We start from the raw sequence: 230,686 nt of genomic DNA, 5'->3' as shown, positions 1-230,686 counted from the left end.
ATGCCGCGCGAGGAACTCGCGCAGGCGATCTGGGACGACGTCTGCAAGGCCGGCGGCGTCTCCGGCGAGCTTCCGCCGTGGCAGATCGTCCGCGAGCGCCGTGCCACATTTGCGGCAACGCCGGCCCAGAATGCCCTGCGTCCGGGGCCGGCAACCACGCTGAAAAACCTGTTCCTTGCCGGCGACTGGACTGCTACGGGATTGCCAGCAACCATCGAGGGATCGGTCCGGTCGGGAGACCGTGCCGCAGATCTGGTTTTGGCCGCCAAGAGATAGGCGGCCCTGACGGGCGTTTGTCCCGGTCAACTTCATTCAACCGTTGGAGTAATCGAGCGAGATGGATTCCGTGAACGCGACCGCCCGCGAAGTGCTGGACTCGAGCATTGCGTCAGCGACGCAAGGCGTCCTCGGCTTCCAGCAGTCCGACGGCCATTGGGTGTTCGAGCTCGAGGCCGACTGCACGATTCCGGCCGAATACGTCCTGCTGCGCCACTATCTCGCAGAGCCGGTCGACACCGTGCTCGAGGCCAAGATCGGCAATTATCTCCGCCGCGTTCAGGGCGCCCATGGCGGTTGGCCGCTGGTGCATGACGGCGAGTTCGACATGAGCGCCAGCGTGAAGGCCTACTTCGCGCTGAAGATGATCGGCGATTCCGTGGACGCGCCGCACATGGTGCGCGCGCGCGAGGCGATCCATGCCCGCGGCGGCGCGATCAACAGCAACGTCTTCACCCGCTTCCTGCTCGCGACGTTCGGCGTCGTGACCTGGCGCGCGGTGCCGGTGCTGCCGATCGAGATCGTGCTGCTGCCGTTCTGGTCGCCATTCCACCTCAACAAGATCTCCTACTGGGCGCGCACCACCATGGTGCCGCTGATGGTGATTGCCGCGCTGAAGCCGCTCGCACGGAATCCGAAGGGCGTCGGCATCGACGAATTGTTCCTGCAGGACCCGCGCTCGATCGGCATGACCGCGAAGGCGCCGCATCAGAGCATGGCCTGGTTCCTGCTGTTCCGCTCGCTCGATGCGATCCTGCGCGTGATCGAGCCGCTGTTTCCCAAGAGCCTGCGCAAGCGCGCGATCGACGCCGCGCTCGCCTTCACCGAGGAGCGGCTCAACGGCGAGGACGGCATGGGCGCGATCTATCCGCCCATGGCCAACATCGTCATGATGTACGACGCGCTCGGCAAGGACGAGAATTTCCCGCCGCGTGCGATCACGCGCCGGGGCATCGACAAGCTGCTCGTGATCAATGACGATGAGGCCTATTGCCAGCCCTGCGTCTCGCCGGTGTGGGACACGACGCTGACGGCGCATGCGCTGCTGGAAGCCGGCGGCGATACGGCGGTGCCGGCGGCCAAGCAGGGCCTCGACTGGCTGATCCCGAAGCAGGAGCTCGAGGTGAAGGGCGACTGGGCGGTGAAGCGGCCCGACGTGCGTCCGGGCGGCTGGGCCTTCCAGTACAACAACGCGCACTATCCCGATCTCGACGACACCGCCGTCGTGGTGATGTCGATGGACCGCATGCGCCGGGAACACGGCGCGACCGGCTATGACGACGCGATCGCCCGCGGCCGGGAATGGATCGAGGGCATGCAGAGCGACGACGGCGGCTGGGCCGCCTTCGACGTCAACAACCTCGAATACTACCTCAACAACATCCCGTTCTCGGATCACGGCGCGCTGCTCGATCCGCCGACCGAGGACGTCACCGCGCGCTGCATCTCGATGCTGGCCCAGCTCGGCGAGACCGAGAAGACCAGCAAGCACGTCGCCGACGGCGTGGCCTACCTGCGGAAGACCCAGCACCCCGAGGGGTCCTGGTACGGCCGCTGGGGCATGAACTTCATCTATGGAACCTGGTCGGTGCTGTGCGCCCTCAACATGGCCGGGATCGCCCACAAGGACCCCATGATTCGCAAAGCCGCGGACTGGCTGGCCTCGATCCAGAACGAGGACGGCGGATGGGGCGAGGACGCCGTCAGCTACCGGCTGGACTACAAGGGCTGGGAAGCCGCCCCCTCGACCGCCTCGCAGACGGCATGGGCCTTGCTTGCCCTGATGGCCGCTGGCGAGGTTGATCACCCGGCCGTCGCCCGCGGGGTGGAGTACCTGATTGCAACACAGAACAAAAAAGGACTGTGGGACGAGCAGCGGTATACCGCCACAGGCTTCCCCCGCGTGTTCTATCTACGATATCATGGTTACCCAAAGTTCTTTCCGCTGTGGGCGTTGGCGCGGTATCGGAACTTGCGGAACACCAACAGCAGGGTGGTAGGGGTCGGAATGTGACTTTGGGGACGGGGGACTATAATACCGCGGGTAATGCTATCGACCCGCGGCCGATCTTGATCGTGACCGGACTGGTGCAGGAGGCCCGTATTGCGGCCGGCCCCGGCATGGCGGTCATTTGCTCGTCGAGCAGCCCGACCCAGTTGCGGGCGCTGCTGACGGTGGTGGATCCCGAGACGATTCGCGGTGTGATCTCGTTCGGCGTGGCCGGCGGGCTGGACCCGACGCTGCGCTCCGGCGACGTCGTGCTGGCAACCGAAGTGCTCGACGGCGACACCCGCTGGGCCGCCGGCCTGTCGCTCGGCGACGACCTGATCGAGCGCCTGACTTCGGGCCGCCGCCGCGTGGTGCGCGGCAGCCTCGCCGGTGCCGAGGAAGTGGTCACGAAGAGCTCCTGCAAGGCGGCGCTGCACTCCGAGACCGGCGCATCGGCCGTCGACATGGAAAGCCACATCGCGGCCGCCTATGCCGCCGAGGCCGGGCTGCCCTTCGCCGCGGTCCGCGTCATCAGCGACCCCGCCCATCGCGCGCTGCCGGCGCTCGCGCGCGCCGCCATCAAGCCGAACGGCCAGATCGACCTCGGCGCTGTCCTGCGCGGCATCGTGCGCAATCCCGCGGCATTGCATGGGCTGGTCTCCACCGGCATCGACTTCAACCGCGCGCTGCGTAGCTTGCGCGGCTGCCGCGACTATTTGATCGGCACCGAGCTGGTCGAGAGCGAGGCGCTGGTGTCGAAGGCCGCCTGAGCGGCTCTGCCGAACTGAAAAAACAAAAGGCCCGGTCAAGCGACCGGGCCTTTTCGTTTTGGCGTCCGTCGTCCGGAGAGAGCGGAAGCGCAGGGTCCCATGCTCACTCGGTCGCCTCCATGCGGTTTCGGTCCACCACCCACAAGGTCCGTCGGACCATGCCCTCGACGATGGCCGCCGACTCGCTTGGACGCAGATAGATCGCCGTGGATTTGAGCAGCCACGGCAGCACCGCTTGCTCGAGCCGCTCCTCATACGCGCGGCGCATCATGTCGAAGGCCTGCAGGCCGGGTCCCGCCAGGATCACGTGGTGTGGGCGCAGCACGGATATCGTTGCGGCGACCGCCTCGGCCAGCGCGCGGCCTGCCTGCTGGAAGACGTGCTCGAGACGGGGATCGCCGCCCCGCGCGCGCTCGCGCAGAAGGGCCATCTGCGCCTCGGAAGGCTGTTGCGCCGCCGCCGGCGGCAGGTCGAGAAAGGTGCGGGCGTCGCGGTAGAGCGCATAGTCGGCGAGATGGGCCTCGATGCAGCCGCGCTGGCCGCAGCGGCATTGCGGCCCGTTCGATCCCAGCTTGATGTGGCCGATCTCGCTGCCGGCGCCGGCGCCCCAGCGTGCTTCGCCGTCGACAACGACGCCCATGCCGACGCCGTGGCCGACCATGATCGTGGCCGAGAGGCCCTGCGCCAGGGACGGCTCCGCGGCGGAGAGCGCGAGCGCAACCGCGACGGCGTCATTCGCCATCACGACTTCGGCGCCGAAGGCCTCGCGCACCGGCTTCACCAGATCGATATCCGTGATCGAGAGCGCCGGACTCCACAGATGCCGGCCAGTGTCCGCGTTCACGATCCCTTGCAAGGCGATCCCGATTCCCAACAGGCGATGGCGCGGTGTGGCCGTCGCCTCGAGCATCGCATCGATCTGCGCAATGACGAGATCGCACAGCGCGCCCTCATCGAGAGCACGCGTCGCGATTTCGAGCCGCGATTGCGCCAGGTCGGATCCGCTGAAATCCGCGATCAGCGTTTCGATCAGATTCATGCGCAGCGAGACTGCGATGATGCGGCCGAACTCCGGGTTCAGCGTCAGCAGTACGGCGGGCCGGCCACGGCGGCGGCCGTTCAGCCCGTCCGCATCGTCTTCGTCCGCGTCGTCGGGCCATGGCGTTGCCGCGGTCTCTGTCTCGCACAGCAACTCTTCCGCGATCAGTTTCGACGTCAGACCGGACACGGCGGCGAAGCTCAATCCCGTACTCCGGGCGAGTTCCACACGCGGTAACGGCCCCTGGCGCCGCAAGACTTCGACAAGGCGGCCCCGATTCGAGCCGCGGGCAGTGCTCGAGATGCGTCTCGTTGGCTCAATTTGGTCAACCATGTTGTCTCTTTTATTCATTACGTGAAGTTAATATCGGAGGCATGAGTCGTGTTGTCGAAAAAGCACAGCCATAAGGAGTCATCTGCGGCCAATATTTACTATTATCGTACCTTATGTACTATCTGTGCTTGAAGAAGGTGGCATTACATCCTGATTTCGATGTTTTTGCTCTGCGACATTTCTTCGCTTCGTAAAGAAAATAAGGCGCAAAAGCGTCCTGAAGCCCTTATCCGGGGTGACCAAAGGGAGGTGAACATGAACGGACCGATGACAAAATTGCTAGTGCCGTTGCTCGCGACCGCCGCGCTCGCGATGGCGACGGGGATGGCGCAGGCCCAGCAGAAAAAGACCATCGCGCTGGTCACCAATGTCGCGGCCGACTTCTGGACCATCGCCGGCCGCGGCCTCGAAAAGGCGCAGAAGGAGCACCCGGAATACAACATCGAACTGATCGTCACCAACGAGGGCACGGCGGCGGGCCAGCGGCGCGAGCTGGACGACCTGCTGGTGCGCGGCGTCGCCGGCATCTCCATCTCGGTCGACGATGCCCCGCACGCGACCGAACAGCTCAACAAGGTCGCGGCCAAGACCGTGTTGATCACGACCGACAGCGACGCGCCGCAGAGCAATCGTCTCGCCTATATCGGCACCGACAACGTCGCGGCCGGGCGGCAAGCCGGCGAAGAGATCAAGAAGGCGCTGCCGAACGGCGGCAAGATCGCGCTGTTCGTCGGCACGATGGATGCGGACAATGCCCGCGAACGGGTGCAGGGGATCAAGGACGCGATCGCCGGCACCAAGGTCGAACTGGTCGACGTGTTCACCGACCAGGTGGACTTCGCCAAGGCCAAGGCGAACATCGAGAACGTGCTCGTCAAATATCCCGACATCGCGCTGTTGTCCGGCCTGTGGAGCTACGAGACACCGCTGATCTATGACGCGGTGAAGGCAGCGGGCAAGGCCGGCAAGGTGAAGATCGTCGGTTTCGACGAGGATCAGCGCACGTTGCGGGGCGTTTCCGACGGCACGATCGAGTCCACGGTGGTGCAGCAGCCGTACGAGTTCGGCTACCTCTCCGCCACCAACATCATCAAGACGCTGAACGGCGACAAGTCCTGGATCCCGGCGGGCGGCAAGCTGATCGTGCCGACCAAGGTGATCAGCAAGTCCAACGTCGCGGCATTCACCGCAGATCTGAAGAACCTCCTGAAGAAGTGACTTTCAGCGCCCGGCGGCATGGCCGCCGGGCGTCCTACGGGAGGAAATGAATGGCGGAAATCCTGTTCGAGCTCGCCGGGATCAGCAAGTCCTATCCCGGGGTCATCGCCCTCGACGACGTCAGCCTGCGTGTCTACCGCGGCGAGGTGCTGGGCCTGATCGGCGAGAACGGCGCCGGCAAATCGACGCTGATGCGCGTGCTGGGTGGGGTGATCGCGCCGAGCGAGGGCGTGATCCGCATCGGCGGCACCGACCACGCCCGCTTGACGGTGAACGAGGCGACGCAGGCCGGCATTGCCTTCGTGCATCAGGAGCTGAACCTGTTCGAAAATCTCGACGTCGCCGCGAACGTCTTCATCGGACGCGAGAGGCGCGTCGGCGGCCCGCTGAAGCTGGTGGACAACGCGCGGATGCGCGCCCGCGTAACGCCGCTACTGGAGCGGCTGGGCGCCGATTTCACGCCGGACACGCTGGTCGACGACCTCTCGATCGCCGAGCGTCAGATGGTGGAGATCGCCAAGGCGCTCTCGATCGATGCCCGCGTGATCATCATGGACGAGCCGACCTCCAGCCTGACGATTTCGGAAACCGAGCGGCTGCTGGAGGTGATCGCCGATCTGAGGGCGCATGGCATCTCGGTGATCTACATCTCTCACCGGCTTTCCGAGATCATGACCTGTGTCGATCGCGTCGTGGTGCTGCGCGACGGGCGCACGGTCGGGGAGCTGGCGCGCGATGCGCTGAGTCATGCCGCAATGATCCGGCTGATGATCGGCCGCGACCTGAAAGCGCTGCATTCGCCGCCCAAGCGGCCGCCGCAGCCGGGCGGCTGCGACATCGTCGGCCTCGTGACATCGGCCTTTCCCGACCGGCAGATTGATCTGTCCGTGCGGCACGGCGAGATCTTGGGCCTTGCAGGACTCGTGGGTGCGGGGCGCACCTCGCTTGCCCGCGCAGCCTTTGGCGTCGACCCGCTGCTGGGAGGCGAGATCAGGATCGACAACGCGCCGGTCGATGTCGCATCGCCGCGCGACGCGATCAGGCAAGGCGTCTATCTGATGCCGGAGGACCGCAAGAAATCCGGGCTCGTGCTGGAGTTGCCGATCCGGGAGAACGTGACGCTCGCCAGCCTGCTGAACTATGCGCGGATGTGGTTGGTCAGTGGTCCGGCCGAACGCAAGGTCGCGAAGGAGCAGGTGAGGCGCCTCTCCATCAAGGTGCCGAGCATCGATACGGAGGCCGTGACGCTCTCCGGCGGCAACCAGCAAAAGGTCGTGCTGGGCAAGTGGCTTTCGATGCAGCCGCGCGTGATGTTTTTCGACGAGCCGACCCGCGGCGTCGATGTCGGTGCCAAGAGCGAGATCTACGCGCTGATGCGCGAGCTCGCCGACCAGGGCGTCGCGATCGTGATGATCTCTTCGGACATGGAAGAGGTCATTGGCGTCTCCGACCGGATCGCGGTGATGCATGAAGGGAGCGTCAGCGGTGTGCTGGAGCGCCCGCAGTTCAGCGAATACAACGTGTTGCAGCTTGCGATCGGCCATGCGCTGGACACCGTGGAAGCGGCTGCGCCATGATCAGGAAAGAACTCGGCCTGGCTCTGCTGCTGGTGGTGATCTCCGCCATCACGGGCGCGATCAATCCGGCGTTCCTGTCGCTGGTGAACCTGTTGAACATGGCCAATCTGATCGGCCTGTTCGGCGTGTTTGCGCTCGGCGAGGGGCTCGTGATCATCACCGGCGGCATCGACCTCTCGCTCGGCTCGATGTTCGCGCTGCTCGGCGTCATCTTCATCGACCTTCTGACGACGTATGAGGTGCCTTGGCCTCTGGCGCTGCTGGCCGTGTTGCTGGGCGGGCTGGCACTGGGAGGAATTCAGGGCTTCCTCGTCACCCGGCTGAAGATGCAGCCCTTCATCGTGACGCTGTGCGGGTTGCTGATCTATCGCGGCGCCGCGCGCTACTATACGAGCGACTCGACGCGCGGCTTCGGCTATGGCGACGAGGCCGGGACGCTGAGCAGCATTGCCTCCGGCAACGTGGCCGGCATCCCGAACACCTTCATCCTTCTGATCGTCCTCGCGCTCGTGCTCGGCGTGCTGCTGCACCGCTCGGTCTACGGGCGCTGGCTCTATGCCGTCGGCAAGAACGAGGAAGCCGCGCGCTTCTCGGGCATCAACACGAATCTCGTGATCGCGACCGCCTATATCATCAGCGGCGGGCTCGCCGGCGTTTCAACGGTCCTGTTCGTGTTCTACACGAACTCGGTCTCGCCGAGCTCGTTCGGCAATTTCTACGAGCTCTACGCGATCGCGGCTGCCGTCCTCGGCGGGTGCAGCCTGCGCGGCGGCGAGGGCTCCATTCTCGGCATCGTGCTGGGGACCGCGCTGCTGCAAGTGCTGCAGAACCTCGTCAACATCCTCGGCATTCCCAATTCCCTGAATTTCGCGGTGATGGGGACGGTGATTTTGATCGGCGTGCTGGCGGATCAGCAATTGCAGGCACGCCGGCGGCGCAAGGTGGCGCTGGCCAGCGTCGCACGCACCACGCCGCGATCGGCAACTCTGCAAGGACAGACGAGCGCACCGCCGCGCGGCGCGGCCGTGGTGCCAACGCAAGCGAGCGATCAGACGTGACAGGCACAAGGCCGCTTCGTCAGCGGCCGGCTGGGGGAAGGAATGCGTCCTGGGCTCGTGGGCTTCGGGCAAGGACGTAAGGCACAAGGGACAAAGCCCGAGACGCGGAGGACGACGAAAATGTTGCGCAGGTTAGTAAGCACTGCACGTATGTGCGGTGTCGGGATTGCTTTGTCATCGCTGTGGGGTGGCGGGGTCCATGCGGCCGATCTTGTAACGAAAGCTGCGCCCGTTCCGTATGCGGAAACCGACGACTTCTGGACGCGGCCGTATCTGTTCGGCGATCTCGGCAGGACGCAGCTGAAGGAGCGGGGCATCGAGCTGGGTCTGACGTTGGGTAACGAATCCGTCGGCAACCTCACGGGCGGAAGCAAGAACACGGCGGCGAACGCCGGCCAGTTGTGGTTCGGCGCGAAGTTCGACATGGCGAAGCTCGCCGGCATCCAGGGCGGCACGGTCGGCCTGACGCTGGTCGATCGCTTCGGCCGCAATCTGAATGACCAGGCGGGTATTCCCGCCTTGCAGCTGACCAACGAAGTGTTCGGCCGCGGCAACATTCTGCGCCTGACGCAGCTCTACTACTCGCAGAAGCTTTTCGATGACCGCCTCGAACTCAAGGGCGGCCGTCTGCCCGTCGGCTCCGATTTCTTCTTCGGCCTGTGCGAGTTCATCAACCTGACCTTCTGCGGCGGCCAGCCCGGCAACATCCAGGGCGGTTACATCTACAACTGGCCGGTGAGCCAATGGGCCGGTGTCGTCCACTACAAGATCGCACCGGAATTCACGATCTCGGTCGGCGTCTACGACGCCAACCCGAACTATTTGACGACGGACGATCCCACCACCTACTTCCTGCCGGGCGTGCCCCGCTCAAATCCCGCCAGCGGCGTGCTGGTGCCGGTGGAGTTGGTCTGGGCGCCGAAGGGGCCGTTGAACGGGACCTGGCGATTCGGCGGCTGGTACGACAACGCATCGACCATCGATGGCGGCCTTCCCGGTATCGTCTCCACCATCCCAGGCATTGGAGGCGTCCCGGATCAAAATCTCGGGGATCAACGCGGCCGCTACGGCATCTACGAGTCCATCCTTCAGCGTTTGACCGTGGACGGCCCGGGCGCGCAGGGTTGGTATACCTTCCTCAATACGACCGTCGCCGATCACCGGACCTCGTTTCAAGACTACCAGGTCGCTCTGGGCTTCCGGCACACCGGAACGTTCAGCTGGCGTCCCCAGGACGAAGTCGGCTTCGCGGTCGGCACGACCCACGTGAATTCGGCAGCCCTCAGCCCCAATGCCGGCGGCAACGAAGTGCCGCTCGAAGTCTGGTACGGATGGCAGGCGACCGGCTGGATGAACCTCAAGTTCGACGCGCAATATGTGATCAATCCCGGCGGGCGCGGCTACAACGCCGCGGGCCTGAAGACCGACAATGCCGTGGTTCTCGGCATGCGCACCGAGGTCCACTTCTGATGTGACGCTACGCTCTCGACGCGTGAGCTGAACAAAACAAAAGGCCCGGTCGCATGACCGGGCCTTTTTCGTTGATGCCGTAGCCCGGATGGAGCGAAGCGCAATCCGGGGCCCTTCAAACAAGAACTACGCGGCGGTCGAAGCCTTCCGTGCCGCCTTCTCCGCGGCGGCGGCTGCTTCGTCCTTGCGGATCTCGGACAGCTTCTTCTGGACCTGCTCCGAGAAGATGTACTGCGCCGGGCGCTGCTTCGACATGTCGATCTCCGGCGCCATCGGGCCCGAAGTCTTGATGCCGCGCAGCGACACCCACATCGCCTTCAGCGGATTGTTGAGCGCTGCGGTCGCAGCCGTCGGCTCGTAGCCGCAATGGGCCATACAGTCGGCGCACTTCTCGTACTTGCCGGTGCCGTAGGTTTCCCAGTCGGTGGTGTCCATCAGCTCCTTGAAGGTCTTGGCGTAGCCTTCACCGAGCAGGTAGCAGGGCTTCTGCCAGCCGAAGATGTTGCGCGCGGGCATGCCCCAGGGCGTGCACTCGTATTCCTGGTTGCCGGCGAGGAAGTCCAGGAACAGGCCGGAATGCATGAAGTTCCACTTCTTGCCCTTGCCCATCGCGAAGACGTCGCGGAACAGCTTCTTGGTCTTGGTGCGGTTGAGGAAGTGCTCCTGGTCCGGCGCGCGCTCATAGGCGTAGCCCGGCGACATCGAGACGCCGACACCGAGTTCGACGGTGAGGTCGAGGAACTTCGCGATCTCCTCGGCCGGGTGGCCGTCGAAGATGGTGGCGTTGACGTTGACGGTGAAGCCACGCGCCTTGGCCGCCTTGATCGCGGAGACGGCGCGATCGAACACGCCCTTCTGCGACACGGCCTTGTCGTGGTGGTCCTTCAGGCCGTCGAGATGCACGGAGAAGAACAGGTACGGCGAGGGCTCGAACAGGTCGAGCTTCTTCTCGAGCAGCAGCGCGTTGGTGCAGAGCGAGACGAACTTCTTGCGCGCGACGAGGCCGCGCACGATCTCGCCGATCTCCTTGTGGATCAGCGGCTCGCCGCCGGGAATCGCCACCATCGGCGCGCCGCACTCGTCGGCGGCGTCCCAGCACTCCTGCGCCGTCATGCGGCGGTTCAGGATCGCGTCGGGATAGTCGATCTTGCCGCAGCCGACGCAGGCGAGGTTGCAGCGGAACAGAGGCTCGAGCATCAGCACGAGCGGGTAGCGCTTGCGGCCAAGCAGTTTCTGCTTGAGCAAATAGCCGCCGATACGCATTTCCTTGAAGAAGGGGATTGCCATTACACGTTTCTTTCTGGGCTTGAAATTCGGGTGGGGTCAGCTCGCAGCCAGTTGGGCCGGAAGCCGGAATTCGATGTTTTCCTCGCGACCGGGGAGCACCTGGACCTTGACCGGTCCGATCCGCCGCATCGCTTCGATCACGTCATCCACGAGTACCTCAGGCGCCGAAGCGCCGGCCGTGACGCCGACAGTCCTGGCATCTTTCAACCACGCCGGATTGAGCTCGCTGCCGTCGGCAATCAAATAACTCGCGACGCCGGCTTCAGTGCCGATTTCGCGGAGCCGGTTCGAATTCGAGCTATTGGCAGCGCCCACCACCAAGATCACGTCGACCAGCTTGCTCAAGTCCCTTACCGCAGATTGGCGGTTCTGTGTCGCATAGCAGATATCCCGGATATCCGGACCTTGAATATCTGTAAAGCGCGCCTGGAGGGCGGCGATGATGTCCCTGGTGTCGTCGACCGACAGGGTGGTCTGGGTGATGTAGGCCACTGGCCGATCCGCCGGCAGCGTCAGGGCGTTAACCTCTTGAACGCTTTGAACTAGCAGTACTGGCCCCGGAACCTGGCCCATCGTGCCCTCGACCTCGGGGTGCCCGGCATGGCCGATCAGGATCAGGGTGCGCCCCTTGGTGATGTAGCGCTTCCCCTGATTGTGAACTTTCGTGACCAGTGGGCAGGTGGCATTGAGCACCGGAAGGTCGCGGGCCGCGGCCTCTTCCTCGACGCTGCGGGCGACGCCATGGGCGCTGAAAACGGTCACCGCGCCGGGCGGAACCTCTGACAGCTCCTCGACGAAAATGGCGCCTTTGTTCTTCAGGCTCTCGACCACGTATTTGTTGTGCACGATCTCGTGGCGCACGTAGACCGGCGGGCCGTACTTCTGCAGGGCCCGTTCCACGATTTCGATCGCACGCACCACGCCCGCACAGAAGCCGCGCGGCTGCGCCAGATAAACTTCCATAGGACGCCCATCACGCAAGTTGCATCAATCCGCTTCGTTAGTCCCCGGCGGCACCCCGATACTGACCAATGAGTTGCAAATCCCGCACCACTGGTTCGCGCACACGGTAACCGCCCACCCCAACGGGGCTCCGGCGCATGGAGGCACAGCGCTTTGTGTCAAAAAATCGGCAGAAAGGAAAGGACAGATGAAACTCGGTTCCCTGCCCGATCACGTTTACGGTATCATAGTATAGAATTCGGGGTAGGCAAAAGGGCGACATTTGTGCTCACCCCTTCGTCACTTTCCCGCCTCAACTCCCCGGCTATACCGACCGCCCCGCATGATTTTGCCGCGGTCTGCCGCCGTTTACCTCGAACCTTGTTGCGGCGAGACCCACTCAAAACAGCAATAGGTTTCGCCCGGGAACTCCGATAAACAGCGGGCGTTTCCGGCAAGCTATTAACCGCAGAAAGAAAAGAAGTGCTGCAAAGCGTAGTCGTTGCCATCGTCAGGGCCTGCACCCGGTTTGCCTCCCTCGTCGTCGTTCTCGGGCTCCTGCTGTCGGTGGGGGCTGGCTATTACGCGGCTCGGCACTTCGCCATCAACACCGATATCAATTCGCTGATTTCCCAGAATCTCGACTGGCGCCAGCGCGACCAGCAGTTCGACCGCGCCTTCGACCGCGACGCGACGATTCTCGCGGTCGTCGAGGCCAAGACGCCGGAGATGACGACCGCCGCGGCCGATGCGCTCTACGCGAAGCTCAAAGACGACAAGACCAATTTCGTGTCGATACAGCAGCTCGGCACCGGCGAGTTCTTCGAGCGGAACGGCCTGCTGTTCCTGCCGACCGAAGAGGTTGCCAAGGCGACCAGTCAGTTCGAATCCGCCGCGCCCCTGATCGAGATCATGGCGGGCGATCCCTCGATCCGCGGCCTGACCGGCGCGCTCGAGACCGGGCTTGCCGGCGTCAAGCGGGGGCAGGTGAAGCTCGACGGCACCGAGCGGCCGTTCAACCAGATCGCGCAGACCGTCGAGACCGTGCTCAACAAGGGCAATGCAAGCTTCTCCTGGCGCGAGCTGGTCAGCGACGAGCCGCTGAAGGATTCCGACAAGCGCGCCTTCATCGAGTTCAAGCCGATCCTCGACTACAACGCGCTGGAGCCCGGCAAGGACGCCACCGACGCGATCCGCAAGGCTGCAGCGGATCTGGATTTCCCGACCAAGTTTCAGGCGCGGGTGCGCCTGACCGGCCCGGTGCCGATCGCGAACGAGGAATACGCCACCGTCCAGGAAGGCGCCGTCGTCAACGGCATCGGCACGGTCCTCGTCGTGCTGCTGATCCTGTGGCTGGCGCTGCATTCGGCCAAGATCATCTTCGCGGTCTTCATCAATCTGTTCGTCGGCCTTGCGATCACGACGGCCGCCGGCCTCATGATGGTCGGATCGTTCAATCTGCTGTCGATCGCGTTTGCCGTTCTATTCGTCGGCCTCGGCGTCGATTTCGGCATCCAGTACAGCGTCCGCTATCGCTCGGAGCGCTACAAGCACAACGACCTGACAGGAGCACTGGTGCTGGCGGCGAAGCGCTCGGCGGTGCCGCTGTCGCTCGCTGCGATGGCGACCGCGGCCGGCTTCCTCTGCTTCATGCCGACCGACTACAAGGGCATCGCGGAGCTCGGCCAGATCGCCGGCGTCGGCATGCTGGTGGCGTTCATCTCGTCGATCACCGTGCTGCCGGCCATGCTCAAGCTGCTCAACCCGCCCGGCGAGAAGGAGCCGGTCGGCTACGCCTTCCTGGCGCCGCTCGATCACTTCCTGGAGAAGCACCGCGTGCTGGTCGTGGGCGGCACGCTGCTGCTCGCGCTCGCCGGCCTGCCGCTGCTCTACTTCATGAAGTTCGACTTCAACCCGATGAACCTGCGCAATCCGCACGCCGAGTCGATCGCGACCTTCCTCGACCTGCGCAAGGATCCCAACACCGGCGCCAATGCCATCAACGTGATGACCACCTCGGAAGAGCAGGCGAGGGCGGTCGAGGCGAAGCTGGAGAAGGTGCCCGAGGTGCTCAGGGTGATGTCGCTGGACAGCTTCGTGCCCCAGGATCAGCAGCCGAAGCTGAAGCTGATCGCACAGGGCGCCAAGGTGCTGAATCCCGCGCTCAACCCCGATCAGATCGACGCGGCGCCGACGGACCAGGAGAATGTCGAGGCGCTGAAATCCTCGGTCGAGAATCTGCGCCGGACCGCCGGTGACGCGAAAGGGCCGGGCGCCACCGCCTCGCGCCGGCTGGCGGACGCGCTCGAGAAGCTCGCCAAGGGCGATGAGGCCACGCGCAACAAGGCGCAGGACGTGTTCGTCACGCCGATGAAGATCGTGTTCGACCAGCTCAGGAACGCGATGCAGGCAGGTCCCGTGACCCTGGCTTCACTGCCGCCCGATCTCGTCAGCGCCTGGAAGAGCAAGGATGGCGTCATCCGCGTCGAGGCGCTGCCCAAGGGCGATCCCAACGACAACGACACGCTGCGCAAATTTGCGGCGGCGGTGCTCGCGGCCGAGCCGACCGCGATCGGCGGCCCGGTCTCGATCCTGAAGTCCGGCGACACCGTGGTGAAGGCGTTCATCCACGCCGGCATCTACGCGCTGCTGGTGATCGGCCTGCTGCTCTGGATCACGTTGCGGCGCTTCGTCGACGTGCTGATGACGCTGGTGCCACTGCTGGTGGCCGGCGCGGTGACGCTCGAGATCTGCGTGTTGATCGGCCTGCCGCTCAACTTCGCCAACATCGTCGCGTTCCCGCTGCTGCTCGGCGTCGGCGTCGCCTTCAAGATCTATTATGTCGTGGCCTGGCGCTCGGGCAGAACAAACCTGCTTCAGACCAGCCTCACGCGAGCAATCTTCTTCAGCGCGCTGACGACGGCGACGGCGTTCGGCAGCCTGTGGCTGTCGAGCCATCCCGGCACGTCCAGCATGGGCAAGCTGCTCGCACTCTCGCTGGTGACGACGCTTGCCGCAGTGCTGCTGTTCCAGCCGGCCCTAATGGGCAAACCCCGCAATCTCAGGGAGTAGGCAGATGTCGCCGACGGGATCGGCGGCACCCTTCTGACCGGGCTTGGCCGCGCCGGCGGCTTTCGGGGCTGCTGCGGGCGGAGGCGCGGTTGCGCCCGTCGTTCCCTGAGCCGTCGTCGTTCCCTGGGCTTTCGGCGCCGCGCCTGTGGCCTTCGGCGCGCCCTTGGCCATCGCATTGGCGGTGCTCAAGGGAATCGGCGGGCCGACCCGGGTCCAGGTCTCGCCGCCGCAGAGGAAGCCCATCACGCAGCCCTTGATCTCGAGCTGGTCGGAACCAGCCGGCGTGATGGTCGCGCTGTAGAGCTGGCCATCCTTGGCATTGTAGACCTGCCCCTCCCACTGTTCGACGCCAGGCTTCTTCTTCATGTCGATCAGGGTCGCCATGCCCAGCGTCGCCCTGTTCTTTTTCGAGGCATCGGGATTGTTCTCGTCACGGCCGCCGGGCTGCTTTTCCCAGGAAACGGCGCCCCACATGCTGCCATTGCACTGGGCGACACGGATGTTGGCGACGCCATCGGCGACCCGCCAGTCGCCGGTGGGATCGGCGGCGAGCGCCGGGGTCAGGCAGGTGTAACCGCCAGCCAGTATAATTCCGGTGTAAAGGGCCAAACGCATGAGTGTTCCTTGGCAGTGCAACATGATCTAAAAGCTGTGCTTGCGAAGATGGTCCGAAAAAGGGCAAAAGGCCGCACAGACCGTTTACAGTAACGGTCCGTTTTCCAGTTGACGAGACGGCCCTCAACCGAAGTATGTAGCGGATGCACAGTTCAAATCCAGACATGTCTCAGCTGTTCGCGGACCGTCAGGCCCAGCGCAGTGCTCTGCATAATCGGTATCTGAACGAGCAGTTCGTCCGGGTCCTCAAGACCATCGGCTACGACGTCGGCTTCCAGAAGGGGCAGGGGCAGTACCTCTACGACCGGGACGGGGCGCGCTATCTCGACCTGCTGTCCGGCTTCGGCGTGTTTGCGATCGGGCGCAATCATCCGGTCATGCGCGAGGCGCTCAAGAGCGTGCTCGATGCCGACCTGCCCAACCTCGTCCAGTTCGACGTCTCCGTGCTCGCCGGCGTGCTGGCCGAGCGCCTGCTGAAATACGTCCCCTATCTCGACAAGGCGTTCTTCGCCAATTCCGGCGCCGAATGCGTCGAGGCCGCGATCAAGTTCGCGCGTGGCGCGACCGGGCGTCCCGGCATCGTCTATTGCGCCCACGGCTATCACGGCCTGACCTACGGCGCGCTGTCGCTCACCGGTGATTCGAACTTCCGCACCGGCTTCGAGCCGCTGCTGCCGGGCTGCACCTCGATCCCGTTCAACGACCTGGCCGCGCTCGAGAAGGCACTGGCCTCGCGCGAGGTCGCGGCGTTCATCGTCGAGCCGATCCAGGGCAAGGGCGTCAACATGCCCACCGACGAGTTCCTGCCCGGCGCCGCCGCGCTCTGCAAGAAATACGGCACGCTGTTCGTCGCCGACGAGATCCAGACCGGCATGGGCCGCACCGGCCGCTTCCTCGCGGTCGAGCACTGGAACGTCGAGCCCGACATGGTGCTGCTGTCGAAGTCGCTCTCGGGCGGCCACGTGCCGGTGGGCGCGGTGCTGACGCGCAAGGCCATCTTCGACAAGATTTTTAATCAGATGGACCGCGCCGTGGTGCACGGTTCGACCTTCTCCAAGAACGACCTGGCGATGGCTGCGGGTATCGCCACGCTCGACGTCATGGAGTCCGAGAAGCTGATCGAGTCCGCTGCCAAGCGCGGCGCTGAGCTGCGCCTCGCGCTGACGCGCATGGTGCCCGGCTACGAGCTGCTGAAGGAAGTCCGCGGCAAGGGCCTGATGATCGGTATCGAGTTCGGTCCGCCGAAGTCGCTGAGGCTCCGTGCGTCCTGGAACGTGCTGGAAGCGGCCAACAAGGGCCTGTTCTGCCAGCTCATCACCGTGCCGCTGTTCAAGGATCACAAGATCCTGACGCAGGTCGCCGGCCACGGCAGCCACACCATCAAGCTGCTGCCGCCGCTGACGATCACGGAAGAAGACTGCACCTGGATCGAGAAGGCGTTCGACGACGTCATCGCCGGCAGCCACAAGGTCCCCGGCGCGATCTGGTCGCTCGGCAAGACGCTGGTGGACAACGCGGTGCGGCGGTCGGCGTAAATGACGCCGTAGCCCGGATGAAGCGCAGCAAAATCCGGGATTCTCAAAACAGGCGAGACCGGTCCCGGATTGCGCTGCGCTCCATCCGGGCTACGACACTGCTGACGTTGGCACTTGCGGTATTGGCCGGGAGCCATGCCGCGCAGGCTCAGAGCGATCTCTCCGGTACGTGGAAGAGGGATTGCGCCGAGCGATTTGGTCTTCAGATCGATCGGGCGGCCGAAAACCTCTACACGATCAGGTTCTGTGGTCTCCGGCGATGCTCGGAAGACGAAGAATGGACACCCAAATCCTCAATTCTCGGAGACCCCAAGTACAAGGTGGTCTCTCCGTCGGAGCTCGGCGTCCGCAGGACGGACGATCGAGCCCAGTACTTCTTCTATCGCCGGTGCCCGCTAGCATCCGAATGGCAGCGCCAATCGGAAGTTCGATAACCGGTACATTTGGGGCGGATCGAGCGGAGACATCATGCAGTTCTGCTGCCAAGGATTCGGAAATCTGGTTGCCCGCGCGGGCGAACGTGGAGATTCGGTGGCCATTTTCCGAAAGCCTGGCGGCTTCCGGTTCGAGCTTCAATATCGAGCTATCGCGCAACGCGACCAAGCCTCCTTATCGGATGGCGACGTTCGGCTTCCAATCAAACCCGAAATTACTAATTACTAATGTGACTCTGGCAACGGCCATAGTTTTGAGTTTCTGCCCGTTTTGCGGAACCTCGACGCGCAAGCTGCTCAGGCCTTCGACCTTGCGCGACCTCTCTGATCTGGCCGAGCGGCACAGCCAATATTCCATCGGCGTGGCGTAGAGCGGAATCTACCTTGCCGCATTCGCCTTCGCGGCCGTTTCCAACGTCTCGGCGATCTGGTCGCTCAATACGCTGGTGGACAACGCGGTGCGGCGGTCGGCCTGATCTTCCGCCGACCGCGCCGGTTAGCAACGTCCGGCGTATTCCCAGACGTGAAGCAAATTCAGCGTGAGCAGGCCGGCAAAGCCGGCAATGATGGACAGGAGTGCGAACCAGATCCATTGCTTGCGCTCCTTGAAGGCCAGCAATGCAGCGCAGCCCGCCGCGAACATCGACGGGAGCGTCGCGCAGATAATCAGTGACGGAACCATGTCTGTCCTCCTTGTGGAGCTGCAATCTGCCGGATTGCGCTCGCGAGGACTGTGAGAGGCGTCACCTCTGAACCACGGCGCGGAGCTTGGCCCGCTGCCGGCTATTACCCCTCCACATTCGCCTTCATCGCCGCTTCGAACTTGTCGACGAACTCGGCGAGCTCGTCGGCGCCGATATCGCTGACGGCCCAGAAGTTCAGGCCGCGATTGCTCCAGCGGCGGCAGTTGAAGCCCTGCATGGTCTCGGTCTTCGGCGTGCGATATTCCGTGTTCGATGTCTGCGACACGAACAGATTGACCACGTGCTGCCGGCGCTTGTAGACGACCGCGCCGATGGCGCGCGCGTCGATGTAGTCAAGCCGGCCGCCGACCAGCGTAAAACCCTGCGCGGTGAGATCGATCACCGGTGGGGCGACGTCGAGCTTGCCGTTGAACCACGGCTTGACCGTGTGCTGATCGGTCGAGACCACGTCGGTGAGGTGGCCGGCCTGGAGCGAGCGCAGATGCGCGGAGACGACCTCCGACAGGATGCGCTGCTGGTCGTCCTGGCGCAGCACCAATGCGACGACACCGGACGCCGCGAGCGCCGAGACGGCCGATCCCATCGCAAAGCCGCGCAGCACGGAGCGGCGCGACGGCTGCTGGCGCTGGGCCTGCGGCAGCGAGGCTTCGATACGAGCGCGCAGGCTCGCGGGCGCGGTGTAGCGCAGATTGGTGTCAGCGAGCACGCGCTGCATCTCGCGCTGCGCGGTGAACTCGGCTGCGCAATCCGGGCAGCTTGCGATATGCGCTTCGACATCGCGTGCGTGGCCGGCATCGAGCTCGTTGTCGAGCAGCGCGTGAAGCAGGATCCTTGCTTCGTCGCAGGTCATTTCGCTTGCTCCTCTTCCGCCGTCCAGGCCGCGCGCAGCATGGCGCGGGCGCGGGCAAGGCGGGACATCACGGTGCCGACGGGTGCGCCGACGGCCTCGGCGATTTCACGATAGGACAGGTTGTTGATCTCCCGCAGCACGAACGTCTCCCTGAATGGTTCGGCGAGCGCGTCGATGAGCTTGCGGATCGCGCCGGCATCGCGGCTGCGCAGCACTTCGGTTTCCGGGCTCGCCTCGCTCTCCTGCCATATCGGCGTCTGCTCGGCGGCGCCGGGCGTATCCTCGATCGCGCTGGGCCTGTGCGCACGCCTTGCATATTCGGCGTTGCAGACGTTGCGCAGGATCGCGAACAGCCAGGGCTTCATGGCCGGGCCGCGATAGCTGTCGAAATGCTTCAGCGCGCGCAGATAGCACTCCTGCACCGCGTCCTCCGCGTCGGAGGCGTCGCGCAGCAAATAGCGCGCGAGCGTGTAGACGTCGTCGAGATAGGGCAGCGCCGCCTCGCGGAAGCGCTGTGCCTTCTGCTGATCGTCATTGACGGGCATCGCTCCTCGCTTTGCCTCTGCTTCTTCTTTTGCCGTGATCGAAGCCGCACGTGCCCGGCCGGCGTGGGACCACCGGCCGGGCAGGACGTTGATGCCTTGGTTGGAGACGTTACTCAACCTTGATCATCCCCGTCATGTGCGGGTGCAACGAACAAAAATACTTGTAGTCGCCCGCATTGGTGAAAGTGAACGAGAACTTGTCGTCGGTGTCCAGGGTTTTGGACCTGAACTTGCCGGCCGACACCACCGTATGGGGGATGTCGTCCCGGTTGGTCCAGGTCACGGTGGTGCCGACCTTGATCTTGAGTTCGGGCGGCTGGAAGACGAAATTGTCGATATGGATTTCCATGTCGTCGGCGCGGGCGCTGGTTGCGGGCAACAGGAGGGCCGCGACCACGGCGACACCGAAGTCGCGGCGATTGAGCTTGTTCATTGTCAGCTTCCGTTCAACCTTAGCCCTGGAGCGGCGTGTCGATGATCGCGAGCCGCTGCTCGTTCTGCTTGAAGTTGACGCTGGCAACGCCGAGCATGGAGCGCAGTCTTGCGTCCTCGACCTTCATCGGGCCGGGGGAGGGCGCAGCGCCCGGCGCCGGTTGCGGGAAAGCGGTCGAGCGTGCGGTGTGGAAGGTGACGTTGCCCTCGACCTTCTGCATCACCTGGTGGATGTGCCCGTTCAGCACGGTGACCGAGCCGAAGCCCTTGACGTATTCCAGCGCACGGCCGCCGTCCTCGGTGCCCCATCCCCACTCGGGATAGACGGTCCAGAGCGGAATATGCGCGAACAGGACGACAGGCGTCGATTTCGACTTGCCGCGCAGATCGTCCTCGAGCCAGGCGAGCTGCTCGGCGCCGAGATTGCCGAGCCCGCCGGCCTTGAGGTCGACGACGTTGACGAGACCGATGAAGTGCACGCCGCCGGCGTCGAACGAATACCAGCCCGCGCCCTTGGTGCCGCGGCCGTAGCGCTCGCGATAGAGCTTCACCTCCTCATCGATGAAGTCGTGCTCGCCGGGCACGTAATGCACGTCCAGCTTGGTCTGGGAGATGATGCGCTCGGCATTGTCGAACTCGGCGGCTTTCGACAGATGGGTGATGTCGCCGGTGTGGATCATGAACGAGGGTTTTGCCGGCATCGCGTTGATCTTGTTGACGGCTTCCTCAAGCGTGCCGAGCGCGTTGGGATTGGCCGGCTTGTCGAAGCCGACATGGCTGTCGCTGATCTGCAGGAAGGTCATGCCGGGCGTGGCCGCCGTCGCGGCTTGCGCGGAATCGATGATGCCGAGCGAGCGCGGTACGCCGCCCGTGACGGTCCAGAGCACCCCGGTGCCGGCCCAGGTCATGCATTCCAGCACTTTGCGGCGGCTGACGCCGTCGTCCCCGTGATCGTGTCCGCTCATCGCATCTCTCCACGCCGCCCGGAATTGGGCTTCGGGGAGGTGATTGCGGGAGGGAAGGACTTATTCCCGGATGGGATGACGTTTTCGTGAGGGGCGGCATCCGTGTCCCGGACGCCGTGCAGCGCCTCTTCGCGGTGCGCCGCAGAGCCGGGACCCATGCGCTGGCCAGTCTGGGCCCCGGCTCTGCGCAGCAGCGTTGCACGCTGCAGCGCGTCCGGGGCACGAGACTTATTTTGCGAATTCCCGCACGGCATCCACCACAGCCGCCGGCACTTCCTGCGGAACACAATGCCCGGCCCCCTTGAAGACCAGCGTGCTGACGCGAGGAATCAGCGCGACCGCGCGCGCCGCCATCTCCTTGTAGACCGGCCACGACTTCGCGGCGGTCGTGACGCGCACGGGACAATCGATTTCGGCAAGCGCTGTGAACGGATTGCCGCGGGCATCGCCAACGTAGACCTGCGTCATCGCCTCGTAGATCGGGCGCAGCATCGCCGCCTCGATCTCGGGCGTGCAGCAGAGCCGGACCCGGCCATCGTCGAGCGGCACGAAGCCGTGGCGCACATAGGCCCACAGCGAGGTCTCGGTCCAATCAGCAAATGTCGGCGATGTGCGGTAGCGCTCGAAGACGGCGTCAGGACTGTCGAACTCGGCCCGGCGGCGCAGCGCGCCCTGGACTTGCAACAGGGATTCCTCGCTCAATTCTTCAGAACGTGCCGTGCGCGGATCCATGATGGTCGGCTCCATCACGAACAGGCGCGTGAAACGCCCGGGCAGTAGCCTTGTCGCGAGCAGAAGATCGGTCGCCCCTGCGCTGTGGCCGATGCCATAGACGTCGCGCAGCCCGAGCGCATCGAGCACCCGGCAGATGTCCTCGGCAAAATCCAGGAAATGATAGGTGCCTGGCTTGTGGCTGGCGCCATGACCGCGGCGATCGAGCGCGTAAACGGTGTAGGTCGATGCAAGCTCGCGCGCGACCTCGTCCCAAACGTCGGCGACGAAGCCGGTGCCGTGCACGAGGAGAGCTGGCGGCTTCCCGCGCTCGCCCCATTGCATCATGGCGATCTCTTCGCCGGCGGGGCCGATGGAAAAGCGCTGACTGATCATGGCGACCGGATGCTACTTCGCATCCTCCAAAATCATCGTCGCGCCCTTCTCGGCGATCATCGCAGTCGGCGTGTTGGTGTTGCCCGAGGTGATGGTCGGCATGATCGAGGCATCGACGATGCGCAAACCTTCGAGGCCGTAGAAGCGCAGGCGTTCGTCCACCACCGCCATGGGGTCGCTCACCGCGCCCATCTTGGCGGTGCCGACGGGATGGAAAATGGTGGTGCCGATATCGCCGGCGGCTTTTGCGAGCGAGGCATCGTCGTCGCCGACGGTGGGGCCGGGCAGATATTCGCTGGGGCGATATTTGGCCAGCGCCTTCTGCTGCATCAGGCGGCGTGTGGTGCGGATGGCGTCGGCGCCGACCTGGCGGTCGTCGTCCGTCGAAAGATAGTTCGGCGCGATGATCGGTTTTTCGTCCGGCGTTGCCGAGCGCAGCCGCACGGTGCCGCGCGAGGTCGGCTGCAGATTGCAGGCGCTGACCGTGATGGCCGGGAAGCGGTGCAGGGGATCGCCGAACTTGTCGAGCGACAGCGGCTGCACATGGAACTGGATGTTCGCCCGGGCGCGCGTCGCATCCGAGCGCGTGAAGATGCCGAGCTGCGACGGTGCCATGGTCAGCGGCCCGCGACGACGGAAGGCATAATCGAGGCCCATCAGGCCGCGGCGGAACAGATTGTAATAGGTCTCGTTCAGCGTGCGCACGCCTTCGACCTTGTAGATCGCGCGCTGCTGCAGATGATCCTGCAGATTGCGCCCCACACCGGGCTTGTCCATGACGATGTCGATGCCGAGCGGCGACAGCCAGTCGGCAGGTCCAATGCCGGAGCGGTGCAGCACCTGCACCGAGCCGATCGCGCCGGCCGAGAGGACCACCTCGCGTCTGGCGCGCGCCTCGATGATCTCGCCGTTCTGGATGAAGCGCACGCCGACGGCGCGGCCCTGCTCGATGATGAGACGGTCGACCAGCACATTCTTCTCGAGCCGCAGGTTCGGACGGTTCAGCGCCGGCTTGAGAAAGCCGCGCGCCGACGACCAGCGCCGGCCGCGCTTCTGGTTGACGTGGAAATAGCTGGTGCCTTCGTTGTCGCCGGTGTTGAAATCCGGGATGCGCTTGATGCCCATCTCCTCGGCGGCATCGCCAACGGCGTCGAGAACGTCCCAGGACAACCGCGGTGCCTCGATGCGCCAGCCGCCGCCGGTGCCGTGATGCTCGCTCGCGCCCAGGAAGTGATCTTCCAGCCGCTTGAACAGCGGCAGCACATCGTCATAGCCCCAGCCGGTCATGCCGAGCTGGCGCCAATGATCGTAGTCGGCGGCCTGTCCGCGCATCGAGATCATGGCGTTGATCGCCGAAGAGCCGCCGATCACCTTGCCGCGGGGATAGGCGAGCGAACGGCCGTTCAGGCCCGGCTCGGCCTCGGTCTTGAACATCCAGTCCGAGCGCGGATTGCCGATCGCAAAGAGGTAGCCGACGGGAATGTGGAACCAGATCCAGTTGTCGTCGCCGCCGGCTTCGAGGATGAGGACGCGGTTCCCCGGCACGGCCGAAAGCCGGTTGGCGAGAATGCAGCCCGCCGTGCCGGCGCCGACGACAATGTAGTCAAATTCACCTTCGAGCCGTCTCGGCATTCTGCTTCCACCCAAACAGGCGTCATGCCCGGGCTCGTCCCGGGCATCCACGCGCCTTCTGCCCTAATAGTCAGACGTGGATGGCCAAGACAAGCTGGCCAAGACAAGCTGACCAAGACAAGCTGGGCAAGACAAGCCACAGGCCCGGCCATGACGGGAGAACAGGGTTACCCTCGCTCCCAGGCGGTTGGGTGGACTGGCGCTTGCATGGTAGACAGTCCTGTATTCGCAACAACGCTGAGACCCTACATGCCCATCGTGAACCGTGTCGCCGACCTCCAACCCGATATTCAGGCCTGGCGCCGGGACATCCACCAGCATCCCGAGCTGCTGTATGACGTCCACCGCACCGCAGCATTCGTGGCGGACCGGCTGCGGGAGTTCGGCTGCGATGAAGTCGTGACCGGTATGGGCCAGACCGGTGTGGTCGGCGTGATCAAGGGCAGCAAGCCGGCCGGCGAGGGGCTCAAGGTTATCGGCCTGCGCGCCGACATGGACGCGTTGCCGGTGGAGGAGCAGACCAACCTGCCTTACGCCTCCAAGAACCCTGGCAAGATGCACGCCTGCGGCCATGACGGCCACACCGCGATGCTGCTCGGCGCCGCCCGCTACCTCGCCGAGACCCGCAATTTCGCCGGCGATGCGATCGTGATCTTCCAGCCGGCCGAGGAGGGCGGCGCCGGTGGCGCGGCCATGGTCAAGGACGGCCTGATGGAGCGCTTCGGCATCGAGCAGGTCTACGGCATGCACAACGGCCCGGGCATCCCGATCGGCTCGTTCGCGATCCGGCAGGGGCCGATCATGGCGGCGACCGACGAGGTCGACATCATGATCGAGGGTGTCGGCGGCCATGCCGCCCGTCCGCACAAATGCATCGATTCCGTGCTGGTCGGCGCCCAGGTGATCACGGCGCTGCAGTCGATCGTCGCGCGCAGCGTCGATCCCCTGGAATCGGCGGTGATCTCGATCTGCGAATTCCACGCCGGCAACGCCCGCAATGTCATTCCGCAGACCGCGACGCTGAAGGGCACCATCCGGACGCTGTCGCCGGAGGTACGCAAGCTGGTCGAGAAGCGCGTGCGCGAGGTGGTGGCGGGCGTGGCGCAGATCACCGGCGCCAAGATCGACCTGCGTTACCAGCGCAACTATCCCGTCGTGAACAACCACGCCGCGGAGACCGAGATCGCGCGGCGCATTGCCAAGCGGGTTGCGGGCGATGCCAATGTGCACGAGATGCCGCCGCTGATGGGCGGCGAGGATTTCGCCTACATGCTGGAAGCGCGCCCCGGCGCCTTCATCTTCTGCGGCAACGGCGACAGCGCCGGCCTGCATCACCCCGCCTACAATTTCAACGACGAGGCGATCGTCTACGGCACGTCCTACTGGGTCAAGCTGGTCGAGGAATCGCTCGCGGCGTCGTAAGGCCAGCCGCGAAGCACAAATGAAAAGGGCCCGTGCATCGCACGGGCCCTTTGTCTTTTGGTCAGCGTGACCGCTCAGAAGATGCGCGAGAAGATCACGTACAGCGTGGCCGACAGCATGATGGCGCAGGGCAGCGTCAGCACCCAGGCCATCAGCAGGTTGCGGATGGTCGACCATTGCAGGCCGGAGCCGTTGGCCGCCATGGTGCCGGCGACGCCTGATGACAGCACGTGCGTGGTCGAGACCGGCAGACCGAACACGTCGGCGGCGCCGATCGTGGCGGCGGCGACCAGCTCGGCCGAGGCGCCCTGCGCGTAGGTGAGATGGCTCTTGCCGATCTTCTCGCCGACGGTGATGACGATGCGCTTCCAGCCGACCATGGTGCCAAGGCCGAGCGCGATGGCCACCGCGATCTTCACCCAGGTCGGGATGAACTTCGTGGCGGAGTCGAGCGCGCCCTTGTAGGTGTTGAGCACCGCGACCTCGTCCTTGCTGAGGTCGTTCTCCTTGTCCTTCATCAGGAAGCGGATCGCTTCCGAGGTCAGGTACATGTCGTTGCGGGTGTTACCGACGACTTCGGCGGGCACCTTGTTCAGCGAACCGTACTTGGCAACCTGGTCGCCGACGTCCTTCACCAGCACGGCGAGCGAGGGATAGGTGCCCTCGTTGATGTGGCGCAGCGTGATGTACTGCGTCACCGCAGGACGGGGATCGCCGATGATGCTGTGGCCGGCGCCTTTCGCCGAGATCACCTTGGAGGCGGCTTCCGAGGTCTTCTGGAACTGGGCGACCTGGGATTCCGGCAGCGCGCGGTTGAGCGCGTAGGCGGTCGGCACGGTGCCGATCAGGATCAGCATGATCAGGCCCATGCCCTTCTGGCCGTCATTCGAGCCGTGCGCGAAGCTGACGCCGGTGCAGGTGGCGATCAGCAGGCCGCGGATCCAGAGCGGCGGGGCCTTGTTGCCTTCGGGCGCGGCGTAGAGCGCCGGGTTGCGCACGATGAACTTGAGCAGCAGCAGCAGCACGGCCGCGCAGATGAAGCCGAACAGCGGCGACAGCAGCAGCGCGTAGCCGATCTCGGTCGCCTTGCTCCAGTCAACGCCCGAGGTGCCGTCGCGGCCGCGCATGACGGCGTTGGCGATGCCGACGCCGATGATCGAGCCGATCAGCGTGTGCGAGGAGGAGGCGGGCAGGCCGAAGAACCAGGTGCCGAGATTCCACAGGATCGCCGCGATCAGCAGTGCGAACACCATGGCGAAGCCGGCGCTGGAGCCGACCTGGAGGATCAGCTCCACCGGCAGCAGCGAGACGATGCCGAAGGCGACCGCGCCCGAGGAGAGCAGCACGCCGAGGAAGTTGAAGAAGCCCGACCACATCACGGCGACTTCAGCCGGCAGCGAATGGGTGTAGATCACGGTCGCCACCGCATTGGCGGTGTCGTGGAAGCCGTTCACGAATTCGAAGCCCAGCGCGATCAGCAGCGCGACGAACAGGAGGATGTACGGCAGGAAGGTCGTGACCCGCGCGCCGGTGGCGTTGACGTCGATATAGATGCTGTAGGCGACGAACAGCAGGCCCGCGGCGAGGACGCCGAAGAACAGGATCATCGTCAGCGGATTGAAGCCCTTGTCGAGATTTGGCCGCGAGGCCGGCTGGATCGGCGCGGGATCGGCTACCGCGCGGTCGAATGCTACATCGGTCATGTCAGGACGCCCCTTAACTTACTGGTAAGGGTATTGTCCGCGATGGATTTGAAGGCCGGATGACAAGCGGCGGTTGAAAGGCGTTTTCCCGCCAGTATTTAGGCGGCGCGCGAAACTTTCTTCTGCAGACCCGCAGCGATCCTCAGATCTTCGACAAAGCGCTGATATTCCAGCGCCTTGGCCTCCGGGTCGGGCAGCCGCAGCAGGTAGGACGGATGCACGGTCACCAGCGCCTTGCGGCCGTCAGGCAGGTCGATGAGCCGGCCGCGGGTCTTGCCGACGGGTGTGATCTTGCCGAACACGCTTTGCGCGGCGGTGGCGCCCATCGCCACGATGAGATCGGGCTGGATTGCCGAGACTTCCCGCTCGAACCATTGCCGGCAGGCCCGGATCTCCGGCGTGTTCGGCTTCTGGTGCAGGCGGATCTTTCCGCGCGGCACGAATTTGAAGTGCTTCACCGCGTTGGTGACATAGACCTTCTTGCGGTCGACGCCGGCCTCCTCCAGCGCGCGGTCGAGCATCTGGCCCGCCGGGCCGACGAAGGGATGGCCGGCGAGATCTTCCTTGTCGCCGGGCTGTTCGCCGACCAGCATGATATTGGCATTCTTCGGCCCCTCGCCGAACACGGTCTGCGTCGCGTCCTTGTAGAGCGGGCAGGCGCGGCAATGCGCGGCCTCCTCGCAGAGCGCTTCGAGATCGTCGGCAGCAGACTTGCGTGTCATCGGAGCCTCCGGCCGCTTCTGAGGCTTGTGCGGATCGGTTGCGGCATTGGCGATCATGGCGCCGGTCATGCGCTCGGCGTCCTCGATCAGGGGCTTAATGATCGAGGCCTCGGGCAGGTTCCTCCAATATTTCTTCGGCATTTCCGTCTGCATCGCCTTCACCTTCAGCCGCGCCGGATTGAAGATGCTGGCGTAGTAGCGCCGCCAGGTTTCCTCCAGCCGGTCTTCGCCAGGCGCCTCGCTCTTGCTCACGCCCGGCGTGAACGAGAGCGCGTGGCCGTCCCAATGCGCGCAGAGGTCGGGGGTGAGGATCGACCAGGGCATGTCGGCAAAGCGCTTGGCGAAGAAGGGCGCTGCGAGCTCGACGATGTGATGCTCCGGCTCGAACCAGGCGACGTAATGCGCGGCGCGTTCGCGGCCGATCTCTCGGAAGCGTACGAAGGCATGCATCTTGTGCTCGTCGCGATGAACCGCTCTTGCCATCGCAATGACCTGCGCGACGTCGGCATCGGTCGCGACCTCGATGAGATCGTGATTGTCCTTCAAGCGCCAGAGCAGGCGATAGAGGATCGCAAAGCGCTCAGCATCGCGATGCAGGATCGCGGCCTTCGCGAGATCGACGAATTTTGCTGATACGTTGAAGGTGCCGTCATTCACTTCGAGGATCGGCGACGGCGCGGGCGGCGCGAACAGATCGGCCTCGCCGCCCTGCACGGCCCATGTGACCTCACGCGGGTCCACGTGATGAAGCACGAGGCTGCGCGCAGCTTTGCGCCAGCCGTCGAAATCGGTTTCGGTGTCGAGGGTGATGTACTGCATCAGAAGCCAAATCCCAGTTGCGTTGCTTTCGGCTTGAACCGCTCGATAAGCCCGGCCGCATCGAGACGATGCGGTGAGGGGCGGTGATCGCTGAGGATGATGAAGGGCAGCGCCTTGTGCTTGGGCACGTGCAGCCGCGCGAGATCGGAGAGGCGGATCGTGGTGGTGCGCCGCGTCGCGATGATGCGCTCGACGGCCTTGGTGCCGAACCCCGGCACGCGCAGCAGCTCCTCGCGGCTGGCGCGGTTGACGTCGAGCGGGAAGCGGTCGCGGTGGCGCAGCGCCCAGGCGAGCTTCGGATCGATATCGAGCGGCAGCATCGCGCTGTCGTCGACGATCTCCGCAACGTCGAAACCGTAGAACCGCATCAGCCAGTCGGCCTGGTAGAGCCGGTGCTCGCGCAGCAGCGGCGGCTGCACCAGAGGCAGCGCGCGGCTCGCGTCGGGGATCGGGCTGAAGGCGGAGTAATAGACGCGTCGCAGCCGGTATGAACCGTAGAGATTGGCGCTGGTATGGAGGATGGTGTGATCGTTCGCGCTATCTGCGCCGACGATCATCTGTGTGCTTTGTCCGGCCGGCGCAAAGCGTTGCGGCCTGGCTTTCGTTTTCGCGGTGCGATCTTCCTCGGCCTCGTCGAGCTTCAGCCGCAGCCGGCCCATGGTGCGGCGGATCGCGCGCACGTCCTTTTCCGGCGCGAATTGCTGCAGGCTGGTCTCCTCAGGCATCTCGATATTGATGGAGAGGCGGTCGGCATATTTGCCGGCTTCCGCGATCAGCGCGTCGTCAGCCTCGGGAATGGTCTTGAGATGGATGTAGCCGCGGAAGTGATGCTCCTCGCGCAGTTTGCGCGCGACGCTGACGACCTGCTCCATCGTGTAGTCGGGGCTGCGGATGATGCCGGAGGAGAGGAACAGCCCCTCGATGTAATTGCGGCGGTAGAAGTCGAGCGTGAGCTTGACCACCTCCTCGACGGTGAAGCGGGCGCGCGGCACGTTGGAGGAGGCGCGGTTGACGCAATAGAGGCAATCGTAATTGCAGGCATTGGTCAGCAGCACCTTGAGCAGCGAAATGCAGCGCCCGTCCGGCGCATAGGAATGGCAAATGCCCATGCCGGGCGCGGTCGAGCCCATGCCCTTGCCGTCGCTGGAATCCCGCTTCTCGGTGCCGCTGGAGGCGCAGGACGCATCGTATTTGGCAGCGTCCGCCAGGATCTCCAGCTTGCGTTGTACGTCCATACCTGAATCCCTTTGATTCCGCTGTTGAATCCGGCCGGGCGCCAATTCGATTGACTCCTTGCGCGCCGTTAGCTTTATATTAGAACATATCATGAACAAATGAGCCAGCCGCTGGTTCTCTTTTTGAGAGCCACCGGCAATCACCTCTGAAGGAGCGGCGTATATGAGCGGCGCACGTCAAAGCGCGCTTGCGACCTTGCGCGGCCAGATCGAGCGCATCGAGACGGCGGAGGTCGTGTACGAGCACGGGCGCGTCGCGCTCGGCCATGGCGAGATCGACAGCGTGCTGAAGGGCGGGCTCGCGCGTGCGGCGATCCACGAGGTGTTTTGCGAAGGGCGTCAGGGCGCGGCCGCGACGGGTTTTGTCATGGGCCTCGCAGGGCGCGTCTCGGCACGTCGGCCGCTGCTGTGGGTGCGGCAGGATTTTTCGGAGATAGAGACCGGCGCGCTGTCGATGAGCGGGCTCGCCGAGCTCGGCCTCGATCCGTGCCGCGTGGTGACGGTGCGCGCCGCCGATGTCGAGAGCGCGCTGCGCACCTCGGCCGATGCGCTCGCCTGCGATGCGCTCGGCGCGGTCGTGCTCGAGCTCTGGGGCGAGACCAGGCAGTTCGACCTCGTGGCGAGCCGCAAGCTGACGCTGGCTGCGCAGGGCTCCGGCGTCACCGGCCTGATGCTGCGCATGGCGGCGCAGCCGCTGCCTTCGACCGCGGAGACGCGATGGATGCTGCGCGCGGCGCATTCACCGCCGGGGGCCGCCTGGAGTGCCTGGGGCGCGCCGCGCTTCGATGCCGAGCTGTTGCGCAATCGTCATGGCCAATGTGGCCGGTGGATCATGGAATGGAATTGTGATGAGTGCCAGTTCAGTGAACCCTCGACGTATCCTCAGCCTGTGGCTGCCGCGCCTGCCCATCGACCGCATCCAGCGGTTCATTGGCAGCGCCGGGCTGGGTAAGAATAATAATGATCCGAGCATTGTCGTCATCAAGGACAACAATGCGCTGGTGATCCATGCGCTCGACGAGGCCGCCGGGCATCTGGGCCTGTATATCGGTCAGCCGCTCGCGAATGCGCGGGCGATGTGCCCGGACTTGAAAGTGTTCGATGCCGATGTCGTGGCCGATGCCAAGACGCTCAGCGACATCGCCGACTGGTGCGACCGTTTCACGCCGCTGGTGGCGCTGGATGCGCCGCACGGGCTGTTCCTCGACATCACCGGTTGCGCGCATCTGTTCGGCGGCGAGGCCGCGTTGCTGCAGACGCTGGTCCGTGCGCTCGGCCGGCAGGGCTTTGCCGTCAGCGCGGCAATTGCCGGCACCTCGATTTGCGCGCGCACGCTGACGCGGCAGGCCTCCGGCACCATCGTTGCCGATGGCGGGGAGGCGGAGGCGATCGACCGGTTTCCGGTGTCCGCGCTCGGTGCGGGCGAGGTCATCACCACCGGCCTGCGCCGCGCCGGGCTGAAGAGCATCGGCGATGTCGCCTCGCGCTCGCCGAGCGAAATCACGGCGCGGTTCGGCGCGCGGTTCTCCACGCTGCTCGCGCATGCGCTGGGGCAGGGCGATGCGCCGATCAATCCGCGAAAACCGCTGCCCGACTATATTGTCGAGAAGCGCTTTGCCGAGCCGATCGCGACCGACACCATGATCGCGATGACGCTGTCGCGCCTTGCGGATACGCTGATCGCCTCCATGGAGAAGCAGGGCAAGGGGGCGCGGCGTCTCGAAGCTGCCTTCTTCCGCACCGACGGCGTCGTGCGCGCGATCGTGGTCGAGACCGGGCGTCCGGTGACGCGAAGCGCGGTGATCGACCGCCTGTTCCGCGAGCGCCTCGATGCGCTGGCCGATCCCCTCGATCCCGGCTTCGGCTTCGACATGGTGCGCCTGTCGGCGAGCCGCACCGAGATCGTGGTGCAGGAGCAGCGTGATCTCGACGCCCATGCCCACGACAATGACGAGCTCGCCGCATTGATCGACCGCATCGCCGCGCGCATCGGCGGCAAGCGCGTGATCGTGCACCTGCCCGAGGATACCCATATCCCCGAGCAGGCGGTGCTGGCCGCGCCCGCGCAGCACCATCTCGCGGCTGCCATGCAGGCCGAATGGCCTGTTCGCACCGAGAGCGAGCCGCCGCTGCGCCCCTTGCGGCTGTTCGAGAAGCCCGAGCCGATCAAGGTGCCGTTCGCGACCGTGCCCGACGGCCCGCCGCATCAATTCACCTGGCGCCGCGCGCTGCATGCGGTGGTGCGGGTGGAAGGGCCCGAGCGCATCGCGATGGAATGGTGGCGGCAGGACGGCAAGCAGCTGACGCGGGACTATTTCCGCATCGAGGATGCCGAGGGCCTGCGCTTCTGGATCTTTCGCGACGGTCTCTACGAGGGGGAAGTGTTCGACGGCGACGGCAGTCCTGCCTCTCCCGGCTGGTATGTGCACGGTCTCTTCGCATGACTGCGCCCTCTTATGCCGAGATCGGCATCACCACCAATTTCTCCTTCCTGCGCGGCGGTTCGGATCCGCGCGCCTATGTGCATCAGGCCAGTGCCTTGGAGATTCCGGTGATCGGCATTGCCGATCACAACACGCTCGCCGGCGTGGTGCGGGCCTGGAGTGAGCTCGACAACAAGGAGGTGCTGCACAAGCCGAAGCTGCTGATCGGCACGCGCATCGTCTTCATCGATGGCACGCCCGACATCCTTGTCTATCCGCACGACCGCGCGGCCTATGGCCGGCTCTGCCAGCTCCTCACAAGGGGCAAGCGCGGCGACGACATCACGCGGATCGAGAAGGGCGAGTGTCATCTCAGGTTTGCCGATCTCCTGGAGTTCTCGCAAGGCCAGCTCCTGGTCCTGACGCTGCCGCATCGCTTCGAGCAGGAGCAGGCGCTGGATATCCTCGCAAGGCTCAAAGCCAGCCGCGCCGAAGGCGTATGGCTGGCGGCAAGCCTGCTCTATCGCGGCGACGACCGGCGGCGCCTAGCCCGGCTCGACGATCTCGCGGCAACAGCAGGGGTGCCGATGCTAGCGACCAACGAGGTGCTCTATCACGATCCCGGCCGCCGTCCGCTTCAGGACGTGCTCACCTGCATCCGGGAGAAGACCACCATCGAGGCTGTGGGGCGGAAGCTCGAGGCCAATGCCGAACGCTTTTTGAAGACGCCGCGCGAGATGGCACGGCTGTTCCGCGATTTCCCAGAGGCGATCGCGGAGACCATGCGCTTTGCGGACAGAATCGACTTCACGCTCGACCAGCTCAAATACCAGTATCCGGACGAGCCGGTGCCGCCGGGCAAGACCGCGCAGGGACATCTGGAGGATCTGACCTGGGCGGGTGTCGACAAATACTTCGGCGGCGAGATCGACGACAAGCTGCGTGCCACCCTGAAGAAAGAGCTCGCATTGATCGCCGAGCTCAAATACGCGCATTACTTCCTCACCGTGCACGACATCGTCCACTACGCGCGCAGCCAGAACATTTTGTGCCAGGGCCGCGGCTCGGCGGCGAATTCGGCCGTCTGCTACGTGCTTGGTATCACCTCGGTCGATCCCACCAAGGTCGACCTGCTGTTCGAGCGCTTCATCTCCAAGGAGCGGCTGGAGCCGCCCGACATCGACGTCGATTTCGAGCATTCGCGGCGCGAGGAGGTGATGCAATATGTCTATCGTCGCTATGGCCGTCACCGCGCCGCGATTATCGCGACCGTCATCCATTATCGTCCGCGCAGCGCCATCCGCGACGTCGGCAAGGCGCTGGGCCTGACGGAAGACGTCACCGCCGCGCTCGCCGACACGGTCTGGGGCAGCTGGGGCAAGGGCCTCAACGACATGCAGGTCAGGCAGGCCGGGCTCGATCCGCAAAATCCCATGATCAACCTCGCGGTCGAGCTTGCGACCGAACTGATCGAATTCCCGCGCCATCTCTCCCAGCATGTCGGCGGCTATGTGCTGACCCAGGACCGGCTCGACACCTATGTGCCGATCGGCAACGCCGCGATGGACGACCGCACTTTCATCGAATGGGACAAGGACGATGTCGATGCGCTTCATATGATGAAGGTCGACGTGCTCGCCCTGGGCATGCTGACCTGCATCAGGAAGTGTTTCGATCTGATCGTCGACCACAAGGGTAAGCGTTACGTGCTGGCAAGCGTCCCGCAGGACGACCCGAAGGTCTACGACATGCTGTGCGCAGGGGAGTCGCTCGGCGTGTTCCAGGTCGAGAGCCGCGCCCAGATGAACATGCTGCCGCGCCTCAAGCCGCGGACGTTCTACGATCTCGTCATCGAAGTCGCGATCGTGCGGCCGGGGCCGATCCAGGGCGACATGGTGCATCCGTACCTGCGCCGCCGGAACCGGCTCGAGAAGGTGAGCTATCCCTCGCCGTCACCCGAGCATGGGCCCGCCGACGAGCTCTACAAGGTGCTGCACAAGACGCTGGGCGTTCCGCTGTTCCAGGAGCAGGCCATGCGGATCGCGATCGAAGCCGCGCATTTCACGTCAGAAGAAGCCAACGGTCTGCGCCGCTCGATGGCGACGTTCCGCAATGTCGGCACCATCGGCCAGTACGAGGAAAAGCTGATCGGCAACATGGTGGCACGCGGCTACGATCCCAATTTTGCGAGAAGCTGCTTTGACCAGATCAAGGGGTTTGGCTCCTACGGTTTTCCGGAGAGCCATGCCGCGAGCTTCGCTCAGCTTGTCTATATCTCCTCATGGCTGAAGCATTACCATCCGGATGCGTTCTGCTGCGGCCTCCTGAACTCGCAGCCGATGGGATTTTACGCTCCGGCGCAGATCGTCAGCGATGCCCGCAAGAATGATGTCGAGGTCCGCGATATCGACGTGTCCTGCAGCTTTGCACAGAACACGCTGGAGCAGGGCAGCGGCAAATACTGCGCCGTGCGTCTCGGCTTCCGCCAGATCGACGGCTTTCATTGGATCGACAAGGATGAGGAGAGGCTCAAGGAAGAGCAGGCAACCCGGCAAGGCAGTAGATATATCCGCCCGGATGATTGGGCCGACCGCATCGTCGCTGCCCGCAATCGCCGTCCCTTCACCTCGCTCGAGGATTTCGCCCGCGACACCGGCCTGCCCAAGCGCGCGCTGATCCTGCTCGCGGATGCCGATGCGTTCCGCTCGCTCGGGCTCGACCGCCGCGAGGCGTTGTGGCAGGTGCGACGGCTGCCTGACGATGTGCCGCTGCCGTTGTTCGAAGCCGCGACCGCGCGTGAGCAGCCGGATGAAGGTGCAGAGCCGCTGCCGGTGATGCCGCGGTCCGAGCAGGTGGTCGCGGACTACCAGACCATCCGGCTGTCGCTGAAAGGCCACCCGATGGAATTCTTGCGCGAGATGTTTACGCGCGAGCGCATCGTCCCCTGCAGGGAGATCAGCCACGAGAACGAGCGGCGCCGCGTCCGCTGCGCCGGCGTGGTGCTGGTGCGGCAGCGGCCGGGCAGCGCCAGCGGCGTCGTGTTCATGACGCTGGAGGACGAGACCGGCATCGCCAACGTCGTGGTGTGGCCCAAGATCATGGAGCAGTACCGCAAGGAGGTGATGGGCGCGCGCCTGATCGAGGTGCAGGGCTATATCCAGAGCAGCCCCGAGAAGGTGACGCACCTCATCGCCCAGCGCATGATCGACCGCTCGCACGATCTCGTCGGCCTTGCCAACGACGCGCTCGGCGGCAAGCATCCGGTGCCGGCAGGCGCCACCGTCGTGGAGCCGCTCAACGAAGACCCCCGCGCGCTCGCGGACATGCCCGCGCAGAAAATCCGCCACCCCCGCAACGTCCGCATCCTGCCGCCGTCGCGGGATTTTCATTGAGTGTTTTGACGCCGGCGGCGCACCACGGCTCGCAATGACAAGTTTGTCGAAGCGATCGCGCGCCTCACCCTCAGTCGTCATGCCCGGGCTTGACCCGGGCATCCACGTCTTTCCACGAGCGCAGCAGCGCGTGGATGGCCGGGTCAAGCCCGGCCATGACGGCAGAGAGAGCCCGTCAAGCCAGCTCCCTCAAAAATTAACCCGGTTCGAGATCGCCCCGTCCACGACGAGATTGGATCCCGTGGTGAATCCCGACACCGGGCTCGCCAGAAACACCGCTGCGCTCGCGATCTCCTGCGGCGTCGCCATGCGGCCCGTCGGGTTGCGCTTCATCGCGTCGTTGTAGCGATCGGGCATGTTCTTCTCGACCATCTCCCAGACGCCGCCCTTGAAATAGACGGTGCCGGGCGAGACCACGTTGACGCGGATCTTCTTCTTCGCATATTGCCGCGCCAGTCCCTTGGCCATGTGGATCAGCGCCGCCTTGATCGGGCCGTAGGAGCTGGCCGTGTCGGCCTGCGCCGCGGAGATCGACGAGATGATCACGAAGGCCGCATCGCCGCTGCTCGCGCCGCTCGCTTCGAGAAACGGCCGCGCGGCATCGAACGCATGCACGGCGCCGAGCACGTCGAGCCGGAAATTCTGCTCCCAGGACGCGGGATCGCCGCCCTGCGCCATCGCGCCGGCATTGGAGAACAGCATGTCGACGCCGCCGAGCTCCTTTGCGGCCGTCTCGACCCAGGATTTCAGCGCCGCGCCGTCGGTGACGTCGACCGGGCTGCCGGTGGCGCGGATCCCGCTCGCCTTCAACTCGGCAACGGTGGCCGCGACCTGATCCGCGTTGCGGGCGCACACCGCGACATTGCTGCCTTCACCGGCCAGCGTCGCCGCAATCGCCCGCCCGATGCCGCGCGTACCGCCGAGCACGACGGCGTTCCTGCCTTTGAGACCGAGATCCATTTTGGTTTTCCTTGTTGTTGGTGCAATGAGTGTAACTGTTTCAGAAGACCCGCAGAAGCCTCCACATCGTCATTGCGAGCCAACGGGTCCGCGCGTAGCGCGGCCCGATGACAGGCTCCGCGAAGCAATCCAGAAATGCATCTGCGGAAACAGTCCGGATTGCTTCGTCGCAAGGGCTCCTCGCAATGACGTGGAGAGAGGCGGGGCCCCCTTCACTCCGGCGACGCACCCACCGGCGGGCCGCCGGGCGGCCGGTGCAGGAAGGTTAGCGAGGCATAGGCGCCGGCCCAGGAGCCTATTGCCGCGAAAGCGACATAGAACGGGTTCTCGGTGTAGCTGATCACGGCGTAGGAGGAGAGCATGTACCAGACCGCGCTCCAGTTCGCCGCCGACATGCGCTTGCGCGCGATCACGGCCGAGGTGAACATGACATAGACCGCGTCTGTGGCCGCCGTTGCGATGAACACGGCACCTGCGGTGAGAGGATCGATGGCGGCCATTGCATGTCCTTATGTGCTAATAGGATGCCGAAGGCTAAAGGGAGAGAAGGGTCATGCAAAGCCCCGCCGGCATTCTTAGGGATATCTGGACCTCCGCCGGCGGCGACGCGGCCGCGCTCGAACGCGTGCAGCTGACCGGCGAGGAGCCGCAAATCCCGTCCTCTTTTCGGGTCGCTGTTGCCGGCCAAGCCACGATCGCCGCCGCAGGGCTTGCCGCCGCGGAGATCTGGCGGCTGCGCAGCGGCGAGATACAGAACGTCGCCGTCGATATGCGCCACGCCGTCGCCGAATGCCGCTCCGAGCGTTATCTGCGCCTCGACGACAAGCCGCCGCCTCCGGCCTGGGACGCCATCGCCGGCGTCTACAGGACGGGCGATGGCCGCTTCGTCCGCTGCCACACCAATTTCCCGCATCACCGCGACGCCGTGTGCAAGGTGCTTGCTTGCGAGGCGGAACGCGAGAAAGTGCAGGCCGCGCTGATGCAATGGAAGGGCGAGGATTTCGAGACTGCGGCTTATGCCGCGGGTGGCGTCGTTGCCTTGATGCGCTCCTACGACGAATGGTCGGCGTTGCCGCAGGCGCGCGCGCTCGCCGAGCTGCCGCTGATCTCGATCGAGAAGATCGGCGATGCTCCGCCAAGGCCGTGGCCGCAAGGATTTTCGAACAGCGATCGTCCGCTCGCGGGTCTTCGCGTGCTCGATCTCTCCCGCGTCATCGCAGGTCCCGTGGCGGGCCGCACGCTCGCTGCGCACGGTGCGGACGTGCTGCTGGTGTCGGGCCCCGAGCTGCCCGCCATTCCCTGGCTCACCATCGATACCGGACGCGGCAAGCTCACCACGTTCATCGAGCTCAAAAGTGAGGCGGGCAGGGCGCAATTGCGCGCGCTGCTGGGGGATGCCGACATCTTCTCGCAGGGCTATCGGCCGCGCGCGCTCGCCTCCCTCGGCTTTGCACCCGAGGAGGTCGCCGCGATCAGTCCCGGCATCGTCTATGTCACGCTGTCGGCCTACGGTCATGCCGGCCCCTGGGCGGAACGGCGCGGCTTTGACTCGCTGGTGCAGACCACGACCGGCTTCAACCATTCCGAGGGACAGGCCGCGGGCATCGACGGCCCCAGGGAGTTGCCGGCGCAGATGCTCGACCACGCCACCGGCTATCTGATGGCGTTCGGCGCGATGATGGCTAGGGTGCGCCAGGCGCGCGAAGGCGGCAGCTGGCACGTACGCGTGTCGCTGGCGCAGACCGGTCGCTGGCTGTGGAATCTCGGACGGCTCGACGGTGGACTGCATACCCCGGATCTTACGGGTGAGGCCGTACATGCTGCGTTCATCGAGAGCATGCCATCTGGCTTCGGCACGTTGAAGGCGGTGCAGCATTCCGCACTGCTGTCGAAGACGCCGGCGCGATGGAGCCGTCCGGCGATGCCGCTCGGCAGCCATCCGGCACAGTGGCCGGCTCGAAACTGACGTGAAGCTGACGCGTCGCAAAATTTTAACGCAAAGGGAAAGGCGCGAGGCGTTTTTTAGGTTGTTTGAAATCGCAATTCGGCACTATTAGCGCGACCGACAAGGCAGGCGTCTGCCGAGATCGTCGCAGACACGACCGGGCCCCATGGTAGTTGAAAATACCAAGCGATTGCAGGTGCTTACAAAACAGCGGGTGATTACATCCGTAGTTTTACTAGCTCTTGCCGGTGCCGGCGCCTATGGCTTCCTCTATGCGGGAGCCAAGGAAAAGAGCCACTCCGAGATCTCCAGCCAGTCGCGCAGGAACGCGCAGAGTTTCACGCCGACGGCGTCCGAGTGGGCGACGCTGACCATCGAGCCGGTCAAGGCCAGGACCTTCCGCGCTGAATATGTCACCGAGGGCAAGGTCGCGGTCGACGAGGATCGCTCGACGCCGGTGTTCTCGCCCTATGCGGGCCGGGTCACCAAGCTGCTGGCCAAGCCCGGCGAGACCCTGACCCAAGGTCAACCGCTGTTCACAATCGAGGCCGCCGACACCGTGCAGGCCCAGAACGATTTCATCGCGGCGATGACCGCGCAGAACAAGGCGAAGTCCGCGATCGACCTCGCCGACATCCAGTTCAAGCGGGCCAAGGATCTCTACGAGGGCCACGCCATTCCGCTGAAGGACTATCAGCAGGCGGAAGCAACCCAGGTCCAGGCGCAGAACGACATGCGCTCCTCGATGACGGCGCTGGAGGCCGCGCGCAACAAGCTGCGCATCCTCGGCTTCACCGACGAGGCGATCAAGACGTTCCAGGAGAAGGGCACGATCAATCGGGAGATCACGATCTATTCGCCGATCTCCGGCACCGTCGTGCAGCGCAAGATCGGGCCGGGCCAGTACGTCAATGCCGGCGCCAGCGATCCGGTGTTCGTGATCGGCGATCTCTCCACGGTCTGGCTCACCGCCTTCGTGCGTGAGAGCGATGCGGCCGCGGTGTGCATCGGCCAGGACATCATGGTCAACGTGATGGCGCTGCCGGGCCGCCCGCTCACCGCGAAGATCAACTACGTCGCCGCCGCGATCGATCCCAACACCCGCCGCCTGCTGGTGCGCGCCACCATCGACAACAAGGACGGCGTGCTCAAGCCGGAGATGTTCGCCAACGTCACGATCTATTCGGCCGGCGACCGCGCCGCGCCGGCGGTGCCCAAGCAGGCTCTCATCTATGAAGCCGACAAGGTCCGCCTCTGGGTCGCGCGCGAGGACAAGTCCGTCGAGCTGCGCGAGATCAAGATCGGCCTCATCAACGGCAACCTCGTCGAAGTCACCAGCAATCTGAAACCCGGCGAGCAGATCGTCGTCAAGGGCAGCCTGTTCATCGACCGCGCGGCGTCCGGCAGCTGATCGACGACCCAAAAAACAAGACAAGCTGAAGACCTGAATGGATCGCCTCGTCGCCCTTGCCGTCAATCGGCGCTTCCTGATGGTCGGCATGTTCGTCGCCGTGCTGATCGGCGGCCTGATTGCGTTCAACCAGCTCAACATCGAGGCCTATCCCGATCCGACCCCGCCGATGGTCGATATCGTGACGCAGAGCCCGGGCCTGTCGGCCGAGGAGATCGAGCGCTACATCACGATCCCGATCGAGACCCAGGTCGCGGGTCTGAAGAACATCACGACCATCCGCACCATCTCGCTCTACGGTCTCTCCGACGTCAAAATCCAGTTCTCCTTCGCCTACACTTATGACGAGGCGCAGCAGCAGGTCCTGAACCGCCTGGCGCAGCTGGCGCCGCTGCCCGGCAACGTGCAGCCGCAGATCTCGCCGCTTAGTCCGATCGGCGAAATCTTCCGCTATCGCCTGGTCGGCCCGCCGAACTATAGCGTGCTCGACCTCAAGACCATTCAGGACTGGGTCCTGCAGCGCCGCTTCCGCGCCGTGCCCGGCGTGATCGACGTCACCGGCTGGGGCGGCAAGAGCAAGACCTACGAGCTCCAGGTCGACAACAACAAGCTGGTCGCCAACGGCCTGACGCTGCCGCAAGTGCTCCAGGCGGTCGGCAACTCCAACGTCAATGTCGGCGGCAACACCGTCAATATCGGCCAGCAATCGGCCGTGGTGCGCGGCGTCGGTTTGATCCGCTCGATCGACGATCTCGCCAACACCATGATCGCCCAGACCAACGGCAATCCGGTGCTGGTCAAGGACGTTGCCACCGTCACCGTCGGGCAGAGACCCCGTCTCGGCATCGCCGGTCTCGACGATTCCGACGACATCGTGCAGGGCATCGTGCTGATGCGCCGCGGCGAGCAGAGCTCGCCGACCATCAAGCGCGTCCACCAGCTCGTTCAGACCATCAACAATTCCAGCATCCTGCCGCCGGGCGTGCGCATCGAGCGCATCTACGATCGCGGCGACCTGATCGAGCTCACCACGCACACCGTCCTGCACAACATGGTGGTCGGCATCCTGCTGATCGTGCTGCTGCAATGGATATTCCTAGGCGATTTGCGCAGCGCGCTGATCGTCGGCGCCACCATTCCGTTCGCGCTGTTCTTCGCGGTGATCATTCTGGTGCTGCGCGGGGAATCGGCGAACCTGCTGTCGGTCGGCGCGATCGACTTCGGCCTGATCGTCGATGCCACGGTCATCATGGTGGAGGCGATCTTCCGCCGGCTGACGCAGACGACGCCGGTGTCGGAAACCGAGCACATGTCGAACGAGACGCTGTTCGGCATGAAGAGCCACGCCATCCTCAGCGCCGCCGCCGACGTGTCGCGCTCGATCTTCTTCGCCGCCGCCATCATCATCGCGGCCTTCCTGCCTCTGTTCACGCTCTCCGGCGTCGAGGGCAACATCTTCGGGCCGATGGCGCGCACTTATGCCTATGCGCTCGCCGGCGGCCTGCTTGCCACCTTCACCGTCACCCCGGCGCTGTCGGCCATCATCCTGCCCGCGCATGTCGAGGAGACCGAGACAAAGGTGATGCTGATCCTGCACCGGCTCTACATGCCGGTGCTGAACTGGGCCGTCGCCAACCGCGGCATCGTGCTCGGGGCCGCAGTCGGTCTCGTGCTGATGACGGTCGCGCTCAGCCGGCTGCTCGGCCTCGAATTCCTGCCGAAGCTGGAGGAGGGCAACCTCTGGATCCGCGCCACGCTGCCGCCGACCATCTCGCTCCAGGAAGGCAACAGCTACGTCAACGAGATGCGCAAGGTGATCCGCGCCCGGCCCGAGGTCGAGTCCGTGGTCTCGCAGCACGGCCGTCCCGATGACGGCACGGACGCCGCCGGCTTCTTCAACGCCGAGTTCTTCGCCCCGCTCAAGCCCGCCAGCCAGTGGCCGGGCACCCACGACAAGGAAGAGCTGACCGCGCAGCTGCTCAAGCAGCTCGACGATCGCTTCCCCGGCGTCGAATTCAACTTCTCGCAATATCTCCAGGACAACGTCTCCGAAGCCGTCTCGGGCGTGAAGGGCGAGAACTCGATCAAGCTGTTCGGCAGCGACCTCCAGGCGCTCACCGACACGGCCAACAAGATCAAGCAGGTGCTCTCGACCGTGCAGGGCGTCACCGACCTTGCGGTATTCACTTCGCTCGGGCAGCCGACCATCCAGATCGACATCGACCGCGCCAAGGCGGCGCGCTACGGCCTTGCGCCCGGCGACATCAACGCCACCATCAAGGTCGCGATCGGCGGCGACACCGCGGGCGATCTCTATGAGCCGGGCTCCGACCGCCATTTCCCGATCATCGTGCGGCTCGCGCCGGAATATCGCAGGAGCGCGGAGGCGATCCAGAATCTACGCATCGGCGCGCCCGGCCCGAACGGCACCGTCACGCAGATTCCGCTCAGCGAAGTCGCCAATATCAGCCTCGTCTCCGGCGCGGCCTATATCTATCGCGAGCAGCAGGAGCGCTATCTGCCGATCAAGTTCTCGGTGCGCGAGCGCGACCTCGGCAGCGCGATCCGGGAGGCGCAGCAGAAGATCGCCGACCAGGTGCAATTGCCAGCCGGCTCGCACATGGAATGGGTCGGCGAGTTCGGCAATCTCCAGGACGCGATCCGGCGGCTGTCGATCGTGGTGCCGATCTCGCTGGCGCTGATCGGCGTCCTGCTCTGGTTCAATTTCGGCTCGATGACCGACACGCTGCTGGCCATGAGCGTGATTCCGATGGCGATCTTCGGCGGCGTGCTGGGCCTGTTGATCACCGGCACGGCCTTCAGCGTGTCGGCGGCGATCGGCTTCATCGCGCTGTTCGGCATCGCGGTGATGGACGGCATCATCATCCTGTCGCAGTTCAACCAGCTGATCGAAGAGGGCATGGACCGTATGAGCGCGGTGATCCGCACCGGCGAGCTTCAGCTCCGGCCCGTGCTGATGACCTGCGTGGTCGCAGGCGTCGGCCTGCTGCCGGCGGCGCTGTCCGAAGGCATCGGCTCCCAGGTGCAGAAGCCGCTCGCCGTCGTCGTCGTCACCGGCATGATGCTGGCACCGGTCGTCATCCTGGTGACGCTGCCGGTGCTGATCTCCTTCTTCTCGCGCCGGGCGCGCTGACCGTCAGAAGCCGTAGAGTCGCGCCGGGTTGTCGACCAGGATCCTCTTGCGCACGTCCGCATCCGGCGCCCACACCGGAAGCTGGTTGAGAAGGCGTCCGTCGTCGATCTGGTAGAGCGGTGCGATGTCGGTGGCCTTGCGTCCCTCGACGCGGCTCGAATCCGGATGCGGCCAGTCGGTGCCCCAGACGATGCGATCGGGATTGGCCGCGATCAGGGCCTGCGCGTACGGCACCATGTCCTGATAATCGGGTGCGAGCTTCGAGGACCGGTAGGCGCCGGAGATCTTCACATAGGCCTTGCCGGACTTCACAAGCGCGACGAGATCGGAGAAGCCCGGCTGCTCCAGGCCGCGCTCGGCTTCGAGGCCGCCGAAATGGTCGAACACGACCGGCACCGGCGCCGTCTCGACGAGATCCTTGATCGCCGTGATCATGGCCAGCGTGGTGTAGAGCTGCACGTGCCAGCCGCGCGCCTTCATGCGCTCGACCGCGGCGGTGAAGCGCGGCCGGCCGACATTGGGATCATTGACGCCGCCGGTCGCCAGATTAAGGCGGACGCCGCGGAAGCCGTCCTGATGCATGGTGTCGAGCGCGCTCTCCGGGGTCTTGTCGTCGATCACGGCGACGCCGCGCGCGTTCGCACCGCGGGCCTTCATGCCGAACAAGGTCGACGAATTGTCGGTGCCGTAGACGCTGGGGGTGACGATCACGACGCGTTCCATATGCAGCGCCTTGTGCAGCGCGGCCATCTCCTCGGGCGAGGCCGGCTCGGGCGTGTAGACGCGCCCGGCGAAGAACGGAAACTTCTCGACATCGCCGTGGATATGGGTGTGGCAATCGCAGGCATGTTCCGGGACGTCGAAATTGACCGGCGTCGCTGGCTGCGCCGCGCGGGCGTGGGCTCTGTTGGTCATGGCTACTCCGGCGGCGAGGGAGGCAAGCAGGACGCTGCGGCGGTTGAGCACGATTTCTCTCCCTGATTTTGTTGATTGGTAGCAGTGCAGGGACAGTATCACATCAGCCTGACAGCCGCTGCGCGTCGTTGCATAGCTGCTCGACAAGGTCCGCAAGCGGGCGCGAGCCGTCGACGCGTATGACCGGGCAGGGCAGGCCCGCGAGCCATGTTTCATGCTTGGCGAGACTGCGTCCCTCGCGGTCCCCGGCTTCGTAATGGGACGCCCAATCGACAAAGGACTCGGTCTCCTCGTGGCGCCAGCCACCCGGCGCGACGGCATCCGCACCGAAATGGGCGGCCTCGCGGGCGCGCAATCGCTTCAGCCGGATGTCGCGCGGCGTGGTCACGTAGATGATCATATCGAACAGCGGGACGAGCTCGTCGCCCCAGCCCGTGATGGAGCCGCTCAGCACCCAGTCGAGACGCGGCAGGAACATCTCGCGCATCAGGCGCAGGCGGTCGGCGGCCGGGCGCGTCGTCTGATAGGGCGGCACGGTCGGCAGCCAGAAATAGTCGTCGCTATCGTGATGCGGCAGCGCAAGCTCGCCCGCGAGCGCGCGACCGAGCGTCGTCACGCCGGAGCCCGAAGCTCCCATCAGATGGATGCGGCGGCTTTTCATCGGCACCGACCCGGTAGATTTGAGGTTACTGGCCCGACGGCGTCCGGAGGCCGTGCCAGGCGTCGCGCACCTGCTGGTAGTGCACCTCGGGCAGGTAGTCCGGCGTGTTCAGGTTCAGCGTCTTGACGTCGAGATGGCCGACGGCGCTCAGCAGCGTGTAGGAGGCGATCACGCGGTCGCGCAGCGCGCCGATCAGGCGGGCCTTGGCCTGGATCAGATCGGCCTGCGAGTTCAGGACATCCACTGTCGTGCGCTGTCCGCCGGCGGCTTCGCGCTGCACGCCCTGGAGAGCGACGGTCGCCGCCTTCACCTCGGACTCCGAGGCCGAGACCGCGATCTTGGCGCCTTCATTGGCGACCCAGGCGCTGACCGCCGCCGTGCGGGCCTGGTTGCGGACCTGATCGAGCACGAGCCGGCTCTGCGCCGTGATCTCCTTGGCCTGCCGCGTCTGCGCGGCCGCCTGGCCGCCGTCATAGATCGGCGCGGTGACGCTGGCGACGATGGAGGCCTGGTCCTCGGCGAAGGTGCCGAGCGTCGGGTCGTTGTTGCGGCTCTTGCTGGCGCTGCCCTGGATGCTGGCGCTCGGCAGCAGCGCGCCTTCGGCGACGCGGATATTGGTGGAGGCGACGTCGACGTCGAAGCCGGCCGCCATCACCGCCGGGTGCTGACGGATCGCCATCGTCATGGCGTCCTCGCGGCTCTTCGGCAGATAGCGGTCGACCACTTCGGCGGGCTTGAGCTGCGAGGGCGCGTTGCCGATCACCTGGGCATAGGTCGCCTGGCTCACCGCCAGCGCGACCTCGGCGGCGTTGAGGTCGGAAAGGCCGCGGTTGAGGCGCGCTTCGGCCTGCGCCGTATCGGTCGGCGTGACGTCGCCGGCATTGAGGCGGCGCTGGGTGACGGCGAGCGTCTCGCGCAGGAAGGCGACGTTGGAGCGCTGCGCCTCGACCAGCGACTGGTTGGCTAGCACGTTGGTGTAGGCGGTGACGCCGTCGAGCAGCACGCCCTGGCCGACGTTGCGCAGCGCCTCGCGGCCCGACTGCACCTGGAGCTCGGCGGCCCGCACGTTGTTGGCGGTGCGGAAGCCGTTGAACAGGGTCTGGGTCACGGTGACGCCGATGACCCAAGGCTTCAGGTTTGCGGTCTGGATGGTGTTGTCCGGCAGAAGGTTGCGCACCGATTGCAGGCCGGCGCTGAGGCTCGCCACGATCTGCGGCCGGTAGCCGGCCAGCGCCTGCGGCACGTTCTCGTCGGTCGCGCGCTGCCGCGCGCGTTCGGCATTGAGCTGCGGGTTGGTCTGGTAGGCTTTTGCCAATGCCTCCGGCAGGGCCTCGGCGGATGCGGCCGAGGGCAGGGCGCACGACAGCGCCAGCGCGGTCCATGTCGCAAGCACGGGACCCACGCCCGATCGATGTCGCGTCATCGCGCGATCAGCTCTGGCGGCACGCCCAATCATGTAATCCCGCTTAACCCCGGCTGTCCGCCCCCGCCGACGGTGGCCTCTTAACTGTTTACCCAGCCGGGGTCGCGCAGGCAAACTGCCGCGGGGAAAACCCCCATGTATTCCGTGCTTGTTGCAGGTGCGTCACAGGGTTTCTGCGGGACAGCAGCGAAGGCTTACACCAGCCTGACCGGGTGCCGGCTCAGCGGTTCTTGTTCACCGGCTTGCGCTTCTCGATGAACGCGGCCATGCCCTCGGAGCGGTCTTCCAGCGCGAAGGTCGCGTGGAACAGGTTGCGCTCGACGCTCATGCCTTCGGCGAGCGTGGTCTCGAAGGCGCGGTTCACCGCCTCCTTGGCCATGGCGGCCGCAGGGCGCGACATCGATGCGATCTTCGCGGCCGCTTCCATGACCTCGTCCATGAGCCTGTCGGCGGGTACGATGCGGCTGACGAGGCCCGCGCGCTCGGCTTCCGCGGCATCCATCATGCGGCCGGTGAGACAGAGGTCCATCGCCTTCGACTTGCCGATGGCGCGGGTCAGGCGCTGGGTGCCGCCGATGCCGGGAATGGTGCCGAGCGTGATTTCGGGCTGGCCGAACTTGGCGGTGTCGGCGGCGATGATGAAGTCGCACATCATGGCAAGCTCGCAGCCGCCGCCGAGCGCATAGCCTGCGACCGCAGCGATGGTCGGCTTGCGGCAGCGGGCGACGCGGTCGCCGCCGATCGCGGCAAAGTCCTCGGAGAACATGTCGATGAAGGCCTTGGGCTGCATCTCCTTGATGTCGGCGCCGGCGGCAAACGCCTTCTCGCTGCCGGTCACGACGATGCAGCCGATGGCGTCATCGCCCTCGAGATCGTCGACGGCGGCCGCGATCTCGCGAAAGACGCCGAAGGAGAGCGCGTTGAGCATCTTCGGCCGGTTCAGCTTGATGATGCCGACCGCACCGATGCTTTCGACGATGATGTGTTCGAACGTGCTCATGCTCCACCCACGCTTTTGATTGGGCGGGCAATGTGCCTGCTGGCGCGGACGCCTTCAAGGGCCCAGGAAGCCTTTGGAACAGGCGTCCGGAACACGCGGCAAAGCGCACGTTCCGGACGGGGTTTCCTCAGGCCAGGTAATCAGGCCAGGCGATCAGGCCGAAAAATCAGGCCATGAACATGCGCGCGGCGGACGCCAGTGTCAGCAGCGTGCCGACCCCGATGAAGATCTTTCCGATCAGCGAGCTCTGGTCCCAGGCCGAGCTCTGCTGGCTGCTGGCCATCACCGGCGCGGGACGCGGCTGTGCCGGGGTCGCAGCAATCACCGCCTTCTGGGCAGGCGGGTTGTCCTGCTGCACGGCCTGGTCGAGATCGTTGGGCTGGTCAGGGGCGACGATCTGGCTCTCGGCGTTCGGGGCCGCGGTATTGTCGGCGGCTGCCTGGACGTTGTCGTTGGCGCGGCCGGTCATGGCGGAAGCGGCAGCCGCAGGCGGCGTATCGGCGGCAGCGAGCTGGGCGTTGGCGTTGGCGACCTCCGGCGGCATCTCGCTCGAGGCCGGCACGTTGCTGTCGGCCTTGGCCTCGTCGGCCTTTGGCGCGGACTGCGTCTTGTCGGCCGCCTTGTCGTCGGATTTCTGCGCCGTCTTGCTGCTGGTGCGATGCGCGGAATGGCGCCGCTGCTTGTTCGGCTTGGCCGTGTCGGCCTGTTTATCCGCGCTGTCCGACTTGCTTGCGGCTGAGCTGGGCGCGGCCTGTGCAACGCCTCCAGACAGCAAGAAAAGTCCGGCCACAGCAATCAGGGCCATGCGCATGCTGGCTTTCATCATTCTGACGATCTCCCCAATTCCGCCCGTCCCGGGGCGAACAGAGACCCCGGGGCGTGACGACAGCTGGGCAGAAAATGGGAATCTTCGGGCCACACCGGGCGAAAACGGGGCAAACCGCCCCCACGCCCACGGCTGGCCGGATGCGGGACGGTTCAATCGGTGTTATGAGCCGTCGCGGGTTCGACGGCCGTACCGGCCACCGGGGCAGCCGATATCACGAATTCGTGATATCGCGAGTGCCGGCGTAACAATCTGAAAATGCGGCCGAATTGCATGGTGAGGGGCGCGCGTGCGCGGACGTGAGGACGAATGGACCGGCCTGATGCGGTCGGCCATGGCGGGCGATGATGCGGCGTATCATCGCCTGTTGAAGGCGGTCACGCCGGTGCTGCGCGCCGCGGCGAGGCGTGGTCTGGCGCGGGCCGGGCAGCCTCCCGATCAAGCCGAGGATATCGTGCAGGAGATACTTTTGGCGGTGCACCTGAAGCGGCACACCTGGGACAGCGAAGCCCCCTTCGCGCCCTGGCTGTTCGCGATCGCCCGCAACAAGCTGATCGACGCGCTGAGGCGGCGCGGCAGGCGCGTCTTCGTCAACATCGACGATTTCGCCGAGACGCTGCCGGGCGAGGCGCCGCAGGAGACCGCTTCGGCAGGCGAGGTCGCCGCGCAACTCGGCGCGCTGCCGCAGCGCCAGCGCGACGTGCTGCAGTCGATTGCGGTCGAGGCCGCCTCGATCAAGGACACGGCGGCGAAGTTTTCGATGAGCGAGGGTGCGGTGCGGGTCGCGCTGCATCGCGGACTTGCGGCACTGACGGCCAAACTGCGGGACCACTAGTCATGGATACCGACCAACTCATTCGCTCGCTCGCGGCCGACAACGCCCATCGCGCGCCGCGCGTCGGCGCCGTGCTGACCATGGCGCTGCTGGTTGCCGCGCCACTGTCGATCCTGATCTTCGCGAGCTTCCTCGGCGTGCGCGCCGATGTCATGAGCGCCATGGGCAATCCGTTCTTCGACATGAAGTTCGCGGTGACGCTGTCGCTCGCGATCCCTGCGATCATCGTCAGCCTGCATCTGTCGCGGCCCGAAGCCCTGCTGCACGGCTGGGGCTGGCTGCTGCTGCTGCCGGTCGGGCTGCTCGCGGTCGCGATCGGCGGCGAGATGATGATGGCGCCGGCGATGCCGATGACGGTGCGCATGATGGGCAAGAACTCCAGGGTGTGCCTGGTCGCGATCCCCGCGATGTCGCTGCCGCTGCTGGCCGGGGCGCTATTCGGTCTGCGCCATGGCGCGCCGTCGCGCCCCGCGCTCGCCGGAGCGCTCGCGGGCCTGGTGTCGGCGGGGCTCGCCGCGACGCTCTACGCCTCGCATTGCACCGATGATTCCCCGCTGTTCGTCGCGACCTGGTACACGATCGCGACCGCGATGGTGACCGCGATCGGCGCTGCGATCGGCTCGAGGGTCCTGAGATACTAGGCCGCCGGCGTCGCGCTCTGCATGCGCTGGAAGCGCAGCACCTGTTGCGCGGTGGATGAGCGCAGCGCCTCGTAGGTGTCGCGCAGCGCCAGCATGTCGGCCGGCGAGCCGCCCGACAGCTTCTCTCGCATGGCGATGATCGCGCGCACGCTCGACCATTGCATGCCCGCGACCTTGGCGAGGATCATCACGCCCTCAGTGCGGCTTTCGACCATCATGGTCTCGGCGGTCTGGACCGCGACCCCGGCGAGCGCCGCGAGGCCCGCATTGGTCTCGTCGAACTTGCCTTGCTCGGCGAAGGTGGTGATCTGGAATTCGGTGAGACGGCCGTCCTCGTGCAGCGACTTCACCAGCGCGCGCGCCATCTCGGTCTGTCTGGTCGTGGCGGCGGCGCTGACCCGCTGGGCGGCTTCCTGCACCACGCTCGACACCTCGTCCGCCAGCTCCGGATGCGCGGCCTCGAGCTTCCGGCGCACGCTCATGGACGCCTTCGCGACCAGCTTCAGGTAGTGATGGCGCGGCAGGTCGGGCCGCAGGCCGATGCAGGTGGCGAGATCGTCGTCGCGTTCGGCGCGCGTGACGAGGTCGGTGAGACCTTCCTCGGAGAGTCGCGCGCCCGGATTGCTGACGGTCGATTGCACCACGTCCTCGTTGCCGCGCGTCACCAGCACGTCGGTCAGCGCTTCCGACAGCACGCGCCGCAGCGAGATCGCCTTCAGATGGGCCTGGCCTCTCGTGCGCGCGATCTCGATCAGCGTCGCCTCGTCCAGCCGTTCAGATTTCGTCAGCACGGGCCCTGCGACCTCGATGACCTCGTCGAGCGCCAGCGTGCGGATGATCTTCGGCGGTGCGGCCGGGATCGGTGCCAGACGATCGGCAAGCAGTGCCCTGGCCGACGTCTCGATCTGCTCGATCAGGCATTCGAACACGTCGTCGAACACGCGGATGTGGTCGTCAGAATAATCCACCGCGTTGCCCACGAAGAGATCGGTGACACGGCGCAGCGTCTCGACCCGCCGCGCAACGGTGCCGTGGGAGAGCGCAGCCTGCAATTCGTCGAGCAGGTTTTCGGATGGTTTTTCGGCTTTGGATCTCATTGCCCTGTCCTGGAGCGTTCGGTCCGGCGGCTTTGCACCGCCGGGTGAAAATGGATTGGTCAGTTCGTTGCGATGCGGTTGCGCCCTTGCGCCTTGGCGGAATAGAGCGCGCTGTCGGCGCGCGCGAGAAACGTGTCGGCAGTATCCATGTCGCGAAGCGTCACGACGCCCGCGGAAATCGTTACGCGCATGCCAGGGGAGAATGCGCTCCAGTCGAGATCGGCAACGATGCTGCGCAGCCGCTCGAGCATGCGCGAGGCCGCCTCGGCTTCGGTGTCGGGCAGCAGCAGCAGAAATTCCTCGCCGCCGTAGCGGCCGAAACAGTCGGCCGGGCGGATGTTGGCGAAAATGGTGATGGCGAAGGTGCGCAGCACCTCGTCGCCGATGGGATGGCCGTGGGCGTCGTTGATGCGCTTGAACCAGTCGAGGTCGATCAGCGCGATCGCGCAGGACGTCGAGGCCTGCCGCGATTTTTCGATTTCGCTGTCGAGCATCCGCATGATGCAGCGGCGGTTGTAGGAGCCCGTCAGCTCGTCGAGCTCGGCGAGCTCCTCGATCCGCCGATAGGCGGCCTTCAGCTCGATGCTGCGCTGGTACAGGATCTTGCGCAGCGTGGCGCCGAACAGGCCGAGGAAGGCGCACTGGCCGATCACCAGCACGAAGCACAGCATCGAGGCGGCCCGCTGCAGCCTGGTCGCAACCGGCAGGCCGATCGGCAGGTCGGAGGCGAGGAAGACGGCGCCGAGGCCGGCGGTGGCGAGCGCCCAGGTCAGCATCGCCTGGGTCGAGGTCATGCGCAGCGTGCCGAAGGCGAAGATCAGGAACAGCACGCTGATGAAGGTGACGCCGAGGATCGGGACCGACAGCAGGAACACGAATTGCAGCGCCATATGCGCCGAAATCTGGAAGACGGTGAGATAGTGGTCGGTGAACCTGTCGCCGACGCCGGCTTCCGACAGCACGGTGAACGTGCCGATGATCAGGAGTCCGCCGAACCAGAACAGCGAGGCGACGTCCAGCGAGACCACGCCGTCATAGGCGTAGATCAGCAGGACGGAGGCACCGAGCGAGTAGCTCGCCACCTGGCCGATATACATCTGCCGGCGTTGCCAGGCCCGGCGGGCCCGGACCTGCGGCGCCGCCGCCTCGGGCATGAGGACGAGATCCGCGACCTCAGCGGCATTCCTCTCGGGAAGCGACGTCGCGGCCGTGTTCATGATCCTGCCGGAGGTGGATGTCAGCGCAAAAATCTACGTGGCAAGCCTTTAGGTTTGGTATCCTTCGAAACCGAATCCGAACCGTGCAGTGCAGAACAGGATGATATTGGCCGGCTGCAGGAATTTGCCGGCGATTAGGCATCGTTTGCGATGCGTTCGAGCCAAAGCGGGGGTTCGTGAGACATACGTCGTGCAGGACTGCTATGGAACCGGACTTGGTCGGCCGGCCCGTGCCGGGCAGGCATTTCGCAGGAAAGTGCTTCAGTATTATGTTACCGATCTGGATCGAACTGGCCAACCATCGCGGGTATCGCAAGAAAAGCGCGCGTATGTGGGGTAGGTCACACACCGCCCCGTATGACTGCGGTAGGTTGAAGAATTTCGCCCCTCCCGTCGAACCGTCCGCCGTATCGACCCGACCAACTTTGCGAGACGGGCTTTGAGCGTGACACAGGCGGCTACGGACGAGGTCCTCATCGCCAGGATCGCCCAAGGTGACCGGCTCGCCATGCAGGTGCTGTACGGGCGGCACCATGTCAGGGTTTACCGGTTCGGGTTGAGGCTTGTGCGGGACGAGCAGGCGGCGGAAGACCTCATCAGCGAGGTATTTCTCGACGTCTGGCGTCAAGCCGGCAAGTTCGAAGGCCGATCCGCCGTTTCCACCTGGCTGCTGGCAATCACCCGATTCAAGGCCCTCTCGGCGCTTCGGCGCAGGAAGGATTTTGAACTCGACGAAGACGCCGCGAACGCGATTGAGGATTCGTCCGACAATCCGGAAACGGTGGTGCAGAAGAAGGATACGAGTGCGGCGTTGCGGGAGTGTCTGACGGGCCTCACGCCGGAACACCGGGAAATCGTCGATCTCGTCTACTACCACGAGAAATCCGTGGAAGAGGTGGCCGAAATCGTCGGGATACCGGAGAACACTGTGAAGACGCGCTTGTTCTATGCGCGCAAGAAACTGGCCGAACTGCTGAAGGCAGCCGGCGTTGAGCGAGGCTGGCCATGATGGCTTTGAGCAAGAAGATGCTGGAGCAAGAGCCCAGTGAGATTGAACTGCTGCTGCCCTGGCACGCCGCCGGCACGCTGAACGCGCGCGATGCCCGCCGCGTCGAGGAAGCGCTGGCGAATGATCCGGAGCTTGCCAGGCAGTACGCCGCGATCCGCGGCGAGTACGAAGAGACCATCCATCTGAACGAGAGCCTGGGCGCTCCGTCGGCGCGCGCGATGCAGAAGCTGTTCGCCGCGATCGATGCCGAGCCGGCGCGTGCCGTCGGTTCGCTGCCGCTGTCGTCGCGCATCGCGACCTTCTTCGCGGGGCTGTCGCCGCGGACGCTGGCGTGGTCGGCGAGCCTCGGCGCCATCGCGCTGCTGCTCCAGGCCGGCATCATCGGCGCGGTGCTGATGAAGACCCAGACCGCGACCTTCCAGACCGCTTCGCTTTCGACCGGCGCGCCGATCACGCGTGAACTCGGTGCGGCCGCCGCGCCGGCCCGTGCGCTGGTGCGCTTCACGCCCGAAGCGCGTGTTGCCGACATCACGGCGTTGCTCGACAGCTACCAGGCGTCGATCATCGGCGATGCCAAGGGCGGCATGTTCCGCCTCCAGTTCGACAAGGCGATGAGCCAGGACGAGCTCGCCGCGCTGCTCGGCAGGATGCAGCGCGAGAAGTTCGTCAACCTCGCTGTCGCGGCGCCGTAAGGCGCCTTCGACCCGATGACGCGCAGGTCCGAGAGTAAGTTGCGAGCCGCGGCCTACGCCTCGGTCGGAGCCGTGCTGCTGCTCGCCGCCAGCCTTGGCGTCGAGGTCGCGCAGGCGCAGGCGATCATGCGCACGCCGACGATCAGCGTTCCCTCGCGCATACCGACGATCTCTCCAAGCATTGCCGCGCGGGCGGCCGCCGTCGCGCCCGGTCCGCGGGCCATCCCTGCGATCCCGCATACCACCACCATAGGCCGCGTCGGCACGACGCCAGTGCTGCCTTACGCGCGCTATTCGCCGAACCTTTATCCGTCCTGCTCCGCGCCCTATCGGGACGGGGATGGCGAATGCCTGGCGCAGCCGAACGCGGGCGGTGCCGGGACCGGCAAATCAGGCAAGAAGAGCGCCGGCAAGGGGCGCGGCAACAACAACACGCCTGTGGCGGTGAACCTGCGCAGCTTTGCCAACGAATTCGTCGCCGAGATCGACGGCGCCCTGTCGGTGACCGAGGCCGACGAGCTCGCGCGCCGCCACGGCCTTTCGCGCATTGCATCCGAGAATTTTCCGCTGATCGGGGCGACCTTCGGTCTGTTCCGCATCACCGATGGCCGGCCCTTCGAGACCGCGCGGCGTGAATTCGCCGCCGACGGCAGCGTGCGCTCGGTCCAGCCGAACTTCCGCTATGTGCTCCAGGACCAGAAGGCGGGCACGCCGACCGAGGGCGATCCCGCGCAATATGCCCTGGCCAAACTGCGCCTGCCGCAGGCCCATACGCTGGCGCATGGCGCCAACGTGACGGTTGCCGTGATCGATTCCGGCATCGACGCCAAACACCCCGAGCTCGCCAATTCCGTCTCCGACAATTTCGACGCGCTCGGCAGCGCCGAGGGGCCGCATGTTCACGGCACCGGCATCGCCGGCGCCATCGTGGCGCATGCCAAGCTGATGGGAAGCGCGCCCGAGGCGCGCATCATCGCCATCCGCGCCTTCGGCGGCACCACGGGCGGCGCCGAGAGCTCGTCCTACATCATCCTGCGCTCGCTGAATTATGCCGCCGAGCACGGCGCGCAGATCGTCAACATGAGCTTTGCCGGTCCCAAGGACGCGGTGATCGAGCGCGCCATCGCGGCGACCGCCGCGCGCGGGCTCGTGCTGATCGCGGCGGCCGGCAATGCCGGCGCGAAATCGCCGCCGCTCTATCCCGCCGCCAATCCCAACGTGATTGCGGTCAGCGCGACCGACCAGCAGGACAGATTGTTCCCGGCTTCCAACCGCGGCAATTACATTGCGCTGGCCGCGCCTGGCGTCGACATCTTCCTGCCGGCGCCCGACGGCAAATACCAGATGACCTCGGGGACCTCGTTCTCGGCCGCCTATGTCTCCGGCGTCGCCGCCTTGCTGCTCGAGCGCAACTACACACTGAAGCCGGAAGCGCTGCGCATGACGCTCGCGAAGACCGCGCGCGATCTCGGCTCACCCGGACGCGATGATCTGTTCGGCGACGGCGAGGCCGATGCATTTGCCGCGGTGATGGCCGTTCCCGCCGACAGCGCGACGCCCGTTGCGGCCGCGTCCGGTACAACAAAACGTGAAGACGCCGACAAGCGTCGCGACGAGCCCGGCATCCGCGCGATCGAACAGCCTTCGCTCTCCAGTGCAGGCGATAAAGCCGCGATTTCTCAGGCGGATAGGCCGGCGACGCGATAGTGGCTGCGACAACCTTGCGCGCACGCCAAGGGTCAAAAATTCGAACGCCGCATTGAACGTTCAGCCCGCTAGCACGACCAAATTATGTGGGAGCGGTCATCCCTCCCCATCAGTCATATCAGGCGCGAGCGCCCATCCACCCCAAGCGCCCATATGGCTCGACCCGTCCGGTTGTCCCCCCGGACGGGTCTTTTCTTTTTGGGCATCCGATTCCTTGAAGCGATGTTCGAGGTCAGCTTCCGGTTGAGCGATCACGGCCGCGCCGGGCGCGAGCGTTCATCACGTGCGTCGCAAGTCGGTCATGCTTGCGCGAAGCTTGACTCGAAAACACAGGAAATGTCCGCACGACTACGGTGTTTCATGACGAACGGCGTGTCGTTGCTGGACAAGTCAAAACTTTTCCACAAAATATTCATGTCGCTTCTAAATTGATTCGTGCGCGTTGCGTCCCCCGCGTCCGTGTTTTCTCCCTACGGGCTGGTTCATGACACATCGCCAAGAGTTAATGAGCGCTGCGGGTTGCAGCCGCGAGGTCGCGGCGCGCTGGTGCGCTCTCGCCGAACAGCGGCTGGAACATCTGTCCGAAATGTTCGAGACCGGACGCTGGCGCCGCTATCACTCCGAACTCGCCTTTCTCGAAAACATCCAGGAAGCCAAGCGCGCGGTCCAGACCTGGCGCGCCATCGCCACCGGCGGGGACGTCGCAGCGGCGGCCGCAAGCGTCACCTCCGCCTTCGGCTGGTCGCCGGCGACGATGCCCCGCGTGTTTCCGCGCGACACCGTGCAGCCGAAGGCCGTCCACATCGCCCCCGAGACCGCCATGCCGGTCAGGCTCGATCCCAAGCCGGATGTTCTGGCCGAAATCACCGAAGCCCCGCTCGTGCCGGCGGCTCCGAGCGCACAGCCCGCGCCCGTCACCGTGGCATCATTCACCGCACCCGCCGCCGTCCCGCCTCTCAAGGCTCCCGCGGCAAGGGCGCCGCTGATGACGGCGCCTGTCGTGAGGCCGCCGTCCGCAGCGCCCGCCGCGATGGCGCCGCGCACTGCGCCTGCCGTGAGGTTGCCGTTCGCCGAACCTGCCGCACCGGCACCGGTCGCCGCGCCTGCCGTCAAGGCCCCCGCTGCGATGGCAGCGCTCCTGCCGCAATTCGCTCCGCCCGCCGCCGAAATCGTCGCGGCGCCCGAGCGCGTCGTCGAATTCACCCTCAGCCTCGACGGCCTGCAAGCGAAGTACCCGCTGCTTCGGAACGCGTTCTAGCGTCTTGCTCAACGGCAGCCGCCGTCGTCTCCAACCCCGTCATCCTGAGGTGCGAGGCATGGGACGCGGCGCGTCCCATGGGGAGCCTCGAAGGACGAACGGCCCGGCTAGGGCTACATCGCGCTATTACTTCGGTCGCGGCGCTCCCGCACGCCGCCGCGCAAGCTGACTTAGCGACTTCCAATCCGAACGAATGAGCGCTTCCTTTTTGGCGCGGCTCCACCCTTTGAGCTGCCGCTCAGCCGCAATCCCATCGGTGATCCGATCGAAATACTCCGACCACACCAGAACGACCGGGCGCCTCGAATATGTATATCCTGGAAAAGCACCGGCGTTGTGCTCGTCAAACCGCTTGGACGTGTCCTCGCCGGTGGCGCTTCCAATGTAGAAAGAGCCATCGGCGCAGCGCAGCATGTATATGTAGATGCCCACCACATCATCCTTCGAGGCTCCCCGCGCGGCGCTCCGCACCGCACGGCTCGCACCTCAGGATGACGGCGGTGTTTGGGGTGTCAAGTTTGAAGGGAACAGCCTCCGGATATATTCCTTCATCCCGAGGTGCGAGGCATGCCGCGTCCAATGGGAAGTTCGAAGGATGTGCAGCGCACCTGCCAACCGCGGCGCCTAGCGCCGCACCGCATTCCCGCCGATCACCACCTGCGCAAAGCGCTGCGCGCCGTCGGCCGACAGGTCCGATGTCACCGCGCGCGCGTGGTCGAGGCCGACCACGGCGCCGCGCGGGGTTTCCGAGATCATGTTGTTGTTGACGAGCGCGGTGCCGGCGCCGGGCACCACGGAGACGCCGATGCCGGCAAGGGCCTTGCGGATCACGTTGCCGGTGATGGCGACGTCGCGCAGATATTTGCCCCAGCCGGCGACGATGCCGTAGGACGGCGCGTTCTCGATCACATTCCCGGTCACGGATGAATCCGCCTCGATGTAGATGCCGACGCCGGCATCGTCATCGGGTGCGGTGCCTATGGGGCGCTTCGGGATCAGGTTGCGGATGATGTTGCCCTGGACCACCGCGATGCGGCCGCCCTCGTTGAAATTGCAGACGGAGACGCCGACGGCGGCGCCATCGACGGTGTTGTTGGCGATCACGGCGGCCTCGAACGCAAACTCCGAATAGAGCGCGACCTCGCGCACGTCGCTGACGCTGTTGCCGGTGATATGGATGTTCGAGGCCGAGTTGCCGCGCACCGCGGAATAGTCGCAGTTCCTGATGCGGTTGCCGCGCACGATCACGTTGCCGGCGCGGAAGGCGTTGATGGCGTTGCCGTACTGGCCGGAGCCGCCGGGGCCGGCCTTGATGTCCTCGATGCGGTTGTCGGCGACCAGCGTGCCGTCGTCGCCGATCGCGGTGCGCAGGATCTCGATGCCGTTGTCGTTGGTGCCTGAAATGGTGTTGCGGGACACGCTGAGGCCCCTGGCGTCGAACGAGACCACCGCCGTCACCGCGATATTGCCGAAGATGTTGCCGGAGATGTCACCGGCGACCTGCTCCAACCAGATGCCGCTGCCGCCCGAATTGGTGATCTCGCAATCGGTGATGCGCACGTCGCGCCCGCCGAGGACGTGGATCAGGGCGCGCCGTGTCGGCAGCGGAATGCCGGCGCCGTCGAAGGTGATGCCGGTGAGGCCGATCGCATCGGCGCCGTCGCTCTGGATCGCCGAGGCGCCGCTGGTGAAGACGAGCTTGGTCGCGCCGCGCACGCCGATCAGTTGGGCGCCGTTCGGCAAGCGCAGCAATCCGCAGCGGTAGATGCCTGGCGGCAGGGCGAGGGGCATTTGCGCCCGCGCGGCCTCGTCGATCGCGCGCTGCAGCGCGCGGGTCTGATCCTCGCTGCTGCCGGGCCGCACGCCGTATTGCGTGGCATCGCGGCCGAGCAGCGACGTCAGCGGCGCCGCGCGCGCGGCATCGGCCGGCATGGCGAGCGCGCCCGCGATGCCGGCGGTGGAAGCTCCGATGAGATGACGGCGATTGAGGTCCATGACGCGTCCTCCGGCGGACGCGGGGGTCCGCGGCAGTTAGGTAGCGCAGGGCGGAGGGGGACGTGAGGATTGTTCGCGGTAGGGTTAAATGTTTACCGCCAAAGACGGTGCCGTAGGGTGGGCAAAGCGTAGCGTGCCCACGTATTTTCCGCGATCGAGAGAGATGGTGGGCACGGCGCAAGGGCGCCTTTGCCCACCCTACGAAACGCGTTCCTTCCGCGCCAGTTGCACCATCTCCATCAGCATTGCTTCCCCGGCATCCACCAGTTCCTCCAGCGTGATCCGCGGCGCTCCCTTGCGGCGTACCGCGCCGCTGCGTGCCAGCAGGGGAATGTGGATGAACGCGGCGAGCCTCGGCCCGCCCGCCCTGACATTCTCGATCGCGCGCCAGCTCAAATAATTGCAGAGATAGGCGCCGGCATCGCGCGAGGCGCGGGCGTCGATGCCGGTGAGACGCGCGGCGCGCAGCAGCCGTGCCGTGTGCGGGCCGAACGTCATCGCGTCCGCGGTGCCCGCGATGCCGCGCTTGCTGGAGCGGGTGTTGGCGGCATCGGGCCACAGCATGGTGACGGCGTTGCGCGCCCGGGTTTCGATCCGCAAATACGGCGTGCGTGCCGCGAGGCCGAACATCAGCAGCGCATCCGGTTTCTCCTGCGCCAGCACCTCAGGCAATTGCCGGTCGACCGCGGCATAGGTGACCGGGAAGATGTGGCTGGCGATCGTGACGCCGTCGAGCGCCGGCCGGCGCAGTTGGGCCAGCCGTGCCACCAGCGGCTGGGTCGGGTTATAGGGCGCGCCGGGAAACGGACCGAACCCGGTAAGGAGAATGCGAAGCTTGGCGCTCATTGCAGCAACTCCAGGATCTGCTCGGCCGCAAGTGCCGGGGTGAGGTGGCCGTCGGCGACCTCGGCCTCGATCTTGCGGACCTTGCTGCGCACCGAGGCCTCGCTGCGCAGCCGTGCCAGCATGCGTTGCTCCAGCATCGACCACATCCATTTTACCTGCTGCTCGCGCCGCCGTGCGGCGAAATCGCCGGAGGCATTCATCGCCTTGCGGTGATCCAGAACCTTCTGCCAGATCTTTGCGATGCCATCGCCGGTCAGCGCCGAATAGGTCTCGACCGGCGGATGCCAATGCTCGGATCGCGGCGCCAAGATATGCAGCGCGCCGCGATAGTCGGCAGCGGTGATCCTGGCGCGCTTGAGATTGTCGCCGTCCGCCTTGTTGATCGCGATCATGTCGGCGAGCTCGACCAGGCCCTTCTTGATGCCCTGCAGCTCGTCGCCGCCACCCGGCAGCATCAGGGCGAGGAAGAAATCGGTCATGTCGCAAACGGCAGTCTCGGACTGACCGATGCCGACCGTCTCGACCAGCACGACGCCAAAGCCGGCTGCCTCGCAGAGCAGCATCGCCTCGCGCGTCTTGGCGGCGACGCCGCCGAGCGTGCCCGAGGACGGCGAGGGGCGGATGAAGGCATCGTCGGAGGCCGCGAGCTGCGCCATCCGCGTCTTGTCGCCGAGGATCGAGCCGCCGCTGCGCGCCGAGGACGGATCGACCGCGAGCACCGCGACCTTGTGGCCCTGTTCGATCAGATAGGTCCCGAGCGCGTCGATGGTGGTGGATTTGCCGACGCCGGGCGAACCGGTGATGCCGACACGGAAGGCCTTACCGGTGTCGGGCAGCAACATCTGCACCAGCTCGCGCGCCAGCGCCTGATGATCGCTGCGACGGCTCTCCACCAGCGTGATGGCCCGGGCGAGAGCTGCGCGGCTGCCCGCGCGCAGGTCGCGGGCGAGGGATTTGATGTCCAGCGAGGCCTTCTTCTCAGTCATGCCCCTGCTTTACAACGCCGAGGCGAAGCAGGCGAGGGCCGCCCGCCCGATATCACCGGGTCGTTGCCGTAGCCGTCTGCATCGGTTTCAGCTTCCGCCACACCCACACCATCACCGGCCAGAGCAGGGCGCCAATCGCCATTGCCGCGAGGATCGCAGCGACGGGGCGCTCGAAGAACGGCAAAATGCTGCCGTCGGACTTGATCAGCGATGTCACAAAGGCCTGCTCCACCATGGTGCCCATGACGATGCCGAGCACCATCGCGGCGACGGGATAGCCGTTGGCCTCCATCACGTAGCCGATCACGCCGAAGGCGGCGACGGTGACGACGCCGAACATGTTGTTGCCGATCGCGAACGAGCCGACGGCGCAGCACAGCATGATGATCGGCATCACGGTCGAGCGTGGTGCCAGCAGGATGTAGGCGGCCACGCGGATCATGGCGATGCCGAGCGGGATCATCAGGATGTTCGCGATAATGAACATCAGGTAGATCGCGTACATGCTCGACGCCTTCTCGGTGAACAGCGTCGGACCGGGATTGAGACCCTTCATGTAGAGCACGCCGATCGCGATCGCCGCGATGGTGTCGCCGGGAATGCCGAACAGCAGCGAGGGTACCCAGCCCGAGGCGATGCTGGCATTGTTGCTGGCGCCGGCCTCGACCAGGCCCTCGACATGGCCGGTGCCGAATTTTTCCTTCTCCTTGGAGAAGCGCTTCGACATCGCATAGGAGACCCAAGCCGCCATGTCGGCGCCGGCGCCGGGCAGCACGCCGATGATGATGCCGACGATGTTCCCGCGCGTCATCTGCCAGTGATATTTCTTGGTCAGCCGCCACTGCCCGGCCATGATGCTTCCGAATTTCCGCCGCGGCAGCGGCGGCGGCTCGGGCGTCAGCATCGCGCGCATCACCTGCGCCACCGCGAACACGCCGACGAGGGCCGGGATCGGCTCGATGCCGCCGAACAGGTCGGTAATCCCGAAGGTGAAGCGCGGCACGCCGCCGGGATTCTCGATGCCGATGCAGGAGACCAGCAGGCCGAGGAACATGCCGGCGATCGCCTTCACCGGCGAGGAGCGCGCCACCAGCGTGGCGCACATCAGGCCGAGCAACGCCAGCCAGAAATATTCGAAGGTCGAGAACGACAGCGCGATCTCGGCGAGCGGCGGCGCCAGGATCATCAGGGACAGCACGCCGGCGATGCCGCCGACCGCGGAGAACCAGACGCCGGCCCCGAGCGCGAGCTCGGCTTGGCCCTTGCGCGTCATGGCATAGGCCTCGTCGGCATAGGCCGCGGAGGCGGGCGTGCCGGGAATGCGCAGCAGCGCGCCGGGAATGTCGCCGGAGAAGATCGCCATCGACGACGCCGCGACGATGGTCGCGATTGCCGCGATCGGCGACAGATAGAAGGTGACGGGGACGAGCAGGGCGGTCGCCATCGTCGCCGACAGGCCGGGCAGCGAGCCGATGACGAGGCCGTACACGGAGGCCGCGAACATCGCGATGATGACCTCCCAGGTGGAGATCAGCGCGAAGGCATCAATCAGGGTCTTGAGCATGGGATTACCAGGGCGTCGGCAGCAGGCCGGCGGGCAGCGGCACGCGGAGCAGCTTGCCGAAGATGAGGTGGATGGCGAAGGGCGACAGCGCGGCGAGCGGCAGCGCCAGCTTCCATTTCGCCCCGAGCGCGGTCGAGGTGACGTAGACCATGATCGCTGCGGTGATGATGAAGCCGAGCCGGTCGGCGGCAAAGACGTAGAACAGCAGCAGCGCCGGCGGAAGCAGGGCGCGCAGGCCGTAGAGCTTGCCCTGCGGCGGCGGGGCGGCCGCCTGGCCGTCCTCGAGCGGGATCAGTTCTTCCTCCTCCTCGAAGGAATGTCCGATCCCGAACACGATGGCGAGGCCGCACAGCGCAAGGCCCGTGCCGATCACCAGCGGAAACACGTTGGGGCCGACCGGCTGCCCGGGCACCGGCGGCAGGATATAGCCGCCATAGGCGGCAGCCGCGCCGAGCACGACGAGAAACGATCCCGTGACGGAGTCGGGAAGACGCATGGAAGGGGTCCTATGAGAAATGCACTCCCTCTCCCCGCGCGCGGGGAGAGGCGATCAGAGCATCGTAGGCGCAGATCACGCCTTGCTCAGGCCTGCGGCCTTCATTGCTTCGCCCATCTGGGCGTCGCCCTTGTCCATGAAGCCCGCGAACTGGCCGGCATCGCCCCACACCGTGCCGAAGCCACGGTTGCTCATGAAGTCCTTGAACTCGGCGGAGTCGTAGACCTTCTTCAGCGCGGCGGTGAGCTTGGCTGCGATCTCGGGCGGCAGGTTCTTCGGTGCGCCGATGCCGCGCCAGGCGCCGGTGGCGTAGTCGATGCCCATCGCCTCCTTCAGCGTCGGCACGTCCTTGAAGATCGGGTTGCGCGCCGGCGCCATGATGGCGAGGCTCCTGGCCTTGCCGGCCTCGATGATGGCGCGCGCTTCCGGCACCGAGCACGTGGTGAGGTCGAGGCCGCCGGCGGCCAGATCCTGCATCGCGGGGGCCGCGCCGTTCGACGGCACCCAGGCGACCTGGTTGGCGGGCAGGCCCATTGCCTGCATCCAGCCGACCAGCGCCAGATGCCAGATGCCGCCCTGGCCGGTGCCGGAGGCCTTGAACTTGCCGGGAGGGGCCGTCTTGATGGCCTCGGCAAGCTCCTTCACCGTCTTGTAGGGCGAGGACGAGGAGACCTGGATGCCCGGCGGATCTTCATTCATCAGGGCGAGCGGGGTGTAGCTCCTCGGCGTCAGGTCGGTGAGGCCCTGCCAATGCATCATCGAGATTTCGACCGTGAGCATGCCGATGGTGTAGCCGTCGGGCTGTGCGGTCGCGATCGCGCTATGGCCGACCACGCCGGAGCCGCCGGTGCGGTTGACCACGTTGAAGGGCTGGCCGAGATCTTTTTCGAGCAAGGCTGCGACAATGCGCGCCGTCGCGTCGGTACCGCCGCCGGCGCCCCAGGGCACGATCACGGTGACGGGGCGCGCCGGATAGGCCTGCGCAAGTGCCGGCTTGAAGCCGAATGCGGCGGATGCTGCAACTGCAGCGGTGGAGGCCGCAAACGTGCGGCGCGAAATCTTGGACATCAATGCCTCCCAGCGGCGCCCGTGACACCGGGCGCTCTTGTCAATGGCGGCATTCTAGTCGGCTTTGCAGCACGGCTGCAAGGTAGCGCTACCAACGCCTTGTGAGCAACGTTGGCGGGGCAACACGGGCTTACTGCCCATCGTCCTCGTCGCCCTTCGGCCGCTTGCCGCCGAAGACCCGCAACCCTTCGGGCGTGAGATAGGGCTTTAGCGTCTCCCACGGCACAAAACCGACATATGCGCCCTCGGCATAGACACCGACGGCGTAGGGCGGATAGTGGAAGGTGAGGCCAGAGCTCTTCCCGGCCTCGGTCGACGGCGCGAGCGTCACCGCGCCGATCTTCAGGAGACTTGCCTTGAGATCCTTGTAGGGCTCGTCGGCCGGCGTGTCGGTGACATCACGCTTTTTCTTTTCGATCTTGAGCGAGGCGATCACGGCTTTCAGTATCGCCTTCATCGCCGGGCCGTCGTCGGCAGTCTCAATGAAGAATGGACGGATCGAGATGCGCTTGTTCTCGGTCTTGTCCCACAGGATCGTGTTGACGTCGGAGTTGGGATGCGCGCCGTGGGTGTCCGTGTAGTCGTTGCGGAGCACGCTGATATAGCGGTCGGCGACGACCGAGCGGATCGAATATTTGCGCTCGAAGTCCCAGCCGCCATCCCTGAAGAGGATCGGGTCGGTCTTGTGCGTGGCGGCCGCTTCCGCCGCGCTCTTGTCCAGCCACTTTCTCCCTTCTGCGAGAGAATCGGCCGCGAGCGCCGCTTCCGCCTTGATCGGGTCATCGAGCAGGACACGTGCCTCGATGTTCTTGTTCTTGAGAACCGCATCGGGCTTCCGATCGGCGGCGAGGGAAGGAGAGGCGAAGGAGATGATTGTGATGGCCGAAAGGACGGCGATGGTGCGCAGGGCCAGGCCGGCGCGCGCGCTTGCACGATATCTCACTTCAGTACCCCCGCATTTCCATTTCGATCTGCCGACAGGTCACGCCGGCACGCAATCATAAGCACACAAGATGAACCGGCGCCGAACGCGGAACGCGAACACCGGGTCGCAAGATTGGTCGCGGCAGCATGCCTGCCGGTTTGATGGCTGAAAGCGCCCACGCGGCGGCGGGTTTACTCCGCCGCCTCGCTATGCCCGAGCCGCGCGTTGAGCTTGCGGATCAGCTCCTCCGCTGCGTCTGCGATCACGGTGCCGGGCGGGAAGATCGCCTCGGCGCCGGCCGCGTAGAGCGCGTCGTAGTCCTGCGGCGGCACCACGCCGCCAACGATGATCATGATGTCGTCGCGGCCCTGCTTCTTCAGTGCGGCCTTGAGCTCGGGCACCGCGGTGAGGTGGGCGGCGGCGAGCGAGGAGACACCGAGGATGTGCACGTCGTTCTCGACCGCCTGCCGCGCGGCTTCGTCGGCGGTCGCGAACAGCGGCCCGATGTCGACGTCGAAGCCGATGTCTGCAAATGCCGAGGCGATCACCTTCTGGCCGCGGTCATGGCCGTCCTGGCCGATCTTGGCGACCAGGATGCGCGGGCGGCGGCCTTCGGCCTCCTCGAACGCATCGATCAGCGCCTGAACCTTCTCGACCTGGTTGCCCATGCTGGACGCCTCCCGCTTGTAGACGCCGGTGATGGATTTGATCTCGGCGCGGTGGCGGCCGAACACCTTCTCCATCGCATTCGAAATTTCGCCGACTGTCGCCTTGGCGCGCGCGGCGTCGATCGCGAGCGCCAGCAGATTGCCGTTGCCTTCGCCGGCCGAACGCGTGATCGCGGCGAGCGCGGCATCGACGTCCGTCTGGTTGCGTTCGCTCTTCAGCCGCGTCAGCTTGTCGATCTGCAGCCGGCGGACATTGGTGTTGTCCACCTTGAGGATGTCGATCGGCGCCTCGTCGGTCGGCTTGTACTTGTTGACGCCGATCACCGCCTGCTTGCCGGCGTCGATGCGGGCCTGGGTCTTCGCCGAGGCCTCCTCGATGCGCAGCTTGGGCACGCCGGCCTCGATCGCCTTGGCCATGCCGCCGAGCTCCTTGACCTCCTGGATGTGTCCCCAGGCCTTGGCCGCGAGGTCGCGCGTAAGCCGCTCGACGTAGTACGAGCCGCCCCAGGGATCGATGATCCGGGTGGTGCCGCTCTCCTGCTGCAGGAACAGCTGGGTGTTGCGGGCGATGCGCGCCGAGAAATCCGTCGGCAGCGCCAGCGCCTCGTCGAGCGCGTTGGTGTGCAGCGACTGGGTGTGGCCTTGCGTCGCCGCCATCGCCTCCACGGTCGTGCGCATGACGTTGTTGAAGACGTCCTGCGCGGTCAGCGACCAACCCGAAGTCTGTGAATGCGTGCGCAGCGACAGCGAGCGCGGGTCCTTCGGATTGAACGTCTTGAGCAGCTTCGCCCAGAGCAGGCGTGCGGCGCGCATCTTGGCGACTTCCATGAAGAAGTTCATGCCGATCGCCCAGAAGAACGACAGCCGCGGCGCGAAGCGGTCGACGTCGAGGCCCGCGGCAAGACCGGCACGGAGATATTCGACGCCGTCGGCGAGCGTGTAGGCGAGTTCGAGGTCCTGCGTCGCACCGGCCTCCTGCATGTGATAGCCGGAGATCGAAATCGAATTGTACTTCGGCATCTTCTGCGAGGTGTAGGCGAAGATGTCCGAGATGATCCGCATCGATGGCGCGGGCGGATAGATATAGGTGTTGCGCACCATGAACTCTTTCAGAATGTCGTTCTGAATGGTGCCTGAGAGCTTCTCCGGCGGCACGCCCTGTTCCTCGGCGGCCGCAACATAGAGCGCGAGGATCGGCAGCACCGCGCCGTTCATGGTCATCGACACGCTCATCTGGTCGAGCGGGATTCCCGCGAACAGCGTGCGCATGTCGTAGATGGAATCGATGGCCACGCCGGCCATGCCGACGTCGCCGCCGACGCGCGGATGGTCGCTGTCATAGCCGCGATGGGTGGCGAGATCGAAGGCAACCGAAAGGCCCTTCTGCCCGGCAGCCAAGTTGCGGCGGTAGAACGCGTTGGAATCCTCCGCCGTGGAGAAGCCGGCATATTGCCGGACGGTCCAGGGCTGGTTGACATACATGGTCGGGTAGGGGCCGCGCAGATAGGGCGCGATGCCCGGATAGGTCTCGAGGAAATCGAGCCCGGCCAGATCCGCCTCGCCATAGGCGGGCTTCACCAGAATGCCCTCAGGCGTCAGCCACGGCTCGGCGCTGCCTGACGGCGCGGTGGTTGCGGTCCGCTCGAAGGCGACGTTTGCGAAATTGGGAATGCGGCTCATGGCTTCAACCATATCATCAATCATGGTCCGGGTGCTGATGGCTGACGATGGTCGCCATCTTCTCCGGCCCGTAATTCTGCTGCGTGGTCTGGCTCGGCAGGTTGGCGATGCCGACCACCCAGCCGAGGCGGGATTCCGTTCCGTACTGCCGTGTCGGCACCACGTGGTCAGGGCGATCGAAGGCGCCGGTCATGATCTCGATCCGCTCGCCGTCGATGCGCCCGAAGCTCAGCGGCGTGCCGCAGGCCGCGCAATAGCCGCGATCGGCGATCGAGGAGGAGCGGAAGAACGACGGTTGGCCCTTGGTCCAGGCGAAGTCGGTTCGGTTGATATCGGCAAAGGAGGCGAACGGCGCGCCGCTCGCCTTCTGGCACATCCGGCAATGGCAGATCGAAATCTTGTTCGGTGTCGCCGTCAGCGCAAAGCGGATCGCGCCGCATTGGCAGCCGCCGGTGAGCACGGGTTTGCTGGCTTCGGTCATGCCTGTTCCATCCGTCGATAAGCGTCCTGCAACGTGGCAAGCGCATCGTCCCCGGCGAAGACAAAACCCGTGACGCCGGCGGCCCGCAGTGCCGCCTCGGCATCGGTCGGGCGGCCTGCCAGATAGATATGTCGGCTGCCTGCCGATTGCAGGGCCTTCGCCGCGGCCTCGGCGTGTTCCGCATAGACCTTGTCGCTGGAACAAACGCAGGAGAGTTCGGCGCCCGAGACCTTGAACGCGGCGGCCAACTTGGCTGGATCGCTAAAACCCTCACTGTCGACGGCCTGGATGCCGCCGGCCTCGAACAGGCTCTTGGCGAAAGTCGCGCGTGCCGTGAAATCGGCGGGCGTGCCGAGATTGGCGAGGAACACCTTCGGCCGCACCCCGCGCGCCTTCAGGGCCGCATCGGATTTATCGCGCAGCGCTTCGAACGGTTCCGCCAGCCGGATCGGCGGCAGCGCATCGAACTTGTATTTCTGCTCGCCGTAAGGCGGCAGCGCGACCGGCGTCGCCTTCAGCACCGCCGTCTCGCTCTCATGCAGGTTCGGAAACTCGCTGGCGCCGGTCAGCACGTCGCGGCGCTTGGCAATGTTCGCATCGCGCGCCTTGCGGGCTGCGGCGACCTTGCTTTGGAACACGCCTTGCTGGAGCGCAGCGAAGGCGCCGCCGGCTTTCTCGCTCTCCTGGAACAGCGCCCAGGCGGCGTCGCAGAGCTGCGCGGTCAGCGTCTCGATGCCGCCGGCACCCGCCGCGGGATCGCTGACCTTGGCGAGGTTGCTTTCCTCCAGCAGCAGAAGCTGGGTGTTGCGGGCCACGCGGCGCGCGAACGGATCGGGCAGGCCGAGCGCCAGCGTATGCGGCAGCACGGTGATCGCGTTGGCGCCGGCGAGCCCCGCGGCGAACGTCGCCATCGTCGCGCGCAGCATGTTCACATAGGGGTCGCGCTGCGTCAGCATGCGCCAGGCCGTATCGGCGGCAATGAACAGCGGTTTGGGCGCGAGCCCGCAGGCCGTCTCGATGCGTGCCCACAGCAGCCGCAGCGCACGGAATTTCGCCATGGTCAGGAACTGGTCGGCGTCGGCGGCGAGCCGCGCATAGACCATGCCCTGAGCCTGCTCGAGCGGAATGCCGGCGCCCTCGATCGCGCGCAGATAAGCAACGCCGCAGGCAAGCACGAAGGCCAGCTCCTGCACCTCGGAGCCGCCGGCATCGTGGATCACGCGTCCGTCGGCGGAGGCAAACGGTCCCTTGAAGCCCAGCGCTGCAAGGCCCTTGATCGCACCGGTGACGGCAGGCGCGATCTCCTCCCAGGTGTACGGGCTATGGCCCCACACCGCGCCCGCCGAGAGCGGGTCGAGCCCGAAACGGATATTGCAGGCGGCGGGATCGAGACCGGCGCTCTTCACATATTCCGCGACATGGATCGCCGCCATCCGTGACTGCGGACCGATCTCGAGCTCGATCCCGATGCCGGCATCGAGATGAATGTCCTTCAAGACCTTTGCGACGGCATCGGCCGAAGGTTCCAGGCCGAAACCGCGAGCGCCGTTGGCGCCGGCGAACACCAGCGCGAGCCCGGTCGCGCCATTCTCCAGATCCTGCAAGGCCTGCGCATTCGCGAGCGTCGCATCGGGATGGTCGATCCGCTGCACGATCTGCCAGGGCGCGGCCGCCGGCCGGCCCGCGACGGGCGCAACGCCCTTGGCGCGCGGATAGAGCGGATCGATCCTGATGCCGTCATAGGTCTTGCCGACCAGCTTCTCGAACGGCGCGCCCTTCAGCACGCCGTCGACCAGCTTGCGCCAGTCCTCGGCCGATGCCTTGGGAAAATCCGCCGCCAGCGGCAGGTCGTCAGTCACGGAGGTCATACGGCCAGGGGCTCCCGAAAATCTTGTTGTTCGCAGGCGAAATTGCCACGCCGGGCCGCCCCTGCAAACGGTTGTTTTCAGTTAACCGGTATCCGGAAGCCGCTCAATGCCTTGCGTCGAGACGCTGGCAAGCCCGTCACGCACACGAATGCCTGCGATGACGCGGTCGGGCGCGATTTCGGCCAGCGGCACCAGCACGAAGGCACGCTCGAACAGGCGCGGATGCGGCAGCGTCAGGTCGGGCTTGTGCAAGGACACATCGTCATAGGCGATCATGTCGAGATCGAGCGTGCGCGGCCCCCAGCGCCGCTCCTTGTCGCGCGTGCGGCCGAATTTCTGCTCGACCTTCTGCATCACGAACAGCAACGCGTGCGGATCGAGATCGGTCTCGATCTCGACGCAGGCATTGATGAAGGGATCCTGGTCCTCGTCGCCCCAGGGCGGCGTCGCATAGTCGGACGAGCGCGCGATCACCGCGGCTTGCGCCATGCCGCAGATATGGGCGATCGCCTTCCTGAACGTCGTGCGGACGTCGCCGACATTGCCGCCGAGTGCGATCAGCACGCTTGCCATATCAGGGGTGCCGCGAGCGCGTCAGCATGATGCCGACATCGTCGAAGATCGCCGCGATCGGCGCGTGCGGCTTGTGCACGGTGATCTTGACGGCGCGGATGCGCGGGAAGTGCGACAGGATGGCATCGGCGACCGCGCCGGCCGCGCGCTCCAGCAGCTTGTAATTGGTGTTCTTGAACGCCGCCGTCGTGGTCGCCACGACCTCGGCGTAGGACACCGTGTCGGCGAGCCGATCGGTGCGCGCCGGCTCCGACAGATCGGTGTAGAGTTCGAGATCGATGACGAAGCGCTGGCCGACTTCGGTTTCGTGATCCATCACGCCGTGGCGGGCATGGATCGACAATCCGGTCACGAAGATCGTATCGGTCATTGCGTGTTCTCTGGCTTGCTCTCGATTGCGTTCGCGACCCGCAGGGCCTGGAGGGTCTCGGCGACGTCGTGGGTCCGGATGATCCTGGCGCCGCGTTGCGCGGCGATCAGATGCGCGGCGATCGAGCCGGCGAGCCGCTCTTTCGGCTCCGACGGCGACACCGAGGCGATGAAGCGTTTTCGCGAGGCGCCCACGAGGATCGGCAGGCCGAAGATGTCGAGCTCGCGCAAGCGCGCCAGCGCGGTCAAGCTCTGCTCGGCGGTCTTGCCGAAGCCGATCCCGGGATCGAGCACGATCTTGTCGCGCGCGAGGCCGGCCTTCGCGGCGGTATCCAGCGAGCGCAGGAAGAAGGCCTTCATGTCGGCGACGATGTCGATGGCGGGATCGACGCTGTCGCGGTTGTGCATGACGATGACGGGCACGCCCTTCGCGGCGATCAGCGGCGCCATGGCGGCATCGCGCTGCAGGCCCCAGACATCGTTGGCGATCGCCGCGCCCTGGTCGAGCGCGAAGGCCACGACCTCCGCCTTCATGCTGTCGATCGAGACGGGAACGCCGAGCGCAACCACGCTTGCGAGCACCGGCTTCAGCCTGGCCAGCTCCTCTTCGGCCGTGACGGCCTTGGCGCCGGTATAGGGCCGGGTGGATTCGGCGCCGATATCGATGATGTCGACCCCGGCGGCAACCATCGCCCGTGCCCGCGCCAATGCCTGCTCGGGCGCGATGAATGCGCCGCCGTCGGAGAAGGAGTCCGGGGTGACGTTGAGCACGCCCATCACCGCCGGAATCGGCCGCCCCACGAGCGTCCGCAGCACGTCAGCCCCGGCCGAGCCGGCCGGCGGGACGGAGGGGGAGGGCGAGGCGTTCATGCCGGTGGCTTTAGCGGTCGGGGAGGGGGAGTTCAAGGCGGGACGTTGTCTTCGTAGCCCGGATGAAGCGGAGCGCTATCCGGGGGGCGTCCCCCGCGGGCGCTCGCGCGGTGTGGATAGTCCGGCCCTGGATTACGCTCATCCGGGCTACAAGCGCCGCTTCCTCACCGTCACCCTGAGGTGCGAGCGCAGCGAGCCTCGAAGGGCGACGGCCTAGCCGGCAGCTCGGCCGTACATCCTTCGAGGCTCCGGGCGAGATGCTTTGCATCGCGCCACTCGCACCTCAGGATGACGGGGGCAAGATAAGGATTAGTACGTGATCTTCGGCGGCAGCTTCTTGGCCTTGGCGATGATGTCGCCGACCGACTTCTCCGACGGCAGGATGCGGACGAGCTTCCTCTTCTCGTTGGCCTCGCGCATGCTCTGGGCGAGCCTCGCCGGATTGCGATAGGCGAGCTCGCGCACGGTGGTGACGCCGGCGGCGCGAACGAGGCCGACCTTGGCCCGGCCCATGCCGGGGATGCGCATGTAGTCGGAGACGTTGGCCCATTCCAGCAGCAGCTGCTCGCTGATGCCGGTCTTGGCGGACAGCGCCTTGCGGCCCTTCACGGTCGAGGCCGCCTCGAGCAGCGCGTCGGTGGTGCGGATGCCCTGCGCCTTCAGCTTGTTGGCGGCAAAGGCAGGCAGACCCTCAATCTCTGAGATCGGATATGTCATGATACTCGATATGAAAAGCGTCGCTCAGGCGAATTGGCTGAGGCCCGGCGTCCCCGCGATGATCTTGCCCATCTGATCCGCTCCGATTTTGTCTCGGCCGTAGCGGAAAAGTTCACGGGCAATGGACTGAATCTCGGACATGCCGAGGCCCAGCCCCATCAGACGCGTGCCGACGGCCATCAGGCCGCCGCCCATCAGCCGCGACAGTCCGCCGCCGCCGCTCTTGGACGCCTCGATCGCCGCTTCCGCACCGGGAATCTGATTGATCAGGGCTTCGACGTTCTCGGCAGGGCCCTCGTTGCGGAGGAAGCCCAGGATAATGCCGACGGTCTTTTCAGCGACAGCACTATCTATGCTGGCGTTCGTCGCCAGCCGTCCGATCAGCTCGTCCATATGGCCTGCCCCTCAGCCGGTTCACATGCCGGAGTATTGTTTTCGAAAATGATCTTGAGCCGGTGCGATGTGAAATACAAGCGATGAACGCGGCCAACGTTCCGATTCATTCCCGAACGCGCGAAAAGTGTTGCAGCGATGCAAGAGCGGAGATGGAATCAGCAGGAAATTGCCGCGGTGCGAACGCCTCGTTCCTACTTTCGGCTGATGGCGTCCGGCTGTTTCCGACAATGTCGCATGCTCGGGCCGCGTTGAACGGTTTTAATCGGCGCGTGAGATGCGTTAAACTACGGAACTGGTGCATTCGAGTTTCAATACGCGAAACTCGGCAGAGAGATCAGAGAGAAGTATGACCGCACAGGACAGCACGCTCGGCGACACCGACGACAAGATCTTCGTCGGCAAGGGAGACGAGCAGGCATGGCTGACGCTGGCGCTGGCCAATCGCCACGGCCTCGTCACCGGCGCAACCGGAACCGGCAAGACGGTATCGCTGCAGGTCATGGCGGAAGGATTTGCGCGCGCCGGTGTCCCGGTCTTCGCCGCCGACATCAAGGGCGACCTCTCCGGCATCTCCGAGGTCGGCGAGGCCAAGGATTTCATCGTCAAGCGCGCCACCGAGATGGGGCTGAAATTCCAGCCTGATCAGTTCTCGACGGTGTTCTGGGATGTGTTCGGCGAGCAGGGCCACCCGGTGCGGGCGACCGTCACCGAGATGGGGCCGTTGCTGCTCGCGCGCATGCTCGACCTCAACGATGTGCAGGAAGGCGTGCTCAACGTCGCCTTCCGCGTCGCCGACGACAACGGGCTCACCCTGATCGACATGAAGGATTTGCGCGCGCTGCTCGACGCCATCGTGCCGGAGGCCGGCAAGAAGGGGGCGGACGCCGAGGAGAGCCCGCTCAGCGACATCAAGAAGGAGGCGCAGGGTTTCGGCAACGTCACCAAGGCCACCGTCGGGACCATCCAGCGCCAGCTCCTGGTGCTGGAGAACCAGGGCGGCACCAAATTCTTCGGCGAACCCGCGCTGACGCTGAAGGACTTCATGAAGACCGACCGTGACGGTCGCGGCATGGTCAACATCCTGGTCGCCGACAAGCTGCTCCAGAGCCCGCGGCTTTATGCGACATTCCTGCTGTGGATGCTGTCGGAGCTGTTCGAGGAGCTGCCCGAGGCCGGCGACCTGCCGAAGCCGAAGCTGGTGTTCTTCTTCGACGAGGCCCATCTGCTGTTCAACGATGCGCCCAAGGCGCTGATGGACAAGATCGAGCAGGTGGTGCGCCTGATCCGCTCCAAGGGCGTCGGCGTCTACTTCGTGACGCAAAATCCGATCGACGTGCCGGACCGCGTGCTCGGACAGCTCGGTAACCGGGTGCAGCATGCGCTGCGCGCCTTCACGCCGCGCGACCAGAAGGCGGTTGCGGCCGCGGCCCAGACCTTCCGTCCCAACCCGAAGCTCGACACCGCCAAGGTGATCATGGAGCTCGGCAAGGGCGAGGCGCTGGTGTCCTTCCTCGAAGGCAACGGCACGCCGGCCATGGTCGAGCGTGTCATGATCCGGCCGCCATCGGCCCGGATTGGGCCGATCACGCCGGAAGAACGCAAGGCGATCATGGATGCGAGCCCGGTGAAGGGCAAATACGACATCGCAGTCGATTCCGAATCCGCTTACGAGATGATTCAGAAGCGCATTGCCGGCACCGCGGCGACGGCCGACGGTCCGGCCGGCGAAAGCGGCGGCGGCATCCTCGGCCAGATCGGCTCGATCGTCGGCGGTATCTTCGGCACCAATGTCAAGCGCGGCCGCCTGTCGACGGGACAGGTCATCGCGCGCGACGTGACGCGATCGGTGACCAACCAGGTGATCGGCGGGCTGGCCGCCAATGTCGGCAAGTCGATCGGCGGCCAGCTCGGCGGCTCGATCGGCCGTACCCTGGTGCGCGGCGCGCTCGGCGGATTGCTGCGCCGGTAGGCAGCGCGCCCTGTTTGGGGGCAGTCTCGCTTCATCGCAGAGGGGCGTCATGCCTGGGCATGACGCTGCGGTCGCCTTGGCCCATCACGACCATCACAATTTCAGGTGAGGGGGCTGCGCAAGCCTTCCGCGGTCTGCTACGTCCTGTGCCTTCGCCCGACCGGACCTTATTTTGTGGCCTCGACAGACCCATTTCCCAAGCCGGATGCGCCGAGACGCCTCTCGTTGCGTGCGCCGCTGGACCTGCTTTTCCTGCTCTGCTGTCTCATCCTGACCGCCGACGTTCTCGTCCCCGAGATCTTCGGCCACGGCAAGACCAAGGACTATGCGCTGTGGTATTGGGCCGGGCAGCAGGTGCTGCATGGCGGGGACCTCTATCCCAGCGACTTCGGCTACAAGTTCGAATTCATCTATCCGCCGCTGCCGGCGATCCTGCTCGCGATCCCGAGCTGGTTCGGCAAGGTCCCGCTCTACATTGTGCTGTCGATCCTGAATGCGATGGCGTGGTGGTACACCGGGATTCTCTCCAACGTCATGACCGGCTCGGGCCGCAAGCCCGGCCCCTGGCTGGAGGCGCTGCCGGCTTTCGTCACCGTGACCTTCGTGTTCGACATGTTCGACCTCGGCCAGCCCAATCTCGTCCTGTTGGCGATGATGCTCTACGGCTTCTGGTGCTTGCAGCATCAGCGCTCCTGGCTCGCAGGGTTCATGTTCGCGCTCGCCACCGCCATCAAGGTGTTTCCGATCGCGGTGCTGCCGTATCTGGTCTGGCGGAGGAAGTGGGCCGCAGCCGCCGCGACGGTCGTCTTCACCGGTATTCTTCTCTATGTCGTGCCGGCGCCGATCCGCGGTTTCGAGCGCAACGCGGCCGAGATCAAGACCTGGTATCAGGGCATGGTCGGCTCGAGCTCGGAAAAGGGCTTTGGCCAGCGCGAGGAGCAGAACTGGTCGTGGGTCAACCAGTCCATCATTGCGGTCACGCATCGCCTGGTCCGGCCGATCAACTACAATCAGGAGGATCCCAACAAGCCGCCGCGCACGATGAATGTCATCGACGTCGACTACAAGACGGCGAACCTGATCGTGCTGGCCGTCTCGGTGCTGCTCGGGCTCGGTTACGTTGCGGTCATGCCGTCGCAACGACGGCGGACGGCGCGCTCGGATGCCGAGGAGCTCGGCATCCTGTTCTGCCTGATGACGGTGGCATCGCCGCTCGCGCGGCAATACTACTTCATGTGGCTGTTCTTCCCGATGACGGTGCTGATGCATCGCGCCGCCTTCGACGAGCGGGTCAATGTGCGGCTGGGAACCTGGCTTGCGCTCGCCGCCGCCGGCATTCTCATGCTGCTGTCGCTGCCGCCGTTTCCGAACGTCATCCAGGCCTGGGGCAATAACCTTCTCGCCACCGCCATCCTGGCGGGTGCGCTTGCATGGCACATCCGCCATCCCTCGGTTGCGGCTGGCTCCGGCGCCGCAGCGGCGTTACAACCCCAGCCACCCTAGGACTCAAAAGTCAGGAATCCGGCCATGGCCAATGCCCAGCTTCAATCCGTGCTCGATCACATCGACAAGGACTTCGACAACAGCCTGGAGCGCCTGTTCGCGCTGCTGCGTATCAAGTCGATCTCCGCGGATCCGGCCTTTGCCAATGACTGCAAGGCGGCGGCCGACCATCTCGCCGGGGACATCGCGAGCCTCGGCGTCGCCACCGAAGTGCGGCCGACCGCCGGCCATCCCGCCATCGTCGGCAAGACCGCCGCAAGCGGACGCCCGCATGTGATCTTCTACGGCCATTACGACGTGCAGCCGGTCGATCCGGAAAATCTCTGGCACCGTCCGCCGTTCGAGCCGGTGGTCACCGACCACGCCGACGGCCGCAAGATCATCGTCGCGCGCGGCGCCGAGGACGACAAGGGCCAGGTCATGACCTTCGTCGAAGCGTGCCGCGCCTGGAAGAAGGTGACGGGCTCGCTGCCGATCGACATCACCTTCCTGATCGAAGGCGAGGAGGAGGTCGGCTCGAAGAATTTCGTGCCGTTCATCGAGGCCAACAAGAACGAGTTCAAGGCCGACTACGTGCTGGTCTGCGACACCGGCATGTGGGACCGCAACACGCCGGCGATCACGACCTCGCTGCGCGGCCTGCTCTATGAAGAGCTGAAGATCACCGCCGCCAATCGCGATCTGCATTCCGGCGTGTTCGGCGGCAGCGCGATGAACCCGATCCGGGTCCTCACCAAAATTCTCGGCGGCCTGTTCGACGACGACAATCGCATCACCATCCCCGGCTTCTACGACGGGGTGAAGGATCTGCCGCCCGATATTCTGGAGCAGTGGAAGAAGCTCAACCTGACTCCGGAGATGTTCCTGAAGCCGATCGGCCTGTCGATCCCGGCAGGTGAAAAGGGCCGCCTGCTGATCGAGCAGGCCTCCTCGCGTCCGACCTGCGACGTCAATGGCATCTGGGGCGGCTATATCGGCGAGGGCTCCAAGACGGTGATCCCCTCGCATGCGTCCGCCAAGGTCTCGTTCCGCCTTGTCGAGGGGCAGGACCCCGCGAAGATCCGCAAGGCCTTCCGCGACTACGTGACGGCCCGCCTTCCCGGCGATTGCAAGGTCGAGTTCGGCGACCACTCCTCCGCGCCCGCAGTCGCGCTCGACTGGAACATGAAGCCGCTCGCCGCCGCCAGCAAGGCGCTGACGGAGGAATGGGGCAAGGAGACCGTGCTGATGGGCTCGGGCGCCTCGATCCCGATCGTCGCCGACTTCAAGCGCACGCTGGGCCTGGACTCGCTGTTGGTCGGCTTCGGCCTCGACGACGACAACATCCACTCGCCGAACGAGAAGTACGATTTGAGGAGTTTCCAGAAGGGCATTCGCTCGTGGGCCCGCATCCTCGCCGCGCTCGCAGAAGTGAAGTAGGCCGAGCTGCCGTAAGGTGGGCAAAGGCGCGCAGCGCCGTGCCCACCACCTCTCCATGATTACGAAGAACGTGGGCACGCTTCGCTTTGCCTACCCTATTCACCCTACGATAGCCCCAAAATAAAAACGCCGCCCGGAATTGGGCGGCGTTTCATTCCAAAAGGCGTAGAGGTTAGTTGGGAGCTACCCTACACCAAATTCGTGAAAATCTCAAGACCGGTAGCCCGGCAGCTCGCGATCGAGCTTGCGCAGCAAGGGCGGCCAGACGAGGTTCGTCGCGCGCAGCTCGGCGCGGTCGCGGTTGGCGAGCAGCTCGGTGTTCTTCTCGATCGCGATCTCCTCGACCGGATAGACCGGCGTTCCCAGCGCGCGGGTGCGCACCTGCATCGAGCAGGCGCGCTCGAGATGGTACATGCGCTCGAAAGCGGAGGCGACCGAGCGGCCGACCGTCAGCGTGCCGTGGTTGCGCAGGAGCATGTGGTTGTGGTCGCCGAGGTCCTTCTGCAGCCGCGGCCGCTCGTCGTGGTCGAGCGCGATGCCTTCATAGTCGTGATAGGCAAGATCGTGGGTGACGAGCTGGGCGGTCTGGTTCAGCGGCAGCAGGCCTTCGGCGCTGCTCGACACCGCGGTGCCGTCGAGGGTGTGGAGATGCAGCACGCAGATCGCGTCCTCGCGCACTTCGTGGATCGCCGAATGGATGGTGAAGCCGGCCGGGTTGATGCTGTACTCGCTCTCGGAGAGCTGGTTGCCGTGCAGGTCGACCTTGACGAGGCTGGAGGCCGTGATCTCGTCGAACATTAGTCCGTAGGGATTGATCAGGAAGTGATGGTCGGGGCCGGGCACGCGCGCGGAGATGTGGGTGTCGACCAGGTCGTCCCAGCCGTACAGCGCGACGAGACGATAACAGGCGGCCAGATTGACCCGTTGCTGCCACTCCGCCTCCGTCATGTTCGACGGCACTTCCTTCAGGCGCGCTTCTGCTGGTGACATGGTGATCTCTCCGAACCTCGTTGTTGCGGAGAGGGAGCGTAGACGTGGTTGGAGCGTGCAGCAAGGCGGGCAAAGCGCGGCAGTTCAGCGTAGCCCGCATGGAGTGCAGCGGAATGCGGGGCCGCTCCAGGAGGGGACCCGGATTTCGCTGCGCTACATCCGGGCTACGGAGCTACGACTCCAGAGGAAATTTCTTACGGCGCGGGGATCGACAACAGGCTGGAAATGCCGCGGCCGCGGATGTCGTAGACGCGGGCGAACACGACGTCGTCGCGCTTGATCTCGACCATCACGGGAGCGGTGAGGCCCTTGCAATAGAACTCGCCGAGCGTCATGGCGAAGTCGGCCGCGTTGGAATCCCAGCCGATGGTGAAGTCGGGCCCGAGCGCGACCTGGGCCGGCCGCTGCGGACCGCACACCGCGACCTTCCATTTGCGGTTGGCCGGCGGCACTTCCTGGCGCTCGACCAGCTGCTCACGCAGCTCGTCGGAAGCCTGCTTCAGCGCGAGGCCCCAATAGTCCAGCATGAAGCGGTCGTCGGCGGCGCGCACGGTGCCGGCGATGTGGTTGAAATGGGTGTATTGATAGGGATGCAGCCGGATCATCTCGGCGAGCGAGAGCGCGAGGCCGAAGCAGAAGGTCGCGAGCACCACCGGCTGCCAGGTGCGGTGGTTGGCGCGCAGGCGCTCCATGGTCCAGCCGAAGGCGACGCCGCCGAGCACCGCCATCGGCGGGATCACGAAGACGAAGTGGCGGATGCCGTTGTAGAGCGCCGGACGTTTCACCATGGCGATCGCGAGCGGCAGCGTCGCGGCCAGCGTCAGCATCAGCAGGATGGTCTTGCGGCGGGCCGGAACGTCGCCGCGCGGCAGCAGCGCGAAGGTGCTGACCACGGCGCCGCCCATCAGCACCAGCATCACCTCGGGCAGCTGCAGCGCGAACAGCGTCGGCAGATACGACCAGGGCATGTCGGGCACCGACACGATCGCGCCGTCGAACATCTCCTTCCACGGCTTCTCGAAGAAGTGCGAGAAGTAGGTCAGCGCCTCGAAGGGATTGCCGGGCTCCATGATCGACCACGGCCAGATCAGGCCCATCACGAGATAGCCGAACACGAGACCGGGCAGCAGCACGTAGACGACGTGCGCGAAGCGGCGGACCGACTCGCGCAGGCCCTCGGTGCGCAGCTCCTCCAGGAACAGCGGGATGAAGCCGATCATCGCGTAGACCAGCGAAAGGCCGCCGAGAATGCGCGTGCCGAGCGCGAGGCCGGCGCCCAGGCCGACGATCAGGATCGTGCGCGGCGAGGGCTGCGGATATTCCTCGGCGAGCCGGACGAGGCCGAGCATCAGGATGATCATCGCGACCGCGAAGGGTGCATCCTTCGGGTTCATGAACATGTGGCCGTAGAAGATCGGGCACAGCGCGAGCAGCAGGAGCGCGGCGAGGCCGGCAAGGGGCCCGCCGATGCGGCGGCCGAGCCGCCACGTCACCGCAAGCCCGATCACGCCGACGATGGCGCCGACCAGGCGGCGCGTCTCGAACAGCTCGAGCGGAATGACCTTGTGCAGCAACGCGGCGACCATGTCGAAGCCGCCGCCATACATATAGAGATTGGCGAAGGAGAGCGCCGCGGTGTCCTTGAAACCGGAACCGAACATGCGCAGCAGCAGGTCGGCATATTCAGCGTGGGTGTAATCGTCCCAGCCAAGTCCGTAGTCGCGGAAGGTCAAGCCCGCAATGACGGCGACCGCGGCCAGCACCAGCATGGCGAGATCGTCGCAAGTCCGTTCAACCGAGCGCCGCAGAGGCGTGTCGATCGCCGAAGTCGTGATGGATGTCATGGCTATTGGTGACCCGGAATCCCCTCTTGGCCCAGCTGGTGCGCGCGGGCCATTTCCCCGGACTCCGTATAGCGCAGTTCCATTACCAAGTAATTGGGCATTATGGCTAAATTCCTGATGCGACGCAGCAATTCCTTGCAACCGGGAGCAGACTAGCAGTAGCGATTCGTAGCTGAAGGGAATGTGAATAAGTCCCTGATTTCCTTCTCTTTAGGAACGCTGCCAACAATTCGCCGTTGGCGAGGAACACAGTATGACGGTATCGTGGCGTAGAGTTAGAGGATGTCGCGTGTGGATGCGCGGCCTGGGGTGGGTTCGATGACCTTGGCATTGTTGATCGCGGGCATCGTCGCCGTCGTGGCGGGCCTCCTTGCGGTCGCGTTTGGCTTTTCCGTCAGGGAATTCAGTCTCGGCAGCACCCTCATAATCTCCGGCACCATTGGCGTCTGCTCCGGAATGTTACTGGCCGGCCTCTACGTCGTGATCGCGGAGCTGAAGGGCATCGCGCGCCGTCTGGCCGGCTCCGTCGCGCCGTCCGAGGTTCGGGTCAGGCCCGTGCTGCCGGGCCTCGCGGTGCCGGGCGCAGTCGCGCCCGAGCCGGCGCCCCCCGCCATGCGGGCCGAGCCGGCCGCTCCGCCGTCGCCGGCTGCGACGCCGCCATGGCAAGGCGAGATCCCCATGCGCGACCGGCCGCGTGCCGAGCCGCCAGCGGAACCTCAACCTCCGGCGCCGCCCGCAGCTCCGGAAGCGCCGCGCCGGCGCAACCTGATGTTCGCCTCGACCTCGCGCAAGGAGCGCGAGCGTGCGGAGGCCAAGGCCTCCGAGGGCCCGCCGTCGCCGGCAGAGCCCGCCGCACCTGCCGCGGCGGACGCGCCGCCCGCGAGCTTCGACGACGCCTGGCCGAAGCCGGACCGGATGCGCCCGCCGGAACCGCCGGCTGCCGCACGCCGTCCGCCGCCTCCGCCGCGCTCACCCTCGACCTTCACCGAGGCTGCCCCGCCGTCACCACCGCCTGCACCCGAGCCGGAGCCGGCGCCCGAGCAGCCGTCCGTGACGGTGCTCAAGTCCGGCATCGTCGACGGCATGGCCTATTCGCTCTATTCCGACGGTTCGATCGAAGCCCAGATGCCGGAAGGCATGATGCGCTTTGCCTCGATCGACGAGTTGCGCGCGCATCTCGACCAGCGGTCATGACAACTGCCGCGGCCAAGTAAAGCGCGGCCGTTCTTGTTGTTTGGTCAGTCCTCGGCCCATATTCGCCAGTCGTCGTATTTTCGCCGAACGTATTGTTGACACGGAATACTTTGGCGTCGTCAATCCCAGGCGGCGCAAGGTCCAGGGAAGGGGCGGCCCATGTCGGATGCCGGGGCTAAGAATTTCATCGAGCTGACGGCGAGCATCGTGTCGGCCTATCTCGGCAACAACCCGACGCCGGCCGCTGAGATTCCGAACCTGATCAGCCAGGTTCACGGCGCGCTGGTGCGTGTCTCCACGGGCCGCACCGAGGCGGCGCCGCTCGAACCGGCAAAGCCTGCGGTGTCGCTGAAGAAGTCGATCGCGCCCGACTATCTGGTCTGTCTCGAAGACGGCAAGCGCTTCAAGTCGCTGAAGCGCCATCTGCGCACCCAGTACAACATGACGCCGGAGCAGTATCGCGAGAAATGGGGCCTGCCGGCCGACTATCCCATGGTCGCGCCCAACTACGCGGTGGCCCGCTCGCAACTCGCCAAGCAGATGGGGCTAGGGCAGCAGCAGCGGAAGAAGGGGAAGTAGCCCAGCTCGAGATCTCGTAGGGTGGGCAAAGGCGCGCAGCGCCATGCCCACGAATTCTTGTTGAGTGGCGAGAGTCTAGGACGCTTCCGCCAGCGCCTCTTTCGCATCGGTCTTGATGCGCTCGACCATCGAGCGCAGCCCGTTCGAGCGCTGCGGCGTCAGATGATCGCGGAAGCCGAACTCGTTGAACACGGCGATCGCGTCGGTATCGAGGATCTGCTGCGGCGAGCGGCCCGAATAGAGCGCGAGCACGATCGCGACCAGCCCACGCACGATATGGGCGTCGCTGTCGCCGCGATATCTGAGGATCGGCGCACCGCCGTCGCGGTCGACCAACTTCTGCAGCCAGACCTGGCTGACGCAGCCGTTGACCTTGTTCTCGGCAGAGTGCTCCGCTTCCGGCATCGGTTCCAGGGTGCGGCCGAGCTCGATGACGTACCGGTAGCGGTCGTCCCACTCGTCCAGAAGCTCGAAATTGTCCCTGATGTCGTCGATCGTCGTCATGTTGGCCTAGGGTTCCCCGTTCAGGCCAATATAGGGATGCGAAGTCCCGAAATCGATAGGATTTGGAGCCTAATTCGCAGGCTGCGGGCCGCGCCATTCCAGCGCGAGGTCGTCCTGGCTCAGGGTATCGCGCGGCGCCTCGCCAGCGGCAGCGTCGCCTTCGCCGGCCATCGCGATCGAGCCGGTGTGGTCGGGCGCTTTCTTCGTGTCGGTCTTGCCGCCGTCGTTCTTCTCGTTGGTGATCTGCTCTTTCTTGTCGTTGATGATCTGATAGAGCTTCTTCGCGCCGTCCTGCGCGCGCTGGCCGATGATGGTCGCGGCCTGGCCGCCGACTTCGCAGGCCGCCGGCTGGCGCTTGCAGAACTGGGTCATGTCGGAGACGGCCGCGGTCGCAGCCTGCACCGCGTCGGCAGCGCCGATCTGCGGCAGCTTGTCCGATTCGGGCGTCTTGTCCCGCGGCAGGAGCACCAGCACCAGCCCGAGCCAGAATGTGATGCGGAGCAGAAAGCGCATCCTTGTCGACCTGTATGTTAGATCCCGCCGCGGCGATCTCCGCGAGGAGTTCGGACCTAGCAACTCTCGATAAATCGCAAGTGATTGCCTTGAGCTTAATTCGCGGAAAATTTACGCAAAAATCTTTGCAAAACGCGGTCTCGTAAATTTTCCATTGATGCGAGGGGCCCGTGGCCTTCCGGCGCCCGTGCATCCACCAATTCGAAACCATGCGGTGGACGGTGAAACCCTGTGTTCACCATCCTCGCCGAAGACGTCGTCAAATCGTCTAAAAAGCGTCGCGACGACATGGTGTCCGGCTGCATGCCGCGCCGCCTTAGCACTCGTTTAAGGTCGCTCTGACACGGTGGCTCAACGACAAGGAGGCGTTCCCGGCGCGTCTTCTCAAGACGATTGAGCCGAAGCGCGAGACCCGTGACAGTTTTGAGTATCATCCGCGATTGTCTCGATGCGCTGCTGCATCCCTCCGCGCGTTACGATGCGCTGACGCGAGCGCGCCATCGTGCCTTCATGGCGCCGCGGCTGCTCGGCAGCTTGGCAGCGTTCGCCGCATTTCCCGTCTATCTTGCCATGCGTGGCGCGCCGAGCGCGGTCGAGGTCGCCGCCTTTGCCTGGCTGATCGCGCCGATCATGCTGTCCTGGTTCCTGTCGCGCACCGGCCGCTATGAAGGCGCCCATGTGCTGTCGTCGCTGGCGCTCGCCGGCCTGATCATGGCGGTCGCAATCACCACCGGCGGCATCGCTTCGTTCGCCGCGGTCTGGCTGGTCGTGGTGCCGCTTGAAGCCGCGCTGTCGGCCTCGCGCCGCGTCGCGGCCTTCGCCTCGCTGCTCGCGCTCTCCTGCGCCGGCATGCTGATCCTGGTTAGCCAGCTCGGCTGGCTGCCGGTGGAGGAGCCCGGCACTGCCGAGCGCGGCGTGCTGATGGCCTTCGGCGTCGCCTCGGCCACTCTTTATGCCGCGGGCCTTGCCTTCGGCGCGGAATCGCTCGCGCGCACCAGCGTTGCGCTGCTGTCGCGCGAGGAGGAGCGCTATCGCCTGCTCGCGCGCAACATGAGCGACGTCATCTCCCGGCATCAGCGCAACGGCGCGGTGCAGTTCATCTCGCCGGCCGTCGAGGCCATGCTCGGCATGTCGGTGACGCAGTTGCACGGCCACGGCCTGTTCGACCGCGTCCATGTCGCCGATCGTCCCGCCTATCTCACGGCGCTGTCCGATGCCGCGCGCGGCGACGTGCGCAGCGTCGAGTTCCGGTTGCGGCGCGAGCCTGCGGGCTCGGAGCGCGGCCAGATCGACTTCATCTGGGTGGAGATGCGCTGCCGGCCGCTCGACCAGGATCTCGGCCGCGATCCCTCCCGCGAGGCGGAGGTCGTCGCCGTGATGCGCGACATCACCGATCGCAAGCTGTCCGAGCAGGCGCTCGACCAGGCGCGCAGCGCGGCGGAAGCCGCGGATGCTGCCAAGACGCGCTTCCTCGCCACCATGAGCCACGAGCTGCGCACGCCGCTCAATGCCATCATCGGCTTCTCCGAGATGATCGCGCAGGAGCAGACCCTGATGCTGGGCGCCGGCCAGCGCAAGGAATATGCCCAGCTCATCAATGATTCCGGCCAACACCTGCTCTCGGTGGTCAACGGCATCCTCGACATGTCCAAGATGGAATCGGGCAATTTCGAGATCGCGTCGGAGCCGTTCGCGCCGCGCGCCTCGCTGCTGCATTGCTGCAATCTGCTGGCGCTGAAGGCGCGGGAGAACGGCGTCGATCTCGTCACCGATGCGCCGCAGGACCTGCCGGTCATGACCGGCGATCCCAGGGCGTTCAAGCAGATCGTGCTCAACCTCGTCGCCAACGCCATCAAGTTCACCGAGCGCGGCGGTCAGGTCTCCGTGACGGCCTCTGTGTCGGCCTCGCAGCTCACGCTGCGCATCAGCGACACCGGCGTCGGCATCGCACCCGACGACCTCAAGCGCATCGGCGCGCCGTTCTTCCAGGCCGGCAAGACCTACCAGCGCCGTCACGAAGGCACCGGCCTCGGGCTCTCCATCGTCAAGAGTCTCGTGGCGTTGCATCTCGGCGAAATGACAGTACAAAGCAGGCTGGGGGAGGGCACCGCCGTCACCGTCAAGCTGCCGCTCGTCTACACGCCGCCGCAAGCCAAACCCTTCGATGGCAAGCCGGCTGAGAGCAAGGTCGCGACATTGACGCCGGTGCCGCGCCAGGACATCCAGGATCAACTTCACGACCAACCCGCTCCGGTGAAGAAAAGTGCCTAAGAAGTCTGCCAACGACGAAGCTGCTCCGCGCCGCCGTGGTGCCAAGGGTGGCGCCAAGGCTGCGGTCATCGACGTCGAGACCGAGCGCAACCTCGTGATGCGCGTGCTGCTGCACAGCCCCAAGGACACGCTGGCCGGCCTCGTTGCCGTCGCCGCCATCGGCGCGATCGTCGCCAATGCGCTGTTCCTGCAGACCGGTCGCCATCCGGCGCCGATGTTCGGCACCGTGATCAATCTTCCGGCGCCCTCGTCGGTGCCGCTGTCCAATCCCATGCCGCGTCCGCGCCCCGTCGGCGCCGATACTTCGCCGCTTGAGCCGAAGGCGACCGAGTTTCGCGTCGAGCCCAAGCCTGCCGAGCGCGCCGCCGAGAAGCCCGCGGAGAAGCCGGTCGAGGCGACCGCATCGACGCCGCGTGCCGGCAACGATCCCATGACCAATCTGGTCAAGGCGACGACCTCGACGCCGCCGTCCGCGATCCGTCCGCCGGCGCCTATCCCGCAGCAAAGCCCGGCCGCGCGGCGCATCGCCGGCGTGCAGCGCGCGCTGTCCGAATACGGCTATGGCAATCTGAAGATCACGGGCACGATGGGCGGGGATACCCAATCCGCGATCCAGAAATTCGAGCGCGAGCACAAGATGCCCGTCACCGGCCAGGTCTCCGACCGTCTGCTGCGCGAGCTCGCCGCCGCAATCGGCCATCCCGTCGAATAATCGACACGGCTGCGCGCAAGGCTGGTGCTGATCGCGGCACTGGCCTATCGTCCGATTCATGCGTTTGAAATCAAATATCTGGGTCTCCGCTTATCTGCGCCGCTGCCAGTCCGAGGGCGTGTTCGGCGCGGTGCGCCGCCGCGGCGCCGAGGAAGCGGGCGCGGTATTCGTCAAGGTGTCGCTGCTCGACGGCAATGCGATGCTTTACGTTCCGGCGCCGCAGACCGTCTATGACGACGGCCGTCCGGTCGATCGCTTCTTCGTGGCGGCCGCGCCGCAGCCGATGCCGGAGCCGGCCGTCGAGGAGCGCCTGACCAAGGAACTGCGCTTCGATCCGGATGCCTGGATCGTCGAGACCGAAGACCGTGCCGGGCGGCATTTTCTGGAATTGGCGAAGACTTAGCGGCTGCCTTCACTGTCATTACCGTGATGGAGTGCAGCGTAGCGGCATTCATCACTCTTGTGTCCCGGACGCGCTGCAACGCTCTTGGCGTTGCGGCGCAGAGCCGGGACCCAGCAGGCCACGGCACTCGCTGCTGCATGGGCCCCGGCTCTGCAGCGCATCGCTAGGGAGCGCTGCGCTGCGTCCGGGGCACGAGACCGTGGCTAGCGCAGACCTGACGTCGCGCCTGTGGAGGCGCCTGCTGGCGAACTAGCGATCCGACGACCCGCCGGTACCGGTCTTCACCCCGGGCGCGGAGCCGGGCTGTACGCCAGGGCGCGTCTGGCTCGCGCCGGCACGGGCGCGCTGGCGCTCGCCGTCGTGCAGCGACGACTGGTACTTGGCCCGCGTCACCGCGAGCGTCGAGCCGCGCCAGGCGGCCAGCATCACCAGCGCCGAGCGGTCGTCGAGGCGGTCGTAGAGCCGCGACAGCCGGTACACCTCGTTCACGGACGTGCCGATCGCCGGCTTGAAGAACAAGAGGATGCGCTGGAAGTTCGGGCTTGGCATGTCGAGCGCGCGCGCGGCGACCGCGAGCGCTTCGCCGCCGGCATCGTCGACGATCTGCGCCGCGACGCGCGAGGGCAGGATCAGGCTGTCGCCGAGCTCGAGGGTGAAGCTATCGACGTCGCCGGCGATCGCCGCCATTTCCAGGATCTGGATCGCGCGCTTGGCACGCACGGTCGGAATCCGCGGCGCCGCCTTCAGCGGCGTCTGCGCCAGATTCTGCAGGATCAGCGCGCGCTCGGAGGCGGCGGCGCGGAAGAACATGTCGTGGATTTCGGCGGCGTCCTTCGGCTGCATCGCCATGTTCGCGGCCATCCGCAGCTCCGCGTCGGTCGGCGTGCGGGCCGGGGCGGGGGCGACCGGCGGCGCGGGGATCTCGCGTGCGAGCGGAACCCTGCGGCCTTCCTGGGCCGCGACCAGCCCGAGCTTCTGCAGGATCGGCACCGGTGTCTGCGGATAGATCGCGAGCTTCGCCTTGATGGCGGCGCGCGTCGCATCGTCGACCTGGTCGATCAGCCGTGTCGCAAGCTCGATGAACTGGCGCTGCTCGTCGTCGCTGTGGACGCGCGTCTGGACATAGAGGTCGGTCAGGACGCGCAGCAGCGTCGGCCGCACATCGACGCCTTCGCGACGGGAGAGGGTCATCAGCCCGTCGAATCCGGGAAACAGCGACTTGGTCATGGAGGCGTACGCAACTCGGGAAAGATACTTGGAGGCGAGCCTAGCGCAGGTTCCTTTAAAGGCTCGTTAAGGAAAACGAGGCGTGAAGCAAACCCTTCAATTCAAGGCGTTGTCGTGCCGCAACGGGACGGCGCGGCGTCGTCCGTGCGGTTACGGTCCAGGGGCCTCGTTTACACCCCGTTAACCATGAACTGATCTTAATGAGCGCCATGTTGCAGGGGTGTATTTGATCGCGCGGCAATTGAGAGAGCTGACATGGGGACCATCATCGAATTTCCGGCCGGTCGCCGGGTAGGCTCGTCGGGGGACGTGACGCCGCGCGCGGACATGGGAACGATTCTGATCCTTCCCGTGATCCGCATCGAGCGCGAAGCGGACGAAACCAGCGGCGATCGCGGGCCGGAGCAGGGCACCGCGCCGGGACGCCGCCGTCGCCGTCGCTGACGGTCAGGCCTTTGCAATGCCGGACCGCATCCGCCATATCCGGCCCGTCGTATCGGCCCTCCTGCTCGCGCTCCTTGGCGCGACGCTCGGCGCCTGCAGCGGCGGAGATTTCGGCCGCACCCGCGCCGACATGCGCAGCGACGACATGCATGCCTGGCTGGGCCGGGAGGCCACCGGCAGCCTCGGCCTGAAGGCCTCGCAATTCCAGCTCACCGACGAGGAGCGCCAGCTCCGCGACCTCGCCTATCCCATGATCGAGCCGCCGCTGTCGCGCCCGGCCTGGAAGAGCGTGTTCGGCGATTACAAGGCGCTGCCGTCTCCGTGGCGGCAGAAGATCGTGTTCGACCGCACCATGTACGGCCGCACGCTGATCGACGAGCCGCACCGTTCGCATTCCTCGCGCTATGCGCAGCTGATCGAGGACGTCCGCAACGACATCACCCGCTTCGAGCCGTTCTTCGCGTCCGCGATCCGCGTCATCGATCTGGACAGGAAGCGCGATGCCAGCATGGCGCGCGTCTCCGCGCTCTCGCCGCGAGAGAAGGACGATGCGGTCGCGCGCATGCAGGAGAATTCGCTGATCGTGCAGTGGGTGCAGCAGTGCCTGGAGCAGCGCGTCTCCTCCTATCGCTGGGCGCTGGAGCGCCTGGTGATCCAGGCCCCCGACGGCATGGCCGCCGACGCCGACCGCCTGATCGGCGAGCTTGCCGCCCAGACCGCCAATCCGCCGGTCATGAGCCAGCCGCCCTACGGCCGCGCCGTCGTCACGAAGGGCTGAGCGCGCATCGCCGCACTCAAATCCTTTGCGTCACCAGTTTGAGCGCGCCGGCAATGCCGGTGGCCACCATCAGGATCACGGCCATCCCGATCATGCCGGCGTTGAAGGAGCCCGTCGCGTCCTTCAGGAAGCCGACCATGTAGGGTCCCACGAAACCGCCGAATGCACCGACGGAGTTGATGAAGGCGATGCCACCGGCCGCCGCAGCGCCGGTCAGGAAGCCCTGCGGGATGGTGTAGAACACCGTCCGCGCCGAGATCGTGCCGATCAGCGCCAGCGTCAGGCAGGCGAGTGCCGGAACCAGCGAGGTGAAGACGACGGAGAGCGCAAGGCCGAGCGCGCCGAGGATCAGCGCGGCCATGAGATTGTAGATCTTCTGCCCTTTCCGGTCGACGACACGCGCCCACAGCAGCATGCCCAGCGTCGCGAACAGGTAGGGAATCGCAGAGAGCCAGCCGACCTCCATGTTGGTGAGGCCGTGGCCCTTCAGGATCAACGGCAGCCAGATGCCGATGCCATAGGACCCGATCGTGAAGGCGAAGGTGATCGCGGTGAGCATCAGCACCCGCGTATCCTTCATGGCGGCCCACAAATCTTTCCTGGGCTTGTCGTGCTTGTCCTCGGCCAGTGCGGAGACGAGCGCGTGCCGCTCCTCCGCCGTGAGCCATCGGGCCTGCTCGGGCGTGTCGGCGAGCACAACGAGGCATAGAAGCCCGAGCAGGCAGGCCGGAAGACCTTCGACCAGAAACATCCATTGCCAGCCGGCGAGCCCCCAGAAGCCATCCATTCCGAGCAGCGCCGCCGAGATCGGACCGCCGAGCAGCGAGGAGAGCGGCGTTGCCGCCATGAACAGGGCCAGCACGCTGGTGCGGTGCTTTGCCGGAAACCAGATCGAGATGTACCAGATCACGCCCGGGAAAAATCCGGCTTCGAACACGCCGAGCAGGAAGCGGATCAGGTAGAAGCTGTATGGGCCCGTCGCGAACGCGGTCGCCGCCGCGGCAAGGCCCCACGTGATCATGATGCGGGCGAGCCAGCGCCGCGCGCCGAACCGGTACATCATCATGTTACTGGGAACTTCCAGCAGGCAGTAGCTGAAGAACAGGATTCCGGCGCCCCAGCCGAACTGCGTGGCGCTGAGGCCGATATCCTTGTTCATTTGCAACGCAGCAAAGCCGACGCTGGTGCGATCGAGATAGTTGAAGAGATAGGCAAGGCCCAGCAGCGGGACGAGGCGCCAGGTGTTCTTGGAAATGGCGCTTGCGAGCAGCCTTGCATCCGGACTGCGTTCTGCGAACGATCCGTTCGCCGTGATCTCGGTCATCCGCCGATCCTCCCTGTGGTTTTGGCCAGTTACCCCCAGGAGGCCCGGCTGTGTTAGGTTCAGACATGCCAGACCGAACGGACGATGGTCCAATCGCTAATGTTTTGGAATCGATAACCGGGAGGAAGAAGTGGACCTTCGTGACCTCACCTATTTCGAGGTGATTGCCGATCTCGGCCATATGGGGCGGGCTGCCGACAAGCTCGGCCGCACGCAGCCCGCGCTAACCAAATGCATCCAGCGGCTCGAGGAAGCGGTGGGCGCCGACCTGTTCGAGCGGACGGGGCGGGGGATCACCCTGACGCGCGTCGGCGAGGTGCTGCTGGCACGTGCGCGGCGCATGCGCGAGGCGATGGAGGAATCGTTGCGCGAGGTCACGGACTTTGCCGCCGGCACCGCCGGTCGTGTCGGCATCGGCTGCGGCGCGACGATGGGTGAGTATTTATTGCCCCAGATCTGCCGCGCCATCATCGCGGACGCGCCGGGCCTTGCGATCGAGGTGCAGATCGGGATGAGCGGCGTGGTCCGTGCGGCGCTTCGAGAGCGCATCCTCGACCTCGCGATCGGCCCGATCCTGCCCTCCGACGAGCAGGAGTTCGCGCACGAGGCATTCGGCATGGACGACGTCGTCGTCGTCGCCGCCAAGGACCATCCGCTCTGCGGCCAGCGGCTCACCATCCAGGATCTGGTCGCTTCGAAATGGGTGCTGCCGGCCCGCACCGTCGCGATGCGTCAGTGGCTCGACAACGTCTTCGAGGCGCATGGCCTGCCGCCGCCCATGGTCCAGATCGAAACCAACTCGATCACGACATTGCCCAAGCTGATCGCCGACACCGCGCTGCTCAGCTTCACCTCGACGCGAAACCTGCATCCGCTTCGGCTGGGCAGCCAGCTCGACCGCTTGATGATCGACACCACGACGATGCGACGGCCGCTCGGCTTCGTCACCCGGCGCGATGGCTATCTCTCTCCTGCGGCGCAGCGGGTGGTCGGCCTGCTCAAGGCCAAGGGCCGTGACTTCCTCGAACAGGTGACGCTGCCGGGCATGACGGATGATGCTGCGGCCATGCCGGCCATCGTGGTCAACCGGACCGAGCGAGCCCATAAACGCGTGCGGCAGTCCCACTGAACAGGCTCGTCCGGTCGCTTTCGCTGGCACCGCGCGTCAGGCGTTTGAACGCATTCCACACCGTCCCGTAGCCGTACGAGCCCTTGTCGACCGGGAAATTGCTCTCGAACATGCAGCGCCCCGCGCCGAAAGCCTCGATGCAAGTTTCGATGTAGGGCCGCCAGGCCGCGGCGAGGATTTCCGAACTTGGCGGGACCTCGCGCGTCTCGAAACCGAAACCGTTGATGCGCATGCCGAGGCCGCCGAGCTTGACGCAGACATTCTCGCAAGCCGCGAGCTCGCGGATCGCGCGCGACCATTCTGCGAAGATCTCGTCGCGCCGGTCCTTGTAGGGTCCGATCCCCACGATCCCGCCGAGATGATCGAGCACGATCCTCGTCTGCGGAAAGGCGCGCGCGAGCTCGGTCAATTCAGGGATTTGCGGATGGAACAGCCATGCGTCGAACACGAGCCCCAACGGAGCCAGTTGCGCAAACCCGGCGCGAAACGCGCTGTCGGCGAGCAGGCCCGGCGGGCCGGCGCTCAGCGGATTCATCAGGCTTCGGTCGGTGTCCCACACGGTGATGTGCCGGATGCCGCGAAACCTCTCGGGAGCTGCGGCGATGTGGGCTTCCAGCACACCTGCCACGTCGTCTCCGAGACGCAGATCGGCATGGCCGACGATGCCGGCGCAGAGACGATGCGAACCGTATTGGCCGCTCGCGCTCATAGCTGCGACGCCGCTCGCGAACTCGGTCTCGCCGACGACGCGCATGGCAGCCGGTCCGTCTGCCCGGTACATCGCCTGGCACTGTACGAAGACGCTGGCCGTGACATTGTGACCGCATGCCGCGATGTCCGCGAGATATTCGTCGAACAGATATCTCCAGTTCGGCCGGTCCCAGAGATGATGATGGGCATCGATGATCGGTAGATCGGGTTCGAGCGCATCCTCGACGCCGCGTGCCAGCCAATCCGGCCTGACGGCGAGATAGTTGCTGCTACTCGCGGCCTTGGATGACGTCACTTGGCGAAATCCCGCGGAGCCGGCCCGGTGTAGCGATAGGGGATGCCTCGCGGCATCGGGCCCTTGATCCGGCCGCCTTGCTGCGACTGTTCCCAGGCATGTGCGAGGATGCCGACCGAGCGCGAGAGAATGAACAGGCCGCGCCCCAGTGCCGGCGCAAAACCCAACTCCGAATAGATCACGGCGGTGGCGCCATCGATGTTCATCGGGATCTTGCGGCCCTTGCGCTGCTGCATCACCTCCTCGACGCCGCGGCCGATCTCGGCGAAGCGACCGGACACGACACCATTCTTCCGGGCGGTGTCGACGAGTTCGAGCAGCCGGGGCGAGCGGGGATCGACCGGGTGGAAGCGGTGTCCGAATCCCGGCACGATTTTTCCGTGCTCGGCGATGAAGGCGTCGAGACCCTGTTCAACGGCCGATCTCAGCGCGACGCCCGCATCCTGGCGCTTCGCGATGTCTGCATACAGCTCCATGCATTGCTCGCCGGCACCGCCGTGAATGTCGTCCAGCACGTTGACGGCCGAGGCCATCGCACCGTTCAGGGGGAGCCCGCAGGTCACGGCCATCCGCCCGATCGCGATCGATGGCGCCTGCGGGCCGTGGTCCACGGCGGAAACGAGTGCGGCCTCCAGCAGCGCGCCTTGCTCAGGGCTCGGCAGATCGCCCTTCAGCATCAGCCATATCATCTGCGGAAACGAGACCCGGCCGATCAACTGCTCGATCGGAAAGCCGCGGAAGCGGATCACGCCCGGTTTCATGTCGATGATGTCGGTCGACCACCATTCTGTGGCCTTTTGCAGCAGGTCTGCGGCGCCTTGATCGGTCATGGCATTTGTCCTCGATTAGGTGCTTGAAGTTTCGGCGCGCGCCTTCAGGTCAGGCATCTTCACGGTCTCCCTCACCGTCGGCCGGTTATCGAAGGCGACGACGCCACGCCGGCCAAGCGCCTCGATCTCGCTCTCCGCGAAGCCGAGTTGTCTCAGCCATTTCCCGGTGTCCTGGCCGAGGGCGGGCGGCGGCGACGGTTCCGGATAATCCGTCTCGAGCCGAAAGCCCGGGCGGGTCACGCGCATGGTCTGGTCGCCCGTCACCGTCGCGTTCAGGCGTTCGACGAACTTCCGGCCGGTGATCTGCGCTTCGTTCAGCACCTGCGGGACGCTCAGTACGCAGCCGGCCGGAACGCCCCTGGCGTTGAACAGAGTCTCCCATTCGGTGGCGGATTTGGCGGCGAGAGCGGCTTCGAGCTCACGCTTGAGTGCTGCGCGATGGTCCTTGCGTGATTGCCGTTCGCGAAACCGCTCGTCGGTCTTCAGCTCCGGCCGGCCGACGATGTCGCACAGCGCCTCGTATTGCTTCTGCTCGTTGGCGGCGATGTTGAGCGGCCCGGAGCCGGTCGCGAACGTGCCTGACGGCGCCGCCGTGAAATTCTCGTTGCCGATCGGCTGCGGATCGACGTTGCCGTTGAGATGGTTGGAGACCACCCAGCCCATCGCAGCCAGGGTCGATTCCAGCAGCGAGACGTCGATCAACCGCCCGCGCCCCGTCTGCCGCTGCTCGACGAGCGCGGCCGCGATCGCAAAGGATGCGGTGAGGCCCGCGATCGTGTCGGCGATGGGAAAGCCGGTGCGCAAAGGGGCGGTCTCGGCATCGCCGGTGACGCTCATCACGCCGGACAGTCCCTGGACGATCTGGTCGTAGGCGGGCCGGCCCGCCCAGGGGCCGTCCTGTCCGAAGCCGGAGATTGCGCAGTAGACGATGCGCGGGTTGCGCTTGGCCAGCACCTCGTAGCCGAGCCCCAGCCGTTCCATCACCTTCGGGCGAAAATTCTCCAGCACCACGTCGGCGGTCTCGACGAGGCGCAAGAAGATTTCCTTGCCTTCGTCGGCCTTGAAGTCGATCGCGACGGATTGCTTGTCTGCGTTCACCGCGACGAAGGACAGCCCCATGAGCTTCTTCGCCATCGCCGGATCGGCGCCGAGCCGGCGCGCGAGATCGCCGCCCTTGGGATTCTCGACCTTGATCACCTCGGCGCCGAGACGTGCGAGCTGATAGCCGCAGAACGGACCGGCCAGCACGTTGGAAAGATCGAGGATGCGAATGCCGGCGAGGGGCAATGTCATGCGAGGTTCTCCGGATGGCGAATGGGTGGGATCAGACGAGGCCGAGCCAGTGCCACCAGGTCGCGGCGCACAGGGCATAGAGCAGGCAGGCGACGACGCAGACGATCACGCCGACCTTCGGGAAGTCCTCGACGCGCAGGCGGCCGGTGCCGTAGACGAGGATGTTCGGCAGCGTGTTGTAAAACATCAGCAGCGGGTAACCGCCGATGATCATGCCGGCCGGCAGCGCCAGCGCGACCGGATTGACGTTTGCGGTCGTGGCCATCGCCAGGATGATCGGCAACAGGGCGGTCGCCATGGCCGTCGTGCCGACGAACATCACATGCATGAACTGCACGATGAACATCACGGTGACGATCACGACCAGCGCCGACGCGCCGGCGAGGCCGAGCGCATGGAAGATCGAATTGGCCAGCCAATTGGCGGCGCCGGTCTTGAGAAGGATGTCGCCGAGCGAGACGCCGCCGCCCGCAATCAGCAACACCTGCCAGGAGACGCCCTTGTTGGCATCGCTCCAGTCCATCACGCCGAAGCGCGGCAGGAACAGCAGGCACGCGCCCATCAGGCAGACGACCGTCGTGTCGAGCCCGGTCAGGCCCTGCGTCGCCCACAGCGCGGTCACCAGAACGAACACGGCGAGAGCGCGCCATTCGGCCGACGACATCGGTCCCATCGCGGCGAGATTCTGTGCGATCCGTGCGTCGGCCTGCTCATGGCCTGCCTTGAACTCCGGCGGGAAGACGCGCTGGATCACCCACCAGGTGAACAGGGTCATCACCAGCGCCGGCGGGAAGCCGTAGAGCAGCCATTCGGCATAGGTGATCGTGTGTCCGCTCGCCTTGGCGACGAACTCGACCGTGACGGGGTTCGGCACCGTCGCCGTCAACACGCCGGCGCCGATCGTCGCATTCGTCATCGTCAGCGTGAGCAGCAAATTGATCGCGAAGGGCGAGCGCGCACCAGTGCCGAAGATGGCGAGGATGCTGAGGCATTCCGGCAGCAGGATTGCCGTCCGCGCCGTCGATGACGGAACGAGGAAGGCGAGGGCGATGTTGACCAGCGTCACGCCGAGCGTGATCCGGGTCGGCGCGCTGCCGAATCGCGCCAGGATGACGTAGGTGATGCGCTCGGCGAGCCGGGTCTTCACCATGGCCGTCGCAAGGATGAAGGCGCCGACGATGAGATAGACGGGCGAGGCGGAGAAGCCGTCGAGCGCGGTGCGAAGCGGCGCCGTGCCGGTCAGCACCGCAAGCGGCACGACAGCCAGGCTGGCGATGGCCAGCGGTATCGCCTCGGTCAAATAGAGCACGAAAATGCCGCCGAACAGTGCCAGCGCCTTGTGGCCCTGCAGGGACAGCGTCTCGGGCGTCGGTGAGAGCCAGACGGCGGCGGCAACGACGATGGCGAGGGGAACGCCGATCGCCCTCAGCGTGGCCTCCAGCGATCGCGGCGCATGCGCGCCGGCCTCCGCGTGAGCGTGAGATGACACGAGTTTTCTCCCTGTCGAAGCATGCGGCGATGGATCGATGCCATCACGGTTTTGAAAGCCGTGCTTCGCGGTGGGAGTAGCGTGCCCGCCGAGCTTGCGTCCAATTGCAAGTTTTCAGGAGACCATAACCGGCGGGAATGTGTGGTCGGTCAGTGCCGGCGGACGGGAGCCTTCCGGGCCGGCTTGCGCCGTTGCGCCTGCAGCTTGCCGACAAGATCCTTCAGCGCATCGGCCAGCGGCGCTGATGCGCGATAGGCCAGCCCGACCTCGCGCCTGACCTTCACGTCGATCTCGCGCACCGCGACATCAGGATTGCCCTTCGCGACGCCCTCCGGAACGATGGCGATGCCGACGCCGGCGGCGACCAGCGCCATCGCCCAGTCCTCCGACTGCGCGATCGCCGCCGTCTGGCGCCGCTGTGCATTGCGGCCGAAGAATGCGCTCTGCTCGCAATGGCAGCGGTCGATCAGCGGGACCTCGGCGAGATCGGCGGCACGGAGCTTGTCCTTCAGCGTCAGCGGATGCGAGGGCGGCAGGGCCGCCACATAGCGCTCGCTCCACAGCGGCACGAAATGCTCGTCAGTGCGCAGCATGGTCTTCGCGATGATCCGCGCATCGGCGCGCTCGTCGCTGCCGACGAGGCGGAGCGCGATGTCGCTACGCGCCGTCAGCGGCTTCAGCAACGCGATCGTCCGGGGCACGTCGAGCGTGCGCATCAGGCCCAGCGTCACATCGGTCCTGCTCGCCGGCTTCCGGAACAGGCTGCGCGCGGCATCGGCCTCGTCGATGATGCGGCGGGCGAGGGCGTGAAACTGCTCGGCCGAGGCGGTGGGTGCGACGCCTTTCTTGTGCCGGATGAACAGCGTGGTGCCGAGCTCGGCCTCCAGGCTGGTGATCGCGGTCGAGATCGACGGCTGCGACACGAAGCAGGCCCGCGCCGCGGCGGTTAGATTGCGCTCGCGGTAGACGGCGGCGAAGTAGCGAAGCTCGCGGATGTCCATAGGTCTAGCCTAGAGATAATATCAATATCGGATATTTTACCTATGGATAGCAGGATGACAAGATTGCCCCTGTCGCAACCAGCAGGGACGCACGATGAAGATCCATCATCTCAACACCGGCACGATGTGCCCGATCGGCCGCCGTCTGGTGAACGGCACCGGCAGCCTGTTCCAGCGCGCCCGGCTGGTCTGCCATTGCCTGCTGGTCGAGACGAACGATGGGCTCGCTTTGGTCGACACCGGCATCGGCCTTGGCGATATCGCGGAGCGAGACCGGCTGGGCCGGCGATGGTTGCGGCAGACCGCGCCAAAGCTCGATCCGGCGGAGACGGCCGTGCAGCAGGTCAAGGCGCTCGGCTATTCGCCTGCCGACGTGCGCCACGTGCTGCTGACCCATCTCGACCGCGATCACGCCGGCGGCGTGCCCGACTTTCCCCATGCCGCGATCCACGTCCACCGCGCCGAACACGACATGGCGGTGCTGCGCAAGCCTGCGCCGCCCGAAGGGCGCTACGTCACGGGACAATGGAGCCATGGGCCACGCTGGGCCTTCTATGGCGAGCACGGCGAGGACTGGTTCGGCTTCAGGGGCGTGCGCGCGCTCGGCGACAAGGAGGCGGACGTGCTGATGATCCCGCTCGCCGGCCACACGCTCGGCCATTGCGGCATCGCGGTGCGCTCAGGCGACACATGGCTGCTGCATGCCGGCGACAGCTATTTCCACCACGCCCAGCTCGACGCCGCGCCGCGCGTCCCCTTGATGCTCGGCCTGTTCCAGCGCAAGGGCGACATGGACCGCAAGATGCGGATCGCCAACCAGGCGCGGCTGCGCGCGCTGAAACGGGACCATGGCGACCGCGTCAGGATCGTCAACAGCCACGATCCCGCCGATTACGAACGCTGCCGGTGCGGCGCGCATTGAGCGCGCGCCCGGGCGTCAGCGCTGCCCGTCGTGCACCGAGATCTCCGACGCCTTGAGGCCGCCGATGCGCGCGTGGGGGCGGCCGCCGGTTGCCATCACGAGGCCGAAGGCGATCTCGTCACGGCGCGGCGCGTCCCACAGCGTCATCTCGGCCGTGCCGAAATGGCTGCGGACATAGGCGGCGTGGATATGGCCGAGCGGCACCATCAAACGCGTGCCGGGCCCGCCGATGGTCTTCGCTGCAGGGACAATCGCCTTGGGCTGCCCCAGCACCTCGCGCATGCCGTGGCCGCCGGCCTCGTGCCAGACGGCGCCATGCTCGAGCTCGCCGTCCTCGCCGACGATGATGCCCTTGCCGTAGGCTTCGATGCGCTCGGCGCCGCCGAGCTGCGCGATCAGGCGCGTCGCCAGCTCGCGCCCGAGCTCGCGCAGGGACGCCTGGAACGGCATCAGGTCGGGCTCGAAGCGGCCGGCGAAGGGATTGCGGATCACGGCGACCGCCGTGCCGACCAGCAGCGGCTTCTCCAACCGTGGGCCGCGCTCGTGCCAGACGGTCTCGACGTTGAGCGCGGTCTTGCGAATGTCGTGGGACATGCCGCGTCTTACGCCTCGTCCACGACGGGATTGCTGAGCACGCCGATGTTCTCGATCTCGACCTCGACCACATCGCCGGGCTTGAGGAACACCGGCGGCTTGCGGGTGAAGCCGACGCCGGCCGGCGTGCCGGTGGCGATGACGTCGCCGGGGACGAGGTCGAAGATGGTGGAGCAATATTCGATCAGGCGCGGGATCGAGAAGATCAGCATCGAGGTGTCGGAGGACTGTACGGTCGCGCCGTTGACGCGCGTCTCGAGCTTCAGCTTGGTGGGATCGCCGATCTCGTCGGGCGTGACCAGCCACGGTCCGAACGGACCGGTGCCGACGAAGTTCTTGCCGGAAGCGATCTGCTGCGCATGGCGCTGCCAGTCGCGCACGCTGACGTCGTTGTAGATCGAATAGCCCGCGACGTGAGTCCAGGCATCCGCCTGGCTGATGTGGCGGCCGCCCTTGCCGATCACGACGGCGAGCTCGCCCTCCCAGTCGAAATTGTCCGAGACCTTCGGCCGGATCACCGGCGCGTTGTGCGCGACCTGGGAGCGCCAGACCCGCAGGAAGATCGGCGGAAACTCCGTGATCTCGCGCTTCATGCCGAACGCCACCGCCTCGTTGTGGTGGTCGAGATAGTTGCGCACGGCGCAGACGATCTTTTCGGGGCGCGGGATCACCGGCAGGTATTTGACGTCGCCGAGCGCTAGCGTCGGCTTGTGCGCGGCGACGATGGCCTCGCGCCCTGCGTAGTCCGTGCTGCCGAGGAAGTCCGCCAGCGTCGGGTACTGGGGCAGGGCGCGGCCGAGATCCACCACGCTGTTTTCGACAACAGCGCCCCAGCTTTCCCGGTTTCCGTCCAAGAACGACAGCAGCTTCATGGTTTCGCCCCAAGGGTTCATATTTTCGATGCTGCCTATTATTTTCGAAAATATGCCGGCGCGCAAGCCCGCTTTGGTCGAAAATGCGACCGCGGGATTATTCGGCGTCGAGCAGATGGCCGGCGTAGGTCGCCACGTTGTCGGAGGTCGAGCGGATATGCGCCTCGATCAGTTGCACGGCGAGATCGGCATTGCGCGAAATCGCGGCCTGCATGATGCCCTGATGCTCGCCGGCCTTGTCGCGCGGCCGTGGCCGGAAATTGGCCGAGAGGTGCCGGTAGCGCTCGGCGCGATCGAACAGCTCGGCGCGAATCGCGAGCAGCGTCGCCGAGCCGCAGGCGGACACCAGCGCCTGGTGGAACTGGCGATGGGCGATCTTCCACTCGGGATCGCGCAAGGGGTGCTCGGGATCGCGCTGCTCGATCCGCTTCAGGCGGTGCAGCGTCGATATCACGGCGATTTCCCAGTCGTCGTCGCCGCGCTCGATCGAGCGGCGGATCAATTCCACCTCGATCAGCACCCGCGCATCGGTGACCTCCACCAGATCCTGGCGGCTGACCGGGGCGACGCGAAATCCGCGCTGCTCCTGGGCATCGACCAGCCCTTCGGCGGCAAGCGCCGTCAGCGCCTCGCGCAGCGTCGTGAAGCTCGCGCCGAAGCGCTCGCGCAGCACGTCGAACCGCAGCGGCTCGCCGGGGGCGAGGCCGCAGGCAATGATCTCCTCGCGCAGCCGATGGGTGATGTCGGCGGCAATGGTCTTGCCGAATTCCTTGCGGGGGCGAATGGCGCTGTCGGGCATGGCTCTGCCAATGAATCGATGCCTCAAGATGCCGCGCCAACGACCATCTTGCAATAATTTTCGTAAACGGTATGATTTTCGAAAATATGAGTTTTGGGAGGCCATGGAATCATGAGGGCAGTGCTGGTGCGTCAGCCGGGTGGGCCGGATGCACTTGAAGTGGTCGAGCTTCCGGTGCCTGCGCCGGGCGCCGGCCAGGTGCAGATCCGGGCCGAGGCCTTCGGGGTCGGGCAGCCCGACGTGCTGATCCGGCGCGGCGTCTACAAATGGATGCCGCCGCTGCCGGCCAATCCCGGCAACGACGTCGCTGGCCGCATCTCCGCGCTCGGGTCCGGCGTCGAAGGCTTTGCGATCGGCCAGAAGGTGCTGCTGAGCGCACGCGATCTGTCCCAGCGCGGCGGCTGCTACGCGGACTATGTGGTCGCGCCGGCCGACGCCGTTCACACGCTGCCCGACCATGTCGATCTGCAAGCCGCCGTGTGCCTGTCGAATTACCAGGTCGCCTACGCGCTGCTGCACGAATGCCGCCATCCGCGCGCGCCGGCGAGTGCTTTGGTGATCGGCGCCGCCGGCGGCGTCGGCACCGCGCTGGTGCAATTGGCAAAGCTCGCCGGGATGACCGTCATCGGCACGGTCTCGACCGAGGAGAAAGCCGCGTTCGCGAAGGCGAACGGCGCCGATCACACCATCTTCTACCGCAGCGAGGACGTGGTGGCGCGCACGCGCGAGCTGACGAAGGGCGAGGGCGTCGGCCTCGTGCTCGATCACGTTTGCGGGCCGGAGTTCACTGGCTATCTCGGCGCCCTCGGCAAATGGGGCACGCTGCTGTCGTACAACGCTTTCGCAGGCCTTCCGGAAGAGAATCTGATGGAGGCGATGCGTAGTCATCTCGACATCTGTCCGGCCGTGCGCTGCTTCTCCTTCCACATCTACGACCACGATCGCGACGGTCGACGCGCCCTGATGCGCAGCGTGATCGAGGCGCTGAGCCGCAATGCGATCAGGCCGGCGATCTCGGCGGTGCTGAAGCTCGACGAGGTCAGGAAGGCGCATACGCTGCTGGAGCAGGGCTCCGCGCTCGGCAAGATCATCATGACGCCGTGAGGGGATGGACCGCACGATGACATACGCACCCATTGCACGCTTCACCCGGCTGCGGCACGCGACCTTCACCTCGCCCGATCCGGAGCGGCTGCTCGACTATTACCGCGGCGTGATCGGTCTTGGCCTCGTCGCGCGCGACGGAGGCCGCCTGTTCCTCGCCAATGATTGCGAGCAGCTCTCGCTGGTGATCGAGCCCGGTGACGCCGCGCTGAGGAGCATCGCCTTCGAGATATCGCCCGACGTCCAGCTCGAGGCGCTGGGCGCCGCGCTGAAGCAGGCGGACTTGCGGCCCGAGCTCCACAGCGATTCCCTGCCTGGAATCTCGAAGCTGCTGTCCTTCAGCGACCCCGAAGGGACGCGCTTCGAGCTGATCCAGGGCTGGACGCCGACGCCCGCACAGGAGCGGATCGGCGGCCTCGCGGTCGCCAAGCTCGGCCACGTCGCGCTGCGCACGCCCGACCCCAAAGTCGCGTCGGACTTCTACGCCAACGTGATGGGCCTGCGGGTCTCAGACTGGATCGAGGACCGCTTCGTCTTCATGCGCAGCGGCTTCGAGCACCACACGCTGAATTTCGCCCGCGCGGACGTGCGCGGCCTTCATCACGTCGCCTTCGAGCTGCGCGGTCCCACCCACATGCACCAGGCCTGCGATCACCTCGCGCGGCACAAGCTGCCCGTGCTGTGGGGACCGGTTCGTCACGGCCCCGGCCACAACACCGCGATCTACCACCGCAATCCCGACGGGCATCTGGTCGAGCTGTTCTGCGACCTCGACCGCATGACCGACGAGTCGCTCGGCTATTTCGAGCCGCGCCCGTGGCATCGCGATCGTCCGCAGCGCCCGAAAGTCTGGGTCGGGCTGCCGCGCGACGTCTGGGGCATGGCGCCATCGCCGGAATGTACGGAGTTCGCGCGCTAGCGCATCTGAGTTCGAACGGAAGGCCGCCGCACACGCTTGCGGCCAAGACATAACAATCGAAGGGGGGAAGCATCCATGCTCTGGATGAAGCGGCTTGCTGCGGCCATTTTTCTGCTTGGCATTTTTCTTGGCACCGGTCTCACGGCGCACCCTGCGTCGGCGGAAACCTACCCGTCGCGCCCGATCCGCCTGCTGCACGGCTTTGCCGCGGGCGGTGCGGCCGACACGCTGTCACGCATCGTTGCCGACGGACTCTCGAAGAAGCTCGGGCAGCCGATCATCGTCGAGGCCAAGCCGGGAGCAGGCGGCAACATCGCGGCTGACGCGATCGCGAAGGCCGCGCCCGACGGCTACACGCTCGGCCTCGTCACCGGCGCGCACGCGATTTCCGCGGCGACCTACAAGAGCCTCGCCTACCAGCCGGCCGAGAGCTTCGAGATGATCTCGACGCTGGTCTATTACGCGCTCGTCATCGCGGTGCGTAACGATTACCCGGCAAAATCGCTCGGCGATCTCATCACCATCGCCAAGGAGAAGCCGGGCGCGCTCAGCTTCGGATCGGTCGGCTTCGGCTCCACGCATCATCTCGCCGGCGAGCTGCTGAACGCGACCGCCGGCGTCGAGATCGTGCACGTGCCCTATCGCGGCGATTCGCAATCCATCACCGCGCTGCTCGGCGGCGAGGTTCCGGTCATCGTCGGCACCCCCGTCCTGCTGGCACCGCAGATCCAGAGCGGCGCGATCCGCGGCCTCGCGGTGACCTCGCCGACGCGCACCGCGCTGCTGCCCGATGTCCCGACCGTGCAGGAAGCCGGCATCAAGGGCTACGACGTGCGCACCTGGGCCGGTCTGCTGGCCCCGAAGGGAACGCCGCCCGCGATCATGGCGACGCTCAACGCGGCAACGCTCGAGGTGCTCCGGGATCCCGACATCAAGCAGCGCCTGGAGACGGCTGTCGGCGGCGAGGTCCGCGGCAGCTCGCCGGCGGAGATGAAGGCCCTGATCGAGACCGAGATCACCAAATGGACCGGCGTGGTGGAGCGGGCGAAGCTTCCGAAGATCTGAGCCGCGGAAGCTTGCAAGCTGTTCCGCTATGCGCGGGAATGCACGTCGCGAGCCCGAAGCATGCGCTCCTTCACCGTCCGCGCGATCGCCGCCGGCGCTTCCTCAGGGATCGCAAAGCACGAGCTCGCGTTGATCTCGCACAGCACGTAGCTGTCTGCGCCGGCAGCCGTGCGCGGTCCGTACAGGAAGTCGGCGTCCCAGATGACGGGCAATGACGGCGCGTCGATGTCGAGCGTCGCCATCATCTGCGGCGTCCATTCGTCCTCCATCGATCGCCGCAGCGCCTGGAATTGCGGGGCGTCGGGTCCGTGCATGATCCGCGGACCCGGCTGCGCTTCGGGCGAGTCCGGTCCCTCCGGCGGCGGCGGGATCAGGGCCTTGATCTTCTGGTGTCCGAAGCCTGCGACCTTGGCGCCGCTCATGTAGCAGCGGATCATGCCATCGGGCAGGCGCGGCTGAAACGCCTGGTCGATGATGCAGCCGCCCCAGCCGAAATACGGCTCGCATCGCGCCAGCAGCGCGTCGAACGGCATGTCCTCGGGCGTGCTGCCGCGCTGCGCGTGAAGCACCCGGACCATGCCGTCGGCGTTGGGCAAGGCCTCCACCTTCCAGACGCCCTGGCCGCCATTGCCGCGATTTTGCTTGAGCACGCGCGGCCCGTCCGCCCGAAGGCGCGACGGAAACTCGGTGCGGAACTTCGCTGCGGTGTCGTAGCGATGCGTATCGGTGCCCCAGCCGAGATGACGCGTGCGGTAGAGCACCTCCTTGACGCCCATCTTCAGGATGACGTCCGGATGCGCACTCACCCATGGCCCTTGCGCGGCGACGTCGCGCAGCAGGGCATCAAGCTCGGCGCGCGTCTTGCCCTGATGGATCGGATCGACCCATACGAGCACGCCGTCGGCGGCGAGCAATTGATCGCGGACGGCGCCGGCAAAGCTCTCATCGTAGATCGCCGGAGTTGCATCGATGTCGGCGACCGCGAGCGCCTCGAAGACACGGACGAAGCGGCTGTTCTGTGGCGTCGTATCCCGCCGCGCGGCGGCATCGCCGCGCGAGAGGATGGCTAGGGTCTGGCGGTAAGGGGGGTGACGTTCGGTGTCCATGCGCAAGCTCCACGAATTTGCGTGCTGCGCAGAGCTTGGACCTGGGTCTCACGGGGAGTCTGCATGGTCCCCATGCGCACCACCTTACGTGAGATGGTCTTCAGGTTTCAAGAGTGGCGATGTGGTTCCAAAGGAAGCGGAAAATTCTTTGTGACGTCTGCCGGGGAGGGGCGAGTTGACAGCCTGGTCGCCCGGGGCTTCTACTTGACCTATCGGGGATGTGCGGTCTCCCCGTGAGGCGACATGCCCAAGAATCGCGTCCTGACTTTCACCAAGGACGCCGCATGTCATCCGACACCCCAAGTCGTCTGAACTTCAAGTCATCCATCGGCTTACAGGTCCGGCGCGATGCGCTGGCGTCGTCGATGCGCGTCACCGTGCGAAACGGACTTCACCTGGGGCGGGGACACGACCAGGAGAACGACCATGCGCACACGGACAATCCTTCAGGCTTTTCTCATTCTAGCGCTGACGGGCGGCGTGTCTGCAGCCCGCGCGCTGACCCAGGACGAGCTCGTCGCCAGGATCAAGGCGGCTGGCTACACCGAGGTCAGCGACGTCAAGTCGACCGCGGAGGGAACGACCGCCATGGCGATCAAGAACGGCAAGCCGGTGCGGCTCGTTGTCGACAGCAGCGGCCAGATCAAGGAGCGGAACTGAGATACGGACGGCTCCGCAAGTCGGATGCAAGCTCAAGGGAGCAAATCAATGCGCAAGACATTCTCGGCGCTGATGGCCATCGGCGCCTGCTTCATCGCGACGGCCCGCGCGCAGGAGGTCGACTGGCAGAAGGTCGATGATGCGATGGGCCGCAAGCCGGCCGTGACCGGCGACGTGCATCGCTATGGTTTTCCACGCACCGACCTCACAGTGACGCTCGACGGCGCCACCATCAAGCCGGCATTGGCGCTGGGCGGCTGGGTCGCGTTCAAGCCGGCCCATGGCGGCGCCATGGCGATGGGCGACCTGGTGCTGCTCGAGTCCGAGATCAACCCGGTCATGCTGAAGATGATCGCGAGCGGGCTGGAGATCACGGCCGTGCACAATCATCTGCTCGGTGCGAGCCCGGCGACGTTCTACATGCACGTCGCCGGGCACGGCGATCCCGTCAGGATCGCGACCGCGATCAAGGAGGGGCTCGCCGAAAGCAAGACGCCGCTCTCAGTGCCGGCTTCAGCGGCGCCGCCGCCCGCCGTCGATCTCGACACCGCGCAGCTCGACCAGATCATCGGCGTCAAGGGACAGGCCAATGGCGGCGTCTACCAGTTCAACGTTCCCCGCCGCGATCCGGTCACCGAGCAGGGAATGCAGCTCAGCCCCGTCGGGCCGCTGGGGGTGGCCATTGCCATCAACTTCCAGCCGACCGGGGGCGGCAAGGCGGCCATCACCGGCGATTTCGTGCTGACCGGCGACGAGGTGAACCCCGTCATCAAGGCGTTGCGGTCGCATGGCATCGCCGTGACGGCGCTGCACAGCCACATGCTGGATGAGCAGCCGCGCCTGTTCTTCATGCACTTCTGGGCCAACGACGACGCGATCAAGCTCGCCAATGGCTTGCGCGCCGCGCTCGACAAGACGGCGAGCACGAAGAGCTGATGCGCTCGTCTCGCTGCTACGGTTGCGGAGGATAGCGGTCGAACGTCGGCAGCTCGTGCGCGTGTTCCATCCAGCCAAGGCGCTCGGCGACCTGGATGTGCATGGTCGCCGGGACGGCGTCGGGATCATCGTAAGTCGCGCTCTGGATGTCGATGATCCCAGGCAGCATGCTGGCGTTGACATAGAACAGGCCGGTGCCGCAATTGCCGCAGAAGTGCCGCCGGCCATGTTCCGAGGAATTGTAGACCTTGGGCTCGCCCCTCATCACCTTGACGGCGTCATCCGCGTACATCGTCCAGCCGACGACCGGAGCGCCGGCATGGAGCCGGCAATCGCGGCAATGACACAACGCGTGAACGATCGCTTCGCCCTCGACCTGGTAGCGTATTGCGCGGCAGTGGCAGCCGCCGGTGATGGTGCTCATGCGTTCCTCCGATCGATCACAGGATTTCAGATCGATAGCTCTCGCGACTTGCTGCTTCAACGGCGCAGTCGATCTTCGATTGCGTCCTACTGTCGCGTGACAGCTGCTGCCACGATTTGCGATGCTCGCTCGATCGCAAAGAGGGGCGTTGGACTGCGGGAGGACGAGGTCAGAGTTCCTTCGATCCTTCGTCTGCGTCATCCTCATCGTCTCCGAGGATCGTCTCCGACAGCAACGCCGCGGCCTTCTGCAGCGGGGCGATGAACCGATCGAGCTCGGTGAAGCTGACGCGGGCCACCGGAACGGACACGCCGAGGCACGCGATCAGCTCGCGATCCGGAGACAGGATCGGAACAGCACAGCCGACGACGCCGCGCACATACTCTTCATTGGTCTTGGCCCAGCCGCGCTTGCGCGTCTCCTCGAGCACCTGCATCAGGCTGTCGATGTCGACGATCGTGGTCTCGGTGTATTTGGTGAGCGCCAGGGCGCGGCACAGTTTCTCGCGCGCCCGCAACGGCAGCCGGCTCATGTAGATCTTGCCGGTCGAGGTGCAGTGAAGCGGCGCCGCTTCGCCCGGATTGAATTGCAGGCCTTGCGGCTGCGACACCCGCACGCTGTCGACATAGGCAACGACATTGTCGCGCACGACGCCGATCTCGCATTGCTCGCCGATCTCCGCCGCGACCGCGCGGAGCACGGCGTGCCGGCGCGCGGTTCGAAAGGCCGCGCCGATGACCTTGGCCGACAGCGTGACGAGCTGGTTGCCGACCACGTAGCGCTTCGTGCCCACGGCTTTCTGCAGCAGCCCACGCTGCTCCAGATTTCCGATGAGGCGGTGTGCCGTGGGCAGCGGGAGCGACAGCGCGCTGGCGATTTCCGCGACGGAGACGGCCCGGACCTGGGCGGCGACATGGCCGATGATGGCGAACGCCCGGTCGAGCGGACCGTCGGATGTGGTTTGCGGCATAGGCTCTCTCGATTTGAGGCTTCAATAAATTATCATTTTTCGGAATAATTGCTATTGAAATATGAAAATCATGCTTGGCTGCGCTCGCGGATTGCTCATATCGTTGGCGTCATCGGAAAGTGATCAGGTTTTGTGCAGTGCATTTGCGGTCCGCCGGGTGCGCGCTCATCGGGAGAACGGGATGTCTCGCCATTACGACGTCGAAGCCGTGCGGAAGGAGTTTCCGGCAGCCGAGCGGATCACCTATCTCGACTCCGGCTTCCAGACCCCGCTCGCGCGCCCCGTCAAGGCGGCGATCGATCGCTTCCTGAACGAAGGTCTCGAGACCGCCGGCCCCAAGAGCGTCTGGCTTGACCGCGTCGAGCAGACCCGCGGGAGGGTGGCGCGGCTGCTCGGCGCATCGGCCGACGAGATCGCCTTCACCAAGAACACCTCGGAGAGCATGAACATCGCCGCGAACGCGCTGCCGCTGCACGCCGGCGACAAGGTCCTGATGATCCATGGCGATCATCCGAACAACGCCTATGCGTTCCTCAATCTGCAGCGTAAGGGCGTGACCGTCGCATTCGTGCCGATGACGGAGGTCGTGAACGCCGACAGCCTTCGTCCGTACATCGATGCGAGCACGAAGGCGATCTCGATGTCGCAGGTGACCTTTCATGCCGGTCACCGTTTCGACGTCGAAAGCATCGGTGCCCTTTGCGCGGAGAAGAACCTCTATTTCGTCGTCGACGTCATGCAGGCGATCGGCGTGGTGCCGATCGACGCCAAGGCGATGCGCGCGACCTTCATCGGCTCGGGCAGTCACAAGGGGCTGCTGGTGCCGCAGGGGCTGGGCCTGCTCTATTGGGAAAAGTCGAGGGTTGAGCTCGAGCCTTCCTATCTTGCGGCCGCGAGCCTTGCCGAGGTCCCGGCTGATCTCATCGCCCGGCCCGACAGGCTCGATCCGGCACCGAGCGCGCGCCGCTTCGAGCTCGGCAATTTCAATCTTCCGGCGATCCACGCCCTCGGCGCATCGCTCGACATGATCGAAGCGCTGGGCATCGAGAACATCCAGAACCATTGCTTCGATCTCGGCGACCATCTGATCTCCCGGCTCGATGCGCTGGACGTTGGTCTGGTCGGTCCCCGCGACCGGCAGCATCGCGCCCCGCACATCTACGTCATCGCGCTGCCCGCCGCCGAATGGCTCGGCCATTTCGAGGAGAATGGGGTTCGCGTGTCGCCGGAGCGCGACGGCATCCGGGTGTCGTTCGGAATGTTCAATACGTTCGCCGATGTCGACCGCCTGATCGAGATCATCCAGCGGCGCGGCGTGAAGCCATCATCGAGGGCCGCTTGAGGCTGCTCATCAAGGAGACGTCCATGACGAAAGTTGCGCGTGTCTTGAGCCTTCTGTCCGGCTTCGCGGTCTTCAGTGCCATCAGCGGACCCTCCGCTGCTGCCGACAGTCCTACGCTCGCCAGGATCAAAGCGAACGGCGCCATCACCATCGGCCATCGCGAGGCCTCCATACCGTTCTCCTATCTCGGTCCCGACCAGAAGCCGATCGGGTTCTCGCTCGATCTCTGCGCGGCCATCGTCGAGCGCATCAAGACGGAGACCGGGCTGCCCAACCTGAAGATCAACTACGTTCCGGTGAATTCGTCCAACCGCATCCCGCTGATCCAGAGCGGCACCGTCGACATCGAGTGCGGCGGCACCGCGAACGACAAGAAGCGGCAGGAGCAGGTGTCGTTTTCCGTCGCCACCTTCGTCAGCCAGCCGCGCTGGCTGGTCAAGGCGGACAGCGGCCTGAAGACGGCCGGCGACCTCAAGGGCAAGACCGTCGTCGTGACCCAGGGCTCTAATGCCGTCGGATTCGCGCAAGCCGTGAATGCAAAGGATCAGCTCGGCTTCAACATCGTCCAGGCCAAGGACCATGCCGAATCCTTCCTGATGCTGAACACCGGCCGCGCGGCCGCTTTCATGGAGGACGACATCCTTCTCGCGGGCCTCAAGGCCGCCGCTCCGAAGCCGGATGCGCTGATATTTCTCCCCGAGGGTTACGCCAAGATCTATTATGGCCTGATGTTCACGAAGGGCGATACCGGCTTCAAGGCGCTGGTCGATAATGTGCTGTCCAAGCAGATGGCGTCGGGCCAGTTCGAGAAAACCTATACGAAGTGGTTCACGAGGCCGATCCCGCCCAAGAACGAGAACCTGGCGTTCCCGCTGACGGTCGAGCTGACGGAGCGGATCGCGCATCCCAGCGACGCGGTCGACTAGAGCGTTTCGAGCGAGGTGGATTCCGGTACGCGTCAGGGAACGCGTGACACAGGAATCCACGTCGCGACCTTGCCGGAGACTGTCCCGCAAACCGAGCCCTGAGGTACGCCATGTTCGCAGTGCTTCTTGAACAGACCGCGGATGGCCAGCGCTACATCGACTGGCTGTTGTCGGGCCTCGGCTGGACGCTGGCGCTGGCGTTCTTCGGCTGGTGGATCGCCTTCGCGATCGGGGTCGTCGTCGGTATCGGCCGCACCGTGCAGAACCGGGCCGTTGCGGCGCTTGCCCGCCTCTATGTGGAGATCTTCCGCAACATCCCCGTGCTCGTGCAGATGTTCCTCTGGTATTTCGTGCTGCCGGAGATCCTTCCCGTCTCGCTCGGGAATGCCATCAAGCAGATCCCGCCGCCGTGGGGATCGTTCTTTCCGGCGCTGGTGTGCCTGGGCCTCTACACCGCCGCCCGCATCGCCGAACAGGTTCGTGCCGGAATCGAGGCGCTGCCGAAGGGACAGGTCGAGGCGGCAAGCGCGCTCGGGCTCGGCGGATATCCGACCTATCGCTACGTCATCGTGCCGCAGGCGCTGCGCCTGATCATCCCGAGCCTGACCAGCGAGGTGATGGGCATCTACAAGAACACCTCGGTCGCGCTCACCATCGGCTTGATGGAGCTGACGGCGCAGGCCCGCCAGATCAGCGAAGCGACGTTCCAGACCTTCGCGGCGTTCGGTGCCGCGACGCTCATCTATCTCGCGCTGGCGCTGATCGCCTATCAGGGCATGGCGCTGATCGACAGGGCGGTGCGCATTCCCGGCACGGGCCGCGCGGACGATGCGGCCAAGCAGGCCGCGCCGCGCGCCGCCGAGCAGCTTGACGCCTTGCCTGACGCGATGGAGGTCGTGAAATGAACAGCCTCGATTTCTCCATCGTGCTTCAGGCGTGGCCTTACCTTTGGTCGGGCCTGCTGTTCTCCCTGGCGCTGACCGTCGTTGCTTTCGTGGTCGGCCTGGTGCTCGGCACTTGTCTCGCCCTGGTGCAGCACTTCGAGGTGCCCGTGATCGGCAGGCTCGTCCGCGGCTATGTCGCCCTGATGCGCTCGATCCCGCTGATCCTGGTCCTGTTCTGGTTCTTTTTCCTGGTGCCGATCGTGCTTGGCCATCTCGGCGGCAACGGACGACCGATCCCGATCGGCGCGACCTGGACTGCGTTCATCACCTTCGGCCTGTTCGAGGCGGCCTATTATTCGGAAATCATCCGCGTCGGATTGCGCGCTGTGAACCGGGGACAGTTCGAGGCGTGCCAGGCGCTCGCACTCTCCACTTTCGACACCTATCGCTCGGTGATCCTGCCGCAGGTGCTTCGCGTCGCGAGTCCGATCATCCTGAGCCAGACCATCATCCTGTTCCAGGATACCTCGCTGGTCTACGTGCTGTCGCTCACCGATCTGCTCGGCGCGGCCTCCAAGCTCGCGCAGCTCAACGGCCGCCTCGTCGAGATGTATCTGGTCATCGCGGTGGTATACCTCGCGATCAGCTCTGCGGCATCGCAATGCGTGGCCTCGTTGCGCAAGCGCTATGCGATCGCGGGAATGCGCCGCTAGCGCAGCGGACGGTCATCCTGGTCTTGGGAGAGGAATATGCATCAGCTCGCTGCAGGGAATAAGCCGGAGCCGTCCGCGTCCATCGTGGTCGTGGAAAAACTCGTGAAGCGGTTCGGCCATTTCACGGCCCTGAAAGACGTCAATCTCAGCGTCGGGGCCGGCGAGAAGATCGTGCTGTGCGGTCCTTCGGGCTCGGGCAAGTCGACGCTGATCCGCTGCATCAACCACATCGAGAAGCACGACGGCGGCCGGATCGTCGTCGACGGCGTCGAGCTGACCGACCGGATGACTGACGTCAACAGCATCCGCCGCGAGGTCGGCATGGTGTTTCAGAGCTTCAACTTGTTTCCGCATCTGTCGATCGTCGAGAACTGCATGCTGGCCCCGATGAAGGTGCGCGGCCTGTCGCGCGCCGAGGCGCAGGAGCGCGCGATCGGTCTGTTGCGCAAGGTGCGCATCCACGACCAGGCGGACAAATATCCGGGGCAGCTCTCCGGCGGCCAGCAGCAGCGCGTCGCCATCGCACGGGCGCTGTGCATGCAGCCGAAGATCATGCTGTTCGACGAGCCGACCTCTGCGCTCGATCCGGAGATGGTCAAGGAAGTGCTCGACACCATGGTGGAACTCGCGAGAGACGGCATGACCATGGTCTGCGTCACGCATGAGATGGGCTTTGCCCGCGAGATCGCGGACCGGGTGGTGTTCATGGACCGCGGCACGATCGTCGAGGAGGCCGATCCCGCAACCTTCTTCCGCGCGCCCAGCACCGAACGCGCGAAAGATTTCCTCGGCCAGATCATCCATTGACCGGCGACGGCGTCGGAGCGCCGGCGCGGCCTTTCTGATTGACGCCGGAAGGCGTCAAATCAGCAGGTCATGGTGCGCGGATGCATTGCCGTGATGACCGTTATTGACGTGACTGGCCGCGTGGTCGTCCGGTGCTTGCGAGACCAGTTGGGCGATGGTCTCGATGATCTTTTGCTGACCGGGCGGAACGTGCACATCGATCGGATCATTCTGCACGCTCGTGGGAACGACCGCGACGACAGCCGGCGAAGATGCCACGTTGTCGAAGTTGAACACCGGTTCCTGATCTGCGCCGACGGTCGCAACCGCAACCGCGGCCGGCGGTGCGGTTTCTGATGCGGTGGCTGCAGGTTGCGCAGCGTGCTGCGAGTTGCCGTGGTCCCCGCTGTCGACCGTGGCGACGCTCGTTTCGACGGTCGCGGTGGCGTCCGGCGCGTCGGCGGAGTTCGAGTGGTCCGAGTTGCCGTGTTCGACGTCGCTCGCATCTGCCTTCTTCGCGAGCCCTGGCGGAAGGTCCGAAGCGTGCTGCTCGGCGCCGTTGCCCGGATTCGCGTCAGCGTCGGTCGAGTCCATCGCTGCCGTCTGCGTGGGCTCCGACGCGTGCTGCGAGTTGCCGTAATCACCGCTGTCGGCCGCCACGACGGTCTCGGCCGCATCCGGTGCGTCTGCGGATTTTGAGTGGCCCGAGTTGCCGTGCTCGTCGTCGCTCGAATCCGCTTTCTTCGCCAGCCCTGGTGGAAGGTCTGAAGCCGAAGCCTGCTGCTCGGCGATATTGCCGACGCCGTTGCCCGGCTTGGTGTCGGCTTCAGTCGAGTCCGTCGCGTTGTTGGATGCGTGCTGCGAGTTACCGTGGTCCGCGCTGTCGGCCGCCACGACGGTCTCGGCCGCATCCGCTGCGTCTGCGGCGTTTGAGTGAGCCGAGTTGCCGTGTTCGTCGTCGCTCGAATCCGCCTTCTTCGCGAGCCCTGGTGGAAGGTCCGCAGCCGAAGCCTGCTGCTCGGCGATATTGCCGCCGCCGTTGCCCGGCTTGGTGTCGGCTTCAGTCGAGTCGGCCGCGTTGTTGGATGCGTGCTGCGAGTTACCGTGGTCTGCGCTGTCGGCCGCCACGACGGTCTCGGCCGCATCCGGTGCGTCTGCAGAGTTTGAGTGGCCCGAGTTGCCGTGCTCGACGTCGCTCGAATCCGCCTTCTTCGCGAGCCCAGGTGGAAGGTCCGCAGCCGAAGTCTGCTGCTCGGCGATATTGCCGCCGCTATTGCCCGGCTTGGTGCCGGCTTCAGTCGAGTCGGTCGCGTTGTTGGATGCGTGCTGCGAGTTACCGTGGTCCGCGCTGTCGGTCGCCGCGACGGTCTCGGCCGCGTCCGCTGCGTCTGAGGATTTTGAGTGGCCCGAGTTGCCGTGCTCGACGTCGCTCGAATCCGTCTTCTTCGCGAGCCCAGGTGGAAGGTCTGCAGCCGAAGTCTGCTGCTCGGCGATATTGCCGCCGCCGTTGCCCGGCTTGGTATCGGCTTCAGCCGAGTTCGTCGCGTCGGCCTTCTTCGCTGAGTCCGAAGCGTGCTTCTCGGCGCCGTTGCCCGGCTTGGAGCCGGCGTCAGTCGCTTCCGTCGCGTCCGCCTTCTTCGCCAACCCAGGCGGAAGGTCCGAGTCCGAAGCGTGCTTCTCGGCGCCGTTGCCCGGCCTGGAGCCGGCGTCAGTCGCTTCCGTCGCGTCTGCCTTCTTCGCCAACCCCGGCGGAAGGTCCGAGTCCGAAGCGTGCTTCTCGGCGCCGTTGCCTGGCTTGGAGTCGGCGTCAGTCGCTTCCGTCGCGTCTGCCTTCTTCGCCAACCCAGGCGGAAGGTCCGAATCCGAAGCGTGATTCTCGGTGCCCTTGCCGACGCCGTTGCCCGGTTTGTCGGCGTCATCGCCACTTGCAGACTCGGACTGCGACCCGTGCTGCGAATTGCCGTGGTTCGCGTTGTCGGCCGTTACGACGCTCGGCTGGACGGTCTCGTTCAACCCGGTCGGCGCAACACCGGTGTCCGCACTGATCGGCGTATTCTTCGATGTGGGATTTTCGGCTGTGGTCGCCGTCTCGCTACGGGCAACCGCGGTCGATGAGACGTGAGCCAGCACGACGGGCGCACCATCGCTGTCTTCCGTTGCATTCGTCGACTCGCCCGAGGAGGTTTTCGTCGACGGCCCCAGGCCGGTCCGGGTCTGCCCGAACTGGAACCTCAGGCCGCCGTCGGCCCGAATGCTCCAGGCTCCAGCCGTCTCGACCATGCTCTCGCTCGCCCCGCCAACGGCATGGACGTTGTCCGTAGCCGCGGCAGTGTCGTCGGTTGCGGTCACCGATATCAGCGCTTCTTCGAGCTTTTCCAGGGTGGCCGCGACAACCACGCCGTCCGGCTGGTTGGCGCCATCAGCCTCCGCAATGGACACGATCCCCTGCAGGTGGATCTCCAGCAGGCCGCGTTCGCCGATATCGAGAACATGATCGGTCGCGTTTACATAGACGATCGTTTCATTGGTCGCGGCGTTGTAGACCCAGGCGAGCGTATGCGGCGGTATGGACTTGCTGGCTGCCGTCATATGCAGCCAGGCAAGGGCTCCGAACGCCGCAAGATTGAGCCTGCCCGACCCGGATGCGAAATCGAAGGCCGATTGGGAAGGGGTGAAGCTGGCATCGGACGGGGCAACGTTCTTGTCGGCGTTGTCGCCCATCGCCTGATCGTGGCCATCTCCGGCAGCACCGGCGTCGTGGCCGGACTCCGACAGGCCAACGGTCTTCTGCAGGCCATCACCCGCGGCGCCCTGGCTCGTCTGGCCCTGGGCGCCTTCGCCTGCGACGCTGTCGTTTGCACCAGTCACGAACCCGGCAGGCTTGGGGGCATCGTGCGACAGGAAACCAGGGGTCGGATCGACATGAGACGCGCCGGCATCGGCGCCGGCCACCTTTGTCGTCGCATGATCGCCGGCGCCGGCGAGCAGGCTGTCGGCCAGCGCTTTGGCGGGATCATGCGGCTGCCCGGCGAGATGGGGGTCGTGCAGTGCGTAGATCAATGCACCGGCGAGCGTGGCGAAGGTGCCATACCCCGAGTGCAGCGACATCGGATTTGCAGCCAGCCGCGGGAATTGATGCTCCAGCGACGCGTCGTCTCCAGCCTGCGTGTCGTTGGTTCCGCGCAGCAAAAGTGCAGGGAGATAAGGTGTGCTCGATCCAACGGGACCGTAGTCTTTGAGGGATTTCGAGCTCACGAATTGCTCGGCCGCGCGCAGCGCTTCGATGGCCGCCGCCGGGTTCGCGACTTGCCCCACCTTGGCGAAGAAGTCTCTCAACGTGGGCTGAGGCGTCTCGCCGGAAGCCGAGACGGCGAGGTGCCGGAGAATGGCTTTCTTCCAGGGCTCGTATTCGGCGTGCTCACCCGCATGGCCGATGCCGTGGTCGTTCGGAAGTCTGTCGTTCGCTTCCGCCGCCTTGAGTTCGTCCGCAATCGCGAGCGCCAGAAGGGCCAGTGCAAGCGTGCCGAAGACGGAGGTACGTTGCAACAGGGCAATGGTCGCGAGCACCGTCCTGTTGGTGATCTCGAGCTTCTGGAAAATATTGTACAGGTGGACTTTGACTGTCCCCTGGGAGACGTCGAGCTTGCGCGCGATCTCCTTGTTCGACATTCCCTCCGACACGAGCCGTACGATCTGACGCTCCCGCTGCGTCAACAGCTCCATCATCTTTTCGATTTTGCCGGTGTCGGCTCCCTTGTCGGCCGGCGACAGGTCGGACTGCTGCAGCAACACGCCGCGCTTCGCCATCAGCCTCAGCGATCGCAGCATCGTGTCGGGGGCGGCATATTTCGAAATTGCGCTGCAGGTGCCGGCAGCGATCGCCCCGGTCAGGTCGTGGTCGGACTCGGTGAAGAACACCAGGCGCGTCGAGAGATTCTCGGCCTTGGCGATCGCAAGGATCTCGGAGACCGTCAGATCCGGCAGGGTGTCGGCCAGCAGCGCGACATCGGGCGACAATGTCCTGATGGCGTCGAGGCAGCTCGCCCCGTCACTGACCGACGCGACGACGTCGAAGTCGTGCTGTGCCCCGAGCACAGACTTCAGCCCCTGCAGTACGATCGGTTGCCGATCGACGATCACGAGGCGGATGCGGGCAATAATTCCCTGCTGCGCAGTGACGTCTAACATGAACTCCCTCGACCCGGTCATCTATGTCCTTCGGCATATGGCCGGGGCCGGGTAGAGGCATTAAATTACAATTAATCGTTTCGAGAAAGAGGCTTAGCGCGGTTAACCCGACCTAAAATTGCAAGTTTTTGACGGTATGCAGGTAGGAATTATGTCCTTTGATCCCATGGGTGTTGCGGTTGACTGGCTCGATGCCTACCGCGCAGGCGATATTGAAGCGATCCTGGAGATGCATGCTGACAATGCCGTGGTCCATTGCGGCTGCGGCGGCGGCACGACCATTACCGGCCGCGATGCATTGCGGGCCTATTGGATCGATCGTCTCAGGAAATATCCGGCAAGCACGTTGGATGATCTCAATCCCTACCACGAGGGGACGATCATGTCGTACGTGACGAGCGCGGGCGTCATGAGCGCGCTGTTTGCGTTCGACGACGCCGGCCGGATCAAGGAACTGGACTGCAGTCCCCCGCACTGAGCCCGCGGCTATTCAGGCCCTGGGGGAACCCATCTTGGCCCTGCGGCGCCAAGGTTCCAGCGGGGGGCATGGGCGAATTCCGACGATGACGTCGATCTGAGGCGTGCGGCTTCGAACCCTATCGCGCCTCAACTGCCTCGCCGCCCTCCTTTTCACGCAGAACCCCGAGAGCCGGACCGCCCATCGCCTTGATGGGCTCGGCCACTTTTTCTCGCGATGGCGGCGTCTTCAGACACGCGATGATAACGGCTCAGTGCCGCTCTGGCGGATCATGGCAGAGGCGTTGAGACACCTCCGCGTTCGGAATTTATTATTTCCAATATTCTAGAAATACGGTTGACTGCGAGCGCGAAAGGGCGCATCCATGCCAACATGAAGATTGCCGAAGCAGCAGCACGTTTGGAGGCCCTGGGTAACCAGACCCGGCTCCAGATTTTTCGAGCCCTGGTTCGAGCAGGGCACTCGGGCATGCCCGTGGGCCGTCTGCAGGAAAAGCTGAAAATCCCGGCCTCGACGCTGTCGCATCACATCAAGTCCCTGGTTGCGGTCGGGCTGATCAGTCAGGTTCGGGAGTCCACGACCCTGGTCTGCCATGCGAACTTTGATGCGATGCGGGGGCTGGTCGATTTTCTCGCCGCGGAGTGCTGCGCAGACGAAGTCGGATGCAAGGGTGCGCAGACGGCGGCGTGATCATTTTGGGTCATATTATTCGATGATTCTAGAAATATAGGAGAAGCCGAATGAACGCCAAGACGGTCGCCATCATCGGGGCGGGGCCTGTCGGCCTGGCTGCAGCAGCCCATGTGTTCGAGCGCGGCTTGTCGCCTGTCGTGCTGGAGGCCGGCTCCGCGGCAGGGCACGCGATCCGTCAGTGGCAGCATGTCCATCTGTTCTCGCCGTGGGCGTACAACATCGACAAGGCCGCCGCGCGCATGCTCGCGGCGACGGGGTGGAATTCGCCCGACCCGCAGTCCTATCCCACAGGGGGCGAGCTGATTGACGGATATCTCGATCCGCTCGCGACGCGCACGCCGCTCCGCGACATGATCCGGACCTCTAGCCGTGTGACGGCCATCAGTCGCGTCGGCTTCGACAAGGCGAAGACCAGGGGGAGAGAGCGGGCGCCTTTCGAAATCCGCTATCAGAACGGCAAGGGGCCCGAGGTGCTGCGTGCGGATGCCGTGATCGATACGTCAGGCACATGGTTCTCGCCCAATCCGGCCGGCAATAACGGCTTGCCGGCAATCGGCGAGCGCGCGTGCGCCGGTCGCATCGCCTACGGCATGCCGGATGTACGAGGTGCCGCGCGTTCCAGATATGCCGGGAAGCGTGTTGCCGTGCTCGGCGCCGGGCATTCTGCCGTGGGCACGCTGATCGATCTCGTGCACCTCGCGGACGAAGAGCCGGGCACGCAGCCCGTCTGGCTGTTGCGCGGTGCCGACCCTGCGAAGGCTTTCGGCGGCGGCCGAAACGACAAGCTTGCTGCGCGCGGCGAGCTGGGTTCGGCTTTTGCCGCGCTTGTCGCCTCCGGCAAGATCAAGGTCGAAACCGAATTCGGCGTCACGCATCTCTCGGAATCGGACGGGAGCCTCAGGATCGCGGCTGGTTCGTGTTGCGGCGCGCGCAGCGTGATCGCAGACGAATTGATCGTATCGACCGGCTTCCGTCCCGACTTCTCCTTCCTGTCCGAGCTGCGTCTGCGGCTCGATCCCGCCATCGAGGCACCTGTCGCCCTGGCGCCGCTGATCGATCCCAACGAGCACAGCTGCGGCACGGTGCGTCCGCACGGCGCGCGCGAGCTCGCGCATGACGAGCCGGGCTTCTACATGGCCGGCATGAAGTCGTATGGCCGCGCCCCGACCTTCCTGATGATGACGGGTTACGAGCAGGTCCGCTCGATCGCCGCCGATCTCGCCGGCGACAAGGAAGCCGCAGCCAGGGTGGAGCTTGTGCTGCCGGAGACCGGCGTCTGCACGCGGGGTGGTGTCGAGGCCGTCGGCGCTGCATCTGGATGTTGCGGTGGACCGGCGAAGGAGGAGCTCTCGGCCTGTTGTGCCGCCGATGAAACGGCCAGGAAGGCTGGTCGTACGGGGTGCGGCTGCTCATGACGCAAGTCCTCGCGGGCCAGTCTCGAGGTCCGCTCGCCATCGTGCTCGCTCTCGGTACCGCCCAGACGATTGCGTGGGCGTCCAGCTATTATCTTCCCGCCATCCTCGCTGCGCCGATCGCACGCGATCTCGGTCTTGCGCCGACCTATGTGTTCGGCGCGCTCTCGGGCGCGCTTGTTATCTCCGGTCTGCTCGGCCCGCGCGTCGGCCATGCCATCGACACGTTCGGGGGGCGAAGTCTGCTCGCGATCTCGAATCTCGTGTTTGTGGCAGGGTTGCTCCTGCTGTCGGTGGCCCATGGCGCGGCGGTGTTGATCGCGGCCTGGGCGTTGCTCGGGATCGGCATGGGCATGGGCCTCTATGAAGCGGCCTTCGCGACGCTTGCGCGCATCTATGGCTCCAATGCGCGACGAACCATCACCGGCATCACCCTGATCGCCGGCTTCGCCAGCACGCTCGGCTGGCCGCTCACGACGTGGCTGGAGTCCGAATATGGCTGGCGTGTGGCCTGCCAGGTGTGGGCGGCAATCCATATCGCTCTCGCGTTGCCGCTCAATCTCTCGCTGCCGCGCGCCGTTCCATTGGACCAGCAGCCTCGACCGGGGGCGGCTGCGATCCGGCAATCCGGACGCCAGAGCGAGACCTTCGCGATGGTGCTGTTGGCCTACATGTTTGCGGCCGCAAGCTTCGTCAGCTCCGGGATCTCGGCTATTCTGCCGACCATGCTGGTTGCGTTCGGTGCGACGCCGGCGCAGGCCTTGCTCGCGGGAGCGTTGGTTGGACCCGCGCAAGTTGGCGCGAGGCTTCTGGAGGCGGGATGGCTCGCCCGGTTTCATCCGCTACTCTCGGCGAGGCTGGCCATGCTCATGAATCCGATTGGTGTCGTCGCACTGATCGCGGGCGGTCCTTGGCTCGCGACGACTTTCACGGTGTTGTACGGCGCGGGGAACGGCATCATCACCATTGCCCGCGGGACGCTTCCGCTGGCGCTGTTCGGGCCGGCCGGTTTCGGCAGGCGCGTCGGCATGATCTCATTGCCTTCCAGGCTCACGGGTGCCGCCGCGCCGCTCGCGCTGGGGCTGATGGTGGAGCACATCGGTAGCAGCGCGCTGTGGATCAGCGCGCTCGTGTCCCTCTCGGCCTTCTTTGCGCTCTTGCTGTTACGCACCGAGCGGGCAACATCGACGCCCCTGCAGGTAGGAGAACAAAATTCCTAAGCTGAGCGGTCGGTCCCTGATTGCGGTGATGTGCATCGGCCAGGTTGGCAATCTCCTGCCGCATGTCACGCTGTCCGCAAACCTCGCGCAGCATCTTATGCCGGCGTGGGGCCTCTCCGCCGCCGAAGGCGGCTTGATGGCGAGCGGCTACGCGTTCGGCTACATGCTGGCCGTGCCCGTGCTGACGACGTTGACCGACCGAATCGATGCGCGGCTCGTCCTGCTCTGGGGCTCGATCGTCAGCGGGCTCGCGACCGCAGCGTTCGGCGTCCTCGCGCAAGGGTTTTGGTCGGGGACCGCGATCTGGTCGCTTGCAGGGCTTGGCTTCGCCGGCGCTTACATGCCCGGCCTGAAGGCGCTGACCGATCGGCTTCCCGCCGGCGACACGTCGCGGGCCGTCACGCTGTACACGTCGAGCTTCTCGGTCGGGGTCGGACTCTCGTTCCTCATCGCGCAACTGATCGCCGACCGCTGGGGATGGCGGGCCGCCTTCCTTGTCACCGGCTTCGGCCCGATCGCGATGGTGGTCGCGTGTCTCCTGGTCGATGCGCGGCAGCCCGCGCCGAAGGCCGGGCGTCTGCTCAACTTCGCACCCGTCTTCGCCAACCGCGAGGCGCTCGGCTATATCCTCGGCTATGGCGCGCATTGCTTCGAGCTCTATGGCATCCGTACCTGGCTCGTGGGGTTCTGGACCTTCGTCGTCGCGCATCAGGGCGCGCCGTCGTGGCTGAGCCCCGTCGTGCTGAGCTTCTGCTTTGCGGTGATCTCGATGCCCGCGAGCATTCTCGGCAACGAGGCCGCGCTGAAGTTCGGCCGCCACCGCGCCATTACCATCGTGATGATCGCATCGGCCTGCGTGGCGCTGGTGATCGGGCTCAACGCGAGCGCGCCGGCCTGGCTGCTCGCGCTGCTGCTGCTCGCCTATGGCCTGACCGTGCCGGCCGATTCCGGGGCGTTGACCGCCGGGATGTCGGCGTCAGCCGTATCCGAGCATCGCGGCGCCACGCTGGCTCTGCACTCGACGGTTGGCTTCGGCCTGTCCGCCCTTGGCGCCTGGGGGACCGGCGCCGCGCTCGATCTCGCCGGCGGCCCGCAGAGCGCAACCGGCTGGCTATTGGTGTTCATCGTCCTCGGGGCCGGAATCTCGGTGGGGCCGCTGGCGCTGCTGTGGGCGCGGATGGCGCGGGGCGATCCTTCCTAGTCGGTCGATCCGCGCGCGGTGATGGGCCTGCTGGCTGGCTTTCGTCCGAGTCCGGCGAGGCGTTGGTCGCCGCCTCTGATGACCGCCGCGCTTCCGGCTTGGTCCGTCGCGATCCGGCTGCCTTCGGCAGCGATTGGCGCACCTCGCAACTGCACCGGCGCGTTCTGCCGGTGCCAGGACCCATCCTGAAACCTAGAGACATTTGCGAGGCCTGCGAGCGGCTCGACCGCGCAGCCATCCGCAAACCAAGGAACACAGCATGAGAATCTCACCGCTTTCCCGTCGATCCGCGATCTTCCTGCTGATGGCGGCCATGAATGTCGGACTGATTCCGATGGCGCATGGCGAGGCGCCGGCGCCAGATGCCATCGTCGGAATTTGGGAAGCCGACGACGGCACCGTTAAGCTCGACATGTTCAGGAGCGGAGCGGAGTTTCAGGCGCGCATGCTCTATGGCAACGAGATCGTTGAGGCCGATAAGGTCACCTTCAAGAAGGATGCGAGGAATCCCGACGCGGCGCTGCGTTCGCGGTCCCTGAAGAACATCGTGTTCATCACGGGCTTGCGCTGGGAGGACGGCGAGTGGAGCGGCGGCTCGATCTATGATGCCTCGTCCGGCCGGACCTACAATTGCAAGGCCACCGTCAAGGACGGCAAGATGCATCTGAGAGGATATCTCGGCCTCCCGGCGATGGGGCAGACCCGCACGTTCCATCGCACCCGCGGGTGAACGGACACCTCCCGCTCCCAAACCGATTTGCCGGAGCGCGACCGTCGTGTCGCGCTTTTCTTTGAAAATTCACTCGTAAATTCCATGGCTTGGAGGTGGCGCCGGCAATGGCGTGTCACGCAAGTCCGTTGGCGCGCTCTGTCAGTCAATTTGCGCCCCGGAGACGTCACAGTGGGAGCCTGAACGAAGAGAGGTTGGTATGTTTGACAAGTCGAAACGAACGGCGCTCGTCACCGGGGCGTCCTCCGGCATGGGCAAAGAAATCGCAAGGCGCCTGATCAAGGACGGCTTCCAGGTCTTTGTCGCCGCGCGGCACGTCGACAGGATGGATGATCTCGTCAAGCTCGGGGCAAGATCGCTCCGCATGGACATTTCGAACGAGGCCGAGATCAAGGCGACGGTCGATGCCATCTTGCGCGAAGTGGACGCGGTCGATGTGCTCGTCAACAACGCCGGCTTTGGCCTCTATGGTCCTGTCGAGGAGGTCGGCATCGACGAAGCGCGGTATCAGTTCGAGGTGAACCTGTTCGGCGCTGCCCGGCTGACGCAGCTCCTGCTGCCGAAGATGCGCGAGAAGCGCTCGGGCACGATCGTCAACATCACCTCGATGGGCGGCAAGATCTACACGCTCTTGGGCGCCTGGTATCACGCAACCAAGCATGCGCTGGAAGGCTGGTCGGACTGTCTTCGGCTCGAACTCGCCCCGTTTGGCATCAAGGTCGTCGTCATCGAGCCCGGTTTGATCGAGACGGGCTTCGGCGATGTGGCCGCCAATGGCCTGCTCAACCGATCGGGGACCGGTCCTTATGCCAAGCTGACGCAGATCGTCGCAAAATCGACCCGCGCTGCCTATGGACAGGGGCGCGGTACCAATCCGAGCGTCATTGCCGATGTCGTCTCCCGGGCTGTCAAGCAGTCCAAGCCGCGGACGCGCTATGTTGCGGGCAAATACGCGCGTCCGCTGATCAAAATTCGCGAATGGTTCGGCGACCGCATGTTCGACCGCGTGATCATGAGCCAGATGCGTTAGGATCAGTCATGAGCGGAATAGCGGCAGACAGATGCAAGGTCCCCCGAGCCTTTTGGCAGGCGGTTGAGCATGTCGGTGTGCCGCCGGCCGTGTTGTTGCGGCAGGCGAAACTGCCGGCGACCTTACACCTGAACGATCAGGGGCAGGTCACGACGGCGCAATATTTTGCGCTCTGGAGAGCGCTCGAGGAGCTGAAGCCGGAGCCGGGGCTCGGCTTGATGCTGGTCCGGAGCGTCGAGACCGCGGTCCATCCGCCGTCGAGCCTCGCTGCGTTCTACGCAAGGGACTATCGCGACGGACTGCTCCGCATTGCCCGCTTCAAGCGGCTGTGCTCGCCCGAGCAGCTACAGGTCAAGGAGACCAAGGACGAGTGTGTCGTTACGGTGGAGTGGCCGTACGCGACCGATCCGGAGCCCGCGATCTCGACCGACGTGACCTTCGCGTCGCTGGTCGAACTCGGGCGTCGTGGTACGGGACAGCACCTTACGCCGAAGCGGGTGGAGCTGGTTCGTCCTCGTCCCAAGAGCGACGACCACCACAGGTATTTCGAATGTCCGATCCGCTATGGCGCGGCGCGTAACCTGCTGATCCTGAATCCGGCCGACCTCGATCGTCCGTTTCCCGGCCACAATCAGGAACTGCTCGAGATCCTCACGCCCGCGCTGGCATCGGCATTGGGTGAGCTGCAGGCGCGCAGCTCGGTCAGGGAGCAGGTGAAGGTGGTCCTCAAGCGAAGTCTTGCTAGCGGCCGGCCGGAATTGTCAGACGTGGCGCGCGATCTCGGCCTGAGCGAGCGGACCCTTCAGCGTCGCATCACCGAGGAAGGTGCGAGCTTCCGCGAGCTCCTCGTCGAAGCGCGTCAGGAGCTCGGACGGCAGCTTCTGTTGGATCCGACGGCCGACATCGACGAGGTCGCCTGCCTCCTGGGCTACCAGGATGCGAGCTCCTTCTATCGGGCGTTCCGATACTGGGAAGGCGTGACGCCGAGCCGCTGGCGCGAGCTGCACGGCAACAAGATTCACTGACGGTTCGGACAACGCCATCCGGTTCGCTTCTGCGTCTTCATTGGCGCCTGCGGCAACTTCGTTGGCGCGCCTTGCGACTGCCGGTCGCGACGGATCGCGGTACGACAGCCCGGCAAGATCAAGCCCACTCACCAAGGAATATCTCATGTCAGGCAAAGTCTGGTTCATCACCGGAGCATCCCGCGGCTTTGGCCGCGTCTGGGCGGAGGCTGCTCTCAAGCGTGGCGACAAGGTCGCGGCCACCGCTCGCATTGTGGCCGACGTCGCCGACCTTGCAGCAAGCTATGGTGATGCGGTGTTGCCGCTTGCGCTCGACGTCACCAATGCCCAAGCGGTCCAGAATGCCGTAACAAGGGCTTACACGCATTTCGGACAGCTCGACGTCGTCCTCAACAATGCCGGCTACGCGTTGGTCGGAGCGATCGAAGAAGCGCACGAGGCTGACGTCCGCGCCGAGTTCGACACAAATTTCTTCGGCACCCTTCGCGTCATCCAGGCCGCGCTTCCGCTCCTGCGGCGCCAGCGCAGCGGCCATATCATCGGCGTGTCGAGCGTTGCCGGCATCGTCGCCGGTCCCATCACCGGATTCTACAATGCCTCGAAGTTCGCGATCGAAGCTCTTCATGAGAGCTTGGCGCAGGAGGTCAAGGATTTCGGCCTCAAGGTCACGCTGCTCGAGCCCGGCGCCTACGCGACCGGCTTCGCCAGCATGGCCTCGCTCCGGATCTCGCCGGTCATCAATGCCTACAGCAACACGCGGGCGGAGGTGTTTGCGGCAGGCGCAAAGCTTGAATTTGGCGAGCCGGAAGCGACCGCAGACGCAATCCTGAAGATCGTCGACGCGGAGAACCCTCCGCTGCGTTTCTTCGTCGGGACCGAGGGGCTGCCGCGCGCCCGTGCCGCCTACGCGGATCGTCTCGCGACGTGGGAGGCGTGGGAGACCGACTCCAACGCCGCTCAAGGCGAGGCGAGGCAGCACAACATCGCGTCCTAGCTGAGCCCTTGTCCATCGAACCGGATCCGTTTGCTCATCCGCGCACGGAAAGAGGATGGTGATGAACGCCACCGCTGTTGCAGATTTCTTCCAGTTCTTCCGCTCATACGTTTCGAATCCGTGGCAGGTCTCCGCGATCGCGCCATCGGGCCAGTCGCTCGCACGCCTGATGACGCAAGAGATCGTGCCGGGCACCGGGCCGGTGATCGAACTCGGGCCGGGGACAGGCATCTTCACCAGGGCGCTGCTCCGGCGTGGCGTGCCGGAGCGCGACCTGCTGCTGGTCGAATACGGTTCGGATTTCGTCCGCCTTTTGCAGGAACGCTTCCCGAGAGCGCGCGTGCTTTGGATGGATGCGCGCCAGCTCTCCCAGTACGAGCCGTTCATGGCGCCAGCCTCGGCTGTCGTGAGCGGCCTTCCGCTGTTGTCGATGTCGCCGCGCAAGGTGATCGCGATCCTGAGTGGGGTCTTCCGCCACATGCAGGGGGGCGGTACGCTCTACCAGTTCACCTACGGACCGCGCTGCCCGGTGCCTCGGCCGATTCTCGATCGCCTCGGGCTGAAGGCCAGCCTGGTCGGGCGAACGGCGCTTAATATTCCCCCGGCATCGGTCTATCGCATTCGGCGTCGTCCCAAGCTGCGAGTCGGTCGGGATGACGAAGTGCAATCTCCGGAGGTCACGTTCTGACGTCGGGGAGCGCGACGACGGTCTCTTGAAGTCGTCGACGAGGGAAGGCTGCGCCCCTGAGATAAAAAAAGCTGCGACGGACTGGTCCGCGCGGGTGTTCACGTGTTTTGCCCGACACGTCAACGCGGCGCGCGCGGAGGCCGGCGGCCCCATCATCGACCGCGCGAAAGAGCTCAATGATTCCAATGCCCCCGCTACTGTGCATGGGGTTGTTTTCGCAACTTTGTCTTGAGGCCGTCCGAAACAGCCGCTCAGCGCCGTCCGCGCGGCGCCTCGGCCTTGGCGGGCGGTTCGGTCTGCGGACCGCAGGTTGCGGCTTGCAGCGTCGCCTGGGCCTGCGGCATCAGGCCGGGCTCGGCGGCGAGCGCCTTCATCACGATCAGGCCGGTGGTGCTGGGGGAGTCGATGATCAGGCGGTCGGCCGCGGTGACCTCTTCGTCCTCGGGCAGCTCGTTGTGCTGCGCTTCCGTCATCAGGTCGAGCTCGATCACCTTGCGGCCAGCCGAGCGGTCGTTGATGGCGTAATAGGCGATCTCGTTGCGGGTGTAGAACGACACCGAGGTATAGGCCTGGCTCACCGGCACCGTCAGTTTGATCGGCCCGCCCGAGAGGTCGTAGCGGCAGATCGCGAGCGCGAACGCCGGGTCCATGAACGGCATCGGCGAGGTCTGCGGATCGGCGAGGGGAAGCTGGGTGACGCCGTTCAGCTTGGTCATCGGCGTCAGCCGCGAATAGGCGTCCTGCGTCGCGATCCGCGGCAGCGCCAGCACGCTGACGAGATGGACCACGAGGCCCAGCACCACGCCGGCAACGATGGTGAAGAGCAGGCGGATCATGAGCAGCCCACCGTCGAGATGGTGGGCATCGGCGCATCGCGCTGGGTGCGGGTCGCAACGCCGACAGGCGTGTCGTAGAGGCGCAGCATCAGGGCATAGCGCTCGATGCCGCCCGTCGGCAGCCAGTTGCCGGCGCGCGAGCGCGAGGCGATGCGGATCTCGAACGAGCCGTCGGACGACCGCACGATCTCCTGGCTGGTGAAGCCGTAGCGGGCCAGCGAATTGGCGACGAGATGACCCTTGCGGTCGTACAACGTCAGCGTCCAGAACCGCGCCGGCGGCGTCACGCCGGAGACGATCACGTCGCAGCGGCCGTCGAGCGCCTTCTTCTTGTCGTCGGCGGTGGCGGTGAAGGCGACGCCGTCGCCGGTGCCGATCGGCAGCTCGCCGTTGCGCACGATGGTGGCGCGCGAATAGGGATCGACGTCGGCGGTGCCGGTGCGCGGCCGCGCGGTCCAGGCGCCAATGGTCAGCGCGCCGATCTCGGTGCCGCGCGTCGTCGTCATCCAGGTGGCGCCGACGCCCACCACGGTCGCGAGCAGAAGGGCCGTCAATGTGATCAGGATCAGCCGCACTTGTTTCGATCAGTTCTTGCGCGGGGCGGATGCGTTCGCATTCTCTTCCGCATAATTCTGCGGGAAGGCGAGCGCGCTCGTCGACGAGGACGGCTTGGCCGCCTTGGTGTCGTTACTGGTGGATTTGGTCGCGGTCTTGGCGGCGTCATCGAGCAGCTTCTCGACGCGCACTAGGATGTCGGCGCCGCGCTTGGTCAGCACGGGCGGCGGGCCGGGCTTGGTCTCCAGCACCTTCGGCGCCGCATTGGCCTGCGCGTTCGCGTCCTTCGGCTGCGGCGGCAGCTTCTGGCCCATGCCGATGCCGGGAATCTCGCGGACCTCGACGCCCTGATGCGCGGCGACCATGATGTCGTGCCAGGTCTGCGCCGGCAGCGAGCCGCCGGTCATGCGGTTGGTCGGCGAGTAGTCGTCGTTGCCGTACCACACAGCGCAGCTGAAATTGCCGGTGTAGCCGACGAACCAGGCGTCGCGATACGCATTGGTCGTGCCGGTCTTGCCCGCGGTCGGGATGCCGTCGAGCGCTGCGCGGCGCGCGGTGCCTTCGCTGACGACGTGGCTCATCATGCCCGCCATGTCGGCGGCGATGTTCGCCGGGATCGCCTGCCGCGGCTTCGGGCCGTCGCGATCCCAGCGCCAGACCAGATCGCCGGCGCCGGTTCGCACCTCCAGCACGGAGTGCGGCGTCACGGCTCGGCCGCGATTGGGGAAGGTCACATAGGCCACGGCATGCTCGAGCACGGTGACTTCGTCCGAACCGATCGGCAGCGACGGCGTGTCGGGCAGCGGCGCCTTGAGGCCGAAGCGGCGCGCGACCTCGACGATCTTGGCGCGGCCGATCTTCGCGGGGTTCGGCGCCTTCGGCTGCTCCTTCTGGCCGATCGCGATCGAGAGCTTCACCGGCACCACGTTGATCGAGCGCGTGATCGCCTGCGTCAGCGTCACCGAGCCGGAATAGGAATGGCCATAGTTCTGCGGACACCAATTGCCGATGCAGACCGGGCCGTCGACCACGATGGAGTTCGGCGTGAAGCCGTTGAGGAGCGCCGTGGTGTAGACGTAGGGCTTGAACGAGGAGCCGGGCTGGCGATAGGCGTCGGTGGCGCGGTTGAACTGGCTGGCGCCATAGTCGCGGCCGCCGACCATGGCGCGGATGCCGCCGTCGAGATCGGACACGACGGTCGCCGCCTGCGTCGCGTGATAGTCGCGGCCGAACTGGCGGAGCTGGTTCTCGATGGCTTCTTCCGCCGCCTTCTGCACGTTGGTGTCGATCGCGAGCCGCACCACGAAGACGCGCTCGGTGTAGGACTTCGGGAAGGTGTCGACCAGCTTGCGCATCTCGTCGAAGGCGTAGTCGAGATAGTAGTTCGGCGAGGCCTCGTCGCGGCGGTCGACGGCGAAGGCCGGGTTGCGGCGAGCGCCGAACACCTGGCCCTCGGTCATGAAGCCGGCATCGACGAGGTTGTCGAGCACGACGTTGGCGCGGGCGCGCGCCGCGGGCAGGTTGATGTGCGGGGCGTATTTGGTCGGCGCCTTGAACAGGCCGGCGAGCATCGCCGCCTCCGCCAGCGTCACGTCGCGCGCCGACTTGTTGAAGTAGAAGTGCGCCGCGCCGTCGACGCCGAAAGTGCCGCCGCCCATGTAAGCGCGGTCGAGATAGAGCTTGAGGATCTCGTTCTTGGTCAGGCGCCATTCCAGCCAGACCGCGAGGAAGGCCTCGTTGACCTTGCGCTCGATGGTGCGCTCGTTGCTCAGGAACAGGTTCTTGGCGAGCTGCTGCGTGATCGAGGAGCCGCCCTGGCGGACGCCGCCGGCTTGCGCGTTGGTGACGAGCGCACGCGCGGTGCCGGCGATGTCGATGCCGAAATGCTCGTAGAAGCGGCGGTCTTCGGTCGCCAGCGTCGCCTTGATCAGGACGTCCGGAAAATCTTCCAGCGGAATGGAGTCGTTGTGCTTGATGCCGCGGCTGCCGATCGGATTGCCGTAGCGGTCGAGGAAGCTGACCGCCAGATCGGACTTCTTCAGCCAGTCCTCGTCCGCGGTCTCGCGGAAGGCGGGGATGGCGAGGGTGAGCATCAGCACCAGGCCGCCGAGCCCGAGGGTCGCAGCCTCCGACAGCGGCTCGATGAACACCCAGCGCTTCCACCGCCCGACATAGAAGCGGTCCATGAAGGTCGAATAGCGCTCGTAGAGCTCGCGGATGCCCTTGGCCGAGGAGAACAGCGAGGAGTCGATGCGCGCGTCGAGGTCCAGAAAGAAATTCCGGACGCGGCTCTTCCAATTGGATGGTGTGTTCTGAACCACCTAGAACCCTTGAGGCTCGCTTCGACAGCGTTCAAGCACCCGGCCGGGGCGGCATCGGGACGTCTTGCGGGAATGTTGCGGCAAACCCAAGGCGCCCGGTTCGCGTCCTTTGGGGACTTGCTGTTCCTAATAGCCGAGCAGGGCCTATAAACCAATGGTCAGGCTCGGTATTTTGAACAACAGGCCTAATTGACCCCGGTTCATTACGGGTCTCACGGGGGCGTTGCTTGCAGCCTGATGCCCCCGCGCCCTAGATGGCGTTAGCCGTAGCTCTTTCGAACCTTGTTGAGACGCATGACCGCAGCTCCCAAACGACCTTCAGGCCAGGAAGGATTCTTCTGGAAAACCAAGACGTTGGAAGAGATGTCGCCGGCCGAATGGGAAAGCCTGTGCGACGGCTGCGGCCGCTGCTGCCTGAACAAGCTCGAGGACGAGGATACCGGCCAGATCTATTTCACCCATATCGGCTGCAAGCTGCTGGATGGTGCGACCTGCGCCTGCAAGGACTACCCGAATCGTTCCGACAAGGTTCCGGACTGCGTCCGCCTGACCCCGGCCAATGTCCGTACCCTGAACTGGCTGCCGCCGAGCTGCGGCTACAAGCTCGTCGCCGAGGGGCGCGACCTCTATTGGTGGCATCCGCTGGTGTCGGGCGATCCCAACACCGTTCATGATGCCGGCGTCTCCGTGCGCGGCCGCGTCGAGGGCAGCGAGGAGGAGATTCCGGACGAGGATCTCGAGGACCACATCGTGCAGTGGCCGGCGCAGCTGCCGAAGCGGGCGCGCCTGAAGCGACGTCCGAAGGACTGATCCACCGCACGCTGGCGATCACGTGTTCGGGATGACCCGCGGGTGGGATGCTCCCATGCGCGGCGGTGCCTGCCCGGGAAGAACTTTCCTCTCTACATTGGCTGCATAGAACGAATCCTTCGCGGCGTTGCGCCGCCCATGCGTCCGATCGAGATGAACAAGTTCGACCGGCAGAGCAGTTCTGCCGACATCCAGGCATTGCCCGACGATATCGCCGAAGAGCTGTCCCGCCTTCCGAGCGAGGTGATCAGCGTCGATGACGCCCCGTCTATCGCGCCGCCGGTGCCGCTGAGCTCCGACGAGGTCCGCACCATCGTCGTCAGCCTGATGCTGACGATGTTCCTGGCAGCGCTCGACCAGACCATCGTCGCGACCGCGCTGCCCACCATCGGCCGCCAGTTCCAGGATGTCTCGAACCTGTCCTGGGTCATCACCGCCTATCTGCTCGCCTCGACCGCTGTCGCGCCGGTGTTCGGCACGCTCAGCGACATCTACGGCCGCAAGGCCATGATCATCACCTCGCTCAGCCTGTTCGTGGCCGGCTCGATCCTGTGCGCGATCGCGCCGAACATGCCGATGCTGATCCTCGCCCGCGGCCTTCAGGGGCTCGGCGGCGGCGGCATCATGCCTGTCGTGCAGACCGTGATCTCCGACGTCGTCTCACCCCGCGAGCGCGGCCAGTATCAGGCCTATTTCTCCAGCGTCTGGATGGTCGGCGGCATTCTGGGCCCCGTGATCGGCGGCGTGTTCGCCGAACATCTGCACTGGTCGATGATCTTCTGGATCAACCTGCCGCTCACGGCTGCCGCACTCGCGCTGCTGCTGCCGAAGATGAAGAAGATCCCGGTGTTCCACCGCAAGCGCAAGGTCGACTGGCTCGGCGGCGTGCTGCTGATGGCGTCCGCGGTCGTCTTCATGCTGGTGCTGACCTGGGGCGGCACGCGCTTCCCCTGGCTCTCGCCGACCGTGCTCGCGATGGTCGGCGGCGCGATCGCGCTTATCGTCACCTTCGTCTGGCACGCGCGTCGGGCGGATGAGCCGTTCCTGCCGCTGCCGCTGCTCGGCGGATCTGTCGTGCCATTCGGCCTGGCGGCCGGCGGCTGTGCTCTCGGTGCGATCACGGGCCTCACCGTGCAGCTCCCGCTGTACTACGAGTCGGTCTATCACCTCAGCGCCAGCGAGGCCGGGCTTGCGCTGATCCCGCTCGCGGCGATCTCGACCTGCGGTGCGGCGATCGCCGGCCGCACCATGGCGCGCGCCAAGCACTACAAGCGCGTTGCCATCGTCGGCACGTCCTGGGCCGCGCTGTGCGGCCTCGCTCTCACGGTCACCACCTTGCCGCTTTGGGCGCTGCTGACGCTGATGGGCGCGTTTGCACTCGGCCTCGGCACCACCTTCCCGGTCTGCGTGGTCTCGATCCAGAATTCGGTCCAGCGTCCGCAGGTCGGCACCATCACCGGCGCGCTGAATTTCTTCCGCTCGCTGATGTCCTCGTTCACGGTTGCGGCCTTCGCGGCGATCCTGCTGATCGCGCTCGGCGCCGACGTGCCGCTTGCGGGCGAGCATCACGTCGCGGGCGGTATCCCGGCAATCCCCACCGAGGACATGCGCCACGCCTTCCGCTACGTCTTCGGCGCTGCGACCGCGCTGATGGCCGGTGCCGCGCTCTGCCTGATCATGATGGAGGAGCGGCCGCTGGCCGGTCCGACCACGGCACAACCGGTTGAGATGGCAGAGTAGGGGGCTCCATTGTTGGAGCTCTAGCCGCCGCGGTCGGGATCGTCGTCGACATCGCCCGCGGTCTTCCGCGCTTTTGCCGCGAGCTGTTGCTTGAGCTTCGCGATCGCATCAGTGGACCAATCATGGACATCGGTGACCGCGACCCAGGCATCGACGTAATGCTCGGGCGCATAGACGTGGCCAAAGCCCATCGGCGTATTGGTCGCGACCGCCATGTCGAGCGCGAGCTGGAGCATGGTCACGATTGGATACCATCGCAGCTCCGGTGAGACGTCTGGCCCGCGCGGATCGCTGAGCCAGGCCGGCGCCTGATAGGCGTCGCTGTAGGCGAAGAACGTGATCGCGTCGCTGGCATATTGCAGATAGACGACGCGCATTGCGCCCCATGGCGCATCTGATGGCACCGTCGCTCCGTTCTGGTTCATGAAGCGCACAAAGCGGCTGTCGCGGAATTGCGGCAGCCAGGCCGGCGAGCCCGGATTGCGGTTCGCCGTGATGGCGCGCCAGAAGCGGCTCTCGAACGGCGCTCCGCTCCACAGCGCACCAGCAATGGGATCGCCGATCGTCTCGAACAGCTCCGCGGATTTCTCCGAGTTCAGAGCACCGAGGCTGAGCCCGTGCAGATAAAGCCTCGGCCGCTTGTCCTTCGGCAGCGTCGTCCAATAGCCGTAGATCTCGGCGAACAGCGCACGCGCGGCCTCCGCGCCGTATTCGGGCTGAAACAGCAGCGACAGCGGACTGTTGAGATAGGAATACTGCATGGCCACGCTGGCGACATTGCCATGGTGGAGATATTCGACCGTATCCATGGCCGACGGGTCGATCCAGCCGGTTCCGGTCGGCGTGATCACGACGAGAACGGCGCGATCGAAACCGCGCTGCCGCTTGAGCTCGTCGAGCGCCAGCTTCGCACGCGCCTGCGCCGTCCCGGCGCCGGCGAGGCCGACATAGACGCGCACCGGCTCCTGCGCAGCCTGTCCCGTGATGGCGCTGATCTCGGCTGCGCGCGGACCGGAGGCGATGAAACGCCGCCCCATGCGTCCAAGCTCCTTCCATTTCACCAGCGATGCCGTGCTTCCGGTTTTCCCGGGATCGGTCGGTTGCGGCCGTTCGGGCTCGAACAGGCCGTCGAATTCGCGGAAGGATGAATCGAGTGCCTCGAACGCGGTGCGGATCAGGAAATTGTTGGCGATCGACCAGAACAACAGGCCGGCGATCACGACGCCGACGACATTGGCGACCCGTCGCGGAATGAAGCGTTTCGTCTGCAAGGCGAGGAACCGCGAGAGGGCCGCGAACAGCCGCCCCAGCAGCAGCAGCGCGACAAACGTGACCAGAGCGACCGCGCAGACCTTGAGCGGATGCGCGGTCTCGACCGGCGGCATCTTCATCGCGGCGCGGACCGAGTTCTGCCACTCGGCGGCGCGCCACAGATACACGACGACGACGATCAGGCAGGCGGCTGCGACCAGTGCATTGGCGCGCGAGCGTAGATGGGCCGACGGTTCGGGCAGCTCGAGATAGTGCCACAGCCAGCGCCAAAGGTTTCCGGCGAGATAGCCGATCGCAAAGCAGCCGCCGGCGAGGGCGCCCTGGGTGAGATAGCTGCGCGGCACCAGCGTCGGCGTCAGTGCGGCCGCAAAGAACAGGGCACCCAGCATGAGGCCGATGCCGGACAGCGAAAGCAGCTGTCGCTGAACGAGCCGCGCGAGACCCTTCAAGGCATCCTCCGCGTGATGCTATCCCTTGGCGCTCTCCGCAAAACTGCTCCTCCGCGGCAGCAGGATCGTGAACTCGGTGAATTCTCCCGGCACGGTGGCGACGTCGATCGTTCCGCCGTGCTGCTTAACCACGATATCATGGCTCATCGACAGGCCAAGGCCGGTGCCTTCGCCGGCCGGCTTGGTGGTAAAGAAGGGATTGAACATCTTCTCCTTCACCGCGTCCGGAATCCCGGTGCCGTTGTCGCGGATCCGGATCTCGATGGTGTCGCCGCGATCGCGGGTGGCGGCGATCACCACCGGCTCGTAGCCGGCGGCGCTACCCTCCGCCTTGCGCCGGGTCACTGCGTAAAAACCATTCGAGATCAGGTTCAGCAGCACCCGCGTGATCTCCTGCGGAAACACCTCGGCTTGCCCGGCCGCCGGATCGAGCTCGCGCCTCAGCGTCACGTCGAACTGCGGCTTCTCGGCGCGCGCCCCGTGATAGGCGAGGTTGAGGCTCTCCTCGACCAGCGCGTTGATGTCGCTCATCCGGTGCTCGCCGCCGCCTTCGCGCGAATGCAGCAGCATGTTCTTGACGATGGAATCGGCGCGCTGTCCGTGCTGCACGACCTTGTCCAGATTGTCCTTCAGGAGCCCGGTCAGCTCGTCCACCTCGCTGCGGACATCGTCCCGGAGCGCAACGGGCGCAAGCACCTCGTTCAGCTCCTCGGTCAGCTCCGCGGAGAGCGCGGCGAAATTGTTCACGAAGTTGAGCGGGTTCTTGATCTCATGCGCGATGCCGGCGGTGAGCTGGCCGAGCGAGGCAAGCTTTTCGGTCTGGATCAGGCGATCCTGCGCCGCGCGCAGATCGTCGAGCGATTTCGCAAGCTCCCGCGTGCGGTCCTGTACTTCGTCGAAGAGGCGCACATTCTCGATAGCGATGACGGCCTGGTCGGCGAAGCTGGTAACGAGCTCGATCTGCTTTTCGCTGAACGGGCGGATTGAGCGCCGTGCGAGGACAATAGCGCCAACCGTGCTGCCTTCGCGCAGCAGGGGTACACCAAGGAAGCTACGCGGATTGCCGCTCAATTCCTGGCCCTCGAAGAAATAATCGGGATCTTCGAGCACGTCCGTGACATGGACCACCTTGTCGCCGAGCAAGGTCCGGCCGGTGATGGTGCGCCGATCCGGCCGGACCGGGAGAGCTCTTACATAGTCGACGAACTCGGCCGGGAAGCCGTAGGAGCCTGCGCGAAAATAGGTGCTGCCGGCCTTGCGGGTGATCGCCGCCACGTCGGCTTCACATAGCCGCGCCGCCGATTCGACCAGCGTATCGAGTACGGCCTGCAAGTCGAACGCCGAGCGGCTGATGACCTTGAGCACGTCGGCCGTCGCCGTCTGCTGTTGCAGCGACTCCGTCAAATTCTCGGTGCGCTGGCGCAATTCGCTGAGCAGCCGCGCGTTCTCTATGGCGATCACGGCTTGCGCAGCGAACTGTTTCAGCAAGGTGATCTGCTTGCTCGAGAAGGGCCGGTTCTCCTGCCTGAAGATCATGACGGTGCCGACCACGCGCTCGTCCTGCAGCAACGGCACCGCGAGCAGACAGCGCGCGCCGCCGAGATCGACCAATGCCCGACGGTTCGGCTCTCCGCCGCGATAGGCATCCGACTCCAGAAGGTCGACCATTTCGACGAACGGTTCGCCCCTCAGAAGGCGCGCGGGCGCGGTGGCCGGACCATAGTTGAGGGGCGTCGTGCGGCGGAATTCATCGTAGGCGGGTGGCAGGCCGTAGGTGGCAGCCGTGTGGAACTGCGTGCCATCGTAGGTATTGAGCACGCCAAAACTGGCGCCGCACAGCTGCATGGCCTTGCCGAGCATCGCCTCGAATACCGGCGTGAGATCGCCCGCCGATCGGCTGATGACGCTGAGCACCTCCGATGTCGCGGTCTGCTGCTCCAGCGACTCTGCGAGCTCCCTTGTGCGATCCTGCACCTCGTTGAACAGCCGCGTGTTCTCGATGGCGATCACGGCCTGGTCGGCGAAGGTCTTGAGCAGGTTGATCGCCTTGTCGGGAAACGGGCCCGCCTCAGGCCGCGTCACGCCGATGGTGCCGATCGCAACGTCGTCGCGCAGCATCGGGATCACCAGGATGCTGCGATAGCCGCGGGTCCGCGCCAGCTCCCGCATGGCGTTCGTAAGGTCCGGCTCGTTCTGCATGTCGCTGCGGAATGCGTATTCCCCGCTCGTCGCCACCCGGCTGTGAATACCCGACGAGGACAGCGGCGCCGGGAAGGAGCTGAGCAGGTCGGCATTGCCGGCCGAGTTGTCGGTGGTGAAGGCGGCCAGATGCAGCATGCCGTCGATGACGCGGGTGACGGTGGAGGAATGACCGCCGATCAGGCTCTTGGCACTGTCGGAGATCGCCTGGAACACCGGCGTGACATCGGCCGGCGAGGCCGCAATCACCTTCAGGATATCGGCGGTCGCGGTCTGCCGCTCCAGCGCTTCCCTGGTGGCGTTGAACAGGCTGACATTCTTGATCGCGATCACCGCCTGGTCGGCGAAGGTCTGCAGCAGCCGCACGTGATGCTCGGCGAACGCACCGGTCGCACGGCGCGTGGCGATGATGATGCCGATGGCCTCGCCCTCGCTCATCAGGGGCGCGAACAGCATGCTGCGATAGCCGCGGGCGCGCGCGATGTCGCGCGCGGCGGGCTCGAACTCGGTGTCGGGCAGTTGCGCCGCGGAACCATTGGCGACGAGCTGATAGGGCGGGAACCGCGCGAACGGCACGGGGAACGAAGCCTCGAGCACGCGATCGCCGGCCGGATCGGTCGGCGTGAACGCCGCAAGATGCGCGGCGCCGTCGACGTAGCGCAGCACGGCGGTGGAGAAGCCGCCGATCAGCCGGTTGGCATTGGCGGCGATGGCGTCGAACACCGGCTGCACGTCGGAGGGCGAGGCAGCCATCACCTTGAGGATGTCGGCGGTCGCGGTCTGGCGCTCCAGCGCCTCCTGCGTCTCGTTGAACAGCCGCGCATTCTCAATCGCGATCACGGCCTGGTCGGCAAAGGTCTGCAGCAGCTGCACCAGATCGGGTGCGAATGCGCCGGGCTCGGCGCGCGTGACGCTGATCATGCCGACCGCCGTGCCGCGGCTCATCAGCGGCATGAACAGCACGCTGCGGAAGCCGCGCAGCCGGGCGAGGTTCCTGTTCAGCTCCGGGACTTCGTCGGCCTCGCTGTCGGGAAACTGGATGGTCTCGCCGCCACGAACCAGGGCGAAGGTCGGAAAGTCCGCGATCTTGCGCGGGAACGACGCCTGCAGCCCTTCATCCGCTTCGGGACTGGTGGGCGTGAACGCCACGAGGTGGAGCTCGTCGCCGATGAACTGCAGCACGGTGGCGGAGAAGCCGCCGAGCAGGCGCTTCGAGCTCGACGCAATCGCGGCGAACACCGGCCGCGCATCGGAGGGCGAGGCCGCGATGGTGCGCAGGATCTCCGCGCTGGCGCTTTGTCGGTCGCGCGCGATCGCAAGCTCGCCGCGCAGCCGGGCGTTCTCGGCTGCGAGCTCGTTGGCGATATCGTCGGGAGGGGTGGTCATTCGCGATCCGGCCTGATGCCGCGAGGGGCGGCACCGGGCCGGATTATCACATCCCCTGCGGCCGGAGCCAGCCTCGGAAGGCCTGCCGGGAGCCGGTCCCGCTCACGTGCCCGGCCGCGACACCTCGGTCTCCTTGCTGGTAATGAACTCCAGCAGCACGGGGATGCCTTCCCGCGTCTTCTGGATGCCGCGTTTGATCGCGGGAACGATGTCCTCGGGCCTCTCCACCCGCTCGCCATAGCCGCCGAAGGCGCGCGCCATCGCGGCATAGTCGCCGGAAATGTCGGTCGAGCGATATTTCTCGGTCGAGATCGGCATCACCTTCAGCTCGATCGCCATCGAGAAATTGTTGAGCAGGATCGACATGATCGGGATGCGCTCGCGCACCGCGGTCTCGAAATCCATGCCCGTGAAGCCGATGGCCGCGTCGCCCCAGACGTTGATGCAGAGCTTGTCGGGCTTGGCGAGCTTGGCGCCCATCGCCAGCCCAAGGCCGTAGCCGAGCTGCGTCGTCTTGCCCCAGCCGAGATAGGTGAGGGGCTCGACCGCCTTCCAGAACGGCGAGAGCTGGTCGCGCGGGCTGCCGGCATCATGGGTGATGATGGTGTTCTTGACGTCCACGGTGTGCTGCAGGTCCCACAGCACGCGATATGGGCTCAAGGGGGCGTCATTGCTGGTGAGCTTCGGCATCCACTTGGCCAGCCACTCCTTGTGCGAAGCGGCGATCTCGGCCGCGACGGCCGAGGCGTCACGGTCCGCGGTGACGGTCTTGCCGATCTCCTCCAGCAGCGCGTCGAGCACGAGACCGGCGTCGCCGACGAGGCCGATCTTCGCCTCGACATCCTTGTTGAGATGGTTCGGATCGAGCGTCGAATGGATGATGGTCTTGCCCTTGGGCATGGCGATGCCGAAATTGGTCTCGGTGAAGGAGCAGCCAATGCCGAAGATGACATCGGCCTCTGCGAGGAATTTCGGGACCGCGCGCGGCACCGCGAGGCCGCCGGAGCCGAGCGAGAGCGGATGCGTCTCCGGGAACGACGATTTGCCGCCGAGGCTGGTGGTGACGGGAATCGCCAGCCGCTCGGCCAGCCGTTTCAACTGCGGCCAGGCCTGCGCGTAGTGCACGCCCTGGCCGGCATAGATCACCGCCCGTTTTGCATTCACGAGCAGGCTCGCGGCCTCCTTCACATGCACGGGGTCGGCGCCGTAGCGGGTGCGCAGCACCGGCGTGTAGTTCAGCGGTTCCGGCACCTCCTCGTTCCACATGTCGGAGGGGATCTCGACGATCACGGGCCCGCCGCGGCCGTTCTTCAGCTTGGTGAAGGCGCGGCGGAAGATGTTGGCGACCTCCGCGGCCAGGATGATCGGCTCGGACGATTTCGCGAACGGCTTCATCGCTTCGCTGGAATTGAAGTTCGGCTCGATATGCGCAAGGCGGCGCTGATAGCCCATGGGCAGCACCAGAACGGGCACGGATTCGCCGAAGCACTGGGCGACGCCGCCCATCGCATTCTCCGCACCGGGCCCGTGCTGCATGCAGAATGCGCCGATGCTGCGCCCCGACGTCACCCGCGAGATCGCGTCCGCCATGTGGATGCCGACGCGCTCCTGCCGCACCATGACGGGGCGGATCTCGGCCTTGGCCGCGTGTTCGATCAGATGGTTGACCGGATAGCCACAGAGGATCTCGATCCCCTCCCGCCGCATGATTTCCGCGATCGCGGTGCCGAGCTTCATGACGTCTCTCTCCCTCGCAGGGCCGGTTGATCCGGCCGATTGGGGGAGAGAGGATCAGGAATTCCGGGAAGCGTAAAGCGTGTGCGACGAGCGCGGCGGTAGGCCTGCTATGCACCGCGAGCGTGCACCGGCACCGGCGGGCGGTAATGGCCGCAGCCGCTCGGCGCCGGCCGCATGCGCTGCAACAGGCGCGAAGCGGCCACCAGATCCGGCGTCTCGAATCCCTCGGTGAATTCGTCAAGGATCGGGGCGAGCAGTCGAACGGCTTTGGGCCTGCGGTCGGTCGCAATCCAGTGCGCGGCAAGGTCGGTCGAGATGCGCAAGGCGAAGGTCGTCGCGCCGATGGCGCGGGCTTCGGCGAGCGCCTGCTGCAACCGCTTTTCGGCGCGCAGCGGCTCGCCGGCCTGGAGAAGGATCGCTGCATCGACCCGCTGAAGCTCCGACCGGCACCAGCGTTCGCCCTGGCGCTCCTGATGGTCGATCGCCCGCGTGATCGCTTCGCGCGCTTCCGCGATCCGTCCCTGCCGCAGATAGGCGCGGGCGAGGATCGCGAGATAGCTGCCGATCCGCATCAGAAAGCGGCATTGGATCAGCTCGTCGATCGCGGCTCGCATGTCGTCCACCGCGCGCGGATCGCCGCGCAGGTCGCGGAGGCAGGCGGAGAAATAGCGCTCGACCGGAACCCAGCGCGAGATGCGCTCGCGTTCCAGGTTGCGGCGCAGCCGTTCGGTGAAGCTCTCGAGCGCGTCGAGATTGCCGGTTTCGAGCGCGACGGGAAGCGCGGCGAGGCCGAGTGCATTCGACTGCGACACCCAATGGCCGCTGCGGTCCGCGGCGTCGACGGCGTCGCGGGCCAGCTTCGCCGCGTAGTCGGGCTGCCCCTGCATCCACGCCACGAAGGGCAGGTTGAAGCGGACGGTGATGAAGCGGTAGACCTCGTTCGCATCCTTGCGCGAACGGCCCTCGGCCAGCGAATAGGTCGCGGCGAGGCGATCCAGAACCGGGCGGCTCTTGCTCAATTCGCCGGCGAAGGCGCGGGCCCAGGCCAGGGCCCGATCGGCTTCGGATGTCGCCGTCAAGTCGCGGTCCCGGTTGGCCAGTGCGGTGGCCTCCTCGAGATAGGTGATGGCGCGCGCGACTTCGCCGATCTGCAGCAGGTAGAAGGCAAACCCCACCAATGCGCGCTGCTGATACTCGATGTTGCCGGCGCGCCTTGCGAAGTCGATCGCATCGAGCCAGGCGACCTCGTTTTCATTCGACATGTTGCGGGCGTAGAACAGGCTCCATCCAAGGGCGCAGGCGAGCTTTGCTTTCGACAGATCGTCGCACGCGACGGTCTTGGCCAAGCCAAGTGCGTCCTGAAGCCGCGTCTGCGCTTCAGACAGGATGGAGGTTTCCGACCACAAGGTGATCGCCGCGACCGCGAGCCTGATGCCGAGGACGCCATCGCCCTGTTCGCCGAATGCCCATGACAGCGCAGCTCTGAGATCAGCGATGCGGCCGAGGTAGCGTTCCGTCCAGTCGGCCGGCTCTCGCCAGTTCCACTCCTCTTCGGACTGCTCGAACAGAACAAGCATGCGTTGCGCGTGGCGTTGCAGCGATTGGCCGCAGGCGGGATCGGCCTGGCGCCGCTCGGCCGCATAGCGGCGCGTGCTGTCGAGCAGGCGGTAGCGCAGGCTGGCGCCGCGAGCCTGCGCGCTGAGCAGCGATTTGGCGACGAGGCTGCCGAGCCCGGTGACGACGTCGACCGGGGTGAGCCCGGCGGCTTCCGCGACAAAAGCCGCATCCTCGACCTCGAAGGCATCGCTGAACACCGACAGCAGAGCGAACAGTCTGGCTTCCCTCTGCGGCAGCAGCCGGAAGCTCCAGTCGATCGTTGCCATCAGGGTTTCGTGGCGCGGTGGCGCGCCATCGGCGCTTGGGGCGCGAAAGCCCAGCTTCTGGTCGAGCATGGCGACCAATTCGCGGGGATTGAACCGGCCGATCTGAGCCGCCGCCAGTTCGATGGCCAGAGGGAGGCCGTCGAGCGAATGACAGATCGAGGCGACGGCCTCGCAATCATCGTCGACGAACTGGTAGTCCGACCATTCGGCGGCGCGGCGGACGAACAGCTGCACTGCCGCGAACCTGACGGCCTGATCGATGGTGAGGGCGAGGCCGGGCTTCGGTGATGGCAGCGAACCAAGCCGCACGACGTGCTCGGTCGCGGTGCCCAGCGGCTCGCGACTGGTCGCCAGCAGCCTGGACGGTGATGTGTCGCTCAGAAACCTGCCGGCGAAGATCGTGGCGGCGGGCAACACGTGCTCGCAATTGTCCAGGATAAGGAGCATCTGCCGCGGCCTCAGATAGTCGAGGGCCGCGGCCAGCCCGTTGTCCGTGTTGCCCCTGATGCCCAGGGCCGTGACTAGCGCCGCGCCGAAAAGCGTGGGATCGGAGATCGTGGCGAGATCGACGAAGCAGACGCCGTCGCGGCACCGTGGCGCAAACGCCTGGGCGACCGCCACGGCAACCGTCGTCTTGCCGATCCCCCCGGCGCCGGCGAGGGTGACGTGCCTGTCGTCCGCGAGCAGATCGGCGATGTCGGCGATATCAGCTTCGCGGCCGACGATGCCGCGCAGCAATGGCGGATTGGACTGGCGCAGCGGATCAGCTGGCGCCGGATCATCCTCGACCTCGCCGATGCTGGCCTGGACGTCGGCGATGAACTTGTAGCCGCGGCGCGCCACGGTCGCGATGTAGACGGGCTCGATCTGGGTATCTCCCAGCGAACGCCGCAGGCTCCACATGTTGACCTTGAGATTGCTGTCGTGGAGGAAGGTTCCCGGCCACGCCGCCGCCATCAGCTCATTCTTGCTGACCAGCTCGCCGCGCCGCTGCACCAGCAGCTGCAGGAGCTCGAATGCGCGTCCGCCCAGCTTGACGGGACGCCCGTCGAGAAGGAGGAGCTGGCGGCTGGGAACCAGTCGAAACGGGCCGAAGCAGAAGGTGAGTTCCTGTCGGCGCGCGCCCCGTTGCCTTATCTCCGTGGCAGCCCGCATTGCTCATTGCCAATCGATCGAACCGATCGTCTGCAATTATCACGCGCTGCAAACCTGTTGAAGCGAGCCCTTCTGAATTCGCACGATTTGCCGCGGGCACTCGCCCGCGAAGGCTGCGACAAAACCGCTCGCGCACGAGTTCCAGAGCGGCTTTGGCTATTTCTTGGGCTTGCCGAGAATGGCCATGCGCATCACCTCGACGCCGCCGTCGGCGAGCTCCGGCAGCTTGGTGAACCAGTCTTTCACGTAAGGCATCGCGTTGTGCGCATCGAAATCAGCCTGGCTGGCGAAGATCTCGTAGAAGATGAAATGACCGGGTTTGGCGCGGTCCTCTTGCAGGAAGTAAACCAGGTTCTTGGGATCGCTGCGAACGAGGTCGATCAGCGGTAATGTCGCTGCGCGCAGCGCGTCTTCCTTCCCCGGCTTGGCGCGAACCTGGGCCACCACCGAATAGGCGCCCTCCGGGATCTCCTGATAGTGCACGCGCGGGGCCTCCTGGGCGGCGATCGGTGCAGCCGTCATGGCCGTCGCGGCAACGAACAGCAGCGCGCCAAGCGAGTTCTGGCGGAGAGTTTTCATGATGAAGTCCTTTACATTGAGATCGTGAGCGCTCTTCCGGGCAGCCGGCGGAAGCCGGCCGCCCGGCGTGTGATGGGTCAGCGCACGATGGTCTGCTGCCGCTTTGCCAGGGCCTCGCTGAAGCGCTGCTTGACGGGGCCGAGCGCCTTGACGAATTCGAGCTGCTCGCCTTCTGGCCCCTTGCAATAGATCAACTCCCAGCCGTTCGAGGGTTCCACGGTCACCCGGTTGGTGTTGGTGTTGCGGGGCGCCGCCTTGCGGTCCGCCTCCGTCATGACGCGGATGGTGCGGTTCGCCCGCACCTGCGTCATGCCGCGGCGCGCGGATTCGGCCTCAAGGTCGGCAATGAACTTGTTGAAGTCGACGTCGTCGCGAATGTAGAAGCAGATGTGCATCATGCGCGGAAAGGCCGGGCTCATGTGCTCCACCGGCTCGGCAAAGCTCTTCGCGCCGCCCATCGGCTGATCGGCCTCGCGATATTGCAGCAGTTCGATCACCACGTTGTCGAACTGGATGAAGCGGACATCCAGCCTCTGCGCTCCGCTTCTGAGGTCGGGCACGCCGATCGTCCGCGGATTGACCCCGCGCGCATTCGCCTCGATCTCCTGGTCGGCCAGCAATGTGTTCTGCACCTCGTCGCCCTGGAAGTCGCCGTGACGGAACACCTCGGTCCCGCCGAGCACTTCCGTGTAGAATTGATAGGCCCGCTCCATGTTCTGGACCGTCAGCCCGAAATGCTGGACGCCCTGGAGTCGCGCGCCGAGCGGTGCCTCGTTGCGTTCGGCCGGCGACATGCTGTTGGCACCCTGTGTCGCAGCCTGCGCGTCGGCTGCCGAGCCGGCGACGAGGCCGGTGACGACGGCTGCGCCGGCGGTCTGGAGCAGGGTGCGGCGGCCGATGTCGGTGGCGTTGTCTGCTTCGTCTGTCATGTCGTTTTCCTCAGTGGTTCGGTGGGGTTTGTGTGCGTGGTCGCGCCGGCCGGAGCGGTACCCGGCCGGAATGAAGGTGCGCGCTCCGACGGCTCACGCGGCCGTGGGAAGCGGCGCTGCGGCGTTGACGAGCCCCTCCGAACGGAGCTCGCGCCAGAAATCGGCGGGGATGACTTCCCTAAGCGCGGCGCGATCCTCGGCGATCCGGCCCGGCCGGCTCGCGCCGGGGATGACGGCCGCCACCACGGGGTTGGCGAGCGCGAACTGCAGGCCTGCCGCCTTCATGCTGATGCGGTAGCGGTCGGCGATCGCCTTGATCCGCGCTACCTTGTTGAGGATTTCAGGAGGCGCCGGGGCATATTCGAAGTTCGGACCGCCGACGAGCGCACCCGAACTGTAGGGGCCGCCGACGACGATCGCGAGCTCGTGCTCCGCCACCATCGGCATCACCCGCTGCAGCGCCCGGGCATGGTCGAGCAGCGTGTAGCGGCCCGCGAGCAGGAAACCGTCGGGGCGCGGTTCCTCAAGCGCGAGCAGCAACTCGATCGGCTCGACCCGGTTGACGCCGAGGCCCCACGCCTTGATCACGCCCTCGTCGCGCAGCCGGTCGAGCGTCCTGAACGCACCCTTGCGCGCGCTCTCGAACACCGAAAGCCATTCGTCGCCGTAGAAATCCTGCGCGACGTCATGCACGAAGGCGATGTCGATATGGGAGGTGCCGAGCCGCTTCAGGCTGTCCTCGATCGAGCGCAGCGTCGCGTCCCGGGAATAGTCGTTCACGATCCTGTTCGGGCGGCCGTATTTGAAGACGCCGCCCTTCTCGCCGAGATCGCGGGTGCTGACGTCTTCGACCTCGTCCAGGATCAGGCGCCCAACCTTGGTACTGACGACATAGTCGCTTCGCGGCCGGCCGGCGAGCGCGGCGCCCATGCGGATTTCGGCAAGGCCCGCGCCGTAGAAGGGCGCGGTGTCGAAATAGCGGATACCGTCATTCCAGGCGGCATCCACCGTCGCGCGCGCTTCCTGCTCCGGGATGTCGCGGAACATGTTGCCGAGCGGCGCCGCGCCGAAGCCCAGTCGACCCGGCAGAATATTCTTGAGGGCCATGTTGCGTATCCTTGTCTGTGAACGCTGAAGCGATCCGCGGGCGTCACGGCCGAACTCAGTCGGTTGCGGAGGTGTCTGCGCTTCTGATGAAGGCCGCGACCTCGCGCGGATGCGACAGCATCACCGCGTGGCTGCTTTTCAGCTCCGTTACCTTCGCGCCGGAACGCTTGGCCATGGTGCGCTGTGCCGTCGGCGGGATCATGTGATCCTCGCTCGTCACCATGTAATAGGTCGGCTTCGTCTTCCAGGCCACGCGATCGACCTTGGTCTGCACTGCCTGCAAGCCCCAGGGCAGTTGCGCAGCCCCCATGAAACGGGTCGTGGCCGGATCGACATCGGCCGCGAACGAGGTGGGGAATTTCTCGCGGTCGACGACGAGATAATTGCCTTCGGCGACCAGCGGCGCCTTGTGCTCGCCGGCCGGCACCGGCGCTTCCGCCAGCGTGCTGACCGACTCCCCGGCGTCGGGCGCAAATGCCGCGAAATAGACGAGGCTGCGAACCCTGGGATTGTCGCCGGCCTCCGTGATGACCATTCCACCATAGGAGTGCCCGACGAGAATGACCGGGTGCTTCGCCTTGGCGATCACGCGTTCGGTCTCGGCGACATCGTCACGAAGCGTGATCGTCGGGTGCTGGACGACGAGCACCTCGTAGCCCGCCTTCGAAAGGATGTCGTAGGTGTCCTTCCAACCCGAGCCGTCGACGAACGCGCCGTGGACGAGGACGATGGAGACAGTCCTCTCGGCCGCAGCCGCGGCGGCGACCTGGACCGTCGCGATCGACATTGCGGCGAGCGCGGAGATAAGCGGCTTCATGCGGGGCTCCGATCCTCGATACGGCGGCATTGCCGTTGATGAGCCCTTCACTAGCGCACGCGCGCACTGCGCTATTTCCGATTCCTGCGCGATGACAAACGCATCTTGCTGACCGGTGGCGGAGCCGGCCTTCGACGTCGATCGCGCCGCGTTTCAAGCCGTTGCTCTGTCTGCGTTTTACCTCTTTTAACCGCGCCGCCTCTGGACTTCGCCATCGTCGCTTGTGAGAAATTCGCGATCGGCGTGGCAGCGGCCGGGGCTGCAACTCATCACCGGATGGAATGATCGCTCGCGCGCGATACGGGGCCGGGATTCGCCGCAACGAAGCGGAGGTCGTGATGGCGCTCGTGACACATGGAGATCAGAAGTATCGGAACAGCGTGAAACTCGCGGCGGCCAACGACTGGCCGGGGCTGAGCATCGAGCATCGCAAGTTCGAGGCCGGGCGGCAGGCAACGCCCGTTCCCATCTGCACCGAGCTCGTCATGCTGCTGTCGGGCGGCGGCATGGTGTGCCGGATCGGCAACGGCGAAGTCCAGAAGAGCCTGGCGCGGCCGGGGATGAGCTACCTCATCCCTGTCGGGACGCAGGAGAGCCATCTCGAGCTTTCGGACCGGATGGAATGTCTTCATCTCTATCTTCCCCCGGCGCTGCTCGACCACAGCGCGCTCGCGGATTTCGACATCGACCCGGCAAAGGTCGAGATCGCCTACGCCCACGGCCTCGCGGACCAGGTGCTGTTCCACATCTGCTCGCCGCTTCGCGATCTGCTCTATCGTCCGCGCCAGCCGACCGACGCATTGTTCGTGAAGGGAATCCAGGTCGCGCTCGCCGCGCATCTTCTGGGGAATTATACGATCGACCGCTGGCGCGCGCCCGACAAATTGCCATCGCTCGATCCGCGGCGCCTCCAGCGCGTGCTGGACTACATCGAAGCCTCTCTTGGCAGCGATATCAGGCTCGAGGATCTGGCGGCCCAGGCCTGTCTCAGCCCTTATCATTTCTCCCGGCTGTTTCGCGAAGCGACGGGATTGTCACCGCACCGTTATGTGACCGATCGCCGCGTCCAGGCAGCGCGGCACGAGCTCGCACACGACCGTCTGTCCCTGGTCGAGATCGCGCTGGAGTTCGGCTTCGGCTCGCAAGCGAATTTCACGCGCGTGTTCCGCAAGGCCGCAAGTCTCACGCCGGGGCAGTATCGCGAATTGTGTTGTGGCCAGGCCGACGTGAAAGCCGATCGTGCCGATACGGCATTCCGCAGGGATTGCGCATGATGCCGCAGGAATCGGAAATACGTCTACGCGCCCATTAGGCAGTGCTGTTGTGCCGACCAGATCCTTCAGGAGACATGCCGTCATGATCGAGCTCACGGTGAACGGGATCAAGCGCCAGGTCGACGTCGTTGCCGAGATGCCGCTCTTGTGGGTGCTGCGCGACGAGCTCGGCATCACCAGCGCCAAATACGGCTGCGGGGTCGCGCAATGCGGCGCGTGTACCGTCCAGATCGACGGAATGGCGGTGCGATCCTGTCAGGCGCATATCGGCGAGGTCGCCGGCAAGTCGGTCGTCACGCTCGAAGGATTGCCGAAGAAGGAGCAGCATCCGGTGTTGCAGGCGTGGATCGAGCATCAGGTCCCGCAATGCGGCTACTGCCAAACCGGCCAGATCATGCAGGCCATCTCCCTTCTCGATCTGATCTCCAATCCGACTGACGACGAGATCAACCAGGTGATGTCCGGCAATCTCTGCCGTTGCGGCACCTATCCGCGCATACGTGCCGCGATCCATGCGGCCGCGGCCAAGAAGATGGCGGAGAAGTGAGATGGGCCACATGCAGAACCTCTCACGCCGCGCGTTCGTCTTCGGCTCCGCCGCCATCGCCGGCGGCATTGCGTTCGGTGCCTATGGCAGCGCCGAAGCGGCGGTGCCTAGCGCCGATGGGAATCCGCTCGCCGCAGGTCTCGGGCCGAACTCGGTGACCTTCAATCCCTGGGTCGAGATCAGCCCGGACAAGATCACGCTGATCGCACAGCACGCCGACATTGGTCAGGGCGTCGGCTCCGTGCAGCCGATCATGATCGCCGAGGAAATGGACCTCGATCCCGGCCAGTTCGAAATCCGCTTCGCCGCTCCCAGCCCAGCCTATTTCAACACCGGCTTTGCCGACGAGTTCGCGCCGTTCGTGGCCGCGGACCAAAGCCCGGCTGCCGAGGAGGCGCGCGCCAAGACGCTCGAATGGCTGAGGCAAGCCGGCCTGCAGATGACCGGCGGGTCGAGCACGATTCCGGACACCTATGAAAAGCTGCGTGTCGCCGGCGCGGTGGCGCGCGAGACGCTGAAGGCGGCGGCGGCCAAGCGTGCGGGCGTCGCGGTGGCTGACCTGCGCACCCAATCCGGCCACGTGATCCTGCCCAACGGGACCAAGATCGCTTACGTCGATCTGTCCGCGGATGCTGCGAAGATTCCGCCGGTGCTCGATGCCAAGCCGCGCGATCCCTCGAAATGGCGGATACTCGGCAAACCGATGATGCGCCTCGACATTCGCGAGAAGGTCATGGGCGAGCTGAAGTTCGGCATCGATATGAAGATGGACGGCATGCTCTACGCCTCCGTCAAGCTGAACCCCGCCAAGGGGCAGCCGCTGAAATCCTACGATGCCGGCAAGGCGCGGGCGATGCCGGGAGTCAAGAAGATCCTCGAAATCAAGAACGGCATCGCCGTGATCGCCACGAACAGCTGGTACGCCATGAAGGCGGCCGACGCCGTCATTTGCGAGTGGGCGCCCTCGGCCTATCCCGCCGAGCAGGCCGATCATTGGAAGGTGCTGGAATCCTCGTTCAAGTCCGAGTTCCTGGGCAAGGAATGGCGCAAGATCGGCGACATCGACGGCGGGCTGAAGACCGGCAAGCTCGTCGAAGCCGAATATCGCGCGCCTTACGTCGCGCATCAGCCGCTCGAGCCGCTGAACGGAATCGGCCTCGTTACCGACAAGGGGATGGAAATCTGGGTTGGCCATCAGAGCCCCCGCTTCGTGCAATGGGTCGCGGCGACGGCGATCGGCCTCAAGCCGGAACAGGTCACCTTCCACAATCAGTGGACCGGCGGAAGCTTCGGCCACCGTCTCGAATACGAGAACGTCCGCGTTCTCGCCGAGATCGCCAACCAGATGAAGGGAACGCCGATCAAGCTGGTGTTCTCGCGCGAGGAGGATTTCCTTCAGGACATTCCGCGGCAGATCGCGATTGCCCGGCATCGCGGCAGCGTCGACGAGAGCAAGATCGTCGCAGCCGATCTGCAACTGGCCTCGACGACCCCGCTCAAGGGGCTGCTCGAACGTTCGGGCACGCCCTCCAAGGATCCCGACGGGCAATTGGCCGCCGGCCTGTGGAACGTCTATTACGACATTCCCAATTTCCGGGCCACGAGCTACGAGGCGCAGGGGCTCTCGCCGAGCACGACCTGGCGCTCCGTCGGCGCCTCGACATCAGGCTTCTTCACCGAAAGCTTCATCGATGAGCTGATCCACGCGGCGGGTCTCGATCCCATGAAGGCGCGCATCGCGATGTGCACCGTGCCGCATTATCGCAAGGTGCTGGAGACGGTCGCTGAGATGTCGGACTGGAAGGGACCGCTCGGCAACGGCCGGGGGCGCGGCGTCGCCTTCGTCGAGTCGTTCGGGACACCGACGGCCGAGGTCGTCGAAGTCTCGATGACGGACCGCGGCATCAGGATCGACAAGGTCTGGGTCGCGGTCGACGTCGGCAAGGTCGTCGACCCCGTCAATTTCGAGAACCAGGTGCAGGGCGGCGTCGTCTGGGGGCTCGGCCACGCCATCAACTGCGAGCTCACCTATGCCAAGGGCGCGGTGCAGCAGACCAACTATAATCACCACGAAGCGATGCGGATATATCAATGCCCCGTCATCGAGGTTCGCGGGCTCGAGAACGATCCGAAGGTGAGGGGTGTCGGAGAGCCGCCGGTGCCTCCCGCCGCGCCTGCGCTCGCCAACGCGATCTTCGCGGCGACCGGAAAACGCATCCGCGAGATGCCTTTCAACAAGTTCATCGATTTCGTGTGAGGTGGGCCATGAAGAGATCTCCGATTGCGCTCGCTCTCGCAGCTTCCGCCATTGCGGCGCTCACCGGAATTGTCGCGGCCAAGGACGAAGCCAGGAAAGATGTCTTGCCGGCGGGCAGCGTCAGCCGGGTTGAGGGCCTGGAGGCCTGGAAGCGGATCGAGGCGGTGGTGACCCATCCGCGTTGCGCCAATTGCCACGTCGATGCCAGGGCGATTCCGATCTGGACGCCGGCAGGGGAGACCAAGCCTCGCGTGCACGGCATGAACATCCACGGCGGCGAGAGCCGCATCGGCGCGGAGGCGATCCCGTGCTCGACCTGTCACATGACCTCGACCCAGGCGAACGAGCCGGCACCGTCACCGCCGCGCGCAGGCATCGACTGGCAGCTCGCGCCGGTGGCTTTCATCTGGTTCGGCAAGAGCGGCGCCGAGATCTGCGCGCAGATGAAGGATCCCAAGCGCAATGGCGGCCGGGACGCTGCCGGCCTCGTCGACCATCTCAGGCACGATGCCTCGCTGAACGGATTCATTCCCCGCGGCTGGGCGCCCGGCGCAGGCCGCTCGACGCCGCCGGGAACCTTCGAGGATCACGTCAAGGACATGGCGATGTGGGGGGCGGCGGGGCAGCCCTGTCCGAACTGATGCGTTATTTGCAGTTCTGGCAGATCATCAGCTTTCGCTTCAAGGCGCCGTCTTCCTGATCGAGGCTATCCGCATCCGGATTGGATTTTGCGGCGCGCGACCTCGCAGGCGGCGTCGCCTGGCGCAAGGCATCATTGTCGTCGACATTGCCGACGCTGAAGCCGTCATAGTCGGCGGCCGGATCCGGCTTCGGTTGAGGCACGCCGAGTACGGATGTCGAAGTCTCTCTGCCGGAGGCGGCCGGAGCTCTGCCTGTCGTCGCCCGTGCGGGCTTGGCGGGAGCCGGGCGCGGCGGTGATGCATCGGGCGGAGCGAGCGAAACGGGTGGGGCGCCAGAAGTCTGGGCCCTCGCGCTGTCGTGCGACCCTACGCCGACAAACATGAGGCTGAGAGCCAGGAACGCCGCGCTTCTCATCCGCATCCTCTCGGCAGTGTTGGTTCAACGATCGACAGCATGGCCCGCCGGGCCATGATTTGGTGCAGAGTATCAGGTCTCCCAAGGCCGTCAAAGCGTCGGGGCCCGGATGGCGCTTCGTTCCATCCGGACCCCGATCAGTGATTACGACAGGCAAAAACAGGCCCATCACTGGCCAGGCGGAGCCGTCGGCCTAGATCAGCGTGCCCGCGTGGACGCTCGCATGGGCCAGCAGCGACTGGATCACGACGTTGTCGCCGGGCCCTCCGTCCAGCACGTCGGTTCCGCCGCCGCCGATCAGCACATCGTCGCCGAGCCCGCCGAGCAGCGTGTCGCTGCCTGCGCTGCCGATCAGCACGTCGTCGCCGGCACCGCCGTCGAAGACGAGGTGCGGCCCGTTGGGACCGACGCCCGATGCTTCGATCACGTCGTCGCCGCCGAGGCCGTTGATGGTGATGGTGTCGTTGAAGTCGAAATTCTCGATCACGACCTGGCTCGCCAGGCCGTCGATCACCAGCGCGCCGTTGCTGTTGAGCGACAGCGTGATGACGTCGTCGCCGGCGGTGCCGTTGATCACGATCTTGTCGGCCGCGCCGTCGCCGCCGGCGTTGCCGGGAACGCCGGCGAGGTCGATCTTGACCTCCGTCACGTCGGTCCCGCTCATGTCGCCGACATTGATCGTGTCGGCGCCGCCACGGGCATTGAAGGCGATCGTCTCGACGCCGTGCGTGTCCATCGTTATCGAGGCGACGTCCCGCGTCAGCTCGGCGCGGTCGCCGTTCGCGAAGATGTTGACGGTCTCGGCGATGTTGGCGCCGTTGAACAGCAGGGTGTCGGTGCCGCCCTGGCCCTCGACCGTGTCGTTGTCGTCGCCCGGATTCCAGACGAACGTGTCGTTGCCCGCGCCCATCAGCGCGGTGTCGTTGCCGTCGCCGCCGCTGATCAGGTCGTCGCCCTGGCTGCCGCGGATGGTGTCGTTGCCAAGTCCGCCGTTGATCGTCAGTTGCAGCACGCCGGCGGCGAGACCGCTGGCATCGATGACGTCGTCGCCGCCGAGGCCGTTGAGCGTCAACTGGTCGGTTGCGTCCATGCCGCTCAAATGGGTGGTCGCATGCAGGCCGAACACCGTCACGCCGCCGGCATTGCCGGAAACGCCGAACGTGTCGGCACTCTGGGTCGCATCGACCGAAACGGTATCGACGGCGCCGTCGGGCGTTGCGGCCGAGCCGCCGAGGTCGATGTTCACCTGCGTCACGTCGGTCCCGGTCAGATCCCCGACCGCGATATGGTCGGCACCGCCCAGCGCATGGACATCGACGTGCTCGACGCCGTGCAGATCCATCGTGATGTTGGCGACGTCGCGCGTGAGCAGGGCGTGATCGCCGTTTGCCACGATATTCATGTTCTCGGCGATGTTGGCCCCGAAGAACTTCAGCGTGTCGACGCCGGCGCCGCCATCGACGGTGTCGCTGCCGTCGCCGGGATTCCACTGGAATACGTCAGTGCCGGCGCCGAGCAGGGCGACGTCGTCGCCGCGGCCGCCCGTGACGACATCGTTGCCGTCGCCGCCGATCAGCGTATCGCCGCCCGCGCTGCCGACGATCGTATCGTTGCCGGCGCCGCCGTCGATCGTGAGGTGCACGACGCCGGCGGCAAGCGCGGCCGCCGAGATCGTGTCGTTGCCGCCGAGGGCTTCGATGACGAGCGCATCATTGGCCCCTTCCGCGTTGGTGATGGTGACGGCGGCGGGCAACCCCGTGACCGAAACCGACGTGCCCGAGCCGGACACCTGGATCGCATCGGCGTAGCGCGTGCCCTCGAGTGTCACCGTATCGGCCGCACCGTCGCCGGTTCCGGCCGATCCGAGATCGATATTGACCTGGCTGACATCGGTCCCGGCGAGGTTGTTGACGGTGATGTGGTCGCTGCCGCCGCGCGCGCCGATCGTGATGGTCTCGATGCCGTTCAGGTCCATCGCGATGTTGCCGACATCGCGGGTCAGCAGCACGCGTCCGCCATTGGCCGCGGAAACGGTGATGTTCTCGGCGATGTTCGACCCGTTGAACAGCAGGGTGTCGGCTCCGGCCTGTCCGTCGACCTTGTCGCTGCCGTCGCCGGGGTCCCACTGGAACGTATCGTTGCCGGCGCCGAGCAAGGCGGTGTCGTTGCCCTGGTTGCCGTCGACGAAATCGTTGCCTTCGCCGCCGAGCAGCAGGTCGGCGCCGTTGCCGCCGAGGATCGTGTCGTTGCCGGCACCGCCGTCGAGCGTCAGCGTGATGAGCGCGGCCAGATTGCCGGAGGCGGTGATGACGTCGTCGCCGCCATTGGCATGGACCACGAGGTTTTCGGTGGTGCCGATGTCCAGCGAGAACGGCGCGGGATCGAGGCGGTCGAAGCGCACGCGCGTGCCGTTGGCCGTGATGGCGAAGGTCTCGCCGCCGTTGCCGCCGTTCACCTCGGCGGTGTCGATGCCTTCGCCGCCTTCCATCAGGTCGCTGTCGTCGCCGGGATTCCAGATCATGCGGTCGTTGCCGGCCTCGCCGAACATCTGGTCGTTGCCATCGCCGCCGACCAGCACATCATTGCCGGCGCCTCCAAACAGCAAATCGTTGCCGCCCTTGCCGAACAGCGTGTCGTTGCCGGACTGGCCGAACAGCATGTCGCCGCCGGACCCGCCGGTCAGCGTATCGTTGCCGGCGCCGCCGAACAGGTTCGCCGCGGGCATCGCGCCGTTGCTCTCGTCGATGGTGATGATGTCGTTGCCGTCGAGGCCGAAAGCCTGGATCAGCTTGGTGTTGGCGACCGTTGCGGGGCCGCCCTTGACGGCGACCGCGCCGCCGTTGACGACGATCGTTCCGCCCGCGTTGCGGCCGAGTACGATCGTGTTGTTCGTGCCAGTGCCAAGGACGGAGAGAATTCCGGCAGAGAAATTTGCTGTGACAGCCATGTGCGCTTCTCGCTTGCGTGATTGTCGAAACGGGCCGGCGGTATCGCGACGCTTTCGCGATGTCGCGGGTGAGGGGCAAACGAGATCGTCTGTAGGCCTGAAGACCAGTTCCGGCTTGACGGAAGGCTTCGGGCCGCCTCCTGTTTCTCTTGAGAACCGCTTGATTTTGGGGACAGCCGATCACGCCCGCGCGAAATGCGACGGCGCTTACAGCTTTAATGACGGGTTCGTGAAGACGCGCGCCCAGTGCTATCCCGGCGCCGCGCTACGCGTTCTCGTTCAACGCCCGCCGCAGCTTTCGGATGACGACGCCGCGGGCGCGGTCGTCGGCGGCGGCTGCGACCTTGTCGCTGATGTCGAGCATCAGCTCGGACATCTCGTTGTGCCAGTCGAGATGCGTGACCGCTTCTGGCGCAAGGCGACGGCGATGGTCGACGTCGAGCACGCGCGGCTCGGCTGCTGCGAGCTCGTAGATGTCGTCCAGCACGGGCTGATAGATCTTTGCCGCCGGCAGGATGCGCTCGGCCAGCCGTTCGGCAAGGCCGGCGATTGCGTCCTGCTCGCCATGGGTGAGGAACAGGCCGCGCGCGATCGGGCGGCGCGCCGCGATCCAGCCGGCCATTCCAGCTGCGTCGGCATGTCCGGAATATTCGTCGATCATGCGGATGCGCGCGGCGACGCGGATTTCCTCGCCCTGGATCCGCACCGCTCTGGCGCCGTCCTGCAGGAAGCGACCGAGCGTGCCATTCGCCTGGAAGCCGGAGAGAAGCACGGTCGCGCGCTCGTTCCAGAGCCAGCGCTTGAGGTGATGGCGGATGCGGCCCGCGTCGCACATGCCGCTGGCGGAGATGATGATGTGGAAGCCGGTCAGGCGCATGATGGCCTTGCTCTCGGCGACGGTCTCAGTGAACTTGAGATGCGGCGAGTTGAGCAGGCGGTCGACGTCCACGCCGGGATCGAGGCTCGCGGCGTGCTGGCGGAAGACTTCCGTCGCATGGATCGCGAGCGGGGAATCCAGGAAGATCGGCGCCGCCGGGACTTCGCCGCGTTCCATCAGGTGGACGATGTCGACGATCAGCTCCTGCGTGCGCTCGACCGCGAAAGCCGGGATCAGCAGGGCGCCCTTGGCGGCCGAAGCCTGGCGAATCTCGTCGGCGAGATGCTGCCGCCGTTGCTCGGGCGTGGTGACGGCGCGGACGCGGTCGCCATAGGTGGATTCCGAGATGACGTAGTCGAGGTCTGTCGGTGCCTGCGGATCAGGCTGCAGCAGCTTGGCCTCCGGCCCGACGTCGCCGGACAGCAGCACGCGCAACGGCCGCTCGCGCCCGGCCTCGCTGAATTCCAGCTCGATCGAGGCGGAGCCGAGCAAATGGCCTGCATTCCAGTAGCGCGCGCGAACGCCGGGGATCACGTCGGTCCAGCGCTCATAGTCGACCGGGCGGAACGCCTGCAGCGATGCGGTCGCGTCGGCCTGCGTATAGATCGGCGCGACCTCGTTCTGCCGGCGTGCCGCGTTGCGCCGGTTGAGCTGCGCGACCTCGGACTCCTGGATGCTGCCGGCATCGGGCAACATCCAGGAGCAGAGATCGATCGTGCCGCGCGTCGCCAGGATCGGCCCGTCGAAGCCTTCACGCACGAGTTTGGGCAGCAATCCGCTGTGGTCGATATGGGCGTGCGTGAGCAGCACCGCCTGGATGTCGGCGGGGCGGAACGGAAAGGCGCCGTAGTTGAGCGCCTTCAGTGTCTTCTGTCCCTGGAACAGGCCGCAATCGACCAGGAAGCGTCCGCTCGCGGTCTGGAACAGGTAGCTCGAGCCGGTCACGGTGCGCGCGGCACCGCAAAATCGAACGGTCACGCTCATTCTTCACACTCCAGCAGAGTTGCCGTTGACGGCATAGCCGTCGTTCGCGGCCGCCGCGCTCGCGACCAGGTCATGCTCGGGCCGGTCGAAGGCGTAGACGCGGTAGAGCGGCTCGCCCTGCTCGACGCGGTCGCCGATCTTCTTGAACAGGCGGATGCCCGCGCCTTTGTCGAGTGGTGCGCCGGCGGTGCGTGCGAGGCGGTTGAGGCGCAGGCAATCGATCGCGGACACCGTGCCATCATGGCTTGCCTTGACGTCGAAGCTGAGCGATCCCAGCTCGGTGCTGCATGTCGAGGGGCCCTGGGCGTCGATGATCTTCTGCATCTGCTTCAGCGCCGCGCCGCTGTCGAGCAGTTCGCGGGCCCGTGCATAGCCGGCACCGCCGCGCAGCTTGGGATCGTATTCCAGCAGATGGGCGGCGAGCCGCAGCGACTTCTCGCGCAGGTCGCGCGGCGCTTCCCTCTCGTTGCCGAGCACCGCCATGACGTCATTGGCTTCGAGCACCGGCCCGATGCCGTTGCCGATCGGCTGGCGTCCGTCGGTCGTGATCACTTCGACGGTGCGGCCGAAGCGGTCGCCGACGAATTCGAACAGCTTGCGCAGCCGCATCGCCTCGACCGCGCTGGTGACCTTCGCCGTCGGCCCGACCGGGATGTCGATCAACAGATGCGTCGAGCCTGCCGCGATCTTCTTGGACATGATGGAGGCGACCATCTGCTCGCGCGTATCGAGGCTCAGCGGACGCTCGACCGAGATCAGGACATCGTCGGCCGGCGACAGGTTCACGTGCCCGCCCCAGATCAGGCAGCCATTGCAGGCCGAGACGATCGCCTTCATCTCCTCGACGCCGACATTCACCCGTGCCAGCACCTCCATCGTGTCAGCGGTGCCGGCGGGCGAGGTGATGGCGCGCGAGGACGTCTTGGGGATCGGCAGGCCGTGCGCGGCGACGATCGGCACCACCACCATCGAGGTGCGGTTGCCGGGAATTCCGCCGATGCAGTGCTTGTCGACGACGACCGGATCGGGCCACACCAGCTGCGTGCCCGCCTTCGCCATCGCGCCGGTGAGGGCCAGCAGCTCATCGCTGGTGATGAAGCTCGCCGAACCGATCAGGAAGGCGGCGATCTCCATGTCGGAGTAGCGATAATGGGCGAGGTCGTTGATGATCGCGCCGATCTCGGCCTCGTTCAACGTTCGTCCGTGGATCTTCGCACGCACCGCTTCCAGGCTCTCCGGCGGCGAGGCGGGCGTCACCGTGACCGGCGTGCCGACCGGTTCGGCGAAGCGGCGGAATGCGGGCTCGGACAGGCCGATCTCGTCCTGGGCCGCCAGCGTGTCGTCGTCCGTGATCAGCAGCGTCGCCAGCAGCACCTTGCCGTCCCGGCGCAGCTCGACGCGGCTGAAGCCGCGAAAGATCTCCGCGCGCAGCGCCTTGGATTGTCGGGAGATGACAACGACGTTCTCGCGGCCGGTGTCGAGGCGGACGCGGCGGATTTTCAATTGGGAGTGCGGAAGATCTGGATGCATGGACGGGCCGGCAGCAGGAAGCTCGGCTCCCATGCTTAACCGTCGCAGTCCATGTGCTCTTGACACAGATCATGGCCCGCGGCGCTAGCGGGCCAGCGCGCGTGCGGCGTCATCTCGGATGTCGGAGGGCCGCGTCGAACCGGATATGCGGTTACTTCGTGGCCGCGTCGATCGAGTTGAACTTGTTGTTCAGCAGCGCGCTGCCCGTGTTGTTCACGACGGTGACGATCGCGAGCGCGATACCGGCGGCGATCAGGCAATACTCGATAGCGGTAGCTGCACTTTCATCGGCAAGAAAGGACCTGAGCAAAGCCATCGTCAACTCCTGTTCATCCGTCCAACGTAGGCTGGAGCCGTTTTCGGAATGGTAAATTGATTCACTAAATTTCTCGCGGGCAGGCGCACGCTAAAGCGCAGGTCGGAAGGGGCCGACCTCAGGCCTTTATATGATGCCATTCGTTGACTTAAGGTTTCATGACCCGATTCAGGCGCATTTGACCGTGCCGTCGGCGTCAGGATTTGATCGCACGTCCGGAAGCGGTCTTGCCGGGGCGCTTCAGCGCCGCGGTGAGGCGCCCGACCAGATAGCGCATGACGCGCGGCTGCGACCGCGCCGCGCTGTCGGCCCGCCGCTTGTCCTCGGTCGTGTCGCTGACGAGGCCGATATAGTTCTTCCTGGCGTCCGGCTGCTGCACCGCGTGCGAACCCTGCTTCAATCGAGGGCGCGACCTTGTCGGGCTGAACGGGAATCGACGGTTAATTTTGTCTTCCGTAGGACTACTTGGCGGGCGGGAAACGACGGCTCGGCTTAACCGATTGTTGAGGCTATTTGCGGCCGGCGTCCGTGTTCAGCGCGCGCAGCATCGCGATGCGGGCGAACATCATCCAGCCGCCGCCGGTCTCGGCTGCATTGATCAGAGTCTCGACCGCGGTCTGCCAGTGGCTTGCGTGCTGCGCGTCCTCGGGCAGCTGCATGACGTGATCGGCCGCCTCCTGCAGCGTCCGCAGCTTGCGCCCGCTGCGGAGCGGGATCGGATCGTCGAACGCGGCCGACCAGGGCATGTCAGGCCGGCCGGCCGGAGAGGGGGGACATCACGATGCGATCGGAGGCCGGGCGCCGCTAGCTTGCCTTCTTCGCCCGCGCCGGCGCGCGGACCGGCTTGTCGGCCGCCTTCTTCGGAGCTTCCTTCGCCGTCTTTGCCGCAGCGTCCTTGCCGCCCTTGCCTGAAATCGGCAGCAGCATCTCGCGCTGACCTTCGACGCGCTTCTTCGGCTTCTTGCCCTTGACGGCTTCCTTGGCGACCTTGGCCGCAGGCGCATCCTTCTCGTTCGCGATGCTCTTCTTCAGCGCGTCCATCAGGTTGATGACGTTGCCGCCCGTCTTCGGTGCCGCCTTCGCGGTGATGGGCATGCCGCTGCGCTTCTTGTTGATGAGGTCGATCAGCGCGGTCTCGTAATGGTCCTCGAACAGTTCGGGCTCGAACGCGCCGGACTTCTTCTCCACGATGTGCTTGGCAAGGTCGAGCATGTCCCTGGTCAGCTTCACGTCCTGGATGTCGTCGAAATATTCGGTCTCGCTGCGCACCTCGTAGGGGTAGCGCAGCAGCGTGCCCATCAGGCCGCTCTCGAGCGGCTCCAGCGCGATGATGTGCTCGCGATTGGTCAGCACCACGCGGCCGATCGCGACCTTGTCCATGCTGCGGATGGTCTCGCGGATCACCGCATAGGCGTCGTGGCCGACCTTGCCGTCGGGCACGAGATAATAGGGGCGGATCAGATAGCGGTTGTCGATGTCGGCCTTCGGCACGAACTCGTCGATCTCGATCGTGTGCGTGGAGTCGAGCGCGATGTCGTCGAGTTCGTCCTTGGTGACCTCGATATAGGTGTCGGTGTCGACCTTGTAGCCCTTGACGATGTCCTCGGACGTGACCTCGTCACCGGTCTCGGCATCGACCTTGAGGTACTTGATCCGGTGGCCGGTCTTGCGGTTGATCTGGTTGAAAGAGACCTTCTCCGTATCCGAAGTGGCCGGATAGAGCGCGACCGGGCAGGTCACGAGCGACAGACGCAGAAAACCCTTCCAATTGGCGCGGGGGGCCATGGGCTACTCCAAACGCAACAGGGGACACCTCACAACGATACCATCGGGGAACAACGAATCATAGCAAGCGCGGCGGCGGAATCTTGCAACGACGTTAACCGCCGGATGGGGCCTCGCGTGCCTGCGTGCTGCGCGGGGCTCACGGCAGCGGGCGCCCGGAACATCGCTAGAGGTGGGGCGTTGCCCCGGGACTTGACTGGCCGCGAGGAGGTCGCGGCGACTGGTTAAGGCAGCCCTGAGATCGAGGTCACCATGGCAACGCGAGAGCAGAACCGGATCGTGGAAACTCCGACCGAGGCGCGCCAGGGCGAACCGGGGCCGTCGGTGGCAGCGCTGCTCGCCATCTCGACAGGCCTTGCGATCCTGATCCTCGCCGTCGTCTGGTTCGTCTTTTTCCGGACCTGAGGAGGGGATCGGAACACCCGGCTTCCTCATCGCCGCATAACGCGGCACATTGCGCCCGCCATGCCGCCGGTTCGTCCGGCGGCCTGGCGGGCGCAATCGTTGGCGACCGGCAGGTCTGATAGGATCAAGTCGGATATGACCAAAAAGTAACGTCGCCGGTTCCCCGCGTTCATATTCAGTTCACGCCGAACTTGCTCATCTGTGACCCGTGTTCATGCAGCCTATTTCTGGAGACCAGCGTGCGCCTGCTCGTTGTTGAGGATGACCCCGATCTCAATCGCCAGCTCACCAAGGCGCTGACCGACGCCGGCTACGTCGTCGATCGCGCCTTCGACGGGGAGGAGGGGCATTATCTCGGCGACAACGAGCCCTACGATGCCGTCGTGCTCGACATCGGCCTGCCGAAGAAGGACGGCATCTCGGTGCTGGAGGCCTGGCGCCGCAACGGCCGCACCATGCCGGTCCTGATCCTCACCGCGCGCGATCGCTGGAGCGACAAGGTGCAGGGCTTCGATGCCGGCGCCGACGACTACGTCGCAAAGCCGTTCCACCTGGAGGAGGTGCTGGCCCGCATCCGCGCGCTGCTGCGCCGCTCCACCGGTCATGCCCAGAGCGAACTCTCCTGCGGCCCCGTCACGCTCGACACCAGGACCGGCCGCGTCAGCGTCTCCGGCAACCCCGTCAAGATGACCTCGCATGAATATCGGCTTCTGGCCTACCTGATGCACCATTCCGGGCGCGTCGTGTCCCGTACCGAGCTGGTCGAGCATCTCTACGACCAGGATTTCGACCGCGACTCCAACACCATCGAGGTGTTCGTCGGCCGCATCCGCAAGAAGCTCGACGTCGACATCATCCAGACCGTCCGCGGCCTCGGCTATCTCCTGACCCCGCCGCCTGCACCGGGTGCTTGAGGCCAAGGCCTGAGCCCGTGCGGGCTTGACTGGAGGCCGAACAGGGGCCTTGGTCCGGTCATGACCTGCGACGTTCCGACATCCTGCGCCTGCCGGGATCATTCCGATGCGTGCTAGCTCGCTTGCGAACCGGCTGTTCCTGTCGGCGACCGCCTGGCTCGTGGTGATCCTGGCCATCACCGGCGTAGTGCTGTCGTCGGTCTACAAGAACGCGACCGAGCGCGCCTTCGACCGCCGGCTCAATCTCTATCTGCGCACCCTCATCGCCGAAGTCGCGACCCCGGACGAGCCGCCGGACCGCCAGTTCCAGTCGCTCGGCGAGCCCCTGTTCGAGCTGCCGCTGTCCGGCTGGTACTGGCAGATCACGCGCACCGACACCGAAAAGCCGGAGGTGCGCTCCTCGCGCTCGCTTTGGGACAAGAAGCTGCCGAAGCTGGAAGAGCAGGGCGCCGAGCTCACTGCCGCGGGCATCCGGCTCGGCTATGTCGACGGCCCCGAAGGGCAGAACCTGCGCATGGTGGAGCGGCCCGTCGATCTCGGCGCCGACGGCAAATATCTCGTCAGCGTCGCCGGCGACGACACCGAGATCTTCGACGAGACGCGAAGCTTCGACTATTACCTCGGCGGCACCTTCACCGCGCTTGGCATCGTGCTGCTGCTGACCACGGTGTTCCAGGTCCGCTTCGGCCTCGCGCCGCTCAAGCGCATCTCGGAATCGATTGCCGATATCCGCTCCGGGCGGGCGGAACGGCTCGAGGGCGAATTCCCGGTTGAGATCGCACCCCTGGCCCGCGAGACCAATGCGTTGATCGAAGCCAATCGCGAGATCGTCGAGCGCGCGCGCACCCATGTCGGCAATCTCGCCCATGCGATCAAGACGCCGCTCTCTGTGATCGTCAACGAAGCCGGCGCCCACGCCGCGGAGCCGTTCGCGGCCAAGGTGATGGAGCAGGCGGACGTGATGCGCGACCAGGTCGCCCATCATCTGGAGCGCGCGCGGATCGCGGCGCGCGTCTCGGTGGTCGCCACCGTGACGGAGGTCGCGCCTGCGATCGAAGCGCTGCGGCGGACCATGGAGAAGATCCACCGCGACCGCGGCATCGTCGTGGAGGCCAAGGCCGATTCGTCGGCCAAATTCCGCGGCGAGCGGCAGGACCTCGAGGAGATGGTCGGCAACCTCGTCGACAATGCCTGCAAATGGGCAGCCTCCCGCGTCTTCATCGAGGTCCTGGTCGAGGCGCCGCAGCAGGCGGGCGCTGGGCCGCGGTTGCGGATCATCGTCGACGACGACGGCCGTGGCCTGTCGGAGGCGGAACGGGCCCAGGTCTCCCGGCGCGGCCAGCGGCTCGACGAATCCAAGCCCGGCTCGGGGCTCGGCCTGTCGATCGTGACCGACCTTGCCGCCCTCTATGGCGGCAGCCTCTCCCTCGGCGGCGCGCCGACCGGCGGCTTGCGGGCCGAGCTGGTGCTTCCGGGAATATAATCCTCTGTTCCCAATGGGTTATTTGGTCCAAAGCGGGCAAATCCGGAAGCAAATGGGGGCATTCGAGCCAACGTCCTCAACGGCTTCTTAAGGCGCAACCACCTATGATCGCGCCCGGACGCATCCCACGTCCGCCATTTTACCGTGCATTACCCGGGCGCATGAGCCAGACATCGATCGAGCGGCTGAGGGAATATCTCGCGCAGCTCCCGCCGCAGTCGCAGGCGCTGCTGATGCGGGAGTTCGAGCGCGCGCTCGAGCGCGGCCAGGACACGGCCGTGGCGACCCTGGTGCTCGAGCAGCTGCGCAAGATCGTCCGCAGGACCGAAGCCGACGAGGCCCCGCCGCCGCGCACCGACGACCTGTCGCGCCTCCTGTTCCAGGCGCTGGAACCGTTCCTGGTCGAGGCAGGCGCCCCGATCCGGGTCGGCCAGATCCGGCGGTCTTCGCTGCAGCCGATCTGGCAATGGCTCGGCCGTGACGGCGCCCCGGACAAGCTGACCGAATTCGAGGCGGCCCTGGCGCGCATGCCGGCGGAGAGCGCCGGCCAGGTCGAGGCCCTCGCGCAAAAGCTGCAAGCGGTGGCCGCGGACGCCATCTTCGCGCTGACCGGTCCCGGCGGCGGCGACAAGTCGCGCGCGCTCGCCCGCGTCGGTCCGCCCAACGTGATCGAGGACCTCTATTCGATCGGCGCGGTGCTCGCGGTGCGCGAGGCCATCGCCACGCTGAACGAGAAGCTGCCGCGCACCTTGCGCGCCTTCGGCGATCCCCAGATCGCCTCGGTGACGTCGGCGCTCAACATTCCGGTCCTGCAGACGCCGCAGATGCTGCCTTTCGCCCTGTCGATCGTCGTGCAACGCATGACCGCGCCGTGGCAGATCATCCGCCTCGCCATCAAGATCGCCGCGTCCGACGACGAGATCCGCGTCGCGGCAACGCCTTATGGCGTCGCCGTCACCATTGCCCTGCACGATCTGTCCTGCGTCGCGGCGATCCTGCGCATGGACATCAAGCGCGGCCATTTCGACAACGTCGCCGGCAATCTCAAGGCGCTGCACGACGGCGCGCGCGGCCTGCGTACCGAGCTCGACCTGCGCAACGATTCAGTCTGGGGCAAGCAGCTGACCTCGATCAGGGCCGACATCTCCAATGCGCTGCAATCGGAGATCGACAGTGTTCCCGGCCGCGTGCGCCGCATCCTGCGCCAGCGTCCCGAGAAGGACATTCCGCCGGGCGCGCGGATCGACAGCACCGAGGTGGAAGAGACCGCCGCGCTGATGGAGTTCGTCGCGACCTGCCGCAATTACGCGAGCGAGCTCGCGATCAACGAGGTGACGCTGCGCACCTATTCCGACCTGCAGCAATATGTCGAACGCTCGACCGAGCAGCTCGTGCAGGCGCTGCGCGGCGCCGACCACAAGGTGCGCACCTACAGACAACAGCAGGTGCAGGCCGCGATCCGCTTCTGCCAGGTGCTGTTCGGCGACGACTATGCCTCGCTGATGAGCCGCGCTGCGGAGAACGCCGCGACAGGCGAGCGCAAATCGTCGCGCGCGAGTTGATTCAAGCGCATATTTTCGTGATCACAATTTATGGTTGACGCTGCCGGTGGTGGGCCCTACGGTCGCCGTGCAAATTTCTGGAATTTCTATCTGTGGGCGCATGAAACCCATTATCAGCTCCATCGAAATCGAGAACCGCGTCATTGTTGCCAAATATCAACGACTGATGGTCGGCGCGAAGGTGGTGCTGGTCGAGAAGGCAAGCGGTCGTCAGCTGCCCGAGACCGCCACCAGGGTTGCTTCTCCGGTTCCGGTCGGGGCGGTGCGCATCAGGCTGCCCGAGGCCATCGAGCCCGGGACGTACTTCCTCAAGGCCTTCAACGGGCACGGCGAGGACGCCGCGCGGAGCGCGGACTTCGAGATCGGCTAAGCCGTTGGAGTTTCACCATTTCGGGACTGCGCGCGGTCGCGCCAAATTGACAATTGTCAATTGCCGCATCGTCCGGCCGTGGTGTAAAGCCACCTATGGGCGCGGGTGGCGCGCTGCCGGAAGCTTGCCAGATGACGTTATGGTTCGTGTTCGCGCTGATGACGGTCGCGGCGATTTTCGCCGTGCTCTTGCCGCTCGGCCGTAGCGGACGCGCGCAGGAGCAGGGCGGCCCACATCAGGGCAGCGAAGTCGCGGTCTACAAGGACCAGCTCGCCGAGATCGAGCGCGATCTCGCCGTGGGGCTGATCGCCGCACCCGAAGCCGAGGCCGCGCGCGTCGAGATCAGCCGCAGGCTGCTCGCCGCAGCCGCCGGCGAGCCAGCAGCAGCGCCGAAATCGAACCTCAAATGGCGCCGCTCCGCGGCTGTGCTGGCGCTCGTCGGCCTGCCGCTGGTTGCAATCGGCGTCTACATGCCGCTCGGCTCGCCCCGGCTTCAGGACTTTCCGCTGGCGGAGCGCGAGCGCGGGACCGGCATGGCGCGTTCGCTCGAAAATCTCGTCGTGCAGGTCGAGCAGCATCTGGAAAAGAATCCGACCGATGGACGCGGCTGGAACGTGCTCGCGCCGGTGCTGCAGCGGCTCGGGCGCTTCGACGATGCGGTGCGGGCCTATCGCAACGCGCTGACCTACAATGGCGAGAGCCCGGAGCGTCGGTCCGATCTCGGCGAGGCGATCGCGGCCGCCGCCGGTGGCGTCGTGACCGCGGAGGCCAAGACCGAGTTCGAGCGCGCACATGCGCTCGACGCCGATGATCCCAAGTCGAACTATTTCCTCGGGCTCGCCGCCGAGCAGGACGGCCGCAAGGACGATGCCGCCAACATCTGGCGCGCGCTGCTGGCGAAGGCGCCTTCCGATGCGCCGTGGCGGCCCCTGGTGCAGTCCTCGCTGGCGCGGGTCGGCGGCGGCGGCAGCGGGACGGTGCCGGCGCTGTCGGACGAGACCATTGCGGCGTCCAAGGACATGGCCGAAGGCGATCGCAACGCGATGGTGCGCGGCATGGTCGAGCGCCTCGCCACCCGGTTGAAGCAGAACGGGGACGATGTCGAGGGCTGGCTGCGCCTGGTGCGCGCCTATCTGGTGATGGGCGATCGCGACAAGGCAAAGGGCGCCTCGACCGACGCGCGTCAGGCGGTCGCCAACGATGCCGAACGGCTCCGCCAGCTCAACGAAGGCCTCAAGACCCTCGGGCTCGACGGATGATGATGTCGGGACGGGACGAGCGGAGAACGGATACGCCATGACGCGCAAGCAGCGACGTATGACCATCATCGGCGGCTCGCTCGCCGTGCTCGCGCTCGCGGCCGCGCTGGTGCTCAACGCATTGCGCGACTCCATCGTGTTCTTCTCGACGCCGAGCATGGTGGCCGAGAAGCACGTCGCGCCCGGCAAGCGCTTTCGCCTCGGCGGCCTGGTGCAGCCCGGCTCGCTCCAGCGCGGCGACAATCTCGCGGTGAGCTTCGAGGTTGCCGACGGCAACGCAAAGCTTCCCGTCGCCTACAAGGGCATTCTGCCCGACCTGTTCCGCGAAGGGCAGGGTGTCGTCGCCGAAGGCGCGCTCGATGCCAATGGCGTGTTCAAGGCCGACACCGTGCTCGCCAAGCACGACGAGACCTACATGCCCAAGGACGTCGCCGATGCCCTGAAGAAGCAGGGACACTGGAAAGATGATTACGGTGCCCAGGCCTCCGGCGGGGCGAAGCCCGCGGCTACCACCGCGCAGGGCAATCCGCAGGGAGCCGTGCGGTGATCGCAGAATCCGGACATTACGCGCTGGTGCTGGCGCTTGGGCTGGCACTGATCCAGTCCATCGTGCCGCTGATCGGCGCGCGCCTCGCCGATGCCGCGCTGATGAACGTGGCGCGCTCCACCGCGCTGGCGCAGCTCCTGTTCGTCGGCGCCTCGTTCGTCGCGCTGGTGATGCTGCACGTCAATTCGGACTTCTCGGTCGCCAATGTCTACGAGAATTCCCATTCCATGAAGCCGCTGCTCTACAAGATCACCGGCGTGTGGGGGAACCACGAAGGCTCGATGCTGCTGTGGGTGTCGATCCTGGCGCTGTTCGGTGGCCTCGTCGCCGCCTTCGGCAATAACCTGCCGCTGTCGCTGCGCGCGCATGTGCTGGCCGTGCAGGCCTGGATCGCCAGTGCCTTCTACCTTTTCATCCTCGTGACCTCGAACCCGTTCCTGCGCATCGCCAACCCGCCGATCGAGGGACGCGATCTCAATCCCGTGCTGCAGGACATCGGCCTCGCCGTGCATCCGCCGATGCTCTATCTCGGCTATGTCGGCTTCTCGATCTCGTTCTCCTTCGCCATCGCCGCGCTGATGGAAGGGCGGATCGACGCGGCCTGGGCGCGCTGGGTGCGGCCGTGGACGCTGGTGGCCTGGATCTTCCTGACGCTCGGTATCGCGATGGGCTCCTACTGGGCCTATTACGAGCTCGGCTGGGGCGGCTGGTGGTTCTGGGATCCGGTCGAGAACGCCTCGCTGATGCCGTGGCTCGCCGGCACCGCGCTGCTGCATTCGGCGCTGGTGATGGAGAAGCGCAACGCGCTGAAGGTCTGGACCATTCTTCTGTCGATCCTGACCTTCTCGCTGTCGCTGCTCGGCACCTTCCTGGTGCGCTCCGGCGTCATCACCTCGGTGCACGCTTTCGCCACCGATCCGACCCGCGGTGTGTTCATCCTGCTGATCCTGTGCCTGTTCATCGGCGGCAGCCTGTCGCTGTTCGCGGGCCGCGCGACCTCGCTGAAGCAGGGCGGCCTGTTCGCGCCGATCTCGCGCGAGGGCGCGCTTGTGCTGAACAATCTGCTGCTGACGGTCGCCTGCGCGGTGGTGCTGTTCGGCACGCTCTATCCGCTGGCGATGGAGATGCTCGCCGATTTCAAGATGTCGGTCGGCGCGCCCTTCTACAACCTCACCTTCGCGCCGCTGTTCGCGCTGCTGCTGCTCGCGGTGCCGTTCGGACCGATGCTGGCGTGGAAGCGCGGCGATCTGCTCGGCGTGATGCAGCGCCTGCTCGCGGCCGGCGTTGCCGGGCTCGTCGCCATCGCCATCGCCTGGGGCTGGGCGAGCGGCGGCGCCACGCTGGCGCCGCTCGCGATCGGGCTCGGCGTCTTCGTCATCGCCGGCGCGATCACCGACATCGTCGAGCGGACTGGGCTCGCGCGGGTGCCGTTCGCGACGGCACTGCACCGCGCCCGCGGCCTGCCGCGCTCGGCCTGGGGCACGGCGTTCGCGCATGCCGGCCTCGGCGTCGCGCTGATCGGCATCGTCTGCGAGACCACCTGGAACAGCGAGCATATCGCGACGATGAAGCAGAACGACGTCGCCCAAATCGCCGGTTACGACGTCAAGCTCGACGGCCTGTTCCAGCGCCAGGGCCCGAACTACCGCGAGATGATCGCGGAATTCAAGGTCAGCCGCGACGGCGAGGCCATCAGCGTCATGACGCCGTCCAAGCGCAGCTTCACCACGCGCGGCTCCTCGACCACGGAGGCCGCGCTGCTGACGCGCGGTGCGAGCCAGCTCTACATCTCGCTCGGCGATGCCAATGCCGACGGCGCCATTGCCGTGCGCATCTATCACAAGCCCTTCGTGCTGCTGATCTGGTGGGGACCGGTGCTGATGGCGTTCGGCGGCGTGCTGTCGCTGTCCGACCGGCGTCTGCGGGTCGGCGCCCCCAAGCCGGCGCGGGCCAAGCAGCGCCTGCAGCCGGCGGAGTGATCCGATGCGCCGGATGATGGCCGCGTTCGCTCTTCTGATGCTGCTGGCCTTGCCCGCGGTCCACGCGGTGCAGCCCGACGAGATCATGTCGGACCCCGCCAGGGAAGCGCGCGCCCGCGAATTGTCGCGCGAGCTGCGCTGCATGGTCTGCCAGAACCAGTCGATCGACGATTCCGATGCGCCGCTGGCGCGCGACCTGCGCCTGCTGGTGCGCGAGCGCATCGCGGCGGGCGACAGCAATTCGCAGGTGCTCGACTTCCTGGTCGCGCGCTACGGCGAGTTCGTGCTGCTCAAGCCGCGCTTCGAGCGGCAGACCTTGCTGCTGTGGCTGCTCGCGCCGCTGCTGCTCATCGGCGGCGGCCTGGCGCTCTGGCTGCAAATCCGCCGTCGCGCGAAGACCGGTGCAGATGCACCGGCGCCGCCGCTCACGGCGGAGGAAGAGGCGCGGCTCGCCGCCTTGATGTCCGACGATGCGAAGTCGTCCTGACCTACGTAATGATACGTAGGCTGTCGGGCGCTGCGTGTTTCATGCTCTATTGACCTTTGTCTGGAAGCTTGTCGCGAGATTCGATTTCCAGCCTCTGAGTCCCCGAGATGTTCGCGAACAGCAATTTGACGATCCGCTTCCTGGTCGGCGCCGTCGTCGCTGCATTATTGTTCCTGCTCGGCATCGGCGGCGGCACCGGCTTCGTCGCGGTGCTGTATCTCAACAACGAGATCACCAGCCTGTCGTCGGATTTCGCCGCGCTCAGCGGCCCGGCGCGCGACCACGCGATGCTGATCTACCAGCAGGCGCAGACGGCGTTCTCGTGGTTCCTGGTCGCCTGCGGCGTGATCGCGGTCGTCGCCGTCGCGATCTGCCTCACCACCTTCTTCGCGGTTCGCAACGGCATCCTCACGCCGCTTGGGGCGATCGTGCATGCGATGCGCGAGGTCGCCGACCAGAAGTTCGAGACGCCGGTGCCGGGGCTCGGCGGCACCAACGAGATCGGCCTGCTCGCCGGCGCGCTCGAAGTGTTCAAGACCAACGGTATCGAGCGCCGCCGCCTCACCGAGCAGCAATTGCACGAGGCGCAGCACCAGGCCGAGCGTTCGAAATTTCTCGACGATCGGATCAAGCGCTTCAACGATCTCGTCGCCAGCGTCGTGGACAGCGTGGCGTCGTCGGCCGTGCATCTCAAGCGCAACGCCGAGACGTTGTCGCGGACGGCCAACGAGACCAGCACCAAGGCCAATGCGGTGGCGAGCGGTGCGAGCCAGGCCAGCGTCAGCGTCCAGACGGTCGCGGGCTCGGCCGAGGAGATGACCAACTCGATCGGCATGATCAGCCGCCGCGTCACCGATGCGACCCAGCGCGCCGAGGGCGCGGCGTCGCAGGCCGAAAAGAGCCGCGACACCATCCACACGCTGTCGGACGCCGCCGACAAGATCGGCGAGGTCGTGCAGCTCGTGCAGGCGATCGCCTCGCAGACCAATCTGCTGGCGCTCAACGCCACCATCGAGGCGGCGCGGGCCGGCGAGGCCGGCAAGGGCTTTGCCGTGGTCGCTTCCGAAGTGAAGAATCTCGCGCACCAGACCAGCAAGGCGACAGAGGAGATCACCTCCCATGTTGCCAGCATCCAGGGCATCACCGCGGAGACGCGCGGCGCGATCGACGGCATCTCGAAGACGCTGTCGGAGATCTCATCGATCATGTCCGGCATCGAGGTCGATACCGCCCAGCAGCGCAATGCCACGCAGGACATCACCCGCAGCGCACAGGACGCCGCCCACGGAACACTCGACGTCTCCAATCACATCGCCCAGATCACCTCGACCTCGGCGGAGACCGGCCGCATGGCGGCTGAAGCCCGGGATTCCGCCGTCGATCTGTCGCGGCAGGCCGAGACCCTGAAGCGCGAAGTCGACGAGTTCATCGTCAGCGTCAGGGCCAGCTGAGGCTCGGCACCGGAACCCGACTAAGTTCCTGTAAGACCAGGACTTTCGGCCTGCGCTAAACTGCCGCAGTCGAGCCGCGCCTTCATTACAAAAGTTTAACCCCGCCGCCAGCGCGCGGTAAGGCGGGAGTCCCCATCTTCAGCTCCGCAAGGTGCCGTCATCCGGCGCCAAAACGAATTCTAGGGCCCTGGAGATCTCTGCATGAACGACCGTATCGACCTCTCGAACCTCCCATCCTACCGGCAGCAGCGCCGGTCGGTGTTCTCGGCGCGCAGGCTCGCGCTGATGGCCTCGGTCGTCGCCGGTCTCGGTGCCGCCGTCTACGGCTTCGGCCCGTCGATGTCGCCGGCCGACCTGATTTCGAGCCCGGCGCATGCGCAGGTCAACAACGAGGTCCGCAAGGTCGAACGTCCGGTCGGTTTCGCCGACATCGTCGAGCGCGTGAAGCCGTCGGTGATCTCGGTCAAGGTCAACATCAAGGAGAAGACCGCAAGCAACGATGACGGCGATGATTCCAGCTCGCCGTTCCAGCCGGGCTCGCCGATGGAGCGCTTCTTCCGTCGCTTCGGCGGCCCGGATGGCATTCCCGGCATGAAGGGCGGTGGTCGCGGCCGCGTCGTGCAGGGCCAGGGCTCCGGCTTCTTCATCTCGGCTGACGGCTACGCCGTGACCAACAACCACGTGGTCGACGGCGCCGACAAGGTCGAGGTCACCACCGACGACGGCAAGACCTACACCGCCAAGGTGATCGGCACCGACCAGCGCACCGACCTCGCCTTGATCAAGGTCGAGGGCAGCACCAACTTCCCGTTCGCCAAGCTGGCCGACAGCAAGCCGCGGATCGGCGACTGGGTGCTGGCGGTCGGCAATCCCTTCGGTCTCGGCGGCACCGTGACCGCGGGCATCGTCTCGGCCAGCGGCCGCGATATCGGCAACGGTCCCTATGACGACTTCATCCAGATCGACGCGCCCGTGAACAAGGGCAATTCCGGCGGTCCGGCGTTCGACACCAATGGCGAGGTGATGGGCGTCAACACCGCGATCTACTCGCCCTCCGGCGGCAGCGTCGGCATCGCGTTCTCGATCCCGGCGAACACCGTGAAGAGCGTGGTGGCCCAGCTCAAGGACAAGGGCTCGGTCAGCCGCGGCTGGATCGGTGTGCAGATCCAGCCCGTCACCTCCGACATCGCCGACAGCCTCGGCATGAAGAAGGCCGAAGGCGCGCTGGTGGCGGAGCCGCAGGCAAACGGTCCGGCCGCGAAGGCCGGTATCGAATCCGGCGACGTGATCACCGCGGTCAACGGCGAATCGGTCAAGGACGCCCGTGAGCTCGCCCGCACCATCGGCGGCATGGCGCCCGGTGCGACCGTGAAGCTGAACGTGCTGCACAAGGGCGCGGACAAGGTCGTGAACCTCACCCTCGGCCAGCTGCCGAACACGGTCGAGGCCAAGGCCGACCTCGACAAGGACAGCGGCAAGGGTGCCAGCAAGGGCACCGACGTGCCGAAGCTCGGCATGACGGTTGCGCCCGCGAATTCCGTGGCCGGCGCCGGCAAGGAAGGCGTCGTGGTCACCGAAGTCGATCCGAAGAGCGCCGCGGCCGAACGCGGCTTCAAGGAAGGCGATGTGATCCTCGAGGTCGGCGGCAAGAGCGTGGCCACCGCCGGCGAAGTCCGTGACGCCATCAACGCGGCGCGGACCGACAACAAGAACAGCGTCCTGATGCGCGTGAAGAGCGGCGGCCAGTCGCGCTTCGTCGCGATCCCCCTCGCCAAGGGGTAAGCCTCAGGAGGCCTACGAAATGAAGGGTGCCGCCGGCATCAGTCGCCCCCGCCGCCGGCGCCCTTCGGGGGAGCAGCGTAACGTTCGCTTCCCCAGCCTACCTTCCGGTGGAAATACGCCCCCCTCCGTCGGAAGGCCTAGGGCGGTGAGGTCCCCCCAGCTTCACCGCCCGCCTTTTTCTCGCTTCGACACTCTCGCCCTCGGCTTGCATGCGATTGCCGCTCGCGCCATGTTTAGAGAAGGTTGACCTCCTTGACCGCCGCCGAACGCACGATGCGCCTCCTCATCATTGAAGACGACCGCGAATCCGCCGACTATCTCGTGAAGGCGTTTCGCGAGGTCGGACACATTGCCGACCACGCCGCCGACGGCGAGGAGGGCCTCGCCATGGCCGAGAACGGCGAATACGACGTGCTGGTGGTCGACCGCATGCTGCCCAAGCGCGACGGCCTGTCGCTGATCGGCGCGCTGCGCGACCAGGACAACACCACGCCGGTGCTGATCCTCTCCGCGCTCGGCCAGGTCGACGACCGCATCAAGGGCCTGCGCGCCGGCGGCGACGACTATCTGCCGAAGCCCTATTCCTTCGCCGAGCTGCTCGCCCGCGTCGAGGTGCTGTCGCGCCGCCGCGGCGGACCTGCCGAGGACACCCTCTACCGCGTCGGCGATCTCGAGCTCGACCGGCTGTCCCATCGCGTCGCCCGCGGCAAGGACGAGCTGACGCTGCAGCCACGCGAATTCCGCCTGCTCGAATATCTCATGAAGCATGCCGGCCAGGTGGTGACGCGGACCATGCTGCTGGAGAACGTCTGGGACTACCATTTCGATCCGCAGACCAACGTGATCGACGTGCACATTTCGCGGCTGCGCTCCAAGATCGACAAGGGGTTTGAGCGGCCGCTGCTGCACACGATCCGCGGCGCCGGGTACATGATCCGTGACGGCATTCGGTAAACTCGTCCGCACCACGGCGTTCCGGCTGACGCTGGTCTATTTGCTGCTGTTCGCGATGTTCGCGGCCTCGCTGCTCGGCTATTTCGCCTGGAACACGCGGCGGCTGATCACCGAGGAAATCACGCAGACGGTGAATGCCGAGACCTCGGAGATCAACGATCTCTACGACAGGCGCGGCTTGCGCGGGCTGGTGCTCGCGATCGAGTACCGCGCGCTGCGGCCGGGCGCCAACCTCTATCTCGTAACCACGCCGACAGGGCAGGCGATCGCCGGCAATGTCGGCTCGCTCGCGCCCGGAGTGATGGCGACGCGGGGCTGGTCCGAGACCGCCTACCGGCGGATCGAGGATACCGATGACCGCGATCATCGTGCCCTGGTTCGCGTCACCGAGCTCGAAAACGGCTTCCGTCTCCTGATCGGCCGCGACCTCGCCGAGCGGCGGCGCCTGTTCAGCATCGTCGCCAAGGCGGCGCAATGGTCGGTCCTGATCGTCGTGGTGCTCGGCCTCGGCGGCGGCATCTTCGTCGCGCGCAGGGTGCTGAGGCGCATCGACGCGATGACCGGCACCGCCCAGCGCATCATGACCGGCGATCTCAGCGGCCGCCTGCCCGTGGGCCGCAGCGGCGACGAGCTCGACCGTCTGGCGGAAAACCTCAACGCCATGCTGGAGCGGATCGAGGCGCTGATGGCGGGGCTGAAGGAGGTCTCCGATAACATCGCCCACGATCTCAAGACGCCGCTGACGCGCCTGCGCAACCGGGCCGAGGAGGCGCTGGCGAAATCGGGCTGCGAGGCCGACTACCGCGCCGCGCTGGAGCGGACCATCGAGGAATCCGACGGCCTGATCCGCACCTTCAACGCGCTGCTGATGATTGCCCGCGCCGAGTCGGGACAGGCGCGCGGCAACATGGACGATTTCGACGCCGCCGATGTCGCGGGCGGCATCCACGAGCTCTACGAGCCGCTCGCCGAAGACGACGGCATGACCTTGAAGGTGAAGGCCGATCCGACGCCGGTTCACGGCAACCGCGAACTGATCAGCCAGGCGCTCGCCAACCTGGTCGAGAATGCCATCAAGTACGGCAAGCCGGCTGCGCAGCCCGCGGGAACCGTGGTCAGCATGGACTCGAGGCAGATCACCATCGAGGCAAGGCGCGAGGGCGATCAGGTGCTGCTCAGCGTGTCCGATCGCGGCCCCGGCATCCCCGAAGCCGACCGCAAGCATGCCGTCGAGCGATTCGTCCGGCTGGAAGCGAGCCGCACGCTACCGGGCTCCGGCCTCGGCCTCAGCCTCGCCTCCGCAGTTGCGACGCTCCATGGCGGAGAATTGCGGCTGGGTGATGCCCATCCCGGCCTCGTCGCCACGCTGGCACTGCCGGCGCGCGCGGGCGCAGGCGACAGGGTTGCTCCGTCAATGCCGGATGTGCCACAGAAGGTGGCATGAACCACTCCGCGCCGGGAAACGCGGACAAGCATGGTGAGAGTCTGGCCGCGCGCTTTGCGGAAGCTCCCCATATTGCCGCTTCCACAACCGATGAACCCCGTTTTGAAAACTGGCTGGCCGAGCTCGAGCCGGCGCAATCGGCCCGTCTCCAGCCGCTGCTCGCTTATCCCTTCGCGCGGAACATCCTGGCCGGCATCGCGGAATTCTCGCCCTATCTGTTCGATCTGGCGCGCGCCGATGCGCCGCGCCTGATCCGGCTGCTCGAATGCGATCCGGATGCGCACCTGTCCGCGCTGATCGCGGAGGCGCGGAACGCGGTGCTCGCGGCGCCCGACGAGGCCGAGGTGATGCGGCTGCTTCGCCGCATGAAGGCGGAGGCCGCGCTGCTGACCGCGCTGTGCGACATCGGCGGGGTCTGGCCGGTGATGCGGGTGACGGCGGCGCTGACCGACGTCGCGGTCTCCTCCGTGCAGGCGGCGCTGCAGTATCAGCTGCGGCAGGAAGCCGCACGTGGAAAGATCCGCCCGCCCAACCTCGAGGCCCCGGAAGAGGGCTGCGGCCTGATCGTGCTCGCGATGGGCAAGATGGGTGCGGGCGAGCTGAACTACTCCAGCGACATCGACCTCATCGTGTTCTTCGACCCTGACAATACGACGCTTGCGCCTGATATCGAGCCGCAGCCGTTCTTCGTCCGGGTCACGCAGGGCATGGCGCGCATCCTGCAGCAGCGCACCTATGACGGCTACGTCTTCCGCGTCGACCTGCGCCTGCGACCCGATCCGTCCTCGACGCAGGTGGCGATCTCCCGTGATGCCGCGCTGAACTATTACGAGCGGGAAGGGCGCACCTGGGAGCGTGCCGCCATGATCAAGGCGCGCGCCTGTGCCGGCGACGCCAAGGCCGGGGAGGCGCTGCTCGCCGAGATCGCGCCCTTCGTCTGGCGCAAGCACCTCGACTTCGCCGCGCTTGCCGACGTCCACGACATGAAGCGGCAGATGCAGACCTATCGCGGCCAGAGCGAGATCGCGGTCGAGGGCCACAACGTCAAGGTCGGCCGCGGCGGCATTCGCGAGATCGAGTTCTTCGCGCAGACCCAGCAACTCATTGCCGGCGGCCGCCATCCGGAATTGCGGGTACGGCCGACGCTGAGAGCGCTCGACGTGCTCGCCGCCAGCAACTGGATCACCTCCGCCGCGCGCGACGAGCTCACCACCGCCTACGAATTCCTGCGCCGGGTCGAGCACCGCCTCCAGATGATCGCGGACGAGCAGACCCATGCGCTGCCAGAGGACAAGGAAGCGGTCGAGCGCTTTGCGCGCTTCTTCGGTTACGTCGATCGCGAGGCCTTTGCGCGCGACCTGCTGCGCCAGCTCGAAATCGTGCTGGGGCATTACGAAAAACTGTTCGAGGGCGACGATCCGACCGGCACGGCGAAGCTGCCGGCGCTCGACTACAGCGCGGGCCCCGACGACCCGCGCCTGCTCCAGCACATGACGGCGCTCGGCTTCAAGAAGCCGGCCGCGGTGGCGCAGACCGTGCGCGACTGGATCACCGGCGATTATCGTGTGTTCCGAAATGAGGCGACGCGCAGCGCCTTCATCGAGTTCGTGCCGGCCCTGATCGACGGGCTCGCGCATGCCGAGGAGCCGGACCGCGCGGTCGTGGCGTTCGATCAGTTCCTCGGCGCGCTGCAGCGTGGCGGCCGGCTGATCACGCTGCTTGGCCAGAACCGCGATCTCGTCGCGCTGGTGGCGCTGGTGCTGGGCGCAGCGCCCCGGCTAGGGGAGATGCTGGCGCGCCAGCCGCAGCTCATGGACGGCCTGATCGATCCGCGCTTCTTCGGCGCGATGCCGGACCGGCAGGAATTGTCGGAGCGGCTCGCCGCCACCGTGCAGGACGCCGGCTCATACGAGGAGTTCCTCGATCGCCTGCGCCTGTTCGGGCAGGAGAGCCTGTTCCTGATCGGCACGCGCATCCTCTCCGGTACCGTCTCGGCGCAGCAGGCGAGCACCGCCTTTGCCGACGTCGCCGAAGGCATCGTCCACACCGTGCATGGCCTCGTCGCCGACCGCTTTGCCGCCCAGCACGGCCGCATCAAGGGCCAGGAGACCGCGATCATCGCGATGGGCCGACTCGGCAGCCGCGAGATGACGGCCTCGTCCGATCTCGACCTGATCCTGCTCTATGATTTCGACGCCGAGGACCCGGATTCCGACGGCGCCAAGTCGCTGCAGGGCGCGCATTATTTCGCCCGCTTCACCCAGCGCCTGATCAGCGCGTTCACGACGCGGACCAATTACGGCGTGCTCTACGAGATCGACATGCGGCTGCGCCCGTCGGGACGCGCCGGCCCGGTGGCGTCGAGCCTTGCGTCCTTCGCCGACTACCAGGCCAACGAGGCCTGGACCTGGGAGCACATGGCGCTGACGCGCGCGCGCGTGGTGTCGGCCTCGCCTGAATTCCGGCAGCGGATCGAGCGCGTGATCCGCGATGTCCTGACCCGTCGCCGCGACCGCGGGATCATCGCCAACGACGTTGCCGACATGCGCGGTGCGATCGGCCAGGAGAAGGGCGAGACCGACTATTGGGATCTCAAATATGCCGCCGGCGGCATGATCGACATCGACTTCATCGCGCAATATCTCCAGCTCGTGCATGCGCACGACAAGCCCGGGATTCTCGACGTCAGCACGCTGCAGGTGCTGGACAATGCCTGCAGGCTCGGCGTGCTCGGTCAATCGGAGACCGAGATCCTGCGCGCCGCAGTGCGGCTCTATCACGACCTGACGCAGATCCTGCGACTCTGCGTCAGCGACCGCTTCAAGCCGGAAACCGCCGGCACCGATCTGCAGCGCGTGATGGCGCGCGCCGGCGATGCGCCGGACTTCTCCTCGCTCGAGGCGCGGGTGAAGGAAACGCAGAGCGAGGTGCGGCGCGTGTTCAGGACGCTGCTGGAAGGCTCTGCTTCAGCGAAGTGAGGGCCTCGCGCACGTTCGGCTCCAGGCCCGCGCCGCCGGCGTCGAGATGGGCGAAGATCGCGCGCTTCATCCTGGGGTCCCAGAACTTCTTGATGTGGTCGGCGATCCCCGGCACGGCCTTGTCGTGGCCCTGGCTGCGGAAGAACAGGCCGATCTGGTTGGCCATGTAGACGAGGCGGTCAGGCGACGACATCGATGATCTCCTGGGCACGAAGGGCCGTGACGCGGCCCTGGTGCGTGAACACTTCAAACCCGTCGCTGCGGGCAATCGCAATCAGCGTGATGCCGGCAGCCTCCGCCGTGCGTACCGCGAGCGCGGTGGGGGCGGAGACCGCGACCATGACAGGCGCGCCGATCGCGGCGGTCTTCTGCACCATCTCGACCGAGACGCGGCTGGTCAGCAGCACCATGCCGACGCTGGCATCGGTCCGGCTGCGCGCCAGCGAGCCCGCGAGCTTGTCGAGCGCGTTATGGCGGCCGACGTCTTCGCGCAAGGCCACGATGCCATTCGATGGCGACCAGAAGGCCGCGGCGTGCACGGCGCGGGTCTGCATGTTGATCGATTGCAGCGGCGCGATCGCCTGCATCGCCGTCATGACCTGCTGCGGCGTGAAGGTCTGTCCCTGCGGCACGATTGCTGCAGGCCGTATGGCCTCGGCGATGGACTCGACGCCGCAGATGCCGCAGCCGGTGGGGCCGGCGATGTGGCGGCGGCGTTCGCTGATGCGCGCGGCGTTGTCCTGTTCGAGCCACATCCTGAGCTCGATGCCGTCGTCGAGGCGCACGACCTCGAGCGACTTGATGTCGTCCACCGATGTGATGATGCCCTCGTCCAGGCTGAAGCCGACGGCGAAATCCTCGAGGTTCTGCGGCGTTCCCATCATCACGGCGTAGGTGCCGCCATTATAGGTCAGCGCCAGCGGCGTCTCCTCGGGGATCAGCCGCGTCCCTTCGGACGCGGCACCGTCGCGCCAGATTTCGCGGTCGATGGCCTGGACCGGCACGTGCATGCGGTTACTCCGCGGCCTCGGCGGGCGCGATGCGGCGGGAATGCCGCGCCTGCTCGTCATAGGCCTTCTGCCAGTCGGACGGGCCGTTCGACGGCGAGATCTGCACTGCCGTGACCTTGTATTCCGGACAGTTGGTCGCCCAGTCCGAAAAGTCGGTCGTGATCACGTTGGCCTGCGTGTCCGGGTGGTGGAAGGTGGTGTAGACGACGCCCGGCGACACGCGGTCGGTGATCTCCGCGCGCAGCGTGGTCTCGCCTGCGCGGCTCTGCAGCCGCACCCAGTCGCCGTCGCGCACGCCGCGCAGCTCGGCATCGTGCGGATGGATCTCCAGCCGGTCCTCGGCATGCCAGACCACGTTGTCGGTGCGCCGTGTCTGTGCGCCGACATTGTACTGGCTGAGGATGCGGCCCGTGGTGAGCAGCAGCGGGAAGCGGGGGCCGGTGCGTTCGTCGGTCGCGACATATTCGGTGACGATGAACTTGCCCTTGCCGCGGACGAAGCCGCCGATATGCATCACCGGCGTGCCCTCCGGCGCCTTCTCGTTGCAGGGCCACTGCACCGAGCCGAGTTCGTCGAGCTTGGCGTAGGAGACGCCCGTGAAGGTCGGCGTCAGCGCCGCGATCTCGTCCATGATCTCGGAAGGGTGGCTGTAGTTCATCTCGAAGCCCATCGCCTTGGCGAGTGCGATGGTGACTTCCCAGTCGGCCATGCCGTTCTTCGGCGTCATCACCTTGCGCACGCGCTGGATGCGGCGCTCGGCGTTGGTGAAGGTGCCGTCCTTCTCGAGGAAGCTCGAGCCGGGCAGGAAGACGTGGGCATAGTTCGCGGTCTCGTTCAGGAAGAGGTCGTGGACGATGACGCATTCCATCGCCGACAGCGCCGCGACCACGTGCTTGGTGTTCGGGTCGGACTGCAGAATGTCCTCGCCCTGCACGTAGATGCCCATGAACGTGCCTTCGATCGCGGCATCGAACATGTTGGGAATGCGCAGGCCCGGCTCCGGGTTGAGCTTGACGTTCCAGAGCGCCTCGAACTGGTCGCGCACCGCCTCGCCCGAGATGTGGCGATAGCCGGGCAGCTCGTGCGGGAACGAGCCCATGTCGCAGGAGCCCTGCACGTTGTTCTGGCCGCGCAGCGGGTTCACGCCGACGCCGGGACGGCCGATATTTCCGGTCGCCATTGCAAGGTTGGCGATCGCGATCACCGTGGTCGAGCCCTGGCTGTGCTCGGTGACGCCGAGGCCGTAATAGATCGCGCCGTTGCCGCCGGTGGCGTAGACGCGGGCAGCTTCGCGCAGCACCGTCGGATCGACGCCGGTCAGGATGGCCGTGGCCTCCGGGCTGTGCTTCGCTTGCGCGACGAAGGCGGCCCATTCCTCGAACTCGCTCCAGTCGCAGCGCTCGCGCACGAAGGCTTCATTGACGAGCCCCTCGGTGACGATGACATGCGCCAGTGCGGTGACCACGGCGACGTTCGTGCCCGGCATCAAGGGCAGATGCAGCGCCTTCACATGCGGCGAGTCCACCATCTCGGTGCGGCGCGGATCGATCACGATCAGCTTTGCACCCTGGCGCAGCCGCTTCTTCAGGCGGGAGGCGAACACCGGGTGAGCCGAGGCCGGGTTGGCGCCGATGATGACGGCGACGTCGGTCTCCTCAACCGAGTCGAAGTCCTGCGTGCCGGCCGAGGTGCCGAAGGTCTGCGACAGGCCATAGCCGGTCGGCGAATGGCAGACGCGGGCGCAGGTGTCGACGTTGTTGTTGCCGAAGCCGCCGCGGATCAGCTTCTGCACCAGATAGGTCTCTTCATTGGTGCAGCGGGAGGAGGTGATGCCGCCGATGGCGTCGCGGCCGTACTTCTTCTGGATGCCGCGCATCTTGGCGGCGGCGAACGAGAACGCCTCGTCCCAGGAGACTTCCTTCCAGGGATCCTCGATCCGCTCGCGGATCATCGGATTGAGGATGCGTTCCTTGTGGTTGGTGTAGCCCCAGGCGAAGCGGCCCTTGACGCAGGAATGGCCGCGATTGGCCTTGCCGTCCTTGTACGGCACCATGCGCACGACTTCCTCGCCGCGCATCTCGGCCTTGAAGGCGCAGCCGACGCCGCAATAGGCGCAGGTGGTGACGACGGAATGCTCGGGCTGGCCGATCTCGATCACGGACTTTTCCGTCAGCGTCGCGGTCGGGCAGGCCTGCACGCAGGCGCCGCAGGAGACGCATTCGGAGCCGAGGAAGCTCTCGCTCATGCCGGGCGAGACGCGGCTGTCGAAGCCGCGGCCGGAGATCGTCAGCGCGAAGGTGCCTTGCACTTCCTCGCAGGCGCGGACGCAGCGCGAGCAGACGATGCACTTGGAGGGATCGTAGGTGAAGTACGGGTTGGACTCGTCCTTCGGCATCCAGTGGTCGTTTGCGCAGCCGTCGGTCTTGGCGAAAACATGATTCTCGCCCTCGTAGCCGTAGCGCACGTCGCGCAGGCCCACGGCGCCGGCCATGTCCTGCAGCTCGCAATCGCCGTTGGCGCCGCAGGTGAGGCAGTCGAGCGGATGGTCGGAGATGTAGAGCTCCATCACACCCTTGCGCAGCTTCTTCAGCCGTTCGGTCTGGGTGTGCACGACGAGGCCGTTCATGACCGGCGTGGTGCAGGAGGCCGGCGTGCCGGCGCGGCCCTCGATCTCGACGAGGCAGAGACGGCAGGAGCCGTATGCGTCGACCATGTCGGTCGCGCAAAGCTTCGGGATCTGGTGGCCGGCATCCATCGCGGCCCGCATGATCGAGGTGCCCTCGGGCACCGTGACCTGGTTGCCGTCGATGGTCAGCGTCACCATCGTTTCCGATTTGGAGCGCGGTGTGCCGTAGTCGATTTCTTCGATCAGAGACATCGTCGTTCTCCTATTCCGCGGCCTGAAGCGTGGTCGGCGCCGGAACGAAATCCTCCCGGAAGTGCTTCAATGCGCTGAGCACAGGGTAGGGCGTGAAGCCGCCGAGTGCGCAGAGCGAGCCGAATTTCATGGTGTTGCAGAGGTCTTCCACGAGCGCGAGGTTTTCATGCACGCGCTCGCCGTTGATGATCTTCTCGATGGTCTCGACGCCTCGGGTCGAGCCGATGCGGCACGGCGTGCACTTGCCGCAGGATTCGACAGCGCAGAATTCCATCGCAAAGCGCGCCTGCCGGCGCATGTCGACGCTGTCGTCGAACACGACGATGCCGCCATGGCCGATCAGGCCGTCGCGCGCGGCGAAGGCCTCGTAGTCGAAGGGGGTGTCGAACAAGGCGCGCGGGAAATAGGCGCCCAAGGGGCCGCCGACCTGCACGGCGCGAACCGGACGGCCGGTGGCCGTGCCGCCGCCGATGTCGTCGACGAGCTCGCCGAGCGTCACGCCGAACGCCGTCTCGAACAGGCCGCCGTGGCGGATGTTGCCGGCGAGCTGGATCGGCATCGTGCCACGCGAACGGCCCATGCCGAAATCGGCATAGGCCTTTGCGCCTTCGGCGAGGATGAAGGGGATCGCGGCGAACGACAGCACGTTGTTGATGACGGTCGGCTTGCCGAACAAGCCATGATGCGCCGGCAGCGGCGGCTTCGCGCGCACGATGCCGCGGCGGCCTTCGAGGCTCTCCAGCAGCGAGGTCTCTTCGCCGCAGACATAGGCGCCGGCGCCGACGCGGACTTCGAGATCGAAGCTGGTGGCGGAGCCGCCGATCTTGTCGCCGAGATAGCCGCCGCGCCTGGCAGCCTGGATCGCGGCGCTCATCGCCTCGACCGCGTGCGGATATTCGCTGCGGATGTAGATGTAGCCCTTGGTCGCGCCGACCGTGATGCCGGCGGTGGTCATGCCCTCGATCACCAGGAAGGGATCACCTTCCATGATCATGCGGTCGGCAAAGGTACCGCTGTCGCCTTCGTCGGCGTTGCAGACGATGAACTTGCGGTCGGCCTTGGCCTGCGCGACGGTCTTCCACTTGATGCCGGTCGGGAAGCCCGCACCGCCGCGGCCGCGCAGGCCGGACGCCGTGACTTCGTTCAGGATCGCATCCGGCCCGAGCGAGAGCGCGCGCTCAAAGCCCTTGTAGCCGCCATGGGCGCGGTAGTCGTCGAGCGAGCGCGGATCGATCACGCCGCAGCGGGCAAAGGTGAGGCGGGTCTGGCGCTTCAGCCAGGGGATCTCGTCTGTGGCACCGAGCCGCAACAGATGCGGTGTGTTGCCGGCGAGCGCGTCGAGCAGGGAGGGCACGTCCGCTTCAGTGACGGGGCCGAAGGCGATCCGGCCCTGCGGCGTTGCGACCTCGACCAGCGGCTCCAGCCAGTACATGCCGCGCGAACCGGTCCTGACGATGTCGACCGCTACGCCGCGCTTGGCGGCCGCCTGTGCCAGCGCCAGCGCGACCTCGTCGGCGCCGACGGCGACCGCACCCGCATCGCGTGAGACGAAGAGACGCATGCTCATCGCTGTGCCTCCGCAACCAGCGCGTCGAGGCGCTTCTCGTCGAGCCGGCCGATGAGGCGGCCATCCAGCATCGCGGACGGCGCGGTCGCGCACAGGCCGAGGCAGTAGATCGGCTCCAGCGTGACGCGATCATCCGCCGTCGTATGTCCGAGCGAAACGCCGAGCTTCGATTCGGCGCGCGCAGCCAGCGCATCGCCGCCGGCGGCCTGGCAGGCCTCGGCGCGGCACAGCTTCAGCACGTGGCGGCCGGCCGGCTTGTGGCGGAAATCATGATAGAAGGTGAACACGCCGTGCACTTCGGCGCGCGACAGATTCAGCGCCTGCGCGACCATGGGAATCGCAGCCTCCGGCACGTAGCCGAACGCCTCCTGGAGCGCGTGCAGGATGACGAGCGTCGCGCCTTCCTGCCTGGCATGTTCGGCGATGATCTCGGCGCCGCGCGCTTCGTCCCAAGGCTCGTAACGAGCTTCGTAAGGCGTTGTCATTATTCGTTCTCAACCTGAGCGTTTCTCTGCTGCAAACTATTTGGAATCATTCGAAGATCAATAAAGCTGTCTCATGCTGCGATTGCGAATTCTGATCGATTTGCAACCGCAATCGGTCGATACGAAATAGCAATGAAAGTTGTATCGGCTGCCGGTTTTTGCGTGTTGGTGCAGGGCCCGGCATGCTAGCTTGCATGCCACGACAGAAGCCGAGGGGACGACCGGTTGATCGACAAGCTTGAACTGCTGCTGGCGCTGGCAAAGGAGCGGCATTTTGGACGCGCGGCAGAGGCCTGCGGGGTCACCCAGCCGACCATGTCGACCGGGCTGAAGCAGCTTGAGGAGATTCTCGGCGTGATGCTGGTTCAGCGCGGCTCCCGCTTTCAGGGGTTCACGCCGGAAGGTGAACGGGCGCTGGACTGGGCGCGGCGGATCGTGGGCGATGCCCGCGCCATGCGCGACGAGATCAACGGGCTGAAGCACCAGCTCTCCGGCGAAATCCGCATCGCCGCGATCCCGACCGTGCTCGGCATGGTCGCCCAGCTGACGACGCCGTTCCGCGCCAAGCACCCCGAGGTGCGCTTCCGCATCCAGTCCACGACCTCATCCGAGGTGCTGGGTCTGCTCGAAAATCTCGAGGTCGATGCTGGGCTGACCTATATCGAGAACGAGCCGATCGGCAAGGTGCGCACCATCCCGCTCTACAACGAGAGCTACCGCCTGCTCACCGCGCCGGATGCGATGTTCGGCGACCGCGAGACGGTGACCTGGACCGAGGTCGGGCAGGTGCCGCTGTGCCTGCTGACGCCCGACATGCAGAACCGCCGCATCATCGATCGTGCGCTGCGCTCGGTCGGCGCGGAGGCGACGCCGACGCTGACGTCGAACTCGCTGCTGGTGCTGTTCACGCATGTGAAGACGGGGCGCTGGGCGAGCGTGATGCCGGCCAAGCTCGCCGAGACGCTCGGCCTGTCCGACACCGTGCGCTCGATCCCGATCGTCGACCCCGAGGTCAATTACAGCATCGGCATGGTGATCCCGCAGCGCGATCCCATGACGCCGCTGATCGCGGCGCTGGTGAATGTCGCCAGGGAAGTCGCGCCGACGCTGCAGCTGTAGCGCTAAGCGTGCTCGGGCGAGGCTCCAGAGCACGATGAGATCAGGTGCGGATGTAGCGACGAGGGAGGTGCGCTCCCTCCCCCGCAAGGCAGGGCAATCGCATATGGCGGATTGCGTGGCTGGAGATGCTAGGGCCACAAACTCGTCATGCCCGGGCTTGTCCCGGGCATCCACGTTCTTCGTGCTGCGCGAAAGGTCGTGGATGGCCGGGACAAGCCCGGCCATGACGCCGTGGGTACTGCCGGTGCCCCAGCTCAAACCTCATATGCGATTGCCCTGCCCGCTGGCGGGGGAGGGTTGGGGAGAGGGTTATCTCCGCAATCGAGAACCCCCAAGAGGAGAGAGCCCTCACCCGGCGCGTTGGGCCGACCTCTCCCGCGCGCGGGAGAGGTGCACCAAGCCCGCGGCCGCCTGATTCAACCTAAGCCCATTCATCTTCAAGCCGCAGCCGAGATCCCGGACGCCGCCTTCATCGCGTCGCGCGGCAGGGTCACGCGGACGACGGTGCCGACATCGATCTTCGAGCGCAGCCGCATCGAGCCGCCGTGGAGCTGCGCCAGCGAGCGGGCGATGGCGAGGCCGAGCCCCGAGCCGTGATAGGTCTTGGTGAGCTGGCTCTCGACCTGCTCGAACGGGCGGCCGAGCCGCGCCAGCGAGTGCGGCGCGATGCCTATGCCGGTGTCGGCGATCATCAGCACGATCCGGTCCTCGAGCTGCCGGCTGCGCACCACGATGCGGCCGCCATCGGGCGTGAACTTCACCGCGTTGGAGAGCAGGTTGACGATGATCTGCTTGGTGGCGCGGCGGTCGGCGACGACGGAGATCGATTTCTCGATCTCGGCGTCGAGCGTCAGGTGCTTGTCCTCGGCGCGGCCGGAGACGACGCGCAGGGATTCCGCAAGCGTCTGGCCGAGGTCGAGCTCTTCCATGTCGAGCTTCATGCGGCCGGCCTCGATCTTGGACATGTCGAGGATGTCGTTGATGACCTCGAGCAGATAGTGGCCGCTGGTCAGGATGTCCTGGCAATATTCCTGGTACTTCTCGCTGCCGAGCTCGCCGAACATGCCGCTTCCCATGATCTCGGAGAAGCCGATGATGGCATTGAGCGGCGTGCGCAGCTCGTGGCTCATGTTGGCGAGGAATTTCGACTTGGTCTGGTTGGCTTCCTCGGCGCGGGTCTTCTCGCGCTGGTACTTCTCGGCGAGGTCGGCGAGCTCGTTGGTCTGGCGCTCCAGCGCGGCCTGCGAGCGCTTGAGGTCGATGACGGTGGCGCGCAGGCGCAGATCGTTGTCGACCAGCTTCTGCTCGTGCTCCTTGATGCGGGTGATGTCGGTGCCGACCGAGACGTAGCCGCCGTCCTTGGTGCGGCGCTCGCTGATGTGCAGCCAACTGCCGTCGTCGAGCTGCGCCTCGAAGGTGCGCGCGCCCGGACCCTGGCTCGCGGTCTCGTTGTGACGGGTGCGCACCTCCGGCATGCGGCCGACCTCGAGCACGGTCTCGTAGGAGGTGCCGGGAATGACGGCGCTGTCGGGCAGCTTGTGCAGGCGCTGGAAGTGCGAGTTGCAGAGCACGAGGCGGTCGCTCGCGTCCCACAGCACGAAGGCCTCCGGAATGGTCTCGATCGCGTCGCGCAGGCGCAGGTCGGCTTCCACGGTCTTCTCGGCGAGGCTCTTCTGCTCGGTGATGTCGACGGCGATGCCGATCAGGTGCACGCTGGAGTCGGTCGCGCCGCGGGTCTTTTCGCAGCGGACGCGGAGCCAGATCCAGTGACCGTCGACATGCTGCATGCGGAAGGTCTGGTCGATGTGGTCGATCTTCTCGGAGATGAGCTGGTCGGCGATCTCGAACAGGTCGATGTCGTCGGACTTCACCAGCGCGTTGACCTCGCCAAAGGTGAGCAGCTCGTGGCGGCCGTCGAGGCCGAGCATCGAGAACATCGACTGCGACCAGAAGATCCGGCCGCGCGACAGGTCCCAGTCCCACAGCCCGCAGCGGCCGCGGTTCAGCGCGGTGTCGATGCGGCCGCGCACGGCGTCGTTGATGAGGTCGCCCTCGCGGGCGCGGGTCGACTGCCAGTGGAAGGCGAAGCCGAGGATCAGGACGACGAAGCCGGTGGTCGCCGACAGCGTCACCGAGAGCGCGGCGTCGGAGCCCCAGATCGGCTCGTTGCGCTCCTGGATCACGGTGACGAAGCCGGGCAGCGACTTGATCTGCCGCGAGGTCGCCATCGCGGCGTTGCCGTTCGGCAGCGTCATGTCGGAGATGCTGCCGTCGCGGGGCGGCGCCGCGAGCAGCTGCGCCGTGGTGATGGCATCGAGCAGCCGGTCGTTGCCTGAGGGATCGCTGTCGATGGGAATGCGGGCGAGGATGCGGCGGTCGATGCCGGCCGAGGTGACGATGACGTGGCGGCCCGAGGCCGTGCCCCAGGACGGGATCAGGTCAGGCAGCAGCGACGGCAGCCGCTCGATGTTCTTCTGCCGCTCGATCCGCGAGGAGGCGAGGCGATCGATGCGCTCGGCGAGCAGGTCGGCGAGCGCCGAGATGTCGTGGCGGATCACCAGCCGCTTCTGGCGGGTCTGGTCCACGACCTGCACGAACGCGCCGAGGCAGATCGTGATCAGGAACGCGATGATGAGCGTCGGCACGGCGCGGCGCAATGCCGGCTCCGCGACAAGGAGCCGGTGATAGGCAGGTTTCGCGATCGATTGCGCCAATCCCTTGATCGAATCGGATTGGACGCACGCGTTCGCGGCGTCTGCACGCGACATGCCTTCGGCCCCCTGAAAACCAGCTTGCAACTTGAGCTCGGAAGCAGCCCCACGTCGCTTCCGAATCACACCGATTTGAATCCAGTTTTGCCGGACTGTCGAGAGTCAACGAATCGTTAACGCGAAATTATTCTTATCCAACGCGGAGTTCTTGCACTGCAGCTCCGCAAACTCACGTGCGCGGCGAGTCCGAAACGGGAACGTGCGACTCCTTGCGCATCCCGCGTCACATGCGCGGCGGTTCGGCGTGGCTGATCACGCGCTTCACGCTCGGAAACGCACGGCGCAGCGCGCGCTCGATCGCATCGACATGCTCATGCACCTTGATCACGCTCATCGACGGTGCGGCGCGGCAGTGGAAGTTGACGATCTCGCCGGCGTCGGTGTTGCGGACGCGCACATTATGGATGTCGTGGATCTCGCCCTCGCCGGCGAACTCGGCTAATGCGGCAGCGATGGCCTGCGCGCGTTCCGGCGCGGCATCGACGCCGAACGGCAGTTCCGGTTCCAGCGGCTCGATATGGACGTCGACCTCGACGTCCTCGCCGAACTCCTCCTGGATGTTGCGCTCCAGCGCGTTGGCGATGTCGTGGGCCGCATCGAGCCGCATGCCGGCGTCGACCTCGAGATCGATGCTGACGATCAGCTTGGCGCCGAGATCGTGCACCGTGACGTGGTGGATGGCGAGGCTCGAATTGCGCGCGATCACCATGATGCGGTCGCGCACCGTCTCGTTGTTGCGCGCCACGGGGACCGGGGTGAAGGTGAGGTCGGCATCGCCGAACGCGGCGTCGACCGCGGCGTGGGCCTTGCGCTTGATCTCCTCGATCCGGTCGATCGGATAGGTGCGCGGCACCTTGGCGATGGCGTCGATGAAGGTGGTCGCACCGACCATGCGCACGCGCAGGCGCTCGACGTCGATCACGCCGGGGACGCCGCGGATCGCGGCCGTGGCCTTCTCCTGCGCCCCCTCGGGCGCGCGGTCGAGCAGGGTCTGCACGGTCGATCCGGCCATGCGCAGGCCGAGCAGGGCGATCATCACGGCGACCGCGCCGGCGGCCGCGGCATCGCCCCACCAGAAGCCGAGGGCGGCGAGGATCAGGCCCACGATCACCGCGCAGGAGCCCATCACGTCGGAGGCGAAATGCAGCGCGTCGGCGGCCAGCGCCTGGCTCCGCGTCTCGCGCGCGGCCCGGTGCAGCGCACGGGCGCGCCAGAGATTGACGACGATGTCGATCACCAGCACCACGAAGGGCACGGCCGAGATGGTCGGCGGCGGGGTTCCCTCGCGCAGCCGGCTGTAGGCCTCGACCAGGATGCCGCCGGCGAGCACGTAGAGCAGTGCGGTGACGCCGAGGGCGGAGATGCTTTCCAGCTTGCCGTGACCGTAATGGTGCTCCTCGTCCGCCGGCTTGTCGGACACCCGCACCACCGCCCAGGTGATGATGGTCGCAACCAGGTCGATCGAAGAGTGCAGGGCTTCGGAGATCAGCGCGAGCGAGCCGATCGCGATGCCGACCACGAACTTGGCCGCCGCCATGCCGCCGCTGGCGAAGATCGAGATGGCCGCGACCGATGTCTTGTTGTGCTGGGAGCTCATGGCCGGGGATTTAGCAGCCCAGGGCCGAACATCAAGCGGCGATCCACAGCCTTAGTCGCAAGTGAGTTGCAGAAGCGAAGCTATTGCGAATGCTTCCGAATTGAATGGTGGCTCCCTGCCACGAGCTCGGTCCCGTAGGGTGGGCAAAGGCGCGTAGCGCCGTGCCCACCGTTCCTCCGTGACGGATGCAGATCGTGGGCACGCTTCGCTTTGCCCACCCTACGGGACCGCCGATTTGGCCGGGCTTGCCTCTTACAGCGTCACGACGATCTTCCCCAGATGCTTGTTCGCCTCCATGTGCTCGAACGCCTGGTCGATCTGGTCGAACGGATAGACCTTGTCGATCGGCAGCTGCAGCTTGCGCGATTCCACCGCGCCCCAGATGTCCTTGCGGACCTCCTCGAAGATCTCGCGGACCTCCTCGATGCTGCGGGTGCGGAAGGTGACGCCGATATAGCTGATGCGGCGTGCGGCATGCAGGTCGAAGTTGAAATCGGCATGGGTACCGCCGAGCCGGCCGACATTGACGATGCGGCCCAGCACCTTCGTCGCGGCGAGGTTCTTGTTGGCGACCTTGCCGGAGACCTGGTCGACGATGAGGTCGACGCCTTCGCCGTTCGTCGCCTTCAACACCTCGTCGACCCATGTGGGATCGGAGGAATCCACCGCGAGGTCGGCGCCATACTCCTTCAGCCGGCCGCGCCGGTAGGCATCGGTCGAAGAGCCGATCACGAGCTTGGCGCCCTTGAGTTTTGCGATTTGCATCGCCATCAGGCCGACACCGGAGCTGGCGCCCTGGATCAGCACGGCTTGCCCAGGCTGCACGCCGCCGACCATGACGACGGCGTTGTACATGGTCGCGAGTGCGACGGGCAGGGTGGCGGCCTCCTCGAAGTTCATGTTCGAGGGCGCGCGGAACAGCCGGCCGTGGTCGGCGAGTGTGTACTCGGCAAACGCGGCGCCGCCCGAGCCCATAATGCGGTCGCCGACCTTCACGCCCTTTGCATCGGGTCCGAGCTCGGCGACCTCGCCCGCCCATTCCATGCCGAGCACGGTGCCGACGCCGCCGGCCGCGCCATGAGCGTGGCCCTTGCGCATGCCGGTGTCGGCGCGATTGAGGCCGCAGGCGCGGACCTTCACCAGCACCTGCGTGCCTTTGGGCTTTGGTTGAGCGACGTCGGAAATCCGGGCGCCCTCAGGGCCATAGACGTAGGCTTTCATGTATTGCTCTCGCTTCTTGCAGTGACTATTCCGCCGCTTGCGCCGCCGGGCCCGCGATCATGCCTTCGAGCCGGCTGCGGATGATCGCCTCGGCCTCGCGCACGATGCGCGAGATCAGCTCGCCGCAGCTCGGGATGTCCTGGATTAGGCCCTGCACCTGGCCGGCCGACCAGATGCCTTCGTCCGAATTGCCGGTCGCATAGACCATCTTGCCGCGGGCGCCGGCCACGAGCTCGCGGATGTCCTCGAACTTGGCGCCTTCCTTCTCCATGGCGACGACCTTGGTCGAGATCTCGTTCTTGGCGACGCGCGAGGTGTTGCGCATGGTGCGGAAGATCAGCTCGGTCTCGCGCTCGTCATTGGCGACGATCTTCTCCTTGATGAGCTGATGGATTGGGCTCTCCTTGGTCGCCATGAAGCGGGTGCCCATGTTGATGCCCTCGGCACCGAGCGCCAGCGCCGCGACCAGGCCGCGGGCGTCGGCAAAACCGCCCGAGGCGATCATCGGGATCTTGACCTTGTTGGCGGCGGCGGGAATCAGGATCAGGCCGGGCGTGTCGTCCTCGCCGGGGTGGCCGGCGCATTCGAAGCCGTCGATCGAGATGGCGTCGACGCCCATGCGCTCGGCCGAGAGCGCGTGGCGGACGCTGGTGCATTTGTGCACGACCTTGACGCCGTGCTTTTTGAACTCGTCGACATGCTCCTGCGGCTTGTTGCCGGCGGTCTCGACCACCGTGATGCCGGCCTCGATGATGGCGGCGCGATATTCGGCATAAGGCGGCGGCTTGATCGCGGGCAGGATGGTGAGGTTGACGCCAAAGGGCTTGTCGGTGAGGTCACGGCAGCGCGCGATCTCCTTGGTCAGGTCCTCCGGCGTCGGCTGGGTCAGCGCCGTGATGAAGCCGAGCGCGCCGGCATTAGCGACGGCAGCGACCAGCTCGGCGCGTCCGACCCATTGCATGCCGCCCTGGACGATCGGGTGCTCGACGCCGACGAGCTTCGTGAAACGTGTCTGCAGCATGATGTGTGTCCCCCCGGGTGGCCCGCAGGCTCTGTTATCGGTTGATGGCCGGAGGATGCCGCCGGGGGTGGGAAAAGTCTATCAGCAGGGCGTGCGGTGGAGGCGGGGCGGCATGCGGGCTGCGAGGGTGATTCCGCGGGGCGGATAATTGGTATCTCGTTCCGTCATCCCCGCGCAACCGCGAAGCGGTTGTCGCTGGAGGTGCGAAGCATGGGACGCAACGCGTCCCATGGAGAGCCTCGAAGGACGAGCGGCCACGCCGCGAGAGCCGGGCATCACCCTTCGAGGCTTGCTCAGCGGCGCGATGAGCCGCGGAGCGCGCACCTCAGGGTGACGGTCATAGATAGGTGCTCGCTGCTTCAACCCCGTCATTGCGAGCGTAGCGAAGCAATCCAGACTCTCTCCCCGGCGGGATTCTGGATTGCTTCGCTACGCTCGCAATGACGGCGGGGGTGATTATTGAAGCTGGTAGCCCGGATGGAGCGAAGCGCAATCCGGGACGGTCGCAACGCGGCAACAGCAGTCCCGGATTTCGCTGCGCTTCATCCGGGCTACGGGATTGCGCGGCTACTCCGCCGACAGCCGCACCATTTGCCGGCCGCCGTTCATTTCCTTAAGGCGGTTGACGAAGTTTTCCGGGCGCTGCCAGCGATTGGGGACCTCAAGGCCCATGAACTCGGCGATATCGCCGATGAAGCCGGTGCAGTTGGCTGTCTCGGCGTTCCATACCGGCGAGTTGGCCTGCAGCTTCTTGATATAGGCGAAGACGCGCTTGGCGTCGGCTTCGTTGAGATAGACCCGGTAGCTCGCGGTCAGATATTCCGGATCGAGGTCGCCGTAGCTCGCGCCGGTCTCGGACGGCACGAAGGTGATGTGACCAAGCACGTAAGCGAGCGTGTCGCCGGCCGGCGTGAGGCCTGCGACCTCGACCGCCTTCTCGCTGGTCTTGCCGTACCAGACGAAGGCATGGCCCCAGCTCGCCGCCGTCCGCGCGCGGAAGTCGACATAGTAGGGGCCCTTCTCCGCGCGCGCGACCGCACGCCGCGTTGCTTGCGGCTGAGGTCGCGATGCGGTCTCGGTTGTTGCAAGCGCGTTTGCATCGGCAACGCGCTTGTTCGCTTCGTGGGCCGAGGCCGTGGGCGTCGTGCACGCGATCATGGCCGCGAGGGCGAGCCCCGCGAGGATGCAGGATCCCGATCGATCAGCTTTGTTCGTCACGCAGTGCCCCCTTCGACTGTCGGCCGCTTACGCTGGAGTTAGCGCTCAGTAGCGCGCTGCGACCGGGCCGGGCGCCTTGCCGATCGGGGCCTTGCCAACCGGGCTCTTGCCAATCGGCATCTTGCCGATCGGAGCCTGCTCAGCCGGATAGACAGGCACGGGCTGCCGGCGCGGCAGATCCGCAGCATTCGCGGCGGTCACCAGAGCAAGCGTAGCACCCAGAACAAATACGATCTTCTTCACAGTCATACCCCTAGAAGGTTTGGTCCAAACACGACCATGCCGTGCCCCCAGACACGCCTCACAGAAGGGCGGCCGAATGCGTCCAAGTTGCGGCACCGGCGCGACATGTTGGCGGCATTGATCGGACGCGCGCAGTTGTGATGTGTCTGGATGTTTCGGGGGACGATCGACGCTGTGGCCTGTAGGATGGGTAGAGCGCAGCGAAACCCATCGGCGATCTGCTTGTGGAGAAATGATGGGTTTCGCTGCGCTCTACCCATCCTACGGCAGCGCTCACCCGATCCGGTTCAGGCTGTTCCGGATCGTTGCGAAGATGCCGCCGATGTCCTTGCGCAGCGCGTCCAGCGCGTTGAAGTTCTCGAAGACGCGGGCGAGGCGGTCTTCGACCTCCCGCTTGCTCGTCGTCAGCGCGTCGACGCGCGAGATGAGGGTGACATCGCCGTTCGCCTCGATCTCGCCGACGGTTCTGGCGAGGAGATCGCGGGTGGTGCTGACCTCCGCAATCATCGCCTCGATGCCGAACACCGGAGCCTTCAGCGGAACGAGGTCGGCTTGCGACTTCGACAGCTCCGTCTTGAAGGCGTTCAGCGTCGAAAGTGTCTCCTGCAGGGCGCCGAGACGCTGGCGCGACTGGATGACGAAATCGTTCAGCGCGTTCTGGCGCTCAGTGAGGCTCTTGCCGTCGCCGTCGGTCTCGACCTCCGCGATCGCGCGTTCGAGCTGGGCGCGGCGCTGGCCGAGCTCCTCGAAGTCAAGGCCGATGCTTTTCAGGATGTTGGCGCTGTCGTCGATGCGGGCGAGGCGCTGCTCGATCTCGATCTTGTTCTGCGACAGCGTCTCGACGCGCGTGCCGAGCGGCGTCTCGCCGCCGGTCTCGAGCTCGTCGATGCTCTTGGCGAGGCGGTCGTGGCTGAGGCCGAGCTCGCTGATCAGGGCGTTGATGCCGGCGTCCGAAGAGCGCAGCGGCGCGAGCTCGGCATGGGATTTCGCCAGATCTTCCTGGTAACGGTTCAGCGTGGCGAACGTGTCCTGCACCGCGTTCACCCGCGCCAGCAGCGTCGATACGTCGCGCGCGATGTCCTTCAGGCGGTCGGCGAGGTTGTTCTTGCGGTCGTCGGTCTCGAGGTCGTGCAGCGAGCGTTCGAGCTGGTTCTGCCGGTCGCGGATCTCGGTGAAGACGGGCTCGACCGCGCGGCGCTGATCGGCGACCTTGCCGACCATCTCGCGCAGCGCCTGCTGACGGCGGCGGATCTCGGCGAGCTGGTCGTGCATGTCGGTGGATTCGTTGCGGCTCTGCTGGAGCAGCGCGCGCTGTTCGGTCTCGCCGAGCTTGTCATGGAGCGCCGACACCGCCTCCCGCGGATCGCTCTCGATCAGGTGCTGGACGGTGGCGTCGAGGTGGTTCTGCAGGGCGTGGGCGACGACGACGTCCTCACGGGTCTTCTTGAGGCGGTCGCGCAGGGTGTCGAGGCGCCGGTCCTGGCGCGACAGGCGCCAGACGGTTGCGCCGACCAGCGCCAGCCCTGCAGCCAGAATCGTGCCGGCCGCGACGCGCTGCGGCACGGACAAGGCCGTGAACCACGCGGGCAGGTGACTGACATCGTACCCGAACGCCTGCTGGGCGAGGATCGCGATGGCGGCTAGCAGGGCAAACCAGGCAACCAGGAAAAACAGCCACATCGTGACTTCCTCACGCCGGCACACATTTTCGCCATAGTTGCTATTGGAGAGCGGAACCGAGATCAAGGGGCGGGCGGGTCGCCGGATGCGCCCTAAGGCGCGTATCCACGACTGGTTGTGTCAGCCGATCGGCGAAGGGCGGCGTGGATTGCCGGATTTTCCCGAAGGCGCGCGCTTGTAGCCCGCATGAGCGGAGCGACATGCGGGACCACGTCAAGCGGCCCCCGGATGTCGCTGCGCTCATCCGGGCTACGGCCGGAGCAGACGCGAAAGGGCGTCTCTACTTCCCGAGAAAGTTCGAGCGCATCTTGTCGGCGAACCAGACGACGAAGATCGCACCGAATGCGAGAGCGAAGTACAGAACCGTCCACAGAAGCGCATTGCCGGCATTCGTCATGGTGTCCTCCCTTGCATCAGAAATCGACTCTGTTGCCGGGAAGGATAATGGCGGCCGCGATGGCGCGACTTGAGCAGGATCAATTTTGCCGCGCTGCGGCGAAGATGACGGGAGTTGCCACAGTGCGATTGGAAAGCGGACAGAGATCCAAAGGTCAGGCGTCAAGCACCGGTCGTGAGGCTCCGTCGCTCTCACTTCACCTTTCGGGCTATCCACTCGAGGAGTTCTACGGCCGAAGCGGTCGCTCCATCTCCACCAGCAGCTTTCACCTCTTCGTTGTTACGTGCGGCATTCCGTTGCGACGAATATACTAGGAATGGGACGGTGTGGCCGGCGCGCCTCAAAGCATTGAGGAACACAAGGCCAGCTTGTGCGTGGTATACTCCTTGTTCACGTCGCCCCATGTCGGAAATCACCCCGTTAAACGAGGGGGCACTATTTAGAATGGCCAGCGCATCTTCAGTGGACGCTGCCTCGGTGATATCGATGCCTAGCTCCTTGATCTGACCCATCTCAAGCGCATTGCCGGCAGGTTTATCATCGACCCAAAGAATTCTCGGAGAGTGTTGGCCAACCGCGCTGGCTGCAGGAGGGCTATCGAAAGTCGGAGCTGCACCATTTGTCGGATGGGCTGAGCGCAGGAGCAGTACTTGCTTTTGAAGATCCGCGATCTGAGTCTGAAATTGCTCGGTCGCGTCCTGCACGCTGACCTCCATTCCAGCGATCTTCACCGAGAAACTGCGGGAGGTGATTATCCCTTTCAGGACGGGGTAAAGCTTCCAAAGGAAAACCGCCAGTATCGCGGGCCAAGCGAGTTGTGTACTCGCCTTTATCAATTCGACTACTTCCATCATCGACTAGCCGGCCCCGTGGTTGACGCAACTATAAGGTGCGCGAGGGGCGGGTCAATATCAATCGAACATTGAGCGATGAGGCCCGTGGCTCAAATGGCGTAGCGACATGCGGTGCGGCCAGGAAAGCACTCCCGGATTACGCTTCGCTCCATCCGGGCTACGGCACTGCCTCTGTCGCTACAACCGAAACTCGTTGGTGAGCTCGCCGATGCCGTCGATCGCCACCGTCACCGTGTTGACCGGCTCCTTCATCACGCCGACGCCGACCGAGGTGCCGACGGCGATGAGATCGCCGGGGAGCAGGGTCATGTCGTGCGAGATCTTGCTGACCAGTTGCTGTGCGGTGAAGATCATGTCCGCGATCGGATAGTTCTGCCGCTCGGCGCCGTTGAGAATGGTGCGGACGGTGAGCTTGGCCGGATCGAGGCCGGTCGCGATCACCGGGCCGAACGGGCCGTAATCGTCGATACCCTTGGCGCGGGCCCATTGCGGGAAGGTGGGGTCGCTGGTCAGGATGTCGTTGGCGGTGATGTCGTTGACGCAGGTGTAGCCGAAAATGAAGCCCTCGGCTTCCGCAGGCGACACGCGGGCGCAGGTCTTGCCGATGACGATGCCGAGCTCGCCCTCATAGGTGGTCTTGCCGTCGTAGTAGGAGGGACGGCGGATCACCGCGCCCGGCGTCGTGATGCTGGTGGTTGCCTTGAGCAGATAGAGCGGCTCCGGCGGCTCGGGCTGGTTGAGCTTCGCGGCGAGCGCGTGGAAATTATTCCAGAGCGCGACGATCTTGCTGGGCGCGCAGGGCGCGAGCAGCTCGACCTCCGACAGCGCCAGGGTCTTGCCGGTGGCTGCGTTGCGGCCGAACATCTCGCCCTCGTGCACGTTGATGCCCGACGGCGTCAGCGTGCCGAAGCCGGTCGCGCCGGCATGTCGGAATCGGAGCCACTGCTTCATCTCGCCCGTCATCACGCCACCGCCAGTGCGCGGGGATCGCTGGGCGCGGAGACGCCGTCATAGAGGCCGGCGATGCGGGCGCGCTGGGTCACCATCGCCAGCACCGAGTCGAGCGCGGGCGTCGGGACGCCGGTGAGGCGGCCCATCTCCTGCACGACCGTGACCAGCGGATCGATCTCCATCGGACGGCCGCGCTCGAGGTCCTGCAGCATCGAGGTCTTGTGCGCGCCGACCTTGCGGGCACCTTCGATGCGGCGTTCGACGTCGACGCGGAACTTGACGCCGAAGGTCTCGGCGATCGCCTGCGTTTCCACCATGATCGCGCGCGACAGGGCACGCGTGGAGGGATCGGTGCAGATCACGTCGAGCGTGGCATGGGTCAGCGCGCTGATCGGGTTGAAGCAGACATTGCCCCACAGCTTGAGCCAGATCTCGTCGCGGATGCGGTCGAGCACCGGCGCCTTCAGGCCGGCGGCGACGAACAGGTCGGCGAGGCGCTGTACGTCGGAGGTGATCTCGCCGGAGGGCTCGCCGAGCGGGAAATTGTTGCCGTAGACGTGGCGGATCACGCCGGGCGCCTCGATCTCGGTGGCGGGATAGACGATGCAGCCGATGGCACGCTCGGCGCCGATCTCGCGCCATTGCCGCCCGCCGGGGTCGATGCTCTCCAGCGTCGAGTTCTCGTACTGGCCGCCGTGCTTGTAGAAGTACCAATAGGGAATGCCGTTGACGGCGGTGACGATGCGGGTGTGCGGCCCGAGCAGCGGCTGCATCTTCTCGATCACGCCGGTGATCGAATGCGCCTTCAGCGTGATGATGATGTAGTCCTGCACGCCGAGTTCAGCGGGATCGTCGGTGCAGCGCGGATGCACGGTGTGCGTCTCCTCGCCGGCGAGCAGCGTCAGGCCGCGCTCGCGCATCGCGGCGAGGTGGGCGCCGCGTGCGATGAGGCTGACATCGGCGCCAGCGCGCGCGAGCTGGACCCCGAGATATCCGCCGATCGCGCCGGCGCCGTAGATGCAGATCTTCATGAAATCCTCGCGAGCAGAGACCGGATTTTGGGACGAAAGATCCGGTCCGGCTCGAACGTGTCCGAGCCGGCCGGTAGTCGCAGGGGAAGAGTTGCCGCTTGTTAGGCTGCTGCTTGCGGCGTGCCGTTGATCGCTTCGTCCATGGCAGCTGCGATGTCGCGCATGCTGATGACGGAGACGAGGCTGTAGTCGTCGATGACGGGTAGGTGCCGGATGTGGTTGCGGTTCATCAGGTGCCGCACGTGCTCGATCGTGTCGGTCGAGGTGCAGGACACGAGCTGCTGCACCGACACCAGCTGCGAGACCTTGACGTTGATGGCGTTCGCGCCGTGCTCGGCGACGGCCCGCACCACGTCGCGCTCGGTGAACATGCCGACCGCGGTGTTGCCTTCCGAACGGACCACGTCCTTGACCACGAGCGCGCTGATGTTGTTGGCGCGCATCAGCTTGGCGGCGATACCCACCGTTTCGTTCATTCGCACCGTGACGACGCGCGGTGTCTTCTTGCGCAGAATGTCTCCGACCAGCATTGCAACCTCCCTCGCGTGAATGACAGGCGAAGTGTGGTATACATAATGCCAATCGTCAAGCGCTGGATTTGGCTGATCCGAAAATTCTTGCGACAGCGATACTGACGTTTGTCGTCAGGCCAAAAGAAAAGGGGCGCATTGCTGCGCCCCTTTCTGCAAGCTCTGGGATGAGACGGCTTACGCCGTCTCGGTCTTGGCGCTGCCGGTCGCCGTGCTGGCGCTCTCGGCCTCCTTGCCGAGGATGAAGGACCGGCGCAGCGGCTTGATCACGAACAGCGCCATCAGCGCGGCCGTTGCGTTCAGCGCCACCGCCACCACGAACACGGCCTTCCAGCCGTAGGTTGCCGAGATCACGCTGGCGAGCGGGACCAGCAGCGAGGCCGTGCCCTTCGCGGTGTAGAGCATGCCGTTGTTGGTGGTCGCGAACTTCGAGCCGAAGGTGTCGCCGCAGGTCGCCGGGAACAGCGAGTAGATCTCGCCGAACACGCCGAAATACACCGCGGTCGCGAGCACGAACACGACCGGATTCTGGCCGTAGGCCGACAGCGTCAGCAGCATCACCGCAGCGGTGCCGAAGGCGATGAACATGGTGTGCTCGCGGCCGATCGTGTCGGAGACCCAGCCGAAGAACGGGCGACCGAAGCCGTCGAAGATGCGGTCGAGCGAGATCGCGAAGGTCAGCGCCGCCATCTGGATGCCGGCGAGCGTCACCGGCGTGTTGGCGATCTTGTAGTCGTGCGCGATCGGGCCGATCTGCGCCGCCGTCATCAGGCCGCCGGAGGCGACCATGACGAAGACGAGATACATCACCCAGAAAATGGGGCTGCGCAGCACTTGCGGCGGGGTGAAGTCGATCTTGGTCTGCGGCAGATTGAGCTGCTTCTTCTTCGGCGGGATCGACAGACGCGGCGGCTGGATGAAGAAAGCGAGCACGAACACGACCAGTCCCTGGCCGATGCCGAAGGTGAGGAAGGCGTGCTGATAGCCGCTCGTTGCGATCATGGTCGCGATCGGTACGATGGTGAGCGCGGCGCCGGCGCCGAAGCCTGCAGCGGTCGCACCGGCGGCAAGGCCGCGGCGGTCGGGGAACCATTTCAGCGCGTTGCCGACGCAGGTGCCGTACACCGCGCCCGCGCCCATGCCGCCGACCACAGCAGCCGCGTAGAGCAGGGTGAGCGTGTCGGCATAGGAGTTGAGCACCCAGGACAGCGCGATCATCACACCGCCGAACATGATGACGATGCGGGGGCCGTATTTGTCGACGAACCAGGCTTCGATCGGCACCAGCCAGGTCTCGGTGACGACGAAGATGGTGAAGGCGAGCTGGATCGCGGCGCGTCCCCAATGATGGGCGGCATCGATCGGATCGACGAACAGCGTCCAGCCGTATTGCAGATTGGCGATCATCGCCATGCAGACGATGCCCATGACGAGCTGGAGCCAACGGAAACCGGTGCGAAGAGGCGCGGCCGTGACGGCGCCATCCGTGCTGGAAATCATCAAGAACCTCCCAACGCGCCTGATTGATTGCGACCTGGGATTGCAAGATGACCCAGTGTCGCAAATGTTGTGGCTTATCGTCGCAAGCGCGGCGGGCAGCTTGGTATACCATATTCCAGTTTGCAAGTCCTAACTTGACCTCCCGCTCAAGAAATTACGAGTTCCCTTCGGATTTTACGGAGTGGTGAAAGCATGGCCCAAACGAAAACGCCCGGCCGTGAGGCCGGGCGTCTTGTTCGGAGTTTCTCTGGCGGTATCAGGCGGTCGATTTTGCGACCACGACCTTGCGCCAGGGCTTGAGCACCGCGATCGCCAGCAACGATGCCAGGATGTTGGCACCGGCCGCGATGATGAACACGCTGTCCCAGGTGCCCGACGATTGCTGCATGTAGTTCGCGATCGGGACCAGCAGCGCGGCCGTGCCCTTTGCGGTGTAGAGCAGGCCCGCATTGGTGGTCGCGAACTTGGCGCCGAACGTGTCGGTGCAGGTCGAGGGGAACAGCGAGTAGATCTCACCCCAGGCGAAGAACACGAAGCCCGAGAGCAGCACGAACCAGACCGGATCGTGGCCCCAGAGGTAGAGCATCCAGATGCCGAACCCTTCCATGCCGAAGGCGATGAACATCGTGTTCTCGCGGCCGATCATGTCGGAGATCCAGCCGAAGAACGGACGCGTCAGGCCGTTGAGCACGCGGTCGATCGTCGCCGCGAACGTGACCGCGGTCATCGTCACCGCCATCAGCGTCACCGGAACGCTGTCGACCTTCCAGTCGACCGCGATCGGCTTCAGGTTCGCCGTCACCATCAGGCCGCCGGCACCGACGATCACGAACATGAAGTACATCAGCCAGAAGATCGGCTGACGCAGCACCTCAGTCGGCTGATAGTTGCGGCGGGTCTGCACCAGATTGGCGTTCGCCACCACGGCCGGCACCTGGCCGGCTTTCGGCGCCAGCAGGAAGAAGGCGAGGATGCAGATGATGATGCCCTGTCCGAGGCCGAAATACAGGAAGGTGGTCTGGAAGCCGCTGTCCTTGATCATGGCCTGGATCGGCGCGACGGTCAGTGCGGAGCCTGCACCGAAGCCCGCGGCCGTGATGCCGGCAGCAAGACCGCGCTTGTCCGGAAACCACTTCAGCGCGTTGCCGACGCAGGTGCCGTAGACGCCGCCGGCGCCGATGCCCGCGATGATCATGCCGAGATAGTAGCCGTTGAGCGTGGTGGCCTGCGCGTTGATCGCCCAGCCGACGGCGCAGAGCACGCCGCCGACGAGGACGACGATGCGCGGGCCGTATTTGTCGACGAACCATCCTTCGACCGGGACGAGCCAGGTCTCGAACAGCACGAAGAGCGTGAAGGCCCATTGGATCGATGCGCGATCCCAGCCGAACTTCTTCTGGATGTCGGGGACGAAGAACGTCCAGCCGTATTGGTAATTGGCGATCATCACCATCGCCGCTACACCGACCGCCAATTGCGCCCAGCGATACGTGTCGCTAACGCGCGCGGCTGTAGGGGCCGTTGCCTGCACCATGTCCGTCATAAAGCCTCCCGTGGCGCCTCTAATTTTTATGCGAGCGCTGGAGAGGCATTCTTGTATGCATTATGCCAAGCTTCAAGCGCTGGTCCGGTCACCGTGCGCAAATGCCGCAGGCCTTGTCCGGCCGCGGCAGTGACTCAGGGACAGCGCAAGTAGAAATGGCCCCGTCCTGCGGGGCCATTCATCAAAAGTAGTATGTTGATGGTTCCAAAACCGGCGCGCTGCTTCGGCAGCGCGAAAGGCGCGGGCTTACAGGCCGAAGCGGGGCAGGTCGCCGTTGTGATTCGAGATCTCGGCGCTCGCCATCAGGAAGCGGTCGACGGCAGCCATGAAACGGGCGAACAGCGAGGAGGAGGGGGCGAGAGCGACGGTGGCGGTCTTGGACATCGGAATTCCCTTTCTTAAGACAGTCAGTGTTGCTGTCTCATTTCGAAGGGCAATCTATGTATACCAGATGCCACTGTCTATGCATGCCATTGCATAGCAGCATGCGCCCTGCCGCATTGCAACATAATACTCCCTTAAAGAGCCCGCTTCGGGCGTAAAATTGCTCGTTGGGGGCCGGAGACAGGGTTTCGGTCCCCAAACGCCCAGCCATCGCCGGAAAGTGACGCGCAATCGGGGTTCCCGATCCCATCTGATGCTTCGTAGCGCCCGAATTTCCGACCGCGCTGCAGCAAATCGGCTTGGCAGGGGAGATCAAAGCCGTTAGTGGTTCGCCCCCTTTTCCAATCAACTGTCAGAGTGGTTCATGTCGAGCGCCTCGCCCGCCGTGTCGATCGGCATCGATTTTGGCACCAGTAATACGGTCGTCGCGCTTGCGGCGGACGACCGCCGGGTCGAGGCCATCCGCTTCGACCACGGCGGCCAGCGCCACAGCACCTTCGTGTCGGCGCTGTGCTTCTGGGAGGACCGGCCGGGCGCCGGTGCCCAGGCCGAAGGCGGACCGTGGGCGATCGAGACGTTCCTCGAGGGACGCCACGTCTACCGCTTCCTCCAGTCGTTCAAGACGTTCGCGGCGAGCAGCAGCTTCAACACCACGCAGGTGTTCCGGCAGCGCTTCAAGTTCGAGGACATCCTGGCCGCGTTCCTGCGCACGCTGGCGCGTCATGGCGGCGAGAAGTTCGGCTTCGAGGCGTCCAACATCACGGTCGGCCGGCCCGTGCGCTTTGCCGGCGGCAATCCCGACGAGGCGCTGGCGATGCAGCGCTACCGCGCCGCGTTCGAGCGGTTGGGGGCCGGTCACGCGCGCTACGTCTACGAGCCCGTCGGCGCCGCGTTCTCCTTCGCCCGCAAGCTCGAGCGCGACGCCACCGTGCTGGTGGCCGATTTCGGCGGCGGCACAAGCGACTTCTCGGTCATGCGTTTCTCGCGCGCGGGCGGCGTCCTGCGCGCCGAGCCGCTCGGGCACGCCGGCATCGGCATTGCCGGCGACACCTTCGATTACCGCATCGTCGATCATGTCGTCTCGCCGCGGCTCGGCAAGGGCTCGAGCTTCCGCTCCTTCGACAAGGTGCTGCCGGTCCCGAGCGGCCATTACACCAACCTCGCGCGCTGGCATCAGCTCGCGATGATGAAGAGCAACGGCGATCTGCGCGAGCTCCGCGAGCTCCAGCGCACCGCGCTGAAGCCGAAGCTGCTCGAGGACTTCATCACCATCGTCGATTTCGACCTCGGCTTTTCGCTCTACCGCGCGGTATCCGATGCCAAGGTTGCGCTGTCGGGGCAGGACGAGGTGGACTTCCACTTCAAGGGCGGCGGCGTCGACATCGGCGCGACCATCACACGGAAGAACTTCGACGCCTGGATCGCCGACGATATCGCCCGCCTCGGCGCCACCGTCGACAAGGTGCTGGGCGAGGCCGGCATCACCGCGCGCGAGGTGGAGAAGGTGTTCCTGACCGGCGGCACCTCGTTCGTGCCCGCCGTCCGAAAGCTGTTCGCCGACCGGTTCGGCAACGAACGGCTGATGTCAGGCGACCAGTTCGAATCGATCGCCTACGGCCTCGCTTTGATCGGGCACAGTCCCGAGCCCGACCGCTGGACGTCAGACGGCGGGCTGGCGGCGAAGGGCGCGTAACGACCGTTCTCCGTCATTGCGAGCGCAGCGAAGCAATCCAGAATCCCGCCGCGGAAAGACTCTGGATTGCTTCGCTGCGCTCGCAATGACGACTCGGATGCGATTTGCGTGTCCAATCGAACAGTGCCGTAGGGTGGGCAAAGGCGCGGAGCGCCGTGCCCACCATCTGTCCGATACCGAGATTACACGCGATCGGTGGCGGCCAAGACCGTTGCTGCGGCCATCCTTCGAGACGCCCGCCCTTGGCGGGCCCTCAGGATGAGGTCGTCGTGTGCGGCCGCAGTCTCTGCGGGTACCGCTGTCGCTTAGCCTCATCCTGAGGAGCGATCCGAAGGAGCGCGTCTCGAAGGACGAGGCGCGCGCTCCGCTCGTTCCGTTATTGGTTGATCTCGGGCTCGACGAGCTTGGCCAGATTGCGCAGCGATTCCTGCCAGCCGAGATAGCAGGCTTCGACGGGAATCACGTCGGGAATGCCGGCCTGCGTGATGTCCACTTCCGTGCCGACCGAGACCTTCTTCAGGATCACGGTCACCTGGATCTCGCCGGGCAGGTTGGGATCGTCGAACCTGTCGGTGTAGCGCAGGCGTTCGCCAGGGACGAGCTCGAGAAACTCGCCGCCGAACGAATGGCTGTTGCCCGTCGTGAAATTCCGGAACGACATCTTGAACGTGCCGCCGACCTTCGGCTCGAAGTGATGCACGGTGCAGGTGAAGCCGTTCGGCGGAAGCCATTTCGCCATCGCGTCCGCCTCGAGGAACGCGCGATAGACCTTCTGCGGGCTGGTGGCGAGAACATGGTGCAGGCGGACAGTGCCGGGCATGGTTGTTTTCCTCTTTGACTCGATGGGCCCTAGTTTGCCGTCTATGGCCCATTCATGTCACGAGGACGACCGGGAAGCCGCCGATCCGACAGGGTGTCCGAATTTTTTCGCTGGTTCCGGCCGGGTTGCTAGAGGGCTGCGACATCCTGCGGCGTCATCGTGAACGCCAGCCTGTAGCGGCCGACCGTCGACGCCTCGCGGGCGCCTGCCGATTGAAGCGATGACGTCGAGAGCGGGTCGGCAATCGCAGCCTCGACAACGTCGGCATCGTAGCCCGACAGCAATACGATCCAGTCGGCAGCAGCATCTTTCCCCCGGATCTGCTGTTCAGTGGTTGGCGCGCTTGTCCTGGGCGTATCGGTCTGGAGCAGGTGAGCACCCGTCAGTCCCGGCTTCTGCGCCAATGCGCCGAGCATGTGCGAGACTTGTGTCTGCAGCTCCGCGTCTCGTCCGGCCTGCGGTGACAGCCTGATGGTCGCAAGCGAGGTCGCGATACCGCCGCCGAAGCTCGCCACGATCCGGCATTGGCTGCGCACCATGCCGAGATGATGCGGCATCATCCTGGTTGACCACGGTGTGGGCGCGTTGAGGCGATCGAGATAGCCTTTCGAGGTGAGCACCTCGTATTGCTCCAGCTCATAGAGCACGAAGAAGCCTTCGGCATCCGTCGTGCTGCTCCAGCGCGATCCGCGGCGGAAGCCGGGAATGCTCATCCGCTCCGGGAAGTGTTCGTGGGAATGCCAGTCGCCGAACTCGGCGCGCTGCTCGGGGCGGACGCTCCACCACATCGCGACCGCGGCCTTGCCGAGCAATGACATGCTGACCTCCCTGTGTCGTGGCCGCTGCAACCGGTGCGTTCACCGGCCCCATAACGGCGACGTTGTATATATCCTTGGTCCCGCCGAGCGAAGAAAGTCAAAACTATAGTCGAGCAACCTCGCTTGCCAAGCGGCCGGCTTGTGCGTCGCATGCGGACCCGTTAACCTCGAATGGCCGCGAGCGACGCCCGGAGGATTTCGTTACCTTCCTTGGCAGCCCAAGCCAAAAGCAAGAAATTTCCAAGCATTTCTTCCAGCACGCGTTTCTTCCAGCCTTCGCAATGCCCGTTGTTTCCGATTGCGCATTTCGGCTTTCATTCAGGGATATTCAGCGATGCTCGGCTTAATGATGCAGACCCCGCTGCTGTTGTCGTCGATCCTGTCGCACGCAGCGCGCTCCTTTCCCGATGTCGAGATCGTCTCACGCGCTCCCGACAGGCCCGACCACGTCACCAATTATGCTGGCCTGATGCGGCGCAGCTCGCAACTCGCGAATGCGCTGAACTCCGCCGGCATCAAGCCGGGCGACCGCCTCGCCACGCTGGCCATGAACGGATATCGCCATCTGGAGCTCTACTACGGCATCTCCGGAATTGGCGCCGTGTGCCATACGGTCAATCCCAGACTGTTCGTCGAACAGATCGTCTACATCATCAACCATGCCGAAGATCGGTTGGTGTTCTTCGACCTCGGTTTCATCGAGCTGGTCAAGACGCTGATGCCGAAATGCCCGAGCGTCGAGCGCTGGATCTGTCTTGCCGACGCCGGCGAGGCGAGGGCGGCCGGAGCAGGCGACTTCCCCACCTACGAGGACATGCTGGCGGGGCAGGCTCAATCCATCGACTGGCCGCAGCTCGATGAGAACACCGCATGCGGCCTTTGCTACACGTCGGGAACGACGGGAAATCCCAAAGGCGTGCTCTATGCCCATCGCAGCGCCGTGCTGCACTCCTTCGCCGCCGCCCTGCCGGATGCGTGCCGAATCTCGCTGAACGACACCGTTGCGTTCGTCTCGCCGATGTTTCATGCGATGTCCTGGGGCATGCCCTATTGCGCGCCCGCGATGGGCGCGAAGCTCGTGATGCCGGGCCAGAAGGTCGACGGCGAGAGCCTGCACCGGATCTTCGAGGACCACGGGGTCACTTTCGCGAACGGCGTGCCGACCGTCTGGCTCGGCTATGTTCAGTATCTGCAAAGCGCCGGCGTGCGGCCCACCACGCTCAATCGCGTCCTGATCGGCGGCACGGCGTGCCCGCGCTCGCTGATGCAGACGCTCCAGGACGACTTTGGCGTCGAGGTCCTGCACGTCTGGGGCATGACGGAAACCAGCCCGGTCGCAACGATATCGAAGGTCTTGCCCAGACACAGGTCGCTGTCGAGCGAGCAACGCCGGAACCGGCAGGTCAAGCAGGGGCGGGCGGTGTTCGGCGTCGAGATCGGCATTCGCGACGGCGACAACAACGAGCTTCCGCACGACGGCAAGGCCTTTGGAGATCTCGTGATCCGTGGTCCGTGGATCGCCCGGTCCTACTACAAGATGCCCGAGAGCGAGCGCGCCGACGGGTGGTTCTTCACCGGCGATGTCGCGACCATCGACGAAGAAGGCTACATGCAGATCACCGACCGCTCGAAGGACGTCATCAAGTCCGGCGGCGAATGGATCTCCTCCATCGAGCTCGAGAACCTCGCAATGGCGCATCCGGAGATCGTCGAGGCCGCCGTGATCGGCGTTCCCCATCCCAAATGGGACGAGCGGCCGCTCGTGATCGCGGTGAGGCGCACGGGATCGAGCCTGACCGCAGCCGAGCTGCTGGCCTTCTATGAGGGCAAGATCGCGAAATGGTGGATGCCCGACGACGTCCTGTTCGTGGAAGAGCTTCCGCATGGCGCGACCGGCAAGCTTCTGAAGACGAAGCTGCGGGAGCTGTATGGAGATCATGCGCTCCCGAGCGTCGCGTTGGCGAGAGCGGGCCTGGCTTGAAGCCACGAAGGCCTGACGACGCGCCGCAAGGAATCCGCCCGCTGCTGCTCAGCGCGCGTGCAAATCACAAGCATACAAGCTCGATATACACTTCGAAATACTCCAGCCGGATTTCCGCTCGACTCGGCGAATAGCGATGGCCTGCCGCGTCTCGCGCGGCGGCGATCGCGCCGGACCGTTGCTGGAGAGACTTGCGATATGAAGCAGACGACGCTGCGTTACCGGGCCCTGCGCCGGCTCCGCAGCCTTCCAGCCGAGACCGCCTCGCGGCTCCTCGGAATGCCCGCGATCAGCCGACGGTTGAACAAGGCCTATGACAAGGCGCGGGCGGCCCACAGGCCACACCTGCCCAGACTCTCGCCGCTCGACATGAGCATCGTCGCCGGGCTCGAGACGCGCGGCGTCCACATTACTTCGCTTGCGGAACTGGATCTGCCCGGCACCGATGCGTTGTGGCGCTCGGCGACCGATGTCGCGGATGCCTATTCCCTGCGCGCGAAAGACGGGGAGTTTGCCGGCGATTATACGGTGCAGGTCGGTGCCGGGGAGATGATGCGCCACCCGCAGATCGTCCGCTGGTCGCTCAATGACCGCATCCTCGACATCGTCGAGACCTATCTCGGCTTGCCCGCGGCCTACGACACGCTGAATTTCTTCTACACGGTGGCCGACGGCAGGCAGGTCGCAGCGCGCAGATGGCATCGCGATCTCGAGGACCGGCGGATGGTCAAGGTGATCGTCTATTTGCACGATGTCGACGAAGACGGCGGCCCGCTCGAAATCCTGCATCGCTCCTTTCCGGGCAGCGAGACGCTCCACGGTGCCAATTTTCCGGTCCTGACCCAGGAAATGCTGGAGCAGAGGCTGGGCGGGAGGCTGGAGCGCGGCGATGTCACGACCTGCACCGGCACGGCCGGGACCGTGATCTTCGCGGATGTGGCCAGCCGCTATCATCGCGGACGCCCCGCGCTGACGCGCGATCGTTGCGCGCTCTTCTACAATTTCTTCTCGCGCTCGCCGCTTCGACCGTTCTTCTGCGAGCGGCATGTCTTTTCGCGCGAGCAGCTTGCCGAGCTCGCGGCCGGGCAGACCGACCGGGCGCGCGCGTGCATGCTGTGGCATGCGAACGTGCCTTTGCTGGCCCGGATGGTGCCATCGGCCCGGTCCTAGCCGGGTCTTCACCGCAGCTTGATTGGAAGTCTCGGCGTCTGTCGCTATCTGCTCCTTTAAGTGCGCTCAAGGCTTGTCCGGATCATCCCCATCACACGAGGAGCACAACGCATGCCATTTGTCCGCATCGATCTTCGCAGAGGCAAATCGAAGGAATACCGCAAGACGCTGGGCGAGATCGTCTATGCCGCCATGACCGCGTTGATCAACGTACCGCAGGACGACAAATTCCAGGTCATCACGGAGCATGACCGCGAGGACCTCAACCATGCCGAAAGCTATTTGGGCAATCGCTACAGCGAGGATGTCGTCTTCATCCAGATCACGCTGAATGCCGGCCGCTCGATCGAGATGAAGAAGGCCTTCTACAAGCGCATCGTTGAAGAATATCAGAAGCAGCTGGATGGGCGTCCGGACGACGTCGTGATCAACCTCGTGGAGACCGCGAAGGAAAACTGGTCGTTCGGACACGGCATTGCGCAATACGCGACGTGACGGAGCCCGGAGAGGCTCGCTACGCCGGAGCCGGAACCGCCGGACGTTTTACCAGCCCGAAGGCTGCTGCGGCGACCAGGCAGAGGATCCCGGCGAGCAGGAATGCCGGGACGTAAGTCCCCAGCGCATCCCTGCTGACGCCCGCTGCAAATGCCATCAGGCCGACGCCGAGCTGATGGGCGGCAAAGATCCAGCCGAACACCACCGGTCCCATCTCCGGCCCGAACGTGCCCACCGTCAGCTTCACGGTCGGCGGAACCGTCGCGATGAAATCAAGGCCGTAGAGCATTGCAAATGCGCTCATCGCGCCAAGCGTCGCGTTGGACTCCACGAGCCAGATGAGAGCAAGACCGCGAAAGCCGTAATAGATCGCCAGCAGCCATCGGTTGTCGTAGCGGTCGGAGAGCCACCCGGATCCGATTGTGCCGATCAGATCGAACACCCCGATCATGGCGAGCAGGCCTGCCGATGTCACGGCCGGTAAGCCGAGATCGCCGCAGAACGGTACGAAGTGGGTCGATGTCAGTCCGTAGCTGGAGACGCCGCAGATCAGGAACGTCAGCGCCAGCACCCAGAACACGAGGCGGGTGGACGCCAGGCGCAGGCCCCGGAAGCTGATCTCGGCAAAGTTCTGCTTTGGCATTGCAGGGATCGGCGGCATCGCCGTCTCTCCCAGCGGCGCCAGGCCCAATTCCTGCGGGCGGTTCTTCCCGAGCAACAGGAAGAGGACGAGCGACAGCAGAAGACCGAGCCCGGACGGAACGAGCGCAACGCGCCAGCCCCAATGTTCGGCGATCCAGGCGCCCAGCGGCATGAAGATGAGGGTTCCCGTGGCGATCGATCCGTTCAGGAGGCCGACCACCAGTCCCCGATGGGTGGTGAACCAGCGCACCGAAATCACCGCTGCGAGCTGCAGCGCGGTCAGCCCCGGCGCGATGCCGAGAATGAAACCGAGGCCGAGCCACATTTCGTACCGGTTCGTCATGACGACCGTCAGCAGCAGTCCGGTCAGCGCCATCGTCCCGGCGATCGCCAACATCATTCGCGGACCGTAGCGGAGCATCAGGCCGCCGGCGAACGGCGCCACCAGTCCGAACAGCGCGAAGCGCAATCCTTGCGAGGCAGACAATTCTCCCATGCTGACATGGACGTCCGCCGCGATCTCCCGCATCAGGACGCTGGGCACGCCGAGGGACGAGCTTGCAAACAGCGAGTAGAGAAACCCCAGTGCAGCCATGATCCAGCCGTAGTGGATGTTTCGAGCTGCGGCATGTCGTGCGACGAATTCAGCAAGCATGGCCAAATTCCTTTTTGAAAATGAATTCTCTGAAAATGCCAAAGGCCGAGCCGGAGCCGCCGCCTTCCGCTCAATGCGAATTTTATGCACTGCAGGGGGCATTGCCCCGAAGTCAAAAAGGGCGCTGACGCCGGCGACGGTTCGAATGGCGTCGCCGGGCCGGACATTCGTTCGTCCGGATACTGCCACAATACCCCTGTTTTGCCCGACGGGTCAAAGCGATTTTCGCTAAATCAGAAACTCTCTGTCGTGCCAAGGGGATGGCTACTGTGCATGGGGTTGTTTTCCGACTTTTGGTTTGAGCCCCTGACTGCACGTCTTCACAAGCAAAAGGGGCCGCCCCTTCGGGCGGCCCCTTGGTCTCGTTCGATGCGGCCCGCTTATTCGGCGGCCTGCTTCTGCGGCGGGTCGAGCGCGCCGGACTTGTGGATCTCGGCGACCTGGTGGTCCGAGAAGCCCAGCACTGCGCGCAGGATCTCGTCGGTGTGCTCGCCGAGCAGCGGGGAGCGGGTGACCTCGCTCGCGCTGTCCGACAGCTTGATCGGGTTGCCGACCGAGATGTACTTGCCGCGGGTGGGGTGATCGACCTCGACCACGGTGCCGGTCGCACGCAGCGACTGGTCCTCGGCGATCTCCTTCATCGACAGGATCGGGCCGCAGGGGATGTCGTCCTTGTTGAGGATCTCCATCGCCTCGAACTTGGTCTTGGTCATCGTCCACTGCTCGATGCGGGCGAAGATCTCGTTGAGGCGCGGCAGGCGGACGGCCGGCTTGGAATAGTTCGGATCGGTCTTCCAGGTGGGCTCGCCGATCACGTCGCAGATCTTCTCCCAGACCGGGGCCTGGGTGATGAAGTAGATGTAGGCGTTGGGATCGGTCTCCCAGCCCTTGCACTTCAGGATGCGGCCGGGCTGGCCGCCGCCCGAGTCGTTGCCGGCGCGCGGCACGGCATCGCCGAACGGAATGCCTTCGCCGAACTGGCTGTATTCCTTGAGCGGGCCGTGGGCGAGGCGCTGCTGGTCGCGCAGCTTGACGCGGGCGAGGTTGAGCACGCCGTCCTGCATCGCGGCGGTGACGCGCTGGCCCTTGCCCGAATGCGTGCGCTGGTAGAGCGCGGTGACGATGCCGAGCGCCAGGTGCAGGCCGGTGCCGCTGTCGCCGATCTGCGCGCCGGTGACGAGCGGCAGGCCGTCGCGGAAGCCGGTGGTGGAAGCGGCGCCGCCGGTGCACTGCGCGACGTTCTCATAGACCTTGCAGTCTTCGTAGGGGCCGGGGCCGAAGCCCTTGATCGAGGCGACGATCATCTTCGGGTTGATCGCCTGGATCTTCTCCCAGGGGAAGCCCATGCGGTCGAGCACGCCGGGGCCGAAGTTTTCCACCAGCACGTCGCACTTCTTGATGAGCTCGGTGAGGACTTCCTTGCCCTTGGCGTTCTTGGTGTCGAGCGTGATCGAGCGCTTGTTGTGGTTGAGCATGGTGAAATACAGGCTGTCCACATTCGGGATGTCCTGCAGCTGGCCGCGGGTGATGTCACCCACGCCCGGGCGTTCCACCTTGATCACGTCGGCGCCGAACCAGGCGAGCAGCTGCGTGCAGGTCGGTCCGGACTGAACGTGGGTGAAGTCGAGAATGCGAACGCCCGTGAGCGCTTTGGTCATCGTGTTGCTCCGTACTCTGTGTCTGCCCCCGCCAACCGCAGGGATTAAGGGTTGAGGGGTGGACTTACTTCTTCTTCTGCAGAACGCTCTGCGGATTGAGGTTGCCGATGCGGCCGCTCTCCGAGCCCGCGGCCGGATCGATCACCGCGTTGATGAGCGTCGGCTTGCCGGACTTCATGGCCTCGTTGACGGCGCGCTTGAGCTCGTCGGGCGAGGTCGCGTTGATGCCGACGCCGCCGAAGGCTTCCATCATCTTGTCGTAGCGCGCGCCCTTGACGAACACGGTCGTTGCCGGATCGTCGTTGGCGCCGTTGACGTCGGTGCCGCGATAGATGCCGTCATTGTTGAAGATGACGACGCAGATCGGCAGGTTGTAGCGGCAGATGGTCTCGACCTCCATGCCGGAGAAGCCGAACGCCGAGTCGCCTTCCACCGCGAGCACGGGGTGACCGGTCTCGAGCGCGGCGGCGATCGCCTGGCCCATGCCGATGCCCATCACGCCCCAGGTGCCGACGTCGAGACGCTTGCGCGGGCGGTACATGTCGATGACGCCGCGGGCGAGGTCGAGCGTGTTGGCGCCCTCGTTGACGAGGATCGCTTCCGGATACTCCTTGATGACGTTCTTCAAGACGCCGAGCGCGCCGTGATAGTCCATCGGCGACTTGTTGTTCATGAGCTTCGGCGCCATCTTGGCGACGTTCTCTTCGCGCTTGGTCGAGATCGCCTTGGTCCAGTCGGAGGGCGGGGCGGTCCAGCTCGAGCCCATCGCCTGGTTGAAGGCGGAGACGACCGAGCCGATGTCGCCGACGACGGGCGCGACGATCTCGACGTTGGAGTCCATTTCCTTCGGCTCGATGTCGACCTGGATGAACTGCTTGGGCGTCTCGCCCCAGCTCTTGCCCTTGCCGTGCGAGAGCAGCCAGTTCAGCCGCGCACCGATCAGCATGACGACGTCGGAGTCCTTCAGCACGGTCGAGCGGGCAGCACCTGCGCACTGCGGATGGGTGTCGGGCAGGAGGCCCTTGGCCATGCTCATCGGGAGGAACGGCACGCCGCTCTTCTCGACGAAATTCTTGATCTCCTCATCGGCCTGCGCGTAGGCCGCGCCCTTGCCGAGGATGATGAGCGGACGCTTGGCGCCCTTGAGCACGTCGAGCGCGCGCTTGATCGACGCGGGCGAGGGGAGCTGCGCGGGGGCAGCGTCGATCACCTTGACCAGCGATTTCTGGCCGGCCTCGGCGTTCATCACCTGGCCGAACAGCTTTGCCGGCAGGTCGAGATAGACGCCGCCCGGACGGCCCGAGACCGCGGCGCGGATGGCGCGGGCGAAGCCGATGCCGATGTCCTGGGCGTGCAGCACGCGATAGGCCGCCTTGCACAGCGGCTTGGCGATCGCAAGCTGGTCCATTTCCTCGTAGTCGCCCTGCTGGAGGTCGACGATCTCGCGCTCGGAGGAGCCGGACACGAGGATCATCGGGTAGCAGTTGGTGGTGGCGTGGGCGAGCGCGGTGAGGCCATTGAGGAAGCCGGGCGCCGACACCGTGAGGCAGACGCCGGGCTTCTTGGTGAGGTAGCCGGCGATGCCTGCGGCGTAGCCGGCGTTCTGCTCGTGACGGAAGGAGATCACGCGAATACCGGCGGCCTGCGCCATGCGGCCCAGATCCGTGATCGGGATGCCCGGCACATTATAGATGGTGTTGATGCCGTTCAGCTTGAGCGCGTCGATGACGAGATGGAAGCCATCCGTCAGTTCCTGCTCGGTGCCCGGTGCCTCGGACTTGGTCGCGGTATTCAGCATGGGCCTTGTCTCCCTGGTCTCAGATAGTGGGGCGAGTTTTTCGCCCTTCTGGTGAACGTTGCTAGGTGAAGAGTTCCTGGCCATGCGCTTCGACGTAAGCGGCAAGGCCGAGGGTGTGGTCGCGGGCGCGCTTCTCGGCGAGCTCGGTGTCGCGTGCTTCCAGTGCTTCGATCATGCCGAGATGCTCGGGCAGCGAGGTCGCGGTGCGGTCCTTGCGTCCGATGGTCAGCTGGCGATAGCCGCGCACGTGCAGCAGGAGGTCGTTGGTGAGATCGACCAGAACGGGGGATTCCGACAGCGAGATCAGCGCCTGATGGAAGGCGATGTTGGCGCGCGAATATTCCTCGACATGATCCTCGGGCAGGCGGTCCTTGCCGAAATCCTTGAAATAGTCGCGCAGCGCCGTGATGTCCTTCTTGCGCGCGGTGGTGGTGATCAGGCGCGCGGCCATGCTCTCAAGCGCCGCCCAGGCGCGGATCATGTCGACGATCTCGCTCTTGGTCCTGCGCACAACCATGATGCCGCGGCGCGGCACCGTCTTCACGAAACCGTCCTGCTCGAGCATCGCGATGGCTTCGCGGATCGGTGTGCGGCTGACACCCAGACGTTCGGACAACGCGCGCTCGTCGAGCATCACCGGCTCGGGCGTCGAATAGATGTCCATCTTGAGGATGGCTTCCTTCAAGGCGTCATACGCCTTGTTCTTGAAGCTACTCTCCGGGGCAATACGAACGATTGCGATATCTGCCTCGGCCATGTTCGGCAACGCCTTGGTTGGTTTCCGCAGTGACACGACGAATCTCCTCCAGTGGGAGTCGTCTTTTACAGGATTATTAACGGGAAAGTTTTTGGCATACCACATGCCAGAATGTCAAGCTGCCTATTTTTTGCGGCGTTCTAAGGCACGCCTGAGCTTGACAAGTTGGCTTCTGGCATACCAAATGCCATCGCCAGCCATTTTTGATCCAAGCCGGCGGAGTATTCTGGTCCTTATGCCACTCCGTTCCGCCGCATGGAACAGAGCGCGGCGAATGGCAAGCATCACGGGCAGCCGCAATACGCGCGCGCTTTGAAAAGAACGAACTCAGGTCAAGGGAGAAGCCATATGTCCAATTCCAAAGATGCCGTCCGCAAGGTGCTTGACCAGGTCAAGGCGGATAATCGCACCAGCCTGACGGCCCCGGAGGGCAAGCTGGTCTGCGACGCCTACGGCATCCCGGTGCCGAAGGAGGGCGTGGCCAAGTCGGCGGGCGAGGCCGGCAAGATGGCCTCTTCGATGGGCTTCCCGGTGGTGATGAAGATCGTCTCGCCGGACATTCTCCACAAGACCGAAGCCGGCGGCGTCATCGTCGGCCTCAAGACGGCCGAGGACGCCGAGAAGGCCTACGAGACCATCCTCGGTAACGCCAAGAAATATAAGTCCGATGCAAAGATCGAGGGCGTCCAGGTGCAGCAGATGCTGGCCGGCGGCACCGAGGTCATCGTCGGCTCGATCACCGACGGCTCGTTCGGCAAGCTGGTGGCCTTCGGCCTCGGCGGCGTGCTGGTCGAAGTGCTCAAGGACATCACCTTCCGCCTCGCGCCCGCGACCAAGGAGGACGCGCTCTCGATGCTCGACGGCATCCAGGCGCATGAGATCCTGAAGGGCGTGCGCGGCGGCGAGCCGGTGAACCGTACGGCGCTCGCCGACGTCATCGTCAAGGTCTCTCAGCTTGTCACCGATTTCCCTGAGATCGTCGAGCTCGACCTCAACCCTGTGTTCGCAACGGCGAAGAGCGCGATTGCCGCCGACGTCCGCATCGTCGTCGACTTCGCCTACAAGCCGAAGCCCAAGCCGCGCCCGACCGAAGAGATCGTGGCGGCCATGAGCCGCATCATGCAGCCGAAGGCGGTCGCCGTGGTCGGCGCCTCCGCCGAGGACGGCAAGATCGGCAACTCCGTGATGAAGAACCTCATCAACGGCGGCTACAAGGGCGACATCTACCCGATCCACCCCAAGGCCGCCGAGATCCTCGGCTACAAGGCCTACAAGAGCGTCAAGGACGTGCCGGGCGTGATCGACACCGCGGTGTTCGCGATCCCCGCCAAGTTCGTCGCGGCGGCGCTGACCGAATGCGGCGAGAAGAAGATCCCAGGCGCGGTGCTGATTCCGTCGGGCTTTGCCGAAGCCGGCGCGCCGGAGCTGCAGGCCGAGATCGTCGAGGTCGGCAAGAAGTATGACATCCGCCTGATGGGGCCGAACATCTACGGCTTCTACTATACGCCCGCCAATCTCTGCGCGACCTTCTGTACGGCTTACGACGTCAAGGGCCACGCAGCACTGTCGTCGCAGTCGGGCGGCATCGGCATGGCCATCATCGGCTTCTCGCGTTCGGCCAAGATGGGCGTGTCGGCGATCGTCGGCCTCGGCAACAAGTCCGACATCGACGAGGACGATCTGCTCGCCTTCTTCGAGCAGGACCCGAACACCAACCTGATCGCGCAGCACTGCGAGGACCTCAAGGACGGCCGCGCCTTCGCGGAAGCCGCCAAGCGCGTCTCCAAGAAGAAGCCGGTCGTCGTGCTCAAGGCCGGCCGCACCTCGGCCGGCGCCAAGGCGGCCTCGTCGCACACCGGCGCGCTCGCCGGTAACGACAAGATCTACGAGGACGTGCTGGCACAATCGGGCGTGATCCGCGCCCGCAGCCTGCGTCAGCTGCTCGAGTTTGCCCGTGGCGTGCCGGTGCTGCCGACGCCGAAGGGTGAGAACGTGCTGATCATCACCGGCGCGGGCGGCTCTGGCGTGCTGCTGTCGGACTCCTGCGTCGACAACGGCCTGTCGCTGATGTCGATGCCGCCGGATCTCGACGCGGCCTTCCGCAAGTTCATCCCGCCGTTTGGTGCGGCCGGAAATCCTGTGGATATCACCGGCGGCGAGCCGCCGATCACCTACGTCAACACGGTCAAGCTCGGCCTGTCGGACGAGCGCATCCACTCGCTGATCCTCGGCTACTGGCACACCATCGTCACGCCGCCGATGGTGTTCGCCCGCAACATGGTCGAGGTGAAGAAGGAGATGGAGGCCAAGGGCTTTGTGAAGCCGATCGTGGCGTCGCTGGCCGGCGACGTCGAGGTCGAGGAAGCCGCCGAATATCTCTACCAGAACGGCATCCCGGCCTACGCGTACTCGACCGAGCTTCCGGTCGAGGTGCTCGGCGCCAAGTACAAGTGGGCGCGCGGGGCAGGGCTGCTCTGAGCACTTCTCTCCTGTCATCCCGGGGCGACGCGACGGGACCGCGCAAGCGCGGCCCGGAGCGTCGAACCCGGGATCTCGAGATTCCGGGTCTGGTACGCCAGGCCCGCGCTGCGCGCAGTCCCGGCGCACCATCCCGGAATGACGGATGCACAAGCGGCAGGTCGCGATGAGCAAGAACGTGATCCGGCGCAAATCGCTCGAGCCCCGATCGCCATCGGAGGCTGACCACGACGCGCGCGACGGCGGCGTGCAATCCGTCGACCGCGCGCTGTCGATCCTGGAAACGCTCGCTGAAGACGACGAAGGCTACCGCCTCAGCGATCTCGCCGTCCGCACCGGCCTCTCAGCGTCCACCGTCCACCGCCTGCTGGCGACGCTGGAAAGCCGCCGCTTCGTGCAGTTCGACCGCGCCGAATCCAAATGGCATGTCGGCGTCCGCAGCTTCACGGTCGGCGCGAGCTTTGCGCGGCGGCGCAATTTCTCCACGCAGGCGATTCCCTATCTTCGCAAGCTGCGCGATCTGACCCGCGAGACCGCCAATCTCGCCGTGGTGGACGACGAATACATCATCGTGCTGACCCGGATGGAGAGCCGCGAGATCATGCGCTCGCTGACCCAGGTCGGCGGCCGCGTCGCCATGGTGACGTCGGGCGTCGGCAAGGCGGTGCTCGCGACCTATTCCGACGAGGAGGTCGGCGCAGTGATCCGCCATCACGGCATGCCGCGCCTGACCGAAAAGTCGATCGTGCGGCCGAGCGACCTGTTCAAGGAGCTCGGAAAGATCCGCAAGCAGGGCTTTGCGATCGACGACGAAGAAGCTTGCATGGGCCTGCGCTGTATTGCCGCAGTCGTGTATAACGACTGCGCCGAGCCGCTGGCAGCGATCTCGGTCTCCGGCATGACCAGCCGTCTCACCGACGACAGGCTGCCGGAAATCGGGCAAATCGTGCGCGAAGTCGCGGGTGAGCTGACATTGGCGCTCGGCGGGACGATGCCCACACCCGTCTGACGGGAACCAGGCCTGTCGCTGGACAGCATCAGCCGTTTTGGCTGATATGCGACCAAACGACACAATGCGGCAAACGATCAACACGTCCGCACGAGCCTGGAGAATGCCCCCATGTTTCAGTTTCCCGCGCGCCTTGCCGGCGCAGCCGTCGCGCTGACCCTTGCGGCAGCGACGCCTGCCTTTGCCCAGCAGCTCGAGCTCAAGCTGATGGCGCCGGCCGCACCGGGTGGTGGCTGGGACCAGACCGCGCGTTCGATGCAGCAGGCGCTGGTCGCTTCGGGCGTCGCGCGCAGCGTGCAGGTCACCAACGTTCCCGGTGCCGGTGGCAGTGTCGGCATTGCGCAGTTCGTCAACGGCGCCAAGGGCGACGGCAACCAGATGATGGTCAACGGCTTCGTCATGGTCGGCGCGCTCGCCATGAACAAGTCGCCGGTGACGCTGGAGCAGGTGACGCCGATCGCGCGCCTCACCGAGGAAATCCAGGTGATCGTGGTGCCCGCGAATTCGCCGATCAAGACCGCGCAGGATCTCGCCGCCGCGGTCAAGGCCGACATCGCCAAGGTGACCTTCGCCGGCGGCTCGGCCGGCGGCGTGGACCATGTCATGGCGGCATTGTTCGCCGGTGCCGTCGGCGCCGACGCCAAGAAGATCAACTACATCCCGTTCTCCGGCGGCGGCGAGTCGCTCGCCGCGATTCTCGGCGGCAAGGTCACCGCGGGCATCTCGGGCCTCAGCGAATATGAAGGCCAGATCAAGTCCGGCAGGCTGCGCGCGATCGGCGTGACCTCGGAGAAGCGCATCGCCGGCAGCGAAATCCCGACTTTCAAGGAACAGGGCATCGACCTCGTGATCGCCAACTGGCGCTCGGTCGTCGCGCCTCCCGGCATCACGCCGGAGCAGAAGAAGACCCTGAGCGATGCGGTCGAGAAGATGGTGAAGTCGGACGCCTGGAAGGAGATCCTCAAGCAGAAGGGCTGGGAGGATGCCTATCTCGGCGGCGACGCCTTTGCGGACTTCCTGAAGAAGGAAACCGTGCGCGTCACCGACGTGCTGAAATCGGTCGGCCTCGTCAAGTCATGAGCTCAGGCGATCCCGCCCAGTCGCGGCGCGTCGATCGCGCCGGCATCGTCATCGCCGCATTGCTCGCTGCGCTCGCCGCGGTGCTGGTCTGGGACTCGCGCGGCCTGCAATCCACCGCGATGTACGGCATGGGGCCGGAGGCGATGCCCGTCGTGGTCGCCACCGGCCTTGCGTTGCTCGCGATCGGCAATTTCATCGATGCGATACGCGGCAATCTGCCGGCGCGCGAGAGCGCCGATCCCGTGCCGGTATTTCTGATCCTCGTCGGACTTGCGCTGCTGATCGCCATCATCGGCTTCGGCGGCGGCTTCATTCTGGCGACGTCGGCGCTGTTCGTGACGACGTCGGCAGCCTTCGGCCGCCGTGCCGTCCTCGTCGACAGCATCATTGCCCTGGTGATGTCGACCCTCATCTATCTCGCCTTTGACCGCCTGCTGACGCTGAGCCTTCCGGCCGGCCCCCTGGAGCGACTGCTGTGATCGACACCTTTGCCGCCCTGGCGCATGGCATGGCGGTCGCCGTCCAGCCGATGAACCTGCTCTATGCGCTGATCGGCGTGTTCCTGGGCACGGCCGTGGGCGTCCTGCCCGGCATCGGCCCGGCGCTGACGGTCGCGCTGCTGCTGCCGGTGACCTACAAGCTCGATCCCGGCGGCTCGCTCATCATGTTCGCCGGCATCTATTATGGCGGCATGTATGGCGGCTCGACCACGGCGATCCTGATCAACACGCCCGGCGAGAGCGCCTCGATGGCGACCGCGCTCGAAGGCAACAAGATGGCCAAGGCCGGCCGCGGCGGGCCGGCGCTGGCGACGTCGGCGATCGGCTCTTTCGTCGCCGGCACCATCGCCACCATCGGGCTCGCATTCCTTGCGCCGTGGCTGGTCGATTTCGCCGTGCGCTTCGGCCCCGAGGACTATTTCGCACTGATGTGCGTCGCCTTCGTCACGGTGTCCGCAACCTTCGGCGATTCACCGATCCGCGGCCTCACCAGCCTCTTTGTCGGCCTGACGCTCGGCCTCGTCGGCATCGACAAGCTGACGGGACAGGCGCGGCTTGCGTTCGGCGTCCCCGAGCTGCTCGACGGCGTCGAGGTGACGACGCTTGCGGTCGGCCTGTTTGCAGTCGGCGAGGCGCTCTACGTCGCATCGCGCCGCCACCACACCGAGGAGAAACTCGAACCGGTGCGTGGCTCGCTCTGGATGACGAAGGAAGATTGGAAGCGGTCGTGGAAGCCGTGGCTGCGCGGCACCATGTTCGGTTTCCCGATCGGCGCGCTGCCCGCGGGCGGTGCGGAGATCCCGACCTTCCTGTCCTATTCGACCGAGAAGCGGCTGACGAAGCACCCGGAGGAGTTCGGCAAGGGCGCGATCGAAGGCGTCGCCGGACCCGAGGCCGCCAACAACGCCTCCGCTGCCGGCACGCTGGTGCCACTGCTGACGCTGGGACTGCCCACCTCGGCGACCGCCGCGATGATGCTGGCGGGCTTCCAGCAATACGGCCTCAATCCCGGGCCGCTGTTGTTCGCCGAGCGGCCTGACCTCGTGTGGGGACTGATCGCCAGCCTGTTCATCGCCAATTGCATGCTGCTGGTGCTCAACCTGCCGCTGGTCGGGCTGTGGGTGCGCCTGCTCGCGATCCCGCAGCCCTGGCTCTATGCCGGCATCCTGGTGTTCGCGACCATGGGCACCATCGCGGCAAAGCCGTCGGTGGTCGAATTGTCGATGCTGGCCGGTTTCGGCGTGCTCGGCTTCCTGATGCGCCGGTTCGATTTCCCGATTGCGCCCGTCGTGGTCGGCCTGATCCTCGGTCCGATCGCCGAGAGCCAGTTGCGGCGCGCGCTTGCGATCAGCCTCGGCGATCCCATGACGCTGCTGCAAAGCCCGATCTCGGCGACGCTGCTCGGCATCGCCCTGATCGCGCTGCTGGCGCCGTTTGTGCTGAAGGGGCTCGGACGGTTCAAGGCCAGCGAGGACTAGCCGTTCGGACATACTTGCCGTCTAATGGGGGCCCACCATGAAGGGAATCCCATGCCGTCGGAACTTCGCTCGCCTCGTCTCGCCGTCCTGATCGACGCGGATAATGCGTCCGCCAAAATCGCGGATGGACTGTTCGAGGAGATTGCCAAGATCGGCGAGGCCAGCGTGCGTCGCATCTACGGCGATTTCTCCAACGCGCGATCAAGGGGGTGGGCTGATATCCTGTCGAAGCATGCGATCATCCCGCAACAGCAGTTCGCCTACACGACGGGAAAGAATGCATCGGACATAACCCTGGTCATCGACGCCATGGACCTGCTTCACAGCGGCCGGTTCGATGGCTTTTGCCTGGTGTCGTCCGATAGCGACTTCACCCGTCTCGCCGCCCGCATCCGGGAGCAGGGCGTCGATGTCTTTGGGTTCGGTGAACAGAAGACGCCGGAAAGCTTCAGGCAGGCCTGCCGCAGGTTCGTCTATACCGAGAACCTGCTTGCGGGCACGGCGACCACCCAGGATGCCTCCTCGAAGTCTGCGCCGCTTCAGCCGCCCGATGCGGCCACGCCGATCATCAAGAAGGTTATCACCCAGATGGAAAGCGAGGACGGTTGGGTCTCGCTTCGTGAACTCGGGCAGCGGCTCGCCAACCTGGCTTCCGATTTCGATCCGAGAACGTTCGGTTTCCGCAAGCTGAGCGACCTCGTCCGAAAGACGAATGCGTTCGAGATCGACGAGACAAACGGGCGATCGGTGCGGATCAGGGTGAAGGCCGCTGCCGCGCCACCGCCGACTGCACAGAAGTCGCGCAGACGTCCAAGGTCGAAGGGCGGCAGGCGGCTCGGCGCCTAAGGCGTAAGCAGGGCGTGCCGTTATATTTGAGTTTGCCCGGTTTGGCGCAGGGCGTAACTATCGTTCGGCCGTAACGCCAAGCGAGGTTCCCATGACCAAGCTCACCCGTTTCTCCGTCGCGCCGCTGCACAGCATGACGCGGCGCCTCGCCGACGTCGCCTCGGCCCGCGTCGCGCCCGATCTCGTCATCACGGGCGCGCGGGTGCTCTCGACCTATTCGGAGCGTATCCATCCGGGACGGGAGGTCTGGATCACCGGCGGCCGCATCGCGGCGGTGAAGCCCGCCGGTACAGCGAAGAAGGCGTGGAGCGACGTGCCGCTCTATGACGCCGCCGGCGGCATCGTCGCGCCCGGTCTCGTCGATCCCCACATCCACATCGAATCCTCGATGGTGACGGCCTGCGCCTATGCCGAGGCCGCGCTGCTCAACGGCACCACCACGATCTTCTGCGACAGCCACGAGATCGGCAACGTCATGGACGTCGCCGGCGTCGAGACGATGCTGGAGGACGCACGCGAGGCGCCGCTCTCGATCTTCCTGACGGTGCCGAGCACCGTGCCGGCAACATCGGCGGCTTTGGAGACCGCGGGCGGCGACCTCACGCCGGACAAGATCGCCGGCCTGTTCGACCGCTGGCCGGAGGCCGTGGCGCTCGGCGAGAAGATGGACTTTGTTCCGGTGACGATGGGCGACGAGCGCAGCCATGCGATCCTCGCGGCTGCGCTGAAGCGCGGGCGTCCGGTGTCCGGTCATGTCTACGGCCGCGAATTCGTCGCCGCCTATGCGGCGAGCGGGGTCACCGACACCCACGAGGCGATCGACCGCGACATCGCCGACGATCTGCTCGACGCCGGCGTCTGGGTGTTTTTGCGCGGCGGTCCGCCGACTACGCCCTGGCATTCGCTGCCGCAGGCGATCCGGACGGTTACCGAGCTCGGAGCCTCGCACAAGCGCACGGCGGTCTGCACCGACGACCGCGACGCCGACGATCTGCTGCTGTTCGGCCTCGACTGGGTGGTGCGCGAAGCCGTCAAGGCGGGGATGTCGCCGGAGCAGGCCTGGTCGATGGGCTCGCTGCATGGCGCCACGCGCTTCGGCATGGATGGCGACATTGGCGGTCTCGGCGGCGGCCGCCGTGCCGATCTCGTGCTGATGGACGACCAGCTCAGGCCGCAATGCACGTGGTATGGCGGTGAACCTGTGGTCGAGCACGGCAAGATCACGCCGCGCCTCGATCAGGCGCTGTCGCAGCGCTATCAATATCCGAAGGCGGCCTATGCGACGGTCAAGCTGCCGGAGAAGCTCAAACTGACGCCGGAGCTTCCGGCGAAGGCCTGCACCGTCAACGCGATCAAGACGGCGCTACCCGGCATCACGCTGATCCATGACAAGGTCGCAATCGAGCCCGCAAAAGACTGGCCTTCGCTGTTCGCGCGCTACGGCCTGTGCTTCGTCACCGTGGTCGAACGTCACGGCAAGTCGGCCGGCAACGTCGCCTATGGCCTGCTCAGGGATTTCGGCCTGAAGCGCGGCGCGGTCGCCTCCAGCGTCGGGCACGACAGCCACAACATCATCGTCGCCGGAACCAACGAGGGCGACATGCAGGTCGCGATCGCCGCCATTAGGGAGCAGCAGGGCGGCGTCTGCGTCGTGGCCGAGGGCAAGGTGAGGGCGCTGGTTCCGCTGCCGATCGCGGGCCTCCTGTCCGATAAGCGCGTCACGGAGGTGGCCGAAGAGGTCAAGGTGCTGAAGAAGGAATGGGCCGAGGCCGGCTGCACCATCCCCTACATGGGCTTCAATTTGATTCCCCTATCGGTCATTCCGGAAATTCGCATCACCGACAAGGGCCTCGTGCTGGTGCCGCAGATGGAGCTGGCGCCGCTGTTCGAGTGATGCCGCTTTCACGCATATCTCGACCTAACTGATTGAGGCCGCCACGATTTTCTAGCGGTTGCCGCATCGTGGAAAATAAAATCGATCTCGTTGAGATCGGCATCTGCGCGCCTGATGATCTTCCTCGCTGACGCAATTTGAGCGAGGTCCGATATGGCGAAGATGCGAGCCGTCGATGCAGCCGTCCGAATTCTGGAGAAGGAGGGCATCTCCACTGCCTTCGGAGTTCCCGGGGCGGCGATCAATCCGCTTTACTCGGCGCTCAAGAAGCGCGGATCCATCCGCCACATCCTGGCGCGCCATGTCGAGGGCGCCTCGCACATGGCCGAGGGCTATACGCGGGCGAAGGCCGGCAATATCGGCGTCTGCATCGGCACCTCGGGTCCGGCCGGCACCGACATGATCACCGGGCTTTATTCGGCGATCGCCGATTCCATTCCGATCCTCTGCATCACCGGCCAGGCACCGCGGGCGCGGCTCTACAAGGAAGACTTCCAGGCCGTCGACATCGAGTCGATCGCCAAGCCCGTGACCAAATGGGCGGTGACGGTGCGCGAGCCGGCGCTGGTGCCGCGCGTGTTCAGCCAGGCGTTTCACGTGATGCGCTCGGGCAGGCCCGGGCCGGTGCTGATCGACATGCCGCTCGACGTGCAGCTCGCCGAGATCGAGTTCGACGACGAGACTTACGAGCCGCTGCCGGTCTACAAGCCGACCGCGACGCGCAAGCAGGTCGAGAAGGCGCTGGAGATGCTCAACGCCGCCGAGCGGCCGCTGATCGTCGCGGGCGGCGGCATCATCAACGCCGATGCCTCGGACCTTCTGGTCGAGTTCGCCGAGATCGCCAACGTGCCTGTCGTGCCGACGCTGATGGGATGGGGCGCGATCCCCGACGATCACGTGTTGATGGCCGGCATGGTTGGTCTCCAGACCAGCCACCGCTACGGCAATGCCACGCTGCTGGAGTCCGATTTCGTGCTCGGCATCGGCAACCGCTGGGCCAACCGCCACACCGGTTCGGTCGAGACCTACACCAAGGGCCGCAAATTCGTTCACGTGGACATCGAGCCGACCCAGATCGGGCGCGTGTTCAATCCCGATCTCGGCATCGTCTCGGACGCCAAGGCGGCGCTCGAGCTCTTCGTTGCCGTCGCCAGGGAGTGGCGGCGGTCAGGCAAGCTTCGCGAGCGCCAGGCGTGGCCTGCGGCTTGCCGCGATCGCAAGAAGACGATGCTGCGCAAGAGCCATTTCGACAACGTCCCGATCAAGCCGCAGCGCGTCTATGAGGAGATGAACAAGGCGTTCGGCCGCGACACAACCTATGTCACCGTGATCGGCCTGTCGCAGATCGCCGGCGCGCAGTTCCTCGGTGTCTACAAGCCGCGCAACTGGATCAATGCGGGGCAGGCGGGGCCGCTCGGCTGGACGCTGCCCGCCGCGCTCGGCGTGCGTGCCGCGTGTCCGGATCGCGAGATCGTCGCGCTCTCCGGCGACTACGACTTCCAGTTCCTGATCGAGGAGCTCGCGGTTGGGGCGCAGTTCAATCTGCCCTACATCCACGTCGTCGTGAACAATTCCTATCTCGGCCTGATCCGCCAGGCCCAGCGCGGCTTCGACATGGACTACCACGTCCAGCTCTCCTTCGAGAACATCAACGCGCCCGAGATCGGCGTCTACGGCGTCGACCATGTCACGGTAGCCGAAGGCCTCGGCTGCAAGGCGATCCGCGTCACCGATCCAAAGGACACGCAGGCCGCGTTCGCCACCGCGCGTGAATTGATGGCCAAGCACCGCGTGCCCGTGGTGGTCGAGTTCATCCTCGAACGCGTCACCAACATCGCGATGGGCACCGAAATCGACAATGTCGTCGAGTTCGAGGAGGTGCTGGACCTGCCGCTGGACGAGGTCGGGACCAAGAAGCCCGGCGTGCTGCAGCCGGCGGAATAGGGAAGACGCATCATGCCGAAATTTGCCGCCAACCTCACCATGCTCTTCAACGAGATGCCGTTCATCGACCGCTTCGCCGCGGCGAAAGCGGCGGGCTTTTCCGGGGTCGAATATCTCTTTCCCTATGATTTCGACAAGGCGCAGCTCCGCGAGCAGCTCGAAGCCCACGGCCTGACGCAGGTGCTGCACAATCTCCCCGCCGGCAACTGGGCCGGCGGCGAGCGCGGCATCGCGGTCCTGCCCGACCGCACCGCCGAATTCCGCGACGGCGTGTTCCGGGCCATCGACTATGCCAAGGCGCTCGATTGCGACCAGCTCAACTGCCTCGTCGGCATCGCGCCTGCCGATGCCGATCCGCGCGAGCTCCAGGAGACGCTGGTCGGCAACCTGCGCTTCGCCGCCTCGACGCTGGCACGGGAGAACATCAAGCTGCTGGTCGAGCCGATCAACACGCTCGACATTCCCGGCTTCTTCCTCAACGGCACCGAGCAGGCGATCCAGCTCATCTCCGAGGTGCGTTCGAACAATCTGTTCGTCCAGTACGACATCTACCACATGCAGATCATGGAGGGCGATCTCGCCCGCACCATGCAGGAATATCTGCCGCAGATCGCCCACATCCAGCTCGCCGACAATCCCGGCCGCCATGAGCCCGGCACCGGCGAGATCAACTATCCGTTCCTGTTCCGCCATCTCGACGCGATCGGCTATCGCGGCTGGATCGGCTGCGAATACAAGCCGCGCACCACGACGCTGGAAGGCCTGTCCTGGCACGCGGCGCAAACTTTCGAGACGTGAGACGCAGCGGAGGTGCGCTCCCTCTCCCGCTTGCGGGAGAGGGTTGGGGAGAGGGTGCCTCCGCGGTGGGGCTTGTTAAGGCGCACTGAGAGAATCCCCCAGTGGAAAGAACCCTCACCCGGCGCTCCGCGCCGACCTCTCCCGCAAGCGGGAGAGGTGCCCCCAATGCGCGGATGCAACTGTGCTAATGCAACTGAGAGAAAGTCAGACATGATCGACATCGGCTTCATCGGACTTGGCACCATGGGACGGCCGATGGCCGGCCATCTTCTTGCCGCGGGCCATCGCGTGCTCCTGCATGACGTCGCGCCGGTCCCGCCTGATCTGATTTCCGCGGGCGGCATCGCCTGCAAATCCGCCAAGCAGGTCGCCGAGGAGGCGGACGCCGTCATCATCATGGTGCCGGATACGCCGCATGTGGAGGCGGTGCTGTTCGGCAAGGACGGCGTTGCGAGCGGCATCTCCAAGGGCAAGATCGTCGTCGACATGAGCTCGATCTCGCCGCTGGCGACGAAGGAGTTCGCCAAGAAGATCGAGGCACTCGGCGCGGACTATCTCGACGCGCCCGTCTCGGGCGGCGAGGTCGGGGCGAAAGCCGCGAGCCTCACCATCATGGTCGGCGGACCCGAGCGCGCCTTCGGGACCATGAAGCCGGTCTTCGACAAGATGGGCAAGAACGTCACCCATGTCGGTGCCAATGGCGACGGCCAGACCACGAAGGTCGCCAACCAGATCATCGTCGCGCTGACGATCGAGGCGGTGAGCGAGGCGTTGCTGTTTGCCTCCAAGGCCGGCGCGAATCCCGCGCTGGTGCGCAAGGCGCTGATGGGCGGCTTCGCCTCGTCGCGGATTCTCGAGGTGCACGGCGAGCGCATGGTGAAGCGCAACTTCGATCCGGGCTTCCGCATCGAGCTGCACCAGAAGGATCTCAACCTCGCGCTCGAAGGCGCGCGTGCGCTGGGCTTGTCGCTGCCGAGCACGGCGGTGGCGCAGCAATTGTTCTCGTCCTGCACCGCGCATGGCGGCAAGGCCTGGGATCATTCCGCGATGGTGCGGGCGCTGGAACTGATGGCGGGCCACGAGATCGCGGCCAGCTGAACTGTTACGCGGTAACAGTCTCCAGTGTTTGCTGCGTCTTTCGCCACGGGGGAACCGGAACAATGCTCCGGCCCCGCGGTTGAAGGCGCAGGACAATCACTGGAGACATCAGGACATGAAAACCCGTCTTGCGATTACGTTGGCTGCCGCGTCGCTGCTGGCGTCGAGCGCAGCCTTTGCCCAGTCGACGACCGAACAGGGCGCCAGGGACGGCGCGCGTGCGGGCGGCGACATCGGCGGCCCCGTCGGCGCGATGGTCGGCGGCACCGTTGGTGCGGCGGTCGGCGCAGGCCTCGAAATTCCGAATGCGGTGCTGGGTGGAATCCCGCGCAGCGATTCTGTCGTCGTCGAGGAGCGCGTCGTGGTCGGCGAGCCGCTGCCCCCGACCGTGGTCTTGCGGCCGGTGCCGAACTACACCGAGTATCGCTATGCGGTGGTGAACGATCGCCGCGTGATCGTCGAGCCGCGCACGCGCCGCGTCGTCAAGATCGTCGACTGATCTGAGAGCAGGCCTTGAAGAAATGGGCCCTGCGGAGCGTCGCTCCGCGGGGCCTTTATCTTTGTGGGCCTCAGCCTGTCAGGGCCGAGCCTGTCCGAAAGCGGTTCATGACCCAATCGGCGACGGCCGCGAGCGCAAAACCAATGCAGGCGGTGCCGGCATCGACCAGGAAGTCCTCCAGCCGCGCATGGCGGCCGGGCGCCCAGAACTGCATCAGTTCGAGTAGACCGATCAGGATCACCGCGACGGCCGACATGGCCAGACGGCGCTGCCTGTAGGCGAGGCCGAAGGCCAGCCCGACCAGGATGAAGGCCAGCGCGTGCTCGCCGTCCTGGCCGAGGTCGGAATGGGGCCGCAGGCCCGGCGGTCCCAGCGTTGCAAAGGTCACGGCGGCGGCAAGCAGCCAGGCAAAAGCGCGAACAAAAATGGACATCCGGTGCGGTTAGCACGGATTTGCCGCCGGCTGCTGTGGGATGCGGATCAGATCGCCGTGTAGTTAATGACCAAACGTTAAAGCGGCTCGCGCACGCCAAGGCCGTGCATGAAGCGTTCCCGGATCTGAACCGGATCCCGGCGGGTGGTTCCGACCCCCGGCTTGTCGTCGATGCGGACCGCGATCAGGCTCGGCTCGGCAGCCGACATGGCCTCGTCGACCAGGCGTTCGAAATCCTCCTCGTCCGCAGCCCAGGAACTCCTGACGAGCCCCGAGGCGGCGGCGATGCCGACGATGTCGGCGACGCTTGCGGCCGGCGTCGGCTGTGCGCCGGTGATCTGGTAGATGCCGTTGTCCATCACGATCATGATCAGGTTCTTCGGCTTCAACATCGCGATGGTCGAGAGCGCGCCGAGCTGCATCAGAAGCGAGCCGTCGCCCTCGAGCGCGAAGACGCGGCGGTCCGGTTGCGCCAGCGCCACGCCGAGCGCGATCGGGAAGGCGAGCCCCATGCTGCCCAGCATGTAGAAATTCTGCGGGCGGTGGCCGGCGGCCCAGAGGTCGAAATTGGTGTTGCCGATGCCGCCGATCACGGCTTCCTCGTGCTTCAGCTTTGCGATCAGCCGCGAGGTCACGTCGAACCGGTTCATCACCTTGGTATTGCGCGTGGTCATGGCGGCGCTCACTTGTCGAAAACCTTGCCGCCCGTGAGCAGCGGGTTGAGGATCAGCGCCACCGGCGCCTGGGTGGTGACGGCCTGCTTGATCGAGCGGTCGGCGATGAATTCGAGCTCGTCGAGGCGGGTGATGGTGTGGTGCTCGAGCGCCAGCGAATCCAGCACGGGGCGCATGGTGCGGCAGACCAGCGACTGGCCGTAGTTGAACTCGCCGAGCGTGCCGCGCTCGGACACGAACATGATCAGCGGGATCTGGTAGGGCACCGCGAGCGAGGCGAGCACGTTGGCGAGCGTGGCAAAGCCGGAGGTCTGCATCAGCACCGCAGCCCGGCGTCCGCCCATCCAGGCGCCGGAGACGATGCCGACGGCCTCTTCCTCGCGGGCGGTGGCGAAGGTCGTGAAGTAGGGATCGGCGTGCAAATTCTTGATCAGCGGCGTCAGCACGCGGTCGGGGACGTAAGGGATCAGGCTGATCTCGTTCCGCTTCAGGGTCTGCAGGACGATGCTGTGCCAGCTTCTGTCGCTGGTCGCCTCTGTCTGCTGTTCCGCAATCGCCATTGCGTTCTCCCTTCAGCCGCGCATGCTTCTTGGTTCTGGCCGTCGCGGCGGTCTGCCGAACTTGACGGAGCGGACGGGATTGTCAACATGTCCGGGCCGGCACCGTGATCTGCGCCAGACGGCCTGCCATGGCCGGCGCCGCCATGGCATAGGTGCGGCAACGAGAAAACGGGAGGGACGCATGGACGGGGCGCGGGTTGCGCTGGCCTTGCGGGTCTCCGCGAGAGAGCCGGAAGGGTCCTGATGTCGGTCAACAGCAAGCGCGTCTTCTACGTCAAATATCTGGCCAATCCGATCTATGTCGACATCCTGAAGGCGCGGCCCGACGTCCGGCTCGATCGCATCGAGAACGAGAGCCCCGAGGATTACTACGCACCGATCCTGAGCGCGGCCCATGTCTACCAGATCGGCGCCGCCCGCGACGAGCTGGCACCGCATTTCCATGTCGATGCCGCCCTCCTGAAGCGCACGCCGAACCTGCTGCTGGTCTCCAGCAACGGCGCCGGCTTTGATCCTGTCGACGTCGAGGCCTGCACGGCGGCGGGCGTGCTGGTCGTCAACCAGTCCGGCGGCAACGCCCATTCGGTCGCCGAGCACGCGCTGGCGATGATGCTGACGCTGTCCAAGCGCATCATCCAGTCCGATCGCAAGCTCCGCAGGGAGGCCAACGTCAACCGCAACGAGCTCGTCGGCAACGAGATCGAGCACAAGACCGTCGGGATCATCGGGCTCGGCAATGTCGGCCGCCGCATCGCCGCGCTGTGCAAGGGTCTGTTCGGCATGAAGGTGCTGGCCTATGACCCGTATTTGTCGGCCGATGTGATGGCCGAGCGGGGTGGCGAGAAGGTCGAGCTCGACGAGCTGCTGCGCCGCGCCGATTTCGTATCGATCTCCTGTCCGCTCGACAAGAAGAGCCGCAACATGATCAGCACGCGCGAATTCGCGCTGATGCAGCCGCACGCCTATTTCATCACCACGGCGCGCGGTTTCATCCACGACGAGGACGCGCTGCTGCAGGCGCTGCGCGACAAGCGCATTGCCGGCGCCGGCCTCGACGTCTGGTCTAAGGAGCCGCCGCCGCCGGAGCATCCGCTGCTCCAGTTCGACAATGTGCTGGCGAGCCCGCACACCGCCGGCGTCACGATCGAGGCGCGCCAGAACATGGGCCGCATCGCCGCCGAGCAGGTGCTGGATACGCTCGACGGCAAGCGCCCGCCGCGCATCATCAATCCCGAGGTCTGGCCGCATTATGCCGAGCGCTTCAAGCAGGCCTTTGGCATGACGCCGGGGTAGGCGCGCGCGAAGTCTGATCGCGCTTCGATCGCTGGTTACGAGGATGAAAACGGAAAGCCGCGGATTTTAATGACGGCGTGAGGGAACGCGTATGACTTGTCCTGTAGATCAGGGGCATGAGCATCCTTTCGATTGCGACATCCGGACTTTCTGCGGCGAGCTTGCGCGTAAGCGTGGCCGCGAGCAACATCGCCAACGTTCAGACCACCGGCCCGTTGCCGGCGTCGGGCGGATCGAGCACACCGGCCAGTCCAGGCATTGCTCCGACGTTTCCCGCGGCCTATGTGCCGCTGCGGGTCGATCAGGTTTCGACGCCCGGCGGCACGGCAGCGACCGTATCCGCGGTGTCGCCGAGCTATACTGCGCAATCCGACCCGAGCGCGCCTTTCGCAAACCAGGACGGCCTGGTCGCCGCACCGAATGTCGATATCGCCAGCGAATTCGTCGAGCTGGCGACCGCGAAGTACAGCTTCATTGCGAATGCGAAGGTCATTCAGGCCTACGCCGAAACGACGGATACGCTCCTCGACATCAAGGCGTGATTGCTGATGACGGCCCGTCTCGGTGGCGGGCGCCTACCCCAGCTTTGTGCCGATCTGCCTGAACACGGCCTCGCACGTCATGAGGTCGAGATGGCCGCCGCCCGCGTTCTTGAAGAAGGTGATGTCGGACGGTGACGTGCGTCCTCGCACGCGGCCGCTCGCGAGATCGTAGTGATCGCCGAGGACGTCCTTCTCGCTGATCGCGCCGCTTGCGATCGGCTGCAGGATGTCGCCGACGCCGTGGAAGGCAGATTCCCGCATGTCGACGAACACACGCGACACCTTTGCCGCATCGTCATCAGCCTCGCGGGTTTGCGGTGTGTAGCCGCCGACGAGATCCAGGTGCGTGCCCGGCCGCAGATTGCGACCCTTGATCAACGGCTGATGCGCGCGCGTGCAGGTGGTGATGACATCGGCCTCCCGCGTTGCCGCGTCGAGGTCCGTGACCGTCTCCGCCTTCAAGCCGTCCGCCGCTAGTCGATTAGCAAGATGATCCGCCCGGTCCGGGCTGCGGTTCCAGATCAGCACCCGTTGCAGGGACGGCCGCACGGTGCGGTGGCCCCGGATCAGCCATTCGGACATCTCACCGGCGCCGACGCACAGCAGCGTCTCGGGATTGGGCGGCGCGAGCAATTTCGTGCCCAGCGCGGAATCGGCGGCGGTGCGCCAATGCGTGATCTCGGTGCCGTCTATCGCCGCCAGCGGCCGCCCGTTGGTGCCGTCGAACAGCACGCAAACGGCCTGCACCGCCGGCATCTTGCCGTCCGCCAGATTGGCCGGAAAGCTGGTGAACATCTTGCTAGCCATGTACCGGCCGGGGTCGACGGCACTGCGGATGACGTATTGCCCCTTCTCGTCGCCAAGGAAAGCGTCGAGCACTTCCATCTTTGGCCGGCGATGCGCGTCTTCCAGGGCCGCAAGGAGGATCGGGAAGGTCAGAACTTTCGTGACGTCGGTATCGGAGACAAAGTGCAAGACGGAATCCTCATGGGCGACCGGCATTTGCCCATAAACCTGCGCGGCAGGTTCCGCAATGAATCTTCGGCGTTGATTCGAGCTGTCCTTGATCCGCGTCAAAATCTCCTTCCCCCGTCCGGCCTAAATGGGATTAGAGTGCCGCCGGGGCAGCAGGGAGGTCCCATGTCAACTTTTGTGGTCAAGTTCATGAAGGATGTGCTCGGCCAGTA

198 protein-coding genes and 1 pseudogene (2 of these 199 cut by a window edge) are annotated in these 230,686 nt (G+C 65.6%); 94 read left to right on the top strand and 105 right to left on the bottom strand.

Annotated features, from left to right (window positions below):
• The 3 genes from hpnE to JQ617_RS27335 form a co-directional block, all read left to right on the top strand.
• On the top strand, positions 1-276 hold the end of the coding sequence (gene hpnE, locus JQ617_RS27345; protein ID WP_212029011.1) for a hydroxysqualene dehydroxylase HpnE. The gene continues 978 nt to the left of window position 1, outside the view; 276 of the gene's 1,254 nt are visible here — the last part of the coding sequence; the start codon falls outside the window, past its left edge; its stop codon occupies positions 274-276.
• A gap of 61 nt (positions 277-337) precedes the next feature.
• A complete protein-coding gene (gene shc / locus JQ617_RS27340; protein WP_212029010.1) occupies positions 338-2,290 on the top strand; it encodes a squalene--hopene cyclase in 1,953 nt (650 codons plus the stop codon).
• Positions 2,287-3,036: a phosphorylase gene (locus JQ617_RS27335; RefSeq protein WP_212029009.1), complete on the top strand. Its 750-nt coding sequence runs from the start codon at positions 2,287-2,289 to the stop codon at positions 3,034-3,036. The genes shc and JQ617_RS27335 overlap by 4 nt, the downstream gene beginning before the upstream one ends.
• 103 nt (positions 3,037-3,139) lie before the next feature.
• Here the strand turns inward: JQ617_RS27335 and JQ617_RS27330 are convergent, their stop codons facing one another.
• Positions 3,140-4,408, bottom strand: coding sequence for an ROK family protein (locus JQ617_RS27330; RefSeq protein WP_212029008.1), 1,269 nt, complete (start codon positions 4,406-4,408; stop codon positions 3,140-3,142).
• A 255-nt stretch (positions 4,409-4,663) separates the two neighbouring features.
• Between JQ617_RS27330 and JQ617_RS27325 the strand changes: the two genes are divergently transcribed.
• The 4 genes from JQ617_RS27325 (at position 4,664) to JQ617_RS27310 (ending at position 9,731) form a co-directional block, all read left to right on the top strand.
• Complete coding sequence (locus JQ617_RS27325) at positions 4,664-5,626, top strand: sugar-binding protein (RefSeq protein ID WP_212029007.1); 963 nt, start codon at positions 4,664-4,666, stop codon at positions 5,624-5,626.
• A 50-nt stretch (positions 5,627-5,676) separates the two neighbouring features.
• Positions 5,677-7,203, top strand: a complete 1,527-nt coding sequence (locus JQ617_RS27320) for a sugar ABC transporter ATP-binding protein (protein ID WP_212029006.1) — start codon at positions 5,677-5,679, stop codon at positions 7,201-7,203.
• Positions 7,200-8,261 (top strand): ABC transporter permease, encoded by a 1,062-nt coding sequence (locus tag JQ617_RS27315; RefSeq protein ID WP_212029005.1) that lies wholly within the window; start codon positions 7,200-7,202, stop codon positions 8,259-8,261. The genes JQ617_RS27320 and JQ617_RS27315 overlap by 4 nt, the downstream gene beginning before the upstream one ends.
• Before the next feature lie 120 nt (positions 8,262-8,381).
• Entirely contained in the window at positions 8,382-9,731 is a 1,350-nt protein-coding gene (locus JQ617_RS27310; RefSeq protein WP_212029075.1) for a carbohydrate porin, read from the top strand.
• Positions 9,732-9,857: 126 nt separating this feature from the next.
• Here the strand turns inward: JQ617_RS27310 and hpnH are convergent, their stop codons facing one another.
• Both hpnH and ispH read right to left on the bottom strand, forming a co-directional pair.
• Positions 9,858-11,018, bottom strand: coding sequence for an adenosyl-hopene transferase HpnH (hpnH, locus tag JQ617_RS27305; protein ID WP_212029004.1), 1,161 nt, complete (start codon positions 11,016-11,018; stop codon positions 9,858-9,860).
• A 36-nt stretch (positions 11,019-11,054) separates the two neighbouring features.
• Positions 11,055-11,981 carry a 4-hydroxy-3-methylbut-2-enyl diphosphate reductase gene (gene ispH / locus JQ617_RS27300; RefSeq protein ID WP_212029003.1) on the bottom strand — a complete coding sequence of 309 codons (927 nt, stop codon included), beginning with the start codon at positions 11,979-11,981 and terminating at the stop codon, positions 11,055-11,057.
• Positions 11,982-12,443: 462 nt separating this feature from the next.
• Here ispH and hpnN point away from each other — a divergent pair, with 462 nt between their 5' ends.
• Complete coding sequence (hpnN, locus tag JQ617_RS27295) at positions 12,444-15,032, top strand: hopanoid transporter HpnN (protein ID WP_063691018.1); 2,589 nt, start codon at positions 12,444-12,446, stop codon at positions 15,030-15,032.
• On the opposite strand, the gene JQ617_RS27290 is transcribed toward hpnN, so the two are convergent.
• Positions 15,000-15,647, bottom strand: a complete 648-nt coding sequence (locus JQ617_RS27290) for a DUF2147 domain-containing protein (protein WP_212029002.1) — start codon at positions 15,645-15,647, stop codon at positions 15,000-15,002. The genes hpnN and JQ617_RS27290 overlap by 33 nt on opposite strands.
• Before the next feature lie 143 nt (positions 15,648-15,790).
• On the opposite strand from JQ617_RS27290, the gene hpnO reads away from it, so the two are divergent.
• Both hpnO and JQ617_RS27280 read left to right on the top strand, forming a co-directional pair.
• Positions 15,791-17,182, top strand: a complete 1,392-nt coding sequence (gene hpnO / locus JQ617_RS27285; RefSeq protein ID WP_212029001.1) for an aminobacteriohopanetriol synthase HpnO — start codon at positions 15,791-15,793, stop codon at positions 17,180-17,182.
• 502 nt (positions 17,183-17,684) lie between these two features.
• A complete protein-coding gene (locus JQ617_RS27280) occupies positions 17,685-17,987 on the top strand; it encodes a hypothetical protein (RefSeq protein ID WP_212029000.1) in 303 nt (100 codons plus the stop codon).
• 125 nt (positions 17,988-18,112) lie between these two features.
• On the opposite strand, the gene JQ617_RS27275 is transcribed toward JQ617_RS27280, so the two are convergent.
• The 7 genes from JQ617_RS27275 to JQ617_RS27245 all read right to left on the bottom strand — a co-directional run bounded on the left by JQ617_RS27275 (position 18,113) and on the right by JQ617_RS27245 (position 23,851).
• Positions 18,113-18,298, bottom strand: a complete 186-nt coding sequence (locus JQ617_RS27275) for a hypothetical protein (protein ID WP_212028999.1) — start codon at positions 18,296-18,298, stop codon at positions 18,113-18,115.
• 104 nt (positions 18,299-18,402) lie between these two features.
• On the bottom strand, positions 18,403-19,170 hold the full coding sequence (locus tag JQ617_RS27270) for an anti-sigma factor family protein (RefSeq protein WP_212028998.1): 768 nt from the start codon (positions 19,168-19,170) through the stop codon (positions 18,403-18,405).
• Positions 19,167-19,715, bottom strand: coding sequence for a sigma-70 family RNA polymerase sigma factor (locus JQ617_RS27265; RefSeq protein ID WP_212028997.1), 549 nt, complete (start codon positions 19,713-19,715; stop codon positions 19,167-19,169). Before JQ617_RS27265 ends, JQ617_RS27270 begins: the two co-directional genes overlap by 4 nt.
• A 109-nt stretch (positions 19,716-19,824) precedes the next feature.
• Positions 19,825-20,148 (bottom strand): cupredoxin domain-containing protein, encoded by a 324-nt coding sequence (locus JQ617_RS27260; protein ID WP_063691006.1) that lies wholly within the window; start codon positions 20,146-20,148, stop codon positions 19,825-19,827.
• A 19-nt stretch (positions 20,149-20,167) separates the two neighbouring features.
• The gene (locus tag JQ617_RS27255; RefSeq protein ID WP_063691004.1) at positions 20,168-21,112 is read right to left on the bottom strand and encodes a metallophosphoesterase family protein; all 945 of its coding nucleotides are present in this window, start codon (positions 21,110-21,112) and stop codon (positions 20,168-20,170) included.
• A gap of 228 nt (positions 21,113-21,340) precedes the next feature.
• On the bottom strand, positions 21,341-22,219 hold the full coding sequence (locus tag JQ617_RS27250) for an alpha/beta fold hydrolase (RefSeq protein WP_212028996.1): 879 nt from the start codon (positions 22,217-22,219) through the stop codon (positions 21,341-21,343).
• 12 nt (positions 22,220-22,231) lie between these two features.
• A complete protein-coding gene (locus JQ617_RS27245) occupies positions 22,232-23,851 on the bottom strand; it encodes a GMC family oxidoreductase (RefSeq protein WP_212028995.1) in 1,620 nt (539 codons plus the stop codon).
• A gap of 249 nt (positions 23,852-24,100) precedes the next feature.
• On the opposite strand from JQ617_RS27245, the gene JQ617_RS27240 reads away from it, so the two are divergent.
• On the top strand, positions 24,101-25,273 hold the full coding sequence (locus JQ617_RS27240) for a M20 aminoacylase family protein (RefSeq protein ID WP_212028994.1): 1,173 nt from the start codon (positions 24,101-24,103) through the stop codon (positions 25,271-25,273).
• 74 nt (positions 25,274-25,347) lie between these two features.
• On the opposite strand, the gene JQ617_RS27235 is transcribed toward JQ617_RS27240, so the two are convergent.
• The 3 genes from JQ617_RS27235 to JQ617_RS27225 all read right to left on the bottom strand — a co-directional run bounded on the left by JQ617_RS27235 (position 25,348) and on the right by JQ617_RS27225 (position 29,752).
• Positions 25,348-26,976, bottom strand: coding sequence for an inorganic phosphate transporter (locus JQ617_RS27235; RefSeq protein WP_212028993.1), 1,629 nt, complete (start codon positions 26,974-26,976; stop codon positions 25,348-25,350).
• Between the two features lie 98 nt (positions 26,977-27,074).
• Complete coding sequence (locus tag JQ617_RS27230; RefSeq protein ID WP_212028992.1) at positions 27,075-28,517, bottom strand: UdgX family uracil-DNA binding protein; 1,443 nt, start codon at positions 28,515-28,517, stop codon at positions 27,075-27,077.
• Positions 28,517-29,752 (bottom strand): putative DNA modification/repair radical SAM protein, encoded by a 1,236-nt coding sequence (locus JQ617_RS27225; protein ID WP_212028991.1) that lies wholly within the window; start codon positions 29,750-29,752, stop codon positions 28,517-28,519. Before JQ617_RS27225 ends, JQ617_RS27230 begins: the two co-directional genes overlap by 1 nt.
• Before the next feature lie 163 nt (positions 29,753-29,915).
• Here JQ617_RS27225 and JQ617_RS27220 point away from each other — a divergent pair, with 163 nt between their 5' ends.
• The 3 genes from JQ617_RS27220 to JQ617_RS27210 are packed head-to-tail and all read left to right on the top strand — an operon-like array spanning position 29,916 to position 35,567.
• The gene (locus tag JQ617_RS27220; protein ID WP_212028990.1) at positions 29,916-30,704 is read left to right on the top strand and encodes an ImuA family protein; all 789 of its coding nucleotides are present in this window, start codon (positions 29,916-29,918) and stop codon (positions 30,702-30,704) included.
• Positions 30,601-32,196, top strand: coding sequence for a Y-family DNA polymerase (locus JQ617_RS27215; RefSeq protein WP_212028989.1), 1,596 nt, complete (start codon positions 30,601-30,603; stop codon positions 32,194-32,196). Before JQ617_RS27220 ends, JQ617_RS27215 begins: the two co-directional genes overlap by 104 nt.
• Entirely contained in the window at positions 32,193-35,567 is a 3,375-nt protein-coding gene (locus tag JQ617_RS27210) for an error-prone DNA polymerase (RefSeq protein ID WP_212028988.1), read from the top strand. Before JQ617_RS27215 ends, JQ617_RS27210 begins: the two co-directional genes overlap by 4 nt.
• A gap of 189 nt (positions 35,568-35,756) precedes the next feature.
• Here the strand turns inward: JQ617_RS27210 and JQ617_RS27205 are convergent, their stop codons facing one another.
• On the bottom strand, positions 35,757-36,527 hold the full coding sequence (locus tag JQ617_RS27205; protein WP_063690985.1) for an SDR family NAD(P)-dependent oxidoreductase: 771 nt from the start codon (positions 36,525-36,527) through the stop codon (positions 35,757-35,759).
• A gap of 212 nt (positions 36,528-36,739) precedes the next feature.
• A complete protein-coding gene (locus JQ617_RS27200; RefSeq protein ID WP_018647989.1) occupies positions 36,740-37,027 on the bottom strand; it encodes a hypothetical protein in 288 nt (95 codons plus the stop codon).
• Between the two features lie 53 nt (positions 37,028-37,080).
• Between JQ617_RS27200 and JQ617_RS27195 the strand changes: the two genes are divergently transcribed.
• The 3 genes from JQ617_RS27195 to JQ617_RS27185 all read left to right on the top strand — a co-directional run bounded on the left by JQ617_RS27195 (position 37,081) and on the right by JQ617_RS27185 (position 43,037).
• A complete protein-coding gene (locus tag JQ617_RS27195) occupies positions 37,081-38,493 on the top strand; it encodes a CoA transferase (RefSeq protein WP_212028987.1) in 1,413 nt (470 codons plus the stop codon).
• 145 nt (positions 38,494-38,638) lie between these two features.
• The gene (locus JQ617_RS27190; protein ID WP_212028986.1) at positions 38,639-39,883 is read left to right on the top strand and encodes an efflux RND transporter periplasmic adaptor subunit; all 1,245 of its coding nucleotides are present in this window, start codon (positions 38,639-38,641) and stop codon (positions 39,881-39,883) included.
• A gap of 37 nt (positions 39,884-39,920) precedes the next feature.
• Entirely contained in the window at positions 39,921-43,037 is a 3,117-nt protein-coding gene (locus JQ617_RS27185) for an efflux RND transporter permease subunit (RefSeq protein WP_212028985.1), read from the top strand.
• A gap of 3 nt (positions 43,038-43,040) precedes the next feature.
• On the opposite strand, the gene JQ617_RS27180 is transcribed toward JQ617_RS27185, so the two are convergent.
• From JQ617_RS27180 to JQ617_RS27160, 5 genes are all read right to left on the bottom strand, one after another.
• Complete coding sequence (locus JQ617_RS27180) at positions 43,041-44,003, bottom strand: amidohydrolase family protein (protein ID WP_212028984.1); 963 nt, start codon at positions 44,001-44,003, stop codon at positions 43,041-43,043.
• Positions 44,004-44,055: 52 nt separating this feature from the next.
• Positions 44,056-44,613 (bottom strand): P-loop NTPase family protein, encoded by a 558-nt coding sequence (locus tag JQ617_RS27175; protein WP_212028983.1) that lies wholly within the window; start codon positions 44,611-44,613, stop codon positions 44,056-44,058.
• A 25-nt stretch (positions 44,614-44,638) separates the two neighbouring features.
• Positions 44,639-46,036 (bottom strand): TolC family outer membrane protein, encoded by a 1,398-nt coding sequence (locus tag JQ617_RS27170; RefSeq protein ID WP_063690973.1) that lies wholly within the window; start codon positions 46,034-46,036, stop codon positions 44,639-44,641.
• Between the two features lie 220 nt (positions 46,037-46,256).
• Complete coding sequence (locus tag JQ617_RS27165) at positions 46,257-47,036, bottom strand: enoyl-CoA hydratase (protein WP_063690971.1); 780 nt, start codon at positions 47,034-47,036, stop codon at positions 46,257-46,259.
• A gap of 166 nt (positions 47,037-47,202) precedes the next feature.
• On the bottom strand, positions 47,203-47,862 hold the full coding sequence (locus tag JQ617_RS27160) for a hypothetical protein (RefSeq protein ID WP_212028982.1): 660 nt from the start codon (positions 47,860-47,862) through the stop codon (positions 47,203-47,205).
• A 289-nt stretch (positions 47,863-48,151) separates the two neighbouring features.
• Between JQ617_RS27160 and JQ617_RS27155 the strand changes: the two genes are divergently transcribed.
• The gene (locus JQ617_RS27155) at positions 48,152-48,697 is read left to right on the top strand and encodes a sigma-70 family RNA polymerase sigma factor (protein WP_018647978.1); all 546 of its coding nucleotides are present in this window, start codon (positions 48,152-48,154) and stop codon (positions 48,695-48,697) included.
• A gap of 2 nt (positions 48,698-48,699) precedes the next feature.
• Positions 48,700-49,338, top strand: a complete 639-nt coding sequence (locus JQ617_RS27150; protein WP_212028981.1) for an NrsF family protein — start codon at positions 48,700-48,702, stop codon at positions 49,336-49,338.
• On the opposite strand, the gene JQ617_RS27145 is transcribed toward JQ617_RS27150, so the two are convergent.
• On the bottom strand, positions 49,335-50,435 hold the full coding sequence (locus tag JQ617_RS27145) for a DUF2336 domain-containing protein (protein WP_212028980.1): 1,101 nt from the start codon (positions 50,433-50,435) through the stop codon (positions 49,335-49,337). The genes JQ617_RS27150 and JQ617_RS27145 overlap by 4 nt on opposite strands.
• A 59-nt stretch (positions 50,436-50,494) precedes the next feature.
• The gene (locus JQ617_RS27140) at positions 50,495-51,652 is read right to left on the bottom strand and encodes a GGDEF domain-containing protein (protein ID WP_212028979.1); all 1,158 of its coding nucleotides are present in this window, start codon (positions 51,650-51,652) and stop codon (positions 50,495-50,497) included.
• 439 nt (positions 51,653-52,091) lie between these two features.
• Here JQ617_RS27140 and JQ617_RS27135 point away from each other — a divergent pair, with 439 nt between their 5' ends.
• The 4 genes from JQ617_RS27135 to JQ617_RS27120 all read left to right on the top strand — a co-directional run bounded on the left by JQ617_RS27135 (position 52,092) and on the right by JQ617_RS27120 (position 56,318).
• The gene (locus JQ617_RS27135) at positions 52,092-52,661 is read left to right on the top strand and encodes a sigma-70 family RNA polymerase sigma factor (RefSeq protein ID WP_063690961.1); all 570 of its coding nucleotides are present in this window, start codon (positions 52,092-52,094) and stop codon (positions 52,659-52,661) included.
• Positions 52,658-53,353, top strand: a complete 696-nt coding sequence (locus JQ617_RS27130; protein ID WP_145663417.1) for a hypothetical protein — start codon at positions 52,658-52,660, stop codon at positions 53,351-53,353. The genes JQ617_RS27135 and JQ617_RS27130 overlap by 4 nt, the downstream gene beginning before the upstream one ends.
• A gap of 15 nt (positions 53,354-53,368) precedes the next feature.
• On the top strand, positions 53,369-55,060 hold the full coding sequence (locus JQ617_RS27125) for a S8 family serine peptidase (protein ID WP_212028978.1): 1,692 nt from the start codon (positions 53,369-53,371) through the stop codon (positions 55,058-55,060).
• A 505-nt stretch (positions 55,061-55,565) separates the two neighbouring features.
• A complete protein-coding gene (locus JQ617_RS27120; protein ID WP_249157583.1) occupies positions 55,566-56,318 on the top strand; it encodes a TIGR03809 family protein in 753 nt (250 codons plus the stop codon).
• A gap of 126 nt (positions 56,319-56,444) precedes the next feature.
• Here JQ617_RS27120 and JQ617_RS27115 read toward each other — a convergent pair whose 3' ends face one another.
• The 16 genes from JQ617_RS27115 to JQ617_RS27040 all read right to left on the bottom strand — a co-directional run bounded on the left by JQ617_RS27115 (position 56,445) and on the right by JQ617_RS27040 (position 71,817).
• Entirely contained in the window at positions 56,445-56,750 is a 306-nt protein-coding gene (locus tag JQ617_RS27115) for a GIY-YIG nuclease family protein (protein WP_212028976.1), read from the bottom strand.
• A gap of 192 nt (positions 56,751-56,942) precedes the next feature.
• Positions 56,943-58,313 (bottom strand): TIGR03808 family TAT-translocated repetitive protein, encoded by a 1,371-nt coding sequence (locus tag JQ617_RS27110; protein WP_212028975.1) that lies wholly within the window; start codon positions 58,311-58,313, stop codon positions 56,943-56,945.
• Positions 58,314-58,511: 198 nt separating this feature from the next.
• Positions 58,512-59,159: a pyroglutamyl-peptidase I gene (locus JQ617_RS27105; protein WP_145663405.1), complete on the bottom strand. Its 648-nt coding sequence runs from the start codon at positions 59,157-59,159 to the stop codon at positions 58,512-58,514.
• Positions 59,156-60,145: a methylmalonyl Co-A mutase-associated GTPase MeaB gene (gene meaB / locus JQ617_RS27100; RefSeq protein ID WP_212028974.1), complete on the bottom strand. Its 990-nt coding sequence runs from the start codon at positions 60,143-60,145 to the stop codon at positions 59,156-59,158. The genes JQ617_RS27105 and meaB overlap by 4 nt, the downstream gene beginning before the upstream one ends.
• Before the next feature lie 52 nt (positions 60,146-60,197).
• Positions 60,198-61,709, bottom strand: a complete 1,512-nt coding sequence (locus JQ617_RS27095; RefSeq protein WP_212028973.1) for a tripartite tricarboxylate transporter permease — start codon at positions 61,707-61,709, stop codon at positions 60,198-60,200.
• 4 nt (positions 61,710-61,713) lie between these two features.
• A complete protein-coding gene (locus JQ617_RS27090) occupies positions 61,714-62,205 on the bottom strand; it encodes a tripartite tricarboxylate transporter TctB family protein (RefSeq protein ID WP_212028972.1) in 492 nt (163 codons plus the stop codon).
• Between the two features lie 75 nt (positions 62,206-62,280).
• A complete protein-coding gene (locus JQ617_RS27085; RefSeq protein WP_212028971.1) occupies positions 62,281-63,273 on the bottom strand; it encodes a tripartite tricarboxylate transporter substrate binding protein in 993 nt (330 codons plus the stop codon).
• Positions 63,274-63,403: 130 nt separating this feature from the next.
• Complete coding sequence (locus JQ617_RS27080; RefSeq protein WP_212029074.1) at positions 63,404-64,180, bottom strand: RsiV family protein; 777 nt, start codon at positions 64,178-64,180, stop codon at positions 63,404-63,406.
• A gap of 209 nt (positions 64,181-64,389) precedes the next feature.
• On the bottom strand, positions 64,390-66,546 hold the full coding sequence (scpA, locus tag JQ617_RS27075) for a methylmalonyl-CoA mutase (protein ID WP_212029073.1): 2,157 nt from the start codon (positions 66,544-66,546) through the stop codon (positions 64,390-64,392).
• Positions 66,547-66,562: 16 nt separating this feature from the next.
• Entirely contained in the window at positions 66,563-67,027 is a 465-nt protein-coding gene (locus tag JQ617_RS27070; protein ID WP_063690943.1) for a GFA family protein, read from the bottom strand.
• Complete coding sequence (locus tag JQ617_RS27065; RefSeq protein WP_212028970.1) at positions 67,024-68,895, bottom strand: methylmalonyl-CoA mutase subunit beta; 1,872 nt, start codon at positions 68,893-68,895, stop codon at positions 67,024-67,026. The genes JQ617_RS27070 and JQ617_RS27065 overlap by 4 nt, the downstream gene beginning before the upstream one ends.
• 81 nt (positions 68,896-68,976) lie before the next feature.
• The gene (folK, locus tag JQ617_RS27060; protein ID WP_063690941.1) at positions 68,977-69,468 is read right to left on the bottom strand and encodes a 2-amino-4-hydroxy-6-hydroxymethyldihydropteridine diphosphokinase; all 492 of its coding nucleotides are present in this window, start codon (positions 69,466-69,468) and stop codon (positions 68,977-68,979) included.
• A gap of 1 nt (position 69,469) precedes the next feature.
• A complete protein-coding gene (folB, locus tag JQ617_RS27055) occupies positions 69,470-69,838 on the bottom strand; it encodes a dihydroneopterin aldolase (RefSeq protein WP_211410350.1) in 369 nt (122 codons plus the stop codon).
• Positions 69,835-70,707, bottom strand: coding sequence for a dihydropteroate synthase (gene folP, locus JQ617_RS27050; protein ID WP_212028969.1), 873 nt, complete (start codon positions 70,705-70,707; stop codon positions 69,835-69,837). The genes folB and folP overlap by 4 nt, the downstream gene beginning before the upstream one ends.
• A 309-nt stretch (positions 70,708-71,016) precedes the next feature.
• On the bottom strand, positions 71,017-71,424 hold the full coding sequence (locus tag JQ617_RS27045; protein ID WP_063690935.1) for a DUF4332 domain-containing protein: 408 nt from the start codon (positions 71,422-71,424) through the stop codon (positions 71,017-71,019).
• Positions 71,425-71,448: 24 nt separating this feature from the next.
• Positions 71,449-71,817, bottom strand: coding sequence for a DUF2267 domain-containing protein (locus JQ617_RS27040; protein WP_212028968.1), 369 nt, complete (start codon positions 71,815-71,817; stop codon positions 71,449-71,451).
• Positions 71,818-72,166: 349 nt separating this feature from the next.
• Here JQ617_RS27040 and JQ617_RS27035 point away from each other — a divergent pair, with 349 nt between their 5' ends.
• The 3 genes from JQ617_RS27035 (at position 72,167) to JQ617_RS27025 (ending at position 76,711) form a co-directional block, all read left to right on the top strand.
• Entirely contained in the window at positions 72,167-73,789 is a 1,623-nt protein-coding gene (locus JQ617_RS27035; RefSeq protein WP_212028967.1) for a helicase HerA-like domain-containing protein, read from the top strand.
• A 225-nt stretch (positions 73,790-74,014) separates the two neighbouring features.
• Entirely contained in the window at positions 74,015-75,292 is a 1,278-nt protein-coding gene (locus JQ617_RS27030; protein ID WP_249157581.1) for a glycosyltransferase family 87 protein, read from the top strand.
• Positions 75,293-75,316: 24 nt separating this feature from the next.
• Positions 75,317-76,711, top strand: a complete 1,395-nt coding sequence (locus JQ617_RS27025) for a M20/M25/M40 family metallo-hydrolase (protein WP_212028965.1) — start codon at positions 75,317-75,319, stop codon at positions 76,709-76,711.
• 210 nt (positions 76,712-76,921) lie between these two features.
• Here JQ617_RS27025 and JQ617_RS27020 read toward each other — a convergent pair whose 3' ends face one another.
• Together JQ617_RS27020 and JQ617_RS27015 are read right to left on the bottom strand one after the other, a co-directional pair.
• On the bottom strand, positions 76,922-77,701 hold the full coding sequence (locus JQ617_RS27020) for a class II aldolase/adducin family protein (protein WP_145663372.1): 780 nt from the start codon (positions 77,699-77,701) through the stop codon (positions 76,922-76,924).
• Between the two features lie 194 nt (positions 77,702-77,895).
• Complete coding sequence (locus JQ617_RS27015) at positions 77,896-79,545, bottom strand: glycosyltransferase family 39 protein (protein ID WP_212028964.1); 1,650 nt, start codon at positions 79,543-79,545, stop codon at positions 77,896-77,898.
• A 318-nt stretch (positions 79,546-79,863) separates the two neighbouring features.
• On the opposite strand from JQ617_RS27015, the gene JQ617_RS27010 reads away from it, so the two are divergent.
• Positions 79,864-80,739: a DUF308 domain-containing protein gene (locus JQ617_RS27010; protein ID WP_212028963.1), complete on the top strand. Its 876-nt coding sequence runs from the start codon at positions 79,864-79,866 to the stop codon at positions 80,737-80,739.
• Between the two features lie 159 nt (positions 80,740-80,898).
• Positions 80,899-81,318, top strand: coding sequence for a Ros/MucR family transcriptional regulator (locus tag JQ617_RS27005; RefSeq protein ID WP_063690921.1), 420 nt, complete (start codon positions 80,899-80,901; stop codon positions 81,316-81,318).
• 75 nt (positions 81,319-81,393) lie between these two features.
• On the opposite strand, the gene JQ617_RS27000 is transcribed toward JQ617_RS27005, so the two are convergent.
• The gene (locus tag JQ617_RS27000) at positions 81,394-81,822 is read right to left on the bottom strand and encodes a SufE family protein (RefSeq protein WP_212028962.1); all 429 of its coding nucleotides are present in this window, start codon (positions 81,820-81,822) and stop codon (positions 81,394-81,396) included.
• A 69-nt stretch (positions 81,823-81,891) separates the two neighbouring features.
• Positions 81,892-82,335, bottom strand: a complete 444-nt coding sequence (locus JQ617_RS26995; RefSeq protein ID WP_212028961.1) for a DUF5330 domain-containing protein — start codon at positions 82,333-82,335, stop codon at positions 81,892-81,894.
• A 414-nt stretch (positions 82,336-82,749) separates the two neighbouring features.
• On the opposite strand from JQ617_RS26995, the gene JQ617_RS26990 reads away from it, so the two are divergent.
• From JQ617_RS26990 to JQ617_RS26980, 3 genes are read left to right on the top strand one after another with little or no spacing between them, the layout of a single operon-like run.
• A complete protein-coding gene (locus JQ617_RS26990) occupies positions 82,750-84,606 on the top strand; it encodes a PAS domain-containing sensor histidine kinase (RefSeq protein ID WP_212028960.1) in 1,857 nt (618 codons plus the stop codon).
• Positions 84,599-85,318 carry a peptidoglycan-binding domain-containing protein gene (locus tag JQ617_RS26985; protein WP_212028959.1) on the top strand — a complete coding sequence of 240 codons (720 nt, stop codon included), beginning with the start codon at positions 84,599-84,601 and terminating at the stop codon, positions 85,316-85,318. Before JQ617_RS26990 ends, JQ617_RS26985 begins: the two co-directional genes overlap by 8 nt.
• A 58-nt stretch (positions 85,319-85,376) precedes the next feature.
• On the top strand, positions 85,377-85,721 hold the full coding sequence (locus tag JQ617_RS26980; protein WP_212028958.1) for a DUF1491 family protein: 345 nt from the start codon (positions 85,377-85,379) through the stop codon (positions 85,719-85,721).
• Positions 85,722-85,970: 249 nt separating this feature from the next.
• Here JQ617_RS26980 and JQ617_RS26975 read toward each other — a convergent pair whose 3' ends face one another.
• Entirely contained in the window at positions 85,971-86,948 is a 978-nt protein-coding gene (locus tag JQ617_RS26975) for a DUF2336 domain-containing protein (RefSeq protein WP_212028957.1), read from the bottom strand.
• Between the two features lie 255 nt (positions 86,949-87,203).
• Here JQ617_RS26975 and JQ617_RS26970 point away from each other — a divergent pair, with 255 nt between their 5' ends.
• Positions 87,204-87,392, top strand: a complete 189-nt coding sequence (locus JQ617_RS26970) for a hypothetical protein (RefSeq protein ID WP_063690905.1) — start codon at positions 87,204-87,206, stop codon at positions 87,390-87,392.
• 16 nt (positions 87,393-87,408) lie between these two features.
• The gene (locus JQ617_RS26965; protein ID WP_212028956.1) at positions 87,409-88,170 is read left to right on the top strand and encodes a hypothetical protein; all 762 of its coding nucleotides are present in this window, start codon (positions 87,409-87,411) and stop codon (positions 88,168-88,170) included.
• Between the two features lie 16 nt (positions 88,171-88,186).
• On the opposite strand, the gene JQ617_RS26960 is transcribed toward JQ617_RS26965, so the two are convergent.
• Entirely contained in the window at positions 88,187-89,494 is a 1,308-nt protein-coding gene (locus tag JQ617_RS26960) for an MFS transporter (protein ID WP_212028955.1), read from the bottom strand.
• A 130-nt stretch (positions 89,495-89,624) separates the two neighbouring features.
• On the opposite strand from JQ617_RS26960, the gene JQ617_RS26955 reads away from it, so the two are divergent.
• The gene (locus JQ617_RS26955; protein ID WP_082885082.1) at positions 89,625-90,623 is read left to right on the top strand and encodes a LysR family transcriptional regulator; all 999 of its coding nucleotides are present in this window, start codon (positions 89,625-89,627) and stop codon (positions 90,621-90,623) included.
• Here JQ617_RS26955 and JQ617_RS26950 read toward each other — a convergent pair.
• The 5 genes from JQ617_RS26950 to JQ617_RS26930 form a co-directional block, all read right to left on the bottom strand.
• Positions 90,577-91,629 (bottom strand): amidohydrolase family protein, encoded by a 1,053-nt coding sequence (locus JQ617_RS26950; RefSeq protein ID WP_212028954.1) that lies wholly within the window; start codon positions 91,627-91,629, stop codon positions 90,577-90,579. The two genes, JQ617_RS26955 and JQ617_RS26950, sit on opposite strands and share 47 nt — an antisense overlap.
• Positions 91,626-92,459 (bottom strand): citryl-CoA lyase, encoded by an 834-nt coding sequence (locus JQ617_RS26945; RefSeq protein ID WP_212028953.1) that lies wholly within the window; start codon positions 92,457-92,459, stop codon positions 91,626-91,628. The genes JQ617_RS26950 and JQ617_RS26945 overlap by 4 nt, the downstream gene beginning before the upstream one ends.
• Positions 92,460-92,474: 15 nt before the next feature.
• The gene (locus JQ617_RS26940) at positions 92,475-93,752 is read right to left on the bottom strand and encodes a CaiB/BaiF CoA transferase family protein (RefSeq protein WP_212028952.1); all 1,278 of its coding nucleotides are present in this window, start codon (positions 93,750-93,752) and stop codon (positions 92,475-92,477) included.
• Positions 93,753-93,783: 31 nt separating this feature from the next.
• Positions 93,784-95,241, bottom strand: coding sequence for an SLC13 family permease (locus JQ617_RS26935; protein ID WP_212028951.1), 1,458 nt, complete (start codon positions 95,239-95,241; stop codon positions 93,784-93,786).
• 149 nt (positions 95,242-95,390) lie between these two features.
• Entirely contained in the window at positions 95,391-96,242 is an 852-nt protein-coding gene (locus JQ617_RS26930; RefSeq protein ID WP_212028950.1) for a LysR family transcriptional regulator, read from the bottom strand.
• 94 nt (positions 96,243-96,336) lie between these two features.
• Between JQ617_RS26930 and JQ617_RS26925 the strand changes: the two genes are divergently transcribed.
• On the top strand, positions 96,337-97,164 hold the full coding sequence (locus JQ617_RS26925) for an MBL fold metallo-hydrolase (RefSeq protein WP_212028949.1): 828 nt from the start codon (positions 96,337-96,339) through the stop codon (positions 97,162-97,164).
• 15 nt (positions 97,165-97,179) lie between these two features.
• Here JQ617_RS26925 and JQ617_RS26920 read toward each other — a convergent pair whose 3' ends face one another.
• From JQ617_RS26920 to JQ617_RS26910, 3 genes are all read right to left on the bottom strand, one after another.
• On the bottom strand, positions 97,180-97,758 hold the full coding sequence (locus JQ617_RS26920) for an amino acid synthesis family protein (RefSeq protein ID WP_212028948.1): 579 nt from the start codon (positions 97,756-97,758) through the stop codon (positions 97,180-97,182).
• An 8-nt stretch (positions 97,759-97,766) separates the two neighbouring features.
• Positions 97,767-98,630: a fumarylacetoacetate hydrolase family protein gene (locus JQ617_RS26915; protein WP_212028947.1), complete on the bottom strand. Its 864-nt coding sequence runs from the start codon at positions 98,628-98,630 to the stop codon at positions 97,767-97,769.
• A gap of 97 nt (positions 98,631-98,727) precedes the next feature.
• On the bottom strand, positions 98,728-99,429 hold the full coding sequence (locus tag JQ617_RS26910; RefSeq protein WP_212028946.1) for an FCD domain-containing protein: 702 nt from the start codon (positions 99,427-99,429) through the stop codon (positions 98,728-98,730).
• A gap of 111 nt (positions 99,430-99,540) precedes the next feature.
• Here JQ617_RS26910 and JQ617_RS26905 point away from each other — a divergent pair, with 111 nt between their 5' ends.
• The 3 genes from JQ617_RS26905 (at position 99,541) to JQ617_RS26895 (ending at position 102,517) form a co-directional block, all read left to right on the top strand.
• Complete coding sequence (locus tag JQ617_RS26905) at positions 99,541-100,533, top strand: zinc-dependent alcohol dehydrogenase family protein (RefSeq protein WP_212028945.1); 993 nt, start codon at positions 99,541-99,543, stop codon at positions 100,531-100,533.
• A 16-nt stretch (positions 100,534-100,549) separates the two neighbouring features.
• The gene (locus JQ617_RS26900) at positions 100,550-101,452 is read left to right on the top strand and encodes a VOC family protein (protein ID WP_212028944.1); all 903 of its coding nucleotides are present in this window, start codon (positions 100,550-100,552) and stop codon (positions 101,450-101,452) included.
• A 75-nt stretch (positions 101,453-101,527) separates the two neighbouring features.
• Complete coding sequence (locus JQ617_RS26895) at positions 101,528-102,517, top strand: tripartite tricarboxylate transporter substrate binding protein (RefSeq protein ID WP_212028943.1); 990 nt, start codon at positions 101,528-101,530, stop codon at positions 102,515-102,517.
• 26 nt (positions 102,518-102,543) lie between these two features.
• Here the strand turns inward: JQ617_RS26895 and JQ617_RS26890 are convergent, their stop codons facing one another.
• Positions 102,544-103,623 carry a Cj0069 family protein gene (locus JQ617_RS26890; protein ID WP_212028942.1) on the bottom strand — a complete coding sequence of 360 codons (1,080 nt, stop codon included), beginning with the start codon at positions 103,621-103,623 and terminating at the stop codon, positions 102,544-102,546.
• A 426-nt stretch (positions 103,624-104,049) separates the two neighbouring features.
• Here JQ617_RS26890 and JQ617_RS26885 point away from each other — a divergent pair, with 426 nt between their 5' ends.
• A complete protein-coding gene (locus tag JQ617_RS26885) occupies positions 104,050-104,283 on the top strand; it encodes a hypothetical protein (RefSeq protein WP_212028941.1) in 234 nt (77 codons plus the stop codon).
• A 48-nt stretch (positions 104,284-104,331) separates the two neighbouring features.
• Positions 104,332-105,219, top strand: a complete 888-nt coding sequence (locus JQ617_RS26880) for a DUF1259 domain-containing protein (RefSeq protein ID WP_212028940.1) — start codon at positions 104,332-104,334, stop codon at positions 105,217-105,219.
• A gap of 16 nt (positions 105,220-105,235) precedes the next feature.
• Here the strand turns inward: JQ617_RS26880 and JQ617_RS26875 are convergent, their stop codons facing one another.
• On the bottom strand, positions 105,236-105,643 hold the full coding sequence (locus JQ617_RS26875; protein ID WP_212028939.1) for a GFA family protein: 408 nt from the start codon (positions 105,641-105,643) through the stop codon (positions 105,236-105,238).
• 169 nt (positions 105,644-105,812) lie between these two features.
• The gene (locus JQ617_RS26870) at positions 105,813-106,613 is read right to left on the bottom strand and encodes an IclR family transcriptional regulator (RefSeq protein WP_212028938.1); all 801 of its coding nucleotides are present in this window, start codon (positions 106,611-106,613) and stop codon (positions 105,813-105,815) included.
• A gap of 181 nt (positions 106,614-106,794) precedes the next feature.
• Here JQ617_RS26870 and JQ617_RS26865 point away from each other — a divergent pair, with 181 nt between their 5' ends.
• The 5 genes from JQ617_RS26865 (at position 106,795) to JQ617_RS26845 (ending at position 111,285) form a co-directional block, all read left to right on the top strand.
• Complete coding sequence (locus JQ617_RS26865; protein WP_212028937.1) at positions 106,795-107,955, top strand: aminotransferase class V-fold PLP-dependent enzyme; 1,161 nt, start codon at positions 106,795-106,797, stop codon at positions 107,953-107,955.
• Between the two features lie 23 nt (positions 107,956-107,978).
• Entirely contained in the window at positions 107,979-108,881 is a 903-nt protein-coding gene (locus JQ617_RS26860; protein WP_212028936.1) for an amino acid ABC transporter substrate-binding protein, read from the top strand.
• A gap of 110 nt (positions 108,882-108,991) precedes the next feature.
• Positions 108,992-109,786: an amino acid ABC transporter permease gene (locus tag JQ617_RS26855; protein WP_212028935.1), complete on the top strand. Its 795-nt coding sequence runs from the start codon at positions 108,992-108,994 to the stop codon at positions 109,784-109,786.
• Entirely contained in the window at positions 109,783-110,478 is a 696-nt protein-coding gene (locus JQ617_RS26850) for an amino acid ABC transporter permease (protein WP_212028934.1), read from the top strand. The genes JQ617_RS26855 and JQ617_RS26850 overlap by 4 nt, the downstream gene beginning before the upstream one ends.
• 36 nt (positions 110,479-110,514) lie before the next feature.
• Positions 110,515-111,285: an amino acid ABC transporter ATP-binding protein gene (locus JQ617_RS26845; protein WP_249157579.1), complete on the top strand. Its 771-nt coding sequence runs from the start codon at positions 110,515-110,517 to the stop codon at positions 111,283-111,285.
• Between the two features lie 54 nt (positions 111,286-111,339).
• Here JQ617_RS26845 and JQ617_RS26840 read toward each other — a convergent pair whose 3' ends face one another.
• Positions 111,340-115,452, bottom strand: coding sequence for a LuxR C-terminal-related transcriptional regulator (locus JQ617_RS26840; RefSeq protein ID WP_212028933.1), 4,113 nt, complete (start codon positions 115,450-115,452; stop codon positions 111,340-111,342).
• A gap of 151 nt (positions 115,453-115,603) precedes the next feature.
• Between JQ617_RS26840 and JQ617_RS26835 the strand changes: the two genes are divergently transcribed.
• The 10 genes from JQ617_RS26835 (at position 115,604) to JQ617_RS26790 (ending at position 124,923) form a co-directional block, all read left to right on the top strand.
• On the top strand, positions 115,604-115,930 hold the full coding sequence (locus JQ617_RS26835) for a nuclear transport factor 2 family protein (protein ID WP_212028932.1): 327 nt from the start codon (positions 115,604-115,606) through the stop codon (positions 115,928-115,930).
• Between the two features lie 372 nt (positions 115,931-116,302).
• Positions 116,303-116,620: an ArsR/SmtB family transcription factor gene (locus JQ617_RS26830; RefSeq protein WP_212028931.1), complete on the top strand. Its 318-nt coding sequence runs from the start codon at positions 116,303-116,305 to the stop codon at positions 116,618-116,620.
• 50 nt (positions 116,621-116,670) lie between these two features.
• On the top strand, positions 116,671-118,038 hold the full coding sequence (locus tag JQ617_RS26825) for an NAD(P)-binding domain-containing protein (protein ID WP_212028930.1): 1,368 nt from the start codon (positions 116,671-116,673) through the stop codon (positions 118,036-118,038).
• On the top strand, positions 118,035-119,255 hold the full coding sequence (locus tag JQ617_RS26820) for an MFS transporter (protein ID WP_212028929.1): 1,221 nt from the start codon (positions 118,035-118,037) through the stop codon (positions 119,253-119,255). Before JQ617_RS26825 ends, JQ617_RS26820 begins: the two co-directional genes overlap by 4 nt.
• A gap of 28 nt (positions 119,256-119,283) precedes the next feature.
• Positions 119,284-120,456 carry an MFS transporter gene (locus JQ617_RS26815; protein WP_212028928.1) on the top strand — a complete coding sequence of 391 codons (1,173 nt, stop codon included), beginning with the start codon at positions 119,284-119,286 and terminating at the stop codon, positions 120,454-120,456.
• A gap of 259 nt (positions 120,457-120,715) precedes the next feature.
• Positions 120,716-121,186, top strand: coding sequence for a DUF2147 domain-containing protein (locus JQ617_RS26810; protein WP_249157578.1), 471 nt, complete (start codon positions 120,716-120,718; stop codon positions 121,184-121,186).
• Between the two features lie 199 nt (positions 121,187-121,385).
• A complete protein-coding gene (locus tag JQ617_RS26805; RefSeq protein WP_212028927.1) occupies positions 121,386-122,216 on the top strand; it encodes an oxidoreductase in 831 nt (276 codons plus the stop codon).
• 8 nt (positions 122,217-122,224) lie between these two features.
• Positions 122,225-123,241 carry an AraC family transcriptional regulator gene (locus JQ617_RS26800; protein ID WP_212028926.1) on the top strand — a complete coding sequence of 339 codons (1,017 nt, stop codon included), beginning with the start codon at positions 122,225-122,227 and terminating at the stop codon, positions 123,239-123,241.
• Positions 123,242-123,386: 145 nt separating this feature from the next.
• Positions 123,387-124,235 (top strand): SDR family NAD(P)-dependent oxidoreductase, encoded by an 849-nt coding sequence (locus JQ617_RS26795; protein WP_212028925.1) that lies wholly within the window; start codon positions 123,387-123,389, stop codon positions 124,233-124,235.
• A 61-nt stretch (positions 124,236-124,296) separates the two neighbouring features.
• The gene (locus JQ617_RS26790; protein WP_212029070.1) at positions 124,297-124,923 is read left to right on the top strand and encodes a class I SAM-dependent methyltransferase; all 627 of its coding nucleotides are present in this window, start codon (positions 124,297-124,299) and stop codon (positions 124,921-124,923) included.
• Between the two features lie 251 nt (positions 124,924-125,174).
• Here the strand turns inward: JQ617_RS26790 and JQ617_RS26785 are convergent, their stop codons facing one another.
• Genes JQ617_RS26785 through JQ617_RS26775 form a run of 3 tightly spaced genes read right to left on the bottom strand, consistent with a single transcriptional unit; the run spans position 125,175 to position 128,635 of the window.
• Positions 125,175-125,759, bottom strand: a complete 585-nt coding sequence (locus tag JQ617_RS26785) for a DUF1254 domain-containing protein (protein WP_145663274.1) — start codon at positions 125,757-125,759, stop codon at positions 125,175-125,177.
• Positions 125,756-126,334 (bottom strand): DUF1214 domain-containing protein, encoded by a 579-nt coding sequence (locus JQ617_RS26780; protein ID WP_212028924.1) that lies wholly within the window; start codon positions 126,332-126,334, stop codon positions 125,756-125,758. The genes JQ617_RS26785 and JQ617_RS26780 overlap by 4 nt, the downstream gene beginning before the upstream one ends.
• A 9-nt stretch (positions 126,335-126,343) precedes the next feature.
• On the bottom strand, positions 126,344-128,635 hold the full coding sequence (locus JQ617_RS26775; RefSeq protein ID WP_212028923.1) for a transglycosylase domain-containing protein: 2,292 nt from the start codon (positions 128,633-128,635) through the stop codon (positions 126,344-126,346).
• Between the two features lie 294 nt (positions 128,636-128,929).
• On the opposite strand from JQ617_RS26775, the gene JQ617_RS26770 reads away from it, so the two are divergent.
• Both JQ617_RS26770 and JQ617_RS26765 read left to right on the top strand, forming a co-directional pair.
• A complete protein-coding gene (locus JQ617_RS26770; RefSeq protein WP_212028922.1) occupies positions 128,930-129,445 on the top strand; it encodes a YcgN family cysteine cluster protein in 516 nt (171 codons plus the stop codon).
• A 153-nt stretch (positions 129,446-129,598) separates the two neighbouring features.
• Positions 129,599-131,185: an MDR family MFS transporter gene (locus tag JQ617_RS26765; RefSeq protein ID WP_212029069.1), complete on the top strand. Its 1,587-nt coding sequence runs from the start codon at positions 129,599-129,601 to the stop codon at positions 131,183-131,185.
• Positions 131,186-131,205: 20 nt separating this feature from the next.
• On the opposite strand, the gene JQ617_RS26760 is transcribed toward JQ617_RS26765, so the two are convergent.
• The 8 genes and pseudogenes from JQ617_RS26760 to JQ617_RS26725 all read right to left on the bottom strand — a co-directional run bounded on the left by JQ617_RS26760 (position 131,206) and on the right by JQ617_RS26725 (position 144,698).
• Positions 131,206-132,846 (bottom strand): alpha/beta hydrolase, encoded by a 1,641-nt coding sequence (locus tag JQ617_RS26760; protein ID WP_212029068.1) that lies wholly within the window; start codon positions 132,844-132,846, stop codon positions 131,206-131,208.
• Between the two features lie 78 nt (positions 132,847-132,924).
• On the bottom strand, positions 132,925-136,491 hold the full coding sequence (locus tag JQ617_RS26755; RefSeq protein ID WP_212028921.1) for a GAF domain-containing sensor histidine kinase: 3,567 nt from the start codon (positions 136,489-136,491) through the stop codon (positions 132,925-132,927).
• Between the two features lie 102 nt (positions 136,492-136,593).
• A pseudogene (locus JQ617_RS26750) lies at positions 136,594-138,246 on the bottom strand (thiamine pyrophosphate-requiring protein); the annotation flags it as partial.
• An 89-nt stretch (positions 138,247-138,335) separates the two neighbouring features.
• On the bottom strand, positions 138,336-141,266 hold the full coding sequence (locus JQ617_RS26745) for an ATP-binding protein (RefSeq protein ID WP_212028919.1): 2,931 nt from the start codon (positions 141,264-141,266) through the stop codon (positions 138,336-138,338).
• 156 nt (positions 141,267-141,422) lie between these two features.
• Entirely contained in the window at positions 141,423-141,845 is a 423-nt protein-coding gene (locus JQ617_RS26740; protein ID WP_212028918.1) for a putative quinol monooxygenase, read from the bottom strand.
• Positions 141,846-141,922: 77 nt separating this feature from the next.
• The gene (locus JQ617_RS26735) at positions 141,923-142,774 is read right to left on the bottom strand and encodes a VOC family protein (RefSeq protein ID WP_212028917.1); all 852 of its coding nucleotides are present in this window, start codon (positions 142,772-142,774) and stop codon (positions 141,923-141,925) included.
• A gap of 93 nt (positions 142,775-142,867) precedes the next feature.
• Positions 142,868-143,881: an aldo/keto reductase gene (locus tag JQ617_RS26730; RefSeq protein WP_212028916.1), complete on the bottom strand. Its 1,014-nt coding sequence runs from the start codon at positions 143,879-143,881 to the stop codon at positions 142,868-142,870.
• 55 nt (positions 143,882-143,936) lie between these two features.
• Positions 143,937-144,698, bottom strand: a complete 762-nt coding sequence (locus JQ617_RS26725; protein ID WP_212028915.1) for an alpha/beta hydrolase — start codon at positions 144,696-144,698, stop codon at positions 143,937-143,939.
• A gap of 338 nt (positions 144,699-145,036) precedes the next feature.
• Here JQ617_RS26725 and JQ617_RS26720 point away from each other — a divergent pair, with 338 nt between their 5' ends.
• The 4 genes from JQ617_RS26720 (at position 145,037) to JQ617_RS26705 (ending at position 149,417) form a co-directional block, all read left to right on the top strand.
• Complete coding sequence (locus tag JQ617_RS26720; RefSeq protein WP_212028914.1) at positions 145,037-145,972, top strand: helix-turn-helix domain-containing protein; 936 nt, start codon at positions 145,037-145,039, stop codon at positions 145,970-145,972.
• An 82-nt stretch (positions 145,973-146,054) separates the two neighbouring features.
• Complete coding sequence (locus JQ617_RS26715) at positions 146,055-146,519, top strand: (2Fe-2S)-binding protein (RefSeq protein ID WP_212028913.1); 465 nt, start codon at positions 146,055-146,057, stop codon at positions 146,517-146,519.
• 1 nt (position 146,520) lies between these two features.
• On the top strand, positions 146,521-148,776 hold the full coding sequence (locus JQ617_RS26710; RefSeq protein ID WP_212028912.1) for a xanthine dehydrogenase family protein molybdopterin-binding subunit: 2,256 nt from the start codon (positions 146,521-146,523) through the stop codon (positions 148,774-148,776).
• Between the two features lie 8 nt (positions 148,777-148,784).
• Positions 148,785-149,417, top strand: a complete 633-nt coding sequence (locus JQ617_RS26705) for a hypothetical protein (RefSeq protein ID WP_212028911.1) — start codon at positions 148,785-148,787, stop codon at positions 149,415-149,417.
• A gap of 4 nt (positions 149,418-149,421) precedes the next feature.
• Here JQ617_RS26705 and JQ617_RS40375 read toward each other — a convergent pair whose 3' ends face one another.
• From JQ617_RS40375 to ku, 8 genes are all read right to left on the bottom strand, one after another.
• Positions 149,422-149,619, bottom strand: a complete 198-nt coding sequence (locus JQ617_RS40375; RefSeq protein ID WP_347339398.1) for a hypothetical protein — start codon at positions 149,617-149,619, stop codon at positions 149,422-149,424.
• A 406-nt stretch (positions 149,620-150,025) separates the two neighbouring features.
• Complete coding sequence (locus JQ617_RS26695; RefSeq protein WP_212028909.1) at positions 150,026-152,779, bottom strand: beta strand repeat-containing protein; 2,754 nt, start codon at positions 152,777-152,779, stop codon at positions 150,026-150,028.
• Positions 152,780-153,044: 265 nt separating this feature from the next.
• Entirely contained in the window at positions 153,045-154,640 is a 1,596-nt protein-coding gene (locus tag JQ617_RS26690; protein WP_212028908.1) for an MBL fold metallo-hydrolase, read from the bottom strand.
• A gap of 3 nt (positions 154,641-154,643) precedes the next feature.
• Positions 154,644-156,170, bottom strand: a complete 1,527-nt coding sequence (locus JQ617_RS26685) for a thymidine phosphorylase family protein (protein ID WP_212028907.1) — start codon at positions 156,168-156,170, stop codon at positions 154,644-154,646.
• A gap of 151 nt (positions 156,171-156,321) precedes the next feature.
• Positions 156,322-156,486: a Flp family type IVb pilin gene (locus tag JQ617_RS26680; RefSeq protein WP_063694503.1), complete on the bottom strand. Its 165-nt coding sequence runs from the start codon at positions 156,484-156,486 to the stop codon at positions 156,322-156,324.
• A gap of 196 nt (positions 156,487-156,682) precedes the next feature.
• Entirely contained in the window at positions 156,683-156,886 is a 204-nt protein-coding gene (locus tag JQ617_RS26675) for a hypothetical protein (protein ID WP_249157575.1), read from the bottom strand.
• Positions 156,887-156,995: 109 nt separating this feature from the next.
• Positions 156,996-157,232 carry a hypothetical protein gene (locus JQ617_RS26670; RefSeq protein WP_212028906.1) on the bottom strand — a complete coding sequence of 79 codons (237 nt, stop codon included), beginning with the start codon at positions 157,230-157,232 and terminating at the stop codon, positions 156,996-156,998.
• Positions 157,233-157,290: 58 nt separating this feature from the next.
• Positions 157,291-158,271, bottom strand: coding sequence for a non-homologous end joining protein Ku (gene ku / locus JQ617_RS26665; RefSeq protein WP_145663218.1), 981 nt, complete (start codon positions 158,269-158,271; stop codon positions 157,291-157,293).
• Positions 158,272-158,523: 252 nt separating this feature from the next.
• On the opposite strand from ku, the gene JQ617_RS26660 reads away from it, so the two are divergent.
• The 14 genes from JQ617_RS26660 to JQ617_RS26595 all read left to right on the top strand — a co-directional run bounded on the left by JQ617_RS26660 (position 158,524) and on the right by JQ617_RS26595 (position 175,886).
• Positions 158,524-158,676, top strand: a complete 153-nt coding sequence (locus JQ617_RS26660; protein ID WP_167358337.1) for a hypothetical protein — start codon at positions 158,524-158,526, stop codon at positions 158,674-158,676.
• A 239-nt stretch (positions 158,677-158,915) separates the two neighbouring features.
• Complete coding sequence (locus JQ617_RS26655) at positions 158,916-159,590, top strand: response regulator transcription factor (protein ID WP_011085905.1); 675 nt, start codon at positions 158,916-158,918, stop codon at positions 159,588-159,590.
• Between the two features lie 106 nt (positions 159,591-159,696).
• On the top strand, positions 159,697-161,073 hold the full coding sequence (locus JQ617_RS26650) for an ATP-binding protein (RefSeq protein ID WP_212028905.1): 1,377 nt from the start codon (positions 159,697-159,699) through the stop codon (positions 161,071-161,073).
• A 161-nt stretch (positions 161,074-161,234) separates the two neighbouring features.
• Positions 161,235-162,635 carry a hypothetical protein gene (locus JQ617_RS26645; protein ID WP_212028904.1) on the top strand — a complete coding sequence of 467 codons (1,401 nt, stop codon included), beginning with the start codon at positions 161,235-161,237 and terminating at the stop codon, positions 162,633-162,635.
• Between the two features lie 100 nt (positions 162,636-162,735).
• Positions 162,736-163,005: a hypothetical protein gene (locus tag JQ617_RS26640; protein ID WP_212029066.1), complete on the top strand. Its 270-nt coding sequence runs from the start codon at positions 162,736-162,738 to the stop codon at positions 163,003-163,005.
• Positions 163,006-163,136: 131 nt separating this feature from the next.
• The gene (ccmI, locus tag JQ617_RS26635; protein ID WP_212028903.1) at positions 163,137-164,264 is read left to right on the top strand and encodes a c-type cytochrome biogenesis protein CcmI; all 1,128 of its coding nucleotides are present in this window, start codon (positions 163,137-163,139) and stop codon (positions 164,262-164,264) included.
• 37 nt (positions 164,265-164,301) lie between these two features.
• Positions 164,302-164,811, top strand: coding sequence for a cytochrome c maturation protein CcmE (ccmE, locus tag JQ617_RS26630; RefSeq protein WP_063694460.1), 510 nt, complete (start codon positions 164,302-164,304; stop codon positions 164,809-164,811).
• Positions 164,808-166,790: a heme lyase CcmF/NrfE family subunit gene (locus JQ617_RS26625; protein WP_212028902.1), complete on the top strand. Its 1,983-nt coding sequence runs from the start codon at positions 164,808-164,810 to the stop codon at positions 166,788-166,790. Before ccmE ends, JQ617_RS26625 begins: the two co-directional genes overlap by 4 nt.
• Before the next feature lie 4 nt (positions 166,791-166,794).
• Positions 166,795-167,277, top strand: a complete 483-nt coding sequence (locus tag JQ617_RS26620) for a cytochrome c-type biogenesis protein (RefSeq protein ID WP_212028901.1) — start codon at positions 166,795-166,797, stop codon at positions 167,275-167,277.
• A gap of 107 nt (positions 167,278-167,384) precedes the next feature.
• Positions 167,385-168,728, top strand: a complete 1,344-nt coding sequence (locus JQ617_RS26615; RefSeq protein WP_212028900.1) for a methyl-accepting chemotaxis protein — start codon at positions 167,385-167,387, stop codon at positions 168,726-168,728.
• Between the two features lie 201 nt (positions 168,729-168,929).
• On the top strand, positions 168,930-170,510 hold the full coding sequence (locus JQ617_RS26610; RefSeq protein WP_212028899.1) for a Do family serine endopeptidase: 1,581 nt from the start codon (positions 168,930-168,932) through the stop codon (positions 170,508-170,510).
• 273 nt (positions 170,511-170,783) lie between these two features.
• Complete coding sequence (locus JQ617_RS26605; protein WP_063694500.1) at positions 170,784-171,464, top strand: response regulator transcription factor; 681 nt, start codon at positions 170,784-170,786, stop codon at positions 171,462-171,464.
• Positions 171,448-172,908: a sensor histidine kinase gene (locus tag JQ617_RS26600; RefSeq protein ID WP_212028898.1), complete on the top strand. Its 1,461-nt coding sequence runs from the start codon at positions 171,448-171,450 to the stop codon at positions 172,906-172,908. Before JQ617_RS26605 ends, JQ617_RS26600 begins: the two co-directional genes overlap by 17 nt.
• Entirely contained in the window at positions 172,905-175,886 is a 2,982-nt protein-coding gene (locus JQ617_RS26595) for a bifunctional [glutamine synthetase] adenylyltransferase/[glutamine synthetase]-adenylyl-L-tyrosine phosphorylase (protein ID WP_212028897.1), read from the top strand. Before JQ617_RS26600 ends, JQ617_RS26595 begins: the two co-directional genes overlap by 4 nt.
• Here the strand turns inward: JQ617_RS26595 and JQ617_RS26590 are convergent.
• From JQ617_RS26590 to JQ617_RS26570, 5 genes are read right to left on the bottom strand one after another with little or no spacing between them, the layout of a single operon-like run.
• Positions 175,849-176,079 carry a formate dehydrogenase subunit delta gene (locus tag JQ617_RS26590; RefSeq protein WP_212028896.1) on the bottom strand — a complete coding sequence of 77 codons (231 nt, stop codon included), beginning with the start codon at positions 176,077-176,079 and terminating at the stop codon, positions 175,849-175,851. The genes JQ617_RS26595 and JQ617_RS26590 overlap by 38 nt on opposite strands.
• A complete protein-coding gene (gene fdhD, locus JQ617_RS26585; protein WP_212028895.1) occupies positions 176,066-176,896 on the bottom strand; it encodes a formate dehydrogenase accessory sulfurtransferase FdhD in 831 nt (276 codons plus the stop codon). Before fdhD ends, JQ617_RS26590 begins: the two co-directional genes overlap by 14 nt.
• A 4-nt stretch (positions 176,897-176,900) precedes the next feature.
• Positions 176,901-179,774: a formate dehydrogenase subunit alpha gene (gene fdhF, locus JQ617_RS26580; RefSeq protein WP_212028894.1), complete on the bottom strand. Its 2,874-nt coding sequence runs from the start codon at positions 179,772-179,774 to the stop codon at positions 176,901-176,903.
• Between the two features lie 10 nt (positions 179,775-179,784).
• Positions 179,785-181,341, bottom strand: coding sequence for a formate dehydrogenase beta subunit (locus tag JQ617_RS26575; RefSeq protein ID WP_212028893.1), 1,557 nt, complete (start codon positions 181,339-181,341; stop codon positions 179,785-179,787).
• Positions 181,338-181,826, bottom strand: a complete 489-nt coding sequence (locus tag JQ617_RS26570; RefSeq protein WP_212028892.1) for a formate dehydrogenase subunit gamma — start codon at positions 181,824-181,826, stop codon at positions 181,338-181,340. The genes JQ617_RS26575 and JQ617_RS26570 overlap by 4 nt, the downstream gene beginning before the upstream one ends.
• Before the next feature lie 225 nt (positions 181,827-182,051).
• Between JQ617_RS26570 and JQ617_RS26565 the strand changes: the two genes are divergently transcribed.
• Positions 182,052-182,945, top strand: a complete 894-nt coding sequence (locus JQ617_RS26565) for a LysR family transcriptional regulator (protein WP_063694448.1) — start codon at positions 182,052-182,054, stop codon at positions 182,943-182,945.
• 437 nt (positions 182,946-183,382) lie between these two features.
• On the opposite strand, the gene JQ617_RS26560 is transcribed toward JQ617_RS26565, so the two are convergent.
• The 14 genes from JQ617_RS26560 to JQ617_RS26495 all read right to left on the bottom strand — a co-directional run bounded on the left by JQ617_RS26560 (position 183,383) and on the right by JQ617_RS26495 (position 199,886).
• A complete protein-coding gene (locus JQ617_RS26560; RefSeq protein WP_212028891.1) occupies positions 183,383-185,713 on the bottom strand; it encodes a PAS domain-containing sensor histidine kinase in 2,331 nt (776 codons plus the stop codon).
• 226 nt (positions 185,714-185,939) lie between these two features.
• Entirely contained in the window at positions 185,940-187,313 is a 1,374-nt protein-coding gene (locus JQ617_RS26555; RefSeq protein ID WP_212028890.1) for a cation-efflux pump, read from the bottom strand.
• A gap of 252 nt (positions 187,314-187,565) precedes the next feature.
• Positions 187,566-188,534, bottom strand: a complete 969-nt coding sequence (locus JQ617_RS26550; protein WP_212028889.1) for a zinc-binding dehydrogenase — start codon at positions 188,532-188,534, stop codon at positions 187,566-187,568.
• Positions 188,535-188,559: 25 nt separating this feature from the next.
• The gene (locus tag JQ617_RS26545) at positions 188,560-189,555 is read right to left on the bottom strand and encodes an NAD(P)H-dependent flavin oxidoreductase (protein ID WP_145663175.1); all 996 of its coding nucleotides are present in this window, start codon (positions 189,553-189,555) and stop codon (positions 188,560-188,562) included.
• A gap of 567 nt (positions 189,556-190,122) precedes the next feature.
• A complete protein-coding gene (locus tag JQ617_RS26540; protein ID WP_063694443.1) occupies positions 190,123-190,773 on the bottom strand; it encodes a hypothetical protein in 651 nt (216 codons plus the stop codon).
• Positions 190,774-190,818: 45 nt separating this feature from the next.
• Positions 190,819-191,022: a hypothetical protein gene (locus JQ617_RS26535; RefSeq protein WP_018647766.1), complete on the bottom strand. Its 204-nt coding sequence runs from the start codon at positions 191,020-191,022 to the stop codon at positions 190,819-190,821.
• A gap of 267 nt (positions 191,023-191,289) precedes the next feature.
• The gene (locus JQ617_RS26530) at positions 191,290-192,696 is read right to left on the bottom strand and encodes a coiled-coil domain-containing protein (RefSeq protein ID WP_212028888.1); all 1,407 of its coding nucleotides are present in this window, start codon (positions 192,694-192,696) and stop codon (positions 191,290-191,292) included.
• A 588-nt stretch (positions 192,697-193,284) separates the two neighbouring features.
• The gene (locus tag JQ617_RS26525) at positions 193,285-193,947 is read right to left on the bottom strand and encodes a DNA-binding transcriptional response regulator (RefSeq protein WP_212028887.1); all 663 of its coding nucleotides are present in this window, start codon (positions 193,945-193,947) and stop codon (positions 193,285-193,287) included.
• 177 nt (positions 193,948-194,124) lie between these two features.
• The gene (locus tag JQ617_RS26520; protein ID WP_212028886.1) at positions 194,125-194,898 is read right to left on the bottom strand and encodes a fumarylacetoacetate hydrolase family protein; all 774 of its coding nucleotides are present in this window, start codon (positions 194,896-194,898) and stop codon (positions 194,125-194,127) included.
• An 11-nt stretch (positions 194,899-194,909) separates the two neighbouring features.
• A complete protein-coding gene (locus JQ617_RS26515; RefSeq protein ID WP_212028885.1) occupies positions 194,910-195,929 on the bottom strand; it encodes a 2-dehydropantoate 2-reductase in 1,020 nt (339 codons plus the stop codon).
• A gap of 101 nt (positions 195,930-196,030) precedes the next feature.
• Complete coding sequence (locus tag JQ617_RS26510) at positions 196,031-196,459, bottom strand: CBS domain-containing protein (RefSeq protein WP_063694440.1); 429 nt, start codon at positions 196,457-196,459, stop codon at positions 196,031-196,033.
• Positions 196,460-196,636: 177 nt separating this feature from the next.
• Positions 196,637-197,959 carry an oxalate/formate MFS antiporter gene (gene oxlT, locus JQ617_RS26505; protein WP_212028884.1) on the bottom strand — a complete coding sequence of 441 codons (1,323 nt, stop codon included), beginning with the start codon at positions 197,957-197,959 and terminating at the stop codon, positions 196,637-196,639.
• A 256-nt stretch (positions 197,960-198,215) separates the two neighbouring features.
• On the bottom strand, positions 198,216-199,502 hold the full coding sequence (oxlT, locus tag JQ617_RS26500; protein WP_063694438.1) for an oxalate/formate MFS antiporter: 1,287 nt from the start codon (positions 199,500-199,502) through the stop codon (positions 198,216-198,218).
• 246 nt (positions 199,503-199,748) lie between these two features.
• On the bottom strand, positions 199,749-199,886 hold the full coding sequence (locus JQ617_RS26495) for a hypothetical protein (RefSeq protein WP_167358336.1): 138 nt from the start codon (positions 199,884-199,886) through the stop codon (positions 199,749-199,751).
• A 364-nt stretch (positions 199,887-200,250) separates the two neighbouring features.
• On the opposite strand from JQ617_RS26495, the gene JQ617_RS26490 reads away from it, so the two are divergent.
• Positions 200,251-201,579, top strand: coding sequence for an Hsp70 family protein (locus tag JQ617_RS26490; protein WP_212028883.1), 1,329 nt, complete (start codon positions 200,251-200,253; stop codon positions 201,577-201,579).
• A 376-nt stretch (positions 201,580-201,955) separates the two neighbouring features.
• Here the strand turns inward: JQ617_RS26490 and JQ617_RS26485 are convergent, their stop codons facing one another.
• Both JQ617_RS26485 and JQ617_RS26480 read right to left on the bottom strand, forming a co-directional pair.
• Complete coding sequence (locus tag JQ617_RS26485; RefSeq protein WP_212028882.1) at positions 201,956-202,399, bottom strand: SRPBCC family protein; 444 nt, start codon at positions 202,397-202,399, stop codon at positions 201,956-201,958.
• Positions 202,400-202,527: 128 nt separating this feature from the next.
• Positions 202,528-203,217, bottom strand: a complete 690-nt coding sequence (locus JQ617_RS26480; protein ID WP_212028881.1) for a hypothetical protein — start codon at positions 203,215-203,217, stop codon at positions 202,528-202,530.
• Positions 203,218-203,551: 334 nt separating this feature from the next.
• Between JQ617_RS26480 and JQ617_RS26475 the strand changes: the two genes are divergently transcribed.
• The 3 genes from JQ617_RS26475 (at position 203,552) to JQ617_RS26465 (ending at position 206,863) form a co-directional block, all read left to right on the top strand.
• The gene (locus tag JQ617_RS26475) at positions 203,552-205,198 is read left to right on the top strand and encodes a long-chain-fatty-acid--CoA ligase (protein WP_212028880.1); all 1,647 of its coding nucleotides are present in this window, start codon (positions 203,552-203,554) and stop codon (positions 205,196-205,198) included.
• Positions 205,199-205,396: 198 nt separating this feature from the next.
• Positions 205,397-206,368: a phytanoyl-CoA dioxygenase family protein gene (locus tag JQ617_RS26470; RefSeq protein ID WP_212028879.1), complete on the top strand. Its 972-nt coding sequence runs from the start codon at positions 205,397-205,399 to the stop codon at positions 206,366-206,368.
• Positions 206,369-206,479: 111 nt separating this feature from the next.
• The gene (locus JQ617_RS26465; RefSeq protein ID WP_212028878.1) at positions 206,480-206,863 is read left to right on the top strand and encodes a tautomerase family protein; all 384 of its coding nucleotides are present in this window, start codon (positions 206,480-206,482) and stop codon (positions 206,861-206,863) included.
• A gap of 19 nt (positions 206,864-206,882) precedes the next feature.
• Here the strand turns inward: JQ617_RS26465 and JQ617_RS26460 are convergent, their stop codons facing one another.
• From JQ617_RS26460 to JQ617_RS26445, 4 genes are all read right to left on the bottom strand, one after another.
• Entirely contained in the window at positions 206,883-208,349 is a 1,467-nt protein-coding gene (locus tag JQ617_RS26460; RefSeq protein ID WP_212028877.1) for an MFS transporter, read from the bottom strand.
• A 191-nt stretch (positions 208,350-208,540) separates the two neighbouring features.
• Positions 208,541-209,818 (bottom strand): formyl-CoA transferase, encoded by a 1,278-nt coding sequence (gene frc, locus JQ617_RS26455; protein ID WP_212028876.1) that lies wholly within the window; start codon positions 209,816-209,818, stop codon positions 208,541-208,543.
• A 64-nt stretch (positions 209,819-209,882) separates the two neighbouring features.
• Positions 209,883-211,616 (bottom strand): oxalyl-CoA decarboxylase, encoded by a 1,734-nt coding sequence (gene oxc / locus JQ617_RS26450; protein WP_212028875.1) that lies wholly within the window; start codon positions 211,614-211,616, stop codon positions 209,883-209,885.
• Positions 211,617-211,677: 61 nt separating this feature from the next.
• On the bottom strand, positions 211,678-212,373 hold the full coding sequence (locus tag JQ617_RS26445) for a GntR family transcriptional regulator (protein ID WP_166819518.1): 696 nt from the start codon (positions 212,371-212,373) through the stop codon (positions 211,678-211,680).
• Positions 212,374-212,721: 348 nt separating this feature from the next.
• On the opposite strand from JQ617_RS26445, the gene JQ617_RS26440 reads away from it, so the two are divergent.
• The 11 genes from JQ617_RS26440 to JQ617_RS26390 all read left to right on the top strand — a co-directional run bounded on the left by JQ617_RS26440 (position 212,722) and on the right by JQ617_RS26390 (position 225,997).
• The gene (locus JQ617_RS26440) at positions 212,722-214,851 is read left to right on the top strand and encodes an acetate--CoA ligase family protein (protein WP_212028874.1); all 2,130 of its coding nucleotides are present in this window, start codon (positions 212,722-212,724) and stop codon (positions 214,849-214,851) included.
• A 166-nt stretch (positions 214,852-215,017) separates the two neighbouring features.
• Positions 215,018-215,860, top strand: coding sequence for an IclR family transcriptional regulator (locus tag JQ617_RS26435; protein WP_212029065.1), 843 nt, complete (start codon positions 215,018-215,020; stop codon positions 215,858-215,860).
• Between the two features lie 111 nt (positions 215,861-215,971).
• A complete protein-coding gene (locus JQ617_RS26430) occupies positions 215,972-216,940 on the top strand; it encodes a Bug family tripartite tricarboxylate transporter substrate binding protein (protein WP_212028873.1) in 969 nt (322 codons plus the stop codon).
• Positions 216,937-217,419 carry a tripartite tricarboxylate transporter TctB family protein gene (locus tag JQ617_RS26425; RefSeq protein ID WP_212028872.1) on the top strand — a complete coding sequence of 161 codons (483 nt, stop codon included), beginning with the start codon at positions 216,937-216,939 and terminating at the stop codon, positions 217,417-217,419. The genes JQ617_RS26430 and JQ617_RS26425 overlap by 4 nt, the downstream gene beginning before the upstream one ends.
• A gap of 29 nt (positions 217,420-217,448) precedes the next feature.
• Positions 217,449-218,918 (top strand): tripartite tricarboxylate transporter permease, encoded by a 1,470-nt coding sequence (locus tag JQ617_RS26420; RefSeq protein WP_212029064.1) that lies wholly within the window; start codon positions 217,449-217,451, stop codon positions 218,916-218,918.
• A 51-nt stretch (positions 218,919-218,969) separates the two neighbouring features.
• A complete protein-coding gene (locus JQ617_RS26415; RefSeq protein ID WP_212028871.1) occupies positions 218,970-219,764 on the top strand; it encodes an NYN domain-containing protein in 795 nt (264 codons plus the stop codon).
• Positions 219,765-219,855: 91 nt separating this feature from the next.
• Positions 219,856-221,658, top strand: coding sequence for an adenine deaminase C-terminal domain-containing protein (locus JQ617_RS26410; protein ID WP_212028870.1), 1,803 nt, complete (start codon positions 219,856-219,858; stop codon positions 221,656-221,658).
• 153 nt (positions 221,659-221,811) lie between these two features.
• Positions 221,812-223,602 carry a glyoxylate carboligase gene (gene gcl, locus JQ617_RS26405; protein ID WP_212028869.1) on the top strand — a complete coding sequence of 597 codons (1,791 nt, stop codon included), beginning with the start codon at positions 221,812-221,814 and terminating at the stop codon, positions 223,600-223,602.
• A 12-nt stretch (positions 223,603-223,614) separates the two neighbouring features.
• On the top strand, positions 223,615-224,400 hold the full coding sequence (hyi, locus tag JQ617_RS26400; RefSeq protein WP_212028868.1) for a hydroxypyruvate isomerase: 786 nt from the start codon (positions 223,615-223,617) through the stop codon (positions 224,398-224,400).
• A 210-nt stretch (positions 224,401-224,610) separates the two neighbouring features.
• Positions 224,611-225,498, top strand: coding sequence for a 2-hydroxy-3-oxopropionate reductase (locus JQ617_RS26395; RefSeq protein ID WP_145663110.1), 888 nt, complete (start codon positions 224,611-224,613; stop codon positions 225,496-225,498).
• Between the two features lie 115 nt (positions 225,499-225,613).
• Positions 225,614-225,997, top strand: a complete 384-nt coding sequence (locus tag JQ617_RS26390) for a DUF1236 domain-containing protein (protein ID WP_212028867.1) — start codon at positions 225,614-225,616, stop codon at positions 225,995-225,997.
• Positions 225,998-226,067: 70 nt separating this feature from the next.
• On the opposite strand, the gene JQ617_RS26385 is transcribed toward JQ617_RS26390, so the two are convergent.
• The 3 genes from JQ617_RS26385 to JQ617_RS26375 all read right to left on the bottom strand — a co-directional run bounded on the left by JQ617_RS26385 (position 226,068) and on the right by JQ617_RS26375 (position 227,664).
• Positions 226,068-226,430: a VanZ family protein gene (locus JQ617_RS26385; protein WP_212028866.1), complete on the bottom strand. Its 363-nt coding sequence runs from the start codon at positions 226,428-226,430 to the stop codon at positions 226,068-226,070.
• 77 nt (positions 226,431-226,507) lie between these two features.
• Positions 226,508-227,104, bottom strand: a complete 597-nt coding sequence (locus tag JQ617_RS26380; protein ID WP_212028865.1) for a thiamine pyrophosphate-dependent enzyme — start codon at positions 227,102-227,104, stop codon at positions 226,508-226,510.
• A gap of 8 nt (positions 227,105-227,112) precedes the next feature.
• Positions 227,113-227,664, bottom strand: coding sequence for a thiamine pyrophosphate-binding protein (locus JQ617_RS26375; protein ID WP_212028864.1), 552 nt, complete (start codon positions 227,662-227,664; stop codon positions 227,113-227,115).
• A 243-nt stretch (positions 227,665-227,907) separates the two neighbouring features.
• Here JQ617_RS26375 and JQ617_RS26370 point away from each other — a divergent pair, with 243 nt between their 5' ends.
• The gene (locus tag JQ617_RS26370; RefSeq protein WP_212028863.1) at positions 227,908-228,957 is read left to right on the top strand and encodes a hydroxyacid dehydrogenase; all 1,050 of its coding nucleotides are present in this window, start codon (positions 227,908-227,910) and stop codon (positions 228,955-228,957) included.
• A 116-nt stretch (positions 228,958-229,073) separates the two neighbouring features.
• Positions 229,074-229,499: a flagellar basal body rod protein FlgC gene (locus JQ617_RS26365; RefSeq protein WP_063694410.1), complete on the top strand. Its 426-nt coding sequence runs from the start codon at positions 229,074-229,076 to the stop codon at positions 229,497-229,499.
• Between the two features lie 33 nt (positions 229,500-229,532).
• On the opposite strand, the gene JQ617_RS26360 is transcribed toward JQ617_RS26365, so the two are convergent.
• Complete coding sequence (locus JQ617_RS26360; protein WP_249157573.1) at positions 229,533-230,576, bottom strand: ornithine cyclodeaminase family protein; 1,044 nt, start codon at positions 230,574-230,576, stop codon at positions 229,533-229,535.
• Positions 230,577-230,639: 63 nt separating this feature from the next.
• On the opposite strand from JQ617_RS26360, the gene JQ617_RS26355 reads away from it, so the two are divergent.
• Positions 230,640-230,686, top strand: partial view of a hypothetical protein gene (locus JQ617_RS26355; protein ID WP_212028862.1) — the beginning only. 166 nt of this gene lie beyond the right edge of the window; 47 of the gene's 213 nt are visible here — the first part of the coding sequence; its start codon is at positions 230,640-230,642; its stop codon lies off the right edge, out of view.

The sequence above is a fragment of the Bradyrhizobium sp. KB893862 SZCCT0404 genome (assembly GCF_018130885.1).
Taxonomy (GTDB): Bacteria; Pseudomonadota; Alphaproteobacteria; order Rhizobiales; family Xanthobacteraceae; genus Bradyrhizobium; species Bradyrhizobium stylosanthis.
The sequence above is the reverse complement of the archived record's forward strand: the minus strand, read 5'-3'. Positions and strand labels throughout refer to the sequence as shown.

Coding starts and splice junctions, on each gene's coding strand:
- shc (WP_212029010.1), top strand. CDS start 338: ATGGATTCCGTGAACGCGACCGCCCGCGAAGTGCTGGACTCGAGCATT.
- JQ617_RS27330 (WP_212029008.1), bottom strand. CDS start 4,408: ATGGTTGACCAAATTGAGCCAACGAGACGCATCTCGAGCACTGCCCGC.
- JQ617_RS27325 (WP_212029007.1), top strand. CDS start 4,664: ATGAACGGACCGATGACAAAATTGCTAGTGCCGTTGCTCGCGACCGCC.
- JQ617_RS27320 (WP_212029006.1), top strand. CDS start 5,677: ATGGCGGAAATCCTGTTCGAGCTCGCCGGGATCAGCAAGTCCTATCCC.
- JQ617_RS27315 (WP_212029005.1), top strand. CDS start 7,200: ATGATCAGGAAAGAACTCGGCCTGGCTCTGCTGCTGGTGGTGATCTCC.
- JQ617_RS27310 (WP_212029075.1), top strand. CDS start 8,382: ATGTTGCGCAGGTTAGTAAGCACTGCACGTATGTGCGGTGTCGGGATT.
- hpnH (WP_212029004.1), bottom strand. CDS start 11,018: ATGGCAATCCCCTTCTTCAAGGAAATGCGTATCGGCGGCTATTTGCTC.
- ispH (WP_212029003.1), bottom strand. CDS start 11,981: ATGGAAGTTTATCTGGCGCAGCCGCGCGGCTTCTGTGCGGGCGTGGTG.
- JQ617_RS27290 (WP_212029002.1), bottom strand. CDS start 15,647: ATGCGTTTGGCCCTTTACACCGGAATTATACTGGCTGGCGGTTACACC.
- hpnO (WP_212029001.1), top strand. CDS start 15,791: ATGCACAGTTCAAATCCAGACATGTCTCAGCTGTTCGCGGACCGTCAG.
- JQ617_RS27275 (WP_212028999.1), bottom strand. CDS start 18,298: ATGGTTCCGTCACTGATTATCTGCGCGACGCTCCCGTCGATGTTCGCG.
- JQ617_RS27270 (WP_212028998.1), bottom strand. CDS start 19,170: ATGACCTGCGACGAAGCAAGGATCCTGCTTCACGCGCTGCTCGACAAC.
- JQ617_RS27265 (WP_212028997.1), bottom strand. CDS start 19,715: ATGCCCGTCAATGACGATCAGCAGAAGGCACAGCGCTTCCGCGAGGCG.
- JQ617_RS27260 (WP_063691006.1), bottom strand. CDS start 20,148: ATGAACAAGCTCAATCGCCGCGACTTCGGTGTCGCCGTGGTCGCGGCC.
- JQ617_RS27255 (WP_063691004.1), bottom strand. CDS start 21,112: ATGAGCGGACACGATCACGGGGACGACGGCGTCAGCCGCCGCAAAGTG.
- JQ617_RS27250 (WP_212028996.1), bottom strand. CDS start 22,219: ATGATCAGTCAGCGCTTTTCCATCGGCCCCGCCGGCGAAGAGATCGCC.
- JQ617_RS27245 (WP_212028995.1), bottom strand. CDS start 23,851: ATGCCGAGACGGCTCGAAGGTGAATTTGACTACATTGTCGTCGGCGCC.
- JQ617_RS27240 (WP_212028994.1), top strand. CDS start 24,101: ATGCCCATCGTGAACCGTGTCGCCGACCTCCAACCCGATATTCAGGCC.
- JQ617_RS27235 (WP_212028993.1), bottom strand. CDS start 26,976: ATGACCGATGTAGCATTCGACCGCGCGGTAGCCGATCCCGCGCCGATC.
- JQ617_RS27230 (WP_212028992.1), bottom strand. CDS start 28,517: ATGCAGTACATCACCCTCGACACCGAAACCGATTTCGACGGCTGGCGC.
- JQ617_RS27225 (WP_212028991.1), bottom strand. CDS start 29,752: ATGGACGTACAACGCAAGCTGGAGATCCTGGCGGACGCTGCCAAATAC.
- JQ617_RS27220 (WP_212028990.1), top strand. CDS start 29,916: ATGAGCGGCGCACGTCAAAGCGCGCTTGCGACCTTGCGCGGCCAGATC.
- JQ617_RS27215 (WP_212028989.1), top strand. CDS start 30,601: ATGAGTGCCAGTTCAGTGAACCCTCGACGTATCCTCAGCCTGTGGCTG.
- JQ617_RS27210 (WP_212028988.1), top strand. CDS start 32,193: ATGACTGCGCCCTCTTATGCCGAGATCGGCATCACCACCAATTTCTCC.
- JQ617_RS27205 (WP_063690985.1), bottom strand. CDS start 36,527: ATGGATCTCGGTCTCAAAGGCAGGAACGCCGTCGTGCTCGGCGGTACG.
- JQ617_RS27200 (WP_018647989.1), bottom strand. CDS start 37,027: ATGGCCGCCATCGATCCTCTCACCGCAGGTGCCGTGTTCATCGCAACG.
- JQ617_RS27195 (WP_212028987.1), top strand. CDS start 37,081: ATGCAAAGCCCCGCCGGCATTCTTAGGGATATCTGGACCTCCGCCGGC.
- JQ617_RS27190 (WP_212028986.1), top strand. CDS start 38,639: ATGGTAGTTGAAAATACCAAGCGATTGCAGGTGCTTACAAAACAGCGG.
- JQ617_RS27185 (WP_212028985.1), top strand. CDS start 39,921: ATGGATCGCCTCGTCGCCCTTGCCGTCAATCGGCGCTTCCTGATGGTC.
- JQ617_RS27175 (WP_212028983.1), bottom strand. CDS start 44,613: ATGAAAAGCCGCCGCATCCATCTGATGGGAGCTTCGGGCTCCGGCGTG.
- JQ617_RS27170 (WP_063690973.1), bottom strand. CDS start 46,036: ATGACGCGACATCGATCGGGCGTGGGTCCCGTGCTTGCGACATGGACC.
- JQ617_RS27165 (WP_063690971.1), bottom strand. CDS start 47,036: ATGAGCACGTTCGAACACATCATCGTCGAAAGCATCGGTGCGGTCGGC.
- JQ617_RS27160 (WP_212028982.1), bottom strand. CDS start 47,862: ATGATGAAAGCCAGCATGCGCATGGCCCTGATTGCTGTGGCCGGACTT.
- JQ617_RS27150 (WP_212028981.1), top strand. CDS start 48,700: ATGGATACCGACCAACTCATTCGCTCGCTCGCGGCCGACAACGCCCAT.
- JQ617_RS27145 (WP_212028980.1), bottom strand. CDS start 50,435: ATGAGATCCAAAGCCGAAAAACCATCCGAAAACCTGCTCGACGAATTG.
- JQ617_RS27140 (WP_212028979.1), bottom strand. CDS start 51,652: ATGAACACGGCCGCGACGTCGCTTCCCGAGAGGAATGCCGCTGAGGTC.
- JQ617_RS27130 (WP_145663417.1), top strand. CDS start 52,658: ATGATGGCTTTGAGCAAGAAGATGCTGGAGCAAGAGCCCAGTGAGATT.
- JQ617_RS27125 (WP_212028978.1), top strand. CDS start 53,369: ATGACGCGCAGGTCCGAGAGTAAGTTGCGAGCCGCGGCCTACGCCTCG.
- JQ617_RS27120 (WP_249157583.1), top strand. CDS start 55,566: ATGAGCGCTGCGGGTTGCAGCCGCGAGGTCGCGGCGCGCTGGTGCGCT.
- JQ617_RS27110 (WP_212028975.1), bottom strand. CDS start 58,313: ATGGACCTCAATCGCCGTCATCTCATCGGAGCTTCCACCGCCGGCATC.
- JQ617_RS27105 (WP_145663405.1), bottom strand. CDS start 59,159: ATGAGCGCCAAGCTTCGCATTCTCCTTACCGGGTTCGGTCCGTTTCCC.
- meaB (WP_212028974.1), bottom strand. CDS start 60,145: ATGACTGAGAAGAAGGCCTCGCTGGACATCAAATCCCTCGCCCGCGAC.
- JQ617_RS27095 (WP_212028973.1), bottom strand. CDS start 61,709: ATGCTCAAGACCCTGATTGATGCCTTCGCGCTGATCTCCACCTGGGAG.
- JQ617_RS27090 (WP_212028972.1), bottom strand. CDS start 62,205: ATGCGTCTTCCCGACTCCGTCACGGGATCGTTTCTCGTCGTGCTCGGC.
- JQ617_RS27085 (WP_212028971.1), bottom strand. CDS start 63,273: ATGTCCAAGATTTCGCGCCGCACGTTTGCGGCCTCCACCGCTGCAGTT.
- scpA (WP_212029073.1), bottom strand. CDS start 66,546: ATGAGCCGCATTCCCAATTTCGCAAACGTCGCCTTCGAGCGGACCGCA.
- JQ617_RS27070 (WP_063690943.1), bottom strand. CDS start 67,027: ATGACCGAAGCCAGCAAACCCGTGCTCACCGGCGGCTGCCAATGCGGC.
- JQ617_RS27065 (WP_212028970.1), bottom strand. CDS start 68,895: ATGACCTCCGTGACTGACGACCTGCCGCTGGCGGCGGATTTTCCCAAG.
- folK (WP_063690941.1), bottom strand. CDS start 69,468: ATGGCAAGCGTGCTGATCGCACTCGGCGGCAATGTCGGCGACGTCCGC.
- folB (WP_211410350.1), bottom strand. CDS start 69,838: ATGACCGATACGATCTTCGTGACCGGATTGTCGATCCATGCCCGCCAC.
- folP (WP_212028969.1), bottom strand. CDS start 70,707: ATGAACGCCTCGCCCTCCCCCTCCGTCCCGCCGGCCGGCTCGGCCGGG.
- JQ617_RS27045 (WP_063690935.1), bottom strand. CDS start 71,424: ATGACATATCCGATCTCAGAGATTGAGGGTCTGCCTGCCTTTGCCGCC.
- JQ617_RS27040 (WP_212028968.1), bottom strand. CDS start 71,817: ATGGACGAGCTGATCGGACGGCTGGCGACGAACGCCAGCATAGATAGT.
- JQ617_RS27035 (WP_212028967.1), top strand. CDS start 72,167: ATGACCGCACAGGACAGCACGCTCGGCGACACCGACGACAAGATCTTC.
- JQ617_RS27025 (WP_212028965.1), top strand. CDS start 75,317: ATGGCCAATGCCCAGCTTCAATCCGTGCTCGATCACATCGACAAGGAC.
- JQ617_RS27020 (WP_145663372.1), bottom strand. CDS start 77,701: ATGTCACCAGCAGAAGCGCGCCTGAAGGAAGTGCCGTCGAACATGACG.
- JQ617_RS27015 (WP_212028964.1), bottom strand. CDS start 79,545: ATGACATCCATCACGACTTCGGCGATCGACACGCCTCTGCGGCGCTCG.
- JQ617_RS27010 (WP_212028963.1), top strand. CDS start 79,864: ATGACCTTGGCATTGTTGATCGCGGGCATCGTCGCCGTCGTGGCGGGC.
- JQ617_RS27005 (WP_063690921.1), top strand. CDS start 80,899: ATGTCGGATGCCGGGGCTAAGAATTTCATCGAGCTGACGGCGAGCATC.
- JQ617_RS27000 (WP_212028962.1), bottom strand. CDS start 81,822: ATGACGACGATCGACGACATCAGGGACAATTTCGAGCTTCTGGACGAG.
- JQ617_RS26995 (WP_212028961.1), bottom strand. CDS start 82,335: ATGCGCTTTCTGCTCCGCATCACATTCTGGCTCGGGCTGGTGCTGGTG.
- JQ617_RS26980 (WP_212028958.1), top strand. CDS start 85,377: ATGCGTTTGAAATCAAATATCTGGGTCTCCGCTTATCTGCGCCGCTGC.
- JQ617_RS26975 (WP_212028957.1), bottom strand. CDS start 86,948: ATGACCAAGTCGCTGTTTCCCGGATTCGACGGGCTGATGACCCTCTCC.
- JQ617_RS26970 (WP_063690905.1), top strand. CDS start 87,204: ATGGGGACCATCATCGAATTTCCGGCCGGTCGCCGGGTAGGCTCGTCG.
- JQ617_RS26965 (WP_212028956.1), top strand. CDS start 87,409: ATGCCGGACCGCATCCGCCATATCCGGCCCGTCGTATCGGCCCTCCTG.
- JQ617_RS26960 (WP_212028955.1), bottom strand. CDS start 89,494: ATGACCGAGATCACGGCGAACGGATCGTTCGCAGAACGCAGTCCGGAT.
- JQ617_RS26945 (WP_212028953.1), bottom strand. CDS start 92,459: ATGACCGATCAAGGCGCCGCAGACCTGCTGCAAAAGGCCACAGAATGG.
- JQ617_RS26940 (WP_212028952.1), bottom strand. CDS start 93,752: ATGACATTGCCCCTCGCCGGCATTCGCATCCTCGATCTTTCCAACGTG.
- JQ617_RS26930 (WP_212028950.1), bottom strand. CDS start 96,242: ATGGACATCCGCGAGCTTCGCTACTTCGCCGCCGTCTACCGCGAGCGC.
- JQ617_RS26925 (WP_212028949.1), top strand. CDS start 96,337: ATGAAGATCCATCATCTCAACACCGGCACGATGTGCCCGATCGGCCGC.
- JQ617_RS26920 (WP_212028948.1), bottom strand. CDS start 97,758: ATGTCCCACGACATTCGCAAGACCGCGCTCAACGTCGAGACCGTCTGG.
- JQ617_RS26915 (WP_212028947.1), bottom strand. CDS start 98,630: ATGAAGCTGCTGTCGTTCTTGGACGGAAACCGGGAAAGCTGGGGCGCT.
- JQ617_RS26910 (WP_212028946.1), bottom strand. CDS start 99,429: ATGCCCGACAGCGCCATTCGCCCCCGCAAGGAATTCGGCAAGACCATT.
- JQ617_RS26905 (WP_212028945.1), top strand. CDS start 99,541: ATGAGGGCAGTGCTGGTGCGTCAGCCGGGTGGGCCGGATGCACTTGAA.
- JQ617_RS26900 (WP_212028944.1), top strand. CDS start 100,550: ATGACATACGCACCCATTGCACGCTTCACCCGGCTGCGGCACGCGACC.
- JQ617_RS26895 (WP_212028943.1), top strand. CDS start 101,528: ATGCTCTGGATGAAGCGGCTTGCTGCGGCCATTTTTCTGCTTGGCATT.
- JQ617_RS26890 (WP_212028942.1), bottom strand. CDS start 103,623: ATGGACACCGAACGTCACCCCCCTTACCGCCAGACCCTAGCCATCCTC.
- JQ617_RS26885 (WP_212028941.1), top strand. CDS start 104,050: ATGCGCACACGGACAATCCTTCAGGCTTTTCTCATTCTAGCGCTGACG.
- JQ617_RS26880 (WP_212028940.1), top strand. CDS start 104,332: ATGCGCAAGACATTCTCGGCGCTGATGGCCATCGGCGCCTGCTTCATC.
- JQ617_RS26875 (WP_212028939.1), bottom strand. CDS start 105,643: ATGAGCACCATCACCGGCGGCTGCCACTGCCGCGCAATACGCTACCAG.
- JQ617_RS26870 (WP_212028938.1), bottom strand. CDS start 106,613: ATGCCGCAAACCACATCCGACGGTCCGCTCGACCGGGCGTTCGCCATC.
- JQ617_RS26865 (WP_212028937.1), top strand. CDS start 106,795: ATGTCTCGCCATTACGACGTCGAAGCCGTGCGGAAGGAGTTTCCGGCA.
- JQ617_RS26860 (WP_212028936.1), top strand. CDS start 107,979: ATGACGAAAGTTGCGCGTGTCTTGAGCCTTCTGTCCGGCTTCGCGGTC.
- JQ617_RS26855 (WP_212028935.1), top strand. CDS start 108,992: ATGTTCGCAGTGCTTCTTGAACAGACCGCGGATGGCCAGCGCTACATC.
- JQ617_RS26850 (WP_212028934.1), top strand. CDS start 109,783: ATGAACAGCCTCGATTTCTCCATCGTGCTTCAGGCGTGGCCTTACCTT.
- JQ617_RS26845 (WP_249157579.1), top strand. CDS start 110,515: ATGCATCAGCTCGCTGCAGGGAATAAGCCGGAGCCGTCCGCGTCCATC.
- JQ617_RS26840 (WP_212028933.1), bottom strand. CDS start 115,452: ATGTTAGACGTCACTGCGCAGCAGGGAATTATTGCCCGCATCCGCCTC.
- JQ617_RS26835 (WP_212028932.1), top strand. CDS start 115,604: ATGTCCTTTGATCCCATGGGTGTTGCGGTTGACTGGCTCGATGCCTAC.
- JQ617_RS26830 (WP_212028931.1), top strand. CDS start 116,303: ATGAAGATTGCCGAAGCAGCAGCACGTTTGGAGGCCCTGGGTAACCAG.
- JQ617_RS26825 (WP_212028930.1), top strand. CDS start 116,671: ATGAACGCCAAGACGGTCGCCATCATCGGGGCGGGGCCTGTCGGCCTG.
- JQ617_RS26820 (WP_212028929.1), top strand. CDS start 118,035: ATGACGCAAGTCCTCGCGGGCCAGTCTCGAGGTCCGCTCGCCATCGTG.
- JQ617_RS26815 (WP_212028928.1), top strand. CDS start 119,284: ATGTGCATCGGCCAGGTTGGCAATCTCCTGCCGCATGTCACGCTGTCC.
- JQ617_RS26810 (WP_249157578.1), top strand. CDS start 120,716: ATGAGAATCTCACCGCTTTCCCGTCGATCCGCGATCTTCCTGCTGATG.
- JQ617_RS26805 (WP_212028927.1), top strand. CDS start 121,386: ATGTTTGACAAGTCGAAACGAACGGCGCTCGTCACCGGGGCGTCCTCC.
- JQ617_RS26800 (WP_212028926.1), top strand. CDS start 122,225: ATGAGCGGAATAGCGGCAGACAGATGCAAGGTCCCCCGAGCCTTTTGG.
- JQ617_RS26795 (WP_212028925.1), top strand. CDS start 123,387: ATGTCAGGCAAAGTCTGGTTCATCACCGGAGCATCCCGCGGCTTTGGC.
- JQ617_RS26790 (WP_212029070.1), top strand. CDS start 124,297: ATGAACGCCACCGCTGTTGCAGATTTCTTCCAGTTCTTCCGCTCATAC.
- JQ617_RS26785 (WP_145663274.1), bottom strand. CDS start 125,759: ATGATCCGCCTGCTCTTCACCATCGTTGCCGGCGTGGTGCTGGGCCTC.
- JQ617_RS26770 (WP_212028922.1), top strand. CDS start 128,930: ATGACCGCAGCTCCCAAACGACCTTCAGGCCAGGAAGGATTCTTCTGG.
- JQ617_RS26765 (WP_212029069.1), top strand. CDS start 129,599: ATGAACAAGTTCGACCGGCAGAGCAGTTCTGCCGACATCCAGGCATTG.
- JQ617_RS26760 (WP_212029068.1), bottom strand. CDS start 132,846: ATGCTGGGTGCCCTGTTCTTTGCGGCCGCACTGACGCCGACGCTGGTG.
- JQ617_RS26755 (WP_212028921.1), bottom strand. CDS start 136,491: ATGACCACCCCTCCCGACGATATCGCCAACGAGCTCGCAGCCGAGAAC.
- JQ617_RS26745 (WP_212028919.1), bottom strand. CDS start 141,266: ATGCGGGCTGCCACGGAGATAAGGCAACGGGGCGCGCGCCGACAGGAA.
- JQ617_RS26740 (WP_212028918.1), bottom strand. CDS start 141,845: ATGAAAACTCTCCGCCAGAACTCGCTTGGCGCGCTGCTGTTCGTTGCC.
- JQ617_RS26735 (WP_212028917.1), bottom strand. CDS start 142,774: ATGACAGACGAAGCAGACAACGCCACCGACATCGGCCGCCGCACCCTG.
- JQ617_RS26730 (WP_212028916.1), bottom strand. CDS start 143,881: ATGGCCCTCAAGAATATTCTGCCGGGTCGACTGGGCTTCGGCGCGGCG.
- JQ617_RS26725 (WP_212028915.1), bottom strand. CDS start 144,698: ATGAAGCCGCTTATCTCCGCGCTCGCCGCAATGTCGATCGCGACGGTC.
- JQ617_RS26720 (WP_212028914.1), top strand. CDS start 145,037: ATGGCGCTCGTGACACATGGAGATCAGAAGTATCGGAACAGCGTGAAA.
- JQ617_RS26715 (WP_212028913.1), top strand. CDS start 146,055: ATGATCGAGCTCACGGTGAACGGGATCAAGCGCCAGGTCGACGTCGTT.
- JQ617_RS26710 (WP_212028912.1), top strand. CDS start 146,521: ATGGGCCACATGCAGAACCTCTCACGCCGCGCGTTCGTCTTCGGCTCC.
- JQ617_RS26705 (WP_212028911.1), top strand. CDS start 148,785: ATGAAGAGATCTCCGATTGCGCTCGCTCTCGCAGCTTCCGCCATTGCG.
- JQ617_RS26695 (WP_212028909.1), bottom strand. CDS start 152,779: ATGGCTGTCACAGCAAATTTCTCTGCCGGAATTCTCTCCGTCCTTGGC.
- JQ617_RS26690 (WP_212028908.1), bottom strand. CDS start 154,640: ATGAGCGTGACCGTTCGATTTTGCGGTGCCGCGCGCACCGTGACCGGC.
- JQ617_RS26685 (WP_212028907.1), bottom strand. CDS start 156,170: ATGCATCCAGATCTTCCGCACTCCCAATTGAAAATCCGCCGCGTCCGC.
- JQ617_RS26680 (WP_063694503.1), bottom strand. CDS start 156,486: ATGGCTTTGCTCAGGTCCTTTCTTGCCGATGAAAGTGCAGCTACCGCT.
- JQ617_RS26670 (WP_212028906.1), bottom strand. CDS start 157,232: ATGCCCTGGTCGGCCGCGTTCGACGATCCGATCCCGCTCCGCAGCGGG.
- ku (WP_145663218.1), bottom strand. CDS start 158,271: ATGGCCCCCCGCGCCAATTGGAAGGGTTTTCTGCGTCTGTCGCTCGTG.
- JQ617_RS26660 (WP_167358337.1), top strand. CDS start 158,524: ATGGCAACGCGAGAGCAGAACCGGATCGTGGAAACTCCGACCGAGGCG.
- JQ617_RS26650 (WP_212028905.1), top strand. CDS start 159,697: ATGCGTGCTAGCTCGCTTGCGAACCGGCTGTTCCTGTCGGCGACCGCC.
- JQ617_RS26645 (WP_212028904.1), top strand. CDS start 161,235: ATGAGCCAGACATCGATCGAGCGGCTGAGGGAATATCTCGCGCAGCTC.
- JQ617_RS26640 (WP_212029066.1), top strand. CDS start 162,736: ATGAAACCCATTATCAGCTCCATCGAAATCGAGAACCGCGTCATTGTT.
- ccmI (WP_212028903.1), top strand. CDS start 163,137: ATGACGTTATGGTTCGTGTTCGCGCTGATGACGGTCGCGGCGATTTTC.
- ccmE (WP_063694460.1), top strand. CDS start 164,302: ATGACGCGCAAGCAGCGACGTATGACCATCATCGGCGGCTCGCTCGCC.
- JQ617_RS26620 (WP_212028901.1), top strand. CDS start 166,795: ATGCGCCGGATGATGGCCGCGTTCGCTCTTCTGATGCTGCTGGCCTTG.
- JQ617_RS26615 (WP_212028900.1), top strand. CDS start 167,385: ATGTTCGCGAACAGCAATTTGACGATCCGCTTCCTGGTCGGCGCCGTC.
- JQ617_RS26610 (WP_212028899.1), top strand. CDS start 168,930: ATGAACGACCGTATCGACCTCTCGAACCTCCCATCCTACCGGCAGCAG.
- JQ617_RS26605 (WP_063694500.1), top strand. CDS start 170,784: ATGCGCCTCCTCATCATTGAAGACGACCGCGAATCCGCCGACTATCTC.
- JQ617_RS26595 (WP_212028897.1), top strand. CDS start 172,905: ATGAACCACTCCGCGCCGGGAAACGCGGACAAGCATGGTGAGAGTCTG.
- JQ617_RS26590 (WP_212028896.1), bottom strand. CDS start 176,079: ATGTCGTCGCCTGACCGCCTCGTCTACATGGCCAACCAGATCGGCCTG.
- fdhD (WP_212028895.1), bottom strand. CDS start 176,896: ATGCACGTGCCGGTCCAGGCCATCGACCGCGAAATCTGGCGCGACGGT.
- fdhF (WP_212028894.1), bottom strand. CDS start 179,774: ATGTCTCTGATCGAAGAAATCGACTACGGCACACCGCGCTCCAAATCG.
- JQ617_RS26575 (WP_212028893.1), bottom strand. CDS start 181,341: ATGAGCATGCGTCTCTTCGTCTCACGCGATGCGGGTGCGGTCGCCGTC.
- JQ617_RS26570 (WP_212028892.1), bottom strand. CDS start 181,826: ATGACAACGCCTTACGAAGCTCGTTACGAGCCTTGGGACGAAGCGCGC.
- JQ617_RS26560 (WP_212028891.1), bottom strand. CDS start 185,713: ATGTCGCGTGCAGACGCCGCGAACGCGTGCGTCCAATCCGATTCGATC.
- JQ617_RS26555 (WP_212028890.1), bottom strand. CDS start 187,313: ATGAGCTCCCAGCACAACAAGACATCGGTCGCGGCCATCTCGATCTTC.
- JQ617_RS26550 (WP_212028889.1), bottom strand. CDS start 188,534: ATGAAAGCCTACGTCTATGGCCCTGAGGGCGCCCGGATTTCCGACGTC.
- JQ617_RS26545 (WP_145663175.1), bottom strand. CDS start 189,555: ATGCTGCAGACACGTTTCACGAAGCTCGTCGGCGTCGAGCACCCGATC.
- JQ617_RS26535 (WP_018647766.1), bottom strand. CDS start 191,022: ATGACTGTGAAGAAGATCGTATTTGTTCTGGGTGCTACGCTTGCTCTG.
- JQ617_RS26530 (WP_212028888.1), bottom strand. CDS start 192,696: ATGTGGCTGTTTTTCCTGGTTGCCTGGTTTGCCCTGCTAGCCGCCATC.
- JQ617_RS26525 (WP_212028887.1), bottom strand. CDS start 193,947: ATGATGGAAGTAGTCGAATTGATAAAGGCGAGTACACAACTCGCTTGG.
- JQ617_RS26520 (WP_212028886.1), bottom strand. CDS start 194,898: ATGAAGCAGTGGCTCCGATTCCGACATGCCGGCGCGACCGGCTTCGGC.
- JQ617_RS26515 (WP_212028885.1), bottom strand. CDS start 195,929: ATGAAGATCTGCATCTACGGCGCCGGCGCGATCGGCGGATATCTCGGG.
- JQ617_RS26510 (WP_063694440.1), bottom strand. CDS start 196,459: ATGCTGGTCGGAGACATTCTGCGCAAGAAGACACCGCGCGTCGTCACG.
- oxlT (WP_212028884.1), bottom strand. CDS start 197,959: ATGATTTCCAGCACGGATGGCGCCGTCACGGCCGCGCCTCTTCGCACC.
- oxlT (WP_063694438.1), bottom strand. CDS start 199,502: ATGACGGACATGGTGCAGGCAACGGCCCCTACAGCCGCGCGCGTTAGC.
- JQ617_RS26495 (WP_167358336.1), bottom strand. CDS start 199,886: ATGTCCAAGACCGCCACCGTCGCTCTCGCCCCCTCCTCCTCGCTGTTC.
- JQ617_RS26490 (WP_212028883.1), top strand. CDS start 200,251: ATGTCGAGCGCCTCGCCCGCCGTGTCGATCGGCATCGATTTTGGCACC.
- JQ617_RS26485 (WP_212028882.1), bottom strand. CDS start 202,399: ATGCCCGGCACTGTCCGCCTGCACCATGTTCTCGCCACCAGCCCGCAG.
- JQ617_RS26480 (WP_212028881.1), bottom strand. CDS start 203,217: ATGTCATTGCTCGGCAAGGCCGCGGTCGCGATGTGGTGGAGCGTCCGC.
- JQ617_RS26475 (WP_212028880.1), top strand. CDS start 203,552: ATGCTCGGCTTAATGATGCAGACCCCGCTGCTGTTGTCGTCGATCCTG.
- JQ617_RS26470 (WP_212028879.1), top strand. CDS start 205,397: ATGAAGCAGACGACGCTGCGTTACCGGGCCCTGCGCCGGCTCCGCAGC.
- JQ617_RS26465 (WP_212028878.1), top strand. CDS start 206,480: ATGCCATTTGTCCGCATCGATCTTCGCAGAGGCAAATCGAAGGAATAC.
- frc (WP_212028876.1), bottom strand. CDS start 209,818: ATGACCAAAGCGCTCACGGGCGTTCGCATTCTCGACTTCACCCACGTT.
- oxc (WP_212028875.1), bottom strand. CDS start 211,616: ATGCTGAATACCGCGACCAAGTCCGAGGCACCGGGCACCGAGCAGGAA.
- JQ617_RS26445 (WP_166819518.1), bottom strand. CDS start 212,373: ATGGCCGAGGCAGATATCGCAATCGTTCGTATTGCCCCGGAGAGTAGC.
- JQ617_RS26440 (WP_212028874.1), top strand. CDS start 212,722: ATGTCCAATTCCAAAGATGCCGTCCGCAAGGTGCTTGACCAGGTCAAG.
- JQ617_RS26435 (WP_212029065.1), top strand. CDS start 215,018: ATGAGCAAGAACGTGATCCGGCGCAAATCGCTCGAGCCCCGATCGCCA.
- JQ617_RS26430 (WP_212028873.1), top strand. CDS start 215,972: ATGTTTCAGTTTCCCGCGCGCCTTGCCGGCGCAGCCGTCGCGCTGACC.
- JQ617_RS26425 (WP_212028872.1), top strand. CDS start 216,937: ATGAGCTCAGGCGATCCCGCCCAGTCGCGGCGCGTCGATCGCGCCGGC.
- JQ617_RS26420 (WP_212029064.1), top strand. CDS start 217,449: ATGGCGGTCGCCGTCCAGCCGATGAACCTGCTCTATGCGCTGATCGGC.
- JQ617_RS26415 (WP_212028871.1), top strand. CDS start 218,970: ATGCCGTCGGAACTTCGCTCGCCTCGTCTCGCCGTCCTGATCGACGCG.
- JQ617_RS26410 (WP_212028870.1), top strand. CDS start 219,856: ATGACCAAGCTCACCCGTTTCTCCGTCGCGCCGCTGCACAGCATGACG.
- gcl (WP_212028869.1), top strand. CDS start 221,812: ATGGCGAAGATGCGAGCCGTCGATGCAGCCGTCCGAATTCTGGAGAAG.
- hyi (WP_212028868.1), top strand. CDS start 223,615: ATGCCGAAATTTGCCGCCAACCTCACCATGCTCTTCAACGAGATGCCG.
- JQ617_RS26395 (WP_145663110.1), top strand. CDS start 224,611: ATGATCGACATCGGCTTCATCGGACTTGGCACCATGGGACGGCCGATG.
- JQ617_RS26390 (WP_212028867.1), top strand. CDS start 225,614: ATGAAAACCCGTCTTGCGATTACGTTGGCTGCCGCGTCGCTGCTGGCG.
- JQ617_RS26385 (WP_212028866.1), bottom strand. CDS start 226,430: ATGTCCATTTTTGTTCGCGCTTTTGCCTGGCTGCTTGCCGCCGCCGTG.
- JQ617_RS26380 (WP_212028865.1), bottom strand. CDS start 227,104: ATGACCACGCGCAATACCAAGGTGATGAACCGGTTCGACGTGACCTCG.
- JQ617_RS26375 (WP_212028864.1), bottom strand. CDS start 227,664: ATGGCGATTGCGGAACAGCAGACAGAGGCGACCAGCGACAGAAGCTGG.
- JQ617_RS26370 (WP_212028863.1), top strand. CDS start 227,908: ATGTCGGTCAACAGCAAGCGCGTCTTCTACGTCAAATATCTGGCCAAT.
- JQ617_RS26365 (WP_063694410.1), top strand. CDS start 229,074: ATGAGCATCCTTTCGATTGCGACATCCGGACTTTCTGCGGCGAGCTTG.